The organism is Vibrio crassostreae (genome assembly GCF_041439375.1).
Lineage (GTDB): Bacteria > Pseudomonadota > Gammaproteobacteria > Enterobacterales > Vibrionaceae > Vibrio > Vibrio crassostreae_D.
Genome location: NZ_JBGONY010000004.1, coordinates 1 through 178,469 on the forward strand (window position 1 = coordinate 1; position 178,469 = coordinate 178,469).

The window sequence follows — 178,469 nt, forward strand, 5'->3', positions numbered from 1 at the left end:
TATTCATCAACGAGTGCCCACACAGATTGATAGGTTTAAATTGTTAAAGAGCTTCACTTGTTGAGCGTTCCTTTTAGTAAGGAGCCTCTCTAAGTGGACGGCCATTCTAGCGAATTGGGTTTCAGTGTCAAACACTTTTTCCAGCTAATTTTTCAAAGCATCTTAAATGCTTATCACCGTCTTGTTACTCAGTTCAAACCGCTTGGTTATCCTTGGCAACGGAGGCGCATTATAGAGAAAATAATCCTTTGCACAAGACCGAAAACAAAAAAAAACCGCCACCGGCGACCGTTCGAACACTATTCACACAAAGCGCTCAAAATAGGTACGATTAAGCCTCAATTTCGGCCAATCGTACCTACCGTTCTTGCTTTAACTATTGGTGAGCAATAATGCGATCGTTGTTTACTAATAGCTGTACTTTCTTATCTGGATTAATTTTTCCTGCCAATATCGCTTTCGCTAACGGGTTCTCAACACTTTGTTGAATAGCTCTTTTCAAAGGTCGCGCGCCATATACAGGATCAAAACCAACTTGAGAAATCAACTTCAGTGCTTTATCCGAGACTTCAAGCTCATAACCATTGTCTTCCATTCTCTTCTTAAGGTGATCAAGCTGAATAGAGGCTATCGATTGAATGTGCTCTTGACCTAATGGGTGGAATACAACGCTTTCATCAACTCGGTTCAGAAACTCAGGACGGAAATGCTTACCTACCACTTCCATCACCTCATTCTTTATTCCTTGGTAATCGAGAGTCTTGAAGTTCTCTTGAATTCTCGATGAGCCAAGGTTAGATGTCATGATCACAACTGTATTTCTAAAATCGACCGTACGACCTTGTCCATCAGTTAAGCGCCCATCATCAAGAACCTGCAATAATATATTGAAAACATCAGGATGCGCTTTCTCTACTTCATCTAACAAAATCACAGAGTAAGGCTTGCGACGTACAGCTTCTGTTAAGTAGCCACCTTCTTCATATCCAACGTAACCCGGAGGAGCACCAACCAAACGAGCAACAGAGTGTTTCTCCATAAACTCAGACATATCGATTCGCACCATCGCATCATCACTATCAAACATGAAGTTCGCGAGTGTTTTACACAGCTCGGTTTTACCAACGCCAGTTGGGCCAAGGAATAAAAAAGAGCCAATCGGCTTATTCGGATCAGATAAACCAGCACGGCTACGACGAATCGCATTCGATACCACTTCTACTGCTTCCGCTTGGCCAATAACTCGCTTATGTAGAACACCTTCCATTTTAAGGAGCTTCTCTTTCTCAGCCTCTAACATTTTAGAAACAGGGATGCCAGTTTGCTTCGATAGCACGTCTGCAATTTCTGCGTCGGTGACCTTATTACGCAACAGCGTCATTTCTTGCATTTCAGCTTGAGTCGCAAGATCTAACTGCTTCTCTAACTCCGGGATTCGACCGTATTGCAATTCAGACATTCGATTAAGATCACCAGCACGTCTCGCAAAATCCATATCCATTCGAGCTTGCTCTAGCTCTGATTTAATATGTTGCGTGCCAGAAAGCGCGGCCTTCTCTGCATTCCACACTTCTTCAAGCTCTGCAAAATCGCGTTCTTTGTCAGAAAGCTCTTCTTGTAATGTTCGAAGACGCTTTTCACTGGCTTCGTCATTTTCATTAGTAAGAGCTTGCTGCTCGATCTTCAATTGAATGATCTTGCGTTCGAGCTTATCTAGAGACTCAGGTTTCGAGTCGATCTGCATACGAATACTCGAAGCCGCCTCATCAATCAGATCAATCGCCTTATCTGGCAGTTGACGATCAGAAACGTATCGGTGAGATAACGTTGCTGCCGCAACAATCGCTGGGTCGGTAATTTCTACGTGATGATGAAGTTCATAGCGCTCTTTCAAACCACGGAGAATCGCAACCGTGTCTTCCACGGTTGGCTCATCGACGATCACTTTTTGGAATCGACGCTCTAGCGCAGGATCTTTCTCTATATACTGGCGATATTCATCGAGCGTTGTTGCGCCTACACAATGAAGTTCACCACGAGCCAATGCTGGTTTCAGCATATTCCCGGCATCCATAGAGCCTTCGCCTTTGCCCGCACCGACCATGGTGTGAATTTCATCGATGAAGAGAATAATATTGCCCTCTTCTTTCGATAATTCGTTAAGAACCGATTTTAAACGTTCTTCAAATTCACCACGATATTTAGCACCGGCAATCAAAGAGCCCATATCTAATGAAAGTACACGTCGGCCTCTCAAACCTTCAGGTACTTCATTATTGATAATACGCTGCGCTAAACCTTCGACAATTGCTGTTTTACCGACACCTGGTTCACCAATAATGACAGGGTTGTTCTTAGTACGGCGTTGAAGTACTTGGATAGTGCGACGGATTTCGTCGTCTCGGCCAATTACCGGATCTAGCTTGCCTTGCTCTGCTCTTTCGGTCAGATCAATAGTGAACTTCTCTAGTGCTTGACGTCTGTCTTCCGCATTCGGGTCATCGACCTTCTGGCCACCGCGAACTTGTTCAATAGCTTGAGATAATTTTTGCTCGGTAAGACCTAGCTCTTTAAGTAGACTTCCTAAAGGGCCTTTATCTTCAATTGCGGCAAGTAGGAATACTTCTGAAGATATGTAACTGTCTTGACGCTTTTGCGCGACCTTATCACATAGGTTGAACAGCGTTCCCATTGCATTCGATAATTGAACGTCACCACCGATGCCACTTACTTTAGGGACTCGGTCTAATATTTCGCTCAATTTAGAGCGCAATTGAACCACATCAATATTCAGCATGGTGAGCAATGGACGAATTGCACTACCATCTTGATTAAGCAAAGACACCATTAGGTGCACAGGTTCTATATATTGGTGATCACGACCTAATGCGAGCGACTGAGCATCAGATATCGCAATTTGGAATTTACTAGTGAATCGATCGAGACGCATGCCAACCTTCCTACTCTTAGATATGTTTATCTTATGATTAGAAGATGGATACGGTAACGCGGATTTTCAAGGGATAAGAATGAAGAATAGAGCTTATATAAAAATATAAATGAGCTGGATGACTGGTTGCACTAGCTAAAGGTTACTCTAACCAAATAAAGGTAGCTTGGCGTCCAGTAATACCATCACGACGATAAGAATAGAACAAATCAGGATCTGCAAAGGTACAGAGATTTGAATCCATCACTTCCGACACACCCACTTTTTCAAGTCGTTGTGTAGCAAGTTGAGACATATTCGCTAGCCATTTGCCCGGTTCAGCTTTGGCTGCAAATGCGAGCTTAGCTTGAAGGTCAAAACGAACAAAAGCTTCCAACACATCATCACCTACTTCAAAGACTTGTTTGCCTATTGCAGGACCAAGCCAAGCAATAATCTTATTCTCTGAATCTAGGTTTGAAAACTTTGCGACTGCATTTTCAAGAATTCCACCAGCAAGGCCACGCCAACCAGCATGAACAGCCGCAACTTGAGTGCCTTTGGTATCAGTAAGAATGACAGGTAAGCAATCAGCTGTCATCGCAGAACAGACAACACCTTTAGCCGTGGTAAATGCACCGTCAGCATCAAGAACACTCGCCATAGGTTCTAAAACCGTAATGACATCTGTTGAATGAGTTTGATTTAGCCATACCGGAGCTGCGGTCATATTAGCTTGCTGCTTAAGCCAGGTTCTATTGTTTTCAACAAGCGAAGCATCATCCCCAACATGCGTACCTAAGTTTAATCCTTGATACTCGTCAGTAGAAAAGCCACCTACACGTGTCGACGCAAATGCCTTCACGTTGTTAGGTGCATTCCAGTTAGGGATGATCAACGACATATTAAATGTCTTCTTCTTTATTTTCGCGAGCATCAACACGTAACGCTTCAGCCATCACAACCATGTCATTTGGCACAGGAGCGTGGAACTCAACTTCTTCACCTGTAATTGGGTGAACAAATTTAAGCATAACGGCGTGTAGCGCTTGGCGATCAAAAGAACGAATCATGGTCGTTAGTTCTTCAGATGCACCTTTTGGAATACGAGCACGGCCACCGTATGCAACATCACCTAACAGCGGGTGCTGAAGGTATGACATGTGAACACGGATTTGGTGAGTACGACCCGTTTCGAGGCGCAGACGAATACGAGTATGCTCACGGAAGTGTTCAGCAACACGGTAGTGAGTTACCGCCGGCTTACCCAGTTCATTTACGTCCATTAATGTACGCTTAGTTGCATGGCGGCTAATGCCTTTTTCTACCACACCACCAGCGGTCATTTTGCCAATTGCAATTGCTTCATATTCACGAGTAATACGACGCTTAGCAAGAGCACGCACAAGACGAGTTTGAGCTGGAACCGTTTTAGCCACAACCATAAGGCCGGTTGTGTCTTTATCAAGACGGTGCACAATACCTGCACGAGGCACTTCTGCAATCTGTGGGTAATGGAAAAGCAATGCGTTTAATATGGTTCCATCCGGTGTGCCTGCTCCTGGGTGTACAACCAGATCGCGAGGCTTATTGATAACCAATAAGTCATCATCTTCGTAGACAATGTCTAGAGGAATATCTTGTGCTTCCCAGCGCTCTTCATCTGCAAGTTCAGCTTGCAAGATGATCTCCTCACCGCCCAAAACCTTAACGCGCGGCTTAGTTATAACTTCGCCATCCACTTGGATTTTGCCGTCAAGAAGCCACTCTTTAATACGAGAGCGAGAAAAATCGGTAAATAGTTCAGCGACAGCTTGGTCTAAACGTTGACCTAACTGGCTGCTTTTTACTGTGTCTGTTAATGTGATCTGCTGAGCCATATCGAACTTTTTTAAAAACCGTGAGACTAATACCCATTAGTATGGATAAAATAGAATAATTGCATCATTGTATCTGTTACTGGTTAGAAAGTAACGGAAGCTTACGAAATATTTAATTCAAGGAATCGACGCCTGACATGAAACACCTTACTTTATCGGGTCTATTAGCCGTATCACTCTTGGTTGGTTGTTCAAGTAGTGAAGAGATAGTGCCAGATGTACCACCATCGGTTCTCTACTCTGACGCGCAAGAATCACTGCAGAGCGGTAGCTGGCTTTCAGCAATAGAAAAGCTAGAAGCCCTAGACTCACGTTACCCATTCGGCGCCTATTCTGAGCAAGTACAGCTCGATCTGATTTACGCTTACTACAAAAATGATGACTTGGCACTTGGCCTCGCTACCATTTCACGATTCCTACGTTTGAACCCTACTCACGAGAAACAAGATTGGGTTCTTTACATGCGTGGCTTAACGCACATGGCGCAAGACCGAAACTTCATGCACGATATTTTTAATATCGACCGTAGCGACCGAGACCCAGAGCCGGTGAAACTCGCTTTTGCTGACTTCAAGCGACTACTCGAACGGTTCCCTAGCAGCCCTTACGCTGAAGATGCACAAAAACGCATGTTCGCACTTAAGAATCGCCTAGCCGACTATGATTTAGCAACTGCGGATTTCTACCTACGCCGCGAAGCTTGGATTGCTGCGATCAACAGAACGCAAGAGCTGCAAAAGACTTACCCAGATACCATCGCTGCTCGTAAATCTCTAGAAATTCAGCTAGAAGCTTATAAACAACTAGGCCTAGATGACGCTGTGTTAAGAACAGAAAAGTTGATTGAGTTAAACCCACTACCTTAATCTACTTCTTACATCTCAATCCCAAAAGCGCGCTAATTTACTAGCGCGTTTTTTTATCTACATATCGCAAACTTGATGAATCGCATATTACACGGTATCTTCAAAAGATAACTTTTAACAAAACATCAACATGGAGTGTGGATGTGAGTAGGTTGTTATTATTTATCTGGGTATCGCTATTTAGCCAATTATCCTACGCATTAGAACTGTCCCCATTAAGCAATAAGCCTTACATGGGCGACTTAGATGTGCTCAAAGCCAAAGGAACGGTTAGAGTGCTAGTTTCTGCCGATCTTGGTTTCTATTACATCGAGGATGGTAAGCCAAAAGGCATCGTGGCAGAAATGCTCTACCACTTTGAAAAAAGCCTTCGTAAGAAACACCCCTACCTCAATGTTCAAATCATCCCCGTACAACGAGATGATCTACTTCCCTCTTTAGAATCTGGCTATGGAGATGTCGCTGTTGCTAACCTGACGATCACCGACAAGCGCTTACAAATCATCGATTTTTCCAATCCAATGATTAAAGATGGGAAAGAATTGATTATCACCGGCAAGAACTCAGAGCCGATCACCGAGATCAAGCAATTGAGCGGCAAAGAGGTATGGATCCGTGCAAGCTCGAGTTACTTCGAGAGTGTACAAAGAGTCAATAAAGAGCTTAACGAATTAGGTTTACCACCACTGCATGTCCACTTCATTGAAGAATCACTGCAAGACTACGAGCTGATAGAGCTAGTCAACCAAGGTTATATTCAGGGCACAATTCTGGACAGCCATAAAGCAAAGCTGTGGACCGACGTAATGGAAAACATTCAAGTGCATCATGATTTGCCTTTACGTGAAAATGGCCAAATAGCATGGGCATTGAGAAAAAACAGCCCTCAGTTAAAGAAAGAAATAAACAAATACGTCAAGACTGCACGAACAGGCACCCTACTTGGAAATGTTATCTATCAGAAATACATCGACAACACTCGCTGGTTAGGTAGAGCTCTCAACCCAAATAAAATAGACCGAGTGGCTAAGCTGTCAGGTGTCTTTGAAAAGTATTCGAGTAAATACGAATTTGACCCTTTGATGATGTCTGCACAAGGTTTCCAAGAATCTGGATTGGATCAAAGCAGAGTTTCTCATCGTGGCGCTATTGGTGTGATGCAGGTACTGCCAAGTACCGCTAAAGACAAAAACGTCAACATTAAAAACATACATAAGGTGGATAACAATATCCATGCGGGTGTGAAATACATGCGCTTCATTAAGGACAGATATTTTGACGACCCTGCCATTACGCCAGACAACCAAATCTACTTCACTTTGGCTTCTTACAATGCAGGTCCAGCTAAGATCAGAAAGATGAGGCGCATTGCCAAGCAGAAAGGTTACAACCCAAACATCTGGTTTAAAAACGTAGAGATCATCACTCGCAAATACGTGAGTAAAGAACCGGTAACCTATGTCGCCAACATCAACCGTTATTTTGTAATCTATAAGCAGTTACAAGCTATCAATGCCATCCGAGAGGACGGTACAGCGAGATTACTAAAAACCAACGATTAGTTTGTCTTCAATCCCAAAAGCCTGAGGAACAAAGGCACTAGGGGAAGATAAAAACACAAAAGCCGCATAAGAAAACTTATGCGGCTTTTGCTTATCAAATTCAGAGAAAGCTTACATAGCGAACTATATCACGAGAGCTACATCACAAAACACTATTGAGTGAATTTTCATCAAGTACTTTCAATAAGCTGTAGGACGCCCCTAAAAACTGGTTTAATTTTTAGCGAAGCCTTGTCTCCAAGTTATCGTTTTCCATAAGGATAACAAGCATTTTCCGCCAAAAAGATACTAAGATTTGCGTGAGATCACATTTGATTTTAATGCTCACTCCACCCAACAAAAACAAGATCCAGATCACATTCTTTATTCCTGAAAGTCGTAATCTGAAGTTAACCCATGAGGGATACAACAGAGGAAAACTTCTATGAAAATGAGCATCACTGGTAAAAACATCGACATTACCTCTGCAATCCGTGATCACATAGAAAGCAAATTTAAAAAGCTGGATAAATGGCAAGTAGACATCATTGGCTGCCAAGCGAGCTTTAGCGAAGAACCAAATAAGAAGAAAAAATTTGAAGCAGTACTAACCGTACCAAAAGGCCAACTTGTTGCTTCATCAATCCATGACGATCTCTACGTTGCTATCAACGAAGTAGAACAAAAACTAGAGCGTCAACTCAACAAGCTACGCCACAAACCAGAAGCGCGCCGCGCTGAAAAGCCTGAAATCGAAGAGCTAGAAGCTGAAGTAGAATAAGGAAAGATAACAGATTAAAAAATAGCGCCTCAGGGCGCTATTTTTTTGCTTGACGCTCGTAGCTCGCTTGCTTATTGTGTTTAAACATTCATAAAACAATCACTTTTTATGCAAACTCAATCTTTGTTTATTTTTGACTTCTTTTTTCTTCCGTAAATCGGAGGCTAAGTCGTTTTAGAAAAACAAGTCAAAAACGAACAAGAAGCCTCCCACACTAGGGAGGCTTTTTTATAAGGACACATTTATGACTGACCGCTCAATTTCACTGGATGATATCCGCCTTCGTCTTAATGATTTAGATGACGAACTACTGAAGCTACTTTCAGAACGTCGCAAGCTAAGCATCGAAGTTGCTAAAAGCAAGGTAGAAACATCAAAGCCAGTTCGTGATGCAGTAAGAGAACAACAACTGTTGGTTAAACTGATTAACAACGGTAAAGATAAATACGAATTGGATGCTCAGTACATTACCAAGCTGTTTCACACTATCATTGAAGATTCAGTCCTACTACAACAGTCATACCTACAAAACCTCGCGAATCCGCAAAGCCGTAAACCATTGGCTCGCGTTGCATTCTTAGGTTCTAAAGGGTCCTACTCTCATCTTGCGAGCCGTGAATATTTCAGCCGTAAGAATATGGAATTGATTGAATTAAACTGCAACCACTTCAAAGAAGTAGCGTCGACGGTAGAGTCGGGCCACGCTGATTACGGTGTGTTACCTATTGAGAACACCAGCTCAGGTTCGATTAACGAAGTGTATGACCTACTTCAACACACCACGCTTTATATCGTTGGTGAGCTATCTCAGCCGATTGAACACTGCCTAGTGGCGAAAAACGATATTCGTTTAGAAGACATCAAAACGCTCTATTCCCACCCACAACCTCATCAGCAATGCAGTGAGTTCTTGAGCCGCCTTAAGGGTGTCAGCCTTGAGTCTTGCGCAAGCACGGCTGATGCAATGAAAAAGGTTAAAGAGCTAGATGGAAATGACGTAGCAGCTATTGGTAACGCATCGAGCGGTAAGCTTTATGGGCTTCAGCCAATCCAAGGCAACATTGCAAACCAAACAGAGAACCACACGCGTTTCATCGTTGTAGCACGTAAACCGGTTGAAGTATCGACTCAAATTCCAGCAAAAACGACACTGATTATGTCGACATCTCAAGAGGCGGGTTCTTTGGTAGAGACACTACTGATCCTGCAACGCTTGGGCATCAACATGACCAAGCTGGAATCTCGCCCAATAATGGGTAACCCTTGGGAAGAGATGTTCTATGTCGATTTAGAAGCACACCTGGATTCAGATAATATGCAGCAAGCGATAACGGAACTAACAGCTATTACTCGCCATTTAAAAGTCCTTGGTTGCTACCCAAGTGAAAACATCAAAGCGACTCAAGTTAAGTTGTCATAGCTGAGAGTGAGTATCAGCTTCTAGCCAACATAAGTATTTGGCCTACAGTAGGCCAAATACTTAAATCACCATCTAGTCGAGTACTATTCGAGCTAAGAACACTTCCCCTAGCATGCCTGCAACACAATTCACTTGTTTCGTAAATTCTGCACGATTATCTCCCTCCACCACTTACGCCTATCTAATAAAAAACCATTAGTGGCTTTTTTATCAATAAAGACAAAACCTTACCGCCTTCACAGGAAATCATCGAACTGCGTGTAATTAATAGCGAGTAAGCATTAAGTAACATAAACTTACGCGCTTAAATTATAAATAGTGTTGTCATTAACTATGAAGCTAAGTACTAAAATCTTGCTGCTGATAACTCCTGTGATACTGTTCAGTACCGCTGCTTCTAGCTATATTATTTATTCGACGCAGAAAAGCAGTTTCATCAAACGCGAAGACAACGCACTTCAGCTCAACATGGAAAAGTTAGCTGGGTACTTTCGACAGTCTCGCTCATTCCTCAATAGCTACTCTTACACCTTGACCCAAAGTGATATGGTAAAGCGTTACTTTCTCACTGAACAAAACCTATCTCGCGATCTTGAACTGGTAAGTAATCTTCAAGAAGCCATACATTTTCTGCAAGATGATGATGAAAGTTATACTGGTTTAGCACTTTTAAATGGTGAACGAAAATTGCGCTATTATGCGGATAATAGCAACGATTCACGCTCTCAGATTGACAAGAAAATATTAGAATATGTTGACCAGTACTATCGAGATACCCAAGCAATCTCAGGTACCAAATATATTCAAAACTCTCAAGGCGAAGGGATGTTGGTTCATTATGAGAAGGTAGACAGAAAAGCGACTTTCCCAACCGAAAATAATCAACTAAACGATGCGTTCTTTGTGGTTGTGTCAGTCTCTCTCGACAAGTTTAATACTTTGAGAAAACAGATAGAATTCGACTATCAAACAAGCTTATTTTTCACCTCGGTAGCGGTTTCTCTAGAAAATGATGTCACCCACTCAGTCAAACTTGCGCCAGAACTGTATGCCACGGTAGACCCAGCTCAGTTCCTATTAGAAAACAAACTCGACTCTATTTGGAACAAGCTGAGTGTCTCATTTGTACTATCTGCGTTTGTTACTGTCGCTCTGCTACTCATGCTTTTGTCTCGCAGCGTGATAACTCCGATAACGCGACTCGATCGACAATTACAGCAAGTAGAAAAAAAACAACGTAAGAACATTGAACGCTTGGGCACTCGTGATGAGCTTGGCCGTCTATCACAGCGTTTTTATGACATGTACCAAGAACTAGATAACACCTACCAACAAACCAAGCTTTTGGCCGAGAATGATCAGTTAACCCAAATCGCCAATAGGCATCAATTTCAAACCTTCGTTCAGCAATCATTGCCCAAGCCTAGCTCGAATACCGAAACCTGGGTTCTCTACTTTGACCTAGATAACTTCAAGTTTGTGAACGACAAATATGGACATCAAATCGGCGACTCCATTCTGGTCAGTTTTGCTCAGCGTATTTCCGATATTTGTAACCACTATAAAACAGAATTTGACGCTCATTGTATGCCAGCCCGACTTTCTGGAGACGAGTTCGTTGTGTACATTAACGCCCCTACTCGCCAAGGGAATATCGCGCATAGATTCTCTGAGAGCTTACTGACGCCACTACAAAAAGGTTTTATCACAGAATCAGGGAGCTTTCCGATCACGGTCAGTATTGGTATTGCGACCTACCCCAACGATGGCCACTCCATCGAAAAGCTACTGTCGAACGCTGATACCGCGATGTATCAAGCCAAACGCGCAGGTAAAAACCAATTTGCTGACTATTCACGAGATTTAGACAAAGCGATTCAACGCCAAGCAAACATTGAACGCGCACTCAGAGACAAGAACTTTGATGATGAATTTAGACTCGTTTATATGCCGTACATGGATTCAACAGGAACCCATGTTATTGGTGTTGAGGTGTTATTACGTTGGAATTCGGAGCAACTAGGCTTGGTTCCACCTGATGAATTCATTCCAATTGCCGAGCAAACAGGATTATTCGATCAGGTTGATCAGTGGGTCATTCAGAATGCATTTGCTTCTTTTCATCGACTTCAAGCCCAATTTGATCACTCAATTCAGTTATCGATTAACTTATCTTCTGCTGGGATTGAAACGACTGATCTTGCTGACTTCATCAAAGAGCACGCCGATTTAAATCGAATTCCGCCAAGTTTGATTGATTTTGAAATTACCGAAACCTTTTACTCTAACTCTGAAGGTTTTCCGCTGCTTAACGAACTGTCATGCATGGGTTATCGACTGGCGATTGATGACTTTGGTTCCGGTTACACCTCTATCACTCAACTGGTGCAGTATCCAACTCAGAAAATTAAATTGGATAAAGCGTTTTTGGATACCTTAATTGAGACAGATAACCAGAACATCGTAAAACCAGTTATCGGGTTGTGTCATGCTCAGGGGAAAAAGGTCACCGCCGAAGGGATTGAAACTCAAGACATGCACCAGTGGTTACAGGATGCACAGTACGATATGCTGCAAGGCTATTACTTTGGTAAACCCATGCCATTAGAAGAGTTGAGTGACTGGTACCGACAACATCAACTCAATCTAATCGACAACAAAAAGAATCCGACACATGAAATCTGTAATCATCGCATCGCTGAACCCAGCTAAAATTAACGCCGTTAAAAGTGCGTTCTTATCTGCTTTTCCTGATACTGAATTTGATTTCAAAGGCATCAGCGTCCCTAGTGGTGTCGCCGATCAACCGATGAGCAATGATGAAACCTATCAAGGTGCCGTGAATCGTGTTCACAACGCAACTCAAGCTCAGCCTGATGCAGACTTCTATGTTGGTCTAGAAGCGGGAATAGAAACAAACGTCACCTTTGCTTGGATGGTGATCGAAGCGAATGGTCAACGTGGCGAGTCTCGTTCAGCAAGCCTGATGTTGCCACCAGCCGTGCTTGAGAAGTTAAAGCATGCAAACGAGTTAGGGGATGTGATGGATGAAGTGTTTGGTACCGATAACATCAAACAGAAAGGTGGCGCCATTGGCTTACTAACACATAACCAACTGTCACGCAGTTCGGTCTATCATCAAGCTTTAATTTTAGCACTGATCCCATTTGTGAATCCTGAGCACTTTCCTATTTAGTGCTTCGTTAAACTTAGAAAGGTTCTGAAAACAATCTTCAGAAATAAAAAACGCTAACATTCAGTTAGCGCTTTTTATCGAATTCGTATTCGCACTATCTAGTGATAGCCTAATTCCGTTATTACTTTAGCAATAGATCGGCGATCACGGCTTTCTCTTGTTCAGACTTGGCCTTTAGCTCATTTGAGCCTCTGGTTATCGTTGCCACGCCTACTCCCAGCATTTGACTTACTTGCCGTTGAGACATATCGCCTTTCATCAACTCACAAAAAATATTAATTCGAGCAACCAAAGCATCTCGCTCGTCAGGTGTCATCATCATGGTCAACAACAATTCATGCTGATCTTTTTCGACAGCCGTCTTTACCAAGTCCATCAGTTGTTGCCAATTATCATATTCAGGTTGTGATGCCATATCTCTACACTTACTTTTAAATTCTGACTTTAAAGAGTCGCTTAACGATTGAAAGCGTTTAACACTTTATACCGAAACACTTGATGCGATCCAATGTAAAAAGGCAGTAAGTGGAAATGGTTCGCACTCACTGCCTTTCATATTACTCAGCTTAGGACAAAATACCGAAGCCTTAGTATTTCATTTTTGCCTCATGGGGAGCTAAAAACGTTCCCTGCTCACCCAAGATATCTCGATAGTAGGTCTCAAACATCAAGATATTTTGAACGTAACCGCGAGTCTCTTTGAATGGGATCATTTCGATAAAAGCATACGCATCTAGCTTTTCATCACTGCGTGAACGCCACTGTTTGACACGACTAGGACCAGCATTATAAGCAGCAAACGCAAAGATACGGTTATTATCATATTGAGCCAATAAACCATCTAAATAGTGGCTACCAATCTCAATGTTCTTGCCGACATCATAAAGGTCATCGCTGCCCTGATATTTAATCTTATGTTTGTTAGCCGTATATTGCGCCGTCTTCGGCATGATTTGCATGATGCCTCGCGCGCCAACAGGAGAGCGAGCTTCTGAGTCCATCGCACTCTCTTGTCTTGCTAAAGACATCAAAGTAATTGGATCGAGATCGTGCTTCTCGGCGTAGAAATTAAACCACCACTTATGAGCAACAGGGAAACGTAGCGCAATGTTATCCCACATCTTCGCCGAGATGCTCGCTGTTACTGTAAAGTGATTCCAACGCTGCGTCGCGGCATGAGCCGCAAGCATCGCTTTTTGGTCTTTGTCTGCGTTGCTTAATAACCAACGCCATTCACTCTTCGCTGCCGCAATTTTATCTCGGTCAATCAACTCGCCAATACGCACCAAAGAGGTGGCGAATGGCTTGACTGTTTCAGCATTGTATTTAAGTGTCGATGTTGAGTATTGAACAGGCTTACCTAACTGCTTAGCCGCAGCCACACTGTAGAAATTACGCTGACCCAAGATATCTGATAGTCGCTTATTGCCTTTGTCAGTATCGCCCGTCGCGATTTCAGCTCTGCCCTGCCAATATTGCCAACGAAGCGAAGCCTGATGTTTATCATCCAAGCGCGCTATCCACTCTTTCAAGCCCGTCCAATCGGCATGCTGAATCGCTAAGCGAGCACGTCGTTCGAGCAGAACTTGCTTTGATGAACTCGCGAGCATTTTGTCTCGCCACACCATCAACTCTTCAGAGTCGGTGTTGATCAGACGAAACGTTAGATAATCGGCTAGCTCTTGAGATTTCTCTTTCGAAAATTTCTGAGCCTTGATGACATCATCAAACACCTCTTGAGCGCTGCTTGATGACTTCCTTGCTAACTTCTCGAAAGCAAACTCAGTTTGCGCTTGGTAGAATTCATTTGCTGGGTGCTTCTTAGCAAACGCGAGTACATTTTCAGGCTTGTTGTACAACGCCTTCATCTGCTTAGCTTGAGTAATTGACTCATCATGATCCAATTGCTTAATCAAATAGCTCATTAACTTACCGTTACGGCTCTCGAACGCTAACAGCATTCTATCCAGAATCAGCTCATCAGTTCTTAGCCCAGCTTGATCCCAGCTTTTAAATAAAGGGTCACAAGCGTCATCAACACCACTACCACTCAACCAAAGTTGTTTAGCTCCTTTAAAGGCAAGCTCTTGGTTACCTTGCTCGTAATGCGCTCGATAATAAATACATTGGTATTTTTCACCGACAGGCTCTTTGGTTTGAAACTCAAGGATCGTCTTCCACTGTTTTTGAGAAGCCAATGAGTCCAAATAAGGTGCGCGCATTCGATTGGAGAAAGGCAATGCCTTGTTCTCTTCAATGAAAGCATCGACCTCAGCAGGTGTGCGATCACCTAAGTCAATCAGAAAGGCCCGATAATCGGTGTAAGGTGTTAAAGGGTATGTTTGAATTTTGTTACGCAGCGCGGAGTAAGCTTTTAGATCACGGCTGTCTAAAACCTCTTGCGCTTTGTCATAAACGTCACGCTGCATTTCAAGCTCGGATGCATTGCTAGCCATAGCGACCGGAGCCAGTGAAACCGAAGACAAAATTGCCGATGCAGCCACAGCAATTTTCGTATTACCAATGCGGAAAAACATTCGCTCTTTCCTTAGTGCGTGTATGAATACGTGAAGTCTATTTACGCCCGACATCACATCAAATGTAAAGGATTTGAGTGTAAATATTATTAATATTTAACACTTCGCCTCAGAAGCCCATTAAATATAGTTTTAATGACCAATGTGACAATAATAGGTAAGGATTAGTTCAAGAGTGGCTTTTCTGCCCTAGGAGTAACATCTTTGAGGATATTGGTATAAAATAGCAGACAATTTTGAACAATAATTAGGATCGATCGGCAATGGCTGAATACGTATATACCATGTCTCGGGTGAGCAAAACTGTTCCACCTAAGCGTCAAATTCTTAAAGACATTTCTCTTAGCTTTTTTCCTGGCGCTAAAATCGGTGTTTTGGGTCTAAATGGTTCAGGTAAATCTACCCTACTACGTATCATGGCTGGTATTGATACTGATATTGATGGTGAAGCACGTGCACAACAAGGCCTTAAAGTAGGTTATCTACCACAAGAGCCTGTGCTAGACGAATCAAAAACTGTTCGTGAAATCGTAGAAGAAGCGGTTTCTGACGTTGCTGACGCACTTAAGCGTATTGATGCGGTTTACGCAGCTTACGCAGAACCAGATGCAGACTTCGATGCACTGGCAAAAGAGCAAGGCGAACTAGAAGCTCTGATTCAAGCAAAAGACGGTCACAACTTAGAGACTGCTCTAGAGCGTGCTGCTGATGCACTTCGTCTTCCTGAGTGGGATGCGAAAATTGAATTCCTATCAGGTGGTGAGCGTCGTCGTGTTGCTATCTGTCGTCTACTTCTTGAAAAGCCAGACATGCTGCTTCTTGATGAACCAACCAACCACTTGGATGCAGAATCAGTAGCATGGCTTGAGCACTTCCTTGTTGATTACAGTGGTACTGTTGTGGCGATTACCCACGACCGTTACTTCCTAGACAACGCAGCTGGCTGGATTCTAGAACTTGACCGTGGTGAAGGTATCCCATGGGAAGGTAACTACACGTCTTGGCTAGAGCAAAAAGACGAGCGTCTTAAGCAAGAAAAAGCGGGCGAAAGCGCACGTCAAAAGACAATCGAGAAAGAACTTGAATGGGTTCGTCAAAACCCTAAAGGCCGTCAAGCTAAGTCTAAAGCTCGTATGGCTCGTTTTGAAGAACTGACGACTGGCCAATACCAGAAGCGTAACGAAACTAACGAACTGTTCATCCCGCCAGGTGAGCGTCTAGGTGATAAAGTTCTTGAAGTGAACAACCTGACTAAATCGTTTGGTGATCGCGTTCTTATCGACGACCTATCGTTCAGCATGCCTAAGGGCGCTATCGTCGGTATCGTTGGTGCCAACGGTGCAGGTAAATCAACACTATTCAAGATGCTAAGCGGTGCAGAACAGCCAGATTCAGGTTCGGTTGTACTAGGTGAAACTGTTAAGCTTGCTTCTGTTGATCAGTTCCGTGACAGCATGGACGACACTAAGACAGTATTCCAAGAGATCTCTGAAGGCGCTGATATCATTAAGATCAACAACTTCGAAATCCCTGCGCGTGCTTACTGTTCTCGTTTCAACTTTAAAGGCAACGACCAACAGAAGATCATCGGTGAGCTTTCTGGTGGTGAGCGTAACCGTGTTCACTTAGCGAAACTGCTAAAAGCGGGCGGTAACGTACTGCTACTCGATGAGCCTACCAACGACCTTGACGTTGAAACGCTACGTGCTCTTGAAGAAGCACTGCTTGAATTCCCTGGCTGTGCAATGGTTATCTCGCATGACCGTTGGTTCCTTGACCGTATTGCGACCCATATCTTAGACTACCGTGATGAAGGTCAAGTTAACTTCTACGAAGGTAACTATACTGAGTACACTGAGTGGCTTAAGCAGACTCTAGGCGCACAAGCGGCAGAACCGCACCGTATCAAGTACAAGCGTATAGCTAAGTAAATAAGCTTGTATTTTGAACAAAGGCCGCGATAATAGCGGCCTTTGATATATCTGGCTTACGTGTAATGCATCGATATAGAGAGATTACTTATGGTTGAAAGACGTCAATTTTCACGAGTTATTTATCAAGTCCCTACTGAGATCTCACAAGGACAAGTAAATATATCAGGCTCAGTGCAAGACTTATCACTCCATGGTTTACTCATTCAATGCAATGAATCAAAACAACTTAGCCATGATGTCCCTGTTCAAGTGAGCTTTAAGCTCGAAAACAGTGATATCAATATTCAGTTAGAAGCAACGATAGTCTCTACCATCAATACCTCAATGCGTTTACGCATAGAGCATTTAGATATTGATAGTATCAGCCACCTTAAGCGACTTGTGGAGCTTAATGTTGGTGACGATGACCTGCTTTATAGAGAGATTGAACACCTTACCGACTTAGGTAGTAAGTGACATCTCCATTACCCTTTTTCTATTAGAAGCATTTAGTTAATACAGAACCATGTCTAAAAAACTATCCATTACTATTCCCTCCAGTCAGGGGGAACAGACGTTTTACTTCGGCCGTAAAGCCGTGCTCATTTGCACTACTGCCATTTTTTCAGTACCGCTATTGATTGGCGGAGCGGCGTACATGCACTTCGAGAGTAAACAAGAACTCGCACTGCAAGCGGGTGATGCCCAACAGTTGATTGAAACACTGATTGTTGAAAAAGAACAAACAGAATTTCTTTATGCTGAGCAAGTAGAAACCAACCATTCGCTATCGCAAACACTGACCGAGAAAGAAGGCACGATTCAGCTACTTGGTAAGCGTGTATTCGATGTGGAATCAGTACTGGGTCTTGCTGATGAAGATCTGCTTACCGATGATATTTCTTTAGAAGATCGCATTGATGCGGCTGCAGTCGATTCAGCAGTAAGAGCCACAATGTTCCGCTTGATTCCAAACGACAGTCCGATGGCTTATCAACGTATATCTTCTTCTTATGGTAGCCGCACTAACCCTATTTCAGGGAAACGCCATGTACATACTGGTATCGATCTAACGTGTAAGCGTGGTGAAGATATTGTCGCGCCCGCAGATGGAGTCATTGAAACGGTACGCCCAAGTAAAAAAGGCTTCGGCAACTTTATTACTATGCGTCACTCGTTTGGTTTCATGAGTTCTTATGCGCACCTACAGAAGTTCAAGGTACGTAGCGGTCAGTTTGTGAGTAAAGGCGATGTGATTGCGAGCTGTGGTAACTCAGGTAACTCAACCGGCCCACACTTACATTATGAAGTACGCTTCCTTGGTCGTTCATTGAACCCTCAATACTTGATGGATTGGACACCTGAGAACTTCAACTACGTATTCGAAAAAGAGAAAAAGGTTAAGTGGGGCCCGCTGGTTCAACTGATTGATAATGTGGTTCGCTTACAGATAAACCTGACGAACGTACCTTACATTAGCTCGACCATCGACACCGTATCGAGTGAAGATAGTAAGAAACCTATTACGACTAACTAGACACGGCTAACTCGAACCTGTTGATTTGGCCTATGATGATCTAATTGCTTTTAGCCTACAGTAGGCCAAATGCTTTCATAGCGTTCAGCACAAACTAAAAGAGCGACCATCAGGTCGCTCTTTTTTATGATTTCAAATCGTATTAACCACGATGAATCGAGTCATGTGCTTGTTTTAGAAGACTTTGGCTCTCTTGCAAGAATTGTTGTGAGTAGTCACCAAACCAATCACTCACTTGGTTGAAGCTCTCAACAAACTTGGCTTTATCTTTGCCATCTAGGATTTCTAGCGCTTCTCCGAAACAGCTATGGAAACGTCGAATCATCTCAATATTCTCATCCGAAGAGAGAATAATGTCACCATACAAGTTCGGGTCTTGAGCAAACAGACGACCAACCATCGCAATCTCAAGTCGGTAGATTGGCGAGCTGAGCTTCAGAAGTTGATCGATGTTCGGATTCTCTTTACTTAAGTGTAAGCCGTAAGCAAAAGAGGTGAAGTGACGAAGTGCTTGAATCAGTGTCATGCCGTGATCGTGTTCAGCAGCATCCATCTGACAAAGACTCGCGCCCCAAATACCAAATTGATTCAGTAGCCATTGATAGCTTTCAGAACCACGACCATCACTGTAAACAATCACCTGTTTAGCAAGGCTTGGAACATCAGGGCCAAACATTGGGTGCAATCCAACCACTGGGCCTTGGTGCATGTTCATCATTGCTTGCAGAGGTTTAGATTTAATTGACGTCAAATCACATAGAATACAATCACTTGGTAGGCTACCTAGCTTTGCAATTACACCTTCAGTCAGATGAATTGGAACGGTCACCACCACAAGACCAGCATTATCTAAGATCTCATCAGCTCTATCCCAATCTTGGCTGCCAAGGATTTTCACTTCGTAGCCAGAAAGCTTAAACATACGGCCAAACAAGCCACCAAGTTGACCATTACCACCAACGATAACCACTGAACGCAATTCTGGGTTAAGGCACTTAAAACCAGAATCTTTTTCGCTGGCATAAGACTCACGCATAGTACGACGCAAAATATCTTCGATTAACTGTGATGGAACCCCTATCTTTTCGGCTTCTTGACGACGAGATGCCAACATCGCAGCTTCACGCTCTGGTACATAAATAGGTAAACCATGTTCACTTTTTACTTCGCCTACTTTCTCTACTAGAGCAAGGCGTTGAGCCAGTAAATCCAACATTTGTTTATCGACAGCATCGATTTGGTCGCGTAATTCGTTCAGTTCAACGGCCATTTTATTCCTTACTAATCTATAAGCCCGTGCCAATCTATAAGCCCACAATCACGCAGGTTCGTTAGCAACAGATCTTAAAATGCCCCATTAGATGAGGCACTTAAATTTAAAACTCTGACTAACCTTTCAAGCGGTTCTCTAAGAACGGGACTAATTCCGTATGTGCATGTTTCAATAGTGCCTCAGTTGAATCCCAATTGATACACGCGTCGGTAATAGAAACGCCGTATTTCATCTCATTGAGAGGTATATCCGAAGATTGGTTTCCTTCGTTAATATGGCTTTCAATCATAAGGCCGATAATCGACTTGTTGCCTTCACGAATTTGGTGAATCACATCTTCTGCAACTAAAGGTTGGCGACGGAAATCTTTACGAGAGTTAGCGTGGCTACAGTCGACCATTAGCGCAGCCTCTAAGCTAGATTTACCCAACTCTTGCTCACATTCGTGTACCGATACTGAATCGTAGTTCGTCTGCTTACCGCCACGTAAAATCACGTGACCATTTGGGTTACCTTGCGTTGTTAGTAGTGCAACTTGACCTTCGCGGCTGATACCCATGAAACGGTGGCTAGAAGAAGCAGCTTGCATTGCATTGATTGCAGTGCCTAGGTTGCCATCGGTACCGTTTTTAAAACCGATTGGCATTGAAAGACCACTTGCCATCTCACGGTGAGTTTGCGATTCGGTCGTACGAGCTCCGATTGCCGCCCAGCTGAATGTATCTGCTAGGTATTGAGGGCTGATTGGATCTAATGCTTCAGTCGCTAGTGGGATTTCCATCTCAGCGAGTTCAACAAGTAGCTCACGGCCAACATGCAGACCATGCTCAATATCGAAAGTGCCGTCTAGATGCGGGTCATTGATCAAACCTTTCCAACCCACAGTGGTTCGAGGCTTCTCAAAGTAAACACGCATAACAATATACAGTTGATCGCTAAGTTGCTCAGATAAGGCTTTTAGGCGTTTCGCGTACTCTTTCGCAGCTTCAATGTCATGGATAGAACATGGGCCACATACAACAAGCATGCGATGATCTTTCTTATGAATGATGTTTGCGATAGTTTGACGAGACTCTTGAATGAAACGACGAGCATTATCACTCAAAGGCAGTTTTGCTTTTAACTCCTCAGGAGTAATCAGTACCTGTTCGTCGATGATATTGACATTGCTTAATTCACTTTTCTGCATAACTCAACCTGTATATTTATCTTTACACCCAACATTTCCATTTGGGCTAGCAATCTTTAAAAACACAATAACAGCTAAAAAAACGATTGCAAGTGTAAACAATAAAAAACATTACGTGTAAATTAAAATTTACACATTAACTTTGACTCACTCTGAGATATAAATAGGTTTAAACCACGGATCACACATACAAAAAAGGCGATATTTATCATATCGCCTTATCTAAAATTATTATGTGTTTATTTATCACTCACTGCCTAGCATTCGTTTAATCGTCTCTGAGGTCGCTTTCCACCTAGCATCTGAGTGAAGCGTCGACAAATCAAAACTATGTTTTTTAAACAATGAGTTGGCTAAAGGCACCTGTTGAATCGCTAAGTGATCAAGAGCTTCAATTTGTGCATCTCGTTTATTACACATCAATATCATGTCACAACCCGCATTCAAGGCCGCTTTTGCTCTGTCGGCTGGTCCGCCCATAATAGCAGCACCTTCCATGGTTAAGTCATCCGAAAATATTAGGCCTTTAAAGCCAAGTTTTTGTCTCAAGACTTTCTGTAGCCAATACTGAGAGCCACTTGCTGGTTGATCATCATAATGAGAGAACACCACATGTGCAGGCATCATGGCATCCAATATTCCGGCTTCAATTTGCGCCTTGAAGATTACCATGTCTGTTTCAAAGATATCGTCTCTAGGGTCATATGGCGTCTCTAAGTGTGAGTCAGCAATTACGCCACCATGTCCAGGGAAGTGCTTTCCTGTTGTAGCCATACCAACCGACTTCATGCCTTTGATGAAAGCGCTGCTATGACGAACAATGGTATCAATATCTTCACCAAACGCTCGGCTACCAATCGCTTTGCAGTCGTGACCTTTATCTAATACCGGTGCAAAACTCAGATCGATATCATGGGCAATCAATTCCGCCGCCATCAGCCAGCCGGCCTGTTCTGCTAACTGCTCACCATTATTCTTAGTCGCAAATTCCTGAGCAGCTGGGATAATTGAAAAGCCGTCACGAAAACGCTGTACTCGTCCGCCTTCTTGGTCAACGCCGATTAAAATAGGACGTTTTGCAACTTTGCGAATCTCTTTATTTAACGCCGATAACTGTTTGCTATCGTGGTAGTTTCGAGCAAATAAGATGAGACCACCAACGGTTGGGTGCTCCAAAATTTCTCTGTCTTCAGCTGTCAGCTCGTAGCCTGCAACATCAACCCACAACGGTCCCATATTTATCCCTTATTAAACCTAATTTCGTAAACTTCCCGAGATTATTCTCTTTAAATTTGCTTTACAATGTTTTTAAACCAATCTGTGGAAGACTTTAGGAATGCAGCGCAAGAGCTTAGGAATGGATCATAAAGAACTGTATATCGGTGTGATGTCAGGCACGAGTATGGACGGTGTTGATACTGCCTTAGTTTCGATTGAAGATACGCAAATCACATTGCTTGCTCATGATGAGTTCCCTATGCCTGATGACCTCAAAGCGCGTCTGCTGGAGGTTTGTATTGGTCAGAAAACGGATTTGATTGCTATTGGTGAGCTAGACCACCAGCTTGGCCATCTGTTTGCTGATGCGGTTCTACAACTTCTCGACAAGTCAGACACACCTGCATCTTCTGTGACTGCGATTGGTAATCATGGCCAAACAGTGTTTCATCAGCCAACAGGCGAATCTCCATTTACCATGCAGCTGGGTGATGCCAACATCATTGCCGCTAAAACACAGATTCAAACCGTCGCTGACTTCAGACGTAAAGACATGGCATTAGGCGGACAAGGTGCACCGTTAGTCCCCGCCTTCCACCATACAATTTTCCACCCGCAAGACAGCTCGGTTGTGGTGTTGAATATTGGTGGTATCTCGAATATTTCAGTGCTGCGCCCGAATCAGCCAACACTTGGTTATGATACAGGCCCAGGGAATATGTTGATGGACGCTTGGGTTGATAAACACACGGGCGAGAAGTTTGACCGTGATGCGCAATTCGCACTTAAAGGTCAACTCAATCAAGCCTTGCTCGAACAGCTGTTAAATGAATCTTATCTATCTCAAATGCCACCGAAAAGTACCGGCAGAGAGCTGTTCAACCTACCCTGGCTAGAGCAACAGCTTACAGAATTTAAAGATCTTACGGCAGAAGATGTTCAGTGCACGCTTTGTGAATACACCGCATTGACGATAGCCAATGAAGTGAAAGCTTATCGCTTGGGTAACCAACCTGCACTGTATGTGTGTGGCGGTGGTACAAGAAACCCATTGTTGATGAAGAGATTGTCCGAACTGCTTCCAAGTTGGGATGTTGACTCAACGACCAGTAAAGGCGTTGATGCCGATTACATGGAAGCGATGGCTTTTGCGTGGCTTGCTCAACGTCATGTTCATCAACTGCCAAGCAATTTGCCCGAAGTGACTGGCGCAAGCAGAGCGGCCTCTCTAGGCGTTCTCTATCGTGCTGACTAAACCATTTTAGAACCATCATTTTAGAATCACCATTTAAGGATCATTATGAGTAACGACGCTCTCATATCAGCGCTCTCGCACCTCGTTTCGGAGGGGAGAAACCCTGATACTATGGATATTGATCTGCTCACCTCTCTCGAAGTGGTTGAAAAGATTAACCAACAAGACAAACAAGTCCCACTGGCGATTGAAGCGGAACTGCCGCAGATCGCGAAAGCGGTAGATAAAATTGCTCATGCCTTTCAAAACGGTGGTCGACTGATTTATATGGGCGCAGGCACCAGTGGTCGATTAGGTGTGTTAGACGCATCAGAATGCCCGCCGACTTTCGGCGTCTCAGACAAGATGGTTATCGGCCTAATCGCTGGCGGACCAGAGGCGATTTTAAAAGCTAAAGAAGGCGCAGAAGACTCGCTAACTCTCGGTATTGAAGATCTGAAAGCGATTCAATTTTCAGAAAATGATGTTGTGGTGGGTATAGCTGCCAGTGGTCGCACACCTTACGTGATTGGTGCACTCAACTATGCCAATCAACTTGGCGCGGTGACCGTTGCATTATCTTGTAACCCTGACTCTCCAATTGCTGAAATCGCTCAAATCGCAATTAGCCCGGTGGTTGGCCCAGAAGCATTGACTGGTTCAACACGCCTCAAATCAGGTACAGCACAAAAGCTGGTGCTTAATATGCTGACGACTGCCAGCATGATTCGCATTGGTAAAAGCTACCAAAATCTGATGGTCGACGTAAAAGCAACCAATGAAAAGTTGGTTGCCCGCGCTGCTCGTATCGTTATCCAAGCAACTGAGTGCGACAAAGCACTGGCAGTCTCGACACTTAAAACGACTGATTACGATGTGAAGTTGTCTATTTTGATGATTCTAACAGGGCTAGATTTAGAATTGGCCAAGGCTCAGCTTGATAAGCAAAATGGCTTCTTGAGAAAAGCAGTCGAGAATAATCAATAGTCTGCTTCTGCTGTTGACTGTTACTATCGCTACATACAAAAAGACCAGTGCACATGCGGTACTGGTCTTTTTTAGTTTTAATTTTTTATCGCTAGCTTAGGCTTAATAGTCGTTTGAGAACTCATCCCAGCCACGTTGCCATTCCATACGGAAACGTTGAGCGTCTTCCGTACCAGAACACACGCCTTCATACACCTGACCAGATAAACCAATCTGATAAGCATGGTTCGGATTACAATATTCAGCCACACCTAGGTGGTAACCTTCTGTGTAACTCGCTTGATCGACTGCGCCAAGCTCAGTCATCTCTGAATACGAACGTTGAGTGTGGCCTTTGATACCATCACGATAGCCAATCTCTTGCCAATTGCCTTCAGCTGCTAAATCTTGAACATTGGCGCTGCATCCTGCAAGGCTAAATGCCACGGCGAATAGTGCGATTATTTTTTTCATTTCAGTCCTTTATATTTACCTAGCCACTTCCTGACGAAGCGTTGCATTTGTGGTGATTCTCCGCTGAACACTGGCTGATGTCCACTTATGTCTGTTATCTGCCACTGATATCTATTGGTTACCGCTTAAAGCTGATAAATCACCACTTACCAGAAGCAAGACACATCTCAACATGAATAACCAACCGCTCTGCAAACGTAACAAACCACTCAATCAGTTATAACACCACTTAATTGACTATTCGACCACTCACTCTCATAGCGGAAGTTTCTTCTCATACACTCCTCTAATATACACCCTGACTTAATTAATACATTCAGGGATAACAAATTATGATGTGGTTTCTTACCTGTGTTGCAGCACTCATTGGTGGCTACTTTATTTACGGTGCCTTTATCGAGAAAATTTTCGGTATCAATGAAAAGCGTCAAACACCCGCTCACACTAAGCAAGATGGCGTGGACTACGTTCCAATGTCGACGCCAAAGGTTTACCTAGTTCAGCTGCTTAACATTGCAGGTGTCGGTCCAATCTTCGGCCCTATCATGGGTGCCCTTTATGGTCCGGCAGCGATGCTTTGGATCGTGCTAGGTTGTATCTTCGCAGGTGCGGTACACGACTATTTCTCAGGAATGTTATCTATCCGTAACGGCGGTGCTTCAGTTCCAACCATCACTGGACGTTACCTAGGCAATGGCGCAAAACACTTTATGAACATCTTTGCCATTGTTCTACTGCTTCTAGTTGGTGTGGTATTCGTATCTGCTCCTGCAGGCATGATCACTAACCTAGTGAACGACCAAACTGATTTCGTAATGTCTACGAGCACCATGGTTGTCATCATCTTTGCTTACTACATCATCGCAACGATTGTCCCTGTCGATAAAATCATTGGTCGCTTCTACCCACTGTTCGGTGCACTGCTTATCTTTATGTCTGTTGGCCTAATCACTGCGATTGGTCTATCTGACGAGCACCAAATCATGGGTGGCTTCGAGATGAAAGACATGTTCACTAACATGAACCCTAACGATCTACCGCTTTGGCCAGCTCTATTCATCACCATCGCTTGTGGTGCTATCTCTGGCTTCCACGCAACTCAGTCTCCACTAATGGCGCGTTGCATGGAAAACGAGAAAAATGGTCGCTTCGTATTCTACGGTGCAATGATTGGTGAAGGCATCATCGCTCTAATCTGGTGTGCGCTTGCTCTGTCATTCTTCGGTTCAGTTGAGTCTTTGTCTGACGCGATTGCAAACGGCGGCCCTGGTAACGTGGTATACAGCGCTTCATTTGGCCTACTGGGTGTATTTGGCGGTATCCTTGCTTTCCTTGGCGTGGTTATCCTACCTATCACTTCTGGTGATACAGCGTTCCGTTCAAGCCGTCTTATCCTTGCTGAATACTTCAACATGGAACAGAAGACACTGCGTAACCGCCTACTGATGGCTCTACCACTGTTCGTTATCGGTGGCATCCTGACTCAAGTAGACTTCGGCATCATCTGGCGCTACTTCGGTTTTGCTAACCAATCAACAGCAGTCATGATGCTATGGACAGCTTCAGCTTACCTACTTCGTCACAATAAACTGCACTGGGTAACAACGGTTCCAGCTGTGTTCATGACATCTGTATGTATCACATTCATCCTGAACAACAGCCAACTGGGCTTCGGTCTACCAATGCAGCTTTCAACAATCATCGGCGTAGTGAGTGCATTCGGAATTGCGGCTTACGTTATCAAAATTTCAAAAGGCAAAGGCGATATCGACCTTGCTGATGAAGAAGAAAAAGAAGCAAAAGGCGTCACCAAAACCGCCTAGTTCTTTCAGACTCTTGAGAACAAGAGACACCTCTTCATAGAGAGACGAAAGAACAAGCCAAACACACTTCGCTTGCTCCCGTAATCACCCAGTGATTCGTGGAAATTAAGACTAAAGCCCGTCCTCTGTGATGGGCTTTACTGTATCTCAGCATTAGTACATCAATATTGGTATCTCCACCTGACAAGCAATCGTCACTCGATATAACCAACGAAAACACAAGCAAAGCTACCGTTACCACGCAATGAGCTTTACACTTAACCAGCGTCTCAATAGGTGAAAATATGGAACTCATTCTCTCTCTGCTGCAACAAACCTGTGTTTACTTAGTAATTGCTTACATGCTAAGTAAAACTCCACTGATTCTCCCTTTGTTGAGCATCTCTTCACGCTTAAGTCATAAAGTCAGCTGTTATGTTCTGTTTTCTCTGTTCTGTATTATGGGCACCTATTTTGGACTGCAGATTAATGACGCGATAGCCAATACGCGCGCGATGGGTGCGGTCATGGGTGGTCTATTTGGCGGCCCTGTCGTTGGCTTTGCCGTCGGCTTTACTGGCGGTATTCACCGTTACTCATTAGGCGGATTCACAGACTTGGCTTGTGCTATTTCCACCACAGCTGAAGGCTTGATTGGCGGCCTATTGCACGTTTATCTCGTCAGAAAGAACAAAGCGAGCCAGCTGTTTAATCCATTGGTGGTTTTCTCTGTTACCTTGTTTGCAGAGATTATTCAGATGCTGATTCTGTTAGCGGTCGCGAAACCATTTGAGCAGTCCTATGCGCTAGTCTCCGATATTGCCGCGCCAATGATCATTGCTAACTCGGTCGGTGCAGCGCTGTTCATGAGCATCATCCAAGACCGAAAAACCATCTTCGAAAAATACTCGGCTACCTTCTCACGCCGCGCATTAACCATCGCAGAGCGTTCGGTAGGTATTTTGCATGGTGGGTTCAATTCCGATAACGCACAAAAAATCGTACGTATCGTTTATGAAGAGACCAATGTTGGTGCGGTAGCGATTACCGACAGAGAAAAAATTCTCGCGTTCGTCGGCATTGGTGATGAACACCATATTCCAAATACCCCAATTTCATCACAAAGCACACTCACTTCGATGGAACAGAACGACATCATCTACCTTGATGGTAAAGAGAACCCATACCAATGCTCCTTGTCGCAGGATTGTAAATTGGGCTCAGCTCTGATTATTCCACTCCGCGCGGGTAACGAAGTGGTCGGCACCATTAAACTGTATGAGCCAAAGCTAAAACTATTCTCGACCATCAATATGTCGATGGGTGAAGGTATCGCTCAGCTATTATCGAGCCAGATCCTATTTAGCAACTATCAGCAACAACAGACGCTACTGACACAAGCGGAAATCAAGCTGCTGCACGCTCAGGTTAACCCACACTTCTTGTTCAATGCGCTTAACACCATCAGCGCAGTAACACGCCGTGACCCAGATAAAGCTCGAGAGTTGATTCAGCACCTATCTCACTTCTTTAGAAGCAACCTAAAGCAGAACATCAACACCGTGAAGCTCAAAGACGAGCTGGCACACGTCAACGCTTACCTGACCATAGAGAAAGCACGCTTTACCGATCGACTAGAAGTGGAATGGGATATCGCCCCGCAGTTGTATGAATCTCAATTGCCGAGCTTTACCCTGCAACCGCTGGTAGAAAACGCCATCAAACATGGGATTTCAAACATGTTGGAAGGCGGCAAAGTGAAGATCTATAGCGAAGCTTTCGAGGGTGGATTCAAGTTAACCGTTGAAGACAACGCGGGTAATTATCAGAAGCCATCTCAAGATCACGTAGGATTAGGTATGGAAATTGTTGACAAACGACTCACTAATTTCTTTGGACAAGATTCAGCACTAAAAATAGAATCTCAGCCACAGCAATTTACTCGAATGAGCTTTATCATACCTATACTAAAATAATGGTATTTTCGGAGACAAATCGCTCCGAGTTGAAACAATTAGAAGCAGACATTTAAAAGATAAGCGTGAATCAAGCAGGGATAGAACCAAGATGAAGATTGTAGGATGTTAAAGGCATTAGTTGTCGATGATGAGCTTTTTGCTCGCGAAGAACTGATTGAGCTGCTAACCGAAACCGGTGAAGTGGAAATCATTGGCCAAGCGAGTAACGCGATCGAAGGACTGAAACAGATCAATCTACTCAAGCCTGATGTCGTGTATTTGGATATCCAAATGCCGCAGGTTACCGGGATTGAACTGTTAAGCATGCTTGACCCAGACACCATGCCTTACGTGGTATTCGTTACCGCCTACGACCAATATGCGATTCAAGCCTTTGAAGATAACGCATTTGATTACCTACTTAAGCCAGTCGAGCCTTGTCGATTAAACAAGAGCGTTTGTCGTCTAAATAAAGTCATCAAACAAAACCAGAAAGCACCAGAACAGAACATCTCAGCGATTGCTCCCTGCCACTTAGAGCAGATTCCGTGTATTGGTCATAACCGCATTGTGATAATGGCAAGCCAAACGGTCGAGTGCGCCTATTCCGATATCAGTGGTGTGCATGTTCGTAGCTCATCGCAAACCGCGACCTCACAGTTAACGCTAAAGATCTTGGAAGAAAAAACCGATTTGATCCGCTGTCATCGCCAATATTTGATCAACATAAAATCGATCCAAGAGATCAAACTGCTAGAGAATGGATTAGCGGAGATCATTACCCTTACTGGCTTTGAAGTCCCTGTTAGCCGTCGTTACTTAAAGACTTTAAAAGAGCAACTCGGTCTCCAGTAACGAGTTAGAAGTTCGACGCCTTGTTCCAAAGTACGATCAAAAAAGCCAACGTATCAACGTTGGCTTTTTACTGTTTGCAAATCGATAGTGTTTACAAATCGATAGTGTTTGCGAATCGATCTTGTCACCAATCAATAGCGATTAGTCGACTTGCTTAATCTGCAGCTCTTTCGGCACTTCGAAGAACATGTTCTCTTCACGACCTTGAATCTCTTCAACCTCGGTAGCACCCAGCTCACGAATACGATCTAAGATTTGGTTTACTAACTCTTCAGGAGCAGAAGCACCGGCTGTTACACCGATTTTCTTTTTGCCTTCAACCCACTCGGTTTGAATGTCTTCAGGACAGTCAGTTAGGTAGCCTGGCGTGCCTAGCTTCTCAGCCAGCTCTTTTAGGCGAGTTGAGTTAGATGAGTTCTTAGAACCAACAACAATCACTACATCAACGTCATTCGCCATCTCACGCACGGCATCTTGACGGTTTTGAGTCGCATAACAGATGTCGTCTTTACGAGGGCCTTGAATCTCAGGGAATACACGACGCAACTCTTCAATTACATCTGCCGTTTCATCAACAGACAAGGTAGTTTGGCTAACATAGTGCAGGTTACTCGGATCGTTCACCACTAGATTCTGTACGTCCTCTGGTCTTTCAACCAAGTACATACCACCAGTTTGGCTCGCGTACTGACCCATAGTGCCTTCCACTTCAGGGTGACCCGCGTGGCCAATCAGTACTACTTCCATATGTTTGCGGCTCGCACGAGCAACCTCCATATGAACTTTAGTCACCAAAGGACACGTCGCATCGAATACCGTTAACTCACGCTCTTTCGCTTCTTTACGAACCGCTTGAGAAACACCGTGAGCCGAGAAGATCACGATGTTGTCGTCTGGTACTTCACTCAGTTCTTCGACAAAAATAGCACCACGCTGTTTGAGCCCCTCAACAACAAAGCGGTTGTGTACCACTTCATGGCGAACATAGATCGGTGGCTGATACATTTCGAGTGCACGCTCTACGATGCTGATCGCACGATCGACACCGGCACAAAAGCCACGAGGGTTAGCTAACATTATTTTCATTTCATTGCTCATCATTTACCGCGGTACTAAGGTTGTTTCTATAGAGTTCGCCGTCAGCGAGGTTCGCATTCTACAGTGAAGCGCCTAGACAGTGAAGCTCTGGGTGACATCACAGCTGTAAGGCTATCTTGTTCTAGCGTGAAGACAGCTATTCTAACGTTAAGATAGTTATTCTACCGCTAAGATGTTGACGTCAAACGTAACGTCTTGACCAGCAAGTGGGTGGTTAAAATCAACCGTCACTGAATCACCTGCGATGTCAGTAATAATCCCTGGGATTTCCATACCGTCAGGACCAGAGAATGCCATGATAGTGCCCACTTCAACTTCAGAATCGCCAACAAACTTAGCACGATCCATATAGTGAATATGATCAGGGTTTGGCATACCAAACGCGTCTTCTGCTTTCAGTTCGATAGACTTTTCAGTTCCAGCTTCAAGTCCGAGTAAGCACGCTTCAAAGTTCTCACTTAGGCTGCCATCGCCCATGACGAACTTTGCTGGTTTGCCCATATTTTCCGTACTATCGGCAACTGAACCATCCTTCATTTTAATCGTAAAATGTAGAGTTACTGCTGAATCATTTTTAATTGCTGCCACGTTACTTTCCTTAGATTTCTTTATTATTTGAAAACGCAATTTGCTTCGCTCTCATATTACTTGCAGCATAAAAAAAAGCGCCGTCGGAATCAACCGACAGCGCTTAGGGCTATTCTATTCTGTGAGTCATAGACTGACTTTGAGGCAAGCTATTTGCTTTCGTCTTTCTTACGGAAACCATCTAAGATGATCATCGCAGCACCGATACAGATTCCCATATCCGCTAAGTTAAATGCAGGCCAGTGGTAAGTGCCCCAGTAGAAGTCTAAGTAATCGACAACAAAGCCATGTACGACTCGGTCAAACACATTACCTACTGCGCCACCAATGATGATCGCATAAGCAATGTTATTCCACTTCTCTGCTGCTGGTAGTTTGCTCATCCAGTACGTCAGCATGCCTGTTACCGCAAAGGCGATACCCGTAAATAACCAACGCTGCCAACCACTTTGATCACTCAAGAAGCTAAACGCTGCACCGTAGTTATGCACATACAGAAAGTTAAAGAATGGCAGCACCTCAATACGGTTTGCCCAGCCATAACCCATATTGTCCATGACAAAGAGTTTAATGCCGATATCAGCCAAGAAGACCAATAGAGCCAGCCATAACCAACGTACACCAGATTGTTTTAACGAAACTTCACTCATTTCAATTCCTAGTATTTACGAAGTTGATATTCATTGTTAGTCACCTTAAGTGGCTTTGATTACCGACTTGGTTAAACACATTTCCTATAACTAAAAATAACCCCAGTTGATACTGGGGCTATGATTTTTACAAAAAGTTCAGTCTTTCTCTGAGTCGTTATGCGAACTTACGCACTTCGCCTTCACCGTCGATGTTCGACACACAACGACCACAAACTTTCTCGTGACCTTCGATAGTGCCTACATCTGGAGTGTGGTGCCAGCAACGATCACACTTCTCAGCTTCAGTAGCTGCAACTTCAACGAATAGACCAGCAACGTCTGTCGCTTGCGCTGCATCAGACTTCTCGCTCAGTGGCTTAACAACAGCTGCAGAAGTGATAAGTACGAAACGTAGTTCATCTTCTAGCTTGTTGATTTTCGCCGCTAGTGCGTCGTCAGCGTATAGAGTAACTTCAGCTTGCAGTGCACCACCGATCGTTTTCTCTTTACGAGCATCTTCAAGAAGCTTATTCACTGCGCCACGAACAGATTGGATTTCAGTCCAGAATTCGTTGCTTAGCTCTTCGCCTTCAGCAAGACCAAATAGACCTTCGAACCACTCACCTGTGAATACGAACGTGTCGCGCTCACCCGGCATTTCATTCCAGATTTCATCTGCAGTGAACGACATGATAGGTGCCATCCAACGAACGAGAGCTTCTACGATGTAGTAAAGCGCAGTCTGACAGCTACGTTGAGCATGGCTGCCCTGCTTCGCTGTGTACTGACGGTCTTTAATTACGTCTAGGTAGAAAGAACCCATTTCGATAGAACAGAACTGCATTAGACGTTGAGTCACACCGTGAGTATTGTACTCGCCGTATGCTTTAACAATCTCTTCTTGTGCAGCTTGAGCACGGCCAACAGCCCAGCGATCAAGTGCAACCATCTCTTCAGCAGGTACTAGGTCAGTTTCAGGGTTGAAACCGTTCAAGTTCGCTAGGAAGAAACGAGCCGTGTTACGAATACGACGGTAAGCATCCGCTGAACGCTTCAGGATTTCATCAGAAACCGCAACTTCACCTGTGTAGTCTGTAGAAGCAACCCATAGACGCAGGATATCTGCACCTAGCTTGTTGGTTACATCTTTAGGTGCAACAACGTTACCGATAGATTTCGACATCTTACGGCCGTTACCATCCACCACGAAACCGTGTGTTAGTACTTGCTTGTATGGTGCTTCGTCTTTCATCGCGATAGATGAAATTAGAGAAGACTGGAACCAGCCACGGTGTTGGTCTGAACCTTCAAGGTAAAGATCAGCACTGTGAGTGCGCTCTTCGTTCGGGAAGTTGTACTCTTCGCGAGAATCAACAACAGAGAAGTGCGTAACACCTGAGTCGAACCATACGTCTAGCGTATCCATTACTTTTTCGTACTTATCAGCGTCTTCTGCGCCCATAAGTTCAGCAGCGTCTACATCCCACCAAGCTTGAATGCCTTTCTCTTCAACTAGCTTCGCAACTTTTTCAATAAGCGCTGGGCTTTCTGGGTGAAGTTCTGCTGTTTCTTTATGAACAAACAGAGCAATTGGCACACCCCAAGTACGTTGACGAGAGATACACCACTCAGGGCGACCTTCAACCATACCTTCGATACGGCTTTGACCCCATTCAGGCAACCACTCAACACTCTTGATTGACTCTAGTGCTTTTGCACGTAGGCCAGCTTGATCCATAGAGATGAACCATTGTGGTGTTGCACGGAAGATGATTGGAGTTTTGTGTCTCCAACAGTGTGGGTAGCTGTGCTCGTATGCGTGGTGATGCAGAAGTGCACCTTTCTCTTTTAGAACTTCTAAAACAGAGTCGTTCGCTTTGAATACATGCTGACCAGCAAATAGCTCAGTATCTGGCAGGTAAACGCCGTTTGAACCAACTGGGTTAGCGATTTCTAGGTTGTACTTCTTACCAACCACGAAATCCTCTTGACCGTGGCCAGGCGCAGTGTGAACCACACCAGTACCTGAATCCGTTGTCACGTGGTCACCAAGAACAGCAGGAACAGTAAAATCGTAGAACGGGTGGTTGAACTGAGAAAGCTCAAGATCAGCACCTGTAGCAAAACCAAGGTTATGGAAATGCTCGATACCTGCACGGTCCATTACGTCTTTTGCTAATTCAGAAGCAACAACGATACGTTGAGCAGGCAGGTCGCCATTCGCTTCAACTTGGATAAGCACGTATTCAAGATCATCACGTAGACATACTGCGCGGTTCGCCGGCAGAGTCCATGGTGTTGTCGTCCAGATAACGATTGAAATTTCGCCTTGACCCGCATGACCTTCAGCTAGAGTAAATTTCTCTAGAAGTGCCGCTTCGTCAGCTGCAGTAAATTTCACATCAATAGATGGAGAAACTTTATCTTTATATTCAACTTCAGCTTCAGCCAGAGCAGAACCACAGTCAGTACACCAGTGAACTGGTTTGAAACCTTTAAGAAGGTGACCTTTGTCTGCGATTTTACCTAGAGAACGAATGATGTTCGCTTCAGTGCCAAAATCCATAGTGCGGTAAGGTTTGTCCCACTCGCCCATGATACCAAGACGTTTGAAGCTCTCTTTCTGACCTTCAACTTGACCCGCAGCGTACTTACGACACTCTTCGCGGAATTCAGCAGCCGAAATCTTCTGACCAGGCTTACCTTTCTTCTTCTCAACCATTAACTCGATCGGAAGACCGTGACAGTCCCAACCAGGGATGTACGGTGCATCAAAACCAGAAAGGGTCTTAGATTTGATAATAATGTCTTTAAGAATCTTATTCAGCGCGTGGCCAATGTGAATGTCGCCGTTCGCGTATGGAGGGCCATCATGCAGTACGAAAGATTTTTTACCTTTCTTTGCCTTACGGATTTCGCCGTAAAGATCTTCTTTGTACCAACGCTTCAGCATTTCTGGCTCACGATTTGCCAGATTGCCGCGCATTGGGAACCCTGTTTCTGGTAAGTTCAGGGTATCTTTATAATCACTCATCGATTCTTAATTCCGTTATATTGGGCGAAGTTAGACATTATGTTAATCGGTGGAATCATCCGATTAATTCTTTAGCTGAAGCAGCCACACCCTTGCGGCTTCAGCATCCAATTCTATTTGATTCTTTAGTGCGTCGAACGATTCAAATTTTATCTCGTCGCGCAGTTTGTGCAAAAGTCGTACTTCTAACTGTTTACCATATAAATTGGCTTTAAAGTCAAAAAAGTGCACTTCTAATTGCTGCCTTACCCCATTAACTGTTGGTCGTTGTCCAATATTAGCAACGCCACCGACAGGAACACCATCGATATCCAAAGCTTCAACAACATACACTCCCGATACAGGAGAAACACAACGCTTTAATGGAATATTAGCGGTAGGGAAACCGATAGTTCTCCCTAGTTTTCGACCATGGGACACTCGACCACTAATACTGTAATCACGCCCTAGCATGGTAGCACTTGCAGCCAAGTCATCGACCGCTAACGCATTTCGTATCTCAGTACTACTTACTCGTAATTGGTTTAAGCAATAGCTTTGGGTGCTTACCACCTCAAAACCGTACTTCTCGCCCGCCTCTTTGAGCATAGCGAAATTACCAGTGCGACCTTTACCAAAGCAAAAATCGTCACCAACCACCAAGAACTTCACACCAAGCTTATCAACCAAAAGATCTTTAATGAATGCTTCTGCGGATAAACTTGCAAAATACTGATTAAAATTGACACACAATAAGCGACTGATATCTAGCTTACTCAGTTGCACGTATTTGTCTCGTAAGCGAGTTAAACGTGCTGGCGCTCTATCTCGGGCAAACAGCTCCATAGGCTGCGGTTCAAACGTCATAACAACAGAAGGTAGCCCTAATGCTGCAGCTTGTTTAGAAACCTGACTCAGAACCTCTTGATGTCCTAAATGAACACCATCGAAGTTACCTATGGTTAATACACAGCCATGATGCTGCGCTTTAATATTGTGTATACCTCGGATCAGTTCCATTATGATCAGCTAAAACCTGTTATTTGCATCATTTATTGTGTGAAACCGACGGATTATATACTAATCAGTATTAATCTGTCGCTGCTTTTAAATGTTTTACTCGGATACCTAAAACCAGTACCGAAACAATATAAACAAAGCCACCAAGTCCAATCAAGCCTGTTAGCATCAGCGCTCTCTGACTAAAGCTCCATTCAAGCCACTGTTGCATATTATCTAGCTGCCACAAAATAGCCGCAACCATCACACCGCCAGAGACAATTAACTTCGCGCAGAACAACAAAGTCGTCTTTGTTAGTTTGTAGACGCCAGCAAGGTGTAAGCCGCGATATAGCAGTGCCATATTCACAAAGGCAGACAGCGCCGTCGCAATAGCCAAACCCACATAACCATAGAAATAAGCAAAGATCGCGTTAAACACCATATTGGTCACCATTGCGATAATGCCGTACTTAACCGGTGTTTTGGTATCTTGGCGAGAGTAATAGCCCGGGGCTAAAACTTTAATCAACATGAAGTTAAGCAAGCCTGACGCGTAAGCTACTAATGACATCGATGCCTGCTGTACATCATGTGGAGAAAACTCACCGCGCATGAATAGCACCATCAGCATTGGTTTAGCTAAAACGATAAGACCTAACATCGCAGGAATACCAAGCAGCAAAACCATGCGCACACCCCAGTCCATGGTATGTGCGAACCCTTCCCCTTGAGCGTCTACGTGTTTACGAGACAAAGCAGGAAGAATCACGGTCGCAATGGCAATACCAAACAAACCAAGTGGAAATTCCAATAATCTGTCCGAGTAATACAGCCAACTGATAGAGCCCGTCGCTAAAAAGCTGGCAATAAAGGTATCGAACAACAAGTTGATTTGACTCACTGACACACCAAACAAAGCAGGGATCATTAACGTGCGGATCTTAACCACGCCCGGATCTCTCCAACCCCATTTAGGCTTAACCAATACACCCGCTTTAATCAGGAAAGGCATTTGGAACAGGAATTGAACTAAGCCTCCAAGAAAAACGCCGATGGATAAACCAATTTCAGGTTGTTCTAAATTAGGAGCAAGAAACCAAGCACAAGCAATGATCATCACGTTCAAGAACACTGGAGTAAAAGAAGAGACCGCAAACTTACCTAATGTATTAAGAATGGCCCCAGATAAAGCTACGAAGGTGATAAACCACAAATAAGGAAAGGTAATCTTGAGCATAAAGCTCGCTAGCTCAAATTTTGGCGCTGATGGGCCATCATTTAGCCAGTCGATAAACCAACCCGCACCAAACATCGCGGTGATCACGCCAGAGCCCAATACCCCGATAACGGTGACGATAGACACTAAAACTCCGAGCGTACCCGATACTTTGGCAATTAAATCTCGAGTCTTATCTTTATCACCTGCTGCGTGATATTCCGTTAATACAGGAACAAACGCTTGAGAAAACGCACCTTCTGCAAAAAGTCGACGTAAGAAATTAGGAATTTTATTAGCGAAGAAGAATACATCAGCACTCGCTCCAGCCCCCATCAAATTTGCTACTACTACATCACGTACTAGCCCCAACACACGGGAAACAAAAGTCATAGCACTGACAATCAGGCCTGACTTTAATAGTCGTTTACTCACAGAAACCTCTGACACTGGTTGATTACTTTCAAGCGAGGATAAATACTATCCTATCCTAAGAAGCATATTTATTAGCATTGGTCTAAAAATGCTGTTAGAATCCCCGCCATCTTAACCGCGATGACCTTTCCATACCAAAGTTTGTTTGGCTACGATTGGTTTTTGCACAAATCATTTGACAATTAAGCGCTAATGAGGGATAGTCCTCGCCCTTAAATTGTCACCGAACTAAGTTTTTGGGAGTTAGACCCTTGGCAAACAGTAAATCTGCTAAGAAGCGCGCTATCCAAGCTGAGAAACGTCGCCAGCACAATGCTAGCCGTCGTTCTATGATGCGCACTTACATGAAAAAGACTATCGCAGCTATTGCAGCTGGTGATAAAGAAGCTGCAACTGCTGCTCTTGTAGAAGTTACACCACTTCTTGACCGTATGGCGACTAAAGGCCTTATTCATAAGAATAAAGCTGCACGTCATAAGTCTCGTTTCGCTGCTGCAATCAAAGCTCTTTAATAGAAATTTGATTACAACGCAAAACGAAAAAAACCGGCCTAGGCCGGTTTTTTTATATCTAAATTTTGAGTAACGCTTTTATTTTACGTGCTAACAGCCATTTTACTTACCGATAGACAATTAAGCAGATAGATAAAAAACAATCAGGAAAATAAAGAGAGAAGCAAATTGGTACGTAGATAGATAGATTTTAACGTTCGACATGAAATACTGACACTTCCTTGTGTCATTCCATCGCTGATAAGAAATCCCCCTCCCACCAGCAATTAGCTACTTACAGTAAATACCATGCAGTAGATTAATCATCGCTTTGACTTCTTCGCTGCTCAATGTGTAATACACGGTTTGAGCTTCTTTGCGAGTTTCGACCAAACCATCTCTTCTCAACCAAGCAAGATGTTGAGATAAAGCAGACTGACTCAGTTCCAACTTGCCACACAACTCCCCAACCGACAGCTCAGTACCATGTAATAGGCACAAGATCTGTAAGCGACGCTCGTTGGCCATGGCTTTGAGTAGAATCACAGCTTGCGCTGAGTTCTTCTCCATCTCTTTTAAGTTCATAGTTTGGCTCCCTACAACCTTTACGCCAACTACGGGCTATCAGTATTTCCGGCATATGGTGGCGTTATGATAATCGATATCAATTCATTAACAAACCGCCTCACTCGAACAATTTGCTAAAATCTGCGTCGCATACGTTTTTTACTGCTGGATGTTGGATCATCCTCTCAGCAAATATGACGTAGTACTCCTCCTTTAACTCTTCAATACCACACAATAATTGCAGTGACGTATCTTCCTCAACTTCAGACATATAAAGCGTCGGCGCTAAGAATATTGCGTCATCGTGATAACGAGCAAAAGCCTTCATCAATGCCGCGTCATCAAACTCCCCCAAAATATCAGGTTTAAGTCCTTGTCTATCGAACCATTGCAGTACTTTACGTCCCATCGAAGTTCGGCTTCCTGGGATCAAAAGCTTTCTTTGTTCTAATACTGCGGGGAAGTTAACACCTTCAACCTGACCTGAACTAAAAAAGCTCATTCCACTCTCACCCAATTTTTTACTAAACAGACCCGGGCTTTGACTAGAGTCCACCGGACAGTCAGACAAGATCATATCGAGTTTATGTTGTGAGAGTTGCTCAAGTAACATTTCATGGGTCGATTCAAAACAGCGTAAATGAATGCTGTTATCAGGGGGAATGGTCGACATCAGTATCTTACTGACGAGCCTTTTAGAGAGTGCATCTGCAACGCCAACATCAAACAAAATATTGGAGTGCTGGCTGTAATTCACGATATCCAGCATCTCGTAACTCAGGCCAAACATACGATCGGCATATTTAAAGACCAGCTGTCCAAGCTCTGTAGGCTCAACACTGCGGCCATTACGCTTGGTCAACTTGCCATCCATGCGCTCTTCTAAGGCTTTTATCTGCCCCGTTACAGTTTGTGGTGTTAAGAATAGGGCTTCTGCAGCTTTAGTAACTGAGCCTTGCTTGCAAACCATCCAGAAGTAATACAGATGGTTATAGTTGAGGTGCGACATAGATGTGCCGTAATAAAAGAGTAGATAGCCTTTTATATCAAATATGACACCGCCACTCAATAAACTCGGAAAAACCAAACCTAACTAAGTATTACTACCTATTTTTACGAAGTGTCTGATTTCATAATGTAATATTTCAGTGAATATTTTCAATTTTTCTCCAACTTTTAAGATCTAAATCACCAAGTTACAAATCACATAAAACCAAACAAAAACAATTAGTTAAAATGACAATATTTACTGTCAAAATATTTAAACAGTAAATCATCACAAAAAAAACCAACCTAAACCAAAATGTAATATTACTGAAATATTTGTTCTCTAACATCACGCTCAGATTAAACAAACAGACCAAACACAGACTTAAACGGTCCAATGGAGAATACATTATGAACCAAGCTACTACTGCAGCAGCGCCTATCTCGAGCACTACTCGTTGGCTACGCTGGGCTAACTTGGCATTCATGCTTTACCTACTATTACTTTCAGTTTCAATGGTTGGTACAGGCTTCAAATGGGCAACAGGCGAGCAAGCAAAGGTTCTTTTTGAATTTGCTTCACACCCAGTTGCAGGCTTAATGATTGGTTTAGTAGCAACAGCGCTGATTCAGTCATCTAGTACAGTTACTTCAATTATCGTTGGCCTTGTGGCCGGTGGTTTACCTGTTGAGCTAGCAATCCCAATGATCATGGGTGCGAACATTGGTACTACGGTAACCAATACGCTAGTTAGCCTTGGTCACGTTCGTTGTAAAGAAGAGTTCAAGCGTGCATTCGCAAGTGCGACAATTCACGACTTCTTTAACCTATTAGCCGTTGCTATCTTCCTACCACTAGAGATGGCGTTTGGTATTCTAGAGAAGATTTCTCACTGGTTAGTATCACCAATGCTAGCAACAGGTGATATGAGCATGGGTGGTCTTAACTTCATCAAGCCAATCACTAAGCCAGTAGTCAGTGCGATTAAAGAGCCTCTATCAACATTTGGCGACACTGTTGGCGGCATCATGCTTATCGTTCTAGGTATTGCGACTATCTTCGTAGCCATAACAGTAATGGGTAAGCTAATGAAGAGCCTAATGGTTGGTCGTGCTCGTGAGATTCTAAAGAACGCAATCGGTCGTGGCCCTATCCACGGTATCGCTTCTGGCTCTATCGTTACTATCCTTGTTCAGTCTTCTTCTACGACAACAAGCTTGATGGTTCCGCTAGTAGGTTCAGGTGTTCTTAAAGTACGTGACGTTTACCCATTCACTCTGGGAGCAAACATCGGTACATGTATTACCGCTCTACTTGCAGCAACAGCAGTATCTGGTGAGTTCGCAGTATTCGCACTACAAATTGCTCTAGTACACTTGGTGTTCAACATCATGGCAACGGTATTCATCTTCGGAATCCCGTTCCTACGTGAACTTCCAGTTAAAGCGGCTGACATGATTTCGGATATGGCTGTGAAGAACAAATCTGTAGTAGCAGGCTACCTTGTTGCGGTATTCCTTGTACTGCCTGGTACAGTGTTAGCTCTGACTGCTTAATAGCAAAACAAACATCGCTTATAGCAAAGCCCGCAACCTAGGTTGTGGGCTTTTTCTTTTCTGCACAGCAGATGCGAGTAGCGAAGGGCCAGAAGCAGATTAGAGATACGGGTAAGCGAGTAACGAAAAACACGAACTGTGATAGTCGTACTTGGTATATCGCCGACTCAAACCTAGGTATGTTTTTCGTATTCCTAATCTCATTTACTCGTTTCTATTCTTAGATCTTCGTATCTCGCATCTCGTGCACTCGTATCTAGCTACCCTACTTACCCTGCTCATTACGCAGGTACATGATCGCAACCATGCCAAAACCGATAAATTGCCATAGATACTGTCCATCGCTTGCGCCAGTGATGGTTTGAGTGAAAGCCATACAAGCAGTCACAAACAAAGAAGAAAATGCAGCATAAAGTAACCACGGACGGTCTTTCCCGACCATGAACTCACCTGCAAATACAGAGCGAATAACCAGTAAAAATGGAACACATTGCAACGCAATCAGAATCGGAAACATAAAGTCGAACGTTGGGCTAAGTAAAGCATGACCGACTTGGCTCTTGTCCCAAGTGCCGACAATATAACCTTTCCAGCCAGCCCAGGTGTCTCCCGCATATGCGGTATCCGGCGAAATGAAGCCAAGTAGTACGCCCATCACTTTATCGATAAAGCCATTTTTAAACCAAAAGACAAATAAGAAGATCTGAATTGGAATGATCTGAAAAGCAAACTTCTTCAACATGTATGTACCCCAAATAGTGAATTATTTGGTGAACAGTATGTGGAATTCGGTGTTTTTACGCTTGATGCAAGGCAATCGAGCCTGAGTCCAAACAATAATCAAACATGTTAAGAAGCCTGTCGGCACAGGGAAACCTTGCGGGAATACCGGAACTATCAGCGCTCACTCACACCTTCACTTAGAAGGGATATTAGGCATTTAGGAAAGGTTTGTTTTTTATAAAGATTCAATAAGATCAAACAGTTGACCGTCATTCTCTTTTTTTACTTCGGTATAACGTTGATAGTTGTATTGCGAACCTTTTGGGTTGTCCGACAGCTTATCAGCCACACTCAGTAGATAAAAGCTGATTGGGCTCGGCGTACTTTCGGCAGCATAGGATAGATAAGGGAACGCTTGATTAGCATGTTGATTGATTAACAAGGCTAGCCCCAAGGTAAGATTAGCGATGTCACAACGTGGGTTCATCTCGAAGGCTTGCTTTGCCAGTTGCAGTGCATGTTCGCGGTCTTCTTGTTCATGATTTTGTAAATAAGCCAAAGATTCCGAATACGACAGCAAGGCATTGACCGGATAATTATCTCGCCCTTGTTGTTGAATCGTATCCAACTGAAGTGCTATTTCCTCAAATGGCTGACCACCTTTACCTTGGTAGAACAACGATATCCCCTCAGAGATAACACTCCAATCATCGTAGTTATCAATAGAGGTCACTCGATGACTTGCCACGCCGTATTCGGAGCTCATTGGAGCAATAATGGCTTTGACCTCGAGAATAACATCCCCAATGGCATCAAAGAAATTATCTTGGCTAAAGCGCTTTTCCACTTTCTGACTTTGATTCGGTTGGCGATTGTTTTGTACAAGCACGCTCAACACATAATCACTGTCCTTTTGTTTGAGCCAACCTTTGAGTTCAACACCATTGTTGGTCAGTGATTGCTTGCCCTGATGCGATAGCTGAGAAAAGTGGTAACCCGATAAGTTTTTTGCCGAATTCAGCCCGTAGAAAAGATAGTTATAAACGCTTTCTGACATCTCATAATCGTTCGCAGAATCGAGTGTTATGTCATGAATATAAACAGGAATTACATCACTTTGATGAGCAGAAATAACAGCAGTGTCATTAGCTGGGACATCGGTTTGCCATGCCCAAGCTGCTATTAAGCCAATAGAGAATACTGCGGTTGTAATCAGGGCGATGGTTTTCTTTTTCGACTTAGCAACAATAGGCTCAAGTTGAGAGGCGTCCTCAACGGGAGTTGGTTTAACGCTCGACTGAGTCACCTCAACATCGAACTGGTAACCTTGTTTAGGGATCGTCTGAATAATGCGATACGGACGTGACTTATCCTGAAGTTGACTGCGCAATAAACTGATGACTTGCCTAACCAGATTGTCAGACACTTGAGTTCTTTGCCACACATCAGAGGCTATCTGCTGAGTGCTAACCACTTGCCCGCGATTTTCGATGAAATAGCTGAGTAGCTTTGCTTGTAATGGCTCTAGATGAATCGCCTCATCATCAATCACCAACTGATTTTTATCAGGGTAGAAAGCAATAGGAAAGTCATGTTGCAACACGAAGCAATGCGAACGAGTCATAGCAGTTCTGTGGTTAGAAAAGACCCCACAAGATTATTGGTTTTATAAATAGTAAGCAAGCCAAGTATCACAAATAAAAAAGGCTGCACAATGGCAGCCTTTCAATCAAACAAAGCAGATTAGATTAAACCGAGAACGGGTACTTAATCGCTTCGTGGCATTCGTAACCTTCAACCCAGAAGTCATCCATCGTTACCCATGTTTCCAAATCTTCTAGAGACTTAATCTCAGGATTGATATGGAATGTTGGGCCAGCTAACGGCTCACGCTTTAGCTGAATGTCACGCATTGGCGCCAGCTGATCTTCGTAGATATGAGCATTCACAAGCTTGTGGTAAGCCACGCCAGCTTTCTTACCCGTGATTTGCGCCATAATAGCTAGGAAGACATACACTTGAACCATGTTGAAGTTCAGGCCTAAAGGCACGTCACAAGAACGTTGAGTACTGTTTAGGTACAGAGTGTCACCAAGTAGAGAGAAGTGATGGCTGTACATACACGGACGCAAACATCCCATGTGGAACTCACCTGGGTTATAGAAGTTTAAGATCTCACCACGGTCATCAATACCGTTCGTTAGATCATCAACAATCTTCTTCAGTTGGTCGATATGACCGCCATCAGGTTTTGCCCATGCACGTCCTTGAACGCCGTAAACACGGCCCATATCGTCTTCGCCCTTGCGGTAAGGGTTATTTAGCCATGCCTCGTTCAAGTTCGAATTCGCATCCCAAGTCTTAGTACCTAGTTTGCGGAAGTCTTCAGCATTATCGTAACCACGGATGTAGCCAAGCAGTTCAGCAACCGCGGCCTTCCAAAAGCTCTTACGCGTTGTTACTAGAGGGAACTGGTTATTACCAACATCATATTCCAGGTCAGCATTGATCACGGTTAGGCAGCGCTTGCCCGTGCGTTCATTTTCAATCCAAGTACCGTCATCAACGATACGCTGACAGAGATCTAAATACTGTTTCACACCAATTCCTTACTTCGTTTGTTGTGGTAATTCGTCTTTGTAGTGACCACGCTTGTATGCCCACACCATCATCAGCACACCGATGATAACCATTGGCAGTGACAAAATTTGTCCCATAGAGATAAATCCACCGAACAAACCTAGGTGAGCGTCAGGTTCACGTACGTATTCTACTAAGAAGCGGAATGTACCATATCCTGCTAGGAATAACCCTGATACAGAACCAAGAGGACGCGGCTTTTTGATAAACCAGTTCAAGATGAAGAACAGCACAATACCTTCAAGCGCCATCTCGTAAAGTTGAGATGGGTGACGAGGAAGTGGGCCACCGTTAGGGAACACAATAGCCCATGGCACATCAGTCACACGGCCCCAAAGCTCGCTGTTCATGAAGTTACCTAAGCGTCCCATGCCTAAACCAAATGGCACCAATGGTGCAATCATGTCTGCCACACCAAAGAAGGTTCGACTGTTCTTTTTGGCATACCAAAACATGGCAGTAATAACACCAAGCAAACCACCGTGGAAAGACATACCGCCAGTCCATACCTTAAATAGATAAAGAGGATCTGCTAGGAAAAGGTCAAAGTTGTAGAAAAGTACGTAGCCAATACGACCACCCAGCACCACACCTAGAAAGCCAGCAAACAGTAAGTCTGATACTTGCTCTCGAGTCCAACCGCTGCCCGGTTGATCAGCTCGACGATTTGCTAACCAAAGAGCAAACATAAAACCAACAAGGTACATTAAGCCGTACCAACGAACTGAGATTGGTCCTAGTTCAATAAGAACAGGATCGATATTTGGGAATTCGATAAAACCCTGAGACATACTTGGCTCTCTATCTAAATTGATTAACGGTTAGCTCAATGGCTAACAGAAAAGACACTACAGCAGCATTGTGGCTGCTATAAACATTAAAAATACCGCAAAGAATTTCTTCAGCACAGAGGTTGGCAATTGAGTGGCCAGTTTCGCCCCCACTCGAGTGGTCAAAACTGAGGTACAAGATATCGCGATCAAAGCCGGCAGATAAACGTAACCTAAGCTATACGCAGGAAGATCATCAACAGAAGATCCATGCCAAATGAAACCGAGCATTCCCGAAATCGCGATAACACAACCGCATACCGAAGATGAGCCCACAGCTTTGCGCATTTCCACACCATGATGGTTAAGGAAAGGCACCGATAAAGACCCACCGCCAATGCCCGCCAAGCTTGATACCAAACCAATACCGCCACCACACAATACGGTTTTAGCTGAACCCGGCATCGACTTTTGGCTCTTAGAGCGAATCGACAACAGCATTTGCAACGCCAATACCAAAACAATCACACCAAAGACTTTTGGTAAGTATTGAGCTGGAATGACATCGGCCACGAAAGAACCGAGGAAGCCGCCTATAACGACACCCGGCATCAACCACTTAACGACAAATATCTCTACGTTACCTAATTTTAAATGGTTAATCGCAGACGATCCCGACGTAACAATGATGGTTGATAGCGAAGTAGCCAATGCCATTTGCATCGCAAACTCTTGGGGGATACCCGCTTTAGGAAGCAAAAACAGTAAGGCAGGAACCACCAGCAAACCACCACCAATGCCTAGCAAGCCTGCTAAAACACCAACAATAGCACCAAGGCCTGCTAACAAGCCTATTAGTTCATATGACACGTTAAATCCTATTTTTTACCTGCTCGAATGAAGCCTGTAAATTCACGCTCTTCGAAATAGTTCAGCATCATACTATAGATGTCACTACCATACGGTTTTGAAAGTGCCTTATTTGCCAAATCCTGTAATTCAGCCAAGTTCGATTGACGAATCAAATATTTGGTTCTTGCGACATTCGAGGTATTCATACTTAGCGTCTCATACCCCAATCCAATCAATAGCAGCGCGCCCATCGGGTCACCGGCTAACTCGCCACAAATACACACAGGTAATTGATATTGCTTACAAGTATCATGAATTTGTTTTAATGCCATGATCACCGCAGGGTGCATTGATTCATAGACATCGGATACTCGTGAATTGTTCCGATCAACCGCTAATAAATATTGGGTTAAGTCGTTGGTACCGACTGAAACGAAGTCGACCTTATCCGCAATCAGCGGCAGTATGTACAGCATGGATGGCACTTCAATCATGATACCAACGCGAGGCATACGCACTCGGTTATCAAGCTCATGCACTTCGTCATACGCTTGTTCAATCAGTTGTAGCGCGTCATCCAATTCCTGAGCACCAGAGATCATCGGCAGCAAAATGCTCAAGTTATGGCTTTCACAACTCGCACGTAGCATGGCACGCAGTTGAATAATGAAGATATCTGGATGATCGAGCGTAAAACGAATACCACGCCAACCAAGGAATGGATTGTCCTCTTCGATAGGAAAATAAGGTAAGGCCTTATCACCACCGATATCGAGTGTACGCATCACCACTTGTTTCTCAGGGTAACTTGCCAGCACAGAACGATACTGCTTGAATTGTTCATCCTCTGACGGGAATCTTTGCTGTAACAAGAAAGAGATTTCAGTTCGATACAGCCCTACTCCATCAACACCTTGGTTGATGGCGATGTTAGTGTCTGCACTCAAACCCGCATTAAGTAGAATCTCTACTTGCTTGTCGTCTTGCGTTTTTGCCGGTAGGTATAGCTCGCGATTGACCATAGAGGAGAGCTCACTCTCTTCTAGAATCAGCCCTCGATACTCTTTAAGCAGGTTTTTAGTCGGCTCAATAAAGATCTCACCGCTATACCCATCCACAATCGCTCGCTTGCCATTAGCTTGAGCTAGATTGAGATTTACCCCCATGACTGAAGGTATGCCAAGCGCTCGAGACAAAATCGCTGCATGCGAGTTCGCCGCCCCTTCCAAGGAAATAACAGCTAATAGCTTTTCTTTTGGAATAGACGCTAATACCGAAGCGGTTAACTCACGAACCACTAGAATAATCGGCTTATCTAATGTGCGGAGTTCATGTTCAGAGTTATGGAGGAAATAGAGCAACCTTTGTCCGAGCTCTCGGATGTCTTGTGCTCTCTCACGAAGGTACACATCAGACATACGAGCAAAGCGGTTCGAATAGCTCTCAACCACTTGTCTTAATGCCCAATCGGCTTTATCGCCTTTCTGAATTTGACTCTTTAGATCCTTACGCAACATAGGATCGTTGAGTAAGTGAGTAAACAGGTCAAAGATCGCTAATGCGTCTTTATTGATTTCGCTATCTAAGCGCTTTCGCATGCGCTTAAAGTCATTGAGGGCATTTTCAACCGCTACCGCCAACAACTCATGCTCTCTCTCTACATTGAGCGTCGAAGCAGGATAAACATCGGTAAGTTCAGGCTGGGTGTTGTCCCACCATAAATCACCAATCGCCACGCCCGATGAAGCTGCAATACCTTTAGTCGCAGGTAGCTTCTGTTGCTCTAACAGCCAATGACCTTGAGTTTGGGCGTGCGCCACAATAACGGCAAGTTGTGCTGAGAGCGTGACAAGGAAAGATTCTTCCATCTCACTGAATAAACGCGGAGTCTTCTGTTGAATGACCAATACACCGAGTACTTGCTTGCGGTGGATAATCGGAGTACCGAGAAAAGAGTGATAGACGTTTTCTCCAAGCTCTGGAAAAAACTTATAAGCAGGGTGAGCAGATGCTTGTGCAAGGTTGATAGGTTCAGCACTTCTTTTAACAAGGCCAACCAGACCTTCGTCAAAACCAATGTGAATGCTATTGCCTTTGAAGATCAGGCCTTGAGTTGCCATCAACTCAAGGCGCTGCATATCATTATTTGCCAAATACACGGTGCAACATTCCGTCTGCATCGCACTGCATGTCTCTTTCACCAAAATATCAAGAGCCGTCGACACATCTTCAACTCTTGATACGTGTTCAACTATTTCCCTTAGTTGACTGAGCATGCTTAACCTCTACGCAATTTGCGCTTTCCTTTTATTTTTCGCTCTTTAAACGGCATTGCTAAAGATGCGAACTCTTTCATCGCTCGACGGTAAACATCTCGCTTGAAAGAAACAACTTGTCGAACTGGGTACCAGTAACTCACCCAACGCCAACCATCAAACTCAGGTGTACTTCCACGCTGCATATTGATATGCGATTCATCGCAATCTAAGCGCAAAAGAAACCACTTCTGTTTTTGTCCAATACAGACAGGTTTAGAATCCCACCGAACCAGTCGTTTGGGTAGCTTATAGCGTAACCAATGACGACTTGTCGCGACGATCTTTACATCCTTTTTAGTAAGGCCAACCTCTTCATACAACTCGCGGTACATTGCCTGTTCCGGAGTCTCACCTTCATCTATTCCCCCTTGAGGAAATTGCCATGAATGTTGCCCGTATCGTTTAGCCCAGAAGACCTGACCATGGTTGTTACAGATTACAATACCAACATTTAATCGGTAACCATCGCCATCTATCACTGGCCAACCTCTATCTAAATTTTTAATTACTCTGATTTTTCCACATATCCCCAATCGGAGCAAACTTAGTGACGTGATAAGCGCTATATTTATGAATAATAACTAAAGATATGGATAAGTTTTGCTCAAATTCTAGTTACCCACACAATAGTGAGACATAGACCACATTTATTCACCTTTTCTGTGAATAACTATGTGAAGAATTACCCGCAATCGTTTTTTTAATCCATAGATTCATCAACACAAAAAACGACAAATCAATAAAACTTAATTTATATTCATACAAATCAACCAATTAAAATAATATCTTAGTTTTAAAAAACATTGGAAATGTAAAAGATCTTTCAGAAATTCGACATGGTTAAAGATCAACCACTCCGATGTTTATCCACACTACCAAGTGAAAGATTCATTTTGAACCCCATTTGGCAAGCATTTTATCCACCATAAACCCCTGTTTATTTATCCACTAAATTAATATTTCAATTAATTACCTTTATGTCCTGTGGATAACCCTGAGTTTGATCCCTTTTCTCGCAAGGAGATCATTTCTTAACCAGTCGTCATTTGGTGATAACTTCTGATAAAATCGTTTTTTTGATCATACCTTTTATTATGAAACCAGAACCACAAACACAACAAGAGCTGTTAGAGCGCGCGTATGCCATCGCCGGAATGACCTTTAAAGAACTCGCCGACGAAGCCGAGATGCGGATGCCAAACGACCTTAAGCGTGATAAAGGCTGGGTTGGGCAGTTATTGGAATGGCACTTGGGTGCACCTGCAGGCAGCAAGCCAGAACAAGATTTTGCCAAGCTAGGGATCGAGCTAAAAAGTATTCCGATTGGCTATTCTGGCAAGCCACTCGAAACCACCTTTGTGTGTGTCGCGCCTTTGATGGGTGTGCAAGGCATAACTTGGGAAACCAGCCACGTTCGAAACAAGCTGTCTAAGGTGTTGTGGATCCCTGTCGAGGGAGAAAGAGAGATCCCGTTAGCAGAGAGGCATGTAGGATCCCCTTTATTATGGACACCTAGCCAAGCTGAAGACGAACTCTTGAAAAGAGATTGGGAAGAACTAATGGAATTGATCGTGTTAGGCAATGTGGAGCAAATAACTGCAAGACACGGTGAAGCACTGCATTTACGTCCAAAAGCTGCCAACAGTCGAGTGTTAACCGAAGCTTACGGTGCAAGTGGAAAACCTATCAAAACTAAACCACGTGGTTTCTATCTACGAACTCAATTCACCCACAAATTGCTGACAACACATTACGCATAGATCGTTTAATCAAGCCTCGGTAGCGAAAACTCTCAATGCGTTACAAAAGAGCCTGCAATTAGAATCAATCTCTAGCAACAAACGCTCTCTTAATGAGGTTTAAGCGCCAGTTCAATGTCACAGTAGCTTTGGCTTGGCTCATTACCAAACTCATCATACGCGTTATGTAGGCGAAGATACGCCTTTTCAAAGCCGAGCCGGAGTAACTCCTCTTTCACTTGATCCAAGGATCCAAAGTGAAGCGGCTCGCCGTCTTGCTTTACCGGTTCTAGCTTGTGTTTGTACTCCACCGCCAGTAGATATTCTGAGATATCAGAACAGCCTATAACGTACACTTTTGGAGTTTGATAAGAGTCTTTATGCTCTCCATGTAACCACATGTCTAATTGATGCTTCTGCATAGCCAGCCTCCCTTGCTCTATAAAGCTTAGTAGAACTCTTTTCCTTTACTAGATAACAACTTAAAAAAGCATAGATAACGGCTTAAAAAAGCAAAAAAGAGAAGCAAGAGCTTCTCTTATTTGACCAGTTCTAGTTCAAAAGTTTGCACTTTCGACGCCATAACTATCACTGTGACTTATCTTAGGGGTTGAACGGTGCTATCAACCCCGCAGATTACGTCGGTATTCGCGCACTTAGGACACGACGAAGGTGACGTACTCGACGTTCAATAGTGACAACTTCTGGTTCAGAAAAACCAATAGGTCGACCGTCAGCCTCAAGACCAATATCTCTTAATAAGTGAGTATTGTTCCATGGTAGATCATATGAACTACGACGAACTTTTCGTTGCCATTCACGCTCTTCACGACGAAGATCGGCACGGATAAGGACTGTTGCTAATTTTAAATATACTGAGTGACGCATAATAACTCTCCAGTTGTTGAATAAACTGAGGAAAAATAGCGTGTTAGATAGTGTGAGGGCTTCTCATTTAGCTGCTATTTTTCCGCAGCCAAATAAGGATACGGATCTATTAGTTAGGTTTATCTTGGGTGTTTCGATCGGCCATGGCTGATGTTTGTGACATATCAGTCACCATGTCAGTACACGGATCAAACGACGCGCAAATATGCTGTATAAAATCGAAATGTTTCATTTGCGCCTCCAAGCTAACTAAAAAATCCAAAAAGAAATGAGGTAGTAAAAGCAGACAAGTATTTGTTAAATCTCTGCTTTCACGGGTAAAGTCTAACCAAGTGAGTATATTATTCAACCGATAATTGGTTAACATTTTCAAAACAATGCATTTACCCAAAATATCAGTTGCATATTCATTTAAATATAACATATTCACTATGATTATATAAAATCACAGCATATCTATCTTCGGCTGAGCTAGAAAAGAACTGGCTATCCTTCAGAAACAAAAAAGCCACGTAGATACGTGGCCTTTCATTTACAGTGACTGAATAAAGTCATGTAGAAAAGAGTCTAAACAACCCCTTCAGAGATTAGGCTGTGTTTATTGAGCAATCGGTACATAGTTGCTCGTGATACGCCAAGTTCTTTAGCTGCCAACGAAACCTGACCGCCGTAAGACTCCAACACAATCAGCAGTGCATCGCGCTCTGAACGCTCACGAATACTCTTCAAACTTCGGCGTTCATCATTCTGTTTTGGTAAATCGAGTTGGTGATCCTCAATGATCACCGCATCAGACATCAACACAACACGCTTAATCTGATTCATCAGCTCACGCACATTTCCAGGCCAATGGTAGCGATTCATCGAACGGATAGCATCGTCTGAAAAGCTCTTCGCTTGAGCATTAAACTCTTTCGAGTACTCACGCAGAAAGTGATTAGCCAGTACTGAAATATCACTCACACGTTCTTTTAAGCTCGGAACATGAATACGCAGAACATTAATGTAGTGATAGAGCTCTTCATTAAAATCGCCCTCAATCAACGCCTTCTCGATATCAGAGGAGTTCGCGGCCAGAATACGCACATCAACGGATTTAGGTCCATTAGCGGTTTCAATCTTACCCTCTTGTAAAAAGCGCAACAGATTCAGTTGTTGATTGCGTGGCATCGCTAAAACATCATTAAGCAAGATGGTTCCGCCATCGGCTTCTTCCAACATACAAGGCGCTGTCGCTGGCTGTGCTGAAATACCAAAGACCTCGGCCTCTATTCTCATTTCAGACAAGGCACGACAGTTAACCGTTAAAAATGGCTTCTGTGCTCGCGACGAGTTTTGGTGAATCGAGCGTGCAATCGTCTCTTTACCAGCTCCGCTCTCGCCATAAATCAAGATACTGACATCAGTCGGCCCAATACGCTTCACTTGGTCTCTCAAGCGCTTCACAGCCACAGAGTCGCCCAGCAGGCCCATATTGTTGTTAATGCCGTAGTTTGGCCATACTTTCTGCTCAAGCTTCAGCATACCCAGTTGGTGACCAATGGTACTCAGCAACTGAGCATCTGGGATTGGCGCCGTGAAAAAGTCGATACAGAAGTTAACGATAAACTGGCAGATAGTATCAGAGCTTAATTGCGATTCACGGATAAAGGCGAGCCATCTCACCTGCTTGTTATTGCTCACAAGGTTAGCAATACCGTTGAGACTGAACTCATCATGACTAAGATCGACAATACCAATACATGGGCCAATATCAGCAATCAAGGCATCGGCTTTTCGTAAATCTGCACACTGGGTACACTGCCAACCCACTTGTTCTAACACTGATAACCAGGGTTCGTACGCACCACCAACGACGATAAGAGAACCTGGTAAGGAATCCATCTTAAATTGAGTTCCCATCCTTCTTCCTTATTCTATTTTTATTTAAATCAGGCTAATACGAGTCACTGCTTCATCGTTCGACAAAATGCCGCGAGATCGTATTCAGCGCAGAGGCGTATAGTAGTGAGACTATCTTAGATTTTATGTCTCAATAGTAAGACTATGTCAGAAATAACGATTTTTCGAATCAAGAGTGCGGTACAGACTAGGTTTTGAAGCCCAAAAACAGAAAAAGCCACCCGAAGGTGGCTTTTTAATTACATAGGCTGTTACGCCCTATAAGCGAGAATTACGCTTGTGGACGCATTGCCGGGAACAAGATCACGTCACGGATTGTGTGCGTGTTTGTAAATAGCATTGCTAGACGGTCGATACCGATACCTTGACCTGCTGTTGGCGGTAGGCCGTGCTCTAGTGCAGTAATGTAGTCTGCATCGTAGTACATTGCTTCGTCGTCACCCGCGTCTTTCGCGTTAACTTGCGCTTTGAAACGCTCGTCTTGGTCTTGTGCATCGTTAAGCTCAGAGAAACCATTCGCAACTTCACGGCCACCGATGAAGAACTCAAAACGGTCTGTGAAGAATGGGTTGTCATCGCTACGACGTGCTAGAGGAGAGATGTCCGCTGGGTAGCCAGTGATGAACGTTGGTTGAATTAGCTGAGGCTCAGCCGTTTCACCAAAGATCTCTTCTAGAAGCTGACCACATGTCCAGAACGTTTCTACGTCTACGTGTACAGATTTTGCGATAGCAACCATCTTCTCACGGTCTTGTAGGTCTGCTTCTGTTAGCGCTTGAATCTCAGCGTGCTCAGGGTTGTAGTGCTTGATTGCATCGAACATGCTCATTCGAGCGTAAGTGCCACCGAACTCAACCGTTTCGTCACCGTAAGGCATAGAAGTAGAACCAAGAACGTCCATTGCTGCCGTGCTTAGCATCTCTTCTGTCAGATCCATAAGGTCTTTGTAGTCAGAGTACGCTTGGTAGAATTCCATCATTGTGAATTCTGGGTTGTGACGTGGAGATAGACCTTCGTTACGGAAGTTACGGTTGATCTCGAATACACGATCAAAACCACCAACCACTAGACGCTTAAGGTAAAGCTCTGGTGCAACACGTAGATACATGTCGATGTCTAGTGCATTGTGATGAGTGATGAATGGACGTGCAGTTGCGCCACCCGGGATCACGTGCATCATTGGCGTTTCAACTTCTAGGTAGCCTTTCGCGCTCATGAAGTTACGGATTGAAGATACAAGCTTAGAACGCACGATAAATGCATTGCGAGAATCTTCGTTCACGATTAGGTCAACGTAACGCTGACGGTAACGCATCTCTTGGTCAGTTAGACCGTGGAACTTCTCTGGTAGAGGACGAAGTGCTTTAGTCAGCAATTCAAACTCTTCCATGTTCACGTAAAGGTCGCCTTTACCTGATTTGTGAAGCGCACCTTTAACACCGATGATGTCACCGATATCTAGGCCTTGGTACTTCTCTTTCAGTACTTTTTGTACGTCTTTCGCTGCGTATGCTTGGATACGACCAGAAGTTTCTTGAATCGCAAGGAATGGACCACGCTTCGCCATAACACGACCAGCGATCGCAACGATGTGGTTAAGCTCTTCTAGCTCTTCCTTAGTCTTCTCACCGAATTCCGCTTGAAGATCGCCAGCTAGGTGCTCACGACGGAAGTCATTTGGGTGACCGTTAGCTTTGCAGTTTTGGCGGATGTGATCCAGCTTGCTGCGGCGCTCAGCGATTAGTTTGTTCTCTTCAGGTGAAGAAGCTTCTTGTGCGTTTTCGTTTTGAACAGCATCAGTCATTAGAGATGTACCCTGCTTTTAAAATTTGGACCGCTATATTTTTGCAAATATAGGCATTTTTACCAATATTATTGGTAAAGCTTAATAGTTGATAAAGCTTACAGACCTGATTTCAGGCTAGCTTCAATAAACTTGTCTAAGTCACCGTCAAGAACCGCTTGAGTATTACGGTTTTCGATGCCGGTGCGTAAATCTTTGATACGAGAATCATCCAGTACGTAAGAGCGGATCTGACTGCCCCAACCGATGTCTGATTTCGTTTCTTCGCTCGCTTGTTTTTCAGCATTTTGTTTTTGAATCTCAAGTTCAAAAAGCTTAGCACGTAGCTGCTTCATCGCTTGATCTTTGTTCTTATGCTGCGAACGGTCATTCTGACACTGAACCACGGTGTTGGTCGGAACGTGAGTAATACGTACCGCCGATTCCGTGGTGTTTACGTGCTGACCACCAGCGCCAGAGGCACGGTATACGTCAATACGTAGGTCAGAAGGATTAATGTCGATCGTAATGTTGTCATCAATCTCAGGATAGATAAACGCAGATGCAAATGAAGTATGACGACGACCACTTGAATCAAATGGTGATTTACGAACTAGACGGTGAACACCAGTCTCTGTACGTAACCAGCCGTAAGCATACTCACCAGAGATACGTACCGTTGCGCCTTTAAGGCCAGCAACATCGCCATCAGACACTTCGATAACTTCAGTCTTGAAGCCTTTCGAATCTGCCCAACGTAAGTACATGCGCAACATCATTGAAGTCCAGTCTTGAGCTTCTGTACCGCCCGAACCTGACTGTAAATCGATGTAGCAATCTGATGCATCGTGATCACCAGAGAACATACGACGGAATTCCAGCTTCTCTAGCTTAGCTTCAAGCTCGGCCAGTTCAGGTTCAATTTCATCGAACGTTTCTTGATCTTCTTCTTCAACCGCAAGCTCTAATAGGCCATCAACATCCTCAACACCTTGGTCAAGTTGGTCGATCGTTTCTACTACCGCTTCCAATGCAGAACGTTCTTTACCTAGCGCTTGAGCACGCTCAGGTTCGTTCCATACATCCGGTTGTTCTAATTCTGCGTTTACTTCTTCTAGACGCTCTTTCTTAGCGTCATAGTCAAAGATACCCCCTCAGGATATTTGTGCGCTCAGACACATCCTGCAGACGGTTTTTTATAGGATTGATTTCAAACATTTTAGCTCATCATTTATGAGTAGAATTTAACCGAAGAATTGTACTCAAAAGTGTGACGGAGATACAGAATTTTTTAGAGTGGTGAACCAAGATTCAACAACTTAATGGGATATAAAATTGACAGGCAGAAGAAACACGTAGAATTTGTAAGGGCAGGAAGGAAAACAAGCCCTGTTTTTGAACAGAGCTTGTTGAATTTAGCGCTAGATGATGAGCATTATTGAGCCCAAAATAACTATTTGGCTTCGATATGATCGATCATCAGCTGCAACGATTGGTTACCACGAAATTCGTTGATATCGAGCTTAAATGCAAGATGAACGGTTTTTACTGATGCATCAGGCCAGCGACGTAGGTCGACGTTAAAGGCAATACCATCAATCATCACATTGGTAGGGTGGCCTTTGTAGAGCGGCTCGAGCATCAGCTTAAGGTGTTTTTCACCCACCAGCTTTTGGTGCAGCACTTTAAACTCACCATCGAAAATTGGCTCAGGGAAAGCTTGTCCCCACGGGCCACCTGAACGCAGCGTTTCAGCGGTGTGCATAGAGAACTCTTCTGGTAACAGCTCACCATCAGACAAGATAATGCCCTTCAGTGCTGTTTCTCCAAGTTCATTCTTCACAACATCATTGAACAACTTGCTGAAGCGTTCAAAGTCCTTTTCCATGATGGTTAAGCCAGCCGCCATTGCGTGGCCACCAAACTTAAGAATCAAGCCTGGGTTTTGAGTGTCGATTCGGTCCAAAGCATCACGCATGTGCAAACCTGGAATTGAGCGACATGAACCTTTGATACTGCCTTCGCCGCCATCTGCAAACGCAATCACTGGGCGGTGGTATTTGTCTTTGATACGCGAAGCCAAGATACCAATCACACCTTGATGCCAATCACGTTGGAACAAGGCTAAACCAGAAGGCAGGTCGTCTTTACCAAACTCAAGGCGCTCACAAAAAGCCATCGCTTCTTGCTTCATGCCCTCTTCGATCTCTTTACGTGTTTGGTTCAAACCATCCAGTTCACTTGCCATTCGACGCGCCGCATGGATGTTGTTACTCATTAGTAGCTCAACACCAAAAGACATGTCATCCAATCGACCAGCTGCATTGATACGAGGACCAAGAGCAAAGCCAAAATCAGACGCCACCAAACGCTTAGCGTCTCGCTTAGCGATTTCGATCAAGGCTTGAATACCCGGACGAGCTTTACCCGCACGAATACGTTGCAAACCTTGATGCACTAAAATTCGGTTGTTTTCGTCGAGTGGGACCACGTCGGCAACCGTACCCAGCGCCACAAGGTCAATCAATTCCATCAACTTAGGTTCTGTCATGCCGCGCTCTGCAAACCAACCCAACTTACGCATGTGAACACACAATGCCATCATCAGATAAAAAGCGACACCAACACCCGCTAGGGCTTTCGAAGGAAAAGCACAGCTCTCAAGGTTTGGGTTAACCATCGCATCGACCATTGGCAGTTCATTGCCCGGTAAGTGATGGTCGGTAACCAGAACCTCTAGTCCTTTCTCTTTAGCGAAGCGAACACCTTCAATAGAAGAGACACCGTTATCAACCGTCATGATCACTTCGGCGCCAAGCTCGATTGCCTGTTCGACAACCTCAGGGCTCAAGCCATAACCATCTTCAAAACGGTTTGGTACCAGATAATCGACGTTAGAACTGCCCAACATACGTAGAGCAAGTACGGACAACGCTGAACTGGTTGCGCCATCGGCATCAAAGTCACCAACAATGATGATGCGTTTTTGCTGCTGAATGGCCTTGAACAACAGTTCAACCGCAGCATCAATGCCACCCAGTTTTTGATAAGAGTGCAAGCCTTTCGCTGCTGTCTCTAGTTGGTCAGCACTGTCGATTCCACGACTCACATAAATACGCTTTAATAAGTCAGGTAAGTGAGCAGGTAAGACTGAAATGTCGACCTCTGGACGGCGTTGGATCTCTATCATATAAAAATGGGCCCGATATCAATCAGGCCTCTCCTTAAATCAAAAACATGGGGGATAAATGGCAATACAGAAAACGAGATTATTGCTCTAAACGTTGAAGAAGTTGTGCTGGCGGCAAGTAACCACTCACCAACTCACCACTTGCTAGTACGATAGCCGGTGTACCATTGATGCCAAGCTCACGACCCAATTGGTATTGTTTAGCAATGATCTGCTTCTGCTCTGCTAGGTCTTTACCAGACGCTGGCATTTGACGATTTACTTTAGCGTCATGCATAGCTGTTTTTGGATCATCTGACGCCCAGATTGCCGCCATTTGATCAGCAACTTGTCCTGTCGCGCCTTGACGCGGGTAAGCCATGTAACGAACGGTAATACCCAGATCGTTGTAGCCCTGCATTTGGCTGTGCAGACGAACACAGTAGCCACAGGTAATATCCGTAAATACCGTCACAACGTACTTTTCGTTATCAGCTTTATATTCGATAACCGTATCCGACATTGCTGCTACTTTTTCAGCATTCAACGGAGCTTGACGCTCAGCCAAAACATCACTGAACTTACCGTTGTCATCCAAAGAGTAAAGTGTACCGGCTAGAAAATGGTCGCCCTTAGGAGAAGAAAAGATAATGCCGCTGTTGGTTTGAACTTCTAAAAGACCATCGATATCCGAAGGAACAATCTTATCGACCTTAATGCCGATCTTTTCAAAACGCTTAGTTAACGCTGCAGTATCAATAGCTTGAGCAGGAGCAGCTTCTACGGCTGTTGACGTTGTTTCTACTTTCGCTTCTGATGCATTACATGCAGTAATCATAAGAGGAAGCGCTAGTAGAGGAAGACGGCGTAATACGCTCATTAAGTTCACCTTAAAAATAAATGGATTTAAGCACGTGGGTGATGCTGCGCGTGAATTTGCTTCAGCCTTTCAGTCGCCACGTGAGTATAAATTTGGGTTGTCGATAAGTCACTATGCCCAAGTAACATCTGTACGACCCTGAGATCTGCGCCATAGTTCAGTAAATGCGTCGCAAAAGCGTGTCTCAATACGTGGGGTGACAACAATTCTGTGTCGATACCGGCGACGACCGAGTAGTGCTTGATACGATACCAGAACGTCTGACGGGTCATTTGCTTGGCGCGTTTACTCGGAAAAACCACATCAGAACTGTTTTCGCCAAGTAGATGTGGACGACCTTGTTCAATAAAAGTCTCTATCCAATCGACCGCATTTTCGCCCATGGGTACTAAGCGCTCTTTACCACCCTTACCAATAACACGCACCACGCCCTGTCTTAGGCTAATGTTTTCCATCGTCAAGCTAACCAGTTCTGTCACACGCAAACCCGTTGCATATAGTAACTCAAGCATCGCCTTATCGCGAAGCTCAATCGGATCGTTCGGATCTGGCGCATCAAGCAAAGCATCAACCTGCTCTTCGCTCAAATCTTTCGGCAAGCGTTGCGGCAACTTCGGGCTGATCAACAAAGCACTTGGATCATCACCTCTGATTTTCTCGCGGTGTAAGTATTGGAACAAGCGACGAATCGCCGACAACATACGGGCACGAGAAGTCTGCTTAAAATCAGCGTCGGCTAACCAGCCTTGATAATCCTGTAAACCTGAAAGGCTAATGAAGTCGAGGCGGTAATTGTTCTTTTCCATCCACGCTAATAACTTGGACAAATCGGTACGGTACGAAACCAGCGTATTCTCCGATAATCCTCGCTCCATCCACATAGCATCTAAAAACTGCTCAACGAGACCGTGGTCTTCGCTCTGCCCTTGAGGCGACTGCATAGTGTTACTCACAATATTGGAAACTGTTTTGAGAGTATGCCAGAGCAAATATGAATGCCATAAAAATTACGACTTGAGCGGATAATCGCTGCAATCGAAGTCGATTTATGGTTAGAATTCGCCATCTGAAATTAAAATCGAACGTTTGCTATGAAAATTGGATTATTTTACGGCTCAACCACCTGCTACACAGAAATGGCAGCAGAGAAAATTCGCGGCATTATTGGTGAAGACCTAGTTGATATCCATAACGTTAAAGAAACCCCTCTTTCATTGATGGCGGACTACGACCTTTTATTGCTGGGCATCTCGACTTGGGACTTCGGTGAAATCCAAGAAGATTGGAATGAACTGTGGGAAGACATCGCAACCACGCCAATGAAAGGCAAGGTTGTGGCTCTGTTTGGTTTAGGTGACCAAGAAGGCTACGGCGAATGGTTCCTTGATGCGATGGGTCTGTTGCATGATGAACTGAAAACCGCTGGAGCAGAGTTTGTTGGCTTCTGGCCAAACGACGACAGCTACGAGTTCGAAGCGTCTAAAGCGTTAACGGAAGACCAATCTCAATTCGTTGGTTTGGCGCTTGATGAAGATTCACAATACGAGCTTAGCGATGACCGTATCGCAAGCTGGGTTGAGCAAGTACTGGTTGAGTACAGCGAAAAGCTATAACCAAACAGAAGTACACCTAACTAAGTAGCTGAATATAAAAAGACCACAGAATACAAAAAGGCCTCATTACTGCGAAGTAATGAGGCCTTTTCTATTTCATCTCGAAGAACAATCTAATCTCAACGGAAGATTAAACAGTCTCCTCAGCCATCTCTTGCTCTGTTGATTTACCAACGAAGAACATACAGATGATTGCAGCAGTCGTTGGAAGCAACCAACCCATACCGATCTCAAACAGTGGCAGCATCTTAAGTGCAGACACGTCTACACCCGCTACTTTAGCGCCATCAATAAGAGCAAACAGCAGTGACACTAATACTACTACGCGGTAAGCCACTTTTGGATTAGGGAAACGGCTACGCAAGAATGTCAGAGCAACCAACGCGATAGCGACTGGGTACAATGCAAATAGTACTGGAACAGACAGAGAAATCAGTTGAGAAAGACCAACGTTTGCAACGGTTGCACAAGCCACACCGTTGATGATTACCCAAGTCTTGTAAGACAGAGGCGTTAGCGAGCTGAAGTAATCCGAACATGCTGACACAAGACCAATCGCCGTTGTTAGACACGCTAATAGTACGATCACAGAAAGCACTAGCTGACCAGAAGGACCAAACAACGATTGAACGTATAGGCTTAAGATAGCACCGCCATTGTCTGCACCGGCTGCTACTGTTGCACTTGTTGCGCCTAGGAAGAATAGAGAGATGTAAACAAACGCTAGACCCGCTGCGGCAATACAACCCGCGCTAATTAGGTACTTAGTCGTCGCAGCACGGTCAGTAATGCCCTTGCTACGAATCGCATCAACAATCAGCATACCAAACATCAAAGAAGCAAAAGTATCCATGGTGTTGTAGCCTTCAAGGAAACCTTTGGTCAGTGGTTGAGTGATGTACTCACCGTGAGCCGCAAGAATATCACCTTGAGGGTTAACGAACACAGCAATCGCCAGTACAACCAAACCAACGAACAGTGCAGGTGTCAGTACCTTGCCAATAACGTCAATAAGCTTACCTTGCGACCATGAGAAGAACATCGCTACTACAAAAAATGCAATCGAAAAGAGAGTTAGGTGAGCTTGAGAGGCATCGATGAAGAACGGTTTCACCGCCATCTCATAGGCAACAAGGCCAGTACGTGGTGCAGCAAATGCAGGACCGATAATGATAAAGATCAGAACAGCCATGATAGTTGCAGCTTGCTTTGGAAGATCTTTAGTTAAGTGACCCCAAGAGCCACCAGCCACTGCGACCGCGACGATAGTGATTAACGGCAGACCAACGGCAGTCAGCAGAAAACCAGACATCGCTGGAAGGAAGTGATCACCGGCTAATTGGCCAGCTAGAGGTGGGAAGATGATGTTACCCGCACCCAAGAAAAACGCAAAAAGCATAAAGCCCAATGCCATTATATCTGTTAGTTTTAGACTCTGTTTCACAGATAATCCTTAATTATATTTATGAGTTTATGTTGTGCTTACATGAATGTTACAGCTAAAAGCTGCCAATCAATCTATAAAATAGTCGCGCATAATGACGAAACACTTGGCTAGCTGCAAGTCACCACACAAAAACACCATATAAATTTGCATATGAGAACAAAAAGCAGTTGATTACACTGGCTATGGAAAAATAGCCACAATTATAAACTAACCATAATTCACAACAATATTTTCCCAAGCAGAACATTGATTCATACAAGCGGTTAACATTAGAGCTAATCACTTAAAATATCTTGATACTCAGAACATTAATGAAAGACAAAACAGTGCAAACTAAAAGCTTCAATTTTAAGCAATTCTCAATTTACGGCGGGCAAAGCGGTATGCCAGTCAGTACCGATGGCGTGTTACTTGGCGCGTGGGTAAGCCTGCCACAAAGATCATGTGTACTCGATATTGGAACAGGAACAGGTCTGCTGGCCTTGATGGCTGCGCAGCGTTTTGAGGATGCTTCAATCTCTGCGATAGATATTGATCAACACGCCATTGATGCTGCCACTGTCAATATTGAGCAGTCGCCTTGGCAAAATCGTGTCTCGCTTCATCACGACAGTGTGTTATCGGCAAGCTTTCCACAGAAGTTTGATGCGATCATCTGTAACCCGCCCTACTTCAACTCTGGAGAACAGGCGCAGCAAAGCCAAAGAGCCACTGCCAGACACACCGACAGCTTGGATCACCTAGCGCTTGCTCAACGTTGTTTCGAGATCACAACCGAAGCCGCGACGGCCAGTTTCATCCTACCGACGCCTGAGGGGGAAGGTTTTATCAAGCTTGCCGAGCAATGTGGTTGGTATCTAGCAAAACGCCTTGATGTGAGAACAACAGACAAGAAACCGGCTAGCCGAATTCTATTTGAGTTATCTAAAGATCCTGCCTGCGAGCAAGATTTGCAGCGCGAATCGCTTACAATTCACCATCAAGGTGGTTATAGCGAAGCATTTATTGCGCTCACGAAAGATTTTTATCTCAAGATGTAGCAAATACCATGTGATCCTAATCACTAATGCTTCTATAATGTCCGACTACTCTTTTTTATCGTCTGCTTTTTGAGGCAGAAACATTTATTGCTTGTGGAGAAACAACAGTGATCAGAACCTTTGCAGAACTCGATCTAAACCAAGAGCTGCTTAAAGCAATTGACGAAATGGGCTACGAACGTCCAACACAGATACAAGCTGAAGCAATCCCACAAGCGTTAGATGGAAGAGACGTTTTGGCTTCTGCGCCAACAGGTACTGGTAAAACAGCATCATTTGTATTGCCAGCACTGCAATACCTACTGGATTTCCCACGTAAGAAATCTGGCCCTGCTCGTATGCTTATCCTGACGCCAACGCGTGAGCTAGCAATGCAGATCACCGAACAAGCACGTGAGCTTGCTAAATACACTAGCCTAAATATCTTCACGATCACGGGCGGTGTTATGTACCAAGAGCACGCAGATATCTTAAGCACAACTCAAGATATCGTAGTAGCAACACCTGGTCGTTTGATGGAATACATTGAAGGCGAGCGTTTTGACTGTCGTGCAATTGAATGGCTGGTTCTAGATGAAGCCGACCGTATGCTAGACATGGGCTTTGGTCCTGTTGTTGACCGTCTGTCTGCAGAGTGTCGCTGGCGTAAACAAACTTTACTGTTCTCAGCAACGCTAGAAGGTAAAGGCATTGAAGGCTTCACTGAAGATCTACTGAAAAACCCAGCAGAGATCGATGCGAAATCATCACTTCGTGAGCGTAAGAAGATCACTCAGTGGTACCACCGTGCAGATACAGCAGAGCACAAGCTGAACATCCTAAAGCACGTCATCACAGAGCAAGCTGAGCGCAGCATCGTATTCTTGAAGACGCGTGATCGTCTAGGAGATCTACGAGCTCAACTTGAAAGCGCGCAAATCCCATGTGCATGGATCCAAGGTGAAATGCCTCAAGATCGTCGTAACAACGCGATTGCTCGTTTCCGTGACGGCTCTGTAAACGTGCTACTAGCGACTGACGTTGCGGCGCGTGGTATCGACCTTCCAGACGTAAGCCACGTAATCAACTACGACATGCCACGTACTGCTGACGTATACCTACACCGTATTGGCCGTACTGCTCGTGCTGGTAAAAAAGGTAACGCGGTTTCTATCATTGAAGCGCACGATCAACTAATGATTGAGCGTGTGGCTCGTTACACAGACGAACCAATCAAAGAACGCTTCATCGAAGGCATGCGCCCTACGCATAAGAAAGCGGCCGTGACTAAGAAGAAGAAACCGAAGAAAGAAGATAAGAAAGCGGTAGAGAAACAAAAAATCGCGAAGAAGAAAAAAATCGCGAAGAAAAAGAAAGCAGCAAAGAAGAAATAATCTAATAGCTTCAACGATTCAATAAAAAGCCCCATGCAGTTCGCTGCATGGGGCTTTTCTCTATCTGGTTGGCATCTCGCCATAGAGCGTGACGACCATTAATCAATAACGTCTAGTTTTGCTCTTCACGTTTGAAGACAAGCTCTTTCGCGTTCGACTCTTCTTCAACGAAGTAGTAACCCGCTGTATCAAACTGAGTCAGCGCTTCAACCGAGTCGATCTTGTTCTCGATAATGTAGCGAGCCATCATGCCACGCGCTTTCTTCGCGTAGAAACTGATCACCTTGTACTGACCGTTCTTGCAGTCTTTGAATACAGGGGTAATCACTTGGCCATCCAAGCTCTTCGGCTTCACAGCTTTAAAGTATTCGTTAGATGCTAGGTTGATCAGCACATTGTCGCCTTGAGCATTCAACGCTTCATTCAGCTTGTCTGTAATGATGTTGCCCCAGAACTGGTACAAGTTAGTACCACGAGCATTCGCCAAGCGTGTCCCCATCTCTAGACGGTAAGGCTGCATCAAATCTAACGGCTTAAGCAAGCCATATAACCCAGAAAGCATGCGCAGGTGATTTTGTGCGTAGTCAAAATCTTCATCCGATAGCGTCTCAGCATCTAAGCCAGTGTATACATCGCCCTTAAAGGCTAGGATTGCTTGGCGTGCGTTGTCTTGGGTAAAGGTCTCGCTCCACTGCTCAAAGCGCGCTACGTTCAACCCTGCGATTTTATCGCTCACCTTCATCAGTGCAGAAATATCGACTGGCGTCAGTTTACGGCACTCTTCAATCAGTTCAGCAGAGTGTTCAACAAACTCAGGCTGACTAAAGCGTTCAGTCGCTAATGGTGATTCGTAATCAAGTGTTTTGGCTGGAGAAACGACAACTAACATAACTTTACCCTAATCGGTTATCTAACTGGATGCTGCTAGAGTATAGAAAAAACATCAACTTGTCTTTATGACTCTTCCTATTACTTTGATAGGGAGAATGAGCTTCGATAGGGAGAATAAGCTTTGATAGACAGAATGAGACAAATGACAGGCAAAGAAAAAGGCTAAGGTCGAAACCTTAGCCTTTCTAATCATTTTAGGATGAGCGGTTTATCGCTCCAACAAGATTATTTCTTGTTGTTGTCCCAAATACCGTCTTCCAGTTGAGACTTAAGCTCAGGGAAGTCATTCGAATCGAATGTCGGTACTTTACCCGCGTCTAGTTGGCGGTTGTAGTCTTTCGCTAGCTTAATCACGATGCCTGATAGCAGGATAATCGCCACCAAGTTAACAATCGCCATTAGGCCCATCGATACGTCAGCCAGGGCCCATACCGTTGGTAGTGTCGCTAGAGAACCGAACATAACCATACCCAGTACAACAATACGGAACAGCACTAGGCCTTTCTTGTTGTTGTGCTCTAGGAAGATAAGGTTCGTTTCAGCGTACGAGTAGTTTGCAATAATTGAAGTGAAAGCGAAGAAGAAAATCGCTACCGCTACAAAGATGCCACCCCATTCGCCAACTTGTGCTGTTAGTGCACGTTGCGTTAGTTCGATACCCGTAACTTCACCGTGTGGTACATACTCACCAGACATCAGGATGATTGCTACTGTTGCTGAACAGATAACAATGGTATCCATGAACACGCCTAGCATTTGCACGTAACCTTGTGATGCTGGGTGTGGTGGGTAAGGCGTAGCAGAAGCTGCTGCGTTTGGCGCAGAACCCATACCCGCTTCGTTCGAGAACAAACCACGTTTGATACCGTTAATCATCGCTTGTGCGATTGCGTAACCTAGGCCACCCGCCGCTGCTTCTTGCAGACCGAATGCACTCTTGAAGATAAGAGCCAATACTTCAGGCACTTTCTCGATGTTCGCGAACATCACGTACATAGCGATCGCTAGGTAAGCCAATGCCATGATTGGAACGATGATTTCTGCAGTACGTGCAATCTTACGGATACCACCGAAGATAACGAATGCAGAGATAATTACGATACCAACACCAACGTAGCTACGCTCAAGGTCAAATGCTGTGTTCATTGCGCTTGCAATCGCGTTTGCTTGAACCGCGTTGAATACAAGACCGAATGCAATGATTAGGAAGATAGAGAATAGAACCCCCATCCAACGCATGCCTAGGCCTTTCTCCATGTAGTATGCAGGGCCGCCGCGGTAGTTACCGTCGTTATCACGCGTTTTGTATAGCTGTGCCAGTGTACTTTCAGCAAACGATGTTGCCATACCTAGCATGGCGATTAGCCACATCCAGAAGATAGCACCAGGGCCACCTGCGGTTAGAGCTACAGCAACACCTGCCATGTTACCCGTACCTACACGAGCAGCGAGACTAGTACAAAGAGCTTGGAAAGAAGAGATACCAGCACTGTCTGCTTTACGGCTGTTTCTCAGAACAGAGAACATGTGGCCGAAATGGCGGAATTGAATGAAGCCTAGTCGTACAGTGAAGTAGATACCCACACCAACCAGTAAGTAAACTAAGATAGATCCCCAAAGGAGATCGTTCATCAAATTGATTAAGTCTGTCACGTGAACCTCGTAATTGAGTTTAAGCACCGATCATGCTTCCTAGCCTTCCTCTAAATCGCCTATGCCAGTGTCAATGTTGTGTCGGCATTCGTTTTATATTTATTTGCTGCGATCTAGATTGTAAATGTCGCTTCATGCATCCATTTTACGTATCAGTGTATTTTTTGACGGGCGGATAATGCAGCGAGACGACTTAAAAATCAATATGCAAATGAATTTATATTAAAATGACATTTCACTAATAACACACCTTTTGTTAACACAACTTTCAACAATACAGCCCAATAAAAGTCACATTATCGGGACATAATATCAACAACAGCCACGGCTCCGTCCCAACAAGAACACCATCCCATAAAAATGACGTCAGCCTAGGTTTTACAAGGTATAGTGAAGATCTTCGTTTTTTTCTAGGCCAATGAGATCCCTATACCGCATAGCACCATGTGCACTTCAATGCATTATAGGCAAAACACTATTCCATTCGCACAATGAATTAACATTCAATAACCCCTAATTTAATCGTTTACTTAGGTTTGTTTGCTTGTTTTTTATACATAAAAAGTCCCTCAATGTGTGAGCATGCATAAAAAAACAGAACAAAAACTTCATAGATTTGAAACAAATGAGAAACAAATCAAGGTTATGGTGAACCTAAATATGATATTTAATGGTTCGTAAGAACTAGTCCCACGGAAGGAGATATGGCTTATGGATAGCTTTCAATTCGATGAAGTATCAGAACTAGAAATGCCTCGTGCAACTCAAAAAACACGCTCGAAACCACTTAAGCGTAAGTGGCGTGAAATCGAAGCCATCAACGATCGCAGGCAGCTTGAGAAAGAGCTAAGAGAGATGAATCTCGGTCTCGATTTTAGCCTTGACGATATAAAGCTTTAATCAGCACGATAAGAAATCAGATAGCAAAAGGCACCTATAAAGGTGCCTTTTTTATTGTTTAGACTATCGCATCCGTTCAAAGCGCCGCACTAAGAACTAATCAACTAATATAGAGGGAGTCTCAAACAGTCACCTCTTAATATAGAAGGCACTTCGAAATAGGTGTGACTCACTCTTAATATTAACTAAACGCACTCTTGCTCATTTTGTCGAACGCGAGCTGCGAGCTGGCGATATTGGTCAGCAATCGTGTCCCCAAAAACAGGGTCGTCTTCTGGTTGAAGCCACTGTGACTCAACCTCTTGCCAATCCTTAACCGTGAACGCCTCAACAATCATTGGTAGCACATGCTTCTCTTCATATTCCATGTGCTTTCTCTGAGCCTTAACAAACGCTTCAAGCTGCTCAATAAAGACTTGCTGAGGAACCACCGCATCTTGAAGGATCATATCGACCACGCCTAAAAAGTCCGCCGTTTTCTCAGAAAGCAATTGATGCTCTAACTCCAAGTCTTCAATCGCTTGATCACTGCCATATTGTTTAAGATAGTAGCGATAAATAACGTCTTCTTTAGGGTGATGCACTTTGTCCGAATGGTTCATCAGGTAATCAACCACCTCTGCGATCAAGCTATAGTTTATTTCTCGCTCTTGTTTTAGAAACTCTAACTTATTGTTGAGTATCGCGAGCAAACGAGCCATATAGCCATGCTCTCGTCTTATCCTTTCAATCATCATAGTATTGCACTCCATTACACCTACTGTTTATAAGTGTATACGAAGATACTGATTTATGATTTGACCCGGCTCAGAAAACCACCAACCTACACTTCTGTTGGTAAACACCAGTCAATAGGTTGTTGATCCATAGAAGAAAGTAACTTGTTGGTTGTTGAGAAATGCTGACAACCGAAGAAGCCACGACGTGCCGATAATGGCGATGGGTGAGGTGCAACCAACACTTGATGTTTGTCTTCATCAATCGCTTGGCCTTTCTTCTGGGCGTGTGCGCCCCACAACAAAAAGATGATCGGTTCAGAACGCTGATTGAGCTCAGCAATCATGGCATCAGTAAAAGTTTCCCAACCACATTTAGCATGTGAGTGTGCTTTTGCCTCTTCTACTGTAAGAACGGTGTTCAACATCAACACCCCTTGCGATGCCCAAGAATCGAGATAACCGTGACTAGGAATCTCAAAGCCCTCTATATCTTGTGCAAGCTCTTTGTACATATTGCGTAGAGAAGGGGGGATTTTCACGCCAGGAAGGACTGAGAATGCTAAACCATGAGCTTGGTTAGCACCGTGATAAGGATCTTGCCCTAAGATAACTACTCGCACGGATTCGAAAGGCGTCATATCAAAGGCACTGAACACCTGATCTTGTGGCGGGTAGACGGTTTTCCCATTATTACGTTGCTGCTCAACAAACGCGAGGACACTCTGAAAGTACTCCTTGTCACGTTCATCATTAATAATGGATTCCCAAGTTTTTGGTGCGATCATCGTTTTACTTCCCAATCATCAAGGTTTCTAGCGGCTTTCGCCAGACAAAAAAATAGCTGTATCGGCTAACTGTCCTAAATAGGGATCTAGTTATACCTCATACAGCTATCAATAAACATGATTTGTAGGGTTCACTTGTTGATGAATCATAATAATCAGTTCAAGTTGTGTTTATCTCGATTAACCACTTTTCTGTTGTGTACGATGGTGGCCATGGTTATGCACGTGACGGTTTGGTGTTGGTAAACGACTTGCGACAGCAACAGTTGAAGTTTGGGTGATTGAATACATAAAGGCACCTCCTCTAAGACATCGTGAACTACATATTCACTTTAATGTTATGAAAGAAAGGTGCCAATTTTTAGAAATAGACGGAAATAAATTTTCCCTTCTATTATTACGCTTCTTCGCTGACTACCGTTGCTGAGCGATGAAACATTCTAAGTTGTTGAATTTCCTCTTTCCAAATCGTCGAATCAATCGTTTCCAAGATAAGAGGGATACCATTAAAGCGAGAATCAGAAGCAATATACTCAAAACAATCCCAGCCAATTTCACCTTTTCCTAAAGAATGGTGTCGATCAACTCGACTCGCGAACTCAGCTTTTGAATCATTGATGTGCATTGCTCTTAGATAGTGCATACCCACAATGCGGTCGAACTCAGCAAAAGTATGCTCACACGCCTCTTTTGTACGTAAGTCATAGCCAGCAGTAAACGTATGGCAGGTGTCTAAGCACACGCCAACACGTGACTTATCTTCTACCTGCTCGATAATCTCAGCTAGATGTTCAAACTTCCAACCAAGGTTAGTGCCCTGCCCTGACGTATTCTCGATCACCGCGATTACGTCAGGTACAGCTTGATGAGCTAGGTTGATCGACTCGGCGATCTTAGCCAAACATTCGCTTTCTGAGATTTTCTTCAAATGACTCCCAGGGTGAAAATTCAAAAGCGTTAACCCAAGTTGATTACAACGCTCCATCTCATCAATAAAAGCCGCGCGTGATTTCTCTAGCTTCTCTTCCTCTGGTGCTCCTAGGTTAATAAGGTAGGAGTCATGAGGAAGAATGTGCTCAGCACCGAAGCCCAACATTTTGCAATTGGCTTTGAAGGCACTAATGGTTTTCGCTTCTAGCGGTTTTGCCGCCCACTGTCTCTGATTCTTGGTAAACAGTGCAAACGCATTGGCACCTATTTCACGTGCACGCATAGGCGCCTGATCAACACCACCAGCAGCCGACACATGAGCGCCAATAAACTTCATATTTGTTTCCGGTTTTGAGGATGAATTATTGTTTGTCATTAAATCACTTTACACTTTCATAATGCTTAATAAATAAAGGGTTGTATCGGTTGCTGTTCAATAAAAACACAACAAATGTAGTAAATTTACAACAAATACAACTGTTAAATATTTTTTATACTTTAAAATATTTTGTAATTACTTTGTTTTCAAAGGTTTTGTTGATTTACCTCAAGATAATAACCTTTGTAAAAATATGGTTTTTGGTTGTTTTTTGACTTAAATCAATGTTAACCTTACTAATATTAGGTATATATTACTCAGCTCAATAAAAATCGAAAGTTAACACCATAATCAAACCACATTCAGTGGACTAGGAGATAGTTATGATCCAAGGTATTCAAATTACTAAAGCAGCAAACGATGACCTACTAAACTCAATCTGGCTACTAGATAGCGAGAAGAATGAAGCTCGTTGTGTTGTTGCTACTGCAGGTTTCGAAGCTGACCAAGTTATCTCAGCTGCAGACCTAGGCGAGTACGAAAGCCGTGAAGTTGCAATCGAAGCAGCACCACGCATCGAAGGTGGCCAACACCTAAACGTTAACGTTCTTAAGCGTGAAACGCTAGAAGACGCAGTTGCTCACCCAGAGAACTACCCACAGCTAACTATCCGTGTATCGGGTTACGCTGTACGTTTCAACTCTCTAACAACTGAACAGCAACGTGACGTTATCGCACGTACGTTCACTGAGTCTCTATAATTTTTAGAGCTTAAATTAGAATACAAAAACGGCGCTCATTGAGCGCCGTTTTTATTTGTTCGAAAAACAAATGGACGTTACGGTTGAACTCGACGAAGCACTGCTTTTAGCGCTTCAAAATCGTTATCAAGATCTTCAGACAACAACTCCATTACCGCGTGTTTTGCTAGCGGGCCTGGCAGTTCGATATCAGAACCTAGGATGTCATCAACCACTTCTTTGAATTTCGCTGGGTGTGCTGTACACAGGAACAAGCCAGTTTCATTCTCTTGCAATTGCTCTTCCAATAGACGGTAAGCAATCGCACCATGTGGTTCACATAGGTAACCTTGTGCTTTTAGGTCGCGAACTGACTCAGCGCTCTGCTCGTCAGATACTTTACCTTTGCCTAGTGTATCTAAGCCCCAACCTTTGAGTTGGCAAAGCTCTTCAATACGAGGCCAGTTATTTGGTTGGCTTACGTCCATCGCGTTCGATGTTGTCGCAACGGTCGGTTTTGGATCCCATTGACCTGTTTCTAGGTAGCGAGGAACCGTGTCATTTTCATTGGTTGCTGCGATGAAACGCTTAACAGGTAAACCTAGTGCTTTAGCCAATAGACCCGCCGTTAGGTTACCAAAGTTACCACTTGGTACAGAAATAACTAGGTTTTCACGTTGCTCTTTAGTCAGCTGAGAAGCCGCTTCAAAGTAGTAACAGATCTGAGCCATTAAACGGCTGATGTTGATAGAGTTTGCCGAGTTAAGACCAATCTCTTTACGCAGTTCAGCATCATCAAATGAGTCTTTAACCAGAGCCTGACACGCATCAAAGTCACCATCGATAGCGACAGTGTGAATATTCTTACCCAGCGTACAGAAAAGCTTCTCTTGCAATGGGCTGATCTTGCCTTTCGGGTAAAGAATCACAACATTGATGTCTTCCATGCCGTAGAAAGCATGTGCGACCGCCGCACCAGTATCACCTGATGTTGCTGTTAAGATAGTGATTTGACCACCATCTGAAACGGCTGCTAAAGACTGAGCCATAAAGCGGCCACCGAAATCTTTAAACGCCAGTGTAGGGCCGTGGAAAAGCTCAAGCGCGTAAACGCCGTCTTTTACTTGGTTGATTGGTGCAGGGAATTGGAACGCTGCATCCACCATTTGGTCGATCTGTTCTTTTGGTAATTCATCGCCAATCAATGCTGACAGAATCTTTGAGCTACGAGGGACAAAGTCCTCTGCTAGCAGCGCATCGATATCATCAAACTTTGGTAGCTCAGATGGAAAAAATAGACCTTGATTACGACCTAAACCTTGACGAACGGCTTGGCCAAAAGAGACTTGCTCGTCATTTTCTTTGATGTTGTACAGCTTCATAACTCACTTCCTGTAACGATCGAACCTTGCTTATCTAGGCGACAAACGTGAACGAATCCTTCTTCATTTTGTACGTAATTTTGTTCTAACCAGCGTGCAACACGCTCGGCGACATCTTGTTCTTTGCAAATGCTAAATAGAGTTGGACCGCTACCGGAGATCCCAGTAGCCAGTGCTCCTGCTGAAGTGGCGTATTTACGCGCATCAGCAAACCCTGGAAGCAGTTTCTCACGATATGGTTCAGCAATCACGTCTTTGATCATCTTCGCTGCTAGCTCTGGCTGACCAGAGTGGCACGCGTGGATAAAACCCGCTAGATGACGGCCATGGGCAATCACATCCTGACGACGATATTGAGAAGGAAGAATTTCGCGAGCTTCAGCCGTTGAAACCTTAATACCCGGATACGCCATTACCCAATACCAGTCATCAAAACACGGTACTTCTTGGCTAATGATACCTAACTCTTCAAGCATTAACTGCACACCACCAAGGTAACATGGAGCAACGTTATCATAATGGATACCGCCTGAAATCTTACCTTCCATTTCGCCCATTAGAGCAAGCAGTTCAGTCTCATTCAGTGGCTGGCCATGAAAACGATTTAGCGCATCCAGTGCCGCGACAATTGAACATGCACTTGAACCTAGACCAGAACCAATAGGCATGTTCTTTTCGAGTGTCATTTCTAAAGGCTTTAGCGCAACGCCTTTTTTATCAAGCTCTCTAGAGAACACCACCCAGCAGTCATAGACGATGTTTTCTTTGGCTTCAGTCGGCAGCTTAGAAACAAAGCTGCCTGCTGTTTTTAGCGAGAATGATTCATCGCCTACTTTAACCATTACTCGGTCACCCAGCAGTGTGCCATCCACTGGAGACACAGCGGCCCCCAGCACATCAAACCCTACACTGACATTACCGATTGATGCAGGAGCATAAACGACAACATCCATATCACTTGAACTCATTCCTAAACTCCTAATTTCCAACCAAGAGTACGCATCACATCAGAGAATACGCCAGCTGCTGTTACTTCAGTACCCGCGCCGTAGCCACGTAGTACTAGAGGGATTGGTTGGTAGTAACGGCTGTAGAATGCTAATGCGTTCTCGCCATCTTTAATCTTGAACATTGGGTCATCGCCATCAACAGCAGCGATACGAACCTTACACTTACCTTCAGCGATTTCGCCAACATAACGAAGTACTTTGCCTTCTTCTGCTGCGATAGCCGACAGCTCTTGGAAGTAAGCATCCGCTTCTGGCAGACGAGCCATAAACTCTTCAACCGTGCCTGAGTCATCAAAACCTGGTGGCAGAGCTTGATCAACTTCAACATCTTCAAGTTCAAGCGCCATGCCTGCTTCACGAGCAAGAATAAGCAGCTTACGCGCCACATCCATACCAGATAAATCGTCACGAGGATCCGGTTCAGTAAAGCCGTTATCTTTAGCAATATTGGTTGCTTGGCTTAGTGTCATACCTTCATCAAGTTTACCGAAGATGTAAGACAGTGAACCTGAAAGAATGCCGTTGAACTTCTCAAGTTCATCACCTGCAGAGATAAGGTTCTGAAGGTTTTCGATTACTGGTAGACCTGCACCTACGGTTGTTTCGTACATCAGCTTACGACGTGAGTTACGTGCAACTTCACGAAGCTGATGGTAGTAAGCCATGCTTGCTGTGTTTGCTTTCTTGTTTGGTGTTACCACGTGGAAACCAGCCGCTAGGAAATCAGCGTACTGCGCAGCAATACCTTCGCTAGACGTACAGTCAACCAATACTGGGTTGATGATGTGGTTACGTTGAACAAGAGCCGCTAAGCGAGCTAGGCTGAATTCTTCAGTCGCACTCGACATACGGTCACGCCACTGCTCTAACGGTAGACCATCGCTGTCTAGCAACAAACCTTTACTGTTTGCTAAACCACATACGCGAATCACGATGCCTTTTTCAGCCAATTTACCTTGCTGACGTTGGATCTGATCAACAAGTTCGCCACCAACGCCGCCAACACCCACAACGAATACGTCAAGGAAGTGCTTAGAGTTAAATAGGTTCTCGTGACACGCTTTGATTGCTTCAGAGATTTTATCTTCAGGGATAACCGCTGAGATAGCACGCTCAGATGACCCTTGAGCAATCGCAACAATGTTGACGTTCACTTCAGCTAAAGAAGAGAAGAACTGAGAAGCAACACCGCGTGAAGTACGCATACCGTCACCCACCAGCGTTACAATCGCTACGTCGTCCATGAACTCAACTGGCTCTAATAGACCATCTTTGAGCTCAAGTTCAAACGCGTCTGACAACACTTGTTTCGCTTTCACTTTGTCAGCCGATTCAATACAGAAGCTGATGCTGTACTCAGAAGACGATTGAGTAATAAGGACAATAGAAACGCCAGCCGAAGACATCGCGCCGAATACGCGACTTGCCATGCCAACCATGCCTTTCATACCAGGGCCTGATACGTTAACCATTGTTAGGTCACTTAGCGTAGTAATACCTTTAATTGCTAGGTTATCTTCGCCAGTGTCTTGACCAATCAAAGTACCCGCACCCTGTGGGTTAAAGCTGTTTTTGATCAGACAAGGAATATGGAATTGCGCGATAGGCGCGATAGTCTTCGGGTGCAGAACCGAAGCACCGAAGTAAGAAAGCTCCATCGCTTCTTGGTAGCTTAATGATTTAAGCAGACGTGCATCATCGACTAAGCGTGGGTCACAGTTGTAAACGCCGTCTACATCAGTCCAGATTTCACAGCAATCAGCACGTAGACATGCCGCTAGAACTGCCGCTGAGTAGTCAGAGCCATTACGGCCAAGTGTTACTAACTCACCTTTATCATTACCAGCAGTGAAGCCCGGCATGATGTTTACGTGACCTTTAGGAAGTGGCGATTGACGGAAGTTCTGAGTTGAAACATCCACATCGACCATAGCTTCAAGGTGATCACCTTTAGCGTATAGGTATTGAACTGGGTCAATCAGGCTTGCTGGTTGGCCTTTCGCTTCAAGTACCGCTTTCATCAACTGGATTGAGATTCGCTCACCTTTACTGATGATGCGAGCATTAACATGATTCGGGCACATACCCAGTAGGTTAATGCCGTTCACGAACTGTTTTAGCTGAGCAAGAGAAGTATCCACCTGCTCTTGGAACGCAGAACCGTCAATAGAAGGAACAACGGCTTGAATATCTGCAAACAGTGCAGCGAATGAGGATTCGATCTCTGTAATCTGTGCATCTGCTTCACCATTTTTAAGTGCAGCTTCAATTACAGCGACCAACTTATTGGTTGTTTTTCCTGGAGCCGATAGTACAACAGCTAGCTCTTCTTGCTGGGCATTATTAGCGATGATATCAGCCGCTCGTAAAAAACGATCTGCATCAGCTAATGATGAACCTCCAAACTTTAAAACGCGCATCCCTTTCTCCATAAGTCATAAAAATGGTACAAAAAAAGGCCTGTATCTTGTTGGATACAGGCCTTTTTTTTAAAATCCGTTACTTAGCAGCCTGCCCCAACAATGTTAATGTCGGTAATAATAATGGTTGTGGTCATTACTAGGTGGCTTACGTGCTGCATATCAAATTCTCTGCTTGTGCTTTACTCTACGTGTATCAATTTTTACCACTGGACGTCAATGAAAAGTTGCGTTTTTTTTACATTCGCACCGTTTTTCAGAGCAAACCGTCATTTAAGGGATAAAACACCCTGTATAAACCTTCACTTAAGATACTGGATTTACTCATTGAACAAGCAAGAGTGATCAATTGCATATATAGTCATAACAAAATGCTATATCGATTGTGCAGCGAACGCACAAGTTCTGTGCTTTAATTGAACGATAACGTTCGAAGAACAATAATAATGACATCAGGAGTGGGAAATGAAGAGATTACTTATTCTTTTGGCTTTTGCTATGCCTGTTGTTTGTTCAGCGAATAGTTTGCCTCTACTTCCTTCTCAAATAGATCGTTCTTCTCATAAATTTTTTATCTCCACACAAAACGCGTCAAGTGAAAGCTTCGATACTTGGAAAATAGACAGTGGCTATTCTTATAGCTTGTTTTCAGATGTGGATCTTTACGTGGGTACACGTATCAATAGTGCGGCACTGAAACAGGAAAGTGGATTCTTAAGTGGTGTCAGTTATCAGTTTTCAGAAAGAGTCTCTTTCAACAGTTCTTTACACACCTATAAAGATGAAACCGAAGACAATGAGAAATCGGTAGCCGCAGAGGTTTCCAGCCGAGTGCAACTGACTGATAATCTAGATTTGCATGCCACCCTTGACTATGAAGAGTGGCAGCAAGGTGTTGAAGTGGGATTAGGGTTTCGCTTTTAATCTCTTTCGCTTGTTCTTTATTTACTGATTAGTCCGAATTGAGCCCCAAGCTTTCAGCACATCACAAACCATTCCCCAATCTAATCTAACAACGGAATTAAATTTGAGTTAGTTACGACTCAATTAACAACTCAGATGAAATTAATACGCCATTCCAATCGGCATAAATATAGTCACCAGGCTGAATCAGTTGATTATGTATAGAGAGCGTAACATTCACTTGTCCGACGCCGCGTTTCTCGGTCTTGAATGGCGATGCACCCAGCGCCTGAACACCAAGGTCCATTTGCGACATCATGCCAACATCACGCACCGCACCGTTCACAATCACGCCTTCCCAACCATTCTCTATCGCGAGAATAGCGAGCTGATCGCCAAGCAGCGCCTTTTGGCATGAGCCATTTCCATCAACGACAAGCACTTTGCCACAGCCATCGGTCTCTAAAATCTCGCGAACCTTGGAATTATCGTGGTAACAACGAACTGTTACAATTTTTCCAAAGAACGCACCACGTTGACCGAAGTTCTGCAATGGCATGTTCAGTAGGGTGACTTCGCTTTCAAACTCATCACATAAGTCGGGTGTTATATCGTGCATATATCCTCCGTGAGTAAGGCGTTACCTGTTTAGTCAGGCTAACCTCTATGCTTTTATATGTTATTAAAATTAATCCTTTGTTTTCATTGTTCTATGCTCAATTTATTACTCAATAAAAGTTGATTGAGCATATTTATCTACTAGACTCTTAGGACAGCTTTCAGCTTCCTTGGTTCATAATCCGGTCTTTAGCAGGCAAGATGTGCGAAACATCTCGAATAATCATTCTTGTTTTGGTGCTAAATAATCACCATAACATTGGTTAAGTTGTAGCCATACTATTAAAGTTTGTTGCGATACGGCAATTGATGTAAATCAACAAAGTGAATGGAATTAACATTCTCGCGTTGTTAGCATGCTGTTAACATTATAGAATCCTCTCCAATCACTAAAAGAATGATTGAAAGGCGTACTGGATCTACGTTATTGGGCAATACTTCAAGGAAGGCAGATAGCTGGAAGTAAGTGTTTTTTTGAAAACTTTAAGTTATCATCAAAAATACATTACCTGTATGTTATGTTTTTGCCTAGAATTTATTCTATTAGCACAGTTTCGTCACAAATTTAGGTACCGCCAAATGCAAACCCCGCAGATTCTTATCGTTGAAGATGAGCAAGTAACTCGTAACACTCTAAAGAGTATTTTTGAAGCAGAGGGATATGCTGTTTTTGAGGCTAGCGACGGTGAAGAGATGCACCAAGTGCTATCTGACAACCAAGTTAACCTTGTAATTATGGACATCAACCTTCCAGGTAAGAATGGCCTACTACTTGCGCGTGAACTACGTGAGCAAGCAAACGTAGCGCTTATGTTCTTAACTGGTCGTGATAATGAAGTTGATAAGATCCTTGGCCTAGAGATCGGCGCTGATGACTACATCACGAAGCCTTTCAACCCTCGTGAACTGACTATCCGTGCACGCAACCTTCTTAACCGTTCAATGAGCACAAGCTCTGTTCAAGAAGAAAAGCGTAGCGTTGAAAAGTATGAGTTCAACGGTTGGGTACTAGATATCAACAGTCGTTCTCTGGTTAGCCCAGATGGCGAAGGCTACAAGCTACCTCGTTCAGAGTTCCGTGCTCTACTTCACTTCTGTGAGAACCCAGGTAAGATCCAAACACGTGCAGACCTTCTTAAGAAGATGACTGGTCGTGAGCTTAAGCCACACGATCGTACTGTAGACGTAACAATCCGTCGTATTCGTAAGCACTTTGAATCTGTTTCTGGTACGCCAGAAATCATCGCAACGATTCACGGTGAAGGCTACCGCTTTTGTGGTGACCTAGAAGACTAATTCGATTCGCGTTTCGAGTCGTTTAGCACTTAGTGTTTGAACAGTAGAAGCGCAATCAATAGTTATTAAAAAGGGAGAATGCCAACGCATTCTCCCTTTTTTGTTGTTCATTGTTCGCTAAGGTTTAGTAAACCGTATCAACCTTAACGTCTTTCTCTACTAGCCACTTCACGGTTTCACCATCTTTCAGTTCAACCGCCACATCAACAGGCTTGTCGCTGTCGATCTCTAGTTGCCACACAAAAGCGACTTCCCATTGAGTTTCGCTATGTGTTCTTAAATCAAGATCGTCAGCTGTTACCAATAAGGTGTCTGCACCCTGTTTAACGGTAACACTCTCAACCGCAAGCGTTGCTGGCAGTTGTGAGTCTGACTCTAGGTAGATTGCACCATGCAGAGTCTTATCTTGGGTCTCTCCAATCGTTGGCATCTTGTTGTGCCAAAGGTTGCTTTTCATTGTGACTGTTGCTGCAGATACTTCTACTTGATTATCTTGCTGCCATTCTACTTGGGGCGTAGAACAACCCGCTAATGCCACTACACATGCGGCGAATGCTAATTTTTTCATTCTTCTTCTACCTTTGATTTAACCAACTCTTTAAGACTTCAATGTCATTCTGGTATTCGTTATTAATCTCATCGACCCAATCTGAAATGTTTTCCCACCAAGCTGGTAGGTCAGGAGATTGAGCTTTCTGAGCAACTTGTTGAATGCGTTTCAGGCCGATAGAACCTGCTGCACCTTTAATTTTATGTGCTTCAGAAACGATACTGGCTTTATCTTTCGCGACCATGTTGGAGTTCAATATTTCCATATACTCCGGCATCATATCTTCAAACATCACGATGCTATCCAAAACCGGTTTTGGTCCAACAATGTCAACATAAGACTCTAGCATATCAATATCAAGCAAAGTGGTATCAATAGCTGAAAGAACAGACTTAGTGGCGTCGACTTTCTCAATGCTTTCAACCTTCTCCGTACCCGCTACTTTCTCAATTACCTCTGGCGCATCTTCGATCAGCTCGCTGATGACATCTTGAATAGCTCGAACTGACAAAGGTTTGCTGATCGCTTCGTCCATGCCTTTCTGGAAATACTCTTGCTTGTTGCTTAACACGTTGGCAGTTAATGCCACCAAAGGCGGTAGTTGGCTGTATTTCTCGCGGTAGTATTGAGCAATATCGAAACCTGTCATGTCTGGCAGTTGGATATCTAACAGTACCAAGTCATAGTCTTCCGGGTTGAAAGCAATCTGAGCCTCTTTACCCGTCATTACTACGGTCACCTCATGACCCAGACTTTCAAGTAGAGAGCGAGCCACTGTGATATTGAGTTCAATATCTTCAACCATGAAGATCTTAAGATTCGACTGCTTTCTTGGCGTTTTGATCAGTGCCTGAGTATCGTGATTCACTGGAACTCGAATCGAAACCGTAAAGGTGCTACCAAAGCCCTCTTCACTGGTGACTTCAATGTGGCCATCCATCATATTGATCAGCTGCTGTGAGACCGCGAGGCCAATGCCCGTGCCGACAGCGTGCAAGTTGTCCGTGCCCGATTTCACCTGATAGTACATCGCGAAGATCTTCTCGATTTCACTTTCAGGGATACCAATCCCGGTGTCTTCTACTTCCATCGTTATGTTGGCAAAGTCGCCATCAATGTCGGCGCTGACTGTCATCACCACACCACCATCTTTGGTGAACTTCATCGCGTTGCTGACAAGGTTCCACAATACCTGTCTAAGACGAGTACCATCCACCTCAACAGCAGCTGGAAGATCAGACAATCTTTCTAGATCGAACCTTAGTCCTTTCTGCTCTGCCATTAACGCAGAAATACTCTCGATCTCGACAACGAAATCTTCAAAATTGATAGGGGTTGGGAAGAGCTCAAGCTTACGGCGGTCGAACTTATCCATGTCGATAATATCGTTAAAGATATTACCCAATGTCACTGCGCTTACCTTAATGGTTTGCATCTGCTTACGCTGCTCGGTCGTTAGTTGGCTATCCAACAACATGCGGCTCAAGCCGATGATGCCATTGAGCGGTGTTCTTAACTCGTGGCTAATGGTTGAGATAAAGGTGGTCTTATCGCGGCTAGCTTTTTCTAACGACTCTTGATGCTCTTTACGTTCAGTAATATCGCGACCAAAACCGACTAAACCCAAGTGACGGCCATCTTTGTTATAGAAAGGAACTTTACGCAGTTCGAAGTAACTCTTACGTCCGTCAGGGTATTCAAGCCATTGGTCATAGGTCAGCGCTTGGTTATCAGAAAAGACTTTCTTATCGGTTTCAACAACTTGCTGGGCTACCTCTTTACTGTAGACATCCCAAGGAGTCAAACCAACCAGCTCTTTTTCTGTTTTGCCGGTGAGCTCTTCTACAGCACGGTTACAACCAGAGAACACACCATCTTCATTACGATAGTAAATAAGGTCAGGAGAAGCATCAATAAATGAACGTAGCAGTGCCGTACGTTCTGCAAGTTCAAGCTGAGTTCGCTCACGTTGAAACACCTCGTTCTCAAGGTCGTGCATCGCTTCTGCACGCGCTTCTTCCGCTTTTTCACGCTCTTCAATTTCTTGATTAAGCTTCTCAATATTGAGCTGCAGTTTATTGTTGAGCTCTTGGTCTCGCTCACGCATGTCGCCAAGTTTAGAGACCAGTTTCGCTAACCTTTGACGAGACTCTTCCAGCTGATCAACGACTACAGATAGGAAGTAAACCGCCCAAGGCGTTATCACTAAACCAAAGAAAACTGAACGGACAATATCGATATCATCAACATTACCTTTGAGTGCGAGGGTGATACCGACTTGCACAACAACAGCGAGGGCAACAAGCGCTAGGGCGAGTAAGATAGAAAAGCGGACAATCCCCAGCTTTACGAGTAGATCCACGTAATACTGGGCAAGATTTTTCATGGGTTTCATTTAACGCTCCATGCGATAAGACTAGCAACATTCTACCCTGTTTGAAGATAGGAGGTAAGCTAGCTACATCACACGCAGCAAGAGATCAGCGGCAATATCGAAGGTTAATCCAATTAATATAAATACCGAACAACCAAAACAGACGAAGGTGGGAAAATCACCGATTTTATAGAGTTAGCAAATTGAGGATGGGTGCACCATAGAACGGTTTCGACCGTCAGACTTTGCTTGATACAGAGCACTGTCAGCCAAAGCAACCGCCGAATCCATCTCGTCATCAGGTTTCGGAATGTAAGAGACAATACCAATACTCACGGTGATGAATTCAGAGACCGTCGACTTCTCATGCGCAAGTTCCAACTTTAGGACTTCGTCATGAATACGCTGCGCCACCAGCTGAGCACCTTCGGTCGTTGTATTCGGCAGAATAAAGCCGAATTCTTCACCACCATAACGAGCTACACAGTCCGATGAACGATTCAACACCTGCTTAAATGCCTGAGAAACTTGGACCAAGGCATCATCACCTTGCTGGTGTCCGTAATAGTCGTTGTAGCCTTTAAAGAAATCGATGTCACACAGCATGATCGTCAGCGGTAACTTCTCACGCACATGATAATGCCACAGTGTCGAGAGCTGTTCATCGAAACGACGTCGGTTAGAAACTTTAGTCAGGCTATCCATAAAGCTGAGGCGTTCAAGTTCAAGGTTGGCTTCTTCAAGCTTTTGTTCTGCTAGATAACGCTCTGTAATATCACGCGCCATGATCAACACACCATTAGTGCTCGATGCTGGATCTCTAAACGGTGATTTGACTACATCATACCAAGTAAATGCTCCATCACTTGAGACCACTTTGTCGATATAACGCAGCGATTTACTTTGATGAAGCACTTGATGATCGGTTTCTGATATTCGCGTATAGATACTATGTGGCACCACATCTTGTAAGCGTTTACCGATCAAGTCACTCACTTCAGAGATACCTAGCGCAGCCACAAATGGCTTATTACACGCTTGATAAACCATGTTTTCATTAAAGATGCCAATCGAGTCTGGGCTGGCCTCCAAGATGTTTTGCAAGATGGTGTCACGCTGCGCAAGTGCCACTTCGGTATCTTTTCGCTTCTCCATTTCGCCACGAAGCTGCTGCTGCATGTCATGCCAATCGGTCACATCATGGCTAATAGAGAGCGTACCTATGGTTGATCCATCTTGTGAGAGCAAGACACTTTGGTAGGTTTCAAGCAAGCAGCTTTTTCCATCTTGATCTGTAGTCCAAGAGCGTTCACTTACACGACCTTTTAATACTCCACCAGAAACACTCAGGGTGCCCTCTTCAGCACGACCATGCCAAAACTTTTTAAACGAGCGATTACTCGTCACTAACTGATCTTTCTGATCTTTCACGTAGATCAACTCAGACAAAGAATCCAAAGCGGTACGAGCAACATTCAACTCTCGAACTTCTTGGGACATTTCTTCGTTAGTATTCTTATAAGGTGAAGCATGAATCATCCAAGCCTGCTTATTTCTAAAATGAACCTTACGACCGACTAAGTTGATCTTAAACGACTCAAATTCAGAAAGCGCCCACAGGGAGACCTGCTCGAAGGCTCGAGAGTTGATGTGATTGGTTAAGTAGTGGCGAAAGCTATTCTCGCTTTCAACGGTAGGGAATCGAAAGTTAACACCAATTTGTCGAATACCAAGCAACTGCATTGCTTGGCGATTGGCATAGAGTATTTCGCCACTTCGAACATCAACAAAGTAGAGTGGCGACGGGGTAGCAAGTAGAAGCGTTTCGATATGCGATTGATAACGAGAATAGAGATGCCAGCAGATGAGAGCAATCAGCAATACAACAACGATATAAATACCGTAGCCATACGCCCTGTCCCACAACCAAGTCATTACCAGTTCCATCTGCTCTCAATCTATACCATAAAATCTGTGAGGGAAATGTTACCACTATTTGTTGGTTTTATCTGCTGTTACCTACAGTCACCCATTTCTATTAATTGGCTGCGTTTAAAACAGGCAACGTGTACTCGAATGCAGAGCCAGTTTTGATGCCTTGAGCACCGGTTTTATCGAGCGAACGGCCTATTTCAGTCATCGCTAACCAGCGGTTCTCACACCATAAAGGAGAAAGTAACGTTGGCCGTCTCGCCGCTGAAGAAACACGGTGATAAACCACGTCCGCAGGCGTGCGTTGAATGATCTCACTCGCGATATCGATGTACTCTTCAAGGCTTGGGGCTTCTAGCTTTCCGGCTTTCCACGCCTTAGCCATGGTACTGCCCTCTACTATATGCAGGCCGTGCAGCTTAATACCATCAGTGCCAACCGCTAATACCTTGTCTAAGGTTTCAAGGTTATCCGGCTTAGTCTCTTTTGGTAGACCAACAATCAGGTGGGTACACACCTTGATGCCTAAAGCGCGTGCACGCTGGGTGATCGTTTCATACACCGCAAAGTCGTGTCCGCGGTTAATTCGCTTGAGGGTTTTATCATTGGCGGTTTGCAGGCCAAGCTCGAGCCAAATCTCATAGCCTTGTTTAACGTAACCCGCTAACAGATCCAACACCGCATCAGGCACGCAGTCTGGTCTTGTGCCAACACAAAGGCCGACGATCTCTGCACCAGGTGCTTTTAACGCCTCTTCATACATATTCTTAAGCACTTGTACCTCAGCATAAGTGCTGGTGTACGCCTGAAAGTAAGCCAGATACTTCTTGGCACGAGCAATCTCACCCGCGCGATCTTTTAACTGGTCAGCAATACTTTGAATTTGAGTTTGTTCATCGGCAAAGGAAGCCACGTTACAAAACGTACAACCTCCACGACCAATGGTCCCGTCTCGGTTTGGGCAGCTGAAACCACCGTGAAGCGTCAGCTTGTGGACTTTCTCGCCATAACGGCGTTGAAGGTCTTGGCCGATAGTATTGACCAACTCGTGTAATTGCATATTTTCAAAGCACTCAAGTAAATAAGAATGAATATCAGTCTTTTTTTGAAAAAAAATTACATCCCTGCAAAATTCGACCAATTAGTTTACTCAAGGCTTTTTGCGAGCAACCTAACAAATATCAATAAACATGCAAAAAATCGGCTCTATTTGCCTAATGTTGCACATTTGTTAGGCATTAAATTCAAAATAAAACGAAAAAAATGGTCTACATGGGTCAACTTTCATTGCAATTCGCCTAGACAAAATTGTAGGATACTTACACATATTGGCTATTTTTGAGTATTTACTTACAACGAAAACTTGCTAATAAGTCGGTGATATCTAACTCCCACCTATATAAACCACTAGTTTGTGGTTAAAAATAAACAGGTATCACTAAGGATTGTTTTTCTCGCAATACTTTTCCTGCGAGATACGGAAAGGATTCAAACCGCCAGCATAGGCAGGTTTAGACCCATAAATATAAAAGGACAAGGCTGACTTTATACAAATAAGTTGCGCCTAGATTTAACTGGAAGGATGTATCTATGGTAGATCAAGAGCAGAACTCACAGGGTCTGTATACTCCTGAATTGGAGCATGACGCTTGTGGTATCGGTTTTGTTGCGCATCTAAAGAATCGCAAATCTCATGATGTAGTAACTCAAGCACTCGATATGCTTGCACGTATGGAACACCGTGGCGGCCAAGGCTGCGATCCGTGTTCTGGTGATGGTGCAGGTATCCTGCTACAGAAGCCGCACGAATTCTTACTAGAAGAAGCCGTAAAGCTTGGAATTAAGCTGCCATCTTTTGAAAAATATGGTGTTGGTGTTGTACTTTTCCCTAAAGATGAACACAAACGTGCACAGTGTCGTGACATTCTAGAACGCAATGCACAACGCCTTGAGTTAGAAGTGATCGGTTACCGTGAACTTCCAACTGACAATTCAATGATTGGTGCTGACCCACTAAGCACTGAACCTCAATTTGAACATGTATTTATTTCTGGCGGCCCTGGTATCACACCAGAAGAACTTGAGCGTAAACTGTATGTTCTACGTAACTACACGGTTCGTGTATGCCTAGAAAGCGTTTCAAATATCGGTGATGACTTCTACATCAACTCTATGTCTTACAAGACATTGGTGTACAAAGGTCAGCTAACAACTGAACAAGTTCCTCAGTACTTCCTAGACCTGCAAAACCCAACCATGGTGACAGCTCTAGCACTGGTACACTCTCGCTTCTCTACCAATACATTCCCACGTTGGCGTCTAGCTCAGCCTTTCCGTTACATCGCGCATAATGGCGAAATCAATACGGTTCGCGGCAACCTGAACTGGATGAAAGCGCGTGAAGCAATCCTAGAATCGGATCTGTTTACACAAGCTGAAATCGACATGCTACTGCCTATCTGTCAGGAAGGTAGTTCGGATTCATCAAACTTCGATATGGCACTTGAGCTACTTGTTCTTTCAGGTCGTACTCTGCCACATGCGTTGATGATGATGATCCCGGAAGCATGGCAAGAAAACAAAAACATGGACCCAACTCGTCGTGCGTTCTACCAGTACCACGCGAACGTAATGGAACCATGGGATGGCCCAGCATCTGTATGTTTCACCGATGGTGTTCAAGTAGGTGCAACGCTAGACCGTAACGGTCTGCGTCCTTCTCGCTACACAGTAACAAAAGACGATTTCCTAGTAATGGCGTCTGAGTCTGGTGTTGTTGAGATTGCACCTGAAAACGTTGAGTACCGTGGTCGCCTGCAACCAGGTCGTATTTTTGTTGCTGACCTTGAGCAAGGCCGCATCATTTCTGATGAAGAAGTGAAAGACAGCATTGCTAAAGCACAACCCTACGAAAAGTGGGTTGAAGAGAACCTTCTGAGCTTGAAAAAGCTACCAGATGCGAGCAACGAATTTAGTCAACCTTCTCCAGAGAAACTTCTCCACAAACAACAATCGTTTGGTGTGAGCTCTGAAGAAGTCAACGAAATCATTCTACCTCTTGCGAAAACAGGCTACGAGCCACTTTCTGCAATGGGTGCTGACTGGCCGCTAGCGATTCTTTCTCATCAATCACAGCACCTTTCAAACTACTTCAAACAGTTGTTTGCACAAGTAACCAACCCGCCGATCGACCCGATTCGTGAGCGTATGGTTATGTCTCTGAACACTTACCTAGGTAAAGATCAGAACTTACTTGCTGAAACACCTGAACACTGTCAAAAAGTAGAGCTTGAGTCTCCAGTACTGTCTAACTCTGAGTTAGAAAAACTGCGTGCAATCGATAACGAGCACCTTCAAGCGAAGACGCTGGATATCGTATTCCAAGCAAATGGCGACCAAGGTAAATTAGAGCGCGCACTTAAGCGTATCTGCCAATACGCAGAAGACGCAGTGATTGATGGCTACTCTATCATCCTACTAACTGACCGTGCGGTTAACTCTAACCATGCCGCTATTCCAGCAATGCTGGCTGTTGGCGCGGTTCACCACCACCTAATCCGTAAAGGTCTACGTGCTAAGTGTGACATCGTGGTTGAAACGGGCGACGCTCGTGAGACACACCACTTTGCAACGCTTATCGGTTACGGTGCGAACGCAGTTAACCCATACCTAGTTATTGAAACGATTGTTGAACTGCAACGTACGAAGAAGCTAGATCCAAACGTACACCCACGTGAGTTATTCGATAACTACCGTAAAGGTGTTAACGGCGGTCTACTTAAGATCTTCTCTAAGATGGGGATCTCTACGCTGCAGTCTTACCACGGTGCACAAATCTTTGAAGCACTTGGTGTTAGCAAATCAGTGGTTGAAAAATACTTCACAGGTACTGTTTCTCGTATCCAAGGTCTAACGATCGACGATATCGCGCGAGAAGTACTGGTTCGTCACCGTGTTGGTTACCCAGCTCGTGAAATCCCAGCTCAGATCCTTGATGTTGGTGGTGTTTACCAGTGGAAACAACGTGGTGAGAAGCACCTGTTCAACCCTGAAACGATTTCTCTACTTCAAGAGTCGACGCGTAACAAAGATTACGGTCAGTTCAAGAAGTACGCAAAAGCAGTTGATGACCAAGGCGACAACGCAGCAACGCTACGTAGCCAACTGGACTTCATCAAAAACCCTGCAGGCTCTATTCCTCTAGCAGAAGTAGAACCAATCGAGAACATCCTTAAGCGTTTTGCTACTGGCGCAATGAGCTTTGGTTCAATCTCGCATGAGGCTCACTCAACACTGGCTGTTGCGATGAACCGCATTGGCGCGAAATCAAACTCAGGTGAAGGTGGTGAAGATCCAGCACGTTTCGAACGTAAAGAAAACGGCGACTGGGAACGTTCAGCAATCAAACAGGTGGCTTCTGGTCGCTTTGGTGTAACGTCTTACTACCTATCTAACGCTGATGAGCTACAAATCAAGATGGCTCAAGGTGCGAAACCGGGCGAAGGTGGTCAACTACCTGGTGATAAGGTTGATGACTGGATCGGCGCAACGCGTCACTCGACTCCGGGCGTAGGTCTTATCTCGCCACCGCCACACCACGATATCTACTCAATCGAAGATTTGGCTCAGCTGATCTACGATCTGAAAAACGCGAACCGTAATGGCCGTGTAAACGTGAAGCTAGTATCAGAAGCTGGCGTAGGTACGATTGCATCTGGTGTAGCGAAAGCGAAAGCTGACGTGGTACTTATCGCAGGTTTTGATGGTGGTACGGGTGCATCTCCGATGTCTTCTATCCGTCACACTGGTCTGCCTTGGGAACTGGGTCTAGCAGAAACGCACCAAACACTACTGAAAAACGGCCTACGTAACCGTATCGTTGTTCAGTCTGATGGTCAGATGAAAACACCACGTGACCTTGCAGTAGCAACACTACTTGGTGCTGAAGAATGGGGCGTAGCAACAGCAGCATTGGTTGTTGAAGGCTGTATCATGATGCGTAAGTGTCACAAGAATACATGTCCTGTTGGTATCGCAACACAGAACAAGACTCTGCGTGAACGTTTCGACGGCCGCGTAGAAGACGTAGTGACTTTCTTCCAATACATGGCAGAAGGCCTGCGTGAAGTAATGGCTGAGCTCGGCTTCCGCTCTATCGATGAGATGGTGGGTCAATCGCACAAACTGAAAGTGCGTGATGACATCGGTCACTGGAAGTACAAGAACCTAGATCTAACGCCGGTACTGCACATTGAGCAGGCGCGTGAAGAAGATGGTATCTACAACCAGACACAACAAAACCACAACCTAGAAGATGTTCTAGACCGTAAGTTGATTCAAGCTGCGATTCCTGCACTTGAGAAAGGCGAAGCTGTAAGTGCAAGCTTCCCTATCATCAACACGGACCGCTCTGCAGGTACCATGCTGTCGAACGAAATCTCGAAGGTTTACAAAGACCAAGGTTTACCACAGCCAATGAACGTTAAGTTCCACGGTAGTGCTGGCCAATCTTTCGGTGCTTTCCTTGCGAAAGGCGTTAAGTTCGAAGTAGAAGGCGACGCGAACGATTACTGGGGTAAAGGTCTGTCTGGCGGTACTTTGGTACTGTACCCAGATGCGAAATCATCTATCGTTGCTGAAGATAACATCGTGGTAGGTAACGTATGTTTCTACGGTGCGACTTCAGGTGAATCTTTCATTCGCGGTATGGCTGGCGAACGTTTCTGTGTTCGTAACTCAGGTGCGAAGGTTGTTGTTGAAGGCGTTGGTGACCACGGTTGTGAATACATGACTGGCGGTGTTGCTATTATCCTTGGCTCAACGGGTCGTAACTTTGCTGCGGGTATGAGTGGCGGTGTCGCTTATGTTTGGGATAAAGCGGGCGACTTCGAAACCAAGCTTAACTCTGAACTTGTCGACCTAGATCCAATTGAACAAGAAGATAAAGATCTTCTACTAGATATGCTAACGAAGCACGTTGAATTCACAGGAAGTGAAGTTGCTCAGTCTTTCCTAGACAACTTTGAAGCAAGTGTTGCATCACTAATTAAAGTAATGCCACGCGACTACAAAGCAGTTCTTGAGAAGCGTAAAGCTGAAGCACAACAGGCACAAACGGAAGAAGTGGAGGCAGTATAATGGGTAAGCCTACTGGATTTTTAGAACACGGTCGTGAGCTTCCAAAGAAGCTCGACCCGTCAGTTCGTATCGAAGACAACAAAGAGTTCGTACTTAACGAAGAGTTTGGTGACAAGATCAATACTCAAGCATCTCGTTGTATGGACTGTGGCGTACCTTTCTGTCACAGCGGTTGTCCGATTGGTAACATCATCCCAGAATTCAATGACGCGGTTTACCGTGACAGCTGGGAAGAGGCTTGGAACATCCTAAGCTCAACTAATAACTTCCCTGAATTTACAGGTCGTGTGTGTCCTTCTCCTTGTGAGAGTGCTTGTGTACTAGGTATCAACCAAGACCCAATCACTATCTGTAATATCGAGAAAACGATTGTAGAAACTGCGTACCGTGAAGGCTACGCAAAACCTAAAACACCTCGTTCTCGCACAGGCAAAACGGTAGCTGTTATCGGTTCAGGCCCTGCAGGCCTAGCCGCTGCTGAGCAACTGAACAGTGCAGGTCACTCCGTGACTGTATTTGAACGTGACGAGAAAGTTGGCGGCCTACTGCGTTTCGGTATCCCAGACTTCAAACTGGGTATGGACGTGATTGATCGTAAGATCAATCTAATGGCTGAAGCGGGCGTTGGGTTTAAAGTGAACCAACACATCGGTGTTGATGTTAACGCTCAGCAACTACGTCAAGAATTTGATGTAGTTCTGCTAACGGGTGGTTCTACGGTCCCTCGTGACCTACCAATTCCAGGTCGTGAGCTAAAAGGCGTTCATTTTGCGATGGAATTCCTTGGTCAAAACAACCGTCGTGCCAACGACCTAGACCTGAAAACAGAAGAGGTTCACGCTCAAGATAAGCACATTGTGGTTATCGGTGGTGGTGATACGGGTTCTGACTGTGTAGGTACCTCAAACCGTCATAAAGCAGCAAGCATTACTCAGGTAGAGATCATGCCGATCCCACCAGAGAAACGCCCTGCAAATATGCCTTGGCCTCAATACCCAATGATCATGAAAACAACGACTTCTCACGAAGAAGGTTGTGAACGCCACTGGAACATCTTAACCAAAGAGTTCATCGGTAACGAGCAAGGTCAAGTGACGGGTCTACGTATTGCTGACATCGTTTGGCAAGATGCGAAACCAGGTGAGCGCCCAAGCTTTGAAGAAGTGGCGAACACAGAACGTGTTATCCCTTGTGATATGGCATTCCTAGCGATGGGTTTCTTACACCCAGAGCCAACAGGTGTGCTAGCTCAACTAGACATTAAACTGGACGAGCGCGGTAACGTCGCTTCTGAAGGTTACGCAACTAACCAGAAAGGCGTTTTCGCTGCTGGTGATATGCGTACAGGTCAGTCTCTAGTAGTACGTTGTATTAATGAAGGTCGTGAATGTGCAATTGCTATTGATGACTTCTTAATGGGTAACTCAAACTTAGAAGCGAAAGCTGATTCACTCATGCTTTCCGCATAATATTTCTCGGGCTAGCGTCGATGACGTTAGCCTAGAGGAAAAGCAACACCCTTCCTAACTTTTATATTTGGCTAGCACTCGATGCTAGCCTTTTTTCTATCTGGCCTTCGGCGTTTTCAAAAACACCCTGTTGTATATGTTAAATATCATTAACATTCATCTTGCATATCTCATTGATATCCATCGACTATTTTAGATTATTAAGTGGCTAATCGCGTTTATGCATGATAATTAACCATGAACTTGACCTTAAACACAATTAGCTATACGTTGTAAAGCTGATGAAAATAAAATCAATCGGTTTTGTTAACACAACCAATAACGTTTTAACTGGCTAAAGCAGACTATCAGTTTATAAAAAACAACAAGTACATGAATAGTTAGTCATTTACTGTCTGGATGACAGAGAAGCAAAAGGGAGAATTGCAATGGCTCTATATGATCCTAGTCTTGAAAAAGACAACTGTGGATTTGGTTTAATAGCGCAAATGGAAGGCCAACCTAGTCATAAGTTGGTAAGAACTGCTATTTCAGCCCTAGATCGCATGACACACCGTGGTGGTATCGCTGCGGATGGTAAAACCGGAGATGGCTGTGGGTTATTACTGCAGAAGCCAGACTCTTACCTCAAAATTATCGCAGAAGAGAATAACTTCAACCTCGGCAAGCAATACGCTGTCGGCATGATTTTCTTCAGCCAAGACCCAATCAAAACGCAATCCGCGCAAGACATCGTCAATAAAGAGCTCGCTCAAGAGACACTCACCGTCGCAGGTTGGCGTGTCGTGCCGACTAACACCGACGTGTTAGGTCCAATCGCAAAAGACTCAGTGCCCAACATTCAACAAGTCTTTATCTCAGCACCTGCAGGTTGGCGTGAACGCGACATCGAACGACGCCTATACATTGCTCGTCGCAGAATTGAAAAGCAGATCACCGAAGACAAAGATTTCTATATCTGTAGCCTTTCAACACAGGTGATGGTCTATAAAGGTCTGTGTATGCCTGCCGATCTTCCGCGATTTTACCTCGATCTTGCAGACTTACGTATGGAATCGGCGATATGTCTGTTCCACCAGCGTTTCTCAACCAACACACAACCACGCTGGCCACTGGCTCAACCATTCCGCTATTTGGCGCACAATGGTGAGATCAATACCATAGAAGGTAACCGACAGTGGGCTAAGGCTCGTGCCTATAAATTCTCTTCACCGCTGCTTCCCGATTTGCAAACCGCTGCACCTTTTGTGAATGAGACAGGCTCAGATTCTTCAAGCCTAGATAACATGCTCGACCTGTTCCTTGCCGGAGGTATGGATGTGTTCCGAGCGATGCGTATGCTTGTTCCGCCCGCATGGCAAAATCACCCAGACATGGACCCAGATCTGCGTGCCTTTTACGACTTCAACTCCAAGCACATGGAACCGTGGGATGGCCCTGCTGGCATCGTACTTTCAGATGGTCGTTACGCCGCATGTAACCTTGATAGAAATGGCCTGCGTCCTGCGCGTTATGTGATTACCAAAGATAATCTAATCACACTGGCATCTGAGGTCGGTATCTGGAACTACGCACCGGATGAAGTTGCAGAAAAAGGCCGTGTTGGTCCAGGTGAACTACTGGTAATAGATACTCGCCGCGGCAAGCTGTGGCAATCTAATGAGATCGACAATGACCTCAAAGGTCGCCACCCATATAAAGAGTGGATGGAAAAGAACGTTCACAAGTTAACGCCATTTTCTGCGCTGCAAGATGACCAAGTCGGTAAGCGTAGCTTTGACGATGACACGCTAAAGACCTACCAAAAACAGTTTGCGATGAGCAACGAGGAATCAGACCAAGTACTGCGTGTACTTGGTGACATGGGTCAAGAAGCGGTAGGTTCAATGGGCGATGATACGCCGATGGCTGTGCTCTCTTCAAAAGAGCGTCTGGTTACTGATTACTTCCGCCAGAAGTTTGCACAGGTCACCAACCCACCAATTGATCCACTGCGTGAAAAACACGTGATGTCTTTGGCGACCAGTATTGGTAAAGAGATGAATGTGTTCTGTGAGACAGACGGTCACGCCTATCGTGTCACGTTTGATTCACCAGTACTGCTTTACTCAGACATACAGCAGCTTCTGCAGTTAAGTCAAAAACATTACCGTCATGTTATTCTCAGCATGCACTATGACCCTAACCATCAAGACCTTGAACAAGCAATCAAAGCAGTATGTGATAGCGCCGAACAAGAAGTCCGTGAAGGTGCCGTTTTAGTTGTGCTGTCGGATAAAGGGTTAGAGAAAGGCAAACTACCAATCCCTGCAGCCATGTTGGTTGGTGCGGTGCAAACAAGACTTGCTGATACCAATCTGCGTTGCGATGCCAACATCGTGGTTGAGACAGCAACTGCTCGAGACCCACACCAATTCGCAGTGCTACTTGGCTTCGGTGCGACCGCGGTTTACCCATACCTGGCTTATGAAGCATTAGGTAAAATGTTAGATGATGGCTCTTTAGATAAAGACTATCGCACCGCGATGCAGAACTACCAAAACGGCATCAACAAAGGTCTGTATAAGATCATGTCGAAGATGGGTATTTCTACGATTGCTTCATATCGTTGTTCGCAACTTTTCGAAGCCGTTGGCCTACATTCCGATGTTGTTAAGCTCTGTTTCCGCGGAGTTACCACACGAATCCAAGGCGCAAGCTTTAGCGATTTCCAACAAGATATCTATAACTTATCTCGTAAAGCGTGGACTAAGCGCAAACCGATCGAACACGGCGGTTTACTGAAATACGTCCATGGCGGTGAATATCACGCCTACAACCCAGATGTAGTTGGCACACTGCAAACCGCAGTTAAAACTGGCGAAACTTCGGATTACCTATCTTTTGCTAAACAGGTAAATGCTCGCCCTGCGGCAATGTTACGTGACTTAATGAGCCTGAAAAAAGCCGATAAACCACTAACACTTGAGCAAGTAGAGCCAAGTAGCGATCTGTTTAAGCGCTTTGACTCGGCTGCGATGTCGATTGGAGCTTTGAGCCCAGAAGCTCATGAAGCACTGGCTATGGCGATGAACCGATTAGGAGGCTACTCCAACTCTGGTGAAGGTGGTGAAGACCCACGACGCTTTGGGACTGACCGCAACTCGCGCATCAAGCAGATTGCGTCTGGTCGATTTGGCGTAACACCGCATTACTTAACCAATGCAGATGTTCTGCAAATCAAGGTCGCGCAAGGTGCGAAACCCGGTGAAGGTGGTCAGCTGCCAGGTCATAAAGTCACGGCAGAAATCGCCAAACTGAGATACTCAGTTCAAGGGGTCACGCTGATTTCCCCTCCTCCACATCACGATATCTATTCCATCGAAGATTTGGCACAGCTGATTTTCGACCTTAAACAAGTGAATCCTAAAGCCTTAGTTTCAGTGAAGTTAGTATCCGAACCGGGTGTTGGTACTATCGCGACAGGTGTAGCAAAAGCCTATGCCGATCTAATCACTATTTCTGGCTACGATGGCGGTACCGCAGCGAGCCCACTGACCTCAGTAAAATACGCAGGCTGTCCTTGGGAACTAGGGCTAGCAGAAACCCAGCAAGCATTGGTTGCTAACGGGCTTCGTCATAAGATCCGTCTGCAAGTCGATGGTGGTCTGAAAACCGGTCTTGATGTGATTAAAGGTGCGATTTTAGGCGCTGAAAGCTTTGGTTTTGGTACCGCACCAATGGTCGCAATGGGTTGTAAGTTCTTACGAATTTGTCATCTCAACAACTGTGCAACGGGTGTCGCGACTCAAGATGAAACATTGCGCCGCGAATACTTCAAAGGCCTGCCAGATATGGTGGTGAACTACTTTACTGGCCTAGCCGATGAAGTTCGCCAATACCTTGCAGAGCTTGGTGTAGAAAAACTCACCGACTTGATTGGCCGTACTGATTTACTTGAAGCCGTTCAAGGTCTCACAGCGAAACAGAGCAAACTCGATCTATCTTCAATACTCGAAGCTCCAGTCTCTCCGGAAGGTCACCCGCTGTTTTGGACCGAACCAAACGCGCCATTTGATAAGGCTCAGCTCAACCAGCAGATCCTGGATGATGCACTCGATGCGATTGAGAAAAGACAATCCACCAGCCTTTACTACAACGTGATTAATACAGACCGCTCGATAGGCGCACGTATCTCTGGCGAAATTGCTAAGCGATATGGCAACCAAGGCATGGCTGGTTCACCAATCAAATTGTATCTCGATGGTACCGCAGGCCAATCCTTTGCTGTTTGGAACGCAGGCGGCGTAGAGCTTTACCTAACGGGTGATGCTAATGACTATGTTGGTAAAGGCATGGCTGGCGGTAAGGTGGTTATCAAACCTCACCAAGGCACCGCATTTACTTGTAACGAAGCAACCATCATAGGTAACACCTGTTTGTATGGTGCAACCGGAGGCAAGTTATATGCTGCAGGTACGGCTGGCGAACGATTTGGCGTACGTAACTCAGGCACGGTTGCCGTGATTGAGGGTGCGGGTGACAACGCCTGTGAATACATGACGGGCGGTATTGTTGCCATTCTTGGCGCAACTGGCGTTAACTTCGGTGCAGGTATGACGGGTGGCTTCGCTTATGTCATGGACAAGAACGAAGACTTCCAAGGTAGAGTGAACAACGAGTCGGTTGAGGCGCTTTCTTTGTCTGACTTATATATCCACCAAGAACATCTGCGTGGCTTAATTGCTGAGCACTTAGAAGAGACAGGCTCAGTGCACGCTGAAGCTATTCTGGCGAACTTTGATGAATGGATTCCGAAGTTCTACCTAGTGAAACCAAAGACGGCGGATCTAAACACCTTGCTCGGCCACCAAAGCCGCAGCTCAGCTGAACTTCGTGTTCAAGCGCAATAATTGGAAGGAGCCAATAATGAGCCAGAATGTATACCAATTTATTGATGTGAATCGCGTAGACCCAGCGAAGAAACCAATCAAGATACGTAAAATTGAGTTTGTAGAGATCTACGAACCTTTCACTAAACAGCAAGCCAAAGCACAAGCAGACCGCTGTTTAGATTGTGGTAACCCTTATTGTGAATGGAAATGTCCAGTTCACAACTACATCCCTCAGTGGCTTAAGCTTGCTAATGAAGGGCGCATTATCGAAGCCGCTGAACTGTCTCACCAGACCAACAGCCTGCCAGAAGTATGTGGCCGTGTTTGCCCTCAAGACCGCTTATGTGAAGGCTCTTGTACTCTCAATGATGATTTTGGTGCCGTCACCATAGGTAACATTGAAAAGTACATTACCGATAAAGCCTTTGAGATGGGTTGGAAGCCAGACATGTCTCACGTTGAATGGACCGATAAAAAGGTCGCAATCATCGGTGCGGGCCCAGCTGGTCTTGCGGCGGCTGATATCTTAGTACGTAATGGTGTGAAAGCCGTTGTGTTTGATCGTTACCCAGAGATAGGTGGTCTCCTCACTTTCGGTATTCCATCGTTCAAGCTTGAGAAAGGTATCATGGAGAATCGCCGCCGCATCTTTAGCGAGATGGGTGTTGAGTTCCGAATGAATATCGAAGTTGGCAAAGACATTCAACTTCAAGAGCTGGTCGATGATTACGACGCTGTTTTCCTTGGTGTCGGCACTTATAAGAACATGCGTGCAGGTCTAGATAATGAAGATGCTCCGGGTGTTTATGACGCTCTGCCATTCTTGATTTCTAATACCTACAAGGTCATGGAACTGGACAACCCAACCCCATTTATCGATATGCAAGGTAAGAAAGTCGTCGTGCTGGGTGGTGGTGATACCGCGATGGATTGCGTTCGAACCTCTATTCGTCAGAATGCGGCAGATGTGGTGTGTGCTTACCGTCGAGATGAAGCCAACATGCCGGGCTCTCGCCGTGAGGTGAAGAATGCACGTGAAGAAGGCGTGAAGTTCAAGTTTAACCTCCAGCCTATCGGCTTAGAGCTTGATAGTTCTGGGCATGTTGCTGGCGTTAAAGTCGTGAAAACCGCATTAGGTGAACCTGATGAAGCAGGCCGTCGCCGCCCAGAACCTGTTGAAGGCAGTGAGCATGTTCTTGAGGCTGATGCCGTAATTATGGCATTTGGTTTCCAACCTCATACGATGGAATGGCTAGAACCTTTCGGTGTGGAGCTCGATCAGTGGGGCCGCATCAAGGCTCCTAACAAACAAGAGTTTCAATACCAAACCACCAACAGCAAGATCTTTGCAGGTGGTGATGCGGTTCGAGGATCTGACTTAGTGGTGACCGCTATCGATGAAGGCCGTAAAGCCGCAGAAGGGATCTTGGACTACCTAGAAGTGTGACTAATCTAAGGTTTCCTTTATTACTCAGGCCGTTACTATAAAAAAGGGATCCAATGATGGATCCTTTTTTGAATTAGATACGTTTATCACAAGCACAACAAAAATACGTAAAACAATCGCAAACAAACCAATGCCGATAACTACAATTAGAATTAAAACAACGCCATAGGAAACATTATGAAAAAAGCAGCTCTCCTCTCGCTATCACTTTTAACGTTAACCGCTTGCAGCCAAGGAATCACGGACATGAAAGACAGAACTTCATCACCTTGTGGAGACAAACCAAACTGCGTATCAACTCAAGATGATCGTGAGCAACATGCATTGGCCGCGTTTAAGTTGTCAGATTCAGCGAGCTTAGATGCGATTGAGCAGGTTGCGCTAACCTTACCGGGATCAAAAACCGCGAGTAAAACAGAAGATTATCTGCGTGTTGAATGTACTTCGCGCATCATGCGTTTTGTCGATGACTTAGAACTTAAAATCACGGATGGCAAACTGATCGTGCGTTCAGAGTCTCGTACTGGCCATTCTGATTTTGGCGTAAACCGAAAACGAGCTGAACAACTTCGTGCTAGCTTGAAAAGCGAAGGCCTAATCAAATAGATAAAAGAATACGCAGATAAATCGCTACTATTCGGATGAGAAGTGCCTCTGGGCAGTCGCTCGACACTTCTTATCCATGCTACAATTTCGCTCTACTGTTTAAATATTATTTATTAAGAGACTACACATGAAAATCGGCATCATTGGCGCAATGGAGCAAGAAGTTGCGATCCTAAAAGCAGCAATTTCAGACATTACTGAAGTTAATAAAGGCGGTTGTACCTTTTTCTCTGGTCAGCTAAATGGTGTTGACGTTGTTTTGCTTCAATCTGGCATTGGTAAAGTAGCAGCGGCTGTTGGTACTTCAATCCTACTAAGCGAATACCAACCAGATGCCATTCTGAACACGGGCTCTGCTGGCGGTTTTGATTCAACACTGAACCTTGGCGATGTGGTTATCTCAACTGAAGTTCGACACCACGATGCAGACGTTACAGCTTTCGGTTACGAAATCGGCCAAATGGCAGGTCAACCTGCAGCGTTCAAAGCTGACGACAAACTGATGGCTGTTGCAGAACAAGCACTAGCACAAATGGAAGATAAGCACGCCGTTCGCGGTCTTATCTGTACTGGCGACGCATTTGTTTGCACAGCAGAACGCCAAGAGTTCATCCGCAAGCACTTCCCATCTGTTGTTGCTGTAGAGATGGAAGCATCGGCTATCGCTCAAGCTTGTCACCAATTCCAAGTACCATTCGTGGTTGTTCGTGCAATCTCTGATGTTGCAGACAAAGAATCACCAATGAGCTTCGAAGAGTTCCTGCCACTAGCAGCGCAAAGCTCTTCTGAAATGGTTATCAAGATGGTTGCCCTACTAAAGTAAGCGACTAGACATGCAAACACTGTTTGATCAGGTATTTGCAAATGGCGTGCTCCTTGTGATGTGGGGAGCACTGCTTTTTCATTTAATTTTACCTATTCCTCATGCCGCACACCCGACGACCTTATGGCATAAGTTTGCTGAGCTTTTAGCAAGCAAGGTTAATAACAACCAAAACTATTCCCAAAGCTTAATCTCGGGCACGTTAGCCTGGGGATTAATGGTGCTGCCGACTCTGATTATTCTGTTGGCCTTGCAACCTTTGGTTTGGCAACCTCAACTGTTTGAGTTAGCACTGTTATTACTCGCGATTGATTGGCGTAATAATGAAAAGCTGGCTAATCAGTTGATCAAGGCACTTGGTCGAGAAGATAAAGCCGCCGCTCGTCAGTTACTGGCTCCAATTGTCAATCGTCAGACCGAATCACTTTCATCACTTGGCCTAGGCAAAGCCGCCACAGAAACCATCATCATGGGTTACGCTCGTAACGTAGTTTGTGTGCTGTTCTGGTACGCCGTCGGTGGTGGTATCGCCGCTTTGATGTATCGCCTGATCGTCGAGTTAGCTCGAGCTTGGTCACCAAGCCGTAAGCAGTTCTCTCCTTTTGGTTCAACGGCAATCAAGATCGTCGCTATCCTAGAATTTATACCCATGTGCTTGTTTGCCTTGATGATCGTCTGTGGTGATAAAGCGTCTCACACATTTAAGATGATGCTCGTTCAGAGTCGCTCTTGGCCTCTACCCGGCCCGGCATGGTTAATTACAGCCGTAGGGAACAAGCTGGAGTTATCATTGGGTGGCCCTGCCATTTATGACAACACCAAAGCCATTCGAGCAAAATTAGGCGGCAGAATCGCCCCATCAGCACTGCATTTATCTCAGGTTCAAAAGCTACTTTTTGGTCGCATCGCTATCTGGATATTCTTACAAAGCCTAGCCTTACTCATTATTCACCAAGGGATTTAAAGTGAAACCCTCTCAACTTGTTACACGATACTCTGCCCTCGCATTCACTCTCAGCTTCAGTTTATGGGCACCCACTTCATTTGCGACAGAAGTAGCAACAGCCGAACGTGTTATCAGCCTCGCTCCTCATGCGACCGAGCTAGCGTACAGCGCAGGCCTAGGTGACAACCTTATCGCGGTGAGTGAACGAAGTGATTACCCACCACAGGCTGATAAGCTTGAGAAGGTGGCAAATTATCAAGGCATCAAGGTTGAGAAAATAATCGCACTGCAGCCAGATCTGATTCTCGCATGGCCTGCAGGTAACCCGCCTAGAGAACTCGCGAAATTAGAGCAGTTCAGTTTCAATATTTACTACTCAAAAACCAAAAGCCTAGACAGCATCGCGACCAATATTGAACAACTGAGCCAATACGCAAGCGACCCGAGTATCGGTGAAAATAATGCCAAGCAATACAAAGAACAGCTCAACGCGTTAAGACTAAAATATAAAGATGCCGAACCGGTAAACTACTTTTATCAGCTTAGTGAAAAGCCGATCATCACTGTGGCTCAAGGGCATTGGCCAAGTGAGGTGTTTGAGTTTTGTGGTGGCCACAATATTTTTGAAGACAGTGCTTCCCCCTATCCGCAAGTTGGTATTGAACAAGTTATATTAAGAAAACCGCAAGTGATCTTCACTTCTCAGCACGCGATTGAGAATGGAACCATGTGGCAAACATGGGAAGATGAGATCCCAGCAGTTGTTCAAAATCAGATTTGGTCACTCAATTCTGACTGGATTAATCGCCCGACAACGAGAACTTTGAAAGCGATCCAACAAGTGTGCGATTTCTTCGATAGAGCTAGGCAAAATCACTAACTATTTGCTGCGTTTTTTCGTACAATTCGCCACCGACCTGTCCCTATAATTTTAACTATAAGAGCACCAGTATCATGGACTCCATGCTGCTTTATATTATCGATTTATTTGGCACTGCCATCTTTGCTATTTCAGGCGTTTTTGTCGCTGGCCGTCTTAAGATGGACCCCTTTGGCGTAGCCGTTCTGGGCAGTGTAACCGCAATTGGCGGCGGTACTATTCGTGACATGGCATTGGGTGCAACTCCAGTGTTTTGGATCACTGACACCACCTACCTTTGGGTAATCATCATTACCTGCTTGCTGACCATGATCATCGTAAGGCGTCCCAAACGTCTGGCGTGGTGGATACTGCCAGTATGTGATGCAATCGGCCTAGCGGTGTTTGTTGGCATTGGTGTAGAAAAAGCGCTTATCTATCAAGATTCAGCACTAGTGGCCATCATCATGGGTGTCATCACCGGCTGTGGTGGCGGTATTATTCGTGACGTACTTGCCCGTGAAGTACCGATGATCCTACGAAGCGAAGTCTACGCGACCGCTTGTATCATCGGCGGTGCATTCCACACTATGGCTATTCGCATGGGGCACGATTCAGAGACGGCATTTTTAGCCGGTGTATTCTCAACGCTGCTGATCAGGCTTGGGGCTATTCGTTGGCACTTATCACTGCCGACCTTCGCCATCAAATAGACCATTACCAAATATTAAGAAAGGCTCCTCAAAGGAGCCTTTCTTAATTTGAGCTCCCCCCAACACAATTATTATGCTCTCGCGTTACACGTGCGAGCATAACTAAAAATACCTAACTAGGTTCAAAGCTTTAGTTTCAAGTCTAGAGAATGGATTGCGTTTCAGGTAAGTTGACACAATCATTCCCAGCTTTCATGAATATAACCCAATGCTACTCGAAGGAATCGAAACTCTACTGGTATTGAGTAAAGCAAAGACCATGAGCCGCACAGGCAGTTTGCTTTATATCAGCCAATCAGCGGTCAGCAAACGGATTGCGAATTTAGAAAAGAAGCTAGGTAAAAAGCTCATTGAACCGAGTGGCCGACAGATAAAACTCACGCCGGATGCAATTGCATTAATCGAGAGTATTGGCCCTACATTCAATGAACTTCGTGGTCTTATTTATGAACAGCAAGAGTTGGAAGATACCACTCTCATTACTTTAGATAGCTCTAAGTCGCTGATAGCGGGTTATTTAGGTGAAATGATGGGGCAATTTATCCAACAAGATAAGTACATCACCATTACCACCAACCACACGCCGAGAATCATAGAGCGAGTACAATCTGGCAAGGCGACTTTGGGGTTGTGTGCTGGCTTACTGCCACCGCATCATGGTTTGATGGCATTCCACCTGTTTGATGAGCCGTTTTACATAGTGAGTAAGTCACCGCTAACGGAGCTTCCTCCATTGGTGATTACCAACGATATGACCAATCCTGCCAACTCTTATCAGCTCTCTGTATTGGAGAAATTTGGCATTAAACCCTTGATGGAGATGGATGCTTATACCGCAGCCGCGCAACTTGCACTTGGTGGAACTGGACCAGCCTTAATCCCGCTCTCTATCGTAAAGACGCTCAATATTGAGTCTCAATACCTATTTAGCTTTCAAGAACTAGAAGGCCTTATTCGACCGATTCATATCTGTGTCAGACCAAATAGCTATCAGTCTCCACGAGTTAAAGCACTGATAGAATCCATTGTTGATGCTGTTCCCAAAGCAGTTTAGACGCCATTAGCATCGACATTACGATCACAAGGGGGCGAATCCATTTCTGCCCTTTTGTCACCACTACTTTAGCGCCAAGCTGGGCGCCCATAAAGCCGCCGACCGCCATCACTAATCCCAGCTCCCAAATTGGCAAGCCTGCTAAAATAAAGAAGATCAAGGCTGCGATATTCGAAGTGAAGTTAAGTACCTTGGTGCGCGCAGTAGCATCGACTAACGAAAAATGGCCAATAGCAACAAAACAAACTGTGAAGATAGAACCTGTGCCCGGACCAAAGAAACCATCATAGAAACCAACACCGCCGCCAACACATAACGCAAACATCGCCTCAGAGATCTTCTGTTTACCCTCAGACGCTCTGGTTTGTGGTGCTAACAGGAAATAGAGAGAGATTGCGATAAGCAGCAACGGTATCACACTAGTCAGTAGGCTCGCATCAATGTGCTGGACTAACTCGGCGCCAATGGCAGAACCAATAAAGGTACAAAAGATCGCGAGTCGCATCTCTTTAATACTGACTATACCGTTACGCACGAAATACCAACTCGCAGAAAAGCTACCAAATGAGCTTTGGAGTTTATTGGTTGCCAGTGCCTGCGTTGGTGGTACTCCGGCCGCGAGCAATGCCGGTAGAGTCAGTAACCCACCGCCGCCAGCCATTGCATCAATAAAGCCTGCTGCCGTTGCAACAACAAACAAGATAGCCAATATTTCTAGAGTGATTTCCATATACCCACGCCTTAAGTTCTCGTATAGCGACAAGTTACCACCGTGAGCAAACGATCAACAACGAAACACAAGATTCTAACCTATTCCAGATTTTCACCATTTAACTCATATTGGATAACAGACATAAAAAAGCCCACTCCGGAGAGTGGGCTTTGAGCATTTATATCCGCTTAACAGCGATACACTTTAGGCTATTAAGCTTGAGAAGCTTTAACCTGTGCGTGGAGCTCTTGAACTGAAGTTACTGACGTCTTCGCGTCCGCTGTGTGCGCCATACAAGTCGCGAATGCAGCGTTTAGCGTTGTCGTGTAGTTAACTTTCTCAGCCAATGCGCCACGACGAAGAACTTTAGAATCTTCAATCGCTTGACGGCCAGCAGCTGTGTTCACGATGTACGTGTACTCGTTGTTCTTGATACGGTCAAGAATGTGAGGACGACCTTCGTGTACCTTGTTTACTAGACGTGGGTTGATACCCGCTTCACCAAGGATAACCGCTGTACCGTGTGTTGCGTCTAGCTGGTAACCAAGCTTAGATAGCTTAGATGCTAGGTCAACAACACGCTCTTTATCGCCTTCGCGAACAGAGAGCAATGCACGACCGCCTTCAGGGTAGATGTGACCACAACCCAATTCAGCTTTAGAGTATGCTTCTGCGAATGTCGCACCAACACCCATAACTTCACCAGTAGAACGCATTTCTGGGCCTAACAGTGGGTCAACACCAGGGAACTTGTTGAATGGAAGTACAACTTCTTTCACTGAGTAGTAAGGTGGGATGATTTCTTTCGTAAAGCCTTGAGACTCTAGAGATTGACCAGCCATTACACGAGCGGCAATCTTAGCGATTGGCGCACCCGTTGCTTTAGATACGAATGGAACCGTACGTGCTGCACGAGGGTTAACCTCAATTAGGTACACTTCATTGTTCTTAACAGCAAACTGCGTGTTCATCAGACCACGAACACCCAACTCAAACGCTAGCTTTTCAACTTGCTCGCGCATTACGTCTTGGATTTCTTGGCTTAGCGTGTATGCAGGAAGAGAACATGCTGAGTCACCTGAGTGAACACCCGCTTGCTCGATGTGCTCCATGATACCGCCGATTACAACGCGCTCACCGTCACAAATCGCATCAACGTCTACTTCAACAGCGTCATCTAGGAAGCTATCAAGTAGTACTGGAGATTCGTTTGATACGCTAACTGCTTCGTTGAAGTAGCGACGTAAATCTTGCTCGTCGTATACGATTTCCATCGCACGACCACCAAGTACGTAAGAAGGACGAACAACAAGTGGGAAGCCGATTTCACGAGATTTCTCTACCGCTTGCTCCATTGTTGTTACTGTTGCGTTTTCTGGCTGAAGTAGGCCTAGGCGGTCTACAGCAACTTGGAAACGCTCACGGTCTTCTGCACGGTCGATTGCGTCAGGGCTAGTACCGATGATTGGTACGCCAGCCGCTTCAAGAGCACGTGCCAGTTTAAGTGGCGTTTGACCACCGTACTGAACGATAACGCCTTTTGGCTTCTCAACACGGGCTATTGCTAGCACGTCTTCTAGAGTTACCGGTTCGAAGTACAGACGGTCAGACGTATCGTAGTCTGTAGAAACTGTCTCAGGGTTACAGTTAACCATGATAGTCTCAAAGCCATCTTCACGTAGCGCTAGTGATGCATGTACACAACAGTAGTCAAATTCAATACCTTGGCCAATACGGTTTGGACCGCCGCCTAGAATCATGATTTTTTCTTTGTCTGTTGGGTTTGCTTCACACTCGTCATCGTAAGATGAGTACATGTAAGCCGTATCTGAAGAGAACTCAGCTGCACACGTATCTACACGCTTGTATACCGGATGGATATCGTACTGGTCACGTAGACGACGGATTTCGCTTTCCGCTACACCTAGAATCTTAGATAGGCGCGCATCAGCAAAACCTTTACGCTTAAGCTTGTTTAGCTCGTCTTTATTTAGACCAGCAAAGCCTTTCGCTTTAAGTTCTTGCTCTAGCTTAACGATATCTTCGATTTGAACTAGGAACCAACGGTCGATTTGCGTCAGGTTGAATACACCGTCTACCGACATACCAGCACGGAATGCGTCAGCGATGTACCAAATACGCTCTGCGCCAGCTTCTTTAAGTTCGTGACGGATAGTCGTTAGAGCATCTGGTGCGTCTAGGTCTACCATTTCGTCAAAACCAGTCGCGCCAACTTCTAGGCCGCGGAGTGCCTTTTGTAGAGATTCTTGCTGGTTACGGCCGATAGCCATAACTTCACCAACAGACTTCATTTGTGTCGTTAGACGGTCGTTAGCACCTGCAAATTTCTCGAAGTTGAAACGAGGAATCTTAGTTACTACGTAGTCGATTGTTGGTTCGAATGATGCTGGCGTTGCGCCACCAGTGATGTCATTCATTAGCTCGTCTAGCGTGAAACCAACAGCCAGTTTCGCTGCAATCTTAGCGATTGGGAAACCTGTTGCTTTAGAAGCTAGTGCTGAAGAGCGAGATACACGTGGGTTCATCTCGATGATAACCATACGGCCATCTTTCGGGTTGATACCAAACTGTACGTTTGAACCACCTGTTTCAACACCAATCTCACGCAGTACTGCTAGAGATGCGTTACGCATTAGTTGGTATTCTTTGTCTGTCAGCGTTTGTGCTGGAGCCACGGTGATTGAGTCACCCGTGTGAATACCCATTGGGTCGAAGTTTTCAATCGCACATACGATGATGCAGTTATCGTTTTTGTCACGAACCACTTCCATCTCGTACTCTTTCCAACCGATAAGTGATTCATCGATAAGAAGTTCGTTTGTTGGAGATAAATCCAAACCACGACGACAGATTTCTTCAAATTCTTCTTTGTTGTAAGCGATACCGCCACCAGTACCACCCATCGTAAACGATGGACGAATGATACAAGGGAAGCCAACCATGTCTAAAACTTTATAAGCTTCTTCCATCGTTTTCGCTGTATCAGCAGTTGGACACTCAAGGCCAATAGCTTTCATTGCTTTATCGAAGCGTGAACGGTCTTCTGCTTTATCGATAGCGTCAGCCGTTGCACCAATCATTTCAACACCGAACTCTTCAAGAACACCGTGCTTTTCTAGGTCTAGAGCACAGTTCAATGCAGTTTGGCCACCCATTGTAGGTAGAACTGCATCAGGCTTCTCTTTAGCGATGATATTACGCACAACTTCCCATTGGATAGGCTCAATGTAAGTTGCATCAGCCATGTCAGGGTCAGTCATGATTGTCGCTGGGTTCGAGTTTACAAGAATAACTCGGTAACCTTCTTCGCGAAGTGCTTTACAAGCTTGAGCACCAGAGTAATCAAACTCACATGCTTGACCGATAACAATCGGGCCAGCACCTAGAATTAGAACACTTTTAATGTCAGTACGTTTTGGCATTATCTACTACTCCGGATTACGCTGTGTGCTGTTTAATTAATTCAATGAAGTGGTCGAATAGCGGTGCCGCATCTTCTGGACCTGGGCTTGCTTCAGGGTGACCTTGGAAGCTGAATGCTGGTTTGTCTGTACGGTGAATACCCTGTAGAGAACCATCAAATAGTGATTTGTGAGTTGCACGCAGTATCTCTGGAAGGGTTTCTTCGTCAGCAGCAAAGCCGTGGTTTTGCGAAGTAATCATCACAACATCACGATCTAAATCTTTAACCGGGTGGTTTGCACCGTGGTGACCAAACTTCATCTTCACTGTCTTAGCGCCTGACGCAAGAGCAAGAATCTGGTGACCTAGACAGATACCGAAGATTGGCAAGCCTTTTTCTAGGAACACTTTTGTCGCTTCAATTGCGTAAGTACATGGTTCTGGGTCACCAGGGCCATTTGAAAGGAAAACACCGTCTGGGTTCAGAGCTAGTACTTCTTCAGCAGAAGTTTCAGCTGGAACAACCGTTAGGCGGCAACCGCGGTCAACAAGCATTCGTAGGATGTTTCGTTTTGCACCGAAGTCATAAGCAACAACGTGGTATGGCAATTCAGAGTCTGCTTTCGCTTCAGGAAGTCCACCCGTAAGCGTCCACGAACCTTGTTTCCATTGGTACGCTTCTTTTGTTGTAACTTCTTTCGCAAGGTCCATACCTTTCAGGCCAGGGAATTCTTTTGCTTTAGCTAGAGCCAAAGCTTCGTCTAAATTTCCGTCGTTTACTGAAGAGCCAGCTACGATACAACCATTCTGTGCGCCTTTTTCCCGAAGAATACGCGTCAGCTTACGAGTATCGATATCAGCGATACCAACAACGTTTTGCGACTTAAGGTAATCAGAAAGGGATTGTTCATTACGGAAGTTAGAAGCGATTAGAGGGAGATCGCGAATCACAAGGCCTTGAGCGTGGATTGAAGAAGATTCTTCGTCTTCGGAATTGGTTCCGGTATTGCCAATGTGAGGATAAGTAAGAGTAACGATTTGTTGAGAATAGGAAGGATCAGTGAGGATTTCTTGGTACCCCGTCATCGAGGTATTAAAAACGACTTCACCAACTGCAGAACCTACAGCGCCAATGGCTTCACCGTGAAATACTGTCCCATCTTCTAGGACGAGTAGTGCTGACTTCTTCAAGACAACCTCCAGAAATAAAAATGCATTAAAATTGATTTAATTTGCAAATCTACCTTCCTGCAACACCAGAAACTGCGTGTTTATGGAAATTAGACAAATTGGCGGTATTTTAGTGATGTGCGTGATACGTGTCAATATTTAACGTAAAAGAAATTAAACATTTGTAAGGACTAATCCAATTTACACCATCAAAGCTTCAAAAGTTCAACTTTCATGCTCATTTAAACCGAATATTATGATTTTCTAATTTTCACCCCTCATTTTAGCTAAGCATAGAGTAATAAAAATATCAGCAACAAAACGCAAACGATAAATACAAAGAGAAAACATGATAATTTAAAGATCTAAAACAGAAAACACACCAAAGGCAATATAAATAACACTTAAACTAAGGGAAAATGACGATAATAAGAAAGTAAAAGGAGGATAGTAGAAGAGGGATCACTGTAAAAAAGGGACTAAATAAAGAAAGCGCCGGCAGTTGCCAGCGCATAAATATCTATTTACAGATCGTTCAAACCAAGGACGTCAGTCATGGTATAAAAGCCAGCAGGTTTGTCATTTAACCAAACTGCTGCCTTGATTGCACCATTAGCAAAGGTCATTCGATCTGTGGCTTTATGAGTAATTTCGACTCGCTCACCGATATCAGCAAACATAGCGGTATGCTCGCCAATAATGTCGCCAGCTCGAATTGTCGCAAAACCAATCTCATCTTTTGTACGCTCGCCAGTAATGCCTTCACGTGACCACACGGCTACATCGTTTAGCTCATTGCCCATCGCACCAGCAATCGCTTCGCCCATGCCAATCGCAGTACCAGAAGGTGCATCAACTTTATGACGGTGGTGAGCCTCAACGATCTCGACATCACAATAATCGCCCATCACTTTAGCGGCCTTCTCTAGCAGCTTAAATACCAGGTTCACACCGACACTGTAGTTAGGTGCCATTACGATAGGCATCTCTTTTGAAGCTGCATCAATCACCTGCTTCTCTTCTTCAGAGAAACCCGTCGTACCGATGATCAGCTTTTTACCATGACGTTTACAAAGTTCAATATTCGCTAATGTGCTAACAGGTGCAGTAAAATCGACAATCACATCAAACTCTTCGATCGCTTTAGACAAGTCATCCACTAGAGCAACATCAAAACGACCTTCACCGCATAACTCGCCAACATCAACGCCGACCAAAGATGACTCTGGACGCTCTGAACCAGCACCAACACTTGCTTCTGAATTATGATGAGCGGCTTTCACCAAGTTGCGACCCATACGGCCCGCTGCTCCTGCAATTGCAATTCTTACCACTGCGAATATCTCCATTGTTTTGGTTACCGTTGCCACTTATCTCTTGCAGCAACGTTCAATCGATTAATCTCTTTAAACTAACAACAATCTCAAACTCAGGCTAGCAATTACGAAAACTCTTTTATTACTCGCTCTAAAATTGGCACATTCGCTTCAGGGAATGCGTATTGGCTCAATGATTCAAGATCGACCCATTCACCTTGTTGCCCTTCTTTACCATAAGGCTGTTGCTCGAAATCAGTCACAAGGATGAAATCAAACTTAAGCGACTTGTCACTGTAATCAAACTCAAGATGTTCAAACAGAGACTGTTCAGTCACATTGATACCGATTTCTTCATCAAGTTCACGAGTCATCGCCTGTTCAATGGTTTCGCCTACTTCTACTTTACCACCAGGAAATTCCCAGAAACCGCCTTTATGCTTGTCGTCTGGGCGCTTAGTAATAAATACCTGTGACTTATCTTGGTTAAAGATAATTCCAGCTACAATGTGGATTCTTTTCATTGATGGTGTTCCTTTTGTGCCCTTACCGTCCCTACAATGAGGAACGAATTAGATAGGGAATCTGCTCTTTTGTTAGTTCCAAAGGTCCACGACTCGCTCGTCCCTCACTCTCGAGGATGACGCCATCGAAACCTTATTATTTTCATATACAAAAAGAGCCGCCTAAGCGACTCTTTTTATCAATAAGTTTGTGTGAAGCTAAGCTGTGACGTGTTGAGTACCTCCGACACTGCAATCATCCGTTACAGCAACGATTCACCAAGCTTAGTCAATTTTACCGTGACACTGTTTATATTTTTTGCCACTTCCGCATGGGCATGGTTCGTTACGACCCACTTTACGCTCATCACGTACTACCGTTTGTGGAGATGCAGCTTCAGCTTCATTATCGCCTAGCTGGTTTTCAGCTGTTGCATGTTGTGCTTTTGCACGACGCGCCGCTTCTTCAGCTTGGGCTTGACGTTGCGCTTCCATCTTTTCAACTTCTTCTTGTTGCTGAACGCGAACTTTAGAAAGAATGGTAACAACGTCTGTTTTTAGTACATCTAGTAGGCCTTCAAACAGTTCAAACGACTCACGCTTGTACTCTTGTTTCGGGTTCTTCTGAGCATAACCACGTAGGTGGATACCTTGACGAAGGTGATCCATCGCAGCCAAGTGCTCTTTCCAAAGACCGTCTAGCGTTTGTAGCATCACAGACTTCTCGAAGTTACGCAGTACTTGAGCACCAACCACTTCTTCTTTCTGTTTGTACGAATCAACCGCCATACCTAGGATTCGTTCACGCAATGCTTCTTCGTAAAGCTTGTCGTCTTCGTCTAACCAACCTTGAATATCAAAGTCTAGATCAAAGTCATTCTTCAGACGATCTTGCAGACCAGCGATATCCCACATATCTTCAAGAGATTGAGGAGCAATGTACTCATCGATAACCGAAGTAAACACGTCTTCACGGTTGTGTTCGATCATTTCGCTGATGTCGTCAGAACTCATCAGTTCGTCACGAAGCTCATAAACCACTTTACGTTGGTCATTGGCTACATCATCGTACTCAAGAAGCTGCTTACGAATATCGAAGTTACGACCTTCAACTTTACGTTGTGCTTTTTCAATTGAGCGAGAAAGCATCTTAGATTCGATCGCTTCGCCTTCGTCCATACCACTTTGGATAAGACCAGCCATACGATCCGATGTAAAGATACGTAACAGAGAATCTTCCATTGATAGGTAGAAACGAGAAGAACCCGCATCACCTTGACGACCGGAACGACCACGTAGCTGGTTATCGATACGGCGAGATTCATGACGCTCAGTACCAATGATGTGCAGACCACCTGACTCAAGTACTTTATCGTGGATGATTCTCCAATCAGCTTTGATCTTATCGATCTGCTCTTTGGTTGGATTCTCTAGCTTCTCAACTTGTGCCTGCCAGCTACCACCTAACACGATATCGGTACCACGACCAGCCATGTTAGTTGCGATAGTTACCGCACTCGGCATACCAGCTTGTGCAACGATCTCTGCTTCCATTTCGTGGAATTTAGCATTTAGAACGCTGTGCTTAATTTTTGCTTTTTTCAGTGCGTTAGACAGTAGTTCAGACTTCTCGATAGAAACCGTACCAACCAATGATGGTTGACCAGCTGCTACACGGTCTTTGATGTCTTCAATGATCGCATTGAACTTGTCTTCTTCAGTACGATAAACCACATCTGGCATATCGTTACGAACCATTGGCTTGTTGGTTGGGATAACCACAGTTTCTAGGCCGTAGATAGACTGGAATTCGAAAGCTTCAGTATCGGCAGTACCTGTCATACCTGACAGTTTTTCGTATAGACGGAAGAAGTTCTGGAATGTAATCGATGCTAGAGTCTGGTTTTCATTCTGAATCTTCACACCTTCTTTAGCTTCAACAGCTTGGTGTAAACCTTCAGACCAACGACGACCTGGCATAGTACGACCAGTATGTTCATCAACGATAACCACTTCGCCTTCTTCAGTAACGATGTAGTCGACGTCTTTCTCAAACAATACGTGTGCACGAAGCGCTGCATTAACATGGTGCAATAGGCTGATGTTTGTTGGAGAGTAAAGCGTATCGCCCTCTTCCATCAGGCCGTTTTTCACCATTAGCTCTTCTACAAATTCTTGACCGTTTTCAGTCAGGTGAACCTGCTTCGATTTCTCGTCCATGGTGTAGTGACCTTCACCACGGTACTCTTCAGAATCTTCTTTATCTTGGCGCTCAAGGTTCGGAATTAACGTGTTAATACGCGTGTAAAGGTCTGAGCTATCTTCAGCAGGGCCAGAGATAATAAGTGGTGTACGAGCCTCATCAATTAAAATTGAGTCAACTTCATCGACAACAGCGAAGAAGCGTTCACGTTGAACACGATCTTCAGCACGGAAAGCCATGTTGTCACGTAGGTAGTCGAAACCAAACTCGTTGTTTGTTCCGTATAGGATATCCGCTTGGTACGCTTCTTTCTTCTCTGGTGGAGCCATGTTTGGCACGTTCACGCCAACGGTCATACCAAGGAATTCAAATAATGGGCGGTTTGTTTCCGCATCACGTTTCGCTAGGTAGTCGTTCACCGTTACTACGTGAACACCTTTGCTAGGTAGGGCGTTAAGATAAGCTGGTAAGGTTGCTGTAAGAGTCTTACCTTCACCAGTACGCATTTCTGCAATTTGGCCAGCATTTAGAACCATGCCACCAATCATTTGCACGTCAAAGTGACGCATGCCGTAAACACGCTTAGACGCTTCACGTACCGTAGCAAATGCTTCCGGTAGAAGTTGGTCTAGCGATTCACCTTTATCTAAGCGCTCACGAAACTCAACCGTTTTTGCTTTTAGCTCTTCGTCTGAAAGTGCTTCAAACGTTGGTTCGTAGTTATTAATTTCTTTTACAATTTTTCTAAGGCGGCGCAGTGTTCTGTCATTGCGACTGCCAATTACCTTTGTCAGCAGCTTAGTAATCATGTGCTTGGAATCTCTTCGTTCTCAGATCGTCCGCGATCTATTTTAAATGCCGTCAGTCTCTACTAGCTATGAACTAGTCTTCAGTTACTAACCAAGGATACTGAGATAAATCTAGTATCTTTGATATTGTACTTGAGAGTAGAGTTTTCAAGGCTTGAGTTAAAATTAATGCCCTTTAGTGTAAGTAATTTTCACACCAACGACCATTAATAACCCCATTTGTTTGATGTGCTTGGAACTTTTCTTTCTAATTGCTGACGGATTAGCCAGACTGTAGCTCATTGGTAGACAACTTTCGGATGTTGACGACACTGTATCTGGAAAATAGATACAAAAAAACCAGGTCAATGACCTGGTTTTCGAAATCTTATATTGTTGTAAACAACAATTACGCTAGAACCATTCCTGGCTCAGCAAATGCAACAGGAGAGCCTACTTCTTCTTCGAATGTTGCCCATTCCCAAGCTTCTGCGTCAGCAAGTACTGCACGTAGTAGTTGGTTGTTTAGGCCGTGACCTGATTTGTATGCACGGAACTCACCAATAATAGCGTGTCCACACATATACAAGTCACCAATCGCATCGAGTACTTTGTGAGTTACGAACTCATTGTCAAAACGTAGACCTTCTTCATTAAGAATTCGGTATTCGTCTAGAACGATAGCATTATCGAAGCTACCGCCAAGTACTAGGTTTTGAGATTGTAGATACTCAATGTCACGCATGAAACCGAAAGTACGAGCGCGAGAGATTTCTTTCACAAAGCCTTGTGAAGAGAAATCAAACAACAAACGTTGCTCATCAGATTCAATTGCTGGGTGGTTAAAGTCGATCTCAAAGTCCATGCGGAAGCCGTTAAATGGAACAAATTCTGCCCACTTATCGCCATCTTCAAAACGGATAGGCTTTTTGATACGAATAAAACGCTTCGCTGCATTCAGTGTTTCTACACCAGCTTGCTGTAGCAAGTATACGAATGGGCTTGCGCTACCATCCATAATTGGGATCTCAGGAGCATCTACTTCAACAATAATGTTGTCGATGCCCATACCCGCTAGAGCTGCGTTAAGGTGTTCCACTGTAGAGATACGTACGCCTTCGTCATTAACAAGAGCTGTACATAGCATAGTGTCACGAACTGACGCTGGATCAGCTGGAAAATCTACAGGTGGATTTACATCTGTACGACGATAAACAATGCCTGTATTTGCAGCTGCCGGGCGAAGAGTAAGTGTGACTTTACGACCAGAGTGGAGACCCACACCAGTTGTTTTCACAATTTCTTTCAGAGTACGTTGTCTGATCATCTGCTTGCCTCGTTATCAGTGCTACAAATCACGGTCAGTATTTACCGACCGCGAATTTTACCATTAATTCGACGATAGTCAAATTTTGGGTATTTGTTAATCAGCCTGACGTCGTAAGAATGCTGGAATATCTAAGTATCCACTCTCTTTCTCAGCTTTAGGTGCTGCACTTTGGCTAGCGCCTGTACCTGAAGAAACAGGAGACGTTGTTGGTTGCGGCTTAACTTGAGGTTTAACCTCAGTTTTTTCCTGCAATGGCTGTGCCACTTTCTCTTCCACTTTTGGTGCAGTTTGAGCCGCTACCTGTGGTTGAGGAGTTGTTGCAACCTTAGCTTTACCACCAGCAACTAATGTAATGTCTGGTTTTTTCTCTGTACCGATACCTGTTGCAACAACAGTTACACGGATTTCATCCGTCATATCAGGGTCTAGAGAAGTACCAATCACAACTGTTGCGTTATCAGATGCGAATGCCTTAACTGTATTACCTACTGTTTCGAACTCATCTAGACGCATATCTAGGCCTGCTGTGATGTTCACAAGAACGCCACGCGCGCCAGCTAGGTCGATGTCTTCTAGTAGTGGGCTAGAAATTGCCGTTTCAGCAGCTTCTTCAGCACGGTCTTCACCTTTTGCGATACCGCTACCCATCATTGCATGACCCATCTCAGACATCACGGTGCGAACATCCGCGAAATCGACGTTAATCATACCAGGGCGAGTAATTAGCTCTGCGATACCTTGTACAGCATTTTTAAGTACATCATTTGCACTTGCGAAAGCTTCTAGCAGAGTTACACCGCGGCCAAGTACTTTAAGTAGCTTCTCATTTGGAATCGTAATTAAAGAATCCACATGTTTAGAAAGCTCTTCAATACCTTGCTCAGCAAACGCTAAACGCTTTTTGCCTTCAAAGCTAAATGGCTTAGTTACCACTGCAACCGTTAGCACACCCAACTCTTTCGCAACTTCAGCAATAACTGGAGCAGCACCTGTACCAGTACCACCGCCCATACCAGCTGCGATAAATACCATATCGGCGCCAGTTAGAACTTCTTTAATTCTTTCTCGATCTTCGAGAGCTGCATCACGGCCTACTTGTGGGTTTGCACCAGCGCCCAAGCCTTTAGTGATATCACCACCAATTTGGATCACGCTGCTCACGCTTGTTTTACGAAGTGCTTGTGCGTCAGTGTTAACACTGATGAACTCTACACCTTCGATTGACTCACGCACCATGTGCTCAACAGCGTTACCGCCACCGCCACCAACTCCAACGACTTTAATTACCGCATCGTCAGACATTTCCATCATCGGTTCAAACATGTGTTATCTCCGTTTTTTCCTGCAACTCAGGTTAAAACTCTTTTTGTATCCAATTACGCAATTTACCAAATAAACCAGACATAGAAGGTGCTGAACGCTTAGGTTCGCTATAATCACCTTCATCACTGATCTGACAATCTCTTGCGTAATGAAGTAAACCAACCGCCGTAGAATGATACGGCTCTTTAACATAGTCAGTTAAGCCACTAACTTCTAACGGCTTACCAACTCGAACTTGATTGCGGAAAACACGTTCCGCACACTCTACCAACCCGTCAATTTGTGCCGCTCCACCAGTGAGAACGACGCCAGCTGCAAGGTGGTGTTTAATACCCTCATCGCGTAGCTGTAATTGAACCGTATCAATAGTTTGGTTAACGAGACCCATAAGTTCAGTGTAACGTGGTTCGATCACTTCCGACAAAGTTTGTCGTTGCAAACTTCTCGATGGGCGACCACCAACACTTGGGACGTTAACAGAGTCATCCTTGCTTACGAGTTCACTCAGAGCGCAACCATGGTTTACTTTTATCTCTTCAGCATCGCTCACTGGCGTGCCGAAAGCGAAGGCAATATCACTGGTTACTGCATTTCCTGCGTAGGAAAAGACTTCTGTGTGTCGAAGTGCGCCGCCAGTCCAAATGGAAATATCCATCGTACCCGCACCGATATCGACTACACACACTCCAAGCTCTCTCTCGTCTTCAGTAATTACCGCATTGCTTGAGGCAAGTCCTGAAAACACGATTTGTTCTACTGTGAGACCACATCGTTCAACAGCTTTAATAATGTTTCTCGCCATGTCGCTATGGCAAGAAATTAGGTGAACACTGACTTCCATTCGAACACCAGATAAGCCAAGTGGGTTCTTAATCCCTTCTTGATAATCAATGGTAAATTCTTGTGGGATCACATGCAGAATTCTCTGCTCATCACCTATTTTAATTGATTTCGCGGTATGGATCGCTCGATCCATATCGTCTTGAGACACCTCTTCATCAGAGATAGTGCCCATGCCTTTTTCAATTCGGCTTGCGATATGTTTACCCGATAGCGAGATAAATACATTGCTGATTTGGCATTCCGCCATCAACTCTGCTTGATCAATAGCTCGCTGAACCGACTTCACTACCGACTCTAGGTCGTTTACACCACCTTTATCCATACCTCTGGATGGGCTTTGCCCAGAGCCAATGATATTGATTTGACCATCAGGCAATATTTCACCAACCAGAGCTGATATGGTCGCAGTGCCTATATCAAGACCAACGATTATGTTGTCATCTGCGGTCTTAGTCATCTGTGCTCTCTTCTAACTCTTGCTCTGGAAACCAGCCTACAGCGGCTCCCGTATCATACCTGAGGTCGATGTAGCTCACTTGATTCGCTTTACTACCAAGTTCGTTGTAAAGCGAAATAAAGCGTTCAACACGCTCATCTAAAGAATCTTTACCTAGTTCTAAACGGATACCGTTATCTAGGATTATTTGCCAAGCGCGACGCTCATTGAGAACGAGTGAGGTAACAGTTAACCCTAGACTGTTAATCAAAGGGGTTATCTGTCGCCACTTTTCTATCACTTCTTGGCTGGTGCCGTCTGGGCCGTAAAGCTTAACTCTATCACCCTTCAACAGGCCGATATCACCATTAAACACCTGACCATCGTCATTCAGCAGCATGTTGCCGTTCCAGATTGCTGCTGCATGGTACTCAGTCAAAAATACTTTTATTGTGTCTGGCCACTGCTTACGAATGGAGACCACTGAAACCCAAGGTAACGCTTCTAAACTGTCTTGCAACACACCAATGTCTTGCGACATGAATGTTCCAATATGCTCTAGCTCGCTAAACGCATGTTGAACATCACCAGCGGTTACGTAAGTTAAGTCGCCTTGAAGTACTATTTTGGAGAGAGGCAATCGCTGATCGTCCCACATCCAAGTCAGTGTGGTATAGAAAAGAAACCCAATGAAAAGCAATACCATGACAAAAAAAGACCCACCTAAGGCGTGTTTCTTGAGCGACGGTAAACTGAATAGGTGGCGGTTTTCGCTAAAAGTACTTTCTATCAAAGCCCGCATTCCCTGTCGTTGGTTCGCAATTCTATTCCCTATCTTCATAATAGAGGTAAAAGCACTTACTTTAACCTATGAATTATACTGAGCAAAATCAAACTATCAAACGTTGATAATAAGATTTTTGGTCAATTTTAGGTCAATCGCAAGAAGTGAGCGATTGACCACAGTCTGTAGACAGTATTCTGTTACGCGTTCTGCATTTTATTAATGTCTAACTGTAACGATTCCAACTGCTTCGCCACTCGACCAACATCGCCTGCCCCTTGCGTTAAAACAAGGTCACCGCCTTGAATTATGTTGGCTAAAGCCGACGGCAGCGCGTTGATATCGGCAACAAAGATTGGATCTATCTTACCACGCCCGCGAATAGTTCGACTTAATGAACGTCCGTCTGCCCCTGCAATCGGTTTCTCACCTGCAGAATAAACATCTAACAGAATTAGGACATCAACCTGCTCAAGAACGTTCGCGAAATCATCATACAGATCGCGAGTACGGCTATAACGGTGTGGTTGAAAGATCATCACAAGACGTTTATCAGTCCAGCCACTTCGTGCAGCTTGAATCGTCACATCAACTTCGGTTGGATGATGACCGTAATCATCGACCAACATAGCAACGCCTTTACCTGTTTCGTACTCACCTAGGTGATCGAAACGGCGACCAGTGCCTTCGGTTCCCGCCATCGCTTTTAGAATCGCTTCATCGCTGATGTCATCTTCTGTTGCAACAGCGATCGCCGCGGACGCATTCAGTGCATTGTGACGACCCGGAATATTTAATGTGATATCAAGGTTAGCTTTACCTTCACGTACCACCGTGAACTTACCTTGTTGACCTTCTTGTACGTAGTTCTCAATACGAATATCCGCATCTTCTGAGAAACCGTAAGTAATCACTTGGCGACTTACCTGAGGGATAAGCTCACGCACTACAGGATCATCAACACACATCACAGCCTGACCGTAGAATGGCAGGTTGTGTAAGAAGTCAATAAATGTCTGCTTTAGCGTTTCAAAATCGCCACCGTAGGTATCCATATGATCCGCTTCGATGTTAGTTACGATACTAACCATTGGTTGCAGATGTAAGAATGACGCATCACTCTCATCGGCTTCAGCGATAAGAATACGGCTTGAACCTAAACGTGCGTTAGTGCCTGCACTTTTCACCAAACCACCGTTTACGAAGGTTGGATCTAGGCCTGCTTCCGAGTAAATCTGTGTCACTAGCGCAGTCGTGGTTGTCTTACCGTGCGTACCTGCCACAGCAATGCCGTGACGAAAACGCATCAGCTCAGCCAGCATTTCTGCACGACGAACGATAGGTGTACGCGCTTCACGAGCAGCAATAATTTCTGGGTTTTTTTCGTTGATAGCGGTTGAAACCACCACCACACTTGCGTCGGCAACGTTACTTGCTTGGTGACCGATATAAACGGTCGCGCCCTTGCTAACTAAACGATCAGTCACTGGGTTTTGAGCAATATCAGAACCCGTGATCTGGTAGCCTTCATTTAACAAGACTTCAGCAATCCCGCTCATTCCAGCACCACCAATACCAATGAAGTGGATAGATTTAACACGGCGCATCTCTGGCACCATTGCACGGATTTGCGCTAAGTCTTGGGTATGTTCAATCGTCATCAATTCAATCTCATTATTTTGCTAAAGCTTTAATTGCTTCAGCGACGGTCACATCAGCATCAAGCTTGGCTGCTTGACGAGCTTTTGTTGCCATCATTTTTAATTCATTTCTATCAAGCTGAGCGATAGTGTTCGCTAGCTTATCAGCCGTCAATTGAGGCTGTTCAATCATTAACGCTGCTCCACATTCAACTAAGTGGTCGGCATTCAACGCTTGTTGTCTATCTTTATGCATAAACGGAACGAAGATAGAACCAACACCTGCTGCAGATACTTCTGATACGGTTAATGCCCCTGACCGACACACTAGTAGATCTGCCCACTCATAAGCTTGCGTCACATCATCAATAAATTCAGTCACTTGAACATTATCTACAGAATGTGATTTGTATTGTTCAATCACTTGCTGTTGATTGTTTTTACCCGCTTGGTGCATCACAGTGAAGCCTTCACCAAGCTGCGCCATCGTTACTGGCAAGGTATCGTTTAGGATTTTTGCGCCCTGACTGCCGCCCATAACCAAGATGCGGATGTCACCATCACGCTCAGCCATGCGTTGCTCGGGTTCAGCTAAGGCAACCACATCTTCGCGTACTGGGTTACCCACCACTTCTGCGGTAGGGAAAGCACCAGGGAAAGCTTGGAAAACCTTTTTAGCAATCTTAGACAGCCATTGGTTGGTTAAACCTGCCACTGCATTTTGTTCATGGAGAACTACTGGAATACCAGACAACCAAGCCGCGATACCACCGGGACCACTCACGTACCCCCCCATGCCAAGCACCACATCAGGCTGCCATGCTTTAATGTGTTGTCTTGCTTGAAGTATGGCATTAATAATCTGGAACGGCGCTTTAATTAGCTTGCTAATGCCTTGACCACGAAGGCCTTTCACCTTGATGAAGTCGATCTCAATACCATGCTTTGGCACCAAATCCGCTTCCATTCTGTCTGCAGTTCCTAACCAGCGAATTTCCCAGCCTTGTTGCTGAAGCTTTTTAGCTACCGCTAACCCTGGAAAAACGTGACCGCCAGTACCACCAGCCATCACTAAAAGTTTTTTGTTTTTTGTCATCACGTTAGATTCTTATTCTACTAATTCGTTTTGATTATCGGCTTGTTCTTTTTGTTGTATCCGGCACTCGTGATCGATACGCAGCAACATAGAAACCGCCACCGACATCACGATAAGACTTGAACCACCATAACTGATCAACGGTAAGGTTAGACCTTTGGTCGGGACGATACCTGAAGCAGCACCCACATTAACAAGCGTCTGAAAAGCAAACCAAATGCCGATGCCAAATGCCAGGTATCCACTGAACACTTGGTCATTTTCAAAGGCCTTTTTACCAATAAGAATGGCTTTAAAAACCAAGCTAAAGATCAGCATCAACACCAAGGTTACGCCAACAAAACCCAATTCTTCTGCCAACACAGCAAATACAAAATCGGTGTGCGCTTCAGGTAGGTATTCGAGCTTTTGAATTGAGTTACCAAGCCCTTGCCCCATCCAATCACCACGGCCGAACGCCATCAATGACTGAGTTAACTGGTAACCACTACCGAAAGGGTCGTTCCAAGGTTCCCAGAATGAGGTAACACGTCGAACACGGTAAGGCTCTATAACAATCAAGCCGACGACTGCGGCAATACCCGCCACCATCAAGGCGATAAACTGTGAAAGCTTGGCACCAGCAATGAATAGCATGCCAAACAAAGTAACTAGCATTACGACTACGGTACCTAAATCGGGCTGGCCCAATAGCAACACGGCAAAGGCGCCAAACACCATGATGGGTTTGGCAAAACCACCGAAGAAGGTTTTTCTCACTTCGTCCTGTTTACGAACCAAGTAGCCCGCCATAAAGATAAACAGCGATAACTTGGCTACCTCAGCAGGTTGTAAGTTAAATAACCCTAATGGGATCCAACGCGATGCGCCGTTAACCGATTTACCGACGGCTAATACCACAATCAGCAAGAAAAAGGATAAGCCCAGTAGATACATACTGTATTGAAACCAGCGCTGCATAGGGATTTGCAATATGACGCTGGAGACACCTAATGCCAACACAAGGAAGATGGCATGACGGAACATAAAGTGAAACGGCTGATCGGTTAAACGAGCACTGATTGGGAACGAAGCCGACGTTACCATTACCAAACCCGTCAGCATCAGTCCAAGAGCAATCCATACCAATTGACGATCATAGAGCGCCTCTGGTGTGGCACGGTTAAGCCATTGCCAAATAGATTGATTGATCTCTTTCACTCTTTGCACTGAATGTTAGTCCTTCAACACGTTAGGCATACTCATGAGCAAGTTCAGTGAACGCATCACCTCTTGCCATGAAGTTATTAAATTGATCGAAGCTTGCGCACGCAGGAGACAGCATCACCATATCCCCAGCCACAAGCTGTGGTGAGATGGATTCGATTATCTGCTGCATGGTATCGAACTTTTGTGCAGATGGGTGTAGAGGCATGAATTGATCGGCATCTTCACCAAAACAACACAGTTGAACGCGCACTAGTTGCGACAACACAGGCTTAAGCTCACTGAAGTCGGCACCTTTACCAACCCCGCCAACCAGAAGATACAAAGTACCTTGGCACTCTAAGCCCGACAGAGCCGCTAATGTACTGGCTACGTTGGTCGCTTTTGAGTCGTTAACCCATTTAATTTCGTGTTTGTCAGCCACTACTTGGCAACGATGCGTTAAACCATTATAGGCTTTCAGGGCTTCAAGGCTTTTTCTGTAATCGATACCGACTTGTTTAAGCAGTGCTAGCGAGACTAACGCATTTGCCACATTGTGACGTCCAACCAATGTTAAATCTTGGGTAGCAAGGACAGGTCTACCGTTGTCCATTAGCCATTCGGTACCATCAACTGTCGCGACACCAAACTCTTGGTCGTCGAGCCCGAATGTTACTAATGACATGCTGTGGTCTGGATACGTCTCTTTATCGTCGCGGTTTACAATCGCATATTGAGCATTGTTAAAGATTCTTAGCTTGGCATCGCGGTAGTCGGCCATGCCTTGATAACGATCCATATGATCTTCAGACAGGTTCAGAAATGCTGCTGCTGCTAAGTTTAGGCTTGATGTTGTCTCTAACTGAAAACTTGAAAGCTCAAGAACATATAAATCAGCATTAAGCTCTAAAAGTTCTAAGGCAGGGATACCAATATTGCCACCCACACCGACATTCAAACCCGCAGCCTTTGCAAGTACACCAGTAAGGTCGGTCACGGTGCTCTTGCCATTAGAACCTGTTATTGCCACGACGGGTTTGTCTACCGCCCAGCCAAACAGTTCAATATCGCCAACAACCGGAGTTCCCGCTTGAATAACATCTTGTATTTCAGGGGTCGCTAAGGCGATACCTGGGTTAGCAACCACCAAATCAGCTTCCGCTAACCATTGGCTATTCCAACTACCAGAATGTAGCTCTACCGACTCAGGTAAAGATTCCTTTCCTGGTGGTAGCTCTCGAGTATCAATCACCTTCACATGAGTATGAGGCTGATATTTTACGAGATGTTTAACGACAGAGAGCCCGGTAATACCGAGCCCCACAACCACTACATTTTGAATATTTTGCCAACGTTCCATTTAAACAAGATGCTCTTAATAGTTTTAAAGAGCCCCAACTCAGAGGCTCACACAGGATTAACGAACTTTCAGTGTCGCTAGACCAACCAGTACTAATACCATTGAGATGATCCAAAAGCGCACGATTACACGCGGCTCTGGCCAACCTTTAAGTTCATAGTGGTGATGAATCGGTGCCATGCGGAAAATACGTTGACCACGCAATTTGTAAGAGCCCACCTGCAGAATCACTGACAGAGTCTCCATTACAAACACACCGCCCATAATAACCAGTACCAACTCTTGGCGAACTAACACAGCAATCACACCCAATGCACCACCAAGCGCTAGCGAACCAACATCGCCCATGAATACTTGTGCTGGGTAGGTGTTGAACCATAGGAAACCAAGTCCAGCACCGACTATGGCAGTACATACAACCACAAGCTCAGAAGTGTATGGGATGTATGGAATGTGTAGATATGCTGCGAAGTTAACGTTACCTGTCGCCCAAGCAATCACAGCAAAACCAGCAGCAACCATAACCGTTGGCATAATCGCCAAGCCATCTAGGCCGTCTGTTAGGTTCACCGCGTTACTGGTACCCACAATAACAAAATAAGTAAGTACGATGTACAATAAACCTAATTGTGGCATCACATCTTTAAAGAAAGGAACAACCAATTGGGTTGCCGCAGTATCGTTCCCGTGAGCATACAGCGCAAACGCCACAACCAGTGCAATAGCCGATTGCCAGAAGTATTTCCAACGCGCAATCAAGCCATCTGTGTTTTTACGAACCACTTTACGGTAGTCATCAACAAAGCCAACCGCACCGTAACCGCCAAGCACGACAAGTACAGCCCAAACGTAAGGGTTAGAAAGATCAGCCCACATTAATACCGTAATAATGATGGCAGCTAGGATCATCACGCCACCCATGGTAGGTGTGCCACGTTTGCTAAAGTGAGATTCAGGGCCGTCGTTACGAACAACTTGGCCAATTTGTAGCATTTGCAGACGCTCGATTAAACGAGGTCCCATCCACAGCGACAGGCATAAAGCCGTCAAAATACTCGCGATTGCACGAAACGATAGGTACTCGAACAAACGGAAAAAAGAAAAGTGTGGCTGTAGTAGCTCTGCAAGCCAAATTATCATGAAAAGTTCTCCTTTAAAGCAGCGGCTATTTTACTCATTCCTGCACTATTAGCGCCTTTTACCAACAAGGTATGCGACGCGTTTTCTGGCAAGCTTAAGTGCTGCTCTATGTGCGCGAACATCGCTTGATGCGTTGCAAAGTGGGTACCATTACACACTTCACTAATCACCTTGGTATCATCACCGTAAGTGAGTACATGCTCAAAAGCGAATGGGGCAGCATATTCACCGACTTGACGGTGAAGTGCAAGGCTTTCGTCGCCTAATTCAGCCATATTGCCTAAAATCAACCAACGTTGACCTTTGAAGCTCGACAGCAGTTTAGCTGCCGCCTTCATCGCAGGTACGCTGGCGTTGTAACTGTCATCTATCAGCTTGATATTCTGACTTAATTGTTGAACCTCAACTCGTCCTTTGACAGAGATAAGATTTGCTAAACCATTTTTCACTTCATCTAGCGTGGCGCCAAATTGGATGCTCAACGCCGCTGCTGCTAATGCATTCGCTACGTTATGTTGACCGATAATACCAAGCTCAACCGGCATAGCGCCTTGCGGAGTTTGCATCTCAAAGCAGGCTTCACCCTGCTCATTAATACCAATGTTCTTAGCAAAGTAATCTGCATTGCTGTCGCTTTCTGAAAATGTCAGTACCGTTTTATCGGCAAGTACTTCATTCCAAAAGTCACCACCGTTGCTATCTAAATTAACAATAGCAGCATCACCGACAGCAAGCCCTTGAAAAATTTCGCCTTTCGCTTGCTTCACACCATCGATAGAGCCAAAACCTTCTAAGTGTGCCGCCGCGACATTGTTCACCAAAGCAACCTGTGGTTTCACAAGCTGGGTAGTGTAAGCAATTTCACCGATGTGATTGGCGCCTAGTTCGATCACTGCGTAGTCGTCGCTTAACTCACTACGCAGCAGGGTTAACGGTACCCCAATATCATTATTGAAGTTGCCCGCTGTAAACAGCACCTTGCCACGTTGCTGCAAAATGCTCGCAACCATCTCTTTTACAGTTGTCTTGCCGCAGCTGCCTGTAATCGCCATAGTTGGAACGTTACATTGCTCATGAATCCAAGCACTTAGCTGACCTAAAGCAAGTTTAGTGTCTTCAACAACAACTTGAGTAATATTTAGGTCAAGTTTTCGTTGAACTAATAACGCACTGGCATTGGCCTCAACAGCCTGACCGCAAAAATCATGCGCATCAAAACGTTCACCTACGAGAGCAACAAACAGCGCACCTTCTTCAACGGTGCGAGTGTCGGTAGAAACCGCATTGATCAAACTATTGCTCGATTTGCCAGCCTCTATCAGCTGACCGTTCACCGCTGAGCAGATCTGCTCGAGTGATACATCAATCATTATGAAATACCTAAAAGTTGTAGCGCAGACTCTCGATCCGAATAGTGGATCGTTTTGTCTTTCAATACTTGGTAATCCTCATGGCCTTTACCTGCCAGAAGAATAATGTCGTTATTACCCGCATGCTCTAGAGCAAACTTAACCGCCTGAAAGCGATCGTGTTCAACAAAGGCGACTTCAGGCTCACTTAAACCTGCCAGCATGTCTTTAACAATCAATGCCGGATCTTCGCTGCGAGGATTGTCATCTGAAATAATAATTTTGTCGGCGAACTGCTCTGCGGTAACCGCCATCATAGGGCGCTTGCCGGTATCTCGATCACCACCACAGCCAAAGATTGCCCATAGCTTTCCTGAGCAGTGAACTCGTAGTGCTGCTAATGCTTTCTCTAGTGCGTCTGGTGTATGCGCGTAATCAACCACTACTTTTGCTTTATTTGGTACTTGGAACAATTCCATGCGACCAATAACAGGTTGTAGTTGAGGTGCTGTGTCGATCAAGGTTTGCTTGTCGATGCCTAGTGAGAGTAATGTCGCGAAAGCAACCAATACATTTGAGGCGTTGAACTGGCCAATTAAAGGAACAGACAGTTGTCCCTGCCCCCAGCTACCATCAAAAGCGAGTTTGATACCTGTCTCTGCATAAGCAACATCCGATGCCCATACTGACTGCTGGTAGCCCGATAACGGAAGTAATGAAACCGCTACTGCATTAGACAGATCTGCCATCCAAGCTTTACCGACTTCATCGTCCACATTAATCACAGCGTGCTTACACTTATGCTGAGTAAACAAGCTCTTCTTAGCTAGAGCGTACTCTTCCATCGTACCGTGGTAATCCAAGTGGTCACGGCTCAAGTTAGTAAATACACCAACCTCAAAGTCCAACGCCTTAACTCGGCCTTGAACCAAACCATGAGAAGATATTTCCATTGCTGTGTAAGCCGCGTTTTCTTCAGCTAACTCACTCAGTGTGCGTTGTATTTCGATGGCACTGCCTGTGGTATTCGCCGCGGTTTTTAGATTGTCTAAGAAGCCATTACCTGTAGTGCCCATTACCGCAGAGCGGTAACCGACTAGATCTAACCATTGAGCAATCAATTGAGTGATGGTGGTTTTGCCATTGGTACCTGTAACGCCAATCAATTTGGTCGCTTGAGAAGAATAAACTCGACCAGCCAGTTCAGAGAGAATTGAATTTAGCTCTGAGACATAAACAACAGGAACGGCATTTAACCACTCAACCAAGCCATGAGTTTTGTCATCACCAGCCTGTGCGATAACGGCTTTCGCACCTTGAGCTATCGCTTTGTCGATAAAGCGACGACCATCAACGGCATGTCCAACAATGGCAACAAAAATATCACCGTCCTTGATCGCACGGCTATCCAACTCCAACTGCTCAACAGCAATCGCATCTAGCTCAGAAGAACCGAAGTCTCCCCAAGGAGAAAGTAAAGATGACAGCGTGAGGCTATTACTCATATTGAATCCTGATTGGCTCTATTCTTGAAATTTGTTTTCATCAGCAGGGACATTAAGTATTTGCAGTGCACCCTTCATGATTTCAGAAAAAACGGGGGCGGCGACTGAACCGCCATAGTAAAGGTCACCTTGAGGCTCGTTAACCACAACAACCAGCGCCACTCTAGGGTCACTGACTGGGGCAAAGCCAGATGTAATAGCGATATATTCATCGCTGTACCCACCAGCTTCTGCTTTACGAGATGTACCTGTTTTTGCTGCTACTCGGTAACCCGGCACAGCAGCTCTCGTTGCCGTACCACCCTTTTGAGTTACCCCTTCTAGCATTTGCAGAACCAGCTCAGCGTTCTCACGCTTGATGATCTGCTTAGAGAAATCTTGGTCGTTACTTTTGATGATGTGAATTGGTTCATACATACCTTTGTTAGCTAACGTTGCGTAAGCATGAGCCAATTGAAGTGGCGTAACTGCTAATCCATAACCAAATGCCAAGGTAGCGATTTCAAACTTAGACCAGCGACGACGGTTCGGGAAAATACCCGCCGTTTCCCCCACCAGGTTCAACCCTGACATCTCACCTAAACCGACAGAGCTGTACATCCCAAGCAAGGCTTCAAGTGGCATATCAAGCGCTAACTTCGCTACACCGATATTACTCGATTTTTTGAGGATCAACGCTAAATCAGCTTTGCCGACTTTCGACGTATCACGTACGCGACTGCCACCAATCTGCATGATACCATTACCTGTATCAATGATGGTTTCCGCGTCTGCAGTCCCATTCTCCAGTGCCGCTAACACCACGAAAGGTTTTACTGTCGAACCAGGCTCCATGGCATCAGTGAGCACGCGGTTTCGCATCTTAAAGCTTTGTAAGTCAGAGCGGTTGTTCGGGTTGTAAGACGGTGCATTGACCATGGCTAACACTGCGCCTGTCTTCACATCGAGTAACACTGCAGAGCCCGAAGTCGCCTTATGATCGGCTACAGCTTGCTTGATCGCTCGATAAGCTATCGCTTGTAATCGTTGATCGATTGTGAGCTCGAGTGGCTTACCTTCTTCACGCTCTTCTAAAGCAATGTTTTCAACAACGCGTCCATAGCGGTCTTTACGAATCGTTCGCTTACCCGCCTCGCCCGTAAGCCATTTGTCGTAGCTGCGCTCAACACCTTCTAGGCCGTGCCCATCAATCCCGGTAACGCCGATAAGGTGCGCGCTGACTTCGCCTGCAGGGTAGTAACGTCGAGATTCAGCTTTCAGACCAATACCCACTAGCTTCAGATCGCGAATATATTTAGCCATCGCAGGGCTAACTTGTCTTTGCAGGTAAATAAATCGACGGGATTTGTTGCTAGAGATCTTGTCGATCATTGATTGTCGTTCTAGCCCAAGCACATCAGCTAGCGCATACCAACGATCAATGTTGGCCATGCCGTTTTTGTCAAAAATCGTTTTTGGATCAGCCCATACCGCCTCAACTGGAACACTCACAGCAAGCGGCTCGCCATTGCGGTCTGAAATAATACCGCGAGCAGAAGGAATGGCCTTAACACGTACTGAACGAAGGTCGCCCTGACGAATTAAGTTATCTGGTTCAATAATTTGAATGTAAGCCACACGGCCAACCAGTGCAGCAAAGGCAAGAAACACGAAAGCAATAACGACGTTAAAACGCCATTTAATAAGAATTGGATCCGAATCCTTTTCGCTCTTCACACGCTCTTTCGTTGATATCTTAACGGTTTTTGCGGGTGCTTTTTCCTTTTTACCGGTCATTTCAGTGTGATCACAACTTCTTTGTCAGAGTCTGGACGTTTCATGTCTAGCTCTCTTTTTGCCGATGCTTGAACGCGACTGTGTTCAGCCAGAGCCGTCTCTTCAAGCATTAAATTTCGCCACTCATCATCAAGCTGTTCTCGCTCCACCAATGCCATGTCTTTTTGAGTGATCGCCTGACGTGACATATGTGTCGTAAGAACGACCCCCATCGCACTTGCAAAGATACAGATAAGAAGCATCAATGGGATCTTACCCACGGAGATCAAATCAAAAAATATTATCTTGGCTAAGTTAGGTTTGGAGGTCTTCATTGACTATAGCTTTTCTGCGATTCGTAATACTGAGCTACGTGAACGAGTATTCTCATCCACTTCGCCTTTTGATGGCTTAATCGCTTTACCAACAGGCTTAAGATCAGCACTGCCTAGCGCTTTGATCTGCTCTTCTGTTAATGGCAAGCCATGTGGTACTTGCGGGCCTTGGCTCTCTTTACGGATAAAGCGCTTCACCATGCGGTCTTCAAGTGAATGGAAGCTGATAACAGATAAACGACCTTCTGGAGCAAGAATACTTGCAGCACCTTTCAGTGCCGTGTCGATCTCTTCAAGCTCGCTGTTGATGTAGATACGGAATGCTTGGAAAGCACGTGTCGCTGGGTGCTTTTTCTCTTTAAAGCTTTTTGGTGCTACATCTGAGATAAGCTTAGCCAACTGGCCAGTGCGCGTTAGCGGTTCGTTCTCTTCATTCTCTTGATAAGCAATGATGCCTTTCGCGATACGGCGAGCGTGTTTGTCTTCACCAAACTCACGGATAACCCATGTGATGTCATCAAGGTCAGCTTCAACTAACCACTGAGATACAGGAATGCCAGTTGTTGGGTCCATACGCATATCAAGCGGGCCGTCTTTCATGAAGCTAAAGCCACGCTCTGCGTCATCCAACTGTGGTGAAGAAACACCTAAATCCAGTAATACGCCATCCACTTGACCGACTAAGTCGTAACGCTCTGCATATTCAGCCATACCTGAGAATGGGCCGTGAATAATCGTAAAACGAGGGTCATCAATCTTTTGTGCTTCTGCAATCGCTTGTGGATCGCGGTCGATACTAAAGAGTCGTCCATTCTCGCCCAGTTTAGACAGGATTGTACGGCTGTGACCACCACGACCAAAAGTACCATCGATGTAGGTACCGTCAGGTTTGATCGCAAGTCCGTCAATAGATTCGTTAAGCAATACTGAAATATGTTTGAATGCTTCTGTCATAGTCTTCTCAGTGAGTGGATTGAGCCATTAGTTCGGCAATAATTTGTTCTATTAACGTTTTAGTGTACTGATTTCACGCTGTATCTCCACCATATTGTGTATAGGCTTTGGGAATTTTTGACCCAAGCTCATATCAGGGTGAAGGATTCTAAGGAAATCTAAATAATTTACGTCAATATAAAGCAAAAAACCCATCACTACCGTTAAGTAATGATGGGTTCTTTATATAGGTGGAGTTGACACATACGCCGGGTTCTGTTCCGCTTGTGCGGCGGTAACCATTCGTCTAGGCCTGCAATCGCTCACAGGCTCAAGCAATCTACCCGCCCCCATACGCGAGCAACGCAATGTGAGGGCCTATTTGATCTTGCTCCGGGTGGAGTTTACCTTGCTACGAACTGTTGCCAGTCGCACGGTGCGCTCTTACCGCACCCTTTCAGCCTTACCTGTGCCCCTTCCGAAGAAATGAGGCCATCGGCGGTCTTCTCTCTGCTGCACTTGTCGTGGGCTCGCGCCCCCCAGACGTTATCTGGCACCCTGCTCTATGGAGCCCGGACGTTCCTCCCCTCTACCAGTCTCCCGAAGGACTTCAACGTCAGTTTCCCGAAGGACCTCAACGTCAGTCTCCCGAAGGACATCAGCAAAGCAGCGATTACCCGTTCAACTCCGAGGGCGGATTGTATAGAGATTAGAGCGCAGTGTCTAGCGAGATCACAAATATGCTGCAAACCTCTAAGCAACTGCATGAATTTCACACAATTAAGACAAAAAAGAGGAGTGACGGTATTACCCTCACTCCTCACAAGCTTTTCAATACAGGTTAACTACTCTATACAGAGGTTTTTAGTTGTCTAGGTGCTCAAGGCCCCACTTGTATAACGCGTTCTTTTTCAGGTTGTAGATTTCAGATGTCATTGCCGCCGCTTTTTTAAGGGGTAACTCTTTGGTTAGAATACCCAACGTGCGAGTCGCTTCGTCTGGCAACTCAGTGCTCGCTTCTTCACGGTGACCATGAATCAGTAACACCATCTCACCGCGCTTACGGTTCGCGTCTTCTTCAATCCACTCAATAAGTTCACCCAGTGGTAGACCTTGGATGGTTTCAAAGGTTTTGGTTAGCTCTCGCGCCAATACAACCTCACGGTCAGGGCCAAGAATCTCAAGCATGTCTTGTAGAGAATCTGAAATACGGTGTGGTGATTCATAGAAGATGCAGGTGCGCTCTGCCTTTGCGATCTCTAAGAACTTGTCTTTACGACCTTTGCTCTTTGGCGGTAAAAAGCCTTCAAAGCTGAAACGATCTGACGGTAAACCAGAAGCACTCAACGCCGTAATCACAGCACAAGCACCAGGAAGTGGCACAACTCTCACACCCGCTTGACGACATTGTGAGACAAGATGGTAACCTGGGTCACTAATTAAAGGAGTACCCGCATCAGAGACTAATGCGATAGACTGACCTTCTAATAACCTTTCGACTAGAACTTGCGCTTTAGTTTGTTCATTATGATCATGTAAAGCGAACGTTCTGGTTGATATATTGAAGTGAGCAAGCAGCTTACCCGTGTGGCGTGTGTCTTCGGCTGCAATAACATCGACACTTGATAAAATTTCAATTGCTCTTTGAGTGATATCTCCCAAATTTCCGATTGGGGTTGGCACAATGTAGAGAGTTGGGCTCTCTGTGAGCAAGGTTTTGTTATCTGTCATTTGTTTACCATCACTTCAACGATTAATATAGATACAAATTTATACGGAATTTAAAGAACTCATGGCAACGATGAACCATAAGAGACTCAGTGTACCACGCTTACTAACTCCAATTGCATTAGCAATTACATTGGCGGCTTGTTCTTCAGGTCCTCAAGCACCAACGAGCGTTGATATTACACTAGATCCAGCGCAATCAACTGAAAGTTACATGATGCAGGCGGATAGTAGTAAAGGAAGTCTACAAAACGACTGGTTAATCATGGCGCTTAAGGCTTCTGTGCAAGCTGGAAAAACCGATCAAGCAACTCTGCTGATCAAACGCTTAGCCAAACAAAAGCTGAGCGAAACGCAACAAGCGGAATGGCAATTAGCTCGTGCTCAACTGTTGGTGAATAACTCGCAGCCGGAGCAAGCTTATAGCCAACTGAACTTTCAGCCTTGGTGGAAAATTCCGAACGAGCAGTGGAAAGATTATCACGAGCTACGCGCGAACATTTCTGAAATGCAAAACGAGTATTTTGAAGCAAGCCGTGAGTTAGTTCTTTATTCAGAGTACCTAGACGCTGACGACGAGCTCCAACAACAAGCTGCTGACCGTATTTGGCAAAACCTAAATAGCTACTCTCAACATGAGATTCTAGAGCTTAAGACGTCGCCTACAGAAGACGTTCTTGCAGGTTGGTTACAACTGGCGATTTACATGAAGACGCTGAATTCAAATCTTCCAAACCTACAGGAAACCCTGTCTGATTGGCTAGCAGAGAATCCTCAGCACCCAGCAGCGACATATACACCTCAAGCGATCACTGACATCTTGGCGCTAGAGATCAGCAAGCCAACTAGCACTGCACTATTACTGCCTCTAACCGGTAAGTACGGCAAGCAGGCACAACTTGTGCGTGACGGTTTCATCTTTGCGATGATGAATGACAAAGAGCGTGAAGAAGATGCAACGCTGACGGTAATGGATACCAACGTGCAAAGTGCAGCTGAGATTAAAGCGACACTCGAAGAGAACAACGTTGATTTCATCGTTGGCCCGCTGATTAAGAGCAACATCACTAAGCTTCAGCAAGCGCAGAAAAACCACGAGAACTCGATTCCAGCTTTAGCTTTGAACATTCCAACGCAACTAGAACCAGATACCAACATTTGTTATCTCGCTCTATCGCCAGAGCAAGAAGTCGCTCAGGCAGCGAAGCACCTATTTGCTCAAGGCTACAAGTACCCGCTTATCCTTGCGCCAAGAGGGCGTTTAGGTGAGCGTGTTGAGCAAGCATTTAAAGAAGAGTGGAAAAAATACAGCAGCAATGATGTTGCTATCAGCTTGTTCTCTGACAAACGCCAACTGCAACGTAATGTGAATCAGGTATTCGGCTTGCAAGAGAGCCAACAGCGTATCGCTCAAATGGGCGGGTTACTTAACCTAGACCTAGAAACAGAGCCACGCAGCCGTCGTGATATCGATTCTGTCTACATTGTGGCTAAGAACTCAGAGCTAACGCTAATCAAACCCTTCATTGAAGTGGCAATTAACCCTGATGCTAGCCAACCCGCTCTTTTCTCAAACTCACGCAGCAACAGCGGTGATAAGCAGTATGAAGACCTAACCGGTGTATTCTACAGCGATATCCCACTATTGGTTGAGAACAAAAACGAGCTTAATAAAGAGCTAAACGACCTATGGCCAGCACATTCAAATGGCCAAAAACGTCTGCAAGCATTGGGAATGGATGCATACTACCTAATGGATGCACTACCACAGATGAAAGCCGTGCAGGGATATAGTATTCCAGGTGAAACGGGTGTGTTAACCATCGATAACAACTGTGTGGTCCAACGTGAAATCAGCTGGGCAGAGCATGGGGCTTTTTAGCCGAAAGTTCCGATCCAAACCAACTATCACCCACAAACAAGTGGGTGATAAATACGAGGCCGTGGCAAAATCTTATCTGATTAACCACGGTTTATCGTTAATAGAAGAAAACTTCATAGCAAAATGTGGCGAGATTGATCTTATAATGCGCCATAACAATACGGTTGTGTTTGCTGAGGTAAAATACCGCAAGCAAACCCGCTACGGACATGCCGCTGAAATGGTGACTGCCAAGAAGTCACAGAAGCTGCTCAAAACAGCCAATGTTTGGCTTATGCAGCAAGGCTTGTCGGTGCACTCTACAGATTTCAGGTTTGATATCGTTGCCATTGAAGGGCCGAATGACAATATCGACTGGATTCAAAACGCGATTACCCAAGGATAAACATGCTAGACAGCATTAAAGAAAGTTTTACAGAAAGTATTCAAATCCAAATTGCGGCTGCAGAAGCTCTGCCTGACGCAATCACGCATGCCGCTCAAGCAATGGTTGCGACCTTGCTTAACGGAAACAAAATTCTTTGTTGTGGTAATGGTGGTTCGGCGTCGAATGCTCAGCAATTTGTATCATGTCTACTCAACAGATTTGAAACAGAGCGCCCTAGCCTTCCAGCGATGGCACTCACTGCAGACAACACTACGCTAACGGCAGTAGCTAACGATTACCACTATGAAGAGATCTTCTCTAAGCAGGTACGTGCGTTTGGTCAAACTGGCGATATTCTGTTGGCTATCTCTACTAGCGGTAATAGCAAAAACATCATCAAAGCAATGGAAGCCGCAGTAACTCGCGACATGACAATCATCGCCTTTACAGGCAAAGATGGGGGTGAAATGGCAGGCTTGCTTGGTGAACACGATGTAGAAATTCGTATCCCTTCACACCGTACAGCGCGCATTCATGAAGTACACATGGTGACACTACACTGCCTATGTGACCTAATCGATCAAGTACTCTTCCCTGCTCACGAAGAGTGATATACGGAGCATCACAATGAAATCATTAACCTCTATGATGCTGTTTAAGCTGATTAGTGTTTCGCTACTTACACTATCCCTATCTGGTTGTGCTGGCATTTTCATTGCTGGTGCAGCAACCACAGCAAACCTAGTCACAGATACGCGAACGACCAAAGAGATTTGGAACGATAACAATATCGAATTTGAAGTTGCAGCTATCACCAATAAACAACCATACCGTGGTAGCGTGCGTGTCACCGCAAGCTCTTACCGCGGCTCTGTAGTGTTAATGGGCCAAGCAACGACAGACGCTGAACGTCGTGCTTTTGAAAGCCAAGCCAAGGAAGTAAAAGGCGTCGAAAGTATACATAACCAGATTCGAGTCAAAGAGCCTTTGTCAGTTAGCGCGATTAGCAAAGACAGCTGGATTACCACTAAAGTGAAATCAGCCCTGCTTGCGAATGCTGAGCTTAACGGCATCAAAGTAAAAGTGATTACTGAGGATTCAGAAGTATTCCTGCTTGGACTCGTCACTCGAGAGCATGCTGATATCGCGACAGAAGTTGCGCGTAACATCTCAGGTGTAAAACAGGTCATTCGAGCGTTTGAATATGGCGAAGAAGAGACAGCCGTTAACTAGCCTTAAGCCAGTCAATTAAATGCCATTTAGCAGACAAGAAAAAGCAGCGACGAATCGCTGCTTTTTTATTTGAGTCGTTTTTACTAACGTTATTTGATAACACGAAGGCTTGGGCGACCTTTCACTGGACGAGGAGGCTCAGGATCTGAGTCAGGCTCTTCAGCATCTACGTCTGCCGTTGCTACGCTCAAAGATGGACCTTTTTCTGGTTCTTCAAAAGGAGTTTCTTCAATCCCTTCTTCAAACGATTCCATGTAAGCCTCTTCAGGTTCAAACATAGTACCAGCACCATTCTCACGAGCGTAAATCGCTTGTACAGCATAAAGCGGAACAATCACAGAGTGTGGGCGACCACTAAAGCGAGCACTAAACGTCACAGCTTCGTTACCCAGTTCAAGTTGTCCAACCGCACGAGGCGCGATGTTCAGAATGATCTGACCATCTTGGACAAACTCTTCTGGAACTCGCACACCTGGTAGTGTTGCTTCAACAACAAGGTGTGGAGTTAGTTCGTTATCAACCAGCCATTCATAAAATGCACGAAGCATATATGGTCGGCGTGGAGTCATATTTGAAATATCCATAACGCTTAGCGAACGAGTCGCATCTCACGCTCAGCTTCAGTTAGAGAAGCTAGGAATGAATCACGTTCAAATACGCGGTTCATGTAAATCTTAAGCTCTTTAGAACCAGGACCAATTAGTTCAATACCAAGCTCAGGTAAACGCCATAATAGCGGAGCTAGGTAACAATCAATTAGGCTAAACTCTTCGCTCATGAAGTATTCATACTCAGCGAAGATAGGAGCAAGAGTCAGTAGGTCGTTACGCAATTTAACGCGGGCTGCTTCAGATTCTTCAGCGTTGCCTTTAACGATCTTCTCTGCAACTGAATACCAGTTACGCTCAATGCGGTACATCATTAGACGGCTATTACCACGAGCAACCGGGTATACAGGCATCAATGGTGGATGAGGAAAACGCTCATCTAGGTATTCCATGATGATCTTTGAGTCATATAGAGCAAGCTCACGATCAACAAGAGTAGGTACTGATTTGTACGGGTTCAGTTCAACAAGTTCTGCTGGTAGATTTTTTTCATCAACCAACTCAACTTCAACACTTACGCCTTTTTCAGCAAGAACAATGCGCACCTGATGGCTATACATATCAGAAGCACTTGAGAAAAGAGTCATTACAGAACGTTTATTGGCAGCTACAGCCATGGAGCCCTCCAGTACACTTTAAATAAAAACAATGGAGGCCTAAAGCCTCCATTGAACATTAACATAATTTGGGAATTAGCACGGTATTATAGCACAATTAGTGCACATCACGCCAATACTCTTTCTTCAACAAAATCACGATGATAGTGAAGATTACTAAGAAGGCCATTACCCACCAACCCATAGCATGACGCTCAAGTTGAACTGGGTCGCCCGAGTAAACCAAAAAGTTAACAAGGTCACGAACCGCTTCGTCGTATTCACCGGCACTTAATTCGCCAGAACCGTCAGTTTCAGTACCAACAACAACCGTCACTTCCTCGCCATCTACCATATGCGTATCGTAGATTGGTGTTGGGATACCTTGCAGTTCTTCAAGAACGTGCGGCATACCTACACTTGGGAAAACAATGTTGTTCACGCCAAACGGACGAGACGGATCTTCATAGAATGTACGAAGGTACGTGTATAGCCAATCTGCGCCACGAACACGAGCCACCAAAGTTAGGTCAGGTGGCGGAGCACCAAACCAACTTGCCGCTTGCTCAGAAGGCATAGCGTTAACCATCAAGCTACCAATTTTCGCCTCTGGGTCGAAAATCAGGTTTTCCTTCATTAGATCAACAGGGATCTCTAAATCATTCGCAACACGTTCATAGCGCTGGTACTGCGTTGAGTGACAAGCGAAACAGTAGTTCATGAACATCTTAGCGCCATTTTGCAATGAAGCTTTGTCTGTTAAGTCATTGTTCGCTTTGTCTAATGGTACGTTTGCACCAGCTGCCATCGCCAATGACGGCAACATAGCAAATAAAATTACAATCCACTTTTTCATTTGAATGTCACCCTTTCTGGTAATGGTTTCGTCGCTTCATTTTTACTGTAGAACCACAGTAGAACGAAGAACATGAAATAACCTAAGCTAAAGATTTGAGCCAGTAACGTGTATGTTGGCGTTGCAGGAAGCGCACCAAGTACACCAAGCGCAATAAAGCTTATTGTGAATTGGATGATGTTGATCAAATGCAGTTTGCTACGGTAACGGTAAGAACGAACCTTACAGCGGTCAAACCATGGCAATAGGAATAGCACAACAATTGATGCGCCCATTGCAACGACACCTAACAGCTTATCAGGAACAGCACGAAGTACAGCGTAGAACGGCGTGAAGTACCAAACTGGAGCGATATGCTCAGGTGTTTTCAGCGGGTTCGCAGCCTCAAAGTTAGGCGGCTCAAGGAAGTATCCACCCATTTCTGGGTTAAAGAACAGCACGTAACAGAACAAGAATAGGAAACCAGCAACACCTACCATATCTTTCACCGTCCCGTATGGGTGGAAAGGAATAGAGTCGATGATGTCGTATTTCTTAGTGTAATCCTTATGGAATGGGAACTGAGTTTTGTAATCGTCGCCCATTGTGCCTTTAGGAAGTTTAGTTTCGATACCGTCAGGGTTGTTCGAACCCACTTCGTGTAGCGCTAGTACGTGAAGCACGATAAGCAGCAGAAGTACGATTGGTAGCGCGATAACGTGCAGTGCGAAGAAACGGTTCAGCGTTGCACCAGAGATGATGTAGTCACCACGGATCCAAAGCGTTAGGTCATCACCGATAACAGGGATCGCACCAAACAGAGAAATGATTACCTGAGCACCCCAGTAAGACATTTGACCCCATGGTAGTAGGTAACCCATGAAAGCCTCAGCCATAAGCACTAAGAAGATCAACATACCGAAGATCCAAAGTAGCTCACGAGGTTTTTGGTAAGAACCGTAAATTAGACCACGGAACATATGCAGATAGATAACAACGAAGAATGCCGAAGCACCTGTTGAGTGCATGTAACGCAGTAGCCAGCCGTATTCCACATCACGCATGATGTATTCAACAGAAGCAAATGCACCGTCACCAGACGGTACGTAGTTCATTGTTAACCAAATACCAGTAAGAATTTGGTTAACCAGTACCAACATAGCTAAAGAACCGAAAAGGTACCAAAAGTTAAAGTTCTTAGGCATTGGGTATTCAGACAAGTGCTTTTTATAAGCATTCATCGCGGGTATACGTTTCTCTACCCAGTCTAGTAGTCCTTGCATTATGCATCTCCCTCGTCAATACCGATAAGGATCTTGGTGTCACTTAAATACATATGCTTTGGCACAACAAGGTTCAACGGTGCAGGTACACCTTGGAATACTCGACCTGCCATATCAAACTTCGAACCATGACAAGGACAGAAGAAACCAGACTTAACGCCCTGAACTTGTTCTGCAAAAGAATCTGGCAGGTAAGTTGGAGAACAACCTAAGTGCGTACAGAAACCAACAGCAACGAAGAATTCCGGCTTAATTGAACGGAATTCGTTCTGTGCGTATTCTGGTTGTTGTTCAGCTTCAGATTGAGGGTCACGAAGTTGACCACCAATAGACTTTAGGTTTTCTAATACCGATTCAGCACGGCGTACAACCCATACAGGTTTACCTTGCCATTCGACACGAACCATTTGTCCCGGTTCTAACTTACTGACTTCCACTTCCACCGGCGCGCCCGCAGCTTTCGCCTTGGCACTCGGATTCCATGATTTAATAAAAGGCACGGCTACAGCAGCTGCTCCTAAACCACCAACAACGGCTGTTGTTGCGGTTAAGAAACGCCTGCGACCGTTATTTAAAGGCGCGTTGCTCATCCAAACATTCTCCCATTTGCTCCTTATGGATTGAAATAATTCCGATTAAAGAGCATGGCTAACAAAATATGTATTTAGTTCTATTTATTGACGGCAAATGATAAATAAAACCCTACTTTTTGACAAGATAAAGCTACCTTTTTGTAACAATCATGAGGCAAAGCGCACATTGGGTTACAAAAGCTTTCAAAATATAAGAATTTGGGAATAAAACGAGGGAGAGGAAGCGTTTAGAGTGGGTATAAAAACAAAAAGCCCGGCATATAGCCGAGCTTTGAACCACAATTCCAGTAATAAAACTGGGAGCGTGTACTTTTTCGTAAAGAAAAATTAACGCTTAGAGAATTGAGGTTTACGACGTGCTTTACGTAGACCAACTTTCTTACGTTCAACGCAACGAGCGTCACGAGTAACGTAGCCAGCTGCACGTAGAGCAGGACGTAGAGTTTCATCGTACTCCATAAGAGCGCGAGTGATACCGTGGCGGATTGCGCCAGCTTGACCAGAAATACCACCACCAGAAACAGTGATGTAAAGGTCAAGTTTCTCAGTTAGTTCAACTAGCTCAAGAGGTTGCTTAACAACCATACGAGAAGTTGGACGACCGAAGTAAACATCAAGGCTACGCTTGTTGATTACGATCTCACCAGAGCCTGGTTTGATGAAAACACGAGCTGCTGAGCTTTTGCGACGACCAGTGCCGTAGTATTGATTCTCTGCCATTTTCATAATCCCCTTAGATGTCTAGTACTTGTGGCTGTTGAGCAACATGGTTGTGCTCAGTACCAGCGTACACTTTAAGCTTACGGTACATCGCGCGGCCTAGAGGACCACGTGGAAGCATACCTTTAACTGCTAGTTCTAGAACCATTTCTGGTTTCTTAGCAATTAGCTTTTCAAAAGTGATAGTTTTAAGACCACCTGGGAACTCAGAGTGACGGTAGTAAACCTTACCCTTAGCTTTGTTACCAGTTACAGCAACTTTCTCAGCGTTAACAACGATGATGTAATCACCAGTGTCTACGTGAGGAGTGTATTCTGCTTTGTGCTTGCCGCGTAGGCGAGAAGCGATTTCACTTGCTAGACGGCCAAGAGTTTTGCCTTCAGCGTCTACAACATACCAGTCGCGTTTTACAGTTTCTGGTTTAGCAACGAAAGTTTTCATGCTAATAATTACCTATTTAAAAAATTTACACTTAAGGAATACTCGCGTATTCCCACTGTCTAAGAGTTACCATTCATCACCCCTTCGAGTGTTGGAAAACTCTTGGCATAACGTGATTTTACTCATCGCTAGAGGCCCGCAGTAACGGTAGGTCGCAGGATTATAGAGAAGAGCGAAGAAAAAATCACCTCTTTTTGAACAAAATCACGATTTTTTTAATTCTATTTCTTATTCGAGATAATCAGAGCTAACTTAAGTGTTCTTTTGCCAAATATTCATGGCTCTGCATTTCGATTAAACGCGACTGACAACGTTTAAATTCAAACTCTAGCTGCCCATGGGTATACAATTTTTCTAGCTCAACTTCCGCTGAAATAATCAATTTCACATTACGCTCGTAGAACTCATCCACCAACGCGATAAAACGTCTCGCTGCGTCATCTGAAGTCGCGCCCATTTGCAATACATCAGCCAACAGAACGGTATGGTAAACACGTGAGAGCTCAATGTAGTCATTTTGGCTACGAGCCGACTGACAAAGCTGAGCAAAAGTACCATGCAACACCCCATCACTCGCTTCGACTACTTCTAATTGACGGTGATTAACCTCAATCTGCTTAAGCTTCTCTTTATCTTCACCTACGAGCTGAGCGTAATACTTTTCGAGATTGATATTCGCTTGGCTATCTAGCGGGTAATGGTAAATCTCTGCTTGCTCTAAAGTACGCAGACGATAATCAATACCGCTATCAACATTAAGAATGTGGCAGTTGTCTTGAATAAGCTTAATGGCAGGTAAGAAACGCGCTCTCTGTAACCCGTTACGATATAGATCCGCAGGGGGAATATTAGAGGTCGCGACCAAGATAACGTTGCGAGCGAACAACTCTTGGAACAAAGTTCCTAGGATCATCGCATCAGTGATGTCTGAAACAAAGAATTCGTCGAAACAGATAATGTCCGCTTCTTCCTTCAACTTGTCTGCCACTAAAGGCAATGGATCGCTAACATTACCTAGCGCCTTTAGTTCATCATGAACTCGATACATAAAGCGATGAAAGTGAACCCGCATTTTTTTAGTGGTCGGTAAGGCGTCGTAGAACGTATCCATTAGATAAGTTTTACCGCGCCCTACGCCTCCCCAGAAATAGAGACCTTTCGGTGGCTGTGGCAATTCTGGTTTTTTGCCCAATAATTTCTGGAATCGAGTTAGTTGAGGAATAGGCGTATTCATGTAATCTTGGAATTGATGAAAGAGTTCATCTAAAGACTTAACTGCTTGCTCTTGTGCTGGATCTCTTTGAAATCCATGTTCTTTTATATCTTGTTCGTATTTTTTAATGGGATTCATGACGACATTTCCACAATGAAAGCGATATCAGACAGCAAATAAAAATGAGCCCAAACAGTACGAGAAATAACGTAACGTGGTGAATAATGCAGCATCAAACTGCTAACTAGCGCACACGCATTTCTCTTTATACTGCGGCTTTCTCATAGTACCATGGAGCCGTATCACGTGTAACTAAGCAGTAACAAACATGTTAAAAAACAATAATAAGGAGCTGTTATGCCTTGGATGTATGCCGTTGCCGGTTTACTAGTCGGAGTTATTTTAGGGGTCGCCATTTCTCGTCTTATGACACCTGAATACAAAAAACAAAAGAACGTACAGAAAGAATTAGATAGCGCAAAGTTTGCCCTAGAACAGCAGCGACAAGAGCTGGCTGACCACTTTGCGAAATCAGCAGAAATGTTGGACACCTTAGGTAAGGACTACACGAAACTGTACCAACACATGGAAAAAACAAGCTCAGAGCTGATTCCTAACCTGCCAGAGCAAGACAACCCGTTTGTAAAAACAGCCGCCGCTCATTCGGACAAATCACAAGATAAGCCTTCAATTAAAGAAGCGACACTTGAGGAACAACCGAAAGATTACGCGAATGGCGCAACCGGTTTATTTACAGAACAGAAGAAAGAGATCATTGATGCTCCTGATGTAGTGACAGCAAAAGCATCATAAACATTTAACACTTCTGTGAACTTTACAAAGGTTTTTGAGTCATAACTTTCACTCAGGTCATTTGAAACTTCTCATACTTATTACACGTAGTGAGAGGGGTAAGACCTTAACTAGAGAGGAGTTTATGATGAAAAAACCTTTGCTTGCTTTATCAGTACTGACTTTAAGCTTAAGTTCAATCATCACCCCCATTCAAGCAACGGCCGCACTACCATTAAGTGTGGGTAATGAACAATTACCAAGCCTCGCGCCTATGCTTGAACAAGTGACCCCCGCTGTGGTTAGTATTGCCGTAGAAGGCAAACAGGTACAACGCCAGCAAATCCCTGAACAATTCCAATTCTTTTTTGGTCCAGAACAAACACGAGAGCGCCCATTCCGCGGATTAGGCTCTGGTGTGATCATTGATGCCAAGAAAGGCCATATCGTGACTAACTACCATGTGATTAATGGTGCTGACGATATCAAAGTAAAACTTCATGATGGTCGAGAATACGATGCCGAACTTATCGGTGGCGACCAGATGTCGGATATCGCGCTGCTTAAACTAGAAGAAGCCAAGAACCTTACTCAGATAAAAGTGGCAGACTCAGACAAGTTAAGAGTTGGTGATTTTAGTGTCGCAATTGGTAACCCATTTGGACTTGGTCAAACCGTGACATCAGGTATTGTTTCTGCGCTTGGTCGTAGCGGCCTGAATCTAGAGAACTTTGAGAACTTCATTCAGACCGATGCGGCAATCAACAGCGGTAACTCTGGTGGTGCGCTAGTTAACCTCAACGGTGAACTGATTGGTATCAATACTGCCATTCTTGGCCCTAACGGAGGTAATGTCGGTATCGGCTTTGCAATCCCATCCAATATGATGAAAAACCTGACAGAACAAATTCTCGATTTCGGTGAAGTAAAACGCGGCATGCTGGGCGTTCAAGGTGGAGAGATCACCTCAGAACTAGCAGAAGCACTCGGTTATGAATCAAGTAAAGGCGCCTTCGTTAGCCAAGTCGTGCCGGACAGTGCAGCCGATGATGCAGGCCTGAAAGCGGGTGACATTATTGTCTCTATTAATGGTAAACGTATTGATACTTTCAGTGAATTAAGAGCTAAAGTCGCTACACTCGGTGCAGGTAAAGAAATCGAACTGGGCGTGGTTCGCGACGGCAAGAACAAAACCTTTGATGTGACTCTGGGTGAATCAACCAACAGCAAGACACAAGCTGAAAAACTGCATGAAGGCTTAGCTGGTGCAGAGCTCACCAACACAACAGACAGCGACTCAGCAACGGGCGTGAAAGTGTCAAGTGTGGCTCAAGGCTCACCAGCAGAAGCTTATCAACTTCTCAAAGACGACATCATTATTGGCGTCAATCGCCAAACCGTTAAGAACCTTGCTGAATTTAGAGATATTCTTGAGAAACAGCCGGGCGTACTAGCGCTAAATATCCAACGTGGCGACAGAACTATCTACCTCGTTATTAGATAGTCATACGTCAACGTAATAACAGGGAGGCTCGGTAAGTTTGCTTTAAACTTACTCAGTCTCCCTTTTCTTTAGATGAATCAAAATGCTATGCTTCACTAGTAATCAAGTCAGTCATCCATCTACGGAGGCTTCACACCTTACTTGTTGAAGAGGGAAACATGCTGTCCTTTCTATTTCGTTCTATTTCCCTTGGACTCGTTTCAGCGGCTCTGATTCTTCTCGCTTTTCCAAGCTTAAGACCAGCTATTGTTGCAGATGTCACTAACCCTAAAGTCGACAATATTGGCTCTCTTCAGATTTCATTCAATCAAGCAGTACGCCGCGCGGCACCTGCTGTGGTTAATATTTATAGCCGTAAATACGCCGAAGATGATCGTAACAAGCTACTGACTCAAGGTTTGGGGTCTGGGGTGATTGTTAGCGAGAAAGGCTACATCATTACCAACTTCCATGTTGTGGCTCAAGCAGACCAAATAGTTGTGGCCCTTCAAGATGGCCGAGTAGCAGCAGCGCAACTTGTCGGCTCAGACAAACGCACCGATATCGCGATACTGAGAGTCAGCGGTGACAACCTACCAGTAATCCCATTAAACCCAAGCTACAAAGCCAATGTTGGTGATGTGGTACTGGCGATAGGTAATCCATATAACCTAGGTCAAACAACAACCTTTGGTATCATCTCTGCAACTGGCCGCTCTTCGATCAGTGCTGATGGTCATCAAGCCTTTATCCAGACCGATGCAGCAATCAATGAAGGTAACTCAGGTGGTGCACTGGTGAATTCACAAGGTGAGCTAGTCGGTATCAATACCGCCTCTTTCCAACAAGCTACCGACATGGAAACCTATGGGATCTCATTCGCTATCCCCTATCCGCTTGCTAATAAAATCATGGAGAAGATCATCGCCGATGGCCGTGTAATTCGTGGTTATATCGGTATCGATGGACAAGACATCAACTCTGTCACCTCACGCATGTTGGGTACTAAGAATATCGGCGGTATTGTTGTGTTAGGTATCGATCCAAATGGCCCCGCTGCGGATGCCGGTTTTGAAGCTCAAGACATTATTGTCAGTATCAATAATAACCAGGTAAATGGTCGTCAGAGTGTGATGGATACTGTTACTGATTTGCGTCCAGGTACCGAGATTGATGTGGGAATCTTACGCCAAGGTGAAAACAAAACCCTCAAAGTGACAATTGCTGAAGATACTCGCCTGTAGAACAAACGCTGTTAGCAGTGGTTCAAGCTGCTAGATTTAAGCTGCTAATAAACAAATACAAAAAACCCAGCTCACAGGCTGGGTTTTCTTTTATCTAAAGATAGTATCAGGTATCTCTACGATTCACTTGGCTCTTCGATATCGATGCGAGTCACTCGCTGTAAACCTCTTGGTAGTAGGCCACCACGGCGACCACGTTCACCACGGAAGTTTTCAAGATCTGCTGGTTTCAAGCCAAGCTTGCGTTTACCGGCGTAGATAGTCAGCGTCGCATTCTCTGGGATAGCCATCAAGTGCGAGACAAACTCTTCACGCTCTTTTGCTTTCGCCGAAGGGATGTTGATGATCTTGTTGCCTTTACCCTTGCTCAACTGAGGTAGGTCTTTAATAGGGAACAACAACATACGGCCTTGGTTAGTAATCGCCAGAATCTGGTTACTGTCCAAGTCAGCAATAGGGCTTGGCATCATCACTTCAGAAGCTTGTGGCAAGTTAACCAACGCTTTACCGCTCTTGTTCTTAGACAGCAGATCGCTACCCTTACAAACAAAGCCATAACCAGCATCAGAACCGACTAACCATAATTGCTCATTCTCTCCCATCACCACTTGGCGAATAGAAGTACCAGGGCTGACGTTCAAGCGGCCTGTAATTGGCTCACCTTGGCTACGTGCCGACGGTAATGAGTGTGATTCAAGGGAGTAGCTTCGGCCATCACTGCCAAGGAACACCGCTTGTTGATTACTCTTACCCTTAGCGCTCGCTAGGAATTTATCACCTGATTTATAGTTCAAGCCTTCAGCATCAACCTCATGCCCTTTGGCATGACGAATCCAACCTTTTTCAGACAACACAACTGTGATTGGTTCGCTTGGTACTAAGTCACGCTCTGTTAGCGCTTTCGCTTCAGCACGCTCAATCAGAGGTGAACGACGATCATCGCCGTATTTATCCGCATCTGCTTGGATTTCTTTCTTGATCAGCGTATTCAAGCGACGCTCTGAACCGAGTAGCTTTTCAAGCTTTTCACGTTCAGCTTCAAGCTCTTCTTGCTCAGCTCGGATTTTAAACTCTTCTAACTTAGCTAAGTTACGAAGTTTAATATCAAGAATCGCATTAGCTTGAACTTCAGAAATGTTGAAACGGCTCATTAGAACAGGACATGGTTCGTCTTCTGTACGAATGATCTCAATCACTTCATCGATATTAAGATAAGCAGCAAGTAAGCCTTCTAAGATGTGCAAACGAGCCAGTACTTTATCTAAACGGTACTGCAAACGACGACGAACGGTTGTGCGGCGGAACTCGATCCACTCTTTCAGGATTTGAACTAAGCCTTTAACCTGAGGACGGTTATCCAAACCAATCATGTTCAAGTTAACGCGGAAGTTTTTCTCTAGATCCGTCGACGCGAACAGGTGACTCATCAATTGATCACAATCGATACGATTCGAACGAGGAACGACAACGATACGCGTTGGGTTCTCGTGATCAGATTCATCGCGCAAGTCGTCAACCATTGGCAGCTTCTTAGCGCGCATCTGGTTAGCAATTTGCTCAAGTAACTTTGCACCTGACACTTGATGAGGCAGAGCCGTGATAACAATATCAGAGCCTTCCTTGTGCCAAACCGCGCGCATCTTGATGCTGCCACGTCCAGTACGGTAGATCTTTTCGATATCCGATTTCGGAGAGATAATCTCAGCTTCTGTCGGGTAATCTGGACCTTGAATGAAACCCATCACATCTGAAAGCTCAGACTTAGGCGTATCAATTAGGTGAATGGCTGCATTAGCGACTTCACGCACGTTGTGTGGTGGAATATCGGTCGCCATACCTACCGCGATACCCGTGATACCGTTAAGCAGGATATGTGGAAGACGAGCAGGCAACATTTGAGGCTCTTTCATCGTGCCATCAAAGTTTGGTTGCCAGTCAACAGTGCCTTGACCTAACTCGCCCAGCAGAACTTCAGCAAACTTAGACAGTTTTGCTTCGGTATAACGCATTGCAGCGAACGATTTCGGATCATCAGGAGCCCCCCAGTTACCTTGACCATCTACCAATGGGTAGCGGTAAGAGAACGGCTGCGCCATCAATACCATCGCTTCGTAACAAGCAGAGTCACCGTGTGGGTGATACTTACCTAATACGTCACCAACGGTACGTGCTGATTTTTTGTATTTCGATGCAGCCGATAAGCCCAGCTCAGACATCGCGTAGATAATACGACGCTGTACTGGCTTCAAGCCATCACCGATATACGGCAATGCACGATCCATGATCACGTACATTGAGTAATTTAAGTAGGCATCTTCGGTGAACTTGCGCATTGGCAGCTGTTCAACGCCATCATATGTAATTTCGTTAGACATCCATTATACCTCGGCCATATCACCGTTAGTCTGTAGCCATGTACGGCGATCATCTGCACGTTTCTTACCAAGCAGCATGTCCATCATCTCGTTAGTCGCTTCGCTGTCATCAATCGTTAACTGAACAAGGCGACGAGTGTTTGGATCCATGGTGGTTTCACGCAACTGAAGTGGGTTCATTTCACCCAGACCTTTGAATCGTTGCACGTTGATCTTAGCTTTCTTCTGCGATAGTCGCTCAAGCACACCGTCTTTCTCTGCGTCATCGAGTGCGTAGAACACTTCTTTACCGCAATCGATACGATACAGAGGAGGCATTGCCACATAGATATGGCCCGCTTCAACCAAAGCATGGAAATGGCGAGTAAACAATGCACATAACAGTGTCGCGATATGAAGACCATCCGAGTCCGCATCGGCAAGAATACAGATCTTACCGTAACGCAGGCCTGATAAGTCATCGTTGTCCGGGTCGATACCCAGAGCTACCGAGATATCGTGCACTTCTTGCGAAGCCAATACTTGGTCTGCCGACACTTCCCACGTATTTAGGATCTTACCGCGAAGTGGCATCACCGCTTGGAACTCACGGTCACGCGCTTGTTTAGCAGAACCACCCGCCGAGTCCCCTTCCACGAAGAAGATTTCAGTGCGGCTTAAATCTTGAACCGAACAATCCGTTAGCTTACCCGGCAGTGCTGGGCCTGAGGCGATTTTCTTACGCACAACCTTTTTGCTTGCGCGCATACGGCGGTGGGCATTCGCAATACAAGCTTCTGCCAACTGTTCTGCCAGTTGTGGCTTTTCGTTCAGCCACAGGCTAAAGGCATCTTTTACCACACCAGAAACAAACGCAGCGGTTTGACGCGAAGACAAGCGTTCTTTTGTTTGACCTGCAAACTGCGGATCTTGCATCTTCACCGATAGTACGTACGAACAGCGATCGAAAATATCGTCGCCCGTTAGCTTAACGCCGCGTGGTAACAAGTTCCGGAATTCACAGAACTCACGCATTGCATCAAGCAAACCTTGGCGAAGACCGTTTACGTGTGTACCACCTTGTTTAGTCGGTACTAAGTTCACATAACTCTCGGTGATCATATCACCGCCTTCTGGCTGCCAGATGATCGCCCAGTTTGCCATTTCGGTTTCAGCAACGAATTCGCCAACATAAGGTTCTTCAGGCAGTAAGGTATAACCTTTCACGCCTTCGGCAAGGTAATCTTTTAGGCCATCTTCATAGAACCATTTATGCTCTTCGCCACCGACTTTGTCGATAAAGGTAATTTCTAAACCTGGGCAAAGCACTGCTTTTGCACGTAGATTGTTAATCAGACGAAGTGTCGAGAATTTAGGGCTATCAAAGTACTTAGGATCAGGCCAGAAATGTACTGATGTACCACTGTTACGATGACCACAAGTGCCCGTTACAGTAAGCTCTGTTACTGCATGACCGCCTTCAAGTGCGATCTCGTGAACCTGACCTTCTCGGCGTACGGTCACTTCAACACGTTTTGACAGCGCGTTTACTACCGAGATACCTACACCGTGCAGACCACCAGAGAACTTGTAGTTGTTGTTCGAGAATTTACCACCAGAGTGGAGCTTTGTTAAAATCAGCTCAACACCTGAGATCCCTTTTTCTGGGTGAATATCGACAGGCATACCACGGCCGTCATCGGTAACTTCTAACGATTGGTCTGCATGAAGCACAACTTTGATTTTCTTAGCGTGTCCCGCTAGTGCTTCATCGACCGAGTTATCAATGACTTCTTGGGCAAGGTGGTTAGGTCTTTCTGTCTCGGTATACATTCCTGGGCGGTGTCGCACAGGATCGAGACCTTCAAGTACCTCGAGGTCTTTTGCATTATATTGTTCAGTCATAATACGGAGTTTACTCAAAAAGTTTGCGTCAGTTCGCTGGCTCCAGTTTCACTAAAGCAGAATCATTACTATGAACCGTCATAGTAGAGCGAACGAGCGAAGTATTGGGGAATATAGTCTGGAAGCTGAGTAATGATGTCAAGCTAGTTCAAAAACTAAGACATCAAACTATGATATTTCACCATTGATAGATGAAATAACAGGCAAACAAGAGAGAATCACTTGGTTGGTGGAACAGATTAAAGATTTAGAAAGGTGATGATTTGTTGTGGGTAGCGTTCAAAATCAACAAAGCTATGATCCCCGCCCTCTTCTACTGTCTGTGTTGCACCTTGGTACTTCTCTACCGCTTGTCGGTAATCCAGAACTTCGTCTTCCGTTTGCTGAAGTAACCAGAAGTCGCTCGGCTTAGCGATAGCCGAAACCTCTAACGCCTTCAGTTCATCAATATGTTTTGTTTCCAGTACATATCGTTCATCTGTGTATGGGTTTACTTGTTCACCTAAATAGTCAGCAAGAAGCTCATACGGCTTCACTGCAGGGTTTACAACCACCGCTTTAAAACCATAGTGGCTATTCAGCCATGTTGAAAGATAGCCACCTAGTGAGCTACCGACCAACGCTATCTGATATTGCTCTTTGTATTGCTCCACCAGCTGCTGTAAATGCAGAGCTGCTTGCTGAGGGAAGCTCGGTAGTTGAGGCGTCACAACTTTAATATCAGCGCGATGCTTCGCACAGTAATCAGCCATTACGTTCGCTTTGTGAGAACGTGACGAACTGTTAAAACCGTGAATATAGAGAAGCAGTGATGGTTTAACGGCTTGCTGATTAAAGTCCGGCATATTAGTAACCACCTGCATCAAAGTCTGGCGAGAACTGCCCATTAGGCAAGCGGCGAACCTGCGTAGTTACCGTTCCATCTTGGTGCAATTCAATCTCTCGCCAGCCTGGAGATAAAGTATCAACCGCAAAGTCGTTCGAGTTTGGTTTGAATTGAACACAAGTCGATGGGGTTGCCATGACTTGTACACCATGATGATTGCGATTCATGTCTTGATGAACATGACCACAAAGTACCGCTTTCACATTGGTGTGCTGTTGAACCACATCCCAAAACTGCTCAGCATCTTTCAGATTATGTTGATCAAGCCACGCACTACCGACCAGTAAAGGGTGGTGGTGCAGCAAAACCAAGGTGTTACGCTTAGGGAATTCAATCAGCTTTTGTTCTAGTAGATCAAGCTGTTGATCACTAAGGCGCCCGTGAGGTACACCCACCACTTGAGAGTCCAGCATAACCATCTGCCAGTTATCGCCTAGCAAGACATGCTCAACACACTGTATTTGTGGTGATGGTAAAACACTGCCCATATTAGGCTTGAAGTCATGGTTCCCGGGTAGCCAGTAACATGGCTTTTCCAAAGGCTCTATCCCTGACTCAAATTTTTGGTACGACTCAGCACTGTGATCTTGAGATATATCACCGGTAGCTAGAATCGCTTGATAGTCAAAGCCCTGACTAACAATGCCATCGACTACAGCACGAAAGCTATCTTGAGTGTTGATGCTTAATAAGCTGCCATTGCTCGGCGCAAATAAATGCGTGTCCGTTAGCTGCACAAGCTTAATAGTGCTCTCATCAAATTTTGAAGTGTGTGATAATTCCAAAATAACAAATCCAGATACGTTACTGTTTAGACTTTAAAAGTGTTGTTAAATAGGTTCAATTAAAAGGTAATTGGGGTTCGGCTGATACCCGTTTTTAAACAAAACGTTAACCATTCCCCAAGAAATTTATTCAATTGAAATTTCTCGTCCTTTTGCAAAAGCTTAGTGTTGGGGTAGTCATATTTCGCTTTAACTCGCGAAAAATCCCCGCTAGCGCACACTTCTGCAACTCGAGCGTCGTGATATAGCCTGACAGACATTTTTGGCAAAGGAAACACTGGCATCGCGTCACTCTGACATATATCTATTAAAGTGGTGTATTTTGTGACCTCATTCACTGTCAATTGATACACCATATTAACGGCTTGGTAACAGCGAACGTCACCAACCTCATGCCCAACCGGTAACAAAGCGTTAAGCTTGGCATAGTTAGTCTCGTAAACTCGCATCAACTCAGCAAGATCAACATGATACGGTTTTTTGACCGCTATATTTGGCATGACGTTAATCTATCCACTCTGACTGTAATTCTTGGTAGTTCAATTGTAGCCACTGTAGCGCAATGATTGTGGCGCTATTTTCAAACACACCATCTGTTACCAACTGATAAGCGGCCTCACGAGTCATCACTTGTACCCTAATGTCTTCACCTTCGTAATCCAATCCATGCACCCCTTTGGCTGTCGTTGCATCAACACAGCCAACAAAGACGTAGAGCTTTTCCGAGCAACCGCCAGATGAAGGGTAATACGAAGTAATAGGTAATACAGATCCGACTTCGACTCCAGCTTCTTCCATCGCTTCACGACGAGCAACATCCTGTGGTGACTCGTCAGTATCAATGATCCCAGCAACAATCTCATATTGCCATGGGTTTTCATGCTCTAGAGCACCGACACGGATCTGTTCGACGATCACAACTTCATCACGAACAGGATCATAAGGTAGCAAAGCGGCTGCATGACCACGCTCAAACATTTCGCGTTCTATTGGTTGGCTCCAGCCCCCCTCAAACAATCTATGTTTAAATGTGTACTTAACCATTTTAAAAAAACCACGAAACAGCGTCTCTTTTGAGACTATTTCCACATCTTGCGGAGTAAACTCATGTCGTTGATTGTCAGACTGTTGCATTTGGTACCTCACTAAGTGATCTTTATAGTTTACTCATTGTCCGAGTTAACTACCAAGGATAAGGTTCAACTTTTTATACAAAACTTATAATTAAAGTTAAGTTTTAAAAAATAAATATTGCACAAGTGGACAGTTAAATGTAAAAAAGTGCAAAGTTTCGAGTAAATTACCACCAAACTGGGTTAAACTCTTTTAAAGAAAAATTCTATTAAAGGCAGGAATAGGAAAATGAAAAAACTGCTTCCACTATTTATCAGTGCAGCAATTGGCAGCCTGAGTTCATCAGCTTTTGCTGATACGCTAGCTGAAGTTTATGACCAAGCAAAACAGAACGATCCACAGCTTCTTCGTTCAGCAGCGCAGCGCGATGCCGCTTTTGAAGCAGTAACGTCAAGCCGTAGTGATTTGCTACCACAAATTAACCTAACAGCGAACTACGACATTAACCGTGGTGACAGAGATACTTCAGGTCAAGGTAGCTCAAGTATCGATAACAACACTTGGGGAGCAGCTATCGGCTTCACTCAAGAGCTTTATCAACGTTCTTCATGGATCACGCTCGATACAGCAGAAAAAAGTGCTCGTCAGGCTGATTCAGCATACGCGGCAGAGCAACAAGCTTTGATCCTGCGTGTAGCAACAGCGTACTTCGAAGTACTTCGATCTCAGGATAACCTAGAATTTGTTCGTGCTGAAAAAGCAGCAGTTGCTCGTCAACTAGAACAAACAAAACAACGTTTTGAAGTAGGTCTTTCAGCAATCACCGATGTACATGATGCACAAGCTCAGTACGATGGCGTTTTGGCAGACGAAGTCTTAGCAGAAAACACCCTGATTAATAACTATGAAGGTCTACGTGAGATCACAGGTCAAGAACACTCTAACCTAAGCATCCTAGATACTGACCGTTTCTCTGCAAGCAAATCTTCCGAGTCGGCTGTTGCACTTGTTGAACAGGCTGAGCAGAAGAACCTTAGCCTACTTGCAGCGCGTATCTCTCAAGACGTAGCAAAAGATAACATCTCGCTAGCAAGCTCTGGTCACTTACCAAGCCTGACATTAGATGGTAGCTACTCTCTTGCAGATCAATCAAACAGCTCTCAAGATTATGACCAAGACAACCTAAACCTAGGTTTGAACTTAGTTGTGCCTCTATATACAGGTGGTAACACGACTTCTTTGACTAAACAGGCAGAATACAACTACGTTGCTGCAAGTGAAGATCTAGAAGCAACTTACCGTAGCGTTGTAAAAGACGTACGTGCATTCAACAACAACATCACAGCTTCGATCGGTGCGTTACGCGCTTACGAACAGTCTGTTGTTTCTGCTCAGTCTGCTCTAGAAGCAACAGAAGCAGGTTTTGATGTAGGTACTCGTACTATCGTTGACGTACTAGATTCGACTCGTCGTCTATACGATGCGAACAAAAACCTTTCAGATGCTCGTTACAACTACATCCTAAGTGTACTTCAGCTTCGTCAAGCCGTCGGTACGCTAAGCGAACAAGACATTGTTGATGTAAACGCTGGTCTAAAAGTAGCAAGTAAGTAATTCTTAATTACTCAGTTACCGTTACAAAAATGCCGCTCATTGAGCGGCATTTTTATTATCTATTGAAAGCTAATTCTCAACCTAACTCAAAGGTTAAGCCTTGAGACTAGAAAACGAGAAGGCTAAGAGTTAGCCTCGACCACCTTTAATCGCTTTAATGATTTCAGTCGTAGAGCAACCATCTTCAAAGTTAAGTACTTTCACTTCACCACCAGCCGCAATCACTTCTTCACCACCAGCAATCTCTTCAGGTTTGTAATCACCACCTTTCACTAGAATGCTTGGTAGAACCTCAGAGATCAAACGTTGAGGTGTATCTTCAGAAAACGGAACCACCCAATCAACCGCGCCTAAGCCAGCCAATACCGCCATACGACGATCAGTTGGGTTCACAGGGCGACCAGGACCTTTCAAACGTTTGACTGATTCATCAGTATTCACTGCAACGATCAAACGATCACCCAGCTCAGCCGCGTGGTTCATGTAAGAAACATGGCCGGCATGCAGAATATCAAAGCAACCATTGGTCATAACTACTTTCTCGCCTTTCGCACGAGCACGTTTCACCGCTTCAACCAGTGCGGCTTCAGAGATCACGCCGTAGTCAGTGTCTTGGCTACCATGAATCGCTTCCGCTAACTCAATCGTAGACAACGTCGATGTACCAAGTTTGCCAACTACCACACCTGCAGCGGCGTTCGCTAATGCACATGCTTCATCCAGTGGCTTACCAGCAGCAACAGAAGCCGCGAGTACTGAGATAACCGTATCACCCGCACCTGTCACGTCATACACTTCTTTCGCTTGAGTCGGCAAGTGGAATGGTGCCTGATCTTTACGAAGTAGCGTCATACCATGCTCGCTGCGAGTCACCAACAAAGCTTCAAAATCATATTTTTCGATCAAGGCAATGCCCTTCTCGATAAGGTCTTCTTCTGATTTAACTTTACCTGCAACTAGCTCGAACTCCGCCATATTTGGCGTAAGCAAAGTCGCACCACGGTAGCGCTCTAAATCCGCGCCTTTTGGATCGATGAATACTGGAACATTCGCTGCGCGTGCTTTTTGAATGAAGCTCTGTACATGCTCTAATGCACCCTTCGCATAATCTGACAAGATAACCGAACGGACATTTGGCAGTGCTTGCTCCATGCGAGACAGAATAAGCTCTGGATTAGTGTTTTCAAATTTGTCTTCAAAATCAAGACGAATCAACTGCTGACCACGGCTCATCACTCGTAGTTTTGTGATGGTTGGATAGTCTTCTAACTCAACGAAATCACACTTAACCTTTAGTGCGCCCAAAGTGTTTTTTAACACCTCGGCGGGTTCATCTTTACCAGTTAAACCAACAACATGAGCATGACCACCAAGAGAGGCAATGTTCATTGCAACGTTGGCAGCACCACCTGGACGCTCTTCGTTATTTTCTACTTTTACAACGGGTACAGGTGCTTCTGGTGAAATACGGCCAGTTGGACCATACCAGTAACGATCAAGCATGACGTCACCGACAATAAGAACACCTGATTGGCTGTAGTCAGGTAGAATTGGTTTCATTGTTGAGCTCCAAAAATCGAATCTGGCTAGAGTCTAGCACACTGATTACAGTGGCTAAACCTTAGAAAAATGAGTAAAGCCTACCTCGATAGGCACTGTGATAGCTAAGCAAAAGACAAGCTACGCTTCCATCCACTGCTTCCATGCTCGAACCACGTGTTCTCTTTCCATTTCAAACTTATTAATTGCCACATCCGCATCAAGATTGAGTAGATTGCGGTGGTGGATTTCATCTCTTAACGTTGTATAAGCATGGGTTAATGCCATGCCTTGTTGCTCGTCCATAATCCCTTGTGACAGCAGGCTTTCAAAGATTCGTACATTATCACACCAACGAGTAAGCTTTGGCTTCTCATTGCTGTACCGAAGGACTAAATATTGCGCCAAAAATTCGATATCGGTAATACCACCCGCATCTTGTTTGAGCATGAATCGATCGGTTTTTTTGCCGCCTAAATGGCCGCGCATCTTTTCACGCATATCTACAACTGACTTTTTGAGTGTCGCCTCATCACGCGCCAAGCACAGAACCTCATGACGCGTTTTGTTAAATGCCGCAGCCAATAAGTCATCGCCATAAATCATGCGAGCGCGAGTCAAAGCTTGATGCTCCCACGTCCACGCATCATTGTGCTGATACTCATCAAAGGCATCAGTTGGACTAACCAACAAACCAGATGCACCAGAAGGGCGTAGACGAGTGTCGACTTCGTACAGAATGCCAGAAGCGGTTCTGGTCGAGAAAATATGAATAATACGCTGTGCCAACCTCAGATAAAATTGGCGTCCATCGATCTCTTTCTTACCATCAGTATAGATGTGTACCGGGCAGTCGTGCATAAACACAATGTCTAAGTCTGAGTTGTAGCCAAGCTCCCAACCACCGACCTTACCGTAACCAACAACCGCAAAACCGCGACCTTCGCGATCTTTAACATGAGTAGGCTCACCAAACTTGGCCGATACTTGTAACCAAGCTTGATTGACCCCCGCCTCAACAATCGCTTCGGCTAAGTAGGTCAAGTGATCACTGACCTTCATGACAGGTAGAGCGCCCGCTATATCCGCGGCTGCAATTCTCAGGATACAGGTCTGCTTAAACTGGCGCAGGCCTTCCATCTGTTGCTCCATATCATCTTCAGGGATACGGGCTAGGTAATCACGCAGCTCTGTTTTATACGACTCCAAAGGCACTGGGTTGTAGAGTTGCTGAGGGTCGATAAGTTCATCTAACAGAATTGGGTAACGACCCAATTGCTCGGAGATCATCGGGCTAGCGGTACATAGGCGTACAAGCTGAGTCAACGCGGCAGGGTGCTCATCTAGTAGTTCAAGGTAAGTGGTACGGGTAACGATTTTATGCAGTAGATGCAGTACTCGAGACAAACCAAACTCGGCATCCTTAGCAGTGTACAGTGCTTGAAACACTTTCGGCATCAATCGATTGAGGACTTCACGGCCGCGTGGGCCAAGGGTCTTCTTAGCCAAATCGGCTTTAAATTGAATAATCGTTTTCGCGGCTTCCGGTGGGTTAGCAATCGCAATATCATGCTCCAGAACATTTTCAATCACATCTGGCTTATGGGCCATATCCCACAGTTCACTAAAGTGACTCGCGATCGGGTTGGCGTCATCTTCATCAACCCCAATCAGATCTTCGAACACGGTATGTACATTGGCCATATGAGCACGAGTTGCCTCAATCAAACTATCCCAATCAGTGAATTGCATTGCGACAGCGAGTTGCAACTGTTCGAATTCACCGTCAGGTAAGGTTTGAGTTTGCTTGTCGGCCATTGCTTGCAACAGGTTCTCAAGGCGACGCAAAAACAGATAAGCCTCACGTAAGTGCCCTACCTCTTCTGCCTCTAACAGATGAAGTGATTCAATCGCGCTTAAGGTTTCCAGTAACCCTCGACCACGAAGGCTCGGTTCACGGCCACCACGAATCAATTGGAATACTTGTGCAATGAATTCCACTTCGCGAATCCCACCAGACCCCAGCTTGATGTTGTTTGATAATCCACGACGACGTACTTCGCTGCTTATCATCGACTTCATACGACGCAAAGATTGAATCGCACTGAAATCGATATAACGACGGAATACAAATGGGCGCAGCATCTGGCGGAGCTCTTGGTATTCAGGGTACATTTCGCTGCCCATCACTCGCGCTTTAACCATCGCGTAGCGTTCCCAATCGCGACCTTGCTCTTGGTAGTAATCTTCCAGTGCCGCATAGCTCATCACAAGTGGACCACTCTCACCAAATGGACGTAAACGCATGTCGACTCGATAACAGAATCCATCGAAGGTTTGCTGATCGAGCGCCTTGATAATACGTTGCCCAAGACGGGTGAAGAACTGCGCGTTGGCGATACTTCGTCTTGCACCCTGGGTTTCGCCATTTTCAGGATAGGTGAAAATCAGGTCGATATCAGAAGAGAAGTTGAGCTCACCGCCACCTAGCTTACCCATGCCAATGATCAGCATCGGCTGCGCTTCACCCTGTTCATTGCATGGTGTGCCCCACTCTTTACAACAAATATCGTACTGCCATTGATAGGTCTCGAAGATCATCGCCTCAGCTAACATCGATAGGTGACTTAAGCTCTGTTCTAACTCCCATGAGCCCATAAAATCACGCCACGCAATATAGGTCATTTCTCGATTGCGAAATTGACGCAGCACGCGCTGACCACTCATTTCATCAGCACAACCAGAAAGTAATCCAGCCAGTCGCTCTCGGTACCCTTCAGCACGCTCTGCACATGCCAACATATCAGGTAAATCACCACATAAAACCGTATCACGCTGCAGGCAATCACCAATAAAACAGCTTAAACCGAGTACACGTTTAAGCTCCTCAGTCTGTTGCTCAGACCAAGTATTGATGGCTTCACTTTGATGCTCTAATAATTGCTCAAAAGCAGACTGTGAGTGAGTGACGAGTTGAGAAGGCAATGGCATGTTTCTTCCTTGTATAAGCTGCGCGACGAACGTTCGGGTTATCGGTTCGAGTCTTCATAAAACTAAAGATAAGTTATACCAAAGTTACGCCAATAAAAAACGCCCACATTAGCAATGTGGGCGTTTTATCGGTTAACTTAGCGAGTTAGGCCTTTCTCTCTAGAAAACAGGCTCTAGCAATATGGATTTAGAGAACATGACTAAACCTTAAATTGCTTAATCTTACCGTCGAGTTCTTGTGCGTTGCTTTCCATAAGCTGAGAGGTCTCCAACAGCTCACCAACAACCACAACTGAAGCTTCGACAAGCTCACGAACATTGGTCAGGTTGACACTCATCTCTTCTGCAACGCTGCTCTGTTGACCTGCAGCGGTCGCGATCTGGAAGTTCATATCATTAATTTGGTTTACTTGGCTTACGATACCATCAAGCTCAGAGCCTGCATTGGTCACAAGGTCCACACCTTCAGCCGCTTCAACAACACTCTTCTCCATCAGCTCTACCGCAGAATTAGCACTGCTTTGTAGGTGACTGATCATGTCTTGAATCTCGACAGTCGCTTGCTGAGTACGCTGTGCAAGGTTACGAACCTCATCGGCAACAACCGCAAAACCACGACCTGCTTCACCTGCACGCGCCGCTTCAATCGCAGCGTTCAATGCTAATAGGTTTGTTTGTTCTGAAATGCCTTGGATAGTACCAACCACACTGCCAATTGAGTCAACGCGCTCTTCAACTTGGTTTACCGCTGCTGCAGATGCTGCGATATCTGAAGATAACTCACTCATCTTAGAAACAGACCCTTGAACGAACTTCTGACCAGTAAGAGCTTGGCCTGATGCCTGTTCCGTCAATGAAGAAGCGCTTTGCGCATGCTCAGCAACAGTTTGTACCGTAGAGGTCATCTCACTCATTGCTGTTGCCAGCTGATCAATCTCATTGAACTCTTCTTGAGCTGATTCTTTGGTTTCAGACATGCTGATGGTCATCACTTCCGTCAGAGCAAACAGTTCATCAGAAGAGGCCACCTGAGTTTTGATCATGTCGTTCAGTTGAACGCGAGTTTTTTCAAGTTCGCGTGCCACATCGCCATATTCATCTTTACAATCCATTTGAATCGGCACTGATAAGTTCTTGTCGGCCATGGTTTTAATGGCGTCATTAAGGTATTGAGTCTGGCGCAGCATAACGCGCGCCGCTGCTAATAGAAGAACCACAAACACAATAATCATCAAGGCTGTTTGCCAAGCCACTTGAACTAAGTAAGTCTCGTAATGCTGTTGTGCGACTTGCGCATTGTTGGTTACAGCAAGCAATGAATCGTAAAACGTACTTGCGTCCCATAGCTGCTTCGAAATGATCAGGATTGTACTGAATATCATCAACATGACCATTTTTGGAACGAGACGAACGTCAGAGATTATCCTTTCCCACGGCTTGAATGACAGTTTAGTCATTGTCAGTTCTCCATTAATTCTTATATATTGATGGCTTCTATATCCGCGAGGTGGCTATGTCAGTCAAAGTTCGCGATTTATTTTGAGCCTCGTATGAATGTTGAATAATACCAAAGACGCCACCAAGCCGATGAGCTTATTGTCACTGATTCTCTCTTTCTTAGCGTTATTTGTGATCTCAGGCTTATTGTTCGTACCGATCGACAAAGAATCGAAACAAGTCCTTATCGGCCTCGATTTTATAATCTGTAGTGTTTTTCTTTTTCAGCTCACAATTGATCTATTCAGATCACAAAACAAAAAAGAATATCTAAAAGTACACTGGATCGATTTCTTAGCAAGCATCCCAATGATCGAACCACTTCGTTTCGCTCGCATTTTTCAGATCCTGCGTGTCATTCTTGTTCTTCGTTCGGGTAAACGCGTTCTCAGAGAGCTATTCCGCAATCGTAAAGAAACCACCCTCGCCTCGATTATATTGCTGCTGGTCATTCTCCTGACCATAGGAGCAGGAACAATACTGCTGTTAGAACACAAAGACCCCAATGCCAACATCACCACTGGACAAGATGCTTTATGGTGGGCGTTTGTGACCATCAGTACCGTGGGATATGGCGATCATTATCCCGTCACGAGCTCAGGGAAATTAGTCGCATCTCTGGTGATCATTTGCGGTGTGGGTGTGTTTGGTATGATTTCAGGCTTGATTACTTCTTTGATCACCTCCCCGACTCACCATGAGAATCAGCGAGCGGAAAACAAAGAGAAGCACCTTGAGAAGATCATTGAGCAACAACAGAAGATCTTAGAGCGACTCGAAAAGCTTGAGCAACAAACAAAAAAATAGGGCCGGAGCCCTATTTTCAAATTCATACTTATATTGATACAGGTGTTGAGTTTAGTCTTGCCAGTATGGCTCAACCTCAACACTGATTTGGCGTGTCTGTTCCATCGCATGCAGAATAGATACTTCTTGACGAGCCAACCAACGCTCTAGCTGAACCTTCTCGTCGCCTTCCAACTTCTCAGTCAAAGGCTCTAATGTTTTAAGTGCCAGCAAGTCATCAATACCTTGCACCATATCGGCCCATGGCAAGCGGAAGCTGTTTCGTTCAGCGTCATCATATAAACTCGCGAAGCCAACACCAGAATACAGATTACGCATCAAACGGTATTGCTGTTCAATATACGCTTGGCTGGTCATCACTCGCTCTGGCGGGAAAGCTTCCATCAAGTCCGCCCATGTGCGATCGAGTTGCTGCACGGAAAACCATTCGATACCACGACCCATTTGTTCACGCGCTTTCTCATCTAAGAAAGGTTGCCAGCCACGAGACAAGATCCAGCGGCTCAGATCTAACAATAAACCAGTGTAACGAGCAGAGCTCAACAAGGTAAGCAGCTCTTCACGATCTGGCAGTTGCTCTTGCATCTCTTTAAGCTCAGCCACTAAGAACTTACGTGCATCGAGTTTACGTAGTACATGGCCTTTATCTTCCAGCAAGTCTTCGAAATGGTCATAGCTTTTCAGCCAGTCGAGCTCTTGCTCAAGCCACTTCAACTCTTGACGTAAAATAGCACTCGCACGTCTTGGGACAATGCCACCGTAGATAGTAAAGGTTTGACGAATAAAACTGAGTGAGTGACTGATCTCATGTAACGCTTCAATAGATTGGCGCTCGGTGAAGATCTGCTCATGATAGTGCCAATGAGCGAGAGCGTGCTCTAAAGATTGAATGAAACACGATTCAACGGTATCACTTTTATCAGTATCAACTAAAGTCAAAGGAGTAACTTCATCTCCTTGATAACCTTGAGCAAGGCGGTAACCCTTAGCAGCTTTGCTTAGATTGCCCAAACGCATGCCACCTTGTTCGCAGAATTGGCGAGACAATGTAAATAGCGCATCCGTTTGACCAGATTTAAGTTCTAATTCGACTTCGCAAATCGGTTCTTGCAGGTCACCTGACTCAACGAAGCCCTGGTCGAATGCGACCTCGACTTGACTGCCATCAGGCATACCAATCAACCACTGCTCGCGCGTGAAGTTGGTAGAGAACAGAGGAGTCAGCTCAGCTTGCAACGTTTCGATGTCTTTACCTGCCGGCCAGATATCCTCTGGGTGCAGGGCTAGCTTAGGTTCGTTGCTGTCATGTTCTGCATTGTATTCAGGCCTTTGATGCAGGCCAGCAACCACACGACCCGCTGTCTTTACGGTTTGTACAAATACGTCATCAAAGCGTCGAATGCGTAAGCCGGTATCGTGCTTACGTAGCCAGTTGTCAGCGGTGTCAAAGTAGATGTTACCTAGCTCACGACAACTGTGCTGAAGTACTTTAGTTTCAGCAATTTTATTGCGTAAAGTCTCTGAAAATTCAGGAGAAACAAAAAACTTCAGTTCTATCTCGGTTTCCATAGTTATACCTTTCTGTGAAGATAGGGACAGGATATTGCCAATTTGAAAAGTCGGCAAGTCAGAAATATCGCCCTTATGATGATCTAAAACAGTTTTAATGAGAGATTGATTAGGTTAACATGCGCGACTTTGTAGCCATCGCTTAACATTTCACCATGAATATGGTGTATGTTGTTTTAAGGTTATTATTTATTAGGTTGGATGACCATGCCAGTAAATACAATTATGGGGTTATTTGCAAAGTCCCCAATTAAACCTTTGCAGCGTCACGTAGTATGCGTGAACGAATGTTGTTCTCACCTAGTTAATTTCTTTGAAGTTTCTTCAAAAGGTGACTGGGAAAAAGCATCAGAAATTCGAGCTCAAATTTCTCACCTTGAGAAAGAAGCTGACGTACTAAAACGTGAAATTCGCCTTAAACTTCCTCGTGGTTTGTTTATGCCAGTTGATCGCACCGATATGTTGGAGCTATTAACGCAACAAGACAAACTCGCAAACCTAGCGAAAGACATTGCTGGCCGTGTATATGGTCGTCAACTTGTCATTCCTGCTCCTATGCAAGAAAACTTCATCGCTTACGTTAAACGTTGTCTAGATGCAGCGAACCAAGCACAAAACGTAATCAATGAATTAGACGAATTACTTGAGACTGGCTTTAAAGGCCGTGAAGTAACACTCGTTGCCGAAATGATTCATCAATTAGATGTAATTGAAGATGACACGGATGCGATGCAGATCGAACTACGCCAACAACTAATGGCGATTGAAGGCGATCTGAATCCAGTTGATATCATGTTCTTATACAAAATTCTTGAATGGGTTGGTGGTATTGCAGATCAAGCACAGCGTGTAGGCGCTCGTCTTGAAGTAATGCTTTCTCGATCTTAAATCATACGTTAACCATATAACGAAGAGCATTTTTTGAACAAACCACTTATGCGCTGAGTATTTCTCTCGCTGAGCGGTTTTTTGCGTCTAAATTTGTTCCGCTTGTTATCAAACAACTAGGTATTACGATGGATATCCTTGCTAACTACGGCACTGTCCTGATTATTGTTGCAGCAGCTTTCGGTTTCTTGATGGCTATTGGTATTGGTGCAAATGACGTTGCGAACGCAATGGGCACCTCAGTAGGCTCTAAAGCTCTAACCGTTAAACAAGCGATCATTATCGCAATGATCTTTGAATTCGCAGGTGCTTACCTTGCGGGCGGCGAAGTAACAGACACGATCCGTAAAGGTGTTATCGAAACGTCTCTATTCGCTCATCAACCAGATGTACTTGTGTACGGCATGATGTCAGCACTTCTTGCTGCTGGTACATGGCTACTTCTAGCTTCTTACATGGGCTGGCCGGTTTCTACGACTCACTCAATCATCGGTGCAATCATCGGTTTTGCTTGTATTTCTGTAGGTACTGAAGCTGTAGACTGGAACAGTGTTCAAGGTATTGTGGGCAGTTGGATTATCACACCCGTTATTTCCGGCTTCTTCGCTTACGTGATATTTGTAAGTGCTCAACGACTGATTTTTGATACAGAGAACCCGCTATTCAACGCGAAGCGCTTTGTACCGGTATACATGTTCATCACAACGATGGTGATTGCACTTGTAACCATCAAGAAAGGTCTTAAACACGTTGGTCTTCACCTAAGCAACACTGAAGCATGGGTTTGGGCTGCTGGCGTTTCTGCGCTTGTTATGATCGGCGGTTACCTATACATCCAGAAGAAATTTGCTAACCGCGAAGAAGACCACGGCTTTGCCGGTGTTGAAGGCATCTTCTCGGTACTAATGGTTATCACAGCTTGTGCGATGGCATTTGCACACGGTTCAAACGACGTTGCGAACGCGATTGGTCCACTGTCTGCTGTTGTATCAACCGTTGAGCACATGGGTGAAATCACAGGTAAGAGTACTATCGCATGGTGGATTCTTCCTCTAGGTGGTTTCGGTATCGTTGTTGGTCTTGCAACAATGGGTCATAAAGTAATGGCAACCGTTGGTACTGGTATTACAGAATTAACACCAAGCCGTGGCTTTGCTGCACAACTTGCAACTGCATGTACGGTTGTACTAGCTTCAGGTACTGGCCTTCCAATCTCTACTACACAGACACTAGTTGGTGCAGTATTAGGTGTTGGTTTTGCTCGTGGTATCGCAGCACTAAACTTAGGCGTTGTACGTAATATCGTGGCTTCTTGGATTGTGACACTGCCTGCAGGTGCTCTACTTGCTGTTGTGTTCTTCTACGGAATTCAAGCTGCGTTTACTATGTAATCGCGACTGCGTTAGTGAATACTAGCGTCAGAATAGTGTGAGCTTCAGTAACGATATGTAAATGCCATGTCATTATTGACTCAAACGCACAGAAAGGGAGGCTTTGCCTCCCTTCTTTGTTGCACCGCATAAAGAAACTAAATATTATTTGCTGATTGAGGCTGACTCATACGCCTACCCAATTTGAATCGTTAAGGGATTTACTGTGAAAAAACTGATTAGCTTAGTTTTGTTCGCAATGCTTGCGGCTCCAGCTGCCTTTGCACAAGACCGTTATATTGCTGACAAACTATTTACTTATATGCATTCTGGCCCAAACAACACCTTCCGTATCATAGGTAGTGTTGATGCTGGTGAAAAGATTACATACCTACAAACTAACAAGAGTACAGGTTACACCCAAATTCAAGACAACCGTGGCCGTAAAGGTTGGGTTGAAAGCAAGTTTGTAAGCACAAAAGAAAGCATGGCACTGCGCATGCCTAAGCTAGAGAAAGAGCTGACAGAAGTTAAAGGCAAGCTAGCGAACGCTCGTCAGAGTGCTGACAGCGAAAAAGCTGGCCTAGCAAGCTCTCTAGATTCTCGTAACAAGCAGATTGCTGAACTAGAACAGAACTACAGTGAAATTAGCCAGCAGCTGACGAGCTCTCAAACAGAGAACCGTGAACTACGCGCTAAGCTAGACACTCAAAAAGACGACCTACTATTAAAGTACTTCATGTACGGTGGTGGTGTTGCGGGTATTGGTCTACTTCTTGGCCTTGTTCTGCCACACATCATGCCTCGTCGCAGAAAGTCACCAAACGGTTGGGCGTAGACTTAACGCTTGTATCAGGTACAGTAAATTCAGTATCGAATATCAAAAAGGAGCACCTAGGTGCTCCTTTTTATTTGTCTGTTATCTAAATACTTATAGAACTCGCTAGCCTTTCCATTCGTACAGAGCTGGGATTTCTATCTTCTGCTGATTGAACTCTATGATTACCGATTGTGGCTTAATCTCAAGTAATTGAATGTCTTGTCCAATCCAATCTCCTTGAGCCACTTCTTGGCCGTTCACTTTTACCCAACGCTTGGTTTCGCTACTCGAGTACATATGAGTTTGTAGGTCTAACTTAGGTAGCACTCCTGATAAGCTATTAGTGTGCGTTTCCAATTCAATGACCTGAGAACCTCTTTGCCCTGCAGGTCTAGAGTCCATCGGCTCAGGAGCGCTTTGTTGCTCACCCATGATAGATTCAAGCTTCAATGCTAAATCAGGTGGTAACTCACTGAGATCTAGCCCTTGCAGCAGATCACTATCCGATTGCAGAGCAGTGTTTTCATTGCTTACACCAGGCTGAACCTCAGGCTGAGCCAGTGACAGTTCTGATTCCTCTGACGTTCGAGCACTGCTCTCTGAGCTAGCCAAAGGCACAATAGATCCGCCTGCGACATTTGTACTTTCAGAGTCAACCTGTGCATACATCTCTTGACGTGGCAGAGCTTTCAAAGTTTGGCTAACTGGCGCAGGACGAACCACAAACAAGGGGTCATCTTTAACCTCTTCCACAGCATTCAAGTCTGCAGTATCCACATCAGAAATTTGAGATTCAATAACTGGCTGTGTTTGTGTATTAGGAAGCGTCGCGGATAATAGCTGAGGCGCAGTTTGATGTTGATTGTATGATTGATAAACCAAGGTACCGCCTACCAACAAAGAAGGCACAAGCAAAAGAAGTAACCCCATGGCTAACGACGAACCACGTTTGTTACTGATGCCCTTTGCCGAGTTCGGCACATGATGATTTTGGTAGCCTTTAAAGCTAGGTTTATTGATAGATGATTGTGTAACCGAAGACTGATTCAGCTCGTGCATAATGCGTGACATTAGCTTGCCCCTCCACTTAATGACATCAACTTCGGAGAATCAAGCTGAGCTAATCTTTGCAACCTTGCTAATGTTCGTTGACCTGCGATGCCGTCGACCGACATACTTTGCCAAGTTTGAAACGCTTCAACCTTCATTTTTAATTCGTAATCAAATACATCACTACCAGACACAACCTCTCCCAACACCTCAGAAAGCAACAAATCAAGCAAAGCCACAGCTTCACCTTGGTAACCCTCTTTCAGCGTCTCTCGCAGCGGCTGTTTCCAAATCGCGACATAATCACCCTGCCAGATCTGCTCTAGAGATTGCTTCGGCATGACTAAGAGTTTTTCGTTAACCAGTAGTTCGACAGAATCTTGTGATACGCCATAAAGCACCGCAAACACAGATTCTTGTTCTATGTCTAAGTTCAACACCACAGGAACGCCTAACTCAAGTAAATCATCCAAGCTAGATTGTTGCTGTTCACATACGAAAACACTTTGCGGCTCGCTTAGACATAAACCGTCTCGCAATGAAGACTGGTATCCCCAAAGGGTGTATAAATCCTTGATAGCCAGCGAGCGGTTAGTCCCTTGCATCAAGTGTTGTTGAATATGTGGTGGCAGCGCGAACTTGTCTGTTTCTGGCTCAGCAACAGCCTTAGGCATATCCACCACTAACGACCGCTGCATCTTGGCTGAGCTTACTGTTTGGGCTTCATTTGAAGGCTCGGTTGTTAACCATGAATCTATGTACGTTGGGGCAAAGTTAAAAGTTGCCATCGCAAGTGCGACACTCAAGGTAGCTGCACCAGCGTACTGAACGAGCTTTGGTATCGCGCTCGCTGCGCGAGGTTTATCGACATGGTAAACCTCGGCTTGAAACGCCATCACCTGCTGGCAGGCTTTATTGACCGTTTCATTGCTCGGTGTTTGCTCTCCATCATGAAAAGCTAACTGTAGGGCCTTGTCGCACACCAAGTTAATGAGCCTTGGAATACCATGAGTATATTGGGCGATCAGCTTAACGGAGCGATTCGAGAACAACATCTGCTCGCCACCTGCCGTCTCCAGACGAAACGCGATGTACTTACCGGTCTCTTCAATATTGAGAGGCAATAAATGATAACGCCCTGTAATACGCTGCGCCAATTGACGCAGTTGTGTAGTCTGCAAATGCTGTTGTAATTCAGGTTGACCAACCAACAATACTTTTAATAGCTTACGACTGTCGGTTTCCAAATTAGTTAAAAGGCGAAGCTGCTCCAACACATCGGCAGCAAGGTGTTGAGCTTCGTCTATCACCAATAAGGTTTGAATGCCCTCTGCATGGCTATCCAATAAGAAGTAGTAAATCGCCTGACTCAGCTGCTTCAAGGATGCTTGTTCTGGATACTCGACCTCAAACTCATCGCAGATAGCTTCAAGTAAATCCGTATTGGAAAACGTAGGGTTAAGTATAAGGCCAGCCTGAGTATGACGATCCAAAGAAGACAACATCGCCTTAGCAACCGTTGTTTTCCCTGTACCCACCTCACCAGTGAGCATTGCAAAGCCCCCACCTTCGCCTAAACCGGCTTGTAGGTTCTGCATCGCTTCTTGATGGCGTTGACTCAAAAACAAATAGCGAGAATTTGGTACAATCGAAAATGGCATCTCAACGAAGCCAAAATATTCCTTATACATGTGCTGCCCTATAATTACGATTAATGGAAAGTACCATTGCTTGCCGTAAAGTCCAGCAGTGATAAAACATTTCGAGGTGATAAGTTGCAAATATACGATAGCCTACCAGAAGAGAATGGGCTACAGCGCTATCTAGTCGGTGGGGCAGTGCGCGATAAGCTACTCAATATTGATAGCTATGATAAAGATTGGGTCGTGGTCGGCAGTACGCCTCAACAGATGGAAAGCCTTGGCTTCACTGCGGTGGGTAAAGACTTCCCGGTATTCCTGCATCCAAAAACCAAGGAAGAGCACGCACTGGCTCGCACCGAGAGAAAATCAGGCTCTGGTTACACAGGCTTCGAATGTTACTTCGCTCCAGACGTGGGTTTGGAAGAAGATCTGATGCGCCGAGATCTAACCATTAACGCCATCGCACAAGATGATGCAGGCAACCTTCACGATCCTTACCATGGCCAACAAGATCTCTCCGATCGTATTCTTAGACACGTATCCGATGCCTTTGTTGAAGATCCGCTTCGTGTGCTGCGTGTTGCCCGTTTCGCTGCCAAGCTTCACCACCTAAACTTTACGATTGCACCTGAAACCATGACCATGATGGCGACAATCGTTGAATCAGGAGAACTGGCACACCTTACAGCCGAACGAGTTTGGCAAGAGTGGCACAAATCACTTAGTACGCCACATCCAGAAGTGTTCCTTTCAGTGTTGAAAGAGTGTGGTGCATTAGCGGTTGTTTTGCCAGAGATTGACGCTCTATTTGGTGTCCCTCAACCTGAAAAATGGCACCCTGAAATCGACACCGGGATTCACACACTGATGGTTGCTCAACAAGCTGCGCTATTAAGCCCATCGTTACCAGTACGCTTTGCCTCTCAAGTGCATGACTTAGGTAAAGGCGTTACACCTGAAAGTGAGTGGCCAAGCCACAAAATGCACTGCCACACCGGTGTTAAGATCATCAAAAAGCTATGTGAACGAGTCAGAGTACCTAATGAGTTCAGAGATCTTGCGCTGTTAGTGTGCGAGCAGCATTCTAATATCCATCGTGCAGGTGAGTTAAAGCCAACCACCTTCCTTAAAGTTCTCAACAAGTTCGATGTTTGGCGCAAACCAGATCGACTTAACGACATCTTGCTTTGCTGCCAAGCTGACCACGCTGGCCGTAAAGGGTTACAAGATCAGCCTTACCCTCAAAAGGCTCGTTTTGAAGCAGCCTATAAAGCGGCACTTCAAATTGAAGTCAAAGCAATCATTGCCGATGGTTTTAAAGGTAAAGATATTCGAGAAGAACAAGAGAAGCGCAGAGCAGCGGCCATCGAAAACGCGTTATCAGAACTCACTGATGATTAGTCTTCATTCCGTTAGTAAGCACGCATTAAAAAACCCGCGACTAAGCGGGTTTTTCCGTTTCAATCTGTAGGACGAAGTATTTGTCTTCGTAAGTCGAACGCTACTGCATCATCAAGAAAGCAAATAGACCAAAACCTAGAATCAGGCGGTAGATAACAAACGGTGTCATACCCATACGAGAGATCAGCTTCAAGAAGAAGTGGATACAGATATAAGCACTAATGAAAGAAACCACGATTCCCGTTAGCAAAGTGCCAGCATGAATTGGGTCACCACTGGTCACTAACTTCAGACCCAAGTAACCACCAGCCAGAGTGATGATTGGGATAGACATCAAGAAAGAGAATCGAGCTGCTGCTTCGCGTGTGAAACCAAGATACAGCGCCGCGGTAATGGTTGCACCAGAACGAGACGTGCCCGGAATGATCGCCATTGCTTGAGCAAGGCCTATAAACAGCGCCTTTTTCCAACCCGCTTGGTATTCGTCATCACGCAAGCTTGAATTCTTATCCACCCACCATAACAACAGACCGAAGATAATCGTTGTGGTTGCGATCACCCACGCACTGCGTAAGTAAAGCTCAACAATATCTTTCATCAACAAACCAAAGATACACGCTGGAATCGTCGCGAGAATGATCATCCACGCTAACTTCGCTTCCTTGCTGCGATCGCCTTTAAACACTGAACCAAAGAATGCGCTCAACAGAGAGACCACTTCTTTACGGAAATAGATAACGACGGCGGCTAAAGTACCGACATGGACAGCAACATCAAAAGCCAAGCCTTGATCTTCCCAACCTAAAACAGCAGAAGGAAGGATTAAATGTGCAGAACTGGAAATAGGTAAAAACTCAGTAAAGCCTTGCACCAACGCCAACATAAACGCTTCAAAATAACTCATTACTTACCTTAAAAATTATAGTTTTATATCTACGACAGAGAGCGAGTCTAATTGCTGCATCTTCTGCCATATTTCACTGACGGTTCTTCCGTCTTGCGGGATCACTCTCGCAGGACAAAGATCATAAAGCGGTTGTGTTACAAAAGGATATTTGTAGATATCACTGCGTGGTAATTCTGGTTCGCGCTCAGAAACCACCTCTCCAAACAGCACAATATCAAGATCGAGTTTTCGATCTTGAAGTTTGTGCGCATCTTGAGAGCGACCCCATTTAAACTCAATTTTACGCAGCTGCTGTGAAAATTCAGTCAATGAGAGTGACGTGTCGAGCTCTATCACAAAGTTATAAAACGGATGGCTATTAAAACCCACGGGCTCACAGTGATAGATTTTAGAGCATTTAAGGTTAGTCCCTAACGATTGAAGCTCTGTCCATGCCACCCTTGCATGCTTGTCGCGGTCTATGTTCGTGCCAACACCAACATAGGCTACTGTCATGCTCGGCCTCGTTCGATGATCACGCCAACAGCTTTTGCTTGTGGTACTGCGCCCGGTTTAGCCAAGCGGATTTTGATCCAAGGCACAGAGAATTGAGTCATGATCAATTCAGCGACTTCTTCAGCCACACGCTCCACTAGCAGGAATCGGCCATTCGCAATGTGGTCAAGCACGGCAGTACTCACAGTCGAGTAATCCAAAGCATCAACCACATCATCACTCTTACCTGCAGGGCGGTTGTCATGAGCCATTTCAATATCAAGCACAAGTTTTTGTTTAATCTCTTGTTCCCAATCGTAAACACCGATCGTTGTAATTACTTCTAGCTGTTCAATGAAAACTTTATCCAGTGCCATGACTTGTCCTTTTAGAGGTCGGATACCCATATTGGGGAAAAAAACGTATTATTTGCGTAATTCGAGATATGATATCAATTACTCTTGGATTGAGCATTATTTTCCCATCGTTAGGCTTATAACCGTTTAAGGAAAGACATGACCCCATTGGCACTAATCATGATCATTGCAGCCTATTTGCTAGGTTCAATCTCTAGTGCGGTCTTGATATGCCGAGTCTTAAGGCTTCCTGATCCAAGAACGGTGGGCTCCAATAACCCTGGTGCCACTAATGTACTGCGCGTTGGCGGTAAAGGCGCAGCTGCAGCAGTCCTCCTGTGTGACATGCTGAAAGGCACCATCCCCGTCTGGCTTGGCTACTACCTCAAGATCGACCCAATCATTTTAGGCGTTGTGGCGATTGCGGCGTGTCTTGGCCATATGTATCCGATCTTCTTCCACTTTAAAGGTGGTAAAGGCGTCGCAACCGCACTCGGAGCTATCGCCCCAATAGGATTCGATCTAACCGGTATGATCATGGCGACTTGGTTAGTTGTGGCGTTTTTGTTTCGTTACTCTTCTTTAGCGGCACTGGTTACTGTGCTACTTGCCCCTTTCTACGCTTGGTTAGTCAAACCTCAATACACATTGCCAGTAGCCATGCTGTGCTGTTTGATCGTGTTACGTCACCACCAGAATATCCGCCGCCTACTCGATGGCAGCGAACCAAAACTCGGACAAAAAAAATCGGCTTAAACTGTCACGTCTAAGCCGAACCATAGTATTCAGTATTTAAAGCTTACAGCAGATGTTTATCTAAAAACGTCTTCAGCATTGTGTTCACAAACTCTGGTTGCTCTAACGAGCTAATATGACCTGCGCTAGGAATTACCACTAATTCACTGCCCGTAATGCAATCGTGCATTAGGTATGACTCAAGTACCGGACGTGGTTTGTCTTCTTGTCCTACCGCAATCAACACAGGTAGCGCGAAGTTCTCTACTGATTCGATCATATCACGACGTCCAAAGACCATTCGACCGATGCGCGCCACTTCTTCCGCTTTATCACCCTTAAGTTCAGATAACTGCTGAGTAAAACCTTCCACTAAAGCTGGCGTGTGGGTTTGAGCATCGTTTGCGAAGAACAGTGGAACCACAGCTTCAACAATCGGTTGAGGAACCATCTTAGTTTGAGTGATGGTGTCTAACATGTGGAAGTATTTAGCGTGTGCAACTTCTGGCTCTAAACCCACAAAGGTATCCATTAATACCAATGACTTGACTCGAGCAGGTGCTAACTCCGCAAGCTCCGTTCCCCACATACCGCCAACCGATAAACCTACCACTGAGAATTCATCGATCTCTAAATGATCAAGCAGAGCCAAAACGTGCTGAGCGTAATCTTTCAAGTTACGCATCGAAGCTGGTGCAGCTTGAGATTCACCATGAGACCAAAGCTCAGGCACAATACAACGGTACTGAGTTTTCAACGCCTCAATCTGTGGCTTCCACATTGCACTATCCCAAAGGTAGCTGTGGCCTAATACAACAACAGGGCCTTGACCTTCATCTAGGTACGCCATCAATTGATTGTCTACTGTGAACTTGTTCATCTTCTTCCCTAATCTCTATCAGCAATTATTTATCGACATACAGTCGGTAAGCTAAGATATAAAAACGGCCGCACAAGGCGACCGTTTATCGAAACACTATATTCAATTACGCAATTGGCTCTAGCTGGTCAATAGGCCAACGCGGTGTGGCATGAACAGACAAATCAGCCGTTTCGCCATTCTTCAAGCGCTGCATACCCGCATAAGCGATCATCGCACCATTATCTGTACAGAATTCTGTGCGCGGGTAGTACACCTCACCACCGACTTTCTTAGCAAGAGCTTCAAGCTCAACACGCAGTTGTTTGTTGGCACTTACACCGCCAGCAATCACTATACGTTTCATGCCCGTTTCAACCAAGGCTCGCTTACACTTGATTACTAAGGTTGCACAAACAGCTTCTTGGAATGCATAAGCGATATCAGCGCGAGTTTGGTCATCATTATCGTTATCGCGAATGGTATTCGCTGCGAACGTCTTCAAACCAGAAAAGCTCATATCTAGACCCGGACGATCGGTCATTGGACGCGGGAACTTAAAACGACCCGGAGTGCCTTTTTCCGCCAAACGGGATAACAGTGGACCACCAGGGTAATCTAAGCCCATCAGTTTCGCGGTCTTATCAAACGCTTCACCCGCTGCATCATCAATCGATTCACCAAGGATTCGATATTCACCAATACCTTTCACTTCTACCATCATGGTATGGCCGCCAGAAACCAGCAGAGCCACAAATGGGAATGGTGGTGGGTTATCTTCTAGCATTGGCGCCAGAAGGTGACCTTCCATATGGTGAACAGGCACTGCAGGCACTCCCCACGCATAAGCAATACTGCGACCAATCGTTGCACCAACCAGCAGTGCCCCTACTAAACCAGGGCCAGCCGTGTAAGCCACACCATCAATGTCTTTCGACGTTAGGTTCGCTTCAGCTAATGCCGCTTTAATAAGAGGAATTGTTTTTTTCACGTGGTCACGTGAAGCTAGCTCAGGTACCACACCACCGTAATCGGCGTGCAGCTTTACTTGGCTATATAATTGATGAGAAAGCAGCCCTTGCTCATCATCATAAATCGCGATTCCTGTTTCATCACAAGAGGTTTCAATACCAATAATGCGCATAATTTTCTCGGCACGCTTTCGTCTAAAATGGGAAATTAGCGCAATATTACCCTGCCTAAGCTCTTCAAACAAATATTGTACAGACTATAATCGACAAAGTGCTTTACAAAGCCACTGTGATCGGATTAAAATTCCGCACCATTTTTGATCAAGCTGGTTAATGGCCAAACGCGAATAGAGAGTTAGCTCGATGGGTAACTTCTCTGATTTGGTACTGAGTAGCCAGCGATAATGAATAACCCCTGAGGTGAAAGGCATATGCCAATAGTTAAAGTACGTGAAAACGAACCGTTCGACGTTGCACTACGTCGTTTCAAGCGCTCTTGTGAAAAAGCAGGTATCCTTTCTGAAGTTCGCCGTCGCGAGCACTACGAAAAGCCAACTACAGTTCGCAAACGCGCTAAAGCAGCAGCTCAAAAGCGTCACGCTAAGAAGCTAGCTCGCGAAAACGCACGTCGCGTTCGCCTGTACTAATAACTTAATCCATAAGGACTGAGTTATGGCTCTTATTGAACAACTCAAAGAAGAGCAAAAATTAGCGATGAAAGCCAAGGACAAACCGCGCCTTGGCACTATCCGCTTAGCTCTTTCAGCAATTAAGCAACGTGAAGTTGACGAACGGATCACTCTGAACGACGACGACATTCTTGCTGTATTAGTTAAAATGGTTAAGCAACGTCGCGATTCTGTTGCTCAATATGAATCAGCAAATCGTCAAGATCTTGCTGACGTGGAAAAAGCAGAAATTACGGTACTTGAAGGCTTTATGCCTCAACCGCTAACTGATGAAGAAGTTATTGCACTACTTGATAGCGCAATCGCCGAAGCTCAACCAGCGGGCATGCAAGACATGGGTAAAGTAATGGCTATCTTGAAACCACAAATTCAAGGGCGTGCAGATATGGGTAAAGTTAGTGGTTTAGTTCGTTCTAAACTCGCTTAATCCCAAATCAAATTGCAACAAGCCGTGCAATCCTTCGGAACGCACGGCTTGTTTGTATCTGTAACCTATTCAAACTATTATTATCCACACTCTCAGTTAGTGCATTTTTCTAAGGTTTTATGGCAGGACACATCCCGCGTAGTTTCATTGATGATCTCCTAGCGCGTCTCGACATTGTCGACATAGTGGACGCACGCGTGAAACTTAAGAAAAAAGGCAAAAACTATGGTGCTTGTTGCCCATTCCACAACGAAAAGACCCCTTCTTTTAGCGTAAGCCAAGAAAAACAGTTTTATCACTGCTTTGGTTGTGGCGTACACGGTAATGCTATCGACTTCATTATGGAGTTCGAACGTCTCGATTTTGTTGAAGCGATTGAAGAGCTTGCCTCTTTCTTAGGCCTCGATGTTCCTAGAGAGCAACGTAGCGGCGAGATATCAACAGCACCAAGAGCCAACAGCGAACAAAAACGTAACCTCTACGATTTGATGGGCGGCATCAGTAATTTTTACCGCTCTCAACTGAAAATATCAGCCAACAAACCTGCGATTGATTACCTAAAGAATCGTGGCCTTTCGGGCGAGATCGTCCAGAAGTTTGGCATTGGTTATGTGGCCGATGAGTGGGACTTAGTTCGTAAGAACTTTGGCCAACAGAAAGAAGCCCAAGACATGCTCGTAACTGGCGGCATGTTAATTGAGAACGATAAAGGTAACCGATACGACCGATTCCGTGGACGCGTAATGTTCCCGATTCGCGATCGTCGTGGCCGTGTGATTGGTTTTGGTGGTCGTGTATTAGAAGACGGTACTCCAAAATATCTCAACTCACCAGAAACGCCTATCTTCCATAAAGGTAAAGAGCTTTACGGCCTTTATGAAGTGCTGCAAGCCTACCGTGAACCGCCGCAAATACTTGTGGTTGAAGGTTACATGGATGTCGTGGCATTAGCGCAATATGGTGTTGATTACTCAGTAGCATCACTGGGCACATCGACAACCGGTGACCACGTTCAAATGCTGTTCCGCCAAACCAGCACAGTGGTTTGTTGTTACGATGGTGACCGAGCAGGTAAAGAAGCCGCGTGGCGCGCACTAGAAAATGCCCTTGAGTACCTGAAAACCGGTAACACACTCAAGTTTCTATTCTTGCCCGACGGTGAAGACCCAGACAGCTATATAAGAGAACACGGCAAAGCCGCTTTCGAACAGCTTGTTCAAAATGCGACACCGCTTTCGACCTATTTGTTCGATAACCTGATTGAAATACACAAGTTAAACTTGGGAACAACCGAAGGGAAATCGGCACTGCGCGCACACGCTAGCGCATTGATTAACAAAATCCCTGACAGTTACTTCCAAGAGTTGCTCGAAAAATTGCTCGATGAGCGCACTGGATTTGATAACCAATTGAGGCGAGCGCGTGTTCATACACAGAACCCGACACCTCAACCGCATAAAGAGCTGAAACGCACTCCAATGCGTGAAGTTATCGCTTTGCTTATCCAAAATCCGAGCTATGCTGATATGGTACCGGATTTATCAAGTGTCAAAGGCTTACAGCTGCCTGGACTAAGTTTATTCGTCGAAGTACTTGATAAATGCCATGCGCATCCCCATATCAACACAGGCCAATTATTAGAGCATTGGCGACACAATAAACATGAGGCTCTTCTGTCTCGTCTCGCGAGCTGGGAAATCCCCCTCGACGAAGACAATCAAGAAGACATATTTTTAGACTCATTGGACAATATACTTGCCCAGTGCGTTGAAAAACAAATTGAAAACCTGCAGGCCAAAGCAAGAAGCGTCGGTTTATCAGCCGAAGAAAAAAGGGAGCTACTAGCTTTAATGCTAGATCTAAAAGCGTAACCCTGTTTGATTAGTCAGCATTTAATAAATTTGTTAACATAATTGGTTTGCATTTGAGAATGCAACGTCCTTCACCAGACCTGAAGTTGGATATCATCTATGGATCAAAATCCGCAGTCACAGCTTAAATTACTTGTTATTAAAGGCAAGGAACAAGGCTATCTGACCTACGCCGAAGTAAACGACCACCTACCTGCAGAAATCGTGGATTCTGAACAGGTAGAAGACATCATTCAAATGATTAACGACATGGGTATCAAGGTAGTTGAAACTGCACCTGATGCTGATGATCTAGCACTTAATGATGACGATGCCAATATAGATGAAGATGCAGCCGAAGCTGCAGCTGCCGCGCTTTCAAGCGTAGAAAGCGAGATTGGCCGTACTACTGACCCAGTTCGTATGTACATGCGTGAAATGGGTACGGTTGAACTACTGACTCGTGAAGGCGAAATCGACATTGCGAAGCGTATTGAAGATGGTATCAATACGGTTCAACTTTCTGTTGCTGAGTACCCAGGCACTATTCCATACATCTTGGAACAGTTTGACCGCGTACAAGCAGAAGAGATTCGCTTAACAGACCTAATCAATGGCTTTGTTGACCCAGACGACGATGGTACAGCTGCGCCAACGGCGACTCACATCGGTTCAGAACTTGCTGAAACTGATCTGGAAGACGAAGACAAAGAAGACGCTGAAGACGACGAGGAAGAGGAAGAAGAAGATACAGGTATTGATCCTGAGCTTGCTCTTGAGAAATTCACAGCACTTCGTACTAGCTACCAGAATCGTCAACTAGCGATCAACGAGTACGGCCATGAAAGCCCGAAAGCTATGCTTGCAACGACAATGATGCAAGACGTATTCAAAGAGTTCCGTCTAACACCAAAACAGTTTGATTACCTAGTAAACGAACTGCGTAACTCTATGGATCGTGTACGTACTCAAGAACGCCTAATCATGCGTCAAACGGTTGAGTACGGCAAAATGCCGAAGAAATCTTTCATTGCTCTATTTACTGGTAACGAATCTAGCGAAGCATGGTTGGATGAAGTTCTTGCTTCAGACAAGCCATACGCAGAAAAGATTAAACGTAACGAGCACGACATCCGTCGCTCTATCCAAAAACTGGATATGATCGAACGTGAAACGTCTCTTACTGTTCAAAGCATCAAAGATATCAGCCGTCGCATGTCTATCGGTGAAGCGAAAGCTCGTCGTGCGAAGAAAGAGATGGTTGAAGCGAACTTACGTCTAGTAATCTCGATTGCTAAGAAGTACACAAACCGTGGTCTACAATTCCTGGATCTAATCCAAGAAGGTAACATCGGTCTGATGAAAGCGGTAGATAAGTTTGAATACCGTCGTGGTTACAAGTTCTCTACTTACGCTACTTGGTGGATCCGTCAAGCAATCACTCGTTCGATTGCCGACCAAGCTCGTACTATCCGTATTCCGGTTCACATGATCGAAACGATCAACAAACTAAACCGTATCTCTCGTCAAATGCTACAAGAGATGGGTCGTGAACCACTTCCGGAAGAACTGGCTGAACGCATGCAAATGCCTGAAGACAAGATCCGTAAAGTACTGAAAATCGCTAAAGAGCCAATCTCAATGGAGACACCAATCGGTGACGACGAAGATTCGCACCTAGGTGATTTCATCGAGGATACAACGCTAGAACTACCTCTAGACTCTGCAACGGCAACCAGCCTACGCGGTGCAACTAAAGACGTTCTTGCAGGCCTAACACCTCGTGAAGCTAAAGTACTGCGTATGCGTTTCGGTATCGACATGAACACTGACCACACTCTTGAAGAGGTTGGTAAACAGTTCGACGTAACTCGTGAACGTATCCGTCAGATCGAAGCAAAAGCACTGCGTAAACTTCGTCACCCAAGCCGCTCAGAAACTCTGCGTAGCTTCCTAGACGAGTAATCGCACACTCAAGTGTGGTTAGCTTTTAAGCATAAATAAGAAAAGGTGAGCGTTGGCTCACCTTTTTTTTATCTGTGTGATTTAAGTGGCTAAGATGTAAGCGGAATTGCCCCTTATAGTGTCTAGACACCATTGAACGCTTCCCCTATAATCTATGCCCTACGGCCCCTTAGCTCAGTGGTTAGAGCGCACGACTCATAATCGTTCGGTCCCCAGTTCAAATCTGGGAGGGGCCACCAAATTCCGATA

At 44.9% G+C, this 178,469-nt stretch carries 145 protein-coding genes, 1 tRNA gene, 1 other RNA gene, 1 pseudogene and 2 other annotated features; of the genes and pseudogenes, 55 read left to right on the forward strand and 93 right to left on the reverse strand.

Going from position 1 to position 178,469, the window contains the following annotated elements; all coding sequences use genetic code 11:
* Window positions 1–376: 376 nt before the first annotated feature.
* The 3 genes from clpB to rluD all read right to left on the reverse strand — a co-directional run bounded on the left by clpB (window position 377) and on the right by rluD (window position 4,809).
* Window positions 377–2,950, reverse strand: a complete 2,574-nt coding sequence (gene clpB / locus ACED45_RS02975) for an ATP-dependent chaperone ClpB (RefSeq protein WP_371713287.1) — start codon at window positions 2,948–2,950, stop codon at window positions 377–379.
* 142 nt (window positions 2,951–3,092) lie between these two features.
* Window positions 3,093–3,833 (reverse strand): peptidoglycan editing factor PgeF, encoded by a 741-nt coding sequence (pgeF, locus tag ACED45_RS02980; protein ID WP_371713288.1) that lies wholly within the window; start codon window positions 3,831–3,833, stop codon window positions 3,093–3,095.
* 1 nt (window position 3,834) lies between these two features.
* Window positions 3,835–4,809, reverse strand: coding sequence for a 23S rRNA pseudouridine(1911/1915/1917) synthase RluD (gene rluD / locus ACED45_RS02985; RefSeq protein WP_019820953.1), 975 nt, complete (start codon window positions 4,807–4,809; stop codon window positions 3,835–3,837).
* Window positions 4,810–4,946: 137 nt separating this feature from the next.
* Between rluD and ACED45_RS02990 the strand changes: the two genes are divergently transcribed.
* The 6 genes from ACED45_RS02990 to yjjX all read left to right on the forward strand — a co-directional run bounded on the left by ACED45_RS02990 (window position 4,947) and on the right by yjjX (window position 12,613).
* Window positions 4,947–5,675: an outer membrane protein assembly factor BamD gene (locus tag ACED45_RS02990; protein ID WP_061019010.1), complete on the forward strand. Its 729-nt coding sequence runs from the start codon at window positions 4,947–4,949 to the stop codon at window positions 5,673–5,675.
* Between the two features lie 137 nt (window positions 5,676–5,812).
* Window positions 5,813–7,237: a transporter substrate-binding domain-containing protein gene (locus ACED45_RS02995; protein WP_371713289.1), complete on the forward strand. Its 1,425-nt coding sequence runs from the start codon at window positions 5,813–5,815 to the stop codon at window positions 7,235–7,237.
* Window positions 7,238–7,661: 424 nt separating this feature from the next.
* Window positions 7,662–7,997, forward strand: coding sequence for a ribosome hibernation-promoting factor, HPF/YfiA family (gene hpf, locus ACED45_RS03000; RefSeq protein WP_371713290.1), 336 nt, complete (start codon window positions 7,662–7,664; stop codon window positions 7,995–7,997).
* A gap of 110 nt (window positions 7,998–8,107) precedes the next feature.
* Window positions 8,108–8,229: a sequence feature (Phe leader region), on the forward strand.
* 12 nt (window positions 8,230–8,241) lie between these two features.
* Window positions 8,242–9,417, forward strand: coding sequence for a prephenate dehydratase (gene pheA / locus ACED45_RS03005; RefSeq protein ID WP_060983091.1), 1,176 nt, complete (start codon window positions 8,242–8,244; stop codon window positions 9,415–9,417).
* Between the two features lie 333 nt (window positions 9,418–9,750).
* Window positions 9,751–12,129 (forward strand): putative bifunctional diguanylate cyclase/phosphodiesterase, encoded by a 2,379-nt coding sequence (locus ACED45_RS03010; protein WP_371713291.1) that lies wholly within the window; start codon window positions 9,751–9,753, stop codon window positions 12,127–12,129.
* Complete coding sequence (gene yjjX / locus ACED45_RS03015) at window positions 12,092–12,613, forward strand: inosine/xanthosine triphosphatase (protein ID WP_327784212.1); 522 nt, start codon at window positions 12,092–12,094, stop codon at window positions 12,611–12,613. The genes ACED45_RS03010 and yjjX overlap by 38 nt, the downstream gene beginning before the upstream one ends.
* 121 nt (window positions 12,614–12,734) lie before the next feature.
* Here yjjX and trpR read toward each other — a convergent pair whose 3' ends face one another.
* Entirely contained in the window at window positions 12,735–13,028 is a 294-nt protein-coding gene (gene trpR / locus ACED45_RS03020) for a trp operon repressor (RefSeq protein WP_048615039.1), read from the reverse strand.
* 172 nt (window positions 13,029–13,200) lie between these two features.
* The gene (gene sltY / locus ACED45_RS03025; RefSeq protein WP_371713292.1) at window positions 13,201–15,150 is read right to left on the reverse strand and encodes a murein transglycosylase; all 1,950 of its coding nucleotides are present in this window, start codon (window positions 15,148–15,150) and stop codon (window positions 13,201–13,203) included.
* A gap of 263 nt (window positions 15,151–15,413) precedes the next feature.
* Here sltY and ettA point away from each other — a divergent pair, with 263 nt between their 5' ends.
* The 3 genes from ettA to ACED45_RS03040 all read left to right on the forward strand — a co-directional run bounded on the left by ettA (window position 15,414) and on the right by ACED45_RS03040 (window position 18,600).
* The gene (ettA, locus tag ACED45_RS03030) at window positions 15,414–17,081 is read left to right on the forward strand and encodes an energy-dependent translational throttle protein EttA (RefSeq protein ID WP_017071393.1); all 1,668 of its coding nucleotides are present in this window, start codon (window positions 15,414–15,416) and stop codon (window positions 17,079–17,081) included.
* Window positions 17,082–17,171: 90 nt separating this feature from the next.
* Window positions 17,172–17,540, forward strand: coding sequence for a PilZ domain-containing protein (locus ACED45_RS03035; RefSeq protein WP_371713293.1), 369 nt, complete (start codon window positions 17,172–17,174; stop codon window positions 17,538–17,540).
* 49 nt (window positions 17,541–17,589) lie between these two features.
* Window positions 17,590–18,600, forward strand: coding sequence for a M23 family metallopeptidase (locus ACED45_RS03040; protein ID WP_029235086.1), 1,011 nt, complete (start codon window positions 17,590–17,592; stop codon window positions 18,598–18,600).
* Between the two features lie 142 nt (window positions 18,601–18,742).
* On the opposite strand, the gene tyrA is transcribed toward ACED45_RS03040, so the two are convergent.
* From tyrA to nagZ, 3 genes are all read right to left on the reverse strand, one after another.
* Window positions 18,743–19,870 carry a bifunctional chorismate mutase/prephenate dehydrogenase gene (gene tyrA, locus ACED45_RS03045; RefSeq protein WP_371713294.1) on the reverse strand — a complete coding sequence of 376 codons (1,128 nt, stop codon included), beginning with the start codon at window positions 19,868–19,870 and terminating at the stop codon, window positions 18,743–18,745.
* A 118-nt stretch (window positions 19,871–19,988) separates the two neighbouring features.
* A complete protein-coding gene (locus tag ACED45_RS03050; protein WP_371713295.1) occupies window positions 19,989–21,062 on the reverse strand; it encodes a 3-deoxy-7-phosphoheptulonate synthase in 1,074 nt (357 codons plus the stop codon).
* Window positions 21,063–21,308: 246 nt separating this feature from the next.
* On the reverse strand, window positions 21,309–22,298 hold the full coding sequence (gene nagZ, locus ACED45_RS03055; RefSeq protein ID WP_371713296.1) for a beta-N-acetylhexosaminidase: 990 nt from the start codon (window positions 22,296–22,298) through the stop codon (window positions 21,309–21,311).
* Between the two features lie 121 nt (window positions 22,299–22,419).
* On the opposite strand from nagZ, the gene ACED45_RS03060 reads away from it, so the two are divergent.
* Entirely contained in the window at window positions 22,420–23,535 is a 1,116-nt protein-coding gene (locus tag ACED45_RS03060; protein ID WP_285955174.1) for an anhydro-N-acetylmuramic acid kinase, read from the forward strand.
* Window positions 23,536–23,580: 45 nt separating this feature from the next.
* The gene (gene murQ / locus ACED45_RS03065; protein WP_048658073.1) at window positions 23,581–24,501 is read left to right on the forward strand and encodes an N-acetylmuramic acid 6-phosphate etherase; all 921 of its coding nucleotides are present in this window, start codon (window positions 23,581–23,583) and stop codon (window positions 24,499–24,501) included.
* A gap of 102 nt (window positions 24,502–24,603) precedes the next feature.
* Here the strand turns inward: murQ and ACED45_RS03070 are convergent, their stop codons facing one another.
* The gene (locus ACED45_RS03070) at window positions 24,604–24,954 is read right to left on the reverse strand and encodes a DUF2799 domain-containing protein (protein ID WP_146490564.1); all 351 of its coding nucleotides are present in this window, start codon (window positions 24,952–24,954) and stop codon (window positions 24,604–24,606) included.
* Between the two features lie 332 nt (window positions 24,955–25,286).
* Here ACED45_RS03070 and ACED45_RS03075 point away from each other — a divergent pair, with 332 nt between their 5' ends.
* From ACED45_RS03075 to btsR, 3 genes are all read left to right on the forward strand, one after another.
* Complete coding sequence (locus ACED45_RS03075) at window positions 25,287–26,777, forward strand: carbon starvation CstA family protein (RefSeq protein ID WP_371713297.1); 1,491 nt, start codon at window positions 25,287–25,289, stop codon at window positions 26,775–26,777.
* Between the two features lie 284 nt (window positions 26,778–27,061).
* Window positions 27,062–28,732, forward strand: coding sequence for a LytS/YhcK type 5TM receptor domain-containing protein (locus ACED45_RS03080; RefSeq protein ID WP_371713298.1), 1,671 nt, complete (start codon window positions 27,062–27,064; stop codon window positions 28,730–28,732).
* Window positions 28,733–28,837: 105 nt separating this feature from the next.
* The gene (gene btsR, locus ACED45_RS03085) at window positions 28,838–29,569 is read left to right on the forward strand and encodes a two-component system response regulator BtsR (RefSeq protein ID WP_017106772.1); all 732 of its coding nucleotides are present in this window, start codon (window positions 28,838–28,840) and stop codon (window positions 29,567–29,569) included.
* 141 nt (window positions 29,570–29,710) lie between these two features.
* On the opposite strand, the gene ispH is transcribed toward btsR, so the two are convergent.
* The 6 genes from ispH to murJ form a co-directional block, all read right to left on the reverse strand.
* Window positions 29,711–30,667, reverse strand: a complete 957-nt coding sequence (ispH, locus tag ACED45_RS03090; protein WP_146490579.1) for a 4-hydroxy-3-methylbut-2-enyl diphosphate reductase — start codon at window positions 30,665–30,667, stop codon at window positions 29,711–29,713.
* A 156-nt stretch (window positions 30,668–30,823) separates the two neighbouring features.
* Entirely contained in the window at window positions 30,824–31,255 is a 432-nt protein-coding gene (gene fkpB, locus ACED45_RS03095) for an FKBP-type peptidyl-prolyl cis-trans isomerase (RefSeq protein ID WP_102321451.1), read from the reverse strand.
* Window positions 31,256–31,404: 149 nt separating this feature from the next.
* On the reverse strand, window positions 31,405–31,905 hold the full coding sequence (gene lspA / locus ACED45_RS03100) for a signal peptidase II (protein WP_004735054.1): 501 nt from the start codon (window positions 31,903–31,905) through the stop codon (window positions 31,405–31,407).
* 157 nt (window positions 31,906–32,062) lie between these two features.
* A complete protein-coding gene (gene ileS / locus ACED45_RS03105; protein WP_371713299.1) occupies window positions 32,063–34,921 on the reverse strand; it encodes an isoleucine--tRNA ligase in 2,859 nt (952 codons plus the stop codon).
* A gap of 63 nt (window positions 34,922–34,984) precedes the next feature.
* Window positions 34,985–35,920 (reverse strand): bifunctional riboflavin kinase/FAD synthetase, encoded by a 936-nt coding sequence (gene ribF, locus ACED45_RS03110; protein ID WP_017062867.1) that lies wholly within the window; start codon window positions 35,918–35,920, stop codon window positions 34,985–34,987.
* 70 nt (window positions 35,921–35,990) lie between these two features.
* Window positions 35,991–37,553 carry a murein biosynthesis integral membrane protein MurJ gene (gene murJ / locus ACED45_RS03115; RefSeq protein WP_146490560.1) on the reverse strand — a complete coding sequence of 521 codons (1,563 nt, stop codon included), beginning with the start codon at window positions 37,551–37,553 and terminating at the stop codon, window positions 35,991–35,993.
* 251 nt (window positions 37,554–37,804) lie between these two features.
* On the opposite strand from murJ, the gene rpsT reads away from it, so the two are divergent.
* On the forward strand, window positions 37,805–38,065 hold the full coding sequence (gene rpsT, locus ACED45_RS03120; protein WP_004739529.1) for a 30S ribosomal protein S20: 261 nt from the start codon (window positions 37,805–37,807) through the stop codon (window positions 38,063–38,065).
* A 270-nt stretch (window positions 38,066–38,335) separates the two neighbouring features.
* On the opposite strand, the gene ACED45_RS03125 is transcribed toward rpsT, so the two are convergent.
* Complete coding sequence (locus ACED45_RS03125) at window positions 38,336–38,629, reverse strand: ArsR/SmtB family transcription factor (RefSeq protein ID WP_004735028.1); 294 nt, start codon at window positions 38,627–38,629, stop codon at window positions 38,336–38,338.
* Window positions 38,630–38,729: 100 nt separating this feature from the next.
* Entirely contained in the window at window positions 38,730–39,620 is an 891-nt protein-coding gene (gene nhaR, locus ACED45_RS03130) for a transcriptional activator NhaR (protein ID WP_146490559.1), read from the reverse strand.
* Between the two features lie 389 nt (window positions 39,621–40,009).
* Between nhaR and ACED45_RS03135 the strand changes: the two genes are divergently transcribed.
* Both ACED45_RS03135 and ACED45_RS03140 read left to right on the forward strand, forming a co-directional pair.
* A complete protein-coding gene (locus tag ACED45_RS03135) occupies window positions 40,010–41,155 on the forward strand; it encodes a Na/Pi symporter (protein ID WP_048662115.1) in 1,146 nt (381 codons plus the stop codon).
* A 44-nt stretch (window positions 41,156–41,199) separates the two neighbouring features.
* A complete protein-coding gene (locus ACED45_RS03140; RefSeq protein WP_371713300.1) occupies window positions 41,200–41,379 on the forward strand; it encodes a hypothetical protein in 180 nt (59 codons plus the stop codon).
* Window positions 41,380–41,420: 41 nt separating this feature from the next.
* Here ACED45_RS03140 and ACED45_RS03145 read toward each other — a convergent pair whose 3' ends face one another.
* The 7 genes from ACED45_RS03145 to rppH form a co-directional block, all read right to left on the reverse strand.
* The gene (locus tag ACED45_RS03145; RefSeq protein WP_146490558.1) at window positions 41,421–41,897 is read right to left on the reverse strand and encodes a hypothetical protein; all 477 of its coding nucleotides are present in this window, start codon (window positions 41,895–41,897) and stop codon (window positions 41,421–41,423) included.
* Between the two features lie 216 nt (window positions 41,898–42,113).
* Window positions 42,114–43,502 (reverse strand): winged helix-turn-helix domain-containing protein, encoded by a 1,389-nt coding sequence (locus ACED45_RS03150; RefSeq protein ID WP_371713301.1) that lies wholly within the window; start codon window positions 43,500–43,502, stop codon window positions 42,114–42,116.
* A 124-nt stretch (window positions 43,503–43,626) separates the two neighbouring features.
* Window positions 43,627–44,478 carry a thymidylate synthase gene (locus ACED45_RS03155; protein WP_017056122.1) on the reverse strand — a complete coding sequence of 284 codons (852 nt, stop codon included), beginning with the start codon at window positions 44,476–44,478 and terminating at the stop codon, window positions 43,627–43,629.
* Window positions 44,479–44,487: 9 nt separating this feature from the next.
* Window positions 44,488–45,309, reverse strand: coding sequence for a prolipoprotein diacylglyceryl transferase (gene lgt, locus ACED45_RS03160; RefSeq protein WP_136985053.1), 822 nt, complete (start codon window positions 45,307–45,309; stop codon window positions 44,488–44,490).
* Window positions 45,310–45,366: 57 nt separating this feature from the next.
* On the reverse strand, window positions 45,367–46,158 hold the full coding sequence (locus ACED45_RS03165; protein ID WP_048662681.1) for a sulfite exporter TauE/SafE family protein: 792 nt from the start codon (window positions 46,156–46,158) through the stop codon (window positions 45,367–45,369).
* Between the two features lie 8 nt (window positions 46,159–46,166).
* Entirely contained in the window at window positions 46,167–48,416 is a 2,250-nt protein-coding gene (gene ptsP, locus ACED45_RS03170) for a phosphoenolpyruvate--protein phosphotransferase (RefSeq protein WP_019820560.1), read from the reverse strand.
* A 2-nt stretch (window positions 48,417–48,418) separates the two neighbouring features.
* Window positions 48,419–48,937: an RNA pyrophosphohydrolase gene (gene rppH, locus ACED45_RS03175; RefSeq protein WP_017059335.1), complete on the reverse strand. Its 519-nt coding sequence runs from the start codon at window positions 48,935–48,937 to the stop codon at window positions 48,419–48,421.
* 615 nt (window positions 48,938–49,552) lie between these two features.
* Between rppH and mutH the strand changes: the two genes are divergently transcribed.
* A complete protein-coding gene (gene mutH, locus ACED45_RS03180; protein ID WP_055319051.1) occupies window positions 49,553–50,218 on the forward strand; it encodes a DNA mismatch repair endonuclease MutH in 666 nt (221 codons plus the stop codon).
* An 89-nt stretch (window positions 50,219–50,307) separates the two neighbouring features.
* On the opposite strand, the gene ACED45_RS03185 is transcribed toward mutH, so the two are convergent.
* The 8 genes from ACED45_RS03185 to xerD all read right to left on the reverse strand — a co-directional run bounded on the left by ACED45_RS03185 (window position 50,308) and on the right by xerD (window position 59,760).
* Window positions 50,308–50,619 (reverse strand): DUF6482 family protein, encoded by a 312-nt coding sequence (locus ACED45_RS03185; protein ID WP_004735016.1) that lies wholly within the window; start codon window positions 50,617–50,619, stop codon window positions 50,308–50,310.
* 214 nt (window positions 50,620–50,833) lie between these two features.
* Window positions 50,834–51,085: a hypothetical protein gene (locus ACED45_RS03190; protein WP_004735015.1), complete on the reverse strand. Its 252-nt coding sequence runs from the start codon at window positions 51,083–51,085 to the stop codon at window positions 50,834–50,836.
* Window positions 51,086–51,652: 567 nt separating this feature from the next.
* Window positions 51,653–52,987, reverse strand: a complete 1,335-nt coding sequence (vpsR, locus tag ACED45_RS03195; protein ID WP_050053118.1) for a cyclic-di-GMP-binding transcriptional regulator VpsR — start codon at window positions 52,985–52,987, stop codon at window positions 51,653–51,655.
* 271 nt (window positions 52,988–53,258) lie between these two features.
* Complete coding sequence (lysS, locus tag ACED45_RS03200; RefSeq protein WP_017059330.1) at window positions 53,259–54,791, reverse strand: lysine--tRNA ligase; 1,533 nt, start codon at window positions 54,789–54,791, stop codon at window positions 53,259–53,261.
* A 98-nt stretch (window positions 54,792–54,889) separates the two neighbouring features.
* A protein-coding gene (prfB, locus tag ACED45_RS03205) for a peptide chain release factor 2 (protein WP_100208942.1) occupies window positions 54,890–55,988 on the reverse strand; the annotation gives its coding sequence in 2 pieces (ribosomal slippage) (window positions 54,890–55,912 and window positions 55,914–55,988; 1,098 coding nt in all).
* A gap of 235 nt (window positions 55,989–56,223) precedes the next feature.
* The gene (gene recJ / locus ACED45_RS03210) at window positions 56,224–57,960 is read right to left on the reverse strand and encodes a single-stranded-DNA-specific exonuclease RecJ (RefSeq protein ID WP_017059329.1); all 1,737 of its coding nucleotides are present in this window, start codon (window positions 57,958–57,960) and stop codon (window positions 56,224–56,226) included.
* Between the two features lie 79 nt (window positions 57,961–58,039).
* Window positions 58,040–58,819, reverse strand: coding sequence for a thioredoxin fold domain-containing protein (locus ACED45_RS03215; protein ID WP_017059328.1), 780 nt, complete (start codon window positions 58,817–58,819; stop codon window positions 58,040–58,042).
* Window positions 58,820–58,845: 26 nt separating this feature from the next.
* The gene (gene xerD / locus ACED45_RS03220) at window positions 58,846–59,760 is read right to left on the reverse strand and encodes a site-specific tyrosine recombinase XerD (protein WP_048658059.1); all 915 of its coding nucleotides are present in this window, start codon (window positions 59,758–59,760) and stop codon (window positions 58,846–58,848) included.
* 150 nt (window positions 59,761–59,910) lie between these two features.
* Here xerD and fldB point away from each other — a divergent pair, with 150 nt between their 5' ends.
* Window positions 59,911–60,432 carry a flavodoxin FldB gene (gene fldB / locus ACED45_RS03225; protein ID WP_019820572.1) on the forward strand — a complete coding sequence of 174 codons (522 nt, stop codon included), beginning with the start codon at window positions 59,911–59,913 and terminating at the stop codon, window positions 60,430–60,432.
* Window positions 60,433–60,562: 130 nt separating this feature from the next.
* On the opposite strand, the gene brnQ is transcribed toward fldB, so the two are convergent.
* Window positions 60,563–61,876, reverse strand: coding sequence for a branched-chain amino acid transport system II carrier protein (gene brnQ, locus ACED45_RS03230; protein WP_102432244.1), 1,314 nt, complete (start codon window positions 61,874–61,876; stop codon window positions 60,563–60,565).
* Window positions 61,877–62,190: 314 nt separating this feature from the next.
* Between brnQ and ACED45_RS03235 the strand changes: the two genes are divergently transcribed.
* Window positions 62,191–62,919: a tRNA1(Val) (adenine(37)-N6)-methyltransferase gene (locus ACED45_RS03235; RefSeq protein WP_048662677.1), complete on the forward strand. Its 729-nt coding sequence runs from the start codon at window positions 62,191–62,193 to the stop codon at window positions 62,917–62,919.
* Between the two features lie 107 nt (window positions 62,920–63,026).
* The gene (gene srmB, locus ACED45_RS03240) at window positions 63,027–64,292 is read left to right on the forward strand and encodes an ATP-dependent RNA helicase SrmB (RefSeq protein WP_017059323.1); all 1,266 of its coding nucleotides are present in this window, start codon (window positions 63,027–63,029) and stop codon (window positions 64,290–64,292) included.
* A 112-nt stretch (window positions 64,293–64,404) separates the two neighbouring features.
* On the opposite strand, the gene yaaA is transcribed toward srmB, so the two are convergent.
* Entirely contained in the window at window positions 64,405–65,181 is a 777-nt protein-coding gene (gene yaaA / locus ACED45_RS03245) for a peroxide stress protein YaaA (protein ID WP_048662676.1), read from the reverse strand.
* A gap of 227 nt (window positions 65,182–65,408) precedes the next feature.
* Window positions 65,409–66,836, reverse strand: coding sequence for an alanine/glycine:cation symporter family protein (locus tag ACED45_RS03250; RefSeq protein ID WP_032545312.1), 1,428 nt, complete (start codon window positions 66,834–66,836; stop codon window positions 65,409–65,411).
* 711 nt (window positions 66,837–67,547) lie between these two features.
* Between ACED45_RS03250 and ACED45_RS03255 the strand changes: the two genes are divergently transcribed.
* Window positions 67,548–67,736, forward strand: a complete 189-nt coding sequence (locus ACED45_RS03255; protein WP_008224353.1) for a DUF3545 family protein — start codon at window positions 67,548–67,550, stop codon at window positions 67,734–67,736.
* A 185-nt stretch (window positions 67,737–67,921) separates the two neighbouring features.
* On the opposite strand, the gene ACED45_RS03260 is transcribed toward ACED45_RS03255, so the two are convergent.
* From ACED45_RS03260 to nfo, 3 genes are all read right to left on the reverse strand, one after another.
* Window positions 67,922–68,473, reverse strand: a complete 552-nt coding sequence (locus ACED45_RS03260) for a hemerythrin domain-containing protein (protein ID WP_102479464.1) — start codon at window positions 68,471–68,473, stop codon at window positions 67,922–67,924.
* 86 nt (window positions 68,474–68,559) lie between these two features.
* Complete coding sequence (gene ung, locus ACED45_RS03265) at window positions 68,560–69,240, reverse strand: uracil-DNA glycosylase (RefSeq protein ID WP_102479466.1); 681 nt, start codon at window positions 69,238–69,240, stop codon at window positions 68,560–68,562.
* A gap of 397 nt (window positions 69,241–69,637) precedes the next feature.
* Window positions 69,638–70,546 (reverse strand): deoxyribonuclease IV, encoded by a 909-nt coding sequence (gene nfo, locus ACED45_RS03270; protein WP_048658052.1) that lies wholly within the window; start codon window positions 70,544–70,546, stop codon window positions 69,638–69,640.
* Between the two features lie 326 nt (window positions 70,547–70,872).
* Between nfo and grcA the strand changes: the two genes are divergently transcribed.
* Complete coding sequence (gene grcA / locus ACED45_RS03275; protein WP_017059315.1) at window positions 70,873–71,250, forward strand: autonomous glycyl radical cofactor GrcA; 378 nt, start codon at window positions 70,873–70,875, stop codon at window positions 71,248–71,250.
* A 77-nt stretch (window positions 71,251–71,327) separates the two neighbouring features.
* On the opposite strand, the gene thrC is transcribed toward grcA, so the two are convergent.
* From thrC to thrA, 3 genes are read right to left on the reverse strand one after another with little or no spacing between them, the layout of a single operon-like run.
* Window positions 71,328–72,611 (reverse strand): threonine synthase, encoded by a 1,284-nt coding sequence (gene thrC / locus ACED45_RS03280; protein WP_065584718.1) that lies wholly within the window; start codon window positions 72,609–72,611, stop codon window positions 71,328–71,330.
* On the reverse strand, window positions 72,608–73,564 hold the full coding sequence (thrB, locus tag ACED45_RS03285; protein WP_102480910.1) for a homoserine kinase: 957 nt from the start codon (window positions 73,562–73,564) through the stop codon (window positions 72,608–72,610). The genes thrC and thrB overlap by 4 nt, the downstream gene beginning before the upstream one ends.
* Before the next feature lie 17 nt (window positions 73,565–73,581).
* Entirely contained in the window at window positions 73,582–76,041 is a 2,460-nt protein-coding gene (gene thrA / locus ACED45_RS03290; protein WP_102480909.1) for a bifunctional aspartate kinase/homoserine dehydrogenase I, read from the reverse strand.
* A gap of 29 nt (window positions 76,042–76,070) precedes the next feature.
* Window positions 76,071–76,189 (reverse strand) — a sequence feature (Thr leader region).
* A gap of 317 nt (window positions 76,190–76,506) precedes the next feature.
* Between thrA and ACED45_RS03295 the strand changes: the two genes are divergently transcribed.
* A complete protein-coding gene (locus ACED45_RS03295; RefSeq protein ID WP_048662672.1) occupies window positions 76,507–76,965 on the forward strand; it encodes a hypothetical protein in 459 nt (152 codons plus the stop codon).
* Window positions 76,966–77,077: 112 nt separating this feature from the next.
* On the opposite strand, the gene ACED45_RS03300 is transcribed toward ACED45_RS03295, so the two are convergent.
* Entirely contained in the window at window positions 77,078–77,563 is a 486-nt protein-coding gene (locus ACED45_RS03300; protein ID WP_048658048.1) for a putative 4-hydroxy-4-methyl-2-oxoglutarate aldolase, read from the reverse strand.
* Window positions 77,564–77,610: 47 nt separating this feature from the next.
* On the opposite strand from ACED45_RS03300, the pseudogene ACED45_RS03305 reads away from it, so the two are divergent.
* A pseudogene (locus ACED45_RS03305) lies at window positions 77,611–77,712 on the forward strand (ribonuclease activity regulator protein RraA); the annotation flags it as partial.
* A 429-nt stretch (window positions 77,713–78,141) separates the two neighbouring features.
* Complete coding sequence (gene arcA / locus ACED45_RS03310; RefSeq protein ID WP_004741534.1) at window positions 78,142–78,858, forward strand: two-component system response regulator ArcA; 717 nt, start codon at window positions 78,142–78,144, stop codon at window positions 78,856–78,858.
* Window positions 78,859–78,982: 124 nt separating this feature from the next.
* Here arcA and ACED45_RS03315 read toward each other — a convergent pair whose 3' ends face one another.
* The 4 genes from ACED45_RS03315 to ACED45_RS03330 all read right to left on the reverse strand — a co-directional run bounded on the left by ACED45_RS03315 (window position 78,983) and on the right by ACED45_RS03330 (window position 84,774).
* A complete protein-coding gene (locus ACED45_RS03315) occupies window positions 78,983–79,426 on the reverse strand; it encodes a hypothetical protein (protein WP_048658047.1) in 444 nt (147 codons plus the stop codon).
* Window positions 79,427–79,433: 7 nt separating this feature from the next.
* The gene (arcB, locus tag ACED45_RS03320; RefSeq protein ID WP_371713302.1) at window positions 79,434–81,803 is read right to left on the reverse strand and encodes an aerobic respiration two-component sensor histidine kinase ArcB; all 2,370 of its coding nucleotides are present in this window, start codon (window positions 81,801–81,803) and stop codon (window positions 79,434–79,436) included.
* Window positions 81,804–81,977: 174 nt separating this feature from the next.
* Complete coding sequence (locus ACED45_RS03325; protein WP_371713303.1) at window positions 81,978–83,729, reverse strand: sensor domain-containing diguanylate cyclase; 1,752 nt, start codon at window positions 83,727–83,729, stop codon at window positions 81,978–81,980.
* A 91-nt stretch (window positions 83,730–83,820) separates the two neighbouring features.
* Window positions 83,821–84,774 carry a TIGR01212 family radical SAM protein gene (locus tag ACED45_RS03330; protein ID WP_102432151.1) on the reverse strand — a complete coding sequence of 318 codons (954 nt, stop codon included), beginning with the start codon at window positions 84,772–84,774 and terminating at the stop codon, window positions 83,821–83,823.
* A gap of 530 nt (window positions 84,775–85,304) precedes the next feature.
* Here ACED45_RS03330 and gltB (ACED45_RS03335) point away from each other — a divergent pair.
* From gltB (ACED45_RS03335) to ACED45_RS03380, 10 genes are all read left to right on the forward strand, one after another.
* Window positions 85,305–89,852: a glutamate synthase large subunit gene (gene gltB / locus ACED45_RS03335; protein WP_048658043.1), complete on the forward strand. Its 4,548-nt coding sequence runs from the start codon at window positions 85,305–85,307 to the stop codon at window positions 89,850–89,852.
* Entirely contained in the window at window positions 89,852–91,321 is a 1,470-nt protein-coding gene (locus ACED45_RS03340) for a glutamate synthase subunit beta (protein WP_371713304.1), read from the forward strand. Before gltB (ACED45_RS03335) ends, ACED45_RS03340 begins: the two co-directional genes overlap by 1 nt.
* A gap of 428 nt (window positions 91,322–91,749) precedes the next feature.
* Window positions 91,750–96,213, forward strand: coding sequence for a glutamate synthase large subunit (gltB, locus tag ACED45_RS03345; protein WP_371713305.1), 4,464 nt, complete (start codon window positions 91,750–91,752; stop codon window positions 96,211–96,213).
* Window positions 96,214–96,229: 16 nt separating this feature from the next.
* The gene (locus tag ACED45_RS03350; protein ID WP_371713306.1) at window positions 96,230–97,642 is read left to right on the forward strand and encodes an FAD-dependent oxidoreductase; all 1,413 of its coding nucleotides are present in this window, start codon (window positions 96,230–96,232) and stop codon (window positions 97,640–97,642) included.
* A 177-nt stretch (window positions 97,643–97,819) separates the two neighbouring features.
* Complete coding sequence (locus ACED45_RS03355; protein WP_371713307.1) at window positions 97,820–98,248, forward strand: DUF1499 domain-containing protein; 429 nt, start codon at window positions 97,820–97,822, stop codon at window positions 98,246–98,248.
* Window positions 98,249–98,375: 127 nt separating this feature from the next.
* Window positions 98,376–99,071, forward strand: coding sequence for a 5'-methylthioadenosine/S-adenosylhomocysteine nucleosidase (mtnN, locus tag ACED45_RS03360; RefSeq protein ID WP_371713308.1), 696 nt, complete (start codon window positions 98,376–98,378; stop codon window positions 99,069–99,071).
* A gap of 10 nt (window positions 99,072–99,081) precedes the next feature.
* Window positions 99,082–100,035, forward strand: a complete 954-nt coding sequence (locus tag ACED45_RS03365) for a cobalamin biosynthesis family protein (protein WP_371713309.1) — start codon at window positions 99,082–99,084, stop codon at window positions 100,033–100,035.
* Between the two features lies 1 nt (window position 100,036).
* Entirely contained in the window at window positions 100,037–100,897 is an 861-nt protein-coding gene (gene btuF / locus ACED45_RS03370) for a vitamin B12 ABC transporter substrate-binding protein BtuF (RefSeq protein ID WP_371713310.1), read from the forward strand.
* 74 nt (window positions 100,898–100,971) lie between these two features.
* Window positions 100,972–101,589 carry a TRIC cation channel family protein gene (locus ACED45_RS03375; protein ID WP_146490532.1) on the forward strand — a complete coding sequence of 206 codons (618 nt, stop codon included), beginning with the start codon at window positions 100,972–100,974 and terminating at the stop codon, window positions 101,587–101,589.
* Window positions 101,590–101,797: 208 nt separating this feature from the next.
* Window positions 101,798–102,643 (forward strand): LysR family transcriptional regulator, encoded by an 846-nt coding sequence (locus ACED45_RS03380; protein WP_060983044.1) that lies wholly within the window; start codon window positions 101,798–101,800, stop codon window positions 102,641–102,643.
* On the opposite strand, the gene ACED45_RS03385 is transcribed toward ACED45_RS03380, so the two are convergent.
* From ACED45_RS03385 to rsmI, 22 genes are all read right to left on the reverse strand, one after another.
* Window positions 102,594–103,373, reverse strand: a complete 780-nt coding sequence (locus ACED45_RS03385; RefSeq protein ID WP_060983043.1) for a TSUP family transporter — start codon at window positions 103,371–103,373, stop codon at window positions 102,594–102,596. The genes ACED45_RS03380 and ACED45_RS03385 overlap by 50 nt on opposite strands.
* A 194-nt stretch (window positions 103,374–103,567) precedes the next feature.
* Entirely contained in the window at window positions 103,568–106,798 is a 3,231-nt protein-coding gene (gene carB, locus ACED45_RS03390; RefSeq protein WP_371713311.1) for a carbamoyl-phosphate synthase large subunit, read from the reverse strand.
* 16 nt (window positions 106,799–106,814) lie between these two features.
* Window positions 106,815–107,969 carry a glutamine-hydrolyzing carbamoyl-phosphate synthase small subunit gene (gene carA / locus ACED45_RS03395; protein WP_371713312.1) on the reverse strand — a complete coding sequence of 385 codons (1,155 nt, stop codon included), beginning with the start codon at window positions 107,967–107,969 and terminating at the stop codon, window positions 106,815–106,817.
* 503 nt (window positions 107,970–108,472) lie between these two features.
* A complete protein-coding gene (dapB, locus tag ACED45_RS03400; RefSeq protein WP_026084086.1) occupies window positions 108,473–109,297 on the reverse strand; it encodes a 4-hydroxy-tetrahydrodipicolinate reductase in 825 nt (274 codons plus the stop codon).
* A 92-nt stretch (window positions 109,298–109,389) separates the two neighbouring features.
* Entirely contained in the window at window positions 109,390–109,788 is a 399-nt protein-coding gene (mutT, locus tag ACED45_RS03405; protein ID WP_076670693.1) for an 8-oxo-dGTP diphosphatase MutT, read from the reverse strand.
* A 264-nt stretch (window positions 109,789–110,052) separates the two neighbouring features.
* A complete protein-coding gene (gene secA, locus ACED45_RS03410) occupies window positions 110,053–112,779 on the reverse strand; it encodes a preprotein translocase subunit SecA (RefSeq protein WP_061019049.1) in 2,727 nt (908 codons plus the stop codon).
* Between the two features lie 388 nt (window positions 112,780–113,167).
* Complete coding sequence (lpxC, locus tag ACED45_RS03415; protein ID WP_010434751.1) at window positions 113,168–114,085, reverse strand: UDP-3-O-acyl-N-acetylglucosamine deacetylase; 918 nt, start codon at window positions 114,083–114,085, stop codon at window positions 113,168–113,170.
* A gap of 96 nt (window positions 114,086–114,181) precedes the next feature.
* Entirely contained in the window at window positions 114,182–115,411 is a 1,230-nt protein-coding gene (gene ftsZ, locus ACED45_RS03420) for a cell division protein FtsZ (protein WP_146490529.1), read from the reverse strand.
* Window positions 115,412–115,442: 31 nt separating this feature from the next.
* A complete protein-coding gene (gene ftsA, locus ACED45_RS03425) occupies window positions 115,443–116,711 on the reverse strand; it encodes a cell division protein FtsA (RefSeq protein WP_010434747.1) in 1,269 nt (422 codons plus the stop codon).
* Window positions 116,704–117,483, reverse strand: coding sequence for a cell division protein FtsQ/DivIB (locus ACED45_RS03430; RefSeq protein WP_371713313.1), 780 nt, complete (start codon window positions 117,481–117,483; stop codon window positions 116,704–116,706). The genes ftsA and ACED45_RS03430 overlap by 8 nt, the downstream gene beginning before the upstream one ends.
* Window positions 117,484–117,674: 191 nt before the next feature.
* Window positions 117,675–119,135 (reverse strand): UDP-N-acetylmuramate--L-alanine ligase, encoded by a 1,461-nt coding sequence (gene murC / locus ACED45_RS03435; protein ID WP_327784232.1) that lies wholly within the window; start codon window positions 119,133–119,135, stop codon window positions 117,675–117,677.
* Between the two features lie 13 nt (window positions 119,136–119,148).
* Entirely contained in the window at window positions 119,149–120,210 is a 1,062-nt protein-coding gene (gene murG / locus ACED45_RS03440; protein WP_371713314.1) for an undecaprenyldiphospho-muramoylpentapeptide beta-N-acetylglucosaminyltransferase, read from the reverse strand.
* 12 nt (window positions 120,211–120,222) lie between these two features.
* A complete protein-coding gene (ftsW, locus tag ACED45_RS03445; protein ID WP_146490526.1) occupies window positions 120,223–121,419 on the reverse strand; it encodes a cell division protein FtsW in 1,197 nt (398 codons plus the stop codon).
* A gap of 22 nt (window positions 121,420–121,441) precedes the next feature.
* Complete coding sequence (gene murD, locus ACED45_RS03450; RefSeq protein WP_371713315.1) at window positions 121,442–122,758, reverse strand: UDP-N-acetylmuramoyl-L-alanine--D-glutamate ligase; 1,317 nt, start codon at window positions 122,756–122,758, stop codon at window positions 121,442–121,444.
* 57 nt (window positions 122,759–122,815) lie between these two features.
* Window positions 122,816–123,898 (reverse strand): phospho-N-acetylmuramoyl-pentapeptide-transferase, encoded by a 1,083-nt coding sequence (gene mraY / locus ACED45_RS03455; protein WP_371713316.1) that lies wholly within the window; start codon window positions 123,896–123,898, stop codon window positions 122,816–122,818.
* Complete coding sequence (locus ACED45_RS03460) at window positions 123,895–125,268, reverse strand: UDP-N-acetylmuramoyl-tripeptide--D-alanyl-D-alanine ligase (protein WP_371713317.1); 1,374 nt, start codon at window positions 125,266–125,268, stop codon at window positions 123,895–123,897. The genes mraY and ACED45_RS03460 overlap by 4 nt, the downstream gene beginning before the upstream one ends.
* A complete protein-coding gene (gene murE / locus ACED45_RS03465) occupies window positions 125,268–126,752 on the reverse strand; it encodes a UDP-N-acetylmuramoyl-L-alanyl-D-glutamate--2,6-diaminopimelate ligase (protein WP_371713318.1) in 1,485 nt (494 codons plus the stop codon). The genes ACED45_RS03460 and murE overlap by 1 nt, the downstream gene beginning before the upstream one ends.
* Window positions 126,753–126,770: 18 nt before the next feature.
* On the reverse strand, window positions 126,771–128,528 hold the full coding sequence (locus ACED45_RS03470) for a penicillin-binding transpeptidase domain-containing protein (protein WP_371713319.1): 1,758 nt from the start codon (window positions 128,526–128,528) through the stop codon (window positions 126,771–126,773).
* Window positions 128,525–128,842 (reverse strand): cell division protein FtsL, encoded by a 318-nt coding sequence (gene ftsL / locus ACED45_RS03475; protein ID WP_061019056.1) that lies wholly within the window; start codon window positions 128,840–128,842, stop codon window positions 128,525–128,527. The genes ACED45_RS03470 and ftsL overlap by 4 nt, the downstream gene beginning before the upstream one ends.
* A 3-nt stretch (window positions 128,843–128,845) precedes the next feature.
* Entirely contained in the window at window positions 128,846–129,796 is a 951-nt protein-coding gene (rsmH, locus tag ACED45_RS03480) for a 16S rRNA (cytosine(1402)-N(4))-methyltransferase RsmH (protein ID WP_017059280.1), read from the reverse strand.
* Window positions 129,797–130,024: 228 nt separating this feature from the next.
* An RNA gene (gene rnpB / locus ACED45_RS03485) (RNase P RNA component class A) lies at window positions 130,025–130,464 on the reverse strand.
* 175 nt (window positions 130,465–130,639) lie between these two features.
* Window positions 130,640–131,506 (reverse strand): 16S rRNA (cytidine(1402)-2'-O)-methyltransferase, encoded by an 867-nt coding sequence (rsmI, locus tag ACED45_RS03490; protein WP_371713320.1) that lies wholly within the window; start codon window positions 131,504–131,506, stop codon window positions 130,640–130,642.
* Between the two features lie 61 nt (window positions 131,507–131,567).
* Between rsmI and ACED45_RS03495 the strand changes: the two genes are divergently transcribed.
* From ACED45_RS03495 to ACED45_RS03510, 4 genes are read left to right on the forward strand one after another with little or no spacing between them, the layout of a single operon-like run.
* Window positions 131,568–133,385, forward strand: coding sequence for a penicillin-binding protein activator (locus tag ACED45_RS03495; protein WP_371713321.1), 1,818 nt, complete (start codon window positions 131,568–131,570; stop codon window positions 133,383–133,385).
* Complete coding sequence (locus ACED45_RS03500) at window positions 133,372–133,770, forward strand: YraN family protein (RefSeq protein ID WP_146490577.1); 399 nt, start codon at window positions 133,372–133,374, stop codon at window positions 133,768–133,770. Before ACED45_RS03495 ends, ACED45_RS03500 begins: the two co-directional genes overlap by 14 nt.
* Window positions 133,771–133,772: 2 nt before the next feature.
* Complete coding sequence (locus tag ACED45_RS03505) at window positions 133,773–134,363, forward strand: phosphoheptose isomerase (protein ID WP_004729817.1); 591 nt, start codon at window positions 133,773–133,775, stop codon at window positions 134,361–134,363.
* A gap of 16 nt (window positions 134,364–134,379) precedes the next feature.
* Window positions 134,380–134,985, forward strand: a complete 606-nt coding sequence (locus tag ACED45_RS03510; protein ID WP_371713322.1) for a BON domain-containing protein — start codon at window positions 134,380–134,382, stop codon at window positions 134,983–134,985.
* Window positions 134,986–135,074: 89 nt separating this feature from the next.
* Here the strand turns inward: ACED45_RS03510 and sspB are convergent, their stop codons facing one another.
* The 8 genes from sspB to zapE form a co-directional block, all read right to left on the reverse strand.
* The gene (gene sspB / locus ACED45_RS03515) at window positions 135,075–135,569 is read right to left on the reverse strand and encodes a ClpXP protease specificity-enhancing factor (RefSeq protein WP_061019061.1); all 495 of its coding nucleotides are present in this window, start codon (window positions 135,567–135,569) and stop codon (window positions 135,075–135,077) included.
* Between the two features lie 5 nt (window positions 135,570–135,574).
* Window positions 135,575–136,210 carry a stringent starvation protein SspA gene (sspA, locus tag ACED45_RS03520; RefSeq protein ID WP_009848943.1) on the reverse strand — a complete coding sequence of 212 codons (636 nt, stop codon included), beginning with the start codon at window positions 136,208–136,210 and terminating at the stop codon, window positions 135,575–135,577.
* 97 nt (window positions 136,211–136,307) lie between these two features.
* Entirely contained in the window at window positions 136,308–137,045 is a 738-nt protein-coding gene (locus tag ACED45_RS03525) for a cytochrome c1 (RefSeq protein ID WP_048658023.1), read from the reverse strand.
* Entirely contained in the window at window positions 137,042–138,307 is a 1,266-nt protein-coding gene (locus ACED45_RS03530; RefSeq protein ID WP_017629361.1) for a cytochrome b, read from the reverse strand. The genes ACED45_RS03525 and ACED45_RS03530 overlap by 4 nt, the downstream gene beginning before the upstream one ends.
* Window positions 138,307–138,897 carry a ubiquinol-cytochrome c reductase iron-sulfur subunit gene (gene petA, locus ACED45_RS03535; protein WP_004740757.1) on the reverse strand — a complete coding sequence of 197 codons (591 nt, stop codon included), beginning with the start codon at window positions 138,895–138,897 and terminating at the stop codon, window positions 138,307–138,309. Before petA ends, ACED45_RS03530 begins: the two co-directional genes overlap by 1 nt.
* A 330-nt stretch (window positions 138,898–139,227) precedes the next feature.
* Window positions 139,228–139,620, reverse strand: coding sequence for a 30S ribosomal protein S9 (gene rpsI / locus ACED45_RS03540; protein ID WP_004740758.1), 393 nt, complete (start codon window positions 139,618–139,620; stop codon window positions 139,228–139,230).
* 13 nt (window positions 139,621–139,633) lie between these two features.
* The gene (gene rplM, locus ACED45_RS03545; protein WP_010434689.1) at window positions 139,634–140,062 is read right to left on the reverse strand and encodes a 50S ribosomal protein L13; all 429 of its coding nucleotides are present in this window, start codon (window positions 140,060–140,062) and stop codon (window positions 139,634–139,636) included.
* A 247-nt stretch (window positions 140,063–140,309) separates the two neighbouring features.
* Window positions 140,310–141,413 carry a cell division protein ZapE gene (gene zapE / locus ACED45_RS03550; protein ID WP_371713323.1) on the reverse strand — a complete coding sequence of 368 codons (1,104 nt, stop codon included), beginning with the start codon at window positions 141,411–141,413 and terminating at the stop codon, window positions 140,310–140,312.
* Between the two features lie 219 nt (window positions 141,414–141,632).
* On the opposite strand from zapE, the gene zapG reads away from it, so the two are divergent.
* From zapG to degS, 3 genes are all read left to right on the forward strand, one after another.
* A complete protein-coding gene (gene zapG / locus ACED45_RS03555; protein ID WP_017629363.1) occupies window positions 141,633–142,088 on the forward strand; it encodes a Z-ring associated protein ZapG in 456 nt (151 codons plus the stop codon).
* Window positions 142,089–142,215: 127 nt separating this feature from the next.
* On the forward strand, window positions 142,216–143,571 hold the full coding sequence (locus ACED45_RS03560; RefSeq protein ID WP_102480616.1) for a Do family serine endopeptidase: 1,356 nt from the start codon (window positions 142,216–142,218) through the stop codon (window positions 143,569–143,571).
* 158 nt (window positions 143,572–143,729) lie between these two features.
* Window positions 143,730–144,794: an outer membrane-stress sensor serine endopeptidase DegS gene (gene degS / locus ACED45_RS03565; protein ID WP_102480615.1), complete on the forward strand. Its 1,065-nt coding sequence runs from the start codon at window positions 143,730–143,732 to the stop codon at window positions 144,792–144,794.
* Between the two features lie 116 nt (window positions 144,795–144,910).
* On the opposite strand, the gene parC is transcribed toward degS, so the two are convergent.
* The 6 genes from parC to nudF all read right to left on the reverse strand — a co-directional run bounded on the left by parC (window position 144,911) and on the right by nudF (window position 151,858).
* Window positions 144,911–147,169: a DNA topoisomerase IV subunit A gene (gene parC, locus ACED45_RS03570; protein WP_048658018.1), complete on the reverse strand. Its 2,259-nt coding sequence runs from the start codon at window positions 147,167–147,169 to the stop codon at window positions 144,911–144,913.
* 3 nt (window positions 147,170–147,172) lie between these two features.
* On the reverse strand, window positions 147,173–149,053 hold the full coding sequence (gene parE, locus ACED45_RS03575) for a DNA topoisomerase IV subunit B (RefSeq protein WP_017061428.1): 1,881 nt from the start codon (window positions 149,051–149,053) through the stop codon (window positions 147,173–147,175).
* A 239-nt stretch (window positions 149,054–149,292) separates the two neighbouring features.
* Window positions 149,293–149,898, reverse strand: coding sequence for an esterase YqiA (yqiA, locus tag ACED45_RS03580; protein WP_371713324.1), 606 nt, complete (start codon window positions 149,896–149,898; stop codon window positions 149,293–149,295).
* Window position 149,899: 1 nt separating this feature from the next.
* Entirely contained in the window at window positions 149,900–150,724 is an 825-nt protein-coding gene (cpdA, locus tag ACED45_RS03585) for a 3',5'-cyclic-AMP phosphodiesterase (RefSeq protein ID WP_371713325.1), read from the reverse strand.
* 59 nt (window positions 150,725–150,783) lie between these two features.
* Window positions 150,784–151,224 (reverse strand): DUF1249 family protein, encoded by a 441-nt coding sequence (locus ACED45_RS03590; protein ID WP_004736016.1) that lies wholly within the window; start codon window positions 151,222–151,224, stop codon window positions 150,784–150,786.
* 4 nt (window positions 151,225–151,228) lie between these two features.
* Complete coding sequence (gene nudF / locus ACED45_RS03595; RefSeq protein ID WP_371713326.1) at window positions 151,229–151,858, reverse strand: ADP-ribose diphosphatase; 630 nt, start codon at window positions 151,856–151,858, stop codon at window positions 151,229–151,231.
* A 228-nt stretch (window positions 151,859–152,086) separates the two neighbouring features.
* Between nudF and tolC the strand changes: the two genes are divergently transcribed.
* Entirely contained in the window at window positions 152,087–153,412 is a 1,326-nt protein-coding gene (tolC, locus tag ACED45_RS03600; protein ID WP_371713327.1) for an outer membrane channel protein TolC, read from the forward strand.
* Window positions 153,413–153,541: 129 nt separating this feature from the next.
* Here the strand turns inward: tolC and hldE are convergent, their stop codons facing one another.
* From hldE to ACED45_RS03615, 3 genes are all read right to left on the reverse strand, one after another.
* The gene (gene hldE, locus ACED45_RS03605; RefSeq protein WP_371713328.1) at window positions 153,542–154,972 is read right to left on the reverse strand and encodes a bifunctional D-glycero-beta-D-manno-heptose-7-phosphate kinase/D-glycero-beta-D-manno-heptose 1-phosphate adenylyltransferase HldE; all 1,431 of its coding nucleotides are present in this window, start codon (window positions 154,970–154,972) and stop codon (window positions 153,542–153,544) included.
* Between the two features lie 120 nt (window positions 154,973–155,092).
* Window positions 155,093–157,942, reverse strand: coding sequence for a bifunctional [glutamate--ammonia ligase]-adenylyl-L-tyrosine phosphorylase/[glutamate--ammonia-ligase] adenylyltransferase (gene glnE / locus ACED45_RS03610; protein ID WP_371713329.1), 2,850 nt, complete (start codon window positions 157,940–157,942; stop codon window positions 155,093–155,095).
* 200 nt (window positions 157,943–158,142) lie between these two features.
* On the reverse strand, window positions 158,143–159,399 hold the full coding sequence (locus ACED45_RS03615; RefSeq protein ID WP_048658011.1) for a methyl-accepting chemotaxis protein: 1,257 nt from the start codon (window positions 159,397–159,399) through the stop codon (window positions 158,143–158,145).
* Between the two features lie 97 nt (window positions 159,400–159,496).
* Between ACED45_RS03615 and ACED45_RS03620 the strand changes: the two genes are divergently transcribed.
* The gene (locus tag ACED45_RS03620) at window positions 159,497–160,246 is read left to right on the forward strand and encodes a potassium channel family protein (RefSeq protein ID WP_048662650.1); all 750 of its coding nucleotides are present in this window, start codon (window positions 159,497–159,499) and stop codon (window positions 160,244–160,246) included.
* A 51-nt stretch (window positions 160,247–160,297) separates the two neighbouring features.
* Here ACED45_RS03620 and ACED45_RS03625 read toward each other — a convergent pair whose 3' ends face one another.
* Window positions 160,298–161,815, reverse strand: coding sequence for a CYTH and CHAD domain-containing protein (locus tag ACED45_RS03625; RefSeq protein WP_048609673.1), 1,518 nt, complete (start codon window positions 161,813–161,815; stop codon window positions 160,298–160,300).
* A gap of 207 nt (window positions 161,816–162,022) precedes the next feature.
* Between ACED45_RS03625 and ACED45_RS03630 the strand changes: the two genes are divergently transcribed.
* From ACED45_RS03630 to ACED45_RS03640, 3 genes are all read left to right on the forward strand, one after another.
* On the forward strand, window positions 162,023–162,703 hold the full coding sequence (locus ACED45_RS03630; RefSeq protein ID WP_010434644.1) for a TIGR00153 family protein: 681 nt from the start codon (window positions 162,023–162,025) through the stop codon (window positions 162,701–162,703).
* Between the two features lie 128 nt (window positions 162,704–162,831).
* A complete protein-coding gene (locus ACED45_RS03635) occupies window positions 162,832–164,094 on the forward strand; it encodes an inorganic phosphate transporter (RefSeq protein ID WP_017061418.1) in 1,263 nt (420 codons plus the stop codon).
* Between the two features lie 205 nt (window positions 164,095–164,299).
* Entirely contained in the window at window positions 164,300–164,911 is a 612-nt protein-coding gene (locus tag ACED45_RS03640; protein ID WP_019826861.1) for a TIGR04211 family SH3 domain-containing protein, read from the forward strand.
* A gap of 105 nt (window positions 164,912–165,016) precedes the next feature.
* Here the strand turns inward: ACED45_RS03640 and ACED45_RS03645 are convergent, their stop codons facing one another.
* Both ACED45_RS03645 and ACED45_RS03650 read right to left on the reverse strand, forming a co-directional pair.
* Complete coding sequence (locus ACED45_RS03645; RefSeq protein WP_371713330.1) at window positions 165,017–165,964, reverse strand: general secretion pathway protein GspB; 948 nt, start codon at window positions 165,962–165,964, stop codon at window positions 165,017–165,019.
* Window positions 165,964–167,634 (reverse strand): ExeA family protein, encoded by a 1,671-nt coding sequence (locus ACED45_RS03650; RefSeq protein WP_181359710.1) that lies wholly within the window; start codon window positions 167,632–167,634, stop codon window positions 165,964–165,966. The genes ACED45_RS03645 and ACED45_RS03650 overlap by 1 nt, the downstream gene beginning before the upstream one ends.
* 36 nt (window positions 167,635–167,670) lie before the next feature.
* Between ACED45_RS03650 and ACED45_RS03655 the strand changes: the two genes are divergently transcribed.
* On the forward strand, window positions 167,671–168,987 hold the full coding sequence (locus tag ACED45_RS03655; protein WP_107898909.1) for a multifunctional CCA addition/repair protein: 1,317 nt from the start codon (window positions 167,671–167,673) through the stop codon (window positions 168,985–168,987).
* Between the two features lie 100 nt (window positions 168,988–169,087).
* On the opposite strand, the gene ACED45_RS03660 is transcribed toward ACED45_RS03655, so the two are convergent.
* Genes ACED45_RS03660 through folB form a run of 3 tightly spaced genes read right to left on the reverse strand, consistent with a single transcriptional unit; the run spans window position 169,088 to window position 170,745 of the window.
* Window positions 169,088–169,891 (reverse strand): undecaprenyl-diphosphate phosphatase, encoded by an 804-nt coding sequence (locus ACED45_RS03660; RefSeq protein ID WP_048658005.1) that lies wholly within the window; start codon window positions 169,889–169,891, stop codon window positions 169,088–169,090.
* Between the two features lie 15 nt (window positions 169,892–169,906).
* A complete protein-coding gene (folK, locus tag ACED45_RS03665; protein ID WP_048662646.1) occupies window positions 169,907–170,389 on the reverse strand; it encodes a 2-amino-4-hydroxy-6-hydroxymethyldihydropteridine diphosphokinase in 483 nt (160 codons plus the stop codon).
* Window positions 170,386–170,745 (reverse strand): dihydroneopterin aldolase, encoded by a 360-nt coding sequence (folB, locus tag ACED45_RS03670; protein WP_055319014.1) that lies wholly within the window; start codon window positions 170,743–170,745, stop codon window positions 170,386–170,388. Before folB ends, folK begins: the two co-directional genes overlap by 4 nt.
* Window positions 170,746–170,883: 138 nt before the next feature.
* Between folB and plsY the strand changes: the two genes are divergently transcribed.
* Complete coding sequence (plsY, locus tag ACED45_RS03675) at window positions 170,884–171,480, forward strand: glycerol-3-phosphate 1-O-acyltransferase PlsY (RefSeq protein WP_009847793.1); 597 nt, start codon at window positions 170,884–170,886, stop codon at window positions 171,478–171,480.
* Between the two features lie 43 nt (window positions 171,481–171,523).
* Here the strand turns inward: plsY and ACED45_RS03680 are convergent, their stop codons facing one another.
* The gene (locus ACED45_RS03680) at window positions 171,524–172,339 is read right to left on the reverse strand and encodes an alpha/beta fold hydrolase (RefSeq protein WP_102478469.1); all 816 of its coding nucleotides are present in this window, start codon (window positions 172,337–172,339) and stop codon (window positions 171,524–171,526) included.
* A 106-nt stretch (window positions 172,340–172,445) separates the two neighbouring features.
* Entirely contained in the window at window positions 172,446–173,462 is a 1,017-nt protein-coding gene (gene tsaD, locus ACED45_RS03685; protein ID WP_017061410.1) for a tRNA (adenosine(37)-N6)-threonylcarbamoyltransferase complex transferase subunit TsaD, read from the reverse strand.
* A gap of 258 nt (window positions 173,463–173,720) precedes the next feature.
* On the opposite strand from tsaD, the gene rpsU reads away from it, so the two are divergent.
* The 5 genes from rpsU to ACED45_RS03710 all read left to right on the forward strand — a co-directional run bounded on the left by rpsU (window position 173,721) and on the right by ACED45_RS03710 (window position 178,459).
* The gene (rpsU, locus tag ACED45_RS03690; protein ID WP_004396009.1) at window positions 173,721–173,936 is read left to right on the forward strand and encodes a 30S ribosomal protein S21; all 216 of its coding nucleotides are present in this window, start codon (window positions 173,721–173,723) and stop codon (window positions 173,934–173,936) included.
* A 25-nt stretch (window positions 173,937–173,961) separates the two neighbouring features.
* Window positions 173,962–174,405: a GatB/YqeY domain-containing protein gene (locus ACED45_RS03695; protein ID WP_017069475.1), complete on the forward strand. Its 444-nt coding sequence runs from the start codon at window positions 173,962–173,964 to the stop codon at window positions 174,403–174,405.
* A gap of 119 nt (window positions 174,406–174,524) precedes the next feature.
* On the forward strand, window positions 174,525–176,276 hold the full coding sequence (dnaG, locus tag ACED45_RS03700; protein WP_017062923.1) for a DNA primase: 1,752 nt from the start codon (window positions 174,525–174,527) through the stop codon (window positions 176,274–176,276).
* A gap of 99 nt (window positions 176,277–176,375) precedes the next feature.
* Window positions 176,376–178,220 (forward strand): RNA polymerase sigma factor RpoD, encoded by a 1,845-nt coding sequence (rpoD, locus tag ACED45_RS03705; RefSeq protein WP_048614894.1) that lies wholly within the window; start codon window positions 176,376–176,378, stop codon window positions 178,218–178,220.
* A 163-nt stretch (window positions 178,221–178,383) separates the two neighbouring features.
* Window positions 178,384–178,459: transfer RNA gene (locus ACED45_RS03710), tRNA-Ile, on the forward strand.
* Window positions 178,460–178,469: the final 10 nt, after the last annotated feature.

Bases quoted from the DNA above. Each gene is read 5' to 3' on its own strand.
- ACED45_RS03145 (WP_146490558.1), bottom strand. From the start codon at position 41,897: ATGTTGAAGAAGTTTGCTTTTCAGATCATTCCAATTCAGATCTTCTTA.
- parE (WP_017061428.1), bottom strand. From the start codon at position 149,053: ATGACTGAACAATATAATGCAAAAGACCTCGAGGTACTTGAAGGTCTC.
- arcB (WP_371713302.1), bottom strand. From the start codon at position 81,803: ATGAAACCCATGAAAAATCTTGCCCAGTATTACGTGGATCTACTCGTA.
- mtnN (WP_371713308.1), top strand. From the start codon at position 98,376: ATGAAAATCGGCATCATTGGCGCAATGGAGCAAGAAGTTGCGATCCTA.
- folK (WP_048662646.1), bottom strand. From the start codon at position 170,389: ATGACAGTAGCCTATGTTGGTGTTGGCACGAACATAGACCGCGACAAG.
- pheA (WP_060983091.1), top strand. From the start codon at position 8,242: ATGACTGACCGCTCAATTTCACTGGATGATATCCGCCTTCGTCTTAAT.
- recJ (WP_017059329.1), bottom strand. From the start codon at position 57,960: ATGATAGAGATCCAACGCCGTCCAGAGGTCGACATTTCAGTCTTACCT.
- rsmH (WP_017059280.1), bottom strand. From the start codon at position 129,796: ATGACAGAAGCATTCAAACATATTTCAGTATTGCTTAACGAATCTATT.
- ftsL (WP_061019056.1), bottom strand. From the start codon at position 128,842: ATGAAGACCTCCAAACCTAACTTAGCCAAGATAATATTTTTTGATTTG.
- ACED45_RS03560 (WP_102480616.1), top strand. From the start codon at position 142,216: ATGAAAAAACCTTTGCTTGCTTTATCAGTACTGACTTTAAGCTTAAGT.
- ACED45_RS03315 (WP_048658047.1), bottom strand. From the start codon at position 79,426: ATGAAAAAATTAGCATTCGCCGCATGTGTAGTGGCATTAGCGGGTTGT.
- xerD (WP_048658059.1), bottom strand. From the start codon at position 59,760: ATGCAGTCGCCTCAAGGGCAGAGCGAAGACCACGGTCTCGTTGAGCAG.
- thrB (WP_102480910.1), bottom strand. From the start codon at position 73,564: ATGGATGTTGTCGTTTATGCTCCTGCATCAATCGGTAATGTCAGTGTA.
- ACED45_RS03075 (WP_371713297.1), top strand. From the start codon at position 25,287: ATGATGTGGTTTCTTACCTGTGTTGCAGCACTCATTGGTGGCTACTTT.
- grcA (WP_017059315.1), top strand. From the start codon at position 70,873: ATGATCCAAGGTATTCAAATTACTAAAGCAGCAAACGATGACCTACTA.
- carB (WP_371713311.1), bottom strand. From the start codon at position 106,798: ATGCCAAAACGTACTGACATTAAAAGTGTTCTAATTCTAGGTGCTGGC.
- ACED45_RS03355 (WP_371713307.1), top strand. From the start codon at position 97,820: ATGAAAAAAGCAGCTCTCCTCTCGCTATCACTTTTAACGTTAACCGCT.
- rsmI (WP_371713320.1), bottom strand. From the start codon at position 131,506: ATGACAGATAACAAAACCTTGCTCACAGAGAGCCCAACTCTCTACATT.
- gltB (WP_371713305.1), top strand. From the start codon at position 91,750: ATGGCTCTATATGATCCTAGTCTTGAAAAAGACAACTGTGGATTTGGT.
- thrC (WP_065584718.1), bottom strand. From the start codon at position 72,611: ATGAAGCTGTACAACATCAAAGAAAATGACGAGCAAGTCTCTTTTGGC.
- ACED45_RS03645 (WP_371713330.1), bottom strand. From the start codon at position 165,964: ATGTCACGCATTATGCACGAGCTGAATCAGTCTTCGGTTACACAATCA.
- dapB (WP_026084086.1), bottom strand. From the start codon at position 109,297: ATGGAGATATTCGCAGTGGTAAGAATTGCAATTGCAGGAGCAGCGGGC.
- ACED45_RS03190 (WP_004735015.1), bottom strand. From the start codon at position 51,085: ATGCGTCACTCAGTATATTTAAAATTAGCAACAGTCCTTATCCGTGCC.
- lpxC (WP_010434751.1), bottom strand. From the start codon at position 114,085: ATGATCAGACAACGTACTCTGAAAGAAATTGTGAAAACAACTGGTGTG.
- ACED45_RS03635 (WP_017061418.1), top strand. From the start codon at position 162,832: ATGGATATCCTTGCTAACTACGGCACTGTCCTGATTATTGTTGCAGCA.
- ACED45_RS03385 (WP_060983043.1), bottom strand. From the start codon at position 103,373: ATGGAAATCACTCTAGAAATATTGGCTATCTTGTTTGTTGTTGCAACG.
- tsaD (WP_017061410.1), bottom strand. From the start codon at position 173,462: ATGCGCATTATTGGTATTGAAACCTCTTGTGATGAAACAGGAATCGCG.
- ACED45_RS03500 (WP_146490577.1), top strand. From the start codon at position 133,372: ATGGGGCTTTTTAGCCGAAAGTTCCGATCCAAACCAACTATCACCCAC.
- ACED45_RS02990 (WP_061019010.1), top strand. From the start codon at position 4,947: ATGAAACACCTTACTTTATCGGGTCTATTAGCCGTATCACTCTTGGTT.
- ACED45_RS03365 (WP_371713309.1), top strand. From the start codon at position 99,082: ATGCAAACACTGTTTGATCAGGTATTTGCAAATGGCGTGCTCCTTGTG.
- clpB (WP_371713287.1), bottom strand. From the start codon at position 2,950: ATGCGTCTCGATCGATTCACTAGTAAATTCCAAATTGCGATATCTGAT.
- lgt (WP_136985053.1), bottom strand. From the start codon at position 45,309: ATGTCTCAGGGTTTTATCGAATTCCCAAATATCGATCCTGTTCTTATT.
- ACED45_RS03255 (WP_008224353.1), top strand. From the start codon at position 67,548: ATGGATAGCTTTCAATTCGATGAAGTATCAGAACTAGAAATGCCTCGT.
- murQ (WP_048658073.1), top strand. From the start codon at position 23,581: ATGAGTAACGACGCTCTCATATCAGCGCTCTCGCACCTCGTTTCGGAG.
- tyrA (WP_371713294.1), bottom strand. From the start codon at position 19,870: ATGGCCGTTGAACTGAACGAATTACGCGACCAAATCGATGCTGTCGAT.
- rluD (WP_019820953.1), bottom strand. From the start codon at position 4,809: ATGGCTCAGCAGATCACATTAACAGACACAGTAAAAAGCAGCCAGTTA.
- secA (WP_061019049.1), bottom strand. From the start codon at position 112,779: ATGATTACTAAGCTGCTGACAAAGGTAATTGGCAGTCGCAATGACAGA.
- nhaR (WP_146490559.1), bottom strand. From the start codon at position 39,620: ATGTCGCACCTCAACTATAACCATCTGTATTACTTCTGGATGGTTTGC.
- ACED45_RS03625 (WP_048609673.1), bottom strand. From the start codon at position 161,815: ATGGAAACCGAGATAGAACTGAAGTTTTTTGTTTCTCCTGAATTTTCA.
- hpf (WP_371713290.1), top strand. From the start codon at position 7,662: ATGAAAATGAGCATCACTGGTAAAAACATCGACATTACCTCTGCAATC.
- sspA (WP_009848943.1), bottom strand. From the start codon at position 136,210: ATGGCTGTAGCTGCCAATAAACGTTCTGTAATGACTCTTTTCTCAAGT.
- ACED45_RS03010 (WP_371713291.1), top strand. From the start codon at position 9,751: ATGAAGCTAAGTACTAAAATCTTGCTGCTGATAACTCCTGTGATACTG.
- nudF (WP_371713326.1), bottom strand. From the start codon at position 151,858: ATGCAACAGTCTGACAATCAACGACATGAGTTTACTCCGCAAGATGTG.
- yqiA (WP_371713324.1), bottom strand. From the start codon at position 149,898: ATGCCGGACTTTAATCAGCAAGCCGTTAAACCATCACTGCTTCTCTAT.
- trpR (WP_048615039.1), bottom strand. From the start codon at position 13,028: ATGGCATCACAACCTGAATATGATAATTGGCAACAACTGATGGACTTG.
- ACED45_RS03510 (WP_371713322.1), top strand. From the start codon at position 134,380: ATGAAATCATTAACCTCTATGATGCTGTTTAAGCTGATTAGTGTTTCG.
- ACED45_RS03070 (WP_146490564.1), bottom strand. From the start codon at position 24,954: ATGAAAAAAATAATCGCACTATTCGCCGTGGCATTTAGCCTTGCAGGA.
- lysS (WP_017059330.1), bottom strand. From the start codon at position 54,791: ATGACTGATGCTGTTCAAAACGAAAACGCACAAGAAGCTTCTTCACCT.
- nagZ (WP_371713296.1), bottom strand. From the start codon at position 22,298: ATGGGACCGTTGTGGGTTGATGTTGCAGGCTACGAGCTGACAGCTGAA.
- degS (WP_102480615.1), top strand. From the start codon at position 143,730: ATGCTGTCCTTTCTATTTCGTTCTATTTCCCTTGGACTCGTTTCAGCG.
- ACED45_RS03150 (WP_371713301.1), bottom strand. From the start codon at position 43,502: ATGACTCGTTCGCATTGCTTCGTGTTGCAACATGACTTTCCTATTGCT.
- ACED45_RS03530 (WP_017629361.1), bottom strand. From the start codon at position 138,307: ATGCAAGGACTACTAGACTGGGTAGAGAAACGTATACCCGCGATGAAT.
- sspB (WP_061019061.1), bottom strand. From the start codon at position 135,569: ATGGATATTTCAAATATGACTCCACGCCGACCATATATGCTTCGTGCA.
- ACED45_RS03325 (WP_371713303.1), bottom strand. From the start codon at position 83,729: ATGGAACTGGTAATGACTTGGTTGTGGGACAGGGCGTATGGCTACGGT.
- glnE (WP_371713329.1), bottom strand. From the start codon at position 157,942: ATGCCATTGCCTTCTCAACTCGTCACTCACTCACAGTCTGCTTTTGAG.
- sltY (WP_371713292.1), bottom strand. From the start codon at position 15,150: ATGTTTTTCCGCATTGGTAATACGAAAATTGCTGTGGCTGCATCGGCA.
- fldB (WP_019820572.1), top strand. From the start codon at position 59,911: ATGAAAATTGGATTATTTTACGGCTCAACCACCTGCTACACAGAAATG.
- ACED45_RS03620 (WP_048662650.1), top strand. From the start codon at position 159,497: ATGTTGAATAATACCAAAGACGCCACCAAGCCGATGAGCTTATTGTCA.
- ACED45_RS03050 (WP_371713295.1), bottom strand. From the start codon at position 21,062: ATGCAGAAAAGTGAATTAAGCAATGTCAATATCATCGACGAACAGGTA.
- parC (WP_048658018.1), bottom strand. From the start codon at position 147,169: ATGTCTAACGAAATTACATATGATGGCGTTGAACAGCTGCCAATGCGC.
- yaaA (WP_048662676.1), bottom strand. From the start codon at position 65,181: ATGTTAGTTGTCGTTTCTCCAGCCAAAACACTTGATTACGAATCACCA.
- pgeF (WP_371713288.1), bottom strand. From the start codon at position 3,833: ATGTCGTTGATCATCCCTAACTGGAATGCACCTAACAACGTGAAGGCA.
- ung (WP_102479466.1), bottom strand. From the start codon at position 69,240: ATGATCGCACCAAAAACTTGGGAATCCATTATTAATGATGAACGTGAC.
- rpoD (WP_048614894.1), top strand. From the start codon at position 176,376: ATGGATCAAAATCCGCAGTCACAGCTTAAATTACTTGTTATTAAAGGC.
- petA (WP_004740757.1), bottom strand. From the start codon at position 138,897: ATGAGCAACGCGCCTTTAAATAACGGTCGCAGGCGTTTCTTAACCGCA.
- murD (WP_371713315.1), bottom strand. From the start codon at position 122,758: ATGGAACGTTGGCAAAATATTCAAAATGTAGTGGTTGTGGGGCTCGGT.
- nfo (WP_048658052.1), bottom strand. From the start codon at position 70,546: ATGACAAACAATAATTCATCCTCAAAACCGGAAACAAATATGAAGTTT.
- ACED45_RS03615 (WP_048658011.1), bottom strand. From the start codon at position 159,399: ATGACTAAACTGTCATTCAAGCCGTGGGAAAGGATAATCTCTGACGTT.
- ribF (WP_017062867.1), bottom strand. From the start codon at position 35,920: ATGGAACTGATCCGAGGTATACACAATATTAAAGCGCAGCATCATGGC.
- ACED45_RS03135 (WP_048662115.1), top strand. From the start codon at position 40,010: ATGAACCAAGCTACTACTGCAGCAGCGCCTATCTCGAGCACTACTCGT.
- arcA (WP_004741534.1), top strand. From the start codon at position 78,142: ATGCAAACCCCGCAGATTCTTATCGTTGAAGATGAGCAAGTAACTCGT.
- ACED45_RS03125 (WP_004735028.1), bottom strand. From the start codon at position 38,629: ATGAACTTAAAAGAGATGGAGAAGAACTCAGCGCAAGCTGTGATTCTA.
- ftsA (WP_010434747.1), bottom strand. From the start codon at position 116,711: ATGACTAAGACCGCAGATGACAACATAATCGTTGGTCTTGATATAGGC.
- ACED45_RS03630 (WP_010434644.1), top strand. From the start codon at position 162,023: ATGCCAGTAAATACAATTATGGGGTTATTTGCAAAGTCCCCAATTAAA.
- ileS (WP_371713299.1), bottom strand. From the start codon at position 34,921: ATGAGTGATTATAAAGATACCCTGAACTTACCAGAAACAGGGTTCCCA.
- ACED45_RS03340 (WP_371713304.1), top strand. From the start codon at position 89,852: ATGGGTAAGCCTACTGGATTTTTAGAACACGGTCGTGAGCTTCCAAAG.
- ACED45_RS03040 (WP_029235086.1), top strand. From the start codon at position 17,590: ATGTCTAAAAAACTATCCATTACTATTCCCTCCAGTCAGGGGGAACAG.
- rpsU (WP_004396009.1), top strand. From the start codon at position 173,721: ATGCCAATAGTTAAAGTACGTGAAAACGAACCGTTCGACGTTGCACTA.
- murC (WP_327784232.1), bottom strand. From the start codon at position 119,135: ATGACGATTGAACATACCCAAGACTTAGCGCAAATCCGTGCAATGGTG.
- ACED45_RS03680 (WP_102478469.1), bottom strand. From the start codon at position 172,339: ATGAACAAGTTCACAGTAGACAATCAATTGATGGCGTACCTAGATGAA.
- ACED45_RS03495 (WP_371713321.1), top strand. From the start codon at position 131,568: ATGGCAACGATGAACCATAAGAGACTCAGTGTACCACGCTTACTAACT.
- mutT (WP_076670693.1), bottom strand. From the start codon at position 109,788: ATGAAAAGAATCCACATTGTAGCTGGAATTATCTTTAACCAAGATAAG.
- mutH (WP_055319051.1), top strand. From the start codon at position 49,553: ATGAAACCAGAACCACAAACACAACAAGAGCTGTTAGAGCGCGCGTAT.
- mraY (WP_371713316.1), bottom strand. From the start codon at position 123,898: ATGATAATTTGGCTTGCAGAGCTACTACAGCCACACTTTTCTTTTTTC.
- rplM (WP_010434689.1), bottom strand. From the start codon at position 140,062: ATGAAAACTTTCGTTGCTAAACCAGAAACTGTAAAACGCGACTGGTAT.
- ACED45_RS03295 (WP_048662672.1), top strand. From the start codon at position 76,507: ATGAAGAGATTACTTATTCTTTTGGCTTTTGCTATGCCTGTTGTTTGT.
- ACED45_RS03185 (WP_004735016.1), bottom strand. From the start codon at position 50,619: ATGCAGAAGCATCAATTAGACATGTGGTTACATGGAGAGCATAAAGAC.
- ACED45_RS03660 (WP_048658005.1), bottom strand. From the start codon at position 169,891: ATGAGTTATTTTGAAGCGTTTATGTTGGCGTTGGTGCAAGGCTTTACT.
- ACED45_RS03695 (WP_017069475.1), top strand. From the start codon at position 173,962: ATGGCTCTTATTGAACAACTCAAAGAAGAGCAAAAATTAGCGATGAAA.
- vpsR (WP_050053118.1), bottom strand. From the start codon at position 52,987: ATGGGAACTCAATTTAAGATGGATTCCTTACCAGGTTCTCTTATCGTC.
- rpsI (WP_004740758.1), bottom strand. From the start codon at position 139,620: ATGGCAGAGAATCAATACTACGGCACTGGTCGTCGCAAAAGCTCAGCA.
- hldE (WP_371713328.1), bottom strand. From the start codon at position 154,972: ATGAAACCAATTCTACCTGACTACAGCCAATCAGGTGTTCTTATTGTC.
- yjjX (WP_327784212.1), top strand. From the start codon at position 12,092: ATGAAATCTGTAATCATCGCATCGCTGAACCCAGCTAAAATTAACGCC.
- ACED45_RS03215 (WP_017059328.1), bottom strand. From the start codon at position 58,819: ATGAGCGTATTACGCCGTCTTCCTCTACTAGCGCTTCCTCTTATGATT.
- gltB (WP_048658043.1), top strand. From the start codon at position 85,305: ATGGTAGATCAAGAGCAGAACTCACAGGGTCTGTATACTCCTGAATTG.
- ACED45_RS03650 (WP_181359710.1), bottom strand. From the start codon at position 167,634: ATGTATAAGGAATATTTTGGCTTCGTTGAGATGCCATTTTCGATTGTA.
- tolC (WP_371713327.1), top strand. From the start codon at position 152,087: ATGAAAAAACTGCTTCCACTATTTATCAGTGCAGCAATTGGCAGCCTG.
- ftsZ (WP_146490529.1), bottom strand. From the start codon at position 115,411: ATGTTTGAACCGATGATGGAAATGTCTGACGATGCGGTAATTAAAGTC.
- zapE (WP_371713323.1), bottom strand. From the start codon at position 141,413: ATGAATCCCATTAAAAAATACGAACAAGATATAAAAGAACATGGATTT.
- ACED45_RS03470 (WP_371713319.1), bottom strand. From the start codon at position 128,528: ATGACCGGTAAAAAGGAAAAAGCACCCGCAAAAACCGTTAAGATATCA.
- ACED45_RS03590 (WP_004736016.1), bottom strand. From the start codon at position 151,224: ATGCCAAATATAGCGGTCAAAAAACCGTATCATGTTGATCTTGCTGAG.
- ACED45_RS03300 (WP_048658048.1), bottom strand. From the start codon at position 77,563: ATGCACGATATAACACCCGACTTATGTGATGAGTTTGAAAGCGAAGTC.
- ACED45_RS03235 (WP_048662677.1), top strand. From the start codon at position 62,191: ATGAAAGACAAAACAGTGCAAACTAAAAGCTTCAATTTTAAGCAATTC.
- ACED45_RS03505 (WP_004729817.1), top strand. From the start codon at position 133,773: ATGCTAGACAGCATTAAAGAAAGTTTTACAGAAAGTATTCAAATCCAA.
- ACED45_RS03350 (WP_371713306.1), top strand. From the start codon at position 96,230: ATGAGCCAGAATGTATACCAATTTATTGATGTGAATCGCGTAGACCCA.
- ACED45_RS03525 (WP_048658023.1), bottom strand. From the start codon at position 137,045: ATGAAAAAGTGGATTGTAATTTTATTTGCTATGTTGCCGTCATTGGCG.
- ACED45_RS03080 (WP_371713298.1), top strand. From the start codon at position 27,062: ATGGAACTCATTCTCTCTCTGCTGCAACAAACCTGTGTTTACTTAGTA.
- plsY (WP_009847793.1), top strand. From the start codon at position 170,884: ATGACCCCATTGGCACTAATCATGATCATTGCAGCCTATTTGCTAGGT.
- ACED45_RS03460 (WP_371713317.1), bottom strand. From the start codon at position 125,268: ATGATTGATGTATCACTCGAGCAGATCTGCTCAGCGGTGAACGGTCAG.
- folB (WP_055319014.1), bottom strand. From the start codon at position 170,745: ATGGCACTGGATAAAGTTTTCATTGAACAGCTAGAAGTAATTACAACG.
- zapG (WP_017629363.1), top strand. From the start codon at position 141,633: ATGCCTTGGATGTATGCCGTTGCCGGTTTACTAGTCGGAGTTATTTTA.
- ACED45_RS03035 (WP_371713293.1), top strand. From the start codon at position 17,172: ATGGTTGAAAGACGTCAATTTTCACGAGTTATTTATCAAGTCCCTACT.
- ACED45_RS03060 (WP_285955174.1), top strand. From the start codon at position 22,420: ATGGATCATAAAGAACTGTATATCGGTGTGATGTCAGGCACGAGTATG.
- murG (WP_371713314.1), bottom strand. From the start codon at position 120,210: ATGACAAAAAACAAAAAACTTTTAGTGATGGCTGGTGGTACTGGCGGT.
- ettA (WP_017071393.1), top strand. From the start codon at position 15,414: ATGGCTGAATACGTATATACCATGTCTCGGGTGAGCAAAACTGTTCCA.
- ACED45_RS03375 (WP_146490532.1), top strand. From the start codon at position 100,972: ATGGACTCCATGCTGCTTTATATTATCGATTTATTTGGCACTGCCATC.
- ACED45_RS03380 (WP_060983044.1), top strand. From the start codon at position 101,798: ATGCTACTCGAAGGAATCGAAACTCTACTGGTATTGAGTAAAGCAAAG.
- ptsP (WP_019820560.1), bottom strand. From the start codon at position 48,416: ATGCTCAGTCAACTAAGGGAAATAGTTGAACACGTATCAAGAGTTGAA.
- ACED45_RS03330 (WP_102432151.1), bottom strand. From the start codon at position 84,774: ATGCAATTACACGAGTTGGTCAATACTATCGGCCAAGACCTTCAACGC.
- lspA (WP_004735054.1), bottom strand. From the start codon at position 31,905: ATGAGTGAAGTTTCGTTAAAACAATCTGGTGTACGTTGGTTATGGCTG.
- ACED45_RS03260 (WP_102479464.1), bottom strand. From the start codon at position 68,473: ATGATGATTGAAAGGATAAGACGAGAGCATGGCTATATGGCTCGTTTG.
- dnaG (WP_017062923.1), top strand. From the start codon at position 174,525: ATGGCAGGACACATCCCGCGTAGTTTCATTGATGATCTCCTAGCGCGT.
- thrA (WP_102480909.1), bottom strand. From the start codon at position 76,041: ATGCGCGTTTTAAAGTTTGGAGGTTCATCATTAGCTGATGCAGATCGT.
- murE (WP_371713318.1), bottom strand. From the start codon at position 126,752: ATGAGTAATAGCCTCACGCTGTCATCTTTACTTTCTCCTTGGGGAGAC.
- btsR (WP_017106772.1), top strand. From the start codon at position 28,838: ATGTTAAAGGCATTAGTTGTCGATGATGAGCTTTTTGCTCGCGAAGAA.
- ispH (WP_146490579.1), bottom strand. From the start codon at position 30,667: ATGAGCAATGAAATGAAAATAATGTTAGCTAACCCTCGTGGCTTTTGT.